We start from the raw sequence: 221,508 nt of genomic DNA on the forward strand, positions 1-221,508 counted from the left end.
GCGTGCCCGGCGAAAAGCCCGGCGCCAGCGTGCCGCCGCTGCCGATGGTGACGGTGCGCCCGGCCGTGCCGAAGGTGCCGGTGCCGCCGAGCAGCCCGCCGCCGGTCACATCGATCGCGCCGCCGAGCAGCGCGCCGTCGGCCAGCATCAGCCCGCCGCCGGTCACCGCCGTTGTGCCGGAAAAGGCGGAACTGTCGCCGAGAAGCGTCGTCGTGCCGGCCAAATGGCGGATCGTGCCATTGCCCGAGATCCCCGCCTGAAAATCATAGTCGTCATCGGTATGGTTGAAGACGAGCGTGCCGTTGCCGGCCCCGAACACCAGCCGCGCCGCATCGAGCCTCCCCGCCGCCACCGCCGCATCTCCCTCCGCCGCGCCGATCGACACGGTGCCGTTGGACCCCCCATACGCCGCAACCGTCGCCGTGCCGCCATGGCTGCCATCGCCGAGTTGTGCTCCGACGGTGACCGTGCCGCCGTCCGCGATCGTCAGCGATCCGCGACCTGAGCGCCCGATGGTGAGCCCGGCGCTGTTGTTCCAGCTTGACCCGTCGCCGGTGACGTTTGCCGCACCGGTCACGCCCGCCATGTAGGCGATGTTGCCTTCACCATTGTCCACCCTGCCGCCATCCGCGACCGTGAAACTCCCGTAGCCGCCATTGCCGACAGTGAACGTCCCGAAGTTTGTCCAGGACGAGCCATCGCCTGTGACGGTCATCGCGCCGGAACTGCCGCCATAAAGACCGATGGTGCCGCCGTTGCTGCGCGCGAAGCCGCCGTCTTCGATGGTGACGATGCCGTGGCCGTACCAGCCCGCGGTGATAGCCTGGAGGTTGTGCCATCGCGATCCCGCACCGGTGATCGTGACCTCGCCGCGGCCGCCGCTTTCGGCTGCCAGAATGCCACCCGTGTTGGCAACCAGTCCGCCATCGGCGATCGTCAGCGTTCCGCTCCCTTGCGCGCCGATATAAATCTGCCCGCTGCTCCTCAATTCCGATCCCGGCCCCGTGACCGTGACCGCACCTTCGCCGTTGGTGACTGTGCCGACAATGGTCTCGGTGCTGGTGACGAAACCGCCGTCCTTGATTGTCAGCGTCCCATTGCTATTGCTGCCGACGGTCAGGTACGTCGTATTCTCCCAGGCCGAGCCGTCGCCTGTCACGGTCACGGTGCTTTCGCCGTTGCCTCCCGTTCCGATGACGCCGCTGCTGCTGGTCACGACGCCCCCGTCGGCGATCAGGAGCGTTCCCGTGCCCTCGCCGCCCACGAACATGTTCGACCTGGCGTCCCAGCGCGATCCGTCACCCGTGACCGTCACGCTGCCCGTGCCGCCGTGTTCCCAGCCGATGGACGCCGACGTGCCGGACACATGACCGCCATCCGATATCGTCAGGCTGCCATTGCCATACTCGCCCACCATGATGCTGCCGGTCATCTCCCAGGCCGACCCCGGTCCCGTGACGGTGACAGTGCCCTCGCTGCCGCCGCCGCTGCCGAGGATGCCGACGAAACTCTCGACGAGGCCGCCGTTCTCGATCGTCAGCGTACCCTCTCCGGACTGGCCGACGAAGAAACCGTTGCTGCTCGTCCAGCGGGAGCCGGGGCCTGTCACGAGGATGTCGCCGGTTGCCGACGAGGTTACCGCCACATCGACATCGCTGCTGGAAACGACGCCGCCATCCGCCACGGTGACGGTGCCGTAGCCGACCTGGCCGATGTTCAAGTCGCCGCTATTCGTCCAGGTCGATCCCGGCCCGGTGATCGTTACATTGCCGGTCTGGAACAGATACATGCCGAGATAGGCGCTGCCGGTGGAGAGATCCGCGCCGTCTCTCACCGTCAGCGCGGCGTCGCCCGTCGTGCCCAGTCGGATCTGGCCTGTCGTCCAGGAGGTGGCGCCCGCCGGCGGCGAGGGCGTGACGCTGCCTGTCGCCTCGATCGATTGCGCCGCCGCCATGACGGGAAGAAGCGAAAGGCTGGTGGTGACGAGGAGATAGGAACGGATACGGATCATGGATGCAACACGGTATGTCAGGGGACGATGGGCCGGCCGGATGCCTGCAGGCAGGCTCCGGGCCTTCGTCGCTACCACTACCGGATTTGCGAATGGTCGGGTTATGCACAGCGTTCCGCCGACCCCCGCCTTCCTTGCGGTTCCGTCCCAATGAAAGGAAATCTTTACACTTTTGCCGGGGAGCGCCTCAGGGCAGCGTCACCACCTCGGTCGTCTCGTCGATCAGCATCCGCGCGGCGGAGGGATCGACGGGCTCGGCCGGCGCCACCGTCGGATTGCCGGGATAGGCCGTGCCGTCGAACCGCATGGCGACCGTCCCCGAAGCCGCCCCGCCGCCGCCGACCGAAACGGCCAGATCCGCCCAGCCATGGCTGGTCGTGGGCAGCACGCCAACAGGCATCTGCGCCACCGAGGCGTCCATCACCACCGAAAAGCTCTCCCCCTTAGGCGTCAGCACCAGCAGATTACATCCGCCCGACCCACACCACATCGGCCCCATCACATACGCCAAAACCTCGTCGGCCCCGTCGGCATTGAGATCGGCAAACGCCAGTGCGACGCGGGTGGGGCCGATGTCGCCGGACATCTCGGCGGTGAGGCGGGTGGTGAGGAAGGCCGACACGGCCGCGGTGTCGGCGGCTGCCGCGGGGGTGGCGAGGAGGAGGAGGGGGAGGAGAGCGAGGCGCATGTGGGGGCTCCGGGTGGTGGTGGAGCGGGAGGATAGCATGGGCCAGGGCGACGGGGGAGACGGCGGGCTCGGAGGGAGGCGCCCGCCATCTCCCAAAAGCCATGGAAATCGAGCCTTCCCTTACAGCAGGCCTTTGGCGCGCAAATCGGGAGCGAAGGTTGCAAGGGGCATGACGAGGGTCAGCGGCTTGTCCTGCAGCGGTTCGGCTCCGTAGGAAGCGTACCAGTTGGCGGCGCGTTCGCTCTTTGCGTCGATGACAAGCAGAAGACCACCGCCTTCACCGGCGAGCCGCAGGCAACGCAAGGCTGCTGCGGCAAGGAGTTGTCCTCCCAATCCCTGCCCCGCCATGACGCGGTCCGTTGCCAGACGGGCAAGCCTGAAGCCCGGTACGTCATGTCGTGCCAGTCCCCGCGTCATGGATCCGGGGACAGTCTCATGCGCCACGGACGCGGGCGCGATGGTGTAAAAGCCAAGGATGCGGTCTGGTATTGCATTGTCGACCGCACAGAAGGTCTTGGCTGCGTTCTGCTCATGGCTCTGCCGTGCAAAGCGTTGCAGAAACGCGTTCATCTGCGTATCGCCGCAATCGAAGGACGCCCGATCATGGGATTTCCTGATCGGTTCCTCGTGCCATGGCGGAATGCTCACAGGGTATCCGGCAGCGCTGCGACAGCAGCCCGCAACCTGGCATTCGGCTTGGGCGGGTTTTCCAGCAGATCGAGGATGCGCAGGTAATCCCGTTCCGACACCTTGACCGCTTCGGCCTCGGCAATCACCGCCTCTGCTTCCCGCAGCGCGGATTGCGTCACGAAATTGGTGAGGTCGGTATCGCGCAATGCGGCGGCCCGCAACAGCTTCGCCTTCGCTGCCGGTGCAATACGCAGGCTCATGCGCTCGTTATCTTCGATTGCCGCTCTTGGCATGGGAGGCTCCATTTCGACTGGTTCGATAGTATGGGTGCTTTGGATGCTTCAGGTCAAGGTGTACGTCTTCAATACGTACGTCAGGGTCGTCGCAATGGTGGAAACTGGAGAGTTTTAGGCGTTGAGGCGGGTAGTGAGGAAGGCGGAGACTGACACGGTGTCGCCGGCAGGGGCGCGGGTGGCGAGGAGGCATAACTTTGAGAGAACTTCTTTGCCTGTATGGGGTTGCGGTTGAGTTGCTCTTGTGTGAATTGCAGCGTAAAGTTTTAATACTGTTTGCGTTGATATCAGGCTACGCCATATGGGGAGTTGGAGCAAATAAGTGGTCGTCAAAGGACACGAAGCCGATGCAATCCTAGAGAAGATAATGGACCGAGATTTAAGTGTCGAACAGTTGCTGGCACTTTACTCGACTGCGAAGGGCGATGCAGGTGAGGCAAACGCTGGAAATGAAAAAAGACAGCCATTTTGGGCAATATTCCCCTGGGCCGCCTTAATGACTGTATTGGGTGGAATCGCTACGGCCTATATTTCAGGTGAATTCGAGAATATAAATGCTAGAGACAGCCATGATAACGATTTTAGATTAAAGCAGCTTGAGTATCAGTCGCAGATATTTCAAAGACTTCTTGAGATTGACATCGATAAAATAACCAACGAAGAGCTTGATGCGAAAGCAATTAAAATTATCTCAAGTGATGAGCGACGCGACAGGATTTGTTTGGCCGCTGCTTTCGGCATGATACAAATACCCGACAATGTTGTAGGGGTTAGTGCTGACAATAAAGAGGCCTACGCAAAGGCGTTGTCGGAGCGATTGGACGTTGCCTACGGATGCGGATCTGCCAAACTTCCGACGGAGTTTCCAAGTGTAGGGCCAACTAAAGCTGTTTGTCCTGCTGAGGCGCCTTCTGATACACCGACCAAAGTTCCAGATGGCGTGCCGATCGATAGCTATGCATATAGAATTCTTAGCATTGCGCTTGCAGAGTTGAGGCGTGGGGTGCACGAGGAATGTGATCCTCAGATAATTGCAGATTATTTCTCGGCATCCGGTATGTCTGGCGTGACCCGTGGCGGATGGGCGACCGCATTTGTGTCTTGGGTTACAGCAAAAGCCGGCAATCCTAAAGGTATTGCCCCATCAATTAGCGCGTCACAGTATTGGCGAAACGCGTTAGCGACAAACTCGGCGTTCTCTGCAGAGAGCATCGGTCCCCGTGCTGGAGACGTTGTCGTATTTGTGAGGGACATTGTGAGCGTCGGTATAGCCAGAGGTGACAATGGGCGACTTTGGAAGGGTCATATAGGTATTGTGTGGAGGGTAACACCAGACACATTTGAAATGATAAGTGGCAACTCCAACGACCGAATCGAGCTATCGGTCGAGAATCGTGACGATCCAAATATCGTAGGCTTTATAAGACAGGGCTAACTCCCTGGCCTTCCTATTATGGTAACTCCTACATCTCTCCTCTGAAGGGAAATACTAATAACTGCGAACATGAAAACCACGCTCGCGCTGCAGCGGATCACGCTTGTCGCCGGCCCCGTCAACCGAGACCGGTAGCGATGCTTGACCCTCCGACCGCAGCCTCGCCCGCGCGGGCGAATTTCCGGGTGCAGATTGGTCACGTTGAGATGAAGATACTGAAAATCGTAGGAGCTGACGTAGGCATCAAGGTCGTTCTTCTGAACGCTTGCCTTTGTCCCGGGAATGTCCTCAGCAATATCGTCATTCTTCAGAATGGCGGGAAAAGGCTTTTTGTATCGCCTCCAGGCAATCCGGATTACTTTGTCGATGTTTGGCTCGATGCGGGTGTGGTTTCCGTGCACACGTTCAGCGGTCATGTGGCGAAACTGGATGTTTCGTCCGGAAACTTGCGCGACTTTGCATTTGTGAAGTGAAATCACGACGGCTTGGAAGGTCTGCCCCCCCCTTGACCTTCCCATCATGGTAACCCCTACATCTCTCCCCGAAAGGGGAAAGACCCATGACTGTGAACACGAAAACCACGCCCGCCCTGCAGCCGATCACGCTTGCCGTCGAGGGCATGACGTGCGCGTCTTGCGTGCGGCGGGTGGAGCTGGCGGCGGGCAGGGTGGAGGGCGTCGGGAAGGGCGTCGTCAACCTTGCGGCGGAGACGCTGACGGTGACACCGACGGCCGGCTTTTCCGGTCCGGCGCTGGCCGAGGCGATCCGCAAGGTGGGTTATGAGGTGAAGCCTGACATCGTCGAGCTCGAGATCGAGGAGATGACGTGCGCTTCCTGCGTGTCCCGCGTCGAGAAGGCGCTGATGGCGGTGCCCTCGGTGGAGCGGGCCTCCGTCAATCTCGCCACCGGCAGGGCGCTGGTGACGGTGCTCGGCGGCCGCTCGCAGCTGCCGGCCCTGATCGCGGCGGTGAAGACCGCCGGCTATGGCGCCAGGGCGGCTGTGAGTGCCGAGGAAACCGGCGGGCGCGACGCGGCGCGCGAGAAGGAGGTCGGGCGGCTGACGCGCGATTTCCTGATCGCGCTGGTGCTGACTTTGCCGGTCTTCGTGGTCGAGATGGGCGCCCATCTCTATCCGCCGCTGCACCACACGCTGATGGGGCTCTTTCCCGGCAACACGCTGAATCTCACGCAGTTTGCGCTGGCGAGCCTGGTGCTGGCCGGTCCCGGCCGGCGCTTCTTCGTGAAGGGCGTTCCGGCCCTTCTCCGGCTTTCGCCCGACATGAATTCGCTGGTCGCGGTCGGCACCTCGGCGGCCTATCTCTATTCGCTGGTGACGACCTTCGCGCCCGGCCTGCTGCCGGTGGACGCGCGCCATGTCTATTACGAGGCGGCGGTGGTGATCGTCACGCTGATCCTGCTCGGCCGGCTGCTCGAAGCCCGCGCCAAGGGCCGCACCGGCGAGGCGATCCGCAAGCTTTCGGGCCTTAGGCCCAAGACCGCGCGGGTGGAGCGCGACGGCATGACGGCCGATATTCCGGCCGGCGATGTGCTGGTCGGCGACGTCGTGGTGATCCGCCCCGGCGAGCGGCTGCCAGTCGACGGCACGGTGCTGGACGGCTCCTCCTTCGTCGATGAATCGATGATCTCGGGCGAGCCCGTGCCGGTGGAAAAGGGGCCGGGCGCCGCCGTCATAGGCGGCACGATCAACGGCAATGGCGCGCTGCGCTTTAAGGCCGAGAAGGTCGGCGCCGACATGATGCTGTCGCAGATCATCCGCCTGGTGGGCGAGGCGCAAGGTGCCAAGCTGCCGATCCAGCTGATGGTCGACAAGGTGACCGGCTGGTTCGTGCCGGCGGTCATGGGCGTTGCGGCGCTCACCTTCCTGGTCTGGCTGATGCTGGGGCCGGAGCCCGCCTACACCCATGCGCTGGTCGCCGCCGTCGCGGTGCTGATCATCGCCTGCCCCTGCGCCATGGGGCTTGCGACGCCGACCTCGATCATGGTCGGCACCGGCCGCGCGGCCGAGGTCGGCGTGCTCTTCCGCAAGGGCGAGGCGCTGCAGACGCTTAGCCAGGCCGATACGGTGATGCTCGACAAGACGGGCACGATCACAAGGGGGCGGCCGGAGGTGACCGATGTCGTCACGGCTGACGGCTTCGAGGAGGCGGAGGTGCTGGCGCTGGCGGCCAGCGTCGAGGCGCGTTCGGAGCATCCGCTGGCGCTCGCCATCGTCAAGGCGGCGGAGGCGCGGGGGCTTGAGGTTGCCGAGGCCGAGGGGCTGGAGGCGGTGACGGGGTATGGGATCTCGGCCCGCGTGTCCGGCCGCATGGTCGAGGTTGGGGCGGACAGGTTCATGCGCAAGCTGGGCTATGGGCTCGGGGAGGGGGCGGATGCATCGGCGTCGGCGCCAGCCCCTCACCCCGCCTCCGCTGCGCTCGGCGACCCTCTCCCCGCCAGCGGGGCGAGGGGGACCGTCACCGCTGCGGCCGCCATGACCGGCGAACGTCTTCAGGAGGAGCCCGCTCACGCCTCTCGGGACCCGGCTCTCGGTGTGGATGGTGATGAGGCCGCCGACGGCGCGGCAACTCCCTTCTCCCCGCAGGCGGGGAGAAGGTCCCGGCAGGGGGATGAGGGGCAGCCCGCCGGGCAAGCGGCGCTGGCCGGCATCAATGAGGGGCAGGGCCGGACCGGAAACGACCCCATCGCCGCCGCCGCATCCCGCCTTGCGAGCGAAGGCAAGACGCCCGTTTATGTCGCGATCGACGGCCGGATAGCCGCCGCCATCGCCATCGCCGATCCGTTGAAGGAAAGCTCGGTGGCGGCGGTGAAGGCGCTGAAATCGCTGGGGCTTTCCGTCGTCATGGTGACCGGCGACAACCGGGCGACGGCGGAGGCCGTGGCGCGGGCGGCGGGCATTGACGGCGTCATCGCCGAGGTGCTGCCGGAGGGCAAGGTGGAGGCCGTGCGGGCGCTGAAGGAGAAGGGTCGGAAGGTCGCCTTCGTCGGCGACGGCATCAACGATGCGCCGGCCCTTGCCGCCGCCGATACCGGGGTGGCGATCGGCACCGGCACCGATGTGGCGATCGAAAGCGCCGACGTGGTGCTGGTCGGTGGCGATCTGGCGTCTGCCGTCGCCGCGATCGAGATCGGCCGGGCGGTGATCCGCAATATCGGCCAGAACCTGTTCTGGGCCTTCGGCTACAATGTGGCGCTGATCCCGGTGGCCGCCGGCGCGCTCTATCCGGCCTTCGGCATTCTCTTGTCGCCGATGATCGGCGCGGCGGCCATGGGACTCTCCAGCGTCTTCGTGCTGACCAATGCCCTGAGACTGAAGCGGTTTCGGCCGCTCGCGATGAAAGGAGACGCATGATGCTGAACATCGGCGAAGCGGCGGCCGCCTCGGGCGTGAGTGCCAAGATGATCCGCTACTACGAGACGCTGGGGCTCGTCAGCCCGGGCCGCACCGGGGCGAATTACCGGGTCTATGGCGAAGACGACGTGCACCGCCTGCGCTTCATCCGCCGTGCCCGCTCGCTGGGTTTCTCCATGGAGGAGACCGAGCGGCTGCTGGCGCTCTGGGACGACAAGACGCGCGCTTCCGCCGAGGTGAAGCGGCTGGCAAGCGCCCATATCGCCGACCTGAACCGCAAGATCGCCGAGATGCGCGGCATGGTCGACACCCTCTCCGACCTCGTCTCCTGCTGCCACGGCGACGCCCGCCCCAACTGCCCGATCCTCGCCGATCTCGCCGGCGACGAGGGGGCGGCCAAGCGCAAGGCGAAGGGCAGGGCGGCGAAGGGCTGAGAGGCCGCCCGCCTGCGGCAATCCGGCGCTTGACCTTGCCATGGGGTCAAGGTGCAGAAAGACAGGACAAAATACAGTACAGGAGGAACACCATGATCGAATTCCGCGTCGAAGACATGACCTGCGGCCATTGCGAAAAGACCGTGAGGGCGGCGCTGGCCGACGCCCTCCCGGGCGCCCCCGTGACGGTCGATCTCGCCCGCCATCGCGTGACCGTGGACGGCGACGCCGAGAAGGCGGCCGTGGCGATTGCAGAGGCAGGGTATACGGCTGTCAGGGTGGGGTGAGGGGCCTGCCCCTCAGCCGAGAGGCAAGGCCATCAGGACTTCGTCGTGATAGACGTCACCGATCTTGAGCGATCGTTTTTCCAGTCCGTACTGCTCGAAGCCGATTTGACGATAGAGAGCGAGAGCGGGTGCGTTTTGGGCCTCGACAATCAAGGTGACCTCCTCGACGACCGCGGCCGCGTAAGCGATGGCGTGATCGAGGAGCGCACGCCCGACCCCCGTGCGGCGCGCATCGCGACGGACATAAAAGCCCCACAGGGACGCCTTGTGCCGCATCTTTTCCTCCGTGGGAACGCGCAGGCCGATGATGCCGACAAGCGTCCCGTTCGTGCCCGACCGCGCACCGAAAACGAGACCCCGTTCCAGCCTCATCGAAAACCGCGCCGCGTCCTGCGAGGCTTCCTCCTCCCATGACGCTCCGAAGGCCTCCGGATGTTCGCGAAGACCTTCAAGGCGCAGGGCGCGGTAGTCGCTCCCTTCCTCGCCTCCAAGCCTGGAAATCCGGAAGGGAGGAAGGCCCGTTTCGGGGTTCATGTGCGGTATCCTTCTGGAACGGCTTTATCAAAGCATGAGGCGGGAGGGAGGTCGTACCCTATCGCAGCCGCAGACGGAACAGGCTGTAGACCAGCAGCAGGCCATAGCCCAGGGCGGCAAGCAGGAAGGGCGCGCGCAGTGCCATTTCGCGGCCAGCATCGGGTTCGACGAATGCGACTACCACGCCGCCGAGCAGCGCCCCGAGCGGCATAGAGCCCCAGCCGAAGAAGCGGTAGATGCTGTTGACGCGGCCGAGCAGGTCGCCGGGAATGCGGCGCTGGCGCCAGGAGACGGTGATCACGTTCCAGAGCATCGACGCGGCCATGAAGAAAAACAGCGAGGCGCCGACCACGACCGTGTTCGATGTCAGCCCGATGACCGCGTAGCCGAGGCTCCAGCCGCCGAGCGCAACGAACAGGCTCGCCTGCGCGCCGATGAAAGACGCGATCCATGGGGCGGCGAGACTGCCGGCCACAGCGCCGACGGCGGCGATCGACAGGAGCAGCCCGTGGCCGGCGGCGGAGAGGCCGAGAATCTCCTGCGCGAACAACACGGTAATCGTGGTCGCCATGGAAAACAGCAGGTTGATGACGCCGAGCGTGATGGCGAGCCTGAAGAGGGGCGTATCCCGGCGCATGTAGCCCACGCCCTCCTTCAGCGCCGGCCAGAAGCGCGAGGACACCCGAAGCGCCGGCGGCAGCGTGATCAGCCAGACGAGCCCGGCCGCCATGACCAGCGCCGCGACATCGAGGCCGAAGGGGATCGCGATTCCGGCGCCGATCAGGAGGCCGGCAAGCGGCGGGCCGACGAACTGGCCGGTGATCTGCTCGGCGCTCCACATCTGCCCGTTGGCGGCCTCCAGATCAGCGGGCGCGACGATGGCCGGCAGGATGGTTTGCGCTGCATTGTCGCGCATCACCTCGGCCGAGCCGAGCAGGAAGGCGAGCCCGGCCAGCACCCAGACGGCCTCCGGAGTGGGCTCGGCGAGCGCCAGCATCATGATCGAAAACACGATCGCCGCCCGCAGCATGTCGGTACGGGCAATCAGCGTGCGCCGGTCGGCGCGGTCGATGATGACGCCCGCCGGCAGGGCGAACAGCAGCCAGGGCAGGCTGAGCGCCGCCGCGACGGCGGAGATCGCCACGGGATCGCGGGTCATCAGCGTCGCCAGCCACGGTAGCGCCAGCACCATCAGCCCGTCGCCGAGATTGGTGAGCGCGCCGGCCGACAGCAGCAGGCGGTAATTGCGGTTGCGGACCAGAAGTGGCGTGGCCATGGCGGGACTCTCCGATTTTCAGGGAGTGTAGGCCGGAAAGCGACGAAGGGGGAAGCCCCTTGAATTCATGGCCCAAATACATATATAAAAAGCTATATGTATAACCCTGCGAGGACCACGCCATGAACACGCCCGTCAAGTTCTATCCCGATATCACAAAAGACATTTCCGCCCACACGCGCACGCTGCGGAAGGAGATTCCCGACGTCATGGCCGGCTTTTCCGCCATGGCGGGGGCGGCGACAAGGGACGGGGCGCTGGACAAGAAGGCGAAGGAGTTCGTGGCGCTGGGCATCGGCATTTCCACCCGCTGCGACGGCTGCATCGGCTTTCACACCGAGGCGCTGATCAAGCTCGGCGCGACGCGGGCGGAATTCCAGGAAGTGCTGGGCATGGCGATCTACATGGGCGGCGGGCCGAGCCTGATGTATGCGGCCCATGCCATGGCCGCCTGGGAGCAATATGGCGGGGCGGCGGAATAGGTAAAAGGCTTACTAATTTAGGGAAGAAATGGTTTACCATTGAGCGCTAGGGTTGTGTCTCCATAAAAACCGGAGGGTGATTCGATGCGCTTTTCTCTTGCCCTGGTTGCTCTTTCGACCCTTGCCGTTCCGGCCTTCGCGGGCTGGAACAATCTCGCCATCTACAACAAGAAGATCGCGACGATCGAGGAATGCCACGACGTGTTCAACGCCCAGACGCCCGACTGGCGCAAGCGCCCGAACTTCGTCATCCGCAGCCTGCCCGGCGGCCGCGAGGTGATCGCCCAGTGCCTGCCGGATGGCGTTTCCGAACTCTACTGCGACCCCGCCACCAACCGCTCCGCCGTCGCGGTGCTCGTGGACGAAACCGTCCCCGCCTGCAGCGACATCACGCCACGGTTGAAGGTGCGCAATGTGGATGTGCTGGCGCTGGAGTAAGGAAGAGACGCTTAAACTAACCGCTGGTCGAGAAGCCTAAGTTGCGGCAATCCAACCGTCGAAAGAGATCGGATATTCACAACCATCAGACGCCTTTCGCAGCCAGCTGAAGTCGCTTTGGCACACCGACGAACGTCAGTTGAGCGCCATCAAGGGAAGTTCTGTTCCAGGAAGAAATGCCGTTCAGGGCGTCATCAGTTCTGGTTCACTAGGTTCTCGGAGGGCTACGAGCTCAAATTTTCTTTCTACAGTCTCCGTCGCATATCTAGTTGTTTTGCTTTCCAAAATGTGAGCGTCATATACTCGATTTACTGTAAAGCGACGATCTCGCGGAAATTCTTTCGACAATGCGCCGGCGAAATCCTCCCCGTCCGGAACCGTCAATCTGAACCTACCACTCTTAACATCCATTCCTACCAAAACACCGGCAACGTGGTGATGTATGGACTGAACGTCGGAAGTTCGACCAATTATTTCGACAATCTGCTCCATTTTCTCACGAGTGATCACCTCGCCGAGAAATCTTCCATCGGATCTACGCCATTTCAAATCGGTCGAGAAGCCACCATTCACATTACTCGCCGACCACTCATAAACACGCTTCAACACTGGCATACCCAGCGCCTTCGCAACGTCCCTCACATCGTCTTGATCTGATATTTCGACCACCTGGAATAGCGCGTCGATTGACGCGTCCAGTGAACCGTCAAACAGCGTTTTCGTGCTCGGAACAAATAGCATAACGCCTAATGACCCGCTGTAGGAGTATCCAAACTCTAAAATACTCTCCCTCAGGGCTTCTGCTCCGATAACCGATTTTAGCTTTGGGCCATTCCTAACTGCATCGTGTACCTGGCTAAACAGGTTCTGGAAATGCAACATGGATTGTGAAACCCACGTCAAAGCGTAGGGACGTTGGTCAACAGGAACAAGCCGATAGTCGCAAACTTCAACATGGTCGCTTTCGGCTATAGCCAGCACGCGATCTTGAGCTTGCCGGGCCATCTTGCGTGCCGCCGCCAGATTGACATGCAAGTGACGCGCATCAGGATCGCGTAGCAACGCCTCTTCAATTTGGGTCACGACGGCAAAGGCTTGCCGCGCTCGTTCAACTGCGGATGCGACAGCCAATTTTTGTCTCCCACAACCTGAAAACGACGTAACCCTTGGTCCATGCTTCGCTGTTTTCGATGCCGTAGTGGTTGCTCATTGTGGCGACATCAATGGCGGAGCCAAATAGAGGATGATCACGAGGGTATCTCACGATAGCCAAACTGTCAACATTTTCAAATAAATAGCTCGTATTTATCTGATCTATTAAGTCGTTTTGAATCTGACTTAAGGAGGTGCTTATGTCAAAATCGTAAGTCAGCAAAACATCTACATCATTTGGATTTGGCTTTTCTGTGAGAAAGCTGCCATCAATCGCCAAGTCACCCAAAATATTGTTTGTTAGCAGTAATTGAATAAATTCTTCGAGTTGCTGGTATAGCTTTAACCGAGCTGATTGATAGCCGGCAGAAAACCGGTCTACGACGAGTGATTTGACTTCTGGCAAGCTTAGATAATGAGCGCCGGGCGCCAAAAGTGGTGGATAATCGTACTTCCTCCCCTCCGCCATAGAAACGCCCCCCACGCAACTTAAGCGCTATTTATATAGCTACACTAGCATTTACTTAAAATTGATGCAAAGTCAAAATAGGAAAAAATTCCTTGACGGCGTCACGGTGTTTTGGTAGGGTTTGGATATGGTCGGGAAGTTGCGCCTAAGGGCGGGCCTTCTGAGGTTTGTGGGGCTCGGGGGACCGGGCCTTTTTTCATTGGGTGTCGGACCTGAGCGGACCCCCTCTCTTGGAATTTCTAGCACTTAGCCTGCGGCTAAGATGCTGAAATTCCATTCTCCCCCGCCAAGGGGGAGATACGGCGGCGCATCCCATTCCAACCATTCTTTTCTCATGGAGGTTTCCATGCGCATCTCTTCACTGGACGAGGCGGGCGAGGTCCTGCTGTCGGAATTGTTGCCCGGAGAGCGGGCGGGGCCGGCGGGGTGGGAGATCGAACGGATCGGGCCTGAAGGCGTCGGCCCGCCCGTCGACCGGCGATGTCTGCGGCTCGCGGGCAGGGTGGTGCTGGAGCTGAAGTCGATGGAGGCGGGGTCTCCCGTCGATGCGCTGTCCGGCCTGCTGGACGAGCTGACGGCGGAGATGGGCGAGCAGTTTCGGGTGTTCCGCAAGCTGCGCGCCGATGCCGAGGCGGGGCTTGGACCGGAGGATGACGATGGTGACGCGGGTGGCAACAAGGCTGGCAGGAGCGGCGGGTCCGGATCGGCCGGCGGCGGGGCGGCGGACGTTGCAGGCGCTGCGCCGAGGCCCGACGGCAAGACGGCGCGGGCCGACATCAAGGGCGCGACCGACGCCATGTCGCTGATCGTCCGCACGCTGGAAAAGATCGACAGCCTGAAACGCGATATCGCCCGCGACCGGGCGGCGGCGGACCTGCTGAGGGCCGAGGAGGAAGACGATGCTGATATTGTCGACCGGCTGGCGAAGCTCATCGATGCCAGGGCCAACGAGCGGGCCGAGGAACGGGCCCGCGACCTGGTCCAGCGCTGGCGTGATGGCGACGGCGTTGCCGGTGGTGATGGCTGGAAAGGCGGCGCGGGCGGTGACGGTGGCGGCACCGGCGCTTTCGGAACCGGCCCGCCGGGAAAACCGGGAGATGCGCCGGCGCCGGGAGGCGGGGGAGCAGGCGATTGCGGAACTGGTGCTTCGGCAGGTTGAGGGCATGTCGGATGATTATGGCCGGCGTCTGACGGCTGTCGCCGACAAGGCGCGGCAGAGGATCACGGATGCCGGCATCGAGGCGAAGGTGGCGATCGGGGGTGGCGACAGCAGCCCCTCATCCGGCTGCCGCCACCTGCCTTTCGCTTGTGCTCCAGGCGTTCATTGCTGCAATCGATTCACTGGATCGATTGCTCCGCTTCGCGGACCGCGCCTCACCCCCGTGAGCGGGGAGAAGGGGCAGGAGGCGCCGGCTTCCCGCGACAGCGAGGCAGACCCGGCTTCCTCCTCTCCCCGCTCGTGGGAAGAGGGCTGGGTGAGGGGCGGAAACGAGCCGGAGCGGCAGACGGAGACGGAGCCAACTCAGGCGGAGGATTCGGCAGGCACTACGGCAACGTGTGACGGGGAAGCCGCGTCCACCGCTGAAGAACCCCACCCCGACCCATCCCGGCAAGGGGAAGGGGCTTCGGCCGCGGCTTGCCGTGGAGGCCCCCCTCTGCCCTGCCGGGCATCTCCCCCACATGGGGGGAGATCGGATGGGGCGGGTGATGGCGGGCAGAATGACCCTGCCTCTGGAGACGGGCAAGCCGACGCTTCGTCTTCCGGGGGGAGATCGGATGGGGCGGCTGGCGACGGGCAGGCCGACGCTTCCTCTTCTGGGGACGGTGGTCCGGAGGCCCGGCAGACTTGCTCTGTGATGATCGCGCTCCCGGCGCTCGGCCTTTCCCTGCCGAAGGCGCAGGTGGTGCGGGCCTTGCGCGACTGGAGGCTTCTGGCGCGCGATAGCCAGAGGCCGCCGGAGGGCGACTGGCGGCACTGGCTGCTGATGGGCGGGCGCGGCTCGGGCAAGACGCGGGCCGGCGCCGAATGGGTGCAGGCGATGGCAAGCGCCGGGCGGCGCTCGGATTTGCGGATCGCGCTGGTGGCGGAAACGCTGGGCGATGCCCGCGAGGTGATGATCGACGGTCTCTCCGGCATCTGCAAGGTGGCGGGGGCGGCCGCACCCGAGGTGGAGATCACCCGGCGACGGCTGGTCTGGCCGAACGGCGCGGTGGCGCAGATCTTTTCCTCCGAGGACCCGGAAAGCCTGCGCGGGCCGCAGTTTCACCTCGCCTGGTGCGACGAGATCGGCAAGTGGAAATACGCCGAGGACACCTTCGACATGCTGCAGTTTGGCCTGAGGCTGGGCGACGCGCCAAGGCTGGTGGCGACGACGACGCCGAGGCCGGTGCCGCTGATCCGGCGGCTGGTGAAGGACCCGGGCACGGTTACGACGCGGATCTCGACGCTCTCCAATGCGCCGCATCTGGCGCCGGGCTTCATCGCCGCCATCGAGGCCCGCTACGGCGGGTCGCGGCTGGGGCGGCAGGAGCTCCTGGGTGAGCTGATCGAGGACCGCGAGGACGCGCTCTGGCGGCGCGACCGGCTGGAGGCGGTGAGGGTCCGCCAGCACGGGGCGCTGAGGCGCATCGTCGTGGCGGTCGATCCGCCGGCGGGCGCGGGCGCGGCGTCGTGCTGCGGCATCGTCGTGGCCGGCATCGAGGAGACAGGTCGCGCGGTGGTGCTGGCCGACTGTTCGGTCGAGGGCAAGAGCCCGGCCGGCTGGGCGGGTGCTGTCGTGCGCGCCTTCAAGCGGTTCGAGGCCGACCGGGTGGTGGCGGAGGCAAACCAGGGCGGCGACATGGTGGCGGCGACGCTCGCGAGCGTCGAGGCCGCGCTGCCGGTGACCATGGTGCGGGCGACGCGGGGCAAATATCTCCGCGCCGAGCCGGTGGCGGCGCTCTACGAGCAGGGCCGCGTGGTCCATGCCGGCGCCTTTGCCGAACTGGAAGACCAGATGTGCGATTTCGGCCCGGACGGGCTGTCCTCCGGCCGCTCTCCGGACCGGCTGGATGCCTTGGTCTGGGCGCTGACGGCGCTGATACTGACGGGAAGAGGGGAGCCGAGGGTAAGGGGGCTTTGAGCGGCGCGACGGCGGTGCCACGGGTTCCTTCTCCCCGCGTGCGGGGAGAAGGTGGCGGCAGCCGGATGAGGGGGCTTTGAGGTGCGTTTTCGGCGGCAGCGGGATGAGCGGCTTTGCGGAAAGGCGCAGGGCCAGACACCGCGCATGAAAAAAGGCGCGCCGGGTGGCGCGCCTTCTTGTGTTCCGGATGGAACGATTACTTGGAAGAGGCCGTCTGCGGCTGCCGCATCTGGCGCCATTCCGACTCCATGCGCTCGATGACATGGGCCGGGATGGTATTGGCCGCATTGCTGTTTGCAGCAGACTTGGTCTCGGTGCTCAGCTTGATCTGCATGGTGTATCTCCCTTCATGGACGCGCTCTAGAACGCCACATGACGCGGAAGGTTCCACAGAGTTAAGTCTTTGTAAATATCGTCTTAACCCGGTTTAAACGATTGAATTTAGTTAAACCGATTTAGATCAGCAGGAAAATTTCGGGGTGGTTAATCGCGGGCGGCCGGACGCCGTCGGCGACGCCCCGTCGCGCCATCAAACAAGGGGAAAACGGAATGACCATGATGTCGAAAGCGTTCTTCGATGCCGTCAGGCGCGACCCGTTTCCGGGGCGGCTGAGTCGCGGTCAGGTGGCCGGCATGACGGAAATCGCCGCTGCCTGGGAGCGGCTGGCGGCGGGCGAGGACCCACGCGGGCTTGCCTACGGACTGGCGACCGCCTTCCACGAGACGGCCGGCACCATGCAGGCGGTGCGCGAGACGCTGGCGAAGACGGATAGCCAAGCCGTGGCGCGGCTCGACCGGGCCTATGCGGCCGGACGCCTGCCGCAGGTGAAGCGGCCTTACTGGCGGCCGGACGGCGAAGGCAAGACCTGGTACGGGCGCGGCCTGGTGCAGATCACCCACAAGTCGAACTATCAGCGGCTGTCCGAGGCGACGAGGCTCGACCTCGTGACCGATCCCGACCGCGCGCTCGACCTGGAGGTGGCGGCGACGGTGCTGGTGGTCGGCATGGTGAAGGGGCTCTTCAGCGGGCGACGGCTGGGCGAGTTCTTCAACGGGACCGCCGAGGACTGGAGGGGCGCGCGGCGGATCGTCAACGGCACGGACAGGGAGGACCTGGTGGCGGGCTATGGGAAGGCGTTCTGGCGGGCGATGGCGGCTTGATGGCGCCGCTCATCCGGCTGCCGCCACCTTCTCCCCGTTCTGACGGGGAGAAGGGATTCGTGGCACTGGCGGTGCTCCATCCTCCCGGCCGGCCTTTCGCTCGGGCTCAAGGCGTTCGTTGCTGCAATCGAGTCACGGGATCGATTGCTCCGCTTCGCGGACCGCGCCTCACCCCCGCGAGCGGGGAGAAGGGGCCGGCAGGCGGATGAGGGGCAGGTTCCGACAGGTTGAGCCCGTCGCGCGGTCGTGCTAACCGGGAGGCCCTTCCCGTGGCCGGCCGCTGCCGGCGTTTCCAAAAGTGCCTGCCGGAGATCACAAGTGATCCGCCATATCGTGTTCTTTTCCGTGCCCGAGGGCGGCGATATCGAGGCCGTGCGCAATGGCCTGTCGATCCTGACGGGCATTCCGCATGCGACACGGCTGGAGATCGGTATGTGCCAGAAATCCGACCACTTCGACCAAAGCGTCGACCTCGTGGTCTACGGCGAGTTCGAGGACGAGGCGGCGCTGGAGGCCTACCGGGCGCATCCGCTCTATAAGGAGTCCATCGACCGCGTGCGGCCGCTGCGCGAACTGCGCATCGCGGCGGATTATCACGTGGCGAGCGCGGTGACGGAGCGGGTGGGGTAGGGAGCGCGGCTAAGTTTTCGGCGGTTGCCCCTCATCCGGCTGCCGCCACCTTCTCCCCGTAGCCACGGGGAGAAGGGGCAAGTGGCACCGCCGGTGCTCCATCCTCCTTCTCCCCGTCAAAACGGGGAGAAGGTGCCGGCAGGCGGATGAGGGGCTGCGGCGCTGCCTCCTGGACACACAATCCCATCTACCGAAAGGATCATCCGATGAGACTGCCTTTCTGGCGGCGGCGGGAGCGGCTGCGCGATGAACGGGTGCCGGGGGCGACGAAGGCGCTGGGCGCGCTCGCCTGGCTGACGGGCGAGGCGACGGGGAAGAGGACGGCGGCGACCTATGGGGCGTTGGCGCGGGCCGGCTTTCTCGGCAATCCCGTCGCGCATCGCTGCGTGCGGCTGGTGGCGGAGGCGGCGGCGAGCGTGCCGTGGCTCGTCTATCGCGGCGAGACGGAGCTCTCCGGCCATCCGGTGCTGGAGCTGATGCGGGCGCCGAATGCGAAGACGGCGGGCGTGGATTTTCTCGAGGCGCTGTATGGCCAACTGCTGATCTCGGGCAATGCCTTTGTCGAGCCTGTGCGGCTGGGCGCACGGCTGGCCGAACTGCATCTCCTGCGTCCCGATCGAGTGAGCGTGGCGGAGGGGCGCGACGGCTGGCCGGTGGGGTACGACTACCGGGCGGGCGGCACGACCAGGCGGATACCGGCGGACGGCGAGGGGGCGCTCCTACATCTCAAGCTCTTCCATCCGCTCGACGACCACCTGGGCTTTCCGCCGCTGGGTGCCGCCATCGCGGCGCTCGATCTTTCGAACGCGGCGGCGCGCTGGAACAAGGCGCTGATCGACAATTCGGCCAGGCCCTCCGGCGCGCTGGTCTACCAGCCGAAGGAGGGCGGCAATCTTTCCGTCGACCAGTACGAGCGGCTGAAGAGCGAGCTCGACGACGGCTATTCCGGCGCGATGAACGCCGGGCGGCCGCTGCTCTTGGAAGGCGGGCTCGACTGGAAGGCGATGGGGCTTTCGCCGCGCGACATGGATTTCGAGGCCGCGAAGAACGGGGCGGCGCGCGATATCGCGCTCGCCTTCGGCGTGCCGCCGATGCTGCTCGGCATTCCCGGCGACAACACCTATGCCAATTACCAGGAGGCCAACCGCGCCTTCTGGCGGCTGACGGTGCTGCCGCTGACGGGGCGGACGGCGGAAGCGTTTTCCGGTTTTCTGGCGGGTGCCATGGGCGAGGCGTCCAGGCTGCTGCCGGATCTCGACCGGGCGGCGGGGCTTTCGGTCGAGCGCGACGCGCTCTGGGCGCGGGTGGGGGCGGCTACGTTCCTCACCGACGCGGAGAAACGCGCGGCGGTGGGGTACTGAGCCTTACGCCTCTGACGGCCGGGCGGTGCCTGCCGGCTGGCGCAGCGGATAAAGCCGGGCAAACGAGCGGGCCAGACGCGCGGTCGACAGGCGGGCGCGGCGGATCATGCGCTGGCGATGGTCGCGGAGCGCGAAGCCGAGGCGGCTCAATTCCGCGTCGAGCTTGACGTCGCAGGAGGCGGCACCCGGGCGGACATAGATCAGGTACCAGAGGCCGACCGAGAGAATTCCCATCAGCGCGGCGGCGATCAGCGTGTCCGACAGGAAATGCGCGCCGAAGGCCATGCGGTTGAGCGCGGTGGCGGCGACGAAGGCGGACAGCAGCACGAACACGCAGCGCCGCCAGACGACGGGCACGAAGAAGGCGAGCGGCACGAGACAGGCGACGACGGCGACCTCGCCCGAGACGAAGGACCGGTCGTCGAAGAAATCGCCGCCCAGGCTCCAAGCCGGCACGAAGAGATCGGCGCCGCCGAGCTCGGTGACATTGCGCGGGCGCGGCCGGTCGAAGAGAGGCTTCAGGATGCCGTTGACGAGCAGCGCCGGGCCGAGCAGGAAGAGGCTGGTGAAATAGAGCGTGAAGCGCGGCGCGAAGAGGGAGGGCCGCGACGGATAGACCAGCTTCAGGATCAGCCCCGTGAGCAGCACGATCGACAGCGTCAGCGGGAAATACTGGCCGATGGCGCGGAAGGTTTTGAGCGCATCCATCTCGCTTGCCGGAAAGCCCTGGCCCTCGACATAGAAGAGCCGCGCGATGGCGAGATCGATCTGCGGAAAGGCCGAAAACAGCAGGGAGATCGTGACCGTGACCAGAGCCGACAAAAGCAGCGGCTTTTCCCACACAGTACCGCGCGGCGCGCGACCGGCTTCCACGAAATAGACCATGTCCGTCCCCCGACAGTGAACATCGAAGCGAGATAAGGCGAGGACTGTGAAGCGCGTGTGAAGCCCGGATGTCGGATCGATGACATTTGCGGGGACAATCGCCGCCGCGCTTGAATCGACACATGAAGTCGCGGAATCGTGTTGCGAGGAAATGCCGCCAAGCGGTTCAAAAGACAGGATGAAACCGGCGCCGCCCGCCCTTGGGGAAAAGGCGGGTGTCCGAGCCGCCCCGCCGAACCGGCGCCGGTCTCATGCGAATCATCTTAATTAGATAAGGTTAATAAAATGGCCGATTTCACCCCTGACGGCGGGCTCTGGACCGCGCGCCTGATCGGCGCCGTGTCGGGCGCCGCGATCTCGCTCGCCTACTTCTTGCCGAAGGACCGGCAGGAGGCGGCGGTGCGCTTCCTGACGGGGGTGGCGACCGGCATCATCTTCGGCGGCCCGACGGGCCTCTGGATCGCCGCCCGGCTGGAGGTGGCGGCGACCCTGTCGGCCGTCGAGATCATGCTGATGGGCTCAGCCTCGGCCAGCCTCTGCGCCTGGTGGGGGCTGGGCGTGCTGGCACGGATCGCGGGGCGATGGGGCGGGGGGAAGGGTGCTGGGGCGTGAGGGGCTGTAGGAGCGCGGTGGCCGCTATAGGGCTGAAGCGGTCACGGCCGCCGGAAGTAGGCCGCTGAACTCCCTGGAGGTACTCAGTCTTCTGGAGACTTCTGATAGAACAGGCCGCTGACCTTCTGGTCGTCATTCAAAATGAAGCTCCAATAGAGATGGCCGTTATCGAAGGCAGCTTCATACAAATCCCATCCTTGCTCTGTAACCTTCTTGAACTTCAGATCGCGAAGTGTACCCATCCCCCTAAGGAATGGCCCCGCGGTCTCCGATTGCTCTCGTGCGATGCAGGCAAGCTCAGGAGTCATTAGCTTGTAGTCAGGCTCGCCAAGCAGGTCCTGGATCACCAACCGCAATAGAGCTTCGCCATTCTCGATTGGTTGATTCTGAGCAATCCTGTCTGCAAACGCGCGCTCCAAAGCGATCCCGCGTTCTGGTTCGATCCGAGGCGCATCATGGTCAAAACCATACTGGTGGAGAACAAGGCCAGTTACTTCTCGGCCATGCTCGCGGACGAACGTGATTTGCGCCTGGACCGCCCTATAGAAGAACTGGTCGACATCTTCGGGGAAGATTTCAAGCTCGGGCTGGCCGGATATCCGAGTGAGGAGCCGACCGTCGCGGTTTGTGACGACGTAGGCAAGGTGATCCAGGGCATAATATCCCTCATAATCAGCATAGAGGGCGGGCTCGATCTTCATCTCTTTTCGTGGCCTTGCCTGGTCGTAGCGACGCCAGGCAATGTCATCGAGTGAGGTGTCGGTCATCAGTGTATCCTTTGCCAGTTGCAGGAGTTCTTCGACAGATATGGAGACGCCCGCGGCGGTCTTTGCTCTGAGCGCATCGATGATGGCGAGACTGTGCTGAGTTCGCGCGAGCCGTTCCCGTAGGGCAAGGTTCTGCATGTGCAGCATACGGTCGAGATCGGCGGCTTGCCCAGCCAGCAGCCGCGCGATGTGCTGCAGACTGAGGCCCAGCCGCTTCAACATAAGGATTTCGTTCAGCCGAGCGATTTCGCGGGCTCCGTAGAGCCGCCAGTTCGCGTCTGTCCTGCGGGGATGAATGAGCCCGGTTTCCTCATATAGCCGTAAGGCGCGAACCGTTAGGCCAACACGTTTCGCGCATTGCGCCGCAGTCAGCCATGTATCTTCCAGAATGTCATTCCGCATGGTGGCTCCCAAATGGTCTTACCTGATCTAAGGTATGACGTTGGGTACGGTTCAAGCAGAAATTTATAAGCTTTCGCGGCGGCGGCCGTGTCCGCTCCTTGCGCAAATTAGCCCCTCCGGCTCTGGCTGTCAGCCCACTATTAGCCCAACCTCGAACTCTAAAAATCGATCGTCACGGAGGGAACGTTGCGCCGGCCTTCGCCGTGGTAGACGGCTTCGATATCGTTTCCGTCGGGATCGAGCACGAAGGCGGCGTAGTAGCCGGGATGATAGGCCCGCTCTCCGGGCGCGCCGTTGTCACGTCCGCCGTGGGCGAGCGCCGCGCGGTGGAAGGCATCCACGGTGGCGCGATCCTTCGCCTGGAACGCCAGATGATGCCGCCCCGTCAACAGACCGAGCGCTGCCGGGCTTTCGGCCGGGGAGACAACGAGTTCGGCGGCCCAGAAATAGCCGTCGGCTGTGTCGACCGCCGGGATCTCCAGAACGGCCAGAACGGCGGTGTAGAAATCACGGGCGGCGGCGAGGTCTTTGACCACGAGCTGGATGTGATCGAGGAGGCGGCCACGGTGGAGTTGGGTGGTGTGCATGGGGGGCTCCGGTGGGAGGTGGGGAGATTGGGTGTCGAAACAATTTGCCGTCGGTTTGAGAGCGCGCTCATGCGTGTTTAAGGCTCAGCTTGCTGCGAGCGGGATGTCTGACGTGGGGAGCCAACGGACAGCCTTAGCTCGTTGGTATTACTCCAAGTTCATGTTGGCGCTTCAATCTTCCTATAGATGATCTCCGACTCGTTTTTCGGTGTTTTCTCGCCGCGAGCTCGGACTTGAAGTGTGTTCAGGATAAGCATGTTCGCTAAGAGGACTACGCACAGAGTGAAGCGAGTTCGCCCGGGGGCGTCCGCAAGATAGCCCGTAAGAGCAACGGTGAGCTTCGCAACCTCGGCCCCGATTGCTGCGTCGCTGAAGTCCATATCGAGATGGTGGTGCGCGACACGGTTACGGATTTCCCCCAAAGTCACGAGGTTTCCGTGAGCCGATTTCGGTATGAGTCCTAAGACATAGCAAAGGTCTGTTCTTGCTCTAAAGCCACCAATGGCTCCAGACGGCTGCAGAAGCCTCTCGGACGTGCTTCCGTCAAGAAAATGGGCTTCAAGCAGCGACTTTAGGCATGCATCCAGAAAGCCAGTGCCTATGAGGATAACGGCTAAGTCCTTCTCATCGTTCAAGGCGTCGTAGAGCCTTGCGGTTTCCTCGCTCAACTGCTCAACGGGTATTTTTGCGATCTTTGCCAAATGCGCCTCCCTCTTCAAGCAGAGTAGCAGCCCGTTTGTCAGACCCCAAGTTCTGACTCACGCTCACCGCTTGGATAGCGCGGCGCCATGGACTTCCTCATGCGGGCATGCCTATCGACCGGTGGTCTCTTTCGGTTTTATAGCATAACTGGGAAACGCTAATATCAGCGCACCAGCGCATGCTTCACGAAGTTGAACATCCAAATGTTTGCGTAGACAGCGCCTAGGAGCCCCATCCAAAGTCCTGGAAGCGGCCAACCCTTGGTCTTGAACCACTGGCCCAGGATGAACGGCAGAGCGATCCCGTTTACAAAGCTGCAGGCAAAAGCGATGTTGTATGCGACAATCGCGCAAGCCCAGATCAGCAGATCAAGCAGGGGAGTGTTCCACACATCCGGCAGGATCGACTGCGTGGCCCAAGCCCTCGCTTGCAAAGATATCCTAACTCCCCATGCCGTAAGCCAGAATAGCCCGATATGCGCAACGACGAAGTAGAGCATTCCAACATCTGAAATCTTGAAGAACAGCCTTACATCGAAACGCATTTCAGGCCTCCTTTCCCAACGATAACGGCCCGAACGTTAAAGGCGATGCGGCGAATGCCGAGGGGATACTGGGGTGTGCAACCTAAAACCATCAGGAGTTTCCCCGTCCCACCCGCCGGCTGACGAACAGATTCCCGACGACGAGGTAGAGGAAGAGGCTCAAGATCGGGATGTTGATGAGCGTCAGGATAGAGACGGCATTGCTGGTGCAGGCGCGCGAGACCTCGATCGGGCTTAAGATATAGTACGAACTGTCCTTCGTGATGCCGAAGACGGCGATTGCGAGCACGTTGAAGAAGAACACGAAGGGCAGGCCGGCCCGATTGTTCCGGTAGCAGAGGATGATGCCGGCGACGGCCAGGGCGATTATGGGCCAGATCAGCCAGCCGAAGATGACCCGGTTCGACCAGAGAAGTGAGACCAAAATATCGCTGCATTCGCTGATGATGCCGCCCCGATAGGGCAGGGGCAGCACCGACAGGTTTTCCGCGTTTGTCACCGCATAGCCGAAGGCGAGGATCTGCGCTGCGAGCGACAGGAAGAAGGCCGAGGCGGGAAGCCGGCTGACATGGCCGTAGATATCATGCTGCATGGGGCCACTCCGTCGACGATAGAGTAGGTGTGCGGGTGGAAAGTTAACGTTAGGTTGAGGGTGACTTAGAGATATTTGCTCTGCCGTCGCATTACATGATCGCCCCTCATCCGGCTGCCGCCACCTTCTCCCCGTTCTGACGGGGAGAAGGGACTCGTGGCGCGGGCGGCGCTCCATCCTCCTTCTCCCTGTTGAGACGGGGAGAAGGTCCCGGCAGGGGGATGAGGGGCGGGTTTGTCGCTACCGTCATCCGCTACCCCAAACCCCCTCACTTGGAATTTTTAGCACTTAGCTGACGCTAAGATGCTCCTTGCCCTCGCGCGACGACGCGCTCGGGCCTTCGTTCGCTGACATCGATTCACTGGATCGATGTCTGACCTGGCGGTCACCGCTCCGAAGTCTCCCCCACCAAGGGGGAGAAGTCGCGGCCTCGTTAGCGCCCCACGGCCCCTCATCCGGCTGCCGCCACCTGACCGGCCTTTCGCCTGTGCTCAAGGCGTTCGTTGCTGCAATCGATTCACTGGATCGATTGCTCCGCTGCGCGGACCGCGCCTCACCCCCGCACGCGGGGAGAAGGGACTCGCGGCACCGCCTTCCCAAATCCCACACCACATCCTCAGGAGATTCCCATGACCCTGTTTCGCGGGCGGTTGGCGCTCGATCGGACGTTTGCGGAGCTGTCGCTCAAGGGTGTCGGGGGCGACGGGCGGTTTTCGGGGTATGCGTCGATCTTCGACAAGGTGGATCTGGGGCGCGATGTGATCGAGCCCGGGGCCTTTGCCCGGTCGGTGGCGACGCGCGGGGCGGGCGGCGTGCGCATGCTCTACCAGCACGATCCGAACGAGCCGATCGGCACCTGGATCACGATCCGCGAGGATCATCACGGGCTCTATGTCGAGGGCCGGCTGACGCCGGGCGTGGCGCGCGCCGACGAGGTGCTGGCGCTGATGCGGAGCGGGGCGCTGGACGGGCTGTCGATCGGCTTCCAGACGGTCAAGGCCAAGAGCGACCGGCGCGGCGTGCGCCATGTGCTGGAGGCCGATCTCTGGGAGATCTCGGTCGTGACCTTCCCGATGCAGCCCGAGGCCCGGATCGTCAACGTCAAGCGCGCGCATTTCTTCCGCGACCGCGAGACCGAGCTGGTGCGCGTGATGCGCTGCGCGGCGAAACGCCTGGCGGAGGCGAAGTTTTCCAAGAGCGGAAAGACCGGGGGCGGAAAGAGCCCGAGTGGAAAGGCGATGACCCGGAGAGCGCGGAAGAAAACCGCTGTGACCGGACCATGGACGACGAGACGATCAACCCGAGAGAGGACGATGCGATGAGCGAACTGACGATGACGGGCGCGCCGGAGATGAAGGCGCTGCCGGAGACGGTGAAGGAGGCGTTCGACGAGTTCATGACCGCCTTCGAGGCGTTTCGAGAGGCCAATGACGACCGGCTGGAGGAGATCGAGAAGAAGCTCTCCGCCGACGTCGTGACCCGCGACAAGGTGGAGCGCATCAACAAGGCGATCGACGAACAGTCGAAGCTGATCGACCAGCTGGCGCTGAAGAAACTGCGGCCGCAGCTCGGCCGTTCCGGCGGCACGCCTGACACTATCGCCGAGCACAAGGCGGCCTTCGACGCCTATGTGCGCCGTGGCGACGAGGCGGGCCTGCGCGAGCTGGAGGCGAAGGCGATGAGTGCCGGAACGCCGGCCGATGGCGGCTACCTGGTGCCGGAGGAGACCGATGGCGAGATCGGCCGCAGGCTGGCTGCGATTTCGCCGATCCGGGCGCTTTCGACGGTGCGGCAGGTCTCGGGCTCGGTCTTGAAGAAGCCGTTCGCGCCGGGCGGCATGGCGTCCGGCTGGGTGGCCGAGACGGCGGCGCGGCCGCAGACGGCGACGCCGGAGCTCGCCGAGCTCTCCTTCCCGACCATGGAGCTCTACGCCATGCCGGCGGCGACGCAGACGCTGCTCGAAGACGCGGCCGTCGATGTCGAGGCCTGGATCTCGGCCGAGGTGGATACGGCCTTCGCCGAGCAGGAGGGCAGGGCCTTCGTTTTGGGTGACGGGGTCAACCGGCCGAAGGGCTTTCTCGCCTATCCGAGCGTGCACGAGGCGGGCTGGACCTGGGGCAATCTCGGCTTCCTGCCGACGGGGGCGGCCGGCGGCTTTTCCGCGTCCGGTCCCTCGGACGTCTTGATCGACGCGATCTACGCGCTGAAGGCCGGGCATAGGCAGAACGCCGAATTCGTGATGAACCGCAAGACGCAAGGCGAGATCCGCAAGTTCAAGGACGCCGACGGCAACTACCTCTGGCAGCCGCCCGCCACCGCCGGCGGCAGGGCCCAGCTGATGGGCTTTCCGGTGACGGAAGCGGAGGACATGCCCGACATCGCCGCCGGATCGCTCTCGATCGCGCTCGGCGATTTTCGTTCGGGCTACCTGGTGGTGGATCGCACCGGGGTGCGCGTGCTGCGCGACCCGTATTCGGCCAAGCCCTACGTGCTGTTCTACACGACGAAGCGCGTCGGCGGCGGGGTGCAGAATTTCGAGGCGATCAAGCTGGTGAAGTTCGCGGTGTGAATTGTGACCCTATGAGGTGCGCCTCGAGCGGCTCTGCTTAATCTGCCGCAAAGGCTCATTCTATGGAGGCAAGCTCTTTGAGCTGCTAGCTTCTCTGGATCATAGCAAAAAGGTTATCCAATAGAAATAAAGGCTCGCCTGCATGTACAGGCGAGCCTCATGAAAAACTTTTTGGCTACTTCAGTGCGTACAATGCGAGGAAAAACCCGGCTATAGTAGCAATGTTAGCGAATATCGCCAGCCAAAAAGAAATCTCCGCCATTAAGCGGCGCATATCCTAACTGTGACCATGGCTCACACTCCGTTTGTATTTTTGATATTGCCACGATCTTTTGTAAGTTCAAGGGTTGCCACACAATAATTTCTCAATTTTTCAGGTACGGGAGCGTCTGTGGCGGACCCCCTCACTTGGAATTTCTAGCACTTAGCTGGCGCTAAGATGCTCTTTGCCCTCGCGCGACGACGCGCTCAGGCCTTCGTTCGCCAAGGGGGAGAAGCGCTTGCTCCCAAACCACCCCACAACAAAGGAAACCCCCATGATCTATGCCCAGACCGCGGCACCCGCGGTGGAGCCGGTGACGCTTGGCGAGGTGAAGGCGCATATGCGGATGGAGGAGGGGCAGGAGGATGCCTTTCTGACGGCGCTAACAGGCATTGCCCGCAGCCATCTCGAACACACGACGGGACTGGCGCTTGTGAGCCAGGGCTTGCGCCTCTATCTCGACCGTTGGCCGACAAGCTGCATCGTCAGGATCGGGCGCGGGCCGGTGCGGAGCATCGAGGCGGTGACGGTGTATGACGGCGACGGCGCGCCGCAGACGGTGCCGCTTGCCGGCCACTGGCTGGACGGATACGGCCGGCCGGCGCGGCTCTGGCTGCCCGATCCGCCCGCGCCGGGACGCGCGGTGAACGGCATCGAGATCGATTTCACCGCCGGTTACGGCGAGAGCGGCGCCGACGTGCCGGCCGAACTGAAGCGGGCGATGCTGATGCATGTGGCGCTGATGTTTTCCTATCGCGGCGCCGTCGCCCCCGCCGACCAGCCGGCGGCGATCCCCGACGGCTACGACCGGCTGGTGGCGCCCTATGCGCGGCGGGGGCTCTGACCATGGGACTCATCGACTTCGATCCCGGCCAACTCTCCGCCCGGCTTGCGCTGGAACGGCCGGTGGCCGCGCCCGACGGGCAGGGCGGCGCGGCGGTGACATTCGAGTTCGTCGCCCATGCCTGGGCGCGGATCGAGCCTGTCACGGTCGTGACCGAGGAGCAGGCGGGGGCGGAGACGGTGCGGCTGACGCACCGGATCTGGCTCCGGCCCCGCGAGGGGCTGGCCTCCGGCTGGCGGCTGGCGAAGGGTATCAGGCATTTCCGGGTGAAGACGCTGCACGATCCCGACGAGACGGGCCGCTGGCTGGTCTGCGGCTGCGAGGAGGAGGGCCGATGAAGGCGGCGCTGACGATGACGGCCACCGATCTGGCGCGGGCGCTCAGGCGGCTGGCGGAGGCCAGGGTGGCGGAGAGGGTTTTGGCGGCGGAGGCCGGCGAGGCCGATGCTGCGGGTGGTTTGGCGGGGGCGCCTGTTGAGCCGCGCCTAGAAGGCGGGAGCCGGAAGGTGCGGAGGCGCGGGCCGGTTGTCGGCTCCGGTGGCCGGGTGACGGCGGGACGGGAGAGCGGGTGATGACGGCGGTGAACGAGGTGCTGTCGGCGGTGTTTGGCCGGCTGATGGCGGATGCGGGGATAGTCGCGCTGGTGGGGGGAGAGATCCACGACCGCCGCCTCGACCGGATCGCCGCCCCCTGCCTGATGCTCTCGACCGTGGAGACGCGGGATTATTCCACTGTGGAGGCGGACGGGCTGGAGATTCTGCTGACCTTCGAGGCCTGGTCGGCGACCGGACGGCGCGAGGCGGAAGAGATCGCCGGCGCCGTTAGGGACGCTTTGCACGGCGCGGACCTTTCCCTGCCGACGGCGCGGCTGGCGAGCCTGACCCACCAGCGGACCACGAGCCGGCGCGCGGCGAAATCGGCGATGTATGTCGCAGAGGTGCGGATAAGGGCGGTGATCGGGTGACGGGGTGGATTACCGCACCTGCCGCCGGATAAGCGACAGGCCGGCGAGCGCCGCGAGCGTGATCAGGCAGAGGCCGGCGCAGTAGACGAGGAGGGCCGTGGCGCCGCCGCGGTCGAGCAGGAAGGTGGAGACGACGGGGGCGGCGGCCATGGCGAGATTGGCGGGCAGCGACAGGTTGGCGGAAATCCGCGCATAGCGGCCGGGCGAGAAGAAGCCGAGCGGCAAAAGCGCCCGCGACAGGGCCGACACACCGGAGCCGAAACCGTAGCAGGCGACAAAGGCAAGCAGCAGCCACGGCTCTCCACCCGAAAAGGCCAGGATCGGCAGGGCGGCGAGCATGAGAATTGCTGCGGCATAACCGGTGAAGAGCGGCGAGGCGCGGCGGCCGGCCACCGTATCGATGGCGCGGGCGGAAATGCCGAAGACGGACCGCAGCGCCCCGAGCTGCAGCGCCAGTTCCGGCGTGGCGCCGGCTTGGGTGATGAGCTCGATCAGCGACGGCGCGATGCCTGTTGTGACGAGATTGAAGGCGATCGAGACGATGGCGATGAGGAGGAGCGCGCGTTTCGCCTGGGCGGGCGAAAACGCGAGCGGCTCTTCCTGCGAGGCCGCCGTCGCCTCGGCGGTGGCGCCGCGAATGGCGGGCAGGCCGAAAAGATGCAGCGGCACGAGCGCGCCGATATGGATGAGCGCCGAGACGGCGAGCGTCCAGCGCCAGCCGAACCAGTCCTGGCCGAGCGACAAAAGCGGCCAGCAGACGGTGGCCGACAGGCCGGTGAAGATCATCAGGATGCCGATCGCCCGCTTGGCATCGGGGCCCTCGCGCTCGACGACGGCGGCGTAGCAGGGGACCGACAGACCGAAGGCGCTGCCGAAGCCGATGACGAGCCAGGCGGCGAAATAGAGGATCGGGCCGGTGGCTGCCGCCATCAGCAGGAGGCCTAAACCGAACAGCGCCGAGCCACAGGCAAGCACACGGGCGGCGCCCAGCCGCTCGACCAGGCGCCCGGTTGTCGGGCCGGCAAAGGCGGTGACAAGCATCATGACGGTGAGCCCGGCAAACGCGGTCTCGTTCGCCATCGACAACTCCGCCGCGATCATGCGACCGAAAACGCCCGGCATGTCAAAGGTCGTGCCCCAGCCGAGGATCTGGCTGAGCGACAGCGTGGCGATGAGACGAAGGCGGGGCGGCATGGAGGATATCCGGAAGGCGGGGATAGAGCCTTAGCCGGAGAGGGGCGAGTCGGGCAAGGTGGGGTATGCTTCGGCGCCCGGAATGAGGTTACGGTGAATTTGCGCGAATTTTAGATTTTTGCGCAACCCAAAGTAAGCATTCCTCAGCCATCATCCGGCGATGGACAAATTCGCGCTTCTTGTCGGATTGTTGATGACCACGGTGTTTATGGCCACCGGCGGCTACACCTTGCTGCCGCGCGAATGGTATGATCCGTCCTGCGACATCAAGGGCAATATCTCGATCAATTCCCGCGAGAAGATTTACCACGTGCGCGGCCAGGAGAATTACTTGGCGACGAACATCCTGCCCCAGTACGGCGAACGGTGGTTCTGCTCCGAAGAGGACGCCGTGGCAGCCGGTTGGCGCAAGGCAAGACGCTAACGGTATCCCGCCGTTCAATCAGTCGAGGCTCGCGGTCATGACAGGGTCGGACTGCGAGAGCAGCGCCGAGGCACCGTGGATGAGCGCGATCCAGGCGATCCCTGAGATCGCTGATGCGGCGAGTATCGTGGTGAGGCGAAGCGACATGGTTTCCTCCCTTGGTTCTCCTCCTGCCGCAGACGTCACGAGGGCGCCGGCGTTCAACAGCTAAACGCCCTGCCCGCCAAGGGGTTCCGAACCGTAGCGGCGTCACGCTCCGACCGCTGACGGGTGTGTCGCAGCGCCTGGAAGCGAATTTCATTTTTCCGACATCGAAGGAGGACGCCATGGGCGTGCAGAAGGGCAAGGACCTGCTGGTGAAGGTGCATGACGGCACGGGATACGTGACGGTCGCCGGGCTTCGGGCGCGGCGGATCGCGTTCAATGCGGCGACGGTGGATGTGACCGACGGCGAGAGCGCCGGGCGATGGCGCGAGCTTCTGGGCGGCGCCGGCGTGCAGCGGGCGGCGATTTCCGGTGGCGGGCTATTCAAGGACGCCGCCTCCGACGCGCTGGTACGCGTCGCCTTCTTCGGCGGGACGTTGTTGCAGGCTGAGGTGCTGATCCCGGATTTCGGCACGGTAACGGGGCCGTTCCAGGTGACCGCGCTCGACTATTCCGGCAATCACGACGGCGAACTCGTCTTCGAGATCGCGCTGGAATCGGCCGGCGCCCTGACGTTCGGAGCGCTGTGATGGAGCCCGTGACGGTGAACCGCGCGAACGTGAGGCGCGGCGAGGTAGAGGCGGTGATCGACGGCGAGCGGCGCATCCTGTGCCTGACGCTCGGCGCGCTGGCGGAACTGGAAACGGCCTTCTCCGCCGACGGGCTCGCCGATCTGGCGGCAAGGTTTTCAAGCGGGCGGCTGAAGGCGACGGACCTCATCCGCATCCTCGGCGCCGGCCTGCGCGGCGGCGGCAACCGGCTCTCCGACGAGGACGTGGCCGGCATGCTGGTCGACGGCGGGCTGGAGGCCTGCGCCACGATGGTGCGCGACCTGCTGACGGTGACGTTCGGGGGACAGCCGCCGGACCCTCGGCAGGGCATTCCCGCGAGCCGTTGAGCGGCGGGGATGCCCGGATGACGGTGGCGGACGGGGCGGAGATATCGCCCCCGCGACCGCTGCCCTGGGACACGGTGCTGCACGCCGGCCTCTTCCTGCTGCGGCTGCCGCCGGAGCTGTTCTGGCGGTTGAGCCTGCCGGAGTTTGCGGCGATGACGGGCGGCTTCGGTGGGGCGGAACGGATGGGGCGTGGGCGTTTGGATGCGTTGATGGTGCGGTTTCCGGACACTTGAGTTTAACTGCGCCGGAAGTCCTCATCCGGAGGCGCGAGCGGAGCGAGCCTCGAAGGGCGAGGGCGGGTGATGCGTGGCTGGCGGCCACCCGATCCTTCGAGGCCCTCGCGATGCGAGGGCGCCTCAGGATGAGGAATGTGTGCTTTCGTTGAAGGATGCTGCGGGTATTCCGGCAGCCAATCCGGCGGACGGTGCCGTTTTAGACTCCAGACCCCGACTTCCTCGGCCGACCGCCTTTCGCGCCGTTGGCGCGGCTCGCGGCGATCTTTGCTTCGGAGCGTGACTGGCCTCCACGGCGGCGGGCGTCCATGAAGGCCTTGCTGCCGAAAATGCCGCTCATCAGGCCGGAGATCGTATAGTCGACGTCGAGGGCCTCCCAGTGGATCCCGGTTTCCCCCAGAAGCGTGACGTCGGCGAGGTCTTTCACGGACGCCGTCTCCAGCCCTTCCACCGCGCGGGCGGGGAAGACGAACGAGGCGCCATTGGTGAAATCGACGACGATGCGTTCCGATGGTTCATCGAACCGGACCGAGGACGGGATCGGCCGTTCGGCGCGCTCCGCGTCCCAGCGCTGTTTCGCCCTGGCCAGTTCGGCGTCGGAGATCTCAGCCATGATATTTCCTCCACATGTCGAGAAACAGCTGCCGGTTTTCCTCGATGATATCGACGGCGCGTCGCACATCGCGGTCCGACATGCCGCCCTGTGTGATCACCTTAAGCTCGACGATGTCAATCCGCGCTTCACCCTCGCCAATGACGTGCGCATGCGGCGGCTCATGATCGGCCGTGTAGATCACGAAGCGCATTCCATGCTGGCGAAGAACGGTGACTATAGCGGAAAATAACCCAACTAGTTGGGAATATCAACGGCGGCGATCGCCCCGGCACAATCCCAGGGAGACCTCTCATGGACGAAGACAACATTCTGCTCGGCGTCGATCTCGATGCGTCGCGGGCGCTGGGCGTGCTGGATGACCTGGAGAACCGGGCCGACAGTTTCGGACGGGCTCTCTCCGGAGCGCTGACCGGGGCGGTGACGGGTGGGCGGGATCTGGATCAGGTGCTGGCGGGGCTGGGGAACCGGCTGGCGAACATCGCGCTGTCGGCGGGGCTGAAGCCGCTGGAGACGCTGGTGTCCGGCTGGGCCTCCGGGTTGACGGCGGGGTTGGGAAACATGTTCGCCTTTGCCGACGGCGGGGTACCGGGGCGGGTGATGCCGTTTGCGGACGGCGGCGTGGTGGCGGCGCCAACCTATTTTCCGATGCCGGGTGGGACCGGGTTGATGGGCGAGGCGGGGGCGGAGGCGATCCTGCCATTGAGGCGCGGCGCGGACGGTTCGCTCGGGGTTGCGGCCGAGGCGGGTGGGCCGACGCAGATCGTCTTCAACGTGACGGCGACGGATGCGGCGAGCTTTTCCAAAAGCGAGGGCCAGATCACGGCGATGCTGGCGCGCAGCGTGGCGCGCGGCCGGCGCGGGCTTTGAAGGTAACAAGCGATGCGGGAGAATGACCGATGACGGCATTCCACGAGGTGCGGTTTCCGCTGAGGCTGTCGCTGAATGCCAGCGGCGGGCCCGTCAGGCGCACCGATATCGTCAACCTGTCGAACGGCCGCGAGACGCGCAACCGCCGCTGGGCCGGTTCGCGCCGCGCCTATGACGCGGGATCGGGCGTGCGCTCGCTCTCCGATCTTTCCGCCGTCGTCGATTTCTTCGAGGCACGCGGCGGCGGGCTTCATGGTTTTCGCTTTCGTGATCCGCTGGACTGGACGTCCAGCCGCTACGGCGAGCCGGTGACGGCGACCGACCAGGCGATCGGCACGGGCGACGGGACGCGGCGGACCTTTCAATTGGTCAAGACCTATGGCGATGCCGGCGGCAGCTGGGTGCGGGAGATCGTCAAGCCGGTGGCGGGGACGGTGGTGGTCGCGGTCGACGGCGTGGCGCAGGCGGGGGCGGCGTTTTCGTGTGATGCGGTGACGGGGATCGTGACCTTCGGCACGGGCCATGCGCCTGATGCCGGAGCCATCGTCACCGCCGGCTATGAGTTCGACGTGCCGGTGCGGTTCGACACCGAGAGCATCGAGGTCAATCTCGCGGCCTTCAATGCCGGGCGCATTCCGGCCATTCCGCTGACGGAGATCCGCCCATGAGGACGCTGCCTTCCGGACTGGCCGGCCACCTGGCCGGCGATGCGACGACGCTCTGCCACTGCTGGCGGCTGGCGCGGCGCGACGGCACGGTGATGGGTTTTACCGAGCACGACAGCGACCTTGTTTTCGGCGGGCTGACCTATCGGGCGGCGAGCGGCTTTCAGGCCAGCGAGGCCGAAGCGGAAGCGGGCTTTGCCGCGACCTCGGGCGAGGTGACCGGCGGGTTTTCGGACGAGGCGATCACGGAGGCCGATCTGGCGGCGGGGCGCTATGACGGGGCGCGGGTCGAGGTCTTTCTCGTCAACTGGGCGAATGTCGGCCAGCGCCTTCTCCTGAAGGTACAGGAGGTCGGCGAGGTGAGCCGGGCGGGCGGCGCGTTCACGGCGGAGCTCAGGAGTCTGACCCACCGGCTGTCGCAGGAGAAGGGGCGGATCTACAATCGCCGCTGCGATGCAAGCCTCGGCGACGGGCGCTGCGGGGTGGCGCTGTCCGCCTGGACCGGAACGGGCACGGTGAGTGTCGCTGGCACCGAGGCGGTGACGGTCGCGGGTCTCTCGGGCTTTGCGGCCGGCTTCTTCGATCGCGGCTTGATCCGGTTTGTGAGCGGGGTGCTGTCCGGTGTGAAGGTCGAGCTGGAAGCGACTGAAAAGATTGGCGGTTCGACGATCGTCCGGTTCTTTCTGCCGCTCGCCCGGGCGCCCGAGCCGGGCGATACGGTGCAATTGACGGCCGGATGCGACAAGACCTTCGCCACCTGCCGCAACCGATTCAGCAATCACGAGAATTTCCGTGGCTTCCCGCACATGCCGGGCGCCGATTTCGCCTATTCCTATGCCGACGGGGAGACGACCCATGACGGCCGCCCGCTCTATGACTGACGGTGCTTTGAGGGGCGGAAACCGCATGGATGGGGCCCGTATCGTGGCGCTGGCGGAAGCCTGGATCGGCACGCCCTATCGCCATCAGGGATCGGAAAAGGGCGTGGGTTGCGACTGCCTTGGCCTCGTGCGCGGCCTCTGGCGCGAGCTCTACGGCGAGGAGCCGGAAACGCCCGGCGCCTATTGCAGCGACTGGGCCGAACGCGGCGGGGGCGAGCGGCTGCTGCAGGCGGCCGGCCGTCACATGGCGCGGCTCCCTGGCATCGACGCGGCGGCACCCGGCGACCTCATCATCTTCCGCTTCCGCCCGCAACTGCCGGCCAAGCATTGCGGCATCCTGGTCGGCGGCGGGCGGTTCATCCATGCCTACGAGCAGGCCGGGGTGGTGTCCTCCGCGCTGGTGCCGGCGTGGCGGAAGCGGGTGGCGGGGGTGTTCGGGTGGGTGGAGCGGCGGCGCTGATCTTGGAGATGCCTGCCCCTCATCCGCCTGCCGGCACCTTCTCCCCGTTCTGACGGGGAGAAGGGACTCGCGGCCATCCCTCACTCCGCATCCACGTCTTTCTTACTCCACCGATAGTGAAGGACCACCGCCATGGCCACCATCCTGTTTCAGGCGGCCGGCGCCGCGTTGGGGGGTATCTTCGGGCCGCTGGGCGCGATCGTCGGGCGGGCGGCGGGGGCCTTGGCGGGCAATGTGCTGGATCGGGCGCTGCTCGGGGGCGGGAATACGGTTACCGGGGCGCGGCTTGCGGTGGCGCGGGTGCCGGGTGCCTCGGAGGGGACGGCGATCAATCGCGTTTACGGGACGGCGCGCGTCGGCGGCACGCTGATCTGGGCGACGCGGTTCGAGGAGGAGGTGACGGTCGAGCGCGTCGGCGGCAAGGCGGGTGGGACCAAGGTCGAGAACTTCCGCTACTTCGCCAATCTGGCGCTGGGGCTTTGTGAGGGGCCGATCGCGGGCGTGAGGCGCGTCTGGGCCGACGGGCGGGAGATCGACCTCACCGAAATCGAGATGCGCGTCTATCGCGGCACCGAGAGCCAGCAGCCCGATCCGCTGATCGAGGCGAAGCAGGGGACGGGGGCGGGCGGCTCGGGCGGCGCGCCGGCCTATCGGGGGCTCGCCTATGTCGTGTTCGAACGGTTGCCGCTCGACGGCTTCGGCAATCGCATTCCGGTGCTGCAGTTCGAGGTGATGCGACCGGTGGGGGCGCTGGAGGCGCAGATCCGGGCGATCACGGTCATTCCGGGTGCGACCGAGCACGGCTATGCGACGGTGCCGGTGAAGGAGAAGACGGGCGCGGGCGCAGCGCGCATCATGAACCGCAACGGGCTGACGGCGGCGACCGACTGGGCGGCCGCGATCGACGAGTTGCAGACGGTCTGTCCGAACCTCGAACGGGTGGGGCTTGTCGTGACCTGGTTCGGCACGGATTTGCGGGTCGGATCGTGCCGCATCGTGCCGGGCGTCGAGGTGCCGGCGCGGCGGGAGGAAAGCCGGCCCTGGCGGGTCTCGGGGATTGCGCGCGGCGAGGCGCATGTGGTGAGCCTGCACGACGGCTCGCCCGCCTATGGCGGCACGCCCGACGATGCGAGCGTGGTGGACGCGATCCGCGACCTGAAGGCACGGGGGCTGGAAGTCTATCTCTATCCCTTCGTGATGATGGACGTGCCCGAGGGGAACGGCCTGCCGGACCCTTACGGCGGCGGCGAGCAGGCGAGTTATCCCTGGCGGGGCAGGATCACCTGCCATCCGGCCCCGGGACGACCGGGATCGCCTGATGGGACGGCGGCGATCCGCCATGCGGTGGATGCGTTTTGCGGCGAGGCTGATGTTTCCGGCTTCGGCGTCGGCGGGACGAGCGTCGCCTATGCCGGGTCTGACGAGGGCTATCGGCGGATGGTGCTGCATTATGCGCTGCTGGCCGAGGCGGCGGGCGGGGTCGACGGGTTCCTGATCGGGTCCGAGCTGCGCGGATTGACGACGCTGCGCGACGAAGACGACGATTTTCCGTTCGTCGAGGCGCTGGTCGATCTGGCGGCGGACGTGCGGGGTGTGCTGGGCGCAGGCACGAAGATCACCTATGGCGCCGACTGGAGCGAATATTTCGGGCACCAGCCGCCGGATGGCTCTGGCGACGTGTTCTTCCATCTCGATCCGCTGTGGGCGAGCCCGGCGATCGACGCTGTCGGCATCGACAACTACATGCCGCTCGGCGACTGGCGCGACGACGATCTCGGGGCGGAGAACCCTGACGGATTCCGGACGGCGGACGATCCCGATGGGCTCGAGGGGCAGGTGGCGGCGGGCGAGGGGTTCGACTGGTATTACGCTGATGAGGCCGACCGGCGGGCGCGGGAACGGTCGCCGATCACCGATGGCGGGGCGGGCAAGCCCTGGGTCTACCGCTACAAGGATATCGAAAGCTGGTGGGGCAACCGGCATTACGAGCGGACGGGCGGGGTGGAGAGGCCGACCCCGACGGCCTGGCAGCCAGGAATGAAACCGGTCTGGTTCACCGAACTCGGCTGCCCTGCGGTCGACAAAGGCGCCAACCAGCCGAACGTCTTTCCCGATCCGAAATCGGCCGAGGGCGCGAAACCCTATTTTTCCAGCGGTGCAAGGTCCGACTCGGCGCAACGGCGGTTTCTGGAGGCCCATCACCGCTACTGGCGACGCTCGGCGCGGCCGGATGGGATGGTGGATCCGGATCACATGTTCGTCTGGGCCTGGGATGCGCGGCCCTATCCGGCCTTTCCCTTCGACCGCGATCTCTGGGCCGACGGCGACAACTGGCGGACGGGACACTGGCTCAACGCGCGGCTGGGGGCCGGCACGCTCGCAGACACGATTGCGGCGATCCTGGAGGACCACGGTATCGATGACGTGGACGTCTCGCAGGTCTCGGGCGATCTCACCGGCTATGTGCAGGGCACGGTCGCCTCGGCCCGGACGCTGATCGAGCCGCTGGCGGAGGCCTTTTCGCTCGACCTGTTCGAGCGGGGGAGCGGCCTCGTGGTGCGCTCGCGCAATGCCGCGAGCCTGCCACCGCGGGCGGTGACGGTGCTGGCCGATCTCGACGGCGAACCGCTGTGGCGCGAGACGTGCGGGCATGACGGCGATCATGCGGGCGAGGCGATCCTGACCTTCTTCGACGAGGCGGGCGGCTACGTGGAGGCGAGCGTGCGTTCGCGGCGGGTGGAGGCCGGCACCGACCGGGTGCTCGGACGCGATCTCGCGGCCGTGTTGCCGGAGGAGACTGCGGTGCTGTCCGTCGAGACCATGCTGCGCGATCACCGGCTGTCGCGCTTCCGGCTGGAGCTGTCGCTGGGGCCGGACAGGATCGACGTGGAGCCCGGCGACGTGCTGACCTTTCCCGACGGCCCCGATGGTCGCTTTCTGGTGACGCGTATCGAAGATGGCGCGGCGCGGCGCCTCACGCTGACCAAGGTGGCGCCGATGGCCGGTCGTCCCGTTCCGGCCGTGACGCGGCCGCCGAAACCGGGAGGCGGCGGCAGCGACGGGTTCGCGCCCGACATCGTCTTCATGGATCTGCCGCCCTACGAGACGGGCGACGTGACGACGTTTGCCCGCGTGGCGGCGCTGGCGCGGCCCTGGCGGCGGATCGCGCTGTCGTCCTCGGTCGATGGCGAGAGCTATGCCAGCCGCTTGCTGCTGGAGCGGCCGGCGACGATCGGTCGGCTGACGGCGCCTCTGTCAACGGGTCTGACGACGGAATTCGACCGGACACATGCCGTGGAACTGGACCTCGATTTCGGGGAACTGTCCTCGGCAAGCGAACTGGCGGTGCTGAACGGTGCGAACCGGATGGCCGTGCTGGCTGCAAATGGCGCTTGGGAGGTGCTGGGGTTCGTGACCGCGACGGAGACGGCGCAGAACCGCTGGCGGCTAACCGACCTGCTGCGCGGCCTCGGCGGCAGCGAGGACGCGGTGGCGGCAGGGGCCGCTATAGGCGCGCGGGTCGTGCTGCTCGATCAGGCGGTGCGGCCGCTGGGGCTGCGCGAGGATGAGATCGGCTTGCCGCTGCTTTGGATCGCCGAAGCTGTCGGACGGACGGGGACGGCGACGGCGCCGGTTGAGTTTGCGGGTGGGCTGAGGGCGGCGACGCCGCTTGCGCCAGTGCATCTGAGTGGCATGCGGCAGCCAGACGGTAGCGCGCGGTTCGAGTGGGTGAGGCGCGGACGGGTCGATGCCGACGGCTGGCAGGCGAGCGAAATACCGCTCGACGAGCCGTTCGAGCGCTACCGGATCGAGATCCTCGACGGCGGGGTCGTTCGGCGAAGCCAGGAGGTAACGCAGCCAGCCTTCGACTATCCGCTGGCCAGCGAGCTTGCCGATTTCGGCGCGGTCCAGCCGGCGATCGAAATCCGGGTGCGGCAGATCGGCCGCAGGGTCGCCGACGGATTGCCGGCCGAGACGATCATCGTGTTCTGAAGCGAAGAAGGAGAGACGACATGCAGGATGACAAGGAATGGTTTCGGTCGAAGACGGTTTGGGGCGGGTTGATCGCGGTCGCCGCGCCGCTGCTCGACCTCGCGGGATTTCCGATAGACCAGGCAATGCAGGCGGAGCTGTCCGACAAGCTGGCGCTGCTGGCGGCCTCCGTCGGTGGATTGCTGGCAATCTGGGGGCGGTTGACGGCCACTTCCACGATCCGCTGAGGATCGGCGGATCGTTTCGGCCCTATTCATTTGCCATTCAGAAGGGCTCCGGTACATAGTGCCCATACTGATTTCCTCGAAGTTGAAGAGCGAAAGCATGGCATTCTCAGTGACGACGGCCGCATTGGCCGCCATGATGGCATTGACATCAGCACCAGATCTTCCGGCGATTGCGTCGGAGGCGCCTGTCGTGTTTGTGCAGGCCTCGGGCGACTGCAGCGCCGCCGCGGCGGCCGCCGTGCGGGAAACGGGCGGCAAGCTTTTGTCGGCACGCCCCGTCGGCGGCAACAAGTGCGAGATCATCGTGCTGGTGCCCGGCAAGGGCAAGGATCGGCCGGAACGCCGCAAGGTGACCAAACCGATGTGATATCCCGCCCGCGGTCTAGCAGCGGGCGGTCTTTTGGCATTCAGGGGCAGGAATTTCGATGCGCATTCTCGTGGTGGAAGACGACCGCAATCTCAACCGGCAGCTCGCCGAGGTGTTGCAAGAGGCGGGCTACGTGGTCGACACCGCTTTCGATGGCGAGGAGGGACACTTCCTCGGCGACACCGAACCGTATGACGCTGTGATTCTCGACATCGGCCTGCCCGAGATGGACGGCATCACCGTTCTCGAAAAATGGCGCGAGGCCGGCCGGGTGATGCCGGTGCTGATGCTGACGGCGCGCGATCGCTGGAGCGACAAGGTCGCCGGTATCGACGCGGGCGCCGACGACTATGTGACGAAACCCTTCCATGTCGAGGAAGTGCTGGCGCGCATCCGCGCCCTCATTCGTCGCGCGGCCGGCCACGCCTCGTCCGAACTGGTCTGCGGTCCGGTGAGGCTCGATACCAAGAGTTCCAAGGCGACGGTCAACGGAACCGCGCTGAAGCTCACCTCGCACGAATTCCGGCTGCTTTCCTATCTCATGCATCACATGGGGGAGGTGGTATCGCGCTCGGAACTCACCGAACACATGTATGACCAGGACTTCGACCGGGATTCGAACACGATCGAGGTTTTCGTCGGACGGCTGCGCAAGAAGCTCGGTGTCGACATGATCGAAACCGTGCGCGGTCTCGGCTACCGGATCCAAGCGCCGGCCGATGCGGGTTAGATCGCTTACCGAACGGGTTCTTTTGCTGGCGACGCTGTGGTCGGCCGTGGCGCTGATCAGCATCGCGGTGGTGATTTCCGCGCTCTACCGGCAGGGCGCGGAACGGTCGTTCAACAATCTGCTGCATGCCCACCTGTTCAACGTCATCAATGCCATATCGATCGGGGCAGACGGCAATCTGTCCGGCAATGCCGAACTGGGCAATCTGCGCTTCTCGCAGCCGGCCTCCGGGTGGTACTGGCTGGTCGAGCCGCTCGGAAGCTTCGCCTCTGTGCGGCTGACCTCCACATCCCTCGGCGTCAACAGTCTGACGGTCCCGAGCGTCGTCGAAGCGCCGTTCGACGAGAACTACGAGCGATACTATGAAATCGAGGATTATGCCGGGAACCGTTTGAGGGTGGTGGAGACCGAAGTCGTGCTCGACGGGGAAAACCACGCCGCGCGGTTTCGCGTCGCCGGCAACCTGACCGATGTCGAAGAGGACATCGCCGCCTTCCAGAGCCGCCTCTATATCGCGCTGGCGATCTTCGGCCTCGGCGGCCTCTTGCTCAATGCTTTCGCCATTCTCTACGGGCTGCGTCCGCTTGTCGGCGCCAAACGGGCGCTCGAAAAGATCCGGGCCGGCGAGGCAGCGGGGCTGGAGGGCGATTTTCCGCGCGAGATCATGCCGCTCGTCAACGAGGTCAACGCGCTGATCGAATCCAACCGCCGCATCGTCGAGCGGGCCCGTATGCAGGTCGGAAATCTCGCCCACTCGCTGAAGACGCCGATCGCCGTCCTGCTCAACGAATCGCGGGCGCTTCCGGGGCAGAAGGCCGACGTGGTGCGCAGCCAGGCGGAGGCGATGCAGGCGCAGGTGACCTCCTACTTGAACCGCGCCCGGATCGCCGCCCAGCGCGAATCGGTGCTGGCGCGCTGCGAGCTCGATCCGGTGGCCGAGCGGCTGACGCGGGTGATGCGCAAGCTCAATCCGGGCATTGCCTTCGACTTCCGGCCGGAGCACCCGGGTCTGGCACTTGCGATGGAGCAGCAGGACCTGGAAGAAATCCTGGGAAACCTGCTTGAAAACGCCGGACGCTATGCCCGCGAGCGCGTGTTGGTGACGGCGCGACCGATGCCGGACGAGGAGCCGAGCGCGGACGCCGTGCGGCGGCTCTGGATCGAGGTTCTGGTCGAGGATGACGGGCCGGGGCTCGAGCCGGACCAGATCACCGAAGCGTTGAAACGCGGTCGAAGATTGGACGAATCCAAGCCTGGAACCGGGCTCGGACTTTCCATCGTCAAGGAAATTTCATCGGAGTATCAGGGAACCTTCTCACTCTCCCGCGCGTCTCAGGGCGGGTTGCAAGCCCGGCTTAAGCTGCCGGCGGTAACCCGCGAAAGCGCATGAGGGGGATTTCCATTGCTGACCGAACATGGCCATAATGATGCCACTTCGACTCCGCATCCGGAAAGCGGATCGATAATTGGCGATAAGCGACGGACGGGAAGAATGGCAGGAGCGATGATCAAGCAGGGGATGGTGATCGTTGCGGTGGTGTCGGTGCTGTCTGCCTGCACCACCTCGGGCGGGTCCTCCGGTGGCGGACTGCTCGGCGGACGCACCAAGAATTCGACCGTCTACATAACCGCACTGCAGGGCGGCATCGTCCAGCGCAGCGGCGTGCAACTGTCGTCCTCGGATCGCCAGCGGGCGCTTGAGGCCGAGTATCGCGCGCTCGAGGCCGCGCCCGGCGGCCAGCCGGTCGTCTGGAGCGGCGGAAACGTTCGCGGCGAGGTCGTCGCGGCGGCGCCCTATCAGGTCGGTGCCCAGAATTGTCGCCAGTACAGCCACAAGGTCACGACCGGCAGCCGGCTCGCGGAAGCCCGTGGAGCCGCCTGCCGCAACAGTGACGGAACCTGGACGCCCTTGACTTAAATCAAGGTTGGTATTGTCTGGCAGGCCTAGAGGTCGCGTTGCGGCCAAACGCCTCAAATCTCCGTCAACGGGCGTTTGTCGATTGGAATGCCGCGCCCGTTACAGTATTTGAGCTCATGGTGTTCTGGATACTCTCTGCCGTCCTGACCTTCGCGGTCGCTGTTGCCCTTCTGGTACCCCTTTGGCGCGGGGCGGGGAGCCGTGTTCCGGCCGTCGCCGGCGAAACAGCCGTCTATCGAGACCAACTGCGGGAACTCGACCGCGACAAGGCCGAGGGCCTCATCTCAGCCGAAGATGCCGACTACGCCCGCGCCGAGATCGCGCGTCGGCTGCTGGCGGCTGCCGGTAGCGATGAAACGCAGCGGACAGGCAAGGGAAGGCACCTTGCAGCCCAGACATTCGTGCTTCTCTGTCTTCCCGCCATCGGGCTCGGTCTCTACCTCGAGACTGGCAGCCCCGGGCTGGAGGCGCAACCGCTCGCCGCCCGACTTGAAAACCCGGGCAACGACCTCGAATTGCTGGTCGCCAAGGTGGAGCGTCATCTGGCGCAGAACCCTGACGACGGTTCCGGCTGGGATATACTCGCGCCGATCTACGTGCGCATGGGCCGGGCCGAGGATGCCGAGCTCGCCTATCGCAACGCCATCCGGCTGGTTGGCCTCAGTGCCGAACGCCTGAACGGGCTGGGCGAGGTTCTGCTGGCAAAAAGCGGCGGCATCGTCACCGACGACGCGCGCTCGGCCTTCGAGGGCGTGCTGCGGCTGAGTCCCGGCAACCCGCAGGCGCAGTTCTATCTGGCGCTGGCGCTGGAGCAGGGCGGCAAGCGCGAGGAAGCGAGGGCGGCCTACGAGGCGCTCGCCGCAGCGTCGCCCAAGGACGCGCCCTGGCTTGCCCTGGTCAATGAGCATATTGCCATCACCGGCGGCGCGCCTCTGGCGAATGCCGTTCCACCCGCCGGCGCACCGGCAGCCGGTTCCCCTGCGGCGCCGGGAAACCCGACCGGCGAGGATATCGCGGCGGCACAGCAGATGTCGGCCGAGGATCGCGACCAGATGATCCGCGGCATGGTCGAAAACCTCGACGCGCGGCTGAAGGAAGACCCGAACAATTTCGAAGGCTGGATGCGGCTCGTGCGCTCCTATGCCATGCTGAAGGAACCCGACCGCGCGCTGGACGCGCTGCGGCAGGGGCTCGCCGCGTTTCCGGCTGACGGAAACCAGGGCGGTCAGCTGGTGGCGATGGCGCGCGAACTGGGCCTGCCTGTGGAGGAAGCGCTGAAATGACCCGCAAGCAGAAACGTCTCGCCGTGATCGCCGGCGGCATGAGCTTCATCGTCGCCGCCGTGCTGCTGGTGATGTTCGCCTTCGGCCAGACCATCGCCTATTTCTACGTGCCGGGCGATCTCGCCAAGGTGCAGCTCGAACCGGGCACCCGCATTCGGCTGGGCGGCCTGGTCGAGAATGGATCGGTGAAGCGCGGCGAGGGCTCGACCGTGAGCTTCACGGTGACGGATACGCTGAGCACCGTGCCCGTGACCTATACCGGCATCCTTCCCGACCTGTTCCGCGAAGGGCAGGGCGTGGTTGCCGAAGGAAGCTTCCAGGCCGGCAGCTCCGTTTTCGTCGCCGACACGGTGCTCGCCAAGCATGACGAGACCTACATGCCGAAGGACGTGGCCGACCGGCTGAAGGCGCAAGGGGTGGAACTCTCGGGCAAGGAAGTGGTCAAATGATCATCGAACTCGGTCACTATGCGCTGGTTCTGGCGCTCGCCGCCTCGATCGTGATTTCCGTTTTGCCGGTGATCGGTGCGCGACGCGGCGACATGGCGCTGATGACGACGGCGGTGACCGGCACCTACGCGCTGTTCGCGCTGATCGTTCTGTCCTTCTCGGTGCTGACCTGGGCCTATGTCGTATCGGATTTCTCGGTGCGCAATGTCTGGGAAAACTCGCATTCGCTGATGCCGACGATCTACAAGTTCTCCGGCGTCTGGGGCAATCACGAGGGATCGATGATGCTCTGGCTCTTGATCCTGACGCTGTTCAGCGCGCTCGTTGCCTACTTCGGCGCCAACCTGCCGGACCGCCTGCGCGCCAACGTGCTCGCTGTCCAGGGCTGGATCTCGACCGCTTTCCTGCTCTTCATCCTGCTGACCTCCAACCCGTTCGCGCGGCTCTCGCCGGCACCGGCGGAGGGGCAGGACCTCAATCCCGTCCTGCAGGACATCGGCCTCGCCATCCATCCGCCGCTGCTCTATCTCGGCTATGTCGGCTTCTCGGTCTGTTTCTCCTTCGCGATCGCGGCCCTGCTCGACGGCCGTATCGATGCCGCCTGGGCACGCTGGGTGAGGCCGTGGACGCTCGCGGCCTGGACCTTCCTGACGGCCGGCATCGCCATGGGGTCGTACTGGGCCTATTACGAACTCGGCTGGGGCGGATGGTGGTTCTGGGACCCGGTGGAAAACGCCTCCTTCATGCCGTGGCTTGCCGGCACGGCGCTGCTGCATTCCGCGCTCGTCATGGAAAAACGCGAGGCCTTGAAGATCTGGACCGTGCTGCTGGCGATCCTGACCTTCTCGCTGTCATTGCTCGGCACCTTCCTGGTGCGCTCCGGCGTGCTGACCTCGGTGCATGCCTTCGCGACCGATCCGTCGCGCGGCATCTTCATCCTCGGCATCCTGACCCTCTTCATCGGCGGCGCGCTGGCGCTGTTTGCCCTGCGCGCCCCGCTTCTGAAAGCCGGCGGCCTGTTCGCGCCGATCTCGCGCGAGGGCGCGCTGGTGCTCAACAACCTGATCCTGACGGTCTCGACCGGCACGGTTTTGATCGGCACGCTCTATCCGCTGATCCTCGAAACGCTGACCGGTGAAAAGATCTCGGTCGGCCCTCCGTTCTTCAACCTGACCTTCGGCCTGCTGATGGTGCCTCTGCTGGTCGCCGTTCCCTTCGGCCCGATGCTTGCCTGGAAACGCGGCGATCTGCTCGGCGCGCTGCAGCGGCTCTACGCCGCCGTCGCTCTGGCCTTTCTGACGGCGCTCGTCGTTTATTACATCGAAAACGGCGGCCCGGTGATGGCGGTTCTCGGCATTGCCGCCGGCTTCTTCCTGGTCTTCGGGGCCCTGTCTGACCTCTGGCACCGCGCCGGCTTCGGCAAGCAGACGCTTTCCGTCGCCTGGCGGCGCTTCAAGGGACTTCCCCGCTCGGCCTACGGCACGGCACTCGCCCATCTCGGGCTCGGCATAACGGTGCTCGGCATCGTCGCGGTCACCACCTACGAAACGGAGACCGTTGTCGAGATGCAGCAGGGCATGTCGGCCGACGCCGGCGGCTACAGCGTGACCTTCGACGGCATGAAATCGGCGATCGGTCCGAACTTCACCGAGGAGCAGGGCCATTTCACCATCAGGCGCGCAGGCGTCGAGGTGGCCGATGTCTGGTCATCCAAGCGCATCTACACCGCGCGGCGCATGCCGACGACGGAAGCCGGTATCGTCACCTTTGGAGTCAGCCAGCTTTATGTGTCGTTGGGCGATCCCATGGACACGGGCGGCATTGTCGTGCGCATCTGGTGGAAGCCGTGGATCCTCTGCATCTGGTACGGTGCTGTCATCATGATGGTTGGCGGCTTCGTGTCGCTCTCCGACCGCCGCCTGCGCGTCGGCGCGCCGACGCGGCGGACGAAGACTGTGTCGGCTCCGGCGCTGGGGGCGGCGGAATGAGACGGCCGCCGGTAGCGATCCTCAAGGCCCTTCTGGTTACAGTGCTGCTGTCGCTGTCGGCGCTCCCGGTGCTGGCCGTCAATCCCGACGAAATCCTGGCCGATCCGGTGCTGGAGCAGAGGGCGCGTGACCTGTCGGCGCAACTGCGCTGCATGGTCTGCCAGAACCAGTCGATCGACGATTCCAACGCCGAGCTGGCCCGCGATCTCCGGGTGCTGGTGCGCGAGCGGATCGTCGCCGGCGACAGCGATGAGGACGTGATCGACTACGTCGTCTCCCGCTACGGCGAGTTCGTGCTGCTCAATCCGCGCGTTTCGGCGAAGACCTATCTGCTCTGGGGAACGCCGGCCGTGCTGTTTATCCTGGGGGCGATAGCGATGTTCGTCTACACCCGCCGCCGTCCCGAGCCTGGTTCCGCCCGTCTGACGGCGGAGGAGGAGGCGCGGCTCGAAGCATTGCTCAAGGACGATGCCGGGCGCGGCTGAAGCGGTCAGCCGGCCTGCCGGAGGTGATGTGCCGCATTGCCGGCGGCCGCGAGCTCGCGAGCTTCCAACGACGGCATCGGGCGCGTGAAGTAGAAGCCCTGGACCCAGCGGGCGCCGAGCGTCCGCAGGACCTCCAGTTCCTCCGCCGTTTCCACGCCCTCTACGACCGCCTCGATACCCATGTCGGCGCAGAGCGCCAGCACCGACTTGACGATCTTGCGGCTCGGCTCCTCGGTATGGATGTTGCGCACGAAGCTGCCGTCGACCTTGATCTTCGACAGCGGCAGCCGGTGCACGTGGCTGAGGCTGGAGAAGCCTGTTCCGAAATCGTCGAGCGAGACAGACGTACCGAGATGGCGCAGCATTTGGGCCGAGGCCTTGGCCTGGGCGAAATCGTGCATGATGGCGGTTTCGGTGATCTCGAAATTGATGCGGCGCGGATCGATGCCGCTGACGCCGACGGCGGCGATGATGCGCATGGTGCCGTCCTGCGTGGCGAGATCGTGCGGCGACAGGTTGAACGACAGATAGACGTCGAGCGGCCAATGCTTGGCCTCCGCCAGCGCCTTGTCGAGCAGGATGCGGGTGATCAAAGCGATGCGGCCGGCATGTTCGGCGATCGGGATGAACTCGGCCGGCGAGACGCTGCCGATCTGCGGACTGTTCCAGCGCGCCAGCGCCTCGAACCCGGCGCAGCGGCCGGTCGAAAGATCGATGATCGGCTGATAGGCGAGAGAGAGCTCGCGAGACAGGTTGGCCGCCAGCAGCGCTTCCTCGACCACCTTCTGGCGCGACAGCTCCTGAGCCTGCTTGTGATTGAAGATCACTGTGCCGGCACGCTGGTAGCGCTTGGCGGTGTAGAGCGCGTAGTCGGCGCGCTCGTAGAGATCCTGCCCGTTGCTGCCGACATCCGGATAGATCGCGACGCCGAGCGATCCCGTCACCTGGACGGTGGCATTGGAAATCTTCATCGGTTCGGCGATCGCGTCGCAGATCGAGACGCCGAGCGACATGATGTTGGTCTCGTCGACGTCGCCGATGATGATCAGCGCGAACTCGTCGCCGCCCAGACGGTGAACCTTGAGGCTCTCGCTCTCGAATCTGCCGAGACGGGCGCCAATCTCAACGAGCACCTTGTCGCCGGCGGCATGGCCATACATGTCGTTGATCGGCTTGAAGCCGTCTAGATCGATGACGCCGACGGCAAGGCGTTCGCCGGTTGCAGCAGCGCCCGAGAAAGCTTTTTCGAGATTGTGGAAGAAGCTGCGGCGGTTGGGGATCTGCGTCAGGCTGTCGAGGTTGGCGAGCCGCAGGTTCTCGTCCGACAGCGCCTGAATCGCCGCGTTGCGCTCCTGCAATTCCTGGCGGGAATGCCCGAGCTGGCGGAAATCGCGATAATGGGTCAGCAGCACGACGATAAGCGCGAAGCTGACAAGGAGAATGTTGAGACCGGTCGCGACGAATGTCTCCTCGCCGGTCATCAGCATGGCGACGAAGAAGGGTACGTTCACCAGCACCGTCACCATGAAGGCCGCCGAGCGCAGGTGCATCAGGCAGAAGATGATGCCGATGACGGTGATCGCCATGTAGAAGGCGACATGCGCCTGCTGGTAGGCGTTTCCGGTCGGCAGCAACGCAAGCGACCAGCCGACGCACACGATCGCGATCGGCGCGGCGAGCCGGTTGGTGGCGGTGAGACCGGCATAGGCTTCCGCCGGCGTGACCTGTCGGTGGCGCTTGCGCAGCCAGCCGAGGCCGCGGATCAGGAAGATCGAACAGAGAGCGCCGGGAATGTAGAGGACAAGCGTGTCCGACGCGACGTTGCGGTGCGTCCAGGCGACCGACACCGTGTTGACGAACAGGATGAAGTAGAGAAGCGGAACCTGTTTCGAGAAGGCCTCGAACTGGGCGAGCGTCAGGGCCGGATTGTCATTGGGCACGCGCAGGAAATTCAGCGCGCGCCAAAGCCAGCTTTTCGGTCTGTCGTGTTCCGGCATGCGTGCATTCCCCCGGATAACCCGTCCCCTCGTTTGTGCTGTTTTAGCAGGCATTGAGTTAAGGATGGGTTTGGCGCGGAGGCCTGATTTCCGGCCTTTTTTGGGGTTTTCAGCCGACGATGACGCTGTTGAAGATCTTCCGCACTGCCTTCGACAGTCGCTTGACCTCGCCTTCCAGCGTCTTGAGATCGGGGCAGTCTCCAGCGCGGCACACGAGGTCGACAAGGCCGGCAGGCACCGTCGGCGGATCGAAGGGGCCGTCGATGCAAAGCCGGGTGACCTGCGACAGTTCGGTGTAGAGCGAGAGCGCTTTCAGGCAGGTGTCGAGATCGTTGCGGTCCATGAGGCGACCGCCGAGCTGGCGCAGGCTTTCGGCGGTGCTGAGGCCGGAGGTGCTGATATCGACTCCCCGGCCGGGACCGACCAGCGCCAGGAACTGGGCGATGAATTCGAGGTCGATCAAGCCACCGGGGATGAGCTTGAAGTCCCAGATGTCGCGCGGCGGTTTTTCCTTTTCGATCAGCGCGCGCATTTCGCGAACGTCGGCGGCGATCGCCTTTTGGTCACGGGCTGAGCCCAGCACCGCCTTGAATACCGTTTCGGCCCGTTCGATGAGCCCGGCATCTCCCGCGATCATGCGGGCGCGCGAGAGTGCCATGTGCTCCCAGGTCCAGGCTTCTTCCCTCTGGTATTTCTCGAAAGCATTGATGCGGGTCGCGACGGGGCCCTTGTTGCCGGAGGGGCGGAGCCGCATGTCCACCTCGTAGAGCACGCCTTCGGCTGTCGGCGCCGAGAGTGCTGCGATCAGCCGCTGGGTGAGGCGGGTGAAATAGCGCACGGCGTCGAGCGGCTTCGGACCGGTGGATTCAGCCGCCTCGGAGTCGTAATCATAGAGCAGGATGAGATCGACGTCGGAACCGGCGGTCAGTTCGAAACTGCCGAGCTTGCCCATGCCGGCAAGCGCCACCTCGCCGCCCGGATAGAGGCCATGGGCACTTTCCATCTCGTCCCGGACGGCATCAAGTGCCGCGCCGATGACGAGACCGGCGAGGTCGGTGAAGGCGTGTGCCGCCTGGGTGCCGCCGATCGAGCCGGTGAGCAGGCGGATGCCGATCAGGAAGCGCTGCTCGGCGGCGAAGATGCGCAGCCGGTCGAGGATGTCCTCGTAGTGCGTGGCGCCCTGCAGGAAGGATGAGAGACGGGCCGACAGATAGTCCTTTGTCGGGATCTCGACCATCAACGCCGGATCGAGCATGCCGTCGAAGACGTGCGGGCGGGCGGCGATGATATCGGCAAGCCGGGGTGCCGACGACATGATCACGACCATCAGGTCGAGCAAAGCCGGGTTGTTGCCGAGCAACGAGAAGAGCTGGATGCCGGCCGGAAGACCGGAGAGGAAGCTGTCGAAGCGCAGAAGCGCCTCGTCCGCGCGCCGGCTCTCGCCGAAGGCCTTCAGCAGTTGCGGTGTCATTTCGGTAAGCCGCTCGCGCGCCTCGACGGACTGGGTGGCGCGGTAGCGACCGTAATGCCAGGTGCGGATGACGCGGGAGATGTCCTCCGGACGCTCGAAACCGAGCGAGGCGAGCGTCTTCAATGTATCGGGATCGTCCTTCTGGCCGGTGAAGACGAGATTGCCGGTGGCCGAGGACAGCTCTTCCTCCTGTTCGAACAGGCGGGCATAGCGCTTCTCGACCGTCCTAAGCACATCTTCCAGTTCCTGGGAAAAGGCGGCCGTGTCGGCGAAACCGCTCATCAGCGCGATGCGCTTCAGTTCCGCTTCTGTCGAGGGCAGGAGGTGGGTCTGCTCGTCGTGCACCATCTGGATGCGGTGCTCGACATCGCGCAGGAACCAGTAGCAAGCCGTCAACTCCCGCGTCGTCGCCTCGTCGATCCAGTTGGCCTTGTTCAACGCCTTCAGCGCCTCCTCGGTGGCGCGGACGCGGAGCTCGGGCATGCGCCCGCCGGCGATCAGTTGCTGGGTCTGGGCGAAAAACTCGATCTCGCGAATGCCGCCACGTCCGAGCTTGACGTTGTGGCCCTTGACCGCGATGGCGCCGTGCCCTTTGTGCGCATGGATCTGCCGCTTGATCGAATGGATGTCGGCGATCGCCGCATAGTCGAGATATTTGCGGAAGACGAAGGGTGTCAGCTCCTTCAGGAAGCCTTCGCCGGCCTTGAGGTCGCCGCCAACCGGCCGGGCCTTGATGAAGGCGGCGCGTTCCCAGTTCTGGCCGCGGCTCTCATAGTAGAGGAGGCCCGCCTCCATCGGCACCGCGAGCGGCGTCGAGCCAGGATCGGGGCGCAGTCTCAGATCGGTCCTGAAGACATAGCCGTCGGCAGTACGCTCCTGGAGTATGCGCACCAGCCGACGCATCATCCGGCCGTAGATTTCGGTGCCATCATCGGGATCGGGCAGGATGCCGGAATTCGGATCAAAGAACACGACGAGATCGATGTCGGAGGAGTAGTTGAGCTCGCGGGCGCCCATCTTGCCCATGCCGAGCACGATGAGGCCGCTGCCGCGCGACGGCTCGCTCCGGTCGGCGAGCCTGACCTTGCCTGTTTCGTCGCCGGCAAGCAGCAGGTGGTCGATAGCGGCGGCGACTGCGGCGTCTGCCATGGCGGTCAGCCAGTCCGTGGTGCGCCGGGCATCGAAAAGGTGGCCGAGATCGGCGAGCGCGACGAGGAAGGAGAGGCGACGCTTGGCGACACGCAGCCGCGTCATCACCTGCGCCTCGGTCGGGGCTACCTCTCCGTCTTCCGGCTTCCAGGCATCGCGCGCCGATGCCACGAGGGTTTGCAGGACAGGTTCCAGCGGCGCGGACAGCGCATCGGCCAGAAGCTTCGTTTCAACACGGGCCGTATCGCGCAGGTAGGGCGAGAGCGTGAAGGCGGCGGCGAGATACTGCCTGAGTGGGCTATCTCCTGCCACGAGCGCAGCGAGAGCCGGCTCGGCTTTGGCCAGATCCTTGAGAAGCGCGTTGACCGTCTTCAGCTCGGTCTGGCTGTACGGTCGGATGACCTCGGCCGGGACGTCCTCGAGCCTCGTCTCCCTGTCATCCGTCATCGTTTCCTCCCGAATCATTCCCCCGGTCCCTTATAACAAGGCCGGACGTCCGCCTCACCCCGCCAGTCGATGACGGATGATCGCCGCGGCTTCAGGCGCTGGGCGGAAAGACCATGGTGACGGTGAGGCCGGGGAAGTCGGTTGAGGCTTCATCAGTGGCGGAGAGTTCCAGCCGACCGCCATGCAGGTCCATGACGGCCGATACCAGCGAGAGGCCAAGGCCCGTTCCGGGCTTGGAGCGGCTGGCATCGAGGCGGACGAACCGCTTGACGACGTCCTCGCGCTTCTCGGCGGGGATGCCGGGTCCATTGTCGGCAACGGCGATCGCGATTTCGCCACCCCGGCGATCCAGCGTCAGCCGGATGAGACGCTTGTCGGTGCCATCGGCATATTTGACGGCGTTGTCAATCAGGTTGGCGATCGCCTGTCCGATGAGTTCGCGATTGCCCCGGACGGAGAGACCCGGCGCGATCCGGCTTTCCAGCGCGAGGCCGGCGTCCTCGGCCACAGGCTCATAGAGTTCGACGGCGTCGGACGCGACAGCCGAGACGTCGAGGTCGGTGAGTTCGGCGGCGATCGAGCCGGATTCGACGCGCGAGATCATCAGAAGCGCGTTGAAGGTTCGGATCAACTGGTCCGACTCGGCGATGATGCCTTCGAGCGCTGTCCGTCGCGATGTCTCGTCGCTGCCGGAGAGCGCATCTGCCGCCTTGTTCCGCAGGCGCGTCAGTGGCGTCTTGAGGTCGTGGGCAATGTTGTCCGAGACCTGGCGCAGGCCCTCGTTGAGCTTCTCGATACGGCAGAGCATCTCGTTGAGGTTTTCAGACAAACGGTCGAATTCGTCGCCGGAACCGCTGACGGGGAGGCGCTGCGACAGGTCGCCGGCAATGATCTTGCGGCTTGCGGCGGAGACGCGGTCGATGCGTTTGAGCGCGTTGCGGCCGATGGCGAACCAGATGATCAACGCGCCGCCGCCCATGATGGCGAGCGCCACCATCAGCGCCTTGCGCACGAGAAGCCGGAACTTGGCTGGCTCTCCCAGATCGCGGCCGACCAGGATACGCAGGCCGTTGTCGAGCTTGAAGATGTAGGCAATCGCCAGATGCGGACGTGTGTCGCCGTTGTCGGTGAAGCGCTCATAGCGGAAGGGCGGCATCGTCCAGCCCTCCTTGTCGAACACGCCCGGCTGCACGGAGGCGACATTGCCGGCGAAAATCTCGCCGACCGGGCTCGCGATGACATAAAGATTGGCGCCGGGCTGGCTGGCGCGACGCTCCATCACCCGCATCAGGGTGGTCATGCCGCCACGATTGTAGGCCCGCTCGATGTCGGAGACTTCCGTCTGCAGGCTTTCGCGCGTCTGCTGGTCGAGCAGGCGCTCGGATAGGGCTGTGACATAGAAGACGAGGAAGGCGGCGCAGAGCGCGAACAAAATGATATAGAGCGCCGAAAGGCGCACCGCCGTGGATTTCATCACTGTACCAAGACGGCTGGCCAAGATCAGCCCTCGTCCTTGATCATGTAGCCGGCGCCGCGCACGGTCTTCAGAAGCGGCTTGTCGAAGTCCTTCTCGATCTTCGAGCGCAGGCGCGAGACGTGCACGTCGATGACATTTGTCTGGGGATCGAAGTGATAGTCCCAGACATGTTCGAGCAGCATGGTGCGGGTCACCACCTGGCCGGCGTTCTTCATCAGATATTCGAGCAGACGGAACTCGCGCGGTTGCAAAAGGATGTCCTTCCCGGCGCGCTTCACCTCGTGGGAGAGGCGGTCGAGTTCGAGATCGCCGACCCGGTAGACCATATCTTGCTCCGGCGCGCCCTTGCGGCGGCCCAGCACCTCCACGCGGGCAAGCAGTTCCGAGAAGGCGTAGGGTTTCGGCAGGTAGTCGTCGCCGCCGGCGCGAAGGCCGGTGACGCGGTCGTCCACCTGGCCGAGCGCCGACAGGATGAGCACCGGCGTGTTGACGCCGCGCCGACGCAGCTCCGAGATCACCGACAGGCCATCGCGGCGCGGCAGCATACGGTCGATCACCATCACGTCGTAAGAATTCTCCGAGCCCATGAACAGGCCGCTTTCGCCATCGCTGGCGTGGTCCACCACGATGCCCGCCTCGCGAAAGGCTTTCGTCATGTAGGCGGCGGCTTCAAGATCGTCTTCAATGACCAGTATTTTCATGCGCGCGACATTACCGCCGTCGATCGGGGCGGCACAACCGGAATCGGTCGGGGCGTCGATGTGCTGCGATGGCGTCACGTGTCTTACTCCACTCCAAAAAGAAAAGGGGTGCCGCGGGCCTGGACCGCGCGGCACCCTCCAATGGCCCGGCGCAGGCGGGCGCCGGGTAAAGGATGCTTGAGAAGGTCAGCCCTGATCGAGCGGAAGCGCCACGAAGCGGTTTCCGTTGTCGGTCTGGATCAGCACCAGAACCTTGGTGCGGCCGGCTTCCTTGACGGCTTCGATGGCCTTCTGCGCGTCGGCGACCGAGGAAACCTCCTCGTTGTTGACAGCAGTGATCCGGTCACCGGCCTTCAGGCCGAGGTCGGCGGCTTCGGAGTCCGGATCGACGGAGACGATCGCGAGGCCCGAGCCGTCATCGGACGGCTGGACATCGAGGCCGAGGCCGGCAAGCGCCTGTTCGGTCGACGGTGCCGGCGCGGCCGGCTCGTCCTGCTGGTTGCCGGCCAGCTGCTGGTCGGTCGGGAAGGTCCCGAGTTCGACCGTCTTGGTGATCGACTTGCCTTCGCGCCAGATCGACAGCTCGACCTTGGTGCCGGGCGTCATCGTGCCGATACGCTTGGCCAGATCGCGGTTGTCCTTGATCTGCTCGCCATCGACGGCGACGATCACGTCACCCTGCTCGATGCCGGCCTTGGCTCCGGGCGAACCGTCCTGCGGAGCGACGACGATGGCGCCGGCAGCCTCTGCCAGGCCGAGCGAGTCGGCGATGTCCTTGCTGACGGCATCGATCTGGACGCCGAGCCAACCGCGTTCGACCGTGCCTTTCTCGATCAGGTCGTTGACGACGTTCTTGGCAAGCGATGCGGGGATCGCGAACGCGATGCCGACATTGCCGCCCGACGGCGAGAAGATCGCCGTGTTGATGCCGATGACTTCGCCGCTGAGGTTGAAGTCCGGACCGCCGGAGTTGCCGCGGTTCACGGCGGCGTCGATCTGGATATAGTCATCGTAGGGACCAGAGCCGATGTCGCGGCCACGGGCCGACACGATGCCGGCGGTCACGGTGCCTCCGAGACCGAACGGATTGCCCACGGCCACGACCCAGTCGCCGATCCGGGCGCCGTCACCGTCGGCGAACTTGACGTATTTGAACTTCTGCTTGGGTTCGTCGACCTTGAGGACCGCGAGATCCGTGCGGCTGTCCTTGCCGACCAGCGAGGCCTTGAGTTCGGTGCCGTCGTTCATGACGATCGTAAAGGCTTCGCCGTCGTTGACGACGTGGTTGTTGGTGACGATGTAGCCGTCTTCGGAGATGAAGAAGCCGGAGCCCTGGGAGGTCGGACGCAGCTTGCCCTTGCCGGCATGCGGCGCCGGACGCTGCTGACCTTCTCCGTCTGGCATCGGAATGCCGAATTCGCGGAAGAAGCGCTTCATCGGATGGTCGTCCGGCAGTTCATCAAAGCCGCGGCCACCCCAGCCAAAGGAAAAGCCGTTGCCGTCAGCGGCGGCCGGCTGAACGGCCGATTCGACGCGAACGGAGACGACGGCCGGCGAAACAGCCTCGACGACATCGGCAAAGCTCGGAATATTCGGCGCCTCGACGCTGACGGGCTCGGCATAGGCGGGGGTGATGATTGCCGGAACGCCGCCCGCGACGATGGCGGCGGCGAGCCCCATGGCGGTGGTGCTCCTCAGGATTTTTGCCAGACGGTTCTGTCCAGTCACGCGGTTGAACATGGTAGCTCCCTTCGTCTTCAGTGTTTTCGTCACATCGGAGGTCGATGCGAGGCGGTGGATGGCCTTTGATATAGAGGGCGTCAGCTTACGATGAACTGTCCGGCGGATGAATTCTTGGTAATGTTCGCCGGTCGCGTGCGGACCGATTACGGGCCGTTGACCAGCGCGAGGATAAGGCGCTGCACATTGCCGCCATTGGCGAACTCGACCTGATCGAATTCGCGCTGCTTCTGCCGCTCGGCGCGGGAGATTTCGCCGAGCACAGGCTGCATCTTCTCGCGGATCTTGCGGCATTGCGGATCGTTTGGTTCCGCAAGCCCGATCGTCGCCTTTTCGATTTCCTTGACCATTGCCTTGATGTGATCGCCATGCACGCGCTCGTGGGCTGTCACGCCGTCGATGAAGGTCTGCCAGCTTTGCTGCAGGGGGCCGGAAAGAGGCACTGCCGGTTTCGGCAGGACGGTGGTGATGACGAGCGTCGGCACGGCGGAGGCGAGCACGCAGTCAGTGCCGCGGGTCTGATAGTCGCGCTTCCAGGTGAGCCGGAACGAGGTATGCGCGATGGTGCGGGCGACGCCAAGCTTCGGCCCGTTTTCGCCGATCGAGGCGTAGAGCTCGGCGCCCGTGCTGCCTCTGACAGGATAAGTCTCGACCTTGTCGATCGCCTGCCATTCTGCATTGGCCGACGTCACCGTCGCGCCGACCATAATGCCCGCGCTAAACGCAGCCTTTGCAAGTTTACGCAGTCTCGTCATCGTGGCGAACGCTATCGGTTTGAACCGGCATTGGCAATGCGTTGCCAAGGCTTACGCCCGCCGTCTCGCGGCCTCCGGCTGGTGCGGGATGACCATCTGCACCACGGTGCCGCAGCCCTCGCGTGAGCGGATCTTCAGGCCGCCGCCATGGAGCGCCACCAGCGACCGGGAGATGGCGAGCCCAAGGCCGGAGCCGCCCTTGCTCTTGGCGTACTGGCTCTGCACCTGCTCGAACGGCTGGCCGATCTTGCCGAGCGCTTCCGAGGGGATGCCGATACCGGTATCGGCGATCGTCAGCGTTACGCCTTGTTCGCACTGGCGCGCCCGCAGCATCACCCGCCCGCCTTCATTCGTGAATTTGACGGCGTTCGACAGGATGTTGAGCAGCACCTGCTTCATCGCCCGGCGGTCGGCACGGACGGAGAGATCGGGCGCGATGCGCTGCTCGACGCGAATCTTCTTTTCCTCCGCCGGCATGGAGGTCAGACGCAGGCTTTCGCTGATCAGCGTCGACATGTCGATGCTTTCACAGCGAATCTTCATCTGGCCAGCCTCGATCTTCGACATATCGAGGATATCGTTGATGACGTTGAGCAGATGCATGCCGCTCTCGTGGATGTCGCGGGCGTATTCCTCGTATTTCGGCGAGCCGATCGGTCCGAACATACCGTTCTGCAGGATGTCGGAGAAGCCGAGGATGGCATTGAGCGGCGTCCGCAGTTCGTGGCTCATATTGGCGAGGAATTCGGATTTCGCCTTGTTGGCGGCTTCGGCGCGTTCCTTCTCGGCCTGGTACTTGGCGTTGGTTTCGGAGAGCTCTTCCTTCTGCCGTTCGAGCTTTTTCTGCGAGGCCGAGAGATCTCCGATCGTCGCCATCAGGCGGCGTTCCTGGTCGCGCAGCCGTTCCTGGTTCCGCTTCAGCTGCGAGATGTCGGTGCCGACCGAAACAAGGCCACCGTCACGGGTACGGCGCTCGTTGATCTGGAGCCAGCGCCCGTCGGCGAGTTGCACCTCCGTTGTGCGCGAATTGCCGCTCTGGTCCGGATCGACGACCCGGCGCTGGACGATCGGGCGCACCGTGGCGGCCAGTACCAGCGCGCGCTCGGTCCCCGGCACGAGCACGTCGTCCGGCAGGCCGTAGACCTTCTGGAAATGCGCGTTGCACATCACCAGCTTGTCGTTCTTGTCCCACAGCACGAAGGCTTCGGACGTGCATTCGATCGCATCCGCAAGACGCTGGTCGGCTTCCGCATAGCGCTGCGCCAGGCGGTGCTGCTCGGTGACGTCCATCGCGATGCCGATGACGTGGGTGCGGCCGGTCGACGAACGCAGCACCTGGGCGCGCGCCCGCATCCAGACGAAATGGCCCTTGTGATGGCGCATGCGGAAGACATGGTCGATGTGGCGGCTTTCGCCACGGGCCAGCTTGCGCGCGATGGCGTAGAGGTTGCCGTCCTCGGGATGCATCATCCGCGCGGCGTCGCCGAAGCAGAGCGACTCGCCGGAGGGCTGCATGCCGAGCATTTCATACATCGAACGCGACCAGTAGAGACGGCGCGTGCTGAGATCGAAGTCCCACAGACCGCAGCGTCCACGCGACAGGGCCGTTTCGACCCGAAGGTTGGACTCCATGAAGATGTCGTCGCTTTCCCGGGCGCGTTTGGCCTGCAGGAAATAGGCGTAGACGATGACCAACAGGATCATCGAGACGCCGGCGAACAGCGTGACGTTGAGCGCCACTTCGCCGCGCCAGAAGTTGGCGACCCCCTGTAGCGAGTGGGCCGCGACGATCATCGCGCCGCTGTCCATCTCCTGGAACACGGCATAGTGCGGCGCACCGTTGATATGCGTTTCGACTGCGCCGGTGCGATCGGCAAAACGACGGACGGTTGCGACTTCCGGGAGCAGTGCCGTCAGCCTGTAGCCGACGAAGCCGCTCGCCGAGGTCGAACCGGCGAACACCTTGCCCGTTGTGTCGATGAGCAGCACGAAGGCTTGCGCGTCGAGACGCGCCTGCGGCAGGAATGATTTCAGCAAAGTCTCGGCCGCCTGTCTGTCGGCGGCGGCGAAGACCTCCTGTCGTTCGGCAAAGACGGCGGCTGCCACATTGGCCGACAGCGCGGTCGACTGCCTGACGGCGCCCTCCATACGGGCATGCTCTCCCAGGATGCCGATGGCGCGCGCCGTTGCGAGCACGACCAGGAACGCCACGATGAGAACGGGGATAGCCCTTCGGAAGAAAACCTCCGCCCGCCGCGAACTCACGCTACCCTCGGACACAAACTCGTCGATGTACCCAGATACCCGTGAAAACACCAGCCGCAGCCATTCGTCGGCTGCGGTTGCCCGCCGCGCGTTCGCCATTGTCCCGCCTTGTCCCTCGTGCGATTCAAGCGCCGCTCGCCCGAATCTGCGGTCAATGAATCAAAGGTGATTCGCCTTGTCCAGACCGTACGGGTGAACAAAATCTTAAGTGCTTAATCCGAATCGTCTTTTTTTCTCGGCAGCGCGGCAAAGCGTTGAATCTGAAAGAAAAGATTAGGCGGTGGCGGCTATTCTGACCCAATAGCCAGGGGGCTGACGAAGGGGGCATTCATGAGATTTCGCAACGCGGCGGCGTGTCTTGCGCCAGTGAAGATGCTTATCGGTGCGACTGCGCTGTCGCTGGCCGCCGCAACCGCCGGCGCGGTCGAGCCTGAACAGCCCGAACTCTACGCCGAACTTTGGGACGAACAGATCGAGGAGGCCAACCAGTTCGTGATCAATACGGCGATCGCGACGGTCTTCCACGAGGCCGGCCATATGCTGGTGTCGGAGCTCTCCCTGCCCGTGCTCGGGCGCGAGGAGGACGCCGTCGATGGTCTGGCGACGATCCTGCTTCTGGAGGCCGAGGACGAGGAGCTCAATGTCGTTGTCGAGGACTGGGCCAATGTCTGGTTCCTGACGGCGGGCGCGGCCGACGAGGACGAGGAACTTGCCTTCTGGGACACGCACGGGCTGGATGAGCAGCGCGCCTACAACACGATCTGCATGATGATGGGAAAGAACCGGAAGCGATTCGAGGAATTCGCCGATTCGGTCGAGTTTCCGGACTATCGCAAGGAGCAGTGCGTCTACGAGTACGAAGGCCTGAGGGCGAGCTGGGGAAAGGTTCTTGAGCCGCACAAGGCGGGCGAGGGCGACAGCACGGCATTCAAGATCGAGTACAAACCGACCACCGATCCACATCTTTCGTATTTCCGCGACATGATCGTCGAGGCCGGCCTGCTGGAAATGGTCCGCGACGTGTTCTCCGGCACGTACAAGCTGAAGGACGGCATCCGTCTGACAGCGACCGAATGCGGCGTCGCCAACGCCTTCTGGAGCGCCGGCGACCGCGAAATGACGCTCTGCTACGAGGATCTTCTGAACAGCGCCAATCTCGACGCGCAGTGGTACATCGACAATCCCGACGAGGATGAGGCGGCGGAAGGTGAGGAATAGGCGCCGGCGTCTTCAGGACGTACCCACGTTAAGCGCCGCGGGGGGGCTTCTCCCCGCTTGAGCGGGGAGAAGGAACAAGGCTTCGTCAGGCCTTCAGCATGCGTTCGACGATGTCGCGCACATCCGTGGAAAGGCTGGCAGCCGATTCGATGCGAACCAGCGCCGCGCGGGCCTTGTCGGCGCGCGACGGCTCCAGGAGGCGCCAGGAGCGCATCGAGGTCAGCAGGCGGGCGGCAAGCTGCGGGTTCTTCTTGTCGATGTCGAGGATCTGCGACGCCAGCAGCTCATAGGCCGCGCCGTCGGGGCGGTTGAAGCCGGTGGCGTTCGAGAAGGCGAACGAGCCGATCAGCGAGCGGACCCGGTTGGGGTTGTCAGCCTTGTAATGCTTGTTCGACATCAGGGCGACGACACGGTCGAACGTGCCGGCGCCCGGAATGGCGGCCTGGATCGCAAACCACTTGTCGATGACGAGCGCGTTCTCGGCAAACCGCTTTTCGAACGCGGCCAGCGCTTCCGTCGCCTCTTTCGAATCCGGGAAATTGTGGACCAGGATCGTCAGGGCCTGGGCGAGATCCGTCATGTTGTCGGCTTCGGCGAACGCCTTTGCGGCCAGCACCGGTGTCTTTTCCGCAAGCGTCAGATAGGAGAGGGCGGCATTCTTCAGCGCTCTCCGTCCCGCGCTCGCCGCATCCGGGCTGAATGCCCCCGTGGCGGATGACAGCGAGGCGAAGAGCCCGCCGAAGATGTCCTTGCCGGCTACGGCAATGGCGGTGAGCACGGCCTGACGACCGTCGCGGATCGCATCCGGGTCGTTGTTCGCACCAAGTTCGCGCGCGACGTCGGCTTCGCTCGGCAGGGCGAGTGCCTGGGCGCGGAAGGCGGGCTCCAGAGCCTCGTTGCCGGCAATGTCGAGCAGTGCCTTGGTCAAGGCTTCGCCGACCACGACGGGAGCACCGTTGCGGACATTGGTTGCCGCCGCTGTGAGAGCCGGCAATGCGAGATCGGTGATGGCTTGCCAGCGGGCGAAAAGGTCGCTCTCGTGGCGGGCGATGAGGCCGAGGTCGTCATCGCTCTGCGCGAAATGCAGGGTGACCGGGGCGGAAAAGCCGCGATTGAGCGACAGCACCGGACGCGAACCTATGCCGGAGAAGACGAGTGTCTGTGCGCGATCCGTCAGATGCAGCACATCGCCCGTGACTTCGCCGCCCGCGATACCGCCGGGCGACATTTCCGAACCGTTGTCGGACAGCAGCGCGAACTTGAGCGGGATGTGCATCGGCTCCTTGGTCGACTGGCCAGGCGTCGCGGGCACCATCTGTTCGAGCGAGACGGTGAACGTCTTGGCCGAGGCGTCGTACGTGGTGGAAACCGTGATCTGCGGCGTGCCGGCCTGGTGGTACCAGAGCGAGAACTGCTTGAGGTCGCGACTCGTCGCATCCTCGAAACTCTTGACGAAATCCTCGACCGTCGCGGCATCGCCGTCATGACGCTCGAAGTAGAGGTCCATGCCCTTCTTGAAGCCGTCGGCGCCGAGGATCGTGTTGATCATCCGGGTAACTTCGGAACCCTTCTCGTAGACCGTTGTCGTGTAGAAGTTGTTGATCTCGCGATATTTCGTCGGGCGAACCGGGTGAGCGAGGGGACCGGCATCCTCCGGGAACTGCTCCGAGCGCAGATGACGGACTTCGGCGATGCGTTTGACGGCGCGCGAGCGCATGTCGGCCGAGAATTCGTGGTCGCGATAGACGGTCAGGCCTTCCTTCAGGCAGAGCTGGAACCAGTCGCGGCAGGTGATGCGGTTACCGGTCCAGTTGTGGAAGTATTCGTGCGCGATGATCGCCTCGATATTCGCGTAGTCCTGGTCGGTTGCGGTTTCGGGATCGGCAAGAACGTACTTGTCGTTGAAGATGTTGAGACCCTTGTTCTCCATGGCTCCCATGTTGAAGTCGGAGACGGCGACGACCATGAAGATGTCGAGGTCGTATTCGCGGCCGAACACCTCTTCGTCCCACTTCATCGAACGCTTCAATGCGTCCATGGCATAGGCCGCGCGAGCTTCCTTGCCGTGCTCGACATAGATTTTCAGCGCGACTTCACGGCCGGACATGGTCGTGAACGTGTCTTCCACGATGCCAAGATCGCCAGCGACCAGCGCGAAAAGGTAGCTTGGCTTCGGATGCGGATCGAACCAGGCGGCAAAATGCTTGTCCGGACCGAAGCCGGCGCCGCCGAGGAAGTTGCCGTTGGACAAGAGAAGCGGGTTGGCTTCCTTGTCGGCGATGATGTTGACCGTGTAGACGGACAGCACGTCCGGGCGGTCGGGGAAATAGGTGATGCGGCGGAAGCCTTCGGCTTCGCACTGCGTGCAGTAGATGCCGTTGGAGCGGTAGAGACCCATCAGCTGGGTATTAGCCTCCGGATTGATCATCGTCACGACGGTGATCTCGAACGGTTCGGTCGCCGGCAGGTCACGGATGACGAGGCTGTCCGCGGACGCGGTATAGCGATCGGTCTCCATCTCGATCTGGTCGAAGAGCAGGCTGGTCATGGTCAGGTCGTCGCCATCAAGCACCAGCGGCGCCGACGGATCGGCACCTTCACGCCGATGGAAGATCAGACGCGCTTCGACCTTGGTCTCCGTCGGGTCCAGCTCGAAGGTCAGATCGACCCGTTCCAAGACAAAGTCGGTGGGTCGGTAGTCTGCCAGATGAATGACCTGGCCCGTATCTGTTCGCATCGTCTGTCCTGATTATTTTAAGCTAGGTCCCTAGCTTCGTTCCGCCCCTGGAGCCAGTCTCCCACGAGGCCGGCAAGTCTAGGCGATGATTGCATCAATTTCTGAACGATTGTTAAAACACGCGACAAGTATTCCCGATTTTGCCCGCCGGAGCGGGCCTTTTTCGGACTTTGGCGCTCCTGTTTTTACTTGATGCCGAGGCTGGCGCGGACGGTTTCATCCGATTCTGTCTGCTGCACGATGACGCCATACCAGCCAAGCCCATCATAATCTTCGTATCCGAGTGTCCGGGCATAGGCGACGATGCTGCCATTACTGTCGTAGTAGCTGCCGCGCGGCGCGCTACCCGGATTGTGGAGCGCGAAATGGGTGAAGCGGCGGGCCGGGTTACTGGCGGCGATGACGCGAAGATTGCCGTCGAGCAGCATCACCTCCGTGCGCGCGGCGACCGATGGCGGGAGGTTCGCTTCCTTCTCTACGATCGCGCGGCCCTGCTCCTGCCAGTCGAAATAGACGCCGAGCGTGCCGAGCAGAGCGCCATCGGTGCGGCCGCCCTCGCGGATACCGGTGGCGTAGACAAGGATGTCGCGGTTGTCGTGCAGGCTGCTCGATTTGACTTCGTCCACCACGTAATCGTCGCCGCTATTGCAACGACGGGCGGCCTTGAACCAGCTGTCCTCGGCGAGGTTGCGGTCCTTGAGCCCCAGCTGGTAGCGCGGATTGGCAGAGGCCACCACCTTGCCCTTGGCGTCGGTCATCACCAGGTCGAGATAGACGGTATAGAAACGGTTGATCACGCCGAGTCGTTCGGCCGCGTAGTCGGCGGCGGTTTCCGTAGGCTCCTGCAGCGCCTGCCAGAGTGCCGGGTCGGTCGCCCACCAGCGAACGTCGGCGGTTCTTTCGAACAGGTTGCGGACGATGAACTGGACGAGCGTCTGCGCCAGATCGGTCAGGCGCACGCCCTCCATCTCTTCGACGAGCGAGTCCGCCATTTCGCGGCCAAGCTCGATGCGGCCGACGACGTTTTCCTGGAACCGGGCGGCGATATCGGCGGCATTCTGCGCCAGGCGCTGGACTTCGTTGGCGACCACCGCGAAGCCCTTGCCGGTCTCGCCGGCGCGGGCCGCCTCGATCAGCGCGTTTATGGCGAGCAGCCTGATCTGCCGCACGACGTGGCGATTGTCTTCGCTGAAGCGTCCGACATCGGTGCCGATGCCTTCCGTCACCAGTCGCATCGCTCGAGGGGTCACCGGAACATCTTCGGTTAACTTTGCGACGGCCTGCTTTTCGGTCATGAAACTACTTTCGCGATAAAGCTGATGAAAGAAAGGGCTTGTATAAATCGGCTGATTAACTTGAGTGCTTGGATAAAATTTATGATCTCTTGGTTTGCAAACCGTTAAAATCCAGCGTTTCCGGGACTTTTAACGGTTTGAATCGTCAAAAAAAGTCGCCTTTTTGGCCTCTGATGGTGCGTTGCATCATCGACGGCTTTGGCCTTGCCTCCCCACGGCCGGCATGCGAGTCTATCGCTCGTCGAACGTCTGCTTCGTCGAGACTCGCGGCTAAAGCCGCCCCGCCCAGCCGAATTGAAGGCCGTCAGCCGAGTGAGCATGCCACCCGATCAATCCAATCCGCTGCGGGGAATCCTGATGAAGGTGACCTCGATCGTCTTCTTTCTCAGCATGGCAACCTGCATAAAGCTTGGCGGTGTCGGCGTTCCGCCTGGCCAGATCACGTTCTACCGCTCCGCCTTTGCCCTGGTCCCGATCGTTGCGTACCTGGCGTGGCAGGGAACGCTGCGGGCCGGCATGCACACCAACAACCCGCTCGGCCACTTAAAGCGCGGGATGATCGGCATCTGTTCGATGGGGGCGGGCTTCTATGGCCTCGTCCTGCTGCCTCTGCCGGACGCGATCGCCATCGGCTATGCCATGCCGCTCTTTGCCGTCCTGTTTGCGGCCGTCTTTCTGCGCGAGACGGTGCGGCTCTATCGCTGGACGGCGGTGATGGTGGGGCTGGTGGGCGTGATGATCATCTCCTGGCCGAAGCTCACGCTGTTCGAGGAGCAGGGCCTGCAATCGACCGCCGCCGTCGGTGCTATATCGGTCCTGATCTCCGCCACGCTCGGTGCCGCGGCCATGCTGCAGGTTCGGCAACTGGTGCGGGAGGAGAAGACCCCGACGATCGTGCTCTACTTCTCGCTGATCGCCTCGCTGTTGTCGGCGCTCACCTGGTTCTTCGGCTGGGCGGTGCTGTCATGGGAGGCGCTCGGGCTCATGGCGATGGCCGGATTCTTCGGCGGCATCGGGCAGGTGCTTTTGACGGAAAGCTACCGTTACGCCGATGTCTCGACGATCGCGCCGTTCGAATACACATCGATCATCCTCGGCTCGGCGATCGCCTATGTCCTGTTCGACGAGGTGCCGACGCTGACGACGGCGGCCGGCGCCGCGATCGTTGTCGCAGCAGGCATCTTCATCATCTATCGCGAACACAGGCTGGGCCTCGAACGCCGCGCCGCGCGCAAGGCCTCGACGCCGCAAGGGTGATGTTCTCGTCTTTGTCGCAAGGCGCGGTGCCAAAGCGGGACCGTTTCGGCTGCAAATGCTCTATCGGCTGTCCTCGGGGTCGCTCAGCAGCGTGTTCGGTGCGCCGGCGGGGTCCGTTCCAAGCACCGGGATCGGCATGGCCTGGAAGTCCGCCTTGTCCGACACCTGGCCGACACGGCGCGTCATGCGCCAGCTGGAGTAGCCCGCATAGGCGGCAAAGGCAGCGGCAAGGAACCAGATGAGGCCGAGCGGACCGAACCATTCCATCAGAGTGCCCGCCATCAGCGGACCGGACACCGTGCCGAGGCCGTAGAGGATCATGATGGCGCTCGATATCGTCACATATTCGTCCGGCTCGGCCAGGTCGTTGGCATGCGCGGCATTGAGCGCATAGACGGGGTAGAGAACGGAGCCGACGAAGAATCCGGCGATGTAGACCGGAACGGTGCCGACGCCCTGGAAGGCCGCCATCACGGCGCAGGACAGGAAGCCGAAGGCGCCGGAGAAGATCATGACGTAACGGCGATCGATCCGGTCGGAGATACGCCCGAGCGGCACCTGCGCGATGGCGCCGCCCGCGAGGAAGGCCGAAAGCAGCGTGGCGCCCTGGGCGGTGTTCATGCCGATCGCCTGCGTGTAGACACCCCCGAGGCTGCCCCAGGTGCCGGAGAGCGCGCCCGACAAGAGCGAGCCGATGAAGGCGACCGGCGAGCGGCGATAGAGCCGCATCAGGTCGAACCGCGCCTGGGCGATCGGAGCCGGGGATTGCGCCGTGGAGAGCGCCGTCGGGAACAGCGCCAGCGAGAAGATCAGCCCGCACAGGATGAAGAGTTCGAAGCCGTCGGGATTGCCGAGCGGTACGAGATACTGACCGCCGATCGAGCCGACGAGGCAGGTGACCATGTAGAACGAATAAAGCGCGCCACGATTTTCGTTGGTCACGCGTTCGTTCAGCCAGCTCTCGATCACCAGATAGGCACCGGCGATCGCGAAGCCCGCGATGCCGCGGAACAGGAACCAGGCCCGCCAGTCGACGACGAGCGCGCACGACAGGATCGACACCGTCAGCAGGGTGATGAGCGCGCTGAAAACCCGCACATGCCCGACGCGCCGCACGAAAATGGGTGTAACGATGCACGACAGCGTGAAGCCGAACGTGTAGCCGGTGGCAATCACCGAGATGGTGAAGGTCGACCAGCCCTCGGAAATGGACCGAAGCGGCACCATGAAGTTCATCAGTCCGAAGCCCGCCATCATCAGGAGGGTCGACAACATCAGGGTGGCGATCGAGGCGAAACTGGCGAACATCGGTAACTTTCCAGAAGCAGGTTTTTCAGCTTGCCCTTAATCGGTTTTGCATGGGCTGTCGATTGCGACACGCCAAGGCTTTCCTGCGGCCGCAACGTTGCCGCACGGGGAGGTTCTGCCGCAGTGCAATCGCAGCCGACGGTAGAAAATTTGATTTAAGTCGTATTCTTCTAAACTTCCGCTTGCCAAGACACCGCGAGATACCGAAAATGGGCCAGAGTTAGCGGGGGCTGGCGAAGCTGAGTATCATGGGACGTGCGTTGGGTTCATGCCTGCCGGATCGCCTTTGGTCCGGCCTATCTGATCGGCCCGGTTGCTATGGTCGAGAGAATTATCTGCCGGGGGATCTGACATGGCATTGACAGCGACGGAGCTTCAGTCCTCGCCGCGCTTCGTTACGGCGCTGAAGGGACTGGCGACGCAGCTTCAGGGACAATTCGACGGCAATCCGAAACTGTCGCGCTTCATGGCATCCCACCAGCGCTGGCTGCTCAGCCAGGCAGCATTCGCGCTGCAGCTCGAATACGATCCCGCCGTTGGCGGCAGCGGACTGACGACCGGCCGGCTCAAGGAGATGATCCTGACGGTCAAGGCGGCGAGCCGTAATACGGTCCTGAATTTCTTAGATCAGCTGATGGCCTATCGCTACATGCGGCGTGCCGACGACGGGGGCAGGCGGCCCCGTCGCTTCGAGGCGACGGACATCAGCACGCAGGCGATGTACAACTGGTTTCTTGCCAATCTCGCCGCGCTCGACTCCGTCGACGACGGCAACCGGTTAGCCGAGGCCGCGGCCGAGCCACGCATCTTCCGGCTTGCCCAGCCGCGCATCGCGAGGCACTGCATCGCCGACGACCGCTGGCGCGAGCCGCCGCCGCGCGTCGCACTGTTTCTGTGGACGGAATCCGGCGGTCTGGTGATGGACGAGATTGTCAGCCGGATAGAGGTTGGCGTCGATGAGGACCGTTTCGACCTCGGCCGGATCGATGCCCGCGCCATGGCAGGGCGGTTCCTGATGTCGCGTACGCATTTGCAGCGGCTGCTGCGCAAGGGCGTGGAGCTCGGCTGCCTCGCCTGGCACGACGAGGCGAAGAAGACGCATATGTGGATGACCCGCGACTACCTCGACGAATATTGCGGCTGGCAGGCGGTCAAATTCTCGATCGTCGATGAGGCGTTCGACTGGGCACGGGCCGAACTGAAGTCGCGCGCCGAACCGCAGCCGGCCGAATGAAAATGCAAAACGACCGCGCCGGACTGGTCGGGCGGTCGTCTACAAAGTACCTGAACCGGCGCCGCCGGGCTGCTATGACCGCTCAGAGCGGGATGAATGAACCCGACTGACCGAGACGGGTGTGCAATACCCCGTTGCGGCGATCCTCGGCCGCGGCGCGGGTATATTCGGCCGAGGCGCTGACGGCGAACCCGATCTGGTCGAGCGTGTTTCGCAGCGCGGCGAGGGGGCGGAACTTCTGGCTCATCTCTGCAATTCCTTCATGGCTCGTTGGGTGTCGAGTTGCCGACGCGATCGCGCTGCGGACGTCGAGATTGTGCAATGCACAACAGAACGGCAGGTGCGCTTCGGCTTTAGAGAACGCGGGCGAGACCGGCGACAGGGCGGGCCACCCGGGTGGAATGGCCGGCCGCCATGGCCGTCATCTGCTCGTTGGTCGGAGACGCGAAAGCGCGGCGTCCATCGCCCGGACGCATCCGCTCGCCTGCATGACGCAGACCGCCGAATTGGCAATGGATGGGACGGAAACGGGTGGTCACGACAAGGCTCCTTGCTACGTTGTCCTCCCGACACTGCCTATATTGCGCTGCAACATCGATTCGGCAAGCGGAGCGAGCGCGGGTCAGCTATGCGTTGAACGCAAGCCTCTGTCATTTCGCTGACATGTTCTGCCGCTTTTTCGATCAATTGCCGCTGTCGATGCGCCGACGGAAGTCGAGCAGGTCGCGCCAGGCGAGCGCCTTGCCCGCCGGCGCGGCGAGGAGCTCCAGCGGATGAAGGCAGGCAAGTGCCGGCACGGCATGGCCGCCGCTGGCGATGTCGCGCCACTGGCCACGCAGGCCGTGGATCGTTTCCTGCGCGTTGAAGAAGAAGCGGGCGGTAAAATTGCCCATCAGCAGCACCAGCCGGGGCTCGGCGAGTTCGATCTGGCGGTCGATGAACGGCCGGCAGATGTCCGCCTCGAGCTTGGTCGGCGCCCGGTCGCCGGGCGGCCGCCAGGGGATGACGGTCGTCAGCACGATCCCGCTCCGTGCAAGGCCGATTGACGCGAGCATACGGTCGAAAAGCTGGCCGGCGCGTCCCGAAAAGGCTTCGCCCTCGCGGTCGTCGTCGGCGCTTGGCATGCCGCCGATCACCATGATGCCGCCGGCGGGATCGCCGTTGGCGAAGATCGTAGAGCGCGCACTGGTCTTCAGATTGCAGCCGGCAAAACCTTCCAGCGCCGTCTTCAATTCGGATAGCGACCGCGCGCTCTCGGCGGCGAAACGCGCATCGGTGACGGCGTGTTCGTCCGGGATCGCCATGGCCTGTATGCGCTGCGGTTCGGCGGGTTTTGCGGCCGGACGCTCGCGGGCGGGCCGGTCGCGGGCTATGGGCGCACCGGCCGCACCGGTCGCGTCCGCCACGCCACTGCGCGCGGCGTCCACCAGCACCGTCTTCGCCTCTCTCTCGGCCAGGAACGCCGCCACCTGGTCGACCGGCTCCTCCTCCACGAGCCAGTCCACGCCCGCATCCGCATAAAAATGCAGAAGCGCGGCGAGCTCGGCAGGCGTCATGTCGCGGGCAGGGATCATGGCTCCGTTCTAGAGCAGAGCCGGGAGGAAGGAAACCGTTTCGTTGAGGCCGCGCCAAGGTTGCGGACAGCGGCGAATTCACGCTTTCCTCCGGCGTCGGCTTCGGGCTAATGTCCGACCGGAATGGGGGCGGAATGAGCCAGCAACTGATCAACCAGTATCTGAACGATATCGACCGCATCCGGAAATTTTCCGGCTCCGTCAACGAACAGGTGATCCGCCGCGCCTTTCGCCATCTGCTCGACACCTGGGCGACATCGCACAAGCTGGTCTTCCTGGAGGAACTGCCTTTCGAGACGGCCTTGAAGACCACTGTCTACCCCGACGGCACGGTGCTGCACGACATCCGCGTGCCGCTTGGCTATTGGGAGGCGAAGGACACCAAGGACGACCTCGACGAGGAAATCCGCAAGAAGTTCGCCAAGGGCTATCCGCAGGACAACATCATCTTCGAGAATTCCGAGGTCGCCGTGCTGGTGCAGAACCGGCAGGAGGTGATGCGCGCCTCGATGACCGACACGGATGCGTTGCTCCGTCTCGTCACGCTGTTCTTCTCCTACGAGCGGCCGGAAATCGCCGAATTCCGCAAGGCGGTGGAACAGTTCAAGGCCGACCTGCCGGCGGTGCTCGACGCGCTGAGAGCCCGCATCGAGACGGCCTATGCCGAAAACGCCACCTTCCGCGCCGCCGCCGCCCGCTTTCTCGACACGTGCAAGGAGACGATCAATCCGACGCTCGGCGAGGCCGATGTGCGGGAAATGCTGATCCAGCACATCCTGACGGAGGAAATCTTCGCCCATGTGTTCAACGACAGCGATTTCCACCGCAAGAACAACATCGCCCATGAACTCTACGAGCTGGAGGACAAGTTCTTCACCGGCGCGGTGAAGCGCGAGACGCTGAAAGGGCTTGAAGCCTACTACGCCGCGATCCGGGCGAACGCCGCGCAGATTTCCAGCCACTCGGAGAAGCAGACCTTTCTCAAGGTCATCTACGAGAACTTCTATAAGGTCTACGACACCAAGAAGGCCGACCGGCTCGGCGTGGTCTATACGCCGAACGAGATCGTCAAGTTCATGATCGAGGGCGCCGACTGGCTCTGCCAGACGCATTTCGGCAGGAACCTCGTCGACGAGCATGTGGAAATCCTCGACCCCGCGACGGGCACCGGCACCTTCATCTGCGAACTGCTCGAATATTTTCGCGGCGACCCGAGGAAGCTCGCGCACAAATACAAGAACGAGCTGCACGCCAACGAGGTGGCGATCCTGCCCTATTACGTCGCCAACCTGAACATCGAGGCGACCTATGCGGCAATTACCGGCCAGTTCGCCGAATTCCCCAACCTCTGCTTCGTCGACACGCTGGATAATGTCGAGGGGCTCGGAATCCGCTCCGGCCACCAGCACGACATGTTCGCGGCGCTGTCGGACGAGAACATCGAGCGCGTCAAGCGCCAGAACGCGCGGAAGATTTCCGTCATCATCGGCAATCCGCCGTATAATGCCAACCAGCAGAACGAGAACGACAACAACAAGAACCGGACCTACCCGCGCGTCGACGAGCTGATCAAGTCGAGCTACATCCGGCTCTCAACGGCGCAGAAGACCAAGGTCTACGACATGTATGCCCGCTTCTTTCGCTGGGCCTCTGACCGCATGCACGACGACGGCGTGCTCGCCTTCGTCACCAACCGCTCCTTCATCGACAGCCGCACCTTCGATGGCTTCCGCAAGGCGGTGGCCGAGGAATTCAACGAGGTCTACGTGGTCGATCTCGGCGGCGACGTGCGCGCCAACCCGAAACTCTCGGGCACCAAGCACAATGTCTTCGGCATCCAGACGGGCGTGGCGATCTCCTTCCTCGTCAAGCGCCGCAAGCAGAAGGGCTGCAAGATCTTCTACGCCCGCCGGCCGGAATTCGACACGGCGGCGGACAAGCTCGCCTTTCTTGGCGCCGCGAAGCTTTCGACGATGGGCTTCGAGCGGGTGGAGCCGGACAAGAAGGGTAACTGGATCAATCTGACGGAGAATGACTGGGATGACTTCATTCCGGTCGTGGACAAAGCAAGCAAAGGGGCACGAACCGCGTCAGGTAAGCGTGCGGTGTTTTCAATGTTCTCACTCGGCGTTGTCACAGCGCGAGATCAATGGGTTTACGACAATGATCGGATTCACTTGGAGAATAAAGTTCGCTACTTCATCCAAGTTTACGAGTCTGAGCGAACGCGCTGGAAGGCTACAGATCAATCTTTAGGAACCGGCGATTGGGTTTCTCGCGAAATAAAGTGGGCGAGGGAACTTGAGCGCTTTTTACGCAACGACACCAAGGTGGAGTTTGAGGAAAGAAAAATCAGAACAGCTGCCTATCGACCGTTCCTGAAGTTGTATACCTACTATGATCGCGTCCTAACCCATTGTATCTATCAACAGGACTCTATCTTTCCTGTCGGGACGAATGTCCAAAACAACGTTCTGACGTTCAGCGATCCCGCAGCTCAAAAACCGTGGATGACGTTAAGTGTCGTTGATCTGCCAGACCTTCATTTGGTTGGCCCAGCCGCTGGAACGGTATGTGCCCCTCTCTACCGCTACACCGCCGATGGCGAGCGGGTCGACAATATCACCGACTGGGGGCTGAAGCAGTTTCGGGCGTTTTACGGCAAGGATGGCGGAAGTCCTCGCCCTGAGGTGCCGCCGCAGGCGGCCTCGAAGGGAGAGGACGCGATATCCTCGGTTTCAGCCTCCGAGCCCGCCGCGTCACCCCCCTCTGCCCCTGTCGGGGCATCTCCCCCACAAGGGGGGAGATCGAAGAAAGCCGCCGCCATCACCAAGGAAGACATCTTCCACTATGTCTACGGCGTGCTGCACGACCCGGTCTATCGGGAAAAATACGCGCTGAACCTTAAGCGCGACTTCCCGCGCATTCCCTTCTATCCCGACTTCCGGGCCTGGGCGGACTGGGGCAGGCGGCTGATGGACCTGCATATCGGCTACGAGACGGTCGAGCCCTGGCCGATCGCCCGCACCGACATGCCGGACGAGGGCGCCCGCGCCGCCGGCGTTTCGCCGAAGACAATCCTGAAGGCCGACCGCGACAATGGCGTGATCCGCATCGACAGCGAGACCACGCTGTCAGGCATTCCCAAGGAAGCCTTCGACTACCGGCTCGGCAACCGCTCTGGCCTCGAATGGATTCTCGACCAGTACAAGGAAAAGACGCCGAAGGACCCGACCATCCGCGAGAAGTTTAACACCTATCGCTTCGCCGACTACAAGGAGCATGTGATCGACCTGATCGCCCGCGTGACCCGCGTGTCGGTCGAGACCATGGAGATTGTCGAGGCGATGAAGGCGGCGCGGCGCTAGGGCGGTCCGTCACCGCCGGCGGCGGCGCTGGAGGAGTTCGGACCAGACGAGCAGCGCAAAGCCGCCGACCAGGGCGGCTATGCCCCGGCCGATCCATTCCGATTGATCGACCACCATGGTCGCCCCGGACACCGGATAGTTGCCGAACCCCTGACCGACCCAGATGAACCCGATCAGGAGCGAAAGCGACCCGAGCACGATCAGCCCGAGTTTCGCCACCACCATAAGCCCGCCTCTCCTTTAGCTAAGGCCGAAGGATAGGGGGGAAGCGTTAAAAGTTCGGATGCATGCGACCGATGCCGGGGCCGCGGTGACCGGCCGACGCGATCAGACCGTCCATTCGCCGATGTCGTCGCGCTCGCCGATCAGCGCGAGACCATGGGCGATGGAGACCAGTTCGCCGCCGCTTTCGATGCGGGAGCCGTCGAAGCGTTCGGAGAAGATCCGCCGGACGGCGGGCACGAAGGACGTGCCGCCGGTGAGGAAGACGCGGTCGACATCGGCCGCCGTGGTGCCGGTGCTGGAAAACAGGCTGTCGAGCGCCGTTTCCATCTCGGCGAGATCGCCGGCGATCCACCGTTCGAAATCGGAGCGCTTCACCATCTTGCGGCCGGCGGCACCAAGCGGCGCGAAGCAGAACTCCGCCTCTTCCGCCGAGGAGAGCACCATCTTGGTCGCCGAGACCGCCTGGTAGAGCGGGTAACCCTCGTCGTTTTCGATCAGGTCGATGAAGAGCTCCAGCTTGTCCGGCTCCACCGCCTGGCGCACCAGCGATTTCAGGTCGGCATATTCCTTGGAGGTCTTGAAGACGGACAACTGGTTCCAGCGCGAGAAATTGATGTAGTAGTTGCTGGGCACGTCGAGCAGCTTGTCGAAGCTCTTGAACAGGCTGCCCTTGCCGATCTCCGGCGCCACCAGATGCTCGATGATGCGGGCGTCGAACTGGTCGCCCGCGATGCCGACGCCGGAATGGCCGAGCGGCCGGGCGGACAGCCGTCCCGCCGACTTCTCGAAGCGGATCAGCGAATAGTCCGTCGTGCCGCCGCCGAAGTCGGCGACCAGCACGGTCGCGTCGGTCTGCAGCGTGCGGGCAAAATAGAAGGCCGCCGCCACCGGTTCGTAGACATAGTGGATTTCGGGAAAATCGAGGCGGGCGAGTGCGGCGTTGTAGCGCTCGACGGCGAGCGCCGGATCGGCGTTGGCGCCGGCGAAATGGACCGGCCGGCCGGCCACGACACGCCGCATGCCCCCCGGCCAACCGTCGCCTGCATAGGTTTTCAGCCGGTTGAGGAAGACCTCCATCAGGTCCTCATACTGGAAGCGCCGGCCATGCACGATCGTGCCCTGGAACAGCGGCGAGGCGGCGAAGGTCTTGATCGACTGCAGGAAGCGGCATTCGCCGGGATTGTCGATGAAGGCCCGGATTGCCGCCTGTCCGGCCTCCACCTTCAGCGCGCGGGCGCCAAGCTGGGGGTCCTTCAGGAACGATAGCGCGGTGCGCATGCTGTCCGTGGTGCCGGCCGGCGAGGTGAAGGCGAGCGACTGCGTCTCATCCGCACTTGCCGCGAGCGACAGCACCGTGTTCGTCGTGCCGAAATCAAGCCCCAGCGCCTCAGCCATGACTGCCGCTCCTTCTGTCCGTGATCGTCGATGAACCGGCAAGGCCGGCGAAAGGCGGGCATCAAGCCCTGACTGCGAGGCCGGCCTTTTGGCATGAAGGTCTCTTCGAGGCAAGGGTGGGGCCGACCTTTGCTGGAAGTCGCTCAGCCCGAGGTGCGCAACGGCGTTGTCGCCTCGTCGAGCCACGAACGGAAGGCTACCATGGCCGGTGTTTCGGCCTTTGATTTCAGCCGCGTCAGCCAGTAGCAACCGGTCGCGACGGCGATCGGAAAGGGCTGTTCGAGCGCTCCCACCGAGAGATGTCGTGCAAACATCAGCGGTGGCGCGAGCGCGATCCCCATGCCGCTCAGCGCCGCCTCCACCATGAGAGAGGAGGAATCGAAGACCGGCCCGTGCACCGGCGGCGCCGCGCTGCCGGCCGTGGCAAACCACATCGGCCACTCGTCGCGGCGATAGGAACGCAGCAGCGTATGGCCGGCGATATCGTCGGGCCGCTTCAGGCTTCGCGCGATGGCCGGAATGCACAGCGGCGACAGCGGCGCCTCGAACAGGGCGTGCGCTTCCGTATCGTGCCAGGCGCCGTTGCCGAACCGGATGGCGAAGTCGAGCCCTTCGGCCGCGATGTCGACGCGGTTGTTGTTGGTCGAGAGCCTGAGATCGACATGCGGATGGCGGGCGCGGAACTCGGCAAGGCGCGGCAGCAGCCAGCCGACGGCGAACGTGCCGACCGCGCCGATCGTCAACACCTCGCGCAGATGCCCGCCCTCGAAGCGTTCCAGCGTCGCTGCCATCCGGTCGAAGGCATCCTTCAGCACCGGCAGCAGCGCCTGCCCCTCCTCGGTGATCATCAGCCCGCGCGGCAGGCGGCGGAACAGGCTGACGCCAAGCCGCTCCTCCAGCACCTTCACCTGATGGCTGACGGCCGCCTGGGTCACGCAGAGCTCGATCGCCGCACGGGTAAAGCTCAGGTGCCGGGCAGACGCCTCGAAGGCGCGCAGCGCGTTAAGCGGCAGATGCGGACGAACCATGACATTCCTCAAGCCCTAGAAAAATTGATGGCTCGCCGCAGATATCATCGTTTGTCGCCGGCGGCCATCGGCGATTAGAGAGGAGCGGCAGTCAACGCGGGAGAGCAGCATGGTTTTGCGAAGGAAGTTTGTGGTGGCGCTGGGAATGGCCGCATTCGGGGCGTTTTCATTGCCGTCGGTCGTCTCTGCGAAGGATATCATCCATTGTACCGTTATCGCCGATCTCGACAGCGGCGACGTCCTGCACCGCGAAGGGACCTGCGACAAGGGTTTCTATCCGCAGTCGACCTTCAAGCTGCCTTTGGCCATGATGGGTTATGACGCGGGCATCCTGATCGACGAGAAGACGCCGCGCTGGGACTACAAGCCGGAGTTCAAACGCTCGAAGCGGGAGCAGAAATCCGTCGATCCGACGATCTGGGAAAAGGACTCCATCGTCTGGTACTCGCAGGAGATCACCCGCAAGCTCGGCGAAAACCGCTTCGCCGACTATGTCCAGCGGTTCGGCTACGGCAATCGCAACGTTTCCGGCGGGCCGAGCTCCGACGGGTTGACGGAATCCTGGCTGATGTCCTCGCTTCTGATTTCGCCCGACCAGCAGGTCGATTTCCTGCGGCGCTTCCTGACGGGCGCTCTGCCGATTTCCGATGCGGCCTTTGATTATACTCAGGCGATCACGCCCCGGTTCGAGGCGAAGGACGGTTGGACCGTGAAAGGCAAGACCGGCAGCGGCTGGCTGCGCGACAAGGCCGGCAAGACCAACCGCAACCGGCCGCTCGGCTGGTTCGTCGGCTGGGCCGAACGGGACGGCCAAACCCTGGTCTTCGCCCGCATGCGCGTCGCCGACCGGCCGCAGGAGGAGCCGATCAGCTTCGCCACCCGCGACAGCCTGATCGCCGATCTGCCGAAACTGGCGGAAGACTTCTGAGCTAGCCACGGACAGGCTTGAAACGCTGCAATATCGATTAGAATTGACTCGACACACTCCTATAAGTTGTTATTGTTCGTTAACCTCTAGCTGTCATGATTTCCCGCAGGTCGCAGATGCGTGAGCCGATGATTGGTTTTCAGGCGCGAATGCCGCTGACCGCGCCTTCTCCTGAGGACAAACTGATATTTATCGTCGACAACTCGGGAGTTGTCCGCGCGGCGACGGCGCCCTATCTTGGCATCGAGACCGAATGGAAGAAGCCTACGGCTTCAACGTATGAGGACTGGACTGTGACTCGCGAGGAAATCGACGCTAAGCTTGAGCGAACGGAAGCCCGAGTGGAGCGCAGCGTTGCCGAACTCAAGAGTGAGTTTGCCGCGTTCGAAGGTCGCATCGACCGGGGAGTGGGCGATCTGAGAACCGATATCGCGGCCCAAATCGGCGCCTTGCAGGCGACGTTGAAAGATACGCAACATCAAACGCAACTTTCGCTGGCCCATCTGCCGTCCAAGACCTTCATCGTCGGCACGGCGTTTTCCATCGTGGCCGTTTTGTTCGGCTTGTTCGCCTTTGGGGCAACTCAGTTTGGTAATGGAATAATGGCCGCCAGTTCGTCGGTGTCTCAGGCCGTCGAGGCGCAGTCGACCTCCAGACAGAACGCGGAGCAGATTGCCGTGTTGACCAGCGCCATGGAGGAACTGATGGACCAGATTCGTCAGAAGACGACCTCAAGCGCACCATCCTCACACTGAAATTTGAAGCACGCCGCCGACGGTTTGCAATATCGGCCGTCACACGTGCTTTGCCCCAACTAGCGCTCGAAGCGGCGGGAGACGAACATCAGGACGATGCCCGCCGCAGCCAGAAGGATGCCGTAGAGCACCCACGGCGCCTGGTTGATCATGAAACTGGAGGCGGGGTAGGGGAAAAGTCCCGTGCCCTGGCCGACCCAGACAATGCCGATGATGATCGCCAGAAGGGCGACGATGCGGATGAGACGTCGTGCGATGGTCATGGGGTTCTCCCTTCGACGGGCGGATGCCCGTCCGGGAACGGCCACCGCTTCAGTGGATGTGGGTGCCATCCTTGCGCAGCAGGCGCCGGGTGGCAACCAGCACCAGGAGACCGAAGGCCGCGACAAGCGCGCCGTTGATCACCCAGACGCTTTCCTTCGAGATGAAACCGGTGCCGGGAAGGCTGATCGCGCCGGTGCCATGACCGACCCACAGCAGGCCGACGACGAGAATGAGACCGCCGATGACGGTCAGGCCGAAACGAATCTGTTCCATGTACTCCTCCGGTGGAACGATTTGTCGCACCACTATAGCGCAGCTTCACCGTTTCACCAGAGGAATTTGCGACAACCGGTCGCAGGGCGGTTGTCGTTCAGAGCGACTTCGCCGCGCCGCCGTCGACCCGGATCATGCTGCCGGTGATGTAGCTTGCCTGCACCGAGCAGAGGAAGGCGGCCGTCGCGCCGAATTCCTCGACCCGTCCCAGACGTCCCGTCGGGATCGACTTCAGCGCATTTTCGCGGATTTCCTCGATCGGCTTGCCGGTCCGCTTCGCATTGGCGGCCTGGAGTTCGTCGATGCGATCTGTGTGGATCGAACCGGGCAGCAGCATGTTGGCCGTCACGCCATAGGAGGCGACTTCGGTGGCGAGCGTCTTGTTCCAGCCGACCAGTGCGCCGCGCAGCGTGTTGGAGAGCGCGAGATTCTGGATCGGCTCGAAGACGCCCGACGACGCCACAGTGACGATCCGTCCGAAGCCCTGCGTCTTCATCAGCGGTACCAGCGCGTTGGTGAGCGTGATCACCCGCACCACCATGGACTGGAAGAAGGTGTAGAGCTTGTCCGCATCCATCTCCTCCGCCATCCCGGGCGTCGGGCCGCCCGTATTGTTGATCAGGATGTCGATGCCGCCGAGCTTGTCGTGCACGGCGTGGATCATCTGGTCGGCGAAATGCGCGTCGGCGATGTCGGCGACGACATAGTCCGCTTTGCCGCCCGCGGCCCGCATCTCCTCGACATTGGCCTTCAGCTTTTCTTCCGTACGGCCGCAGATCAAAACCTGGCAGCCTTCGGCGGCAAGCGCTTTTGCAATGCCGAGGCCAAGCCCCCGCGAGGCGGCCAGCACGAGGGCGCGTTTGCCCGACAATCCGAGATCCATGGCGATTTCCTTCCAGAGATGATTTGCATTGGGCGGACCCTAGCAAGGGCGAGGGGCAAAAGAAAAGGGCGGGTGCGACCCGCTGTCGTGTTCTCGACAGGCAACGTCTTCAACCCGTTATGTTCTTCCCGTCACGGCGATGCTAGACGAGGATGAAAAACAGAGGGGGAAGCACACCTTGGACAGCCGCAAGCCACTCGACATACGCGCCATCTCCCTGATGCTGCTGATCTGCTTTATCTGGGCGATCCAGCAGATCGGCCTGAAGGCGACCGAACCGCTGGCGGGGCCGGTGCTTCAGATCGGCATACGCTCGGGCGTCGCCGCGCTCTGTGTCTGGCTGCTCGTTCGGTTTCGGGGGGGACATATCGCCTTTACCGGCCGGACGGCGGCGATCGGCGCTCTTGCCGGCCTGATCTTCGGCATCGAGTTCCTCATGGTCGGCGCGGCACTGGAGCACACGACCGCCTCGCATGTCGTCGTCTTCATGTACACCGCGCCGATCTTCGCCGGCCTCGGCCTGCACTGGAAGCTGCCGTCGGAACGGCTGGCGTCCATGCAATGGGTCGGGATCGGCCTTGCCGCCTGCGGTATCGCGATCGCCTTTCTGGGACGTGAGGGCATGGCGGCGGAAGGCGTCACGCTGCGCGGTGATCTGATGGCCCTGCTCGCCGGTGCGCTCTGGGGCTCCACCACGGTGCTGATCCGCTCGACCGGGCTCTCGCGCATCCCAGCGACGCACACGCTGTTCTACCAGCTCGTCGGCGCCTTCGCGATCCTTGTGGGCACGGCGGTGCTGACCGGCAAGGCCGATATCGTGCCGACTGTGGCACTCTTTGCCCATCTTGCCTTCCAGTCGCTCGTCGTCGCCTTCTTCTCTTTCCTCATCTGGTTCTGGCTGCTGACGAAATATATGGCCTCGGCGCTCGGCGTCTTCTCCTTCATCACCCCGCTTTTCGGTGTGACGCTCGGTGTACTGCTGCTCGGAGATCCGCTGACGCCGCCCTTCTTGGCGGGCGCGGCGGCCGTGATCGCAGGTATCCTGATGGTCAGCGCCTGGCCGTGGGTGCGGGGTCGGCTCAAGACGAGAGCACCGGCGGAATAGCCGCGTTCAACCGGTCAAAGCTCCGCCGGAAAGCCGGGCGCTCGCAGATCGGTGCCGACGGCATCCTCCAGGAGCTTCACCACCTGGGACGACCAGGCGTCGCCGCCGTAGACGGAACGGGCGCGGATGAAGGTTTGCAGGGCGTGGGAGGCGAGGTCGAGGGGGACGCCGAAGTCGCGGCCGAAGCCCATCGCGAAGCCCAGGTCCTTGCAGGCAAGGTCCATGGTGAAGTTGATGTTGTAGCTGCCGTTCAGGATCACCTGGCCCTCGGTCTCGTGCACGAAGCTGTTGCCGGAGGACGCCTTGATGATGTTGAAGGCGTCGGTGAGGTCGATGCCGCCCTTCTTGGCCAGCATCAGCGCCTCGCCGGTGGCGATCAGGTGGATGAAGGCCAGCATGTTGGTGATCACCTTGATCACCGCCGCCTTGCCGAGCGGACCGGCCCGGAAAATGCGTTTGCCCATGGCCTGGAAGGCCGGCAGGTGCAGGGCGTAGAGGTCTTCGTCGCCGCCGATGATCACGGTGATCTCCGCCGTCGCGGCGAGATGTACGCCGCCGGTGACCGGCGCCTCCAGCATTCGCACGCCGCGCTCGCCGGCGATCTTGCCGAGGCGCAGAACTTCCTGTTCGTCGAGCGTGCTCATCTCGATCCAGGTGCCGCCGCTCTTGAGCCCTGAGAGGATGCCGCGCTCGCCGGTCAGTACCCGCTCGCTCACCTTGGGCGAGGGCAGGCAGGTGATGACGGCATCGACGACCTCGGCGACCGCCTGCGGATCATCCGCCCAGCGGGCGCCTGCGTTCAGCAGGTCTTCCGCATTGCCGCGGTCGAGATCGTTGACCACGACCGAAAAACCCGCCCGCACCAGACTGCCGGCCAGATGCCGGCCGAGATGGCCGAGGCCGATGAAACCGTATGTAATCGTCATTGCGTCGTTCCCCGTTTCTTGTGCCGGGAGAGTGCGCGAAACCGTGCCGCGCTTCAAACGGAGATTTGGGCCGCTTTGGACGATTTTTGGGAGGGCAGCTTGTAGAGGTTGCGCCGCGTCAGAAGGGGACCTTGCCGGGGTTGAAAAGCCCTTGGGGATCGATAGCCTGTTTGATCAACCGCGCGAGATCCCGTTTTGCCTTCGGAACATTGGCCTCGTAGGCATGCCGCTTCTCCAGTCCGACGCCGTGTTCGGCCGAGAACGAGCCGCCCGCCGCCTGCACCCCCGAATAGATCGCACCTTCCACCGCCAGCAATTCGCTCTCGGGTAGCGGTCCCGGCTTTTTCAGCGTCAGGTGCAGGTTGCCGTCTGCGATATGGCCGTAGACGTAGAAATCGTAGGACTCATCGATTGCCTTCAGCCGTTCGGCGACTCCCGCCACATAGGTGTCCAGATAACTTGGCGGCACGGAGATGTCGAAAGAGGGCGCGTTTGGGATTTCGGCGTAGTAGAAGCCGGAGTCCTCGCGGATATCCCAGAATTTCCGGGCCTGATCGAGCGACTGAGCAAGGATCGCGCCCTTGATGCCGACCGGCTCCCAGAGGGTCTCAAGCTCCTCTTCCAGAGCGGTCAACGCCGTCTCTTCGCTTTCGGCCGAAACCGACAACAGCAGTGCAGCTGTATCCTCGCCCTCCAGCCAGGATAGGTCGAATCCCTTCAGCGCCGCGTGGTCGCGGATATAGCGCGGCCACATCAGTTCGGCACCCTCCAGCAGGATGCCCGATCTCGAGCGAAACTTTCGAATGACGGCCAGCGCCGAAGCAGCGTCACCCACGCCGACAAAGGCTGTCGCGCGATGCGGTCGGATAGGCTCCAGTTTCAGCACGATCTTGGTGACGAAGCCGAACGCGCCTTCGCCGCCGATGAAGAGATGCTTGAGATCCGGTCCGGCGGACACTTTCACCACCCGCGTCATGTCGGAATAGACTTCGCCGGACGGCAGAACGGCCTCAATCCCCAGCACCTGATGGCGGATGACGCCGTTGCGGAAGGCGAGGATGCCGCCGGCATTGGTGGACACCATGCCGCCCACCGTCGCCGTGCCGCGCGAGCCGAGATCGATGCCGGTCGTCAGGCCGAGCGGCAGCAGCGCCTGCTGCAAGGCTTCCAGCGCGACGCCCGCCTCGACCTCCACTGTCATCTCATCGGCATGCACTGAAACGATGCGGTTGAGTCGCGACGACGACAGGATGACCTCGCCGGCGTGGCTGACATTGCCGCCGACGAGCCCCGTGAGTCCGCCCTGGGGCACGATTGCGACGTCGTTCTCACGGCACCAGCGCACGAGCGTCGCGGCGGCCTCCGTCGAGGATGGCTGCGCCATGACGCCGCCCGCGAAATTGTCCGGATGTTCGCCCGGATGGCGCGACCGCAGGACCTCCGGTCCGAGGACGGTGAGATCGGGATGAAGACCGGCAATCTTTTCGAGGATATCTTCGGGCGTGAGAGGGGGGAGGGGCATGGGCGGCTCTGCTGGAAGAAGATCGAAAATCTGTAGCTCCGGCGGAGACCCTAGACAATCGGCGTTAGCTCTTGCCACAAAACGAAGCCGCCGGCGCTCGCTTTTCGCGGACGCCGGCGATGATGGTTGACAGGGCTGGCCTCAGGCCGCCTTCATGTCCTGCTGCAGCGGGATCTCGACGTCGATCTCCAGAACCGAGACGGTCGGGCCGCGATCCATGGTGACGACAACCTTGTCAGGGTCGATGTTGACATGCCGGGCGATGACCGCGACGATCTCGCCACGAAGAAGCGTCACGAGGTCGGACGGGTCGCCGGCGAGGCGTTCATGTGAGAGGAGCACTTGCAGACGTTCCCGAGCGGTTGGCGCCGAGCTTTCCCGGCGGAAAATCCGGAATATGTTCATGCTGCCCTCCGGCCGAAGAGCTTGTCGAAGATGCCGCGCTTGTCGCCAGGCATGGTGACCGGCACGTCCTCGCCGGCGAGCCGGCGGACGGCTTCGCTGTAGGCCATGGCCGGGGCGGAACGCGGATCGGCGAGCGTGACCGGCGTGCCGAGGTTCGAGGCGCGCAGTACATCGGTGCTTTCCGGGATCACGCCGAGCAGCGGGATCGACAGGATTTCGAGCACGTCGTCGACCTTCAGCATGTCGCCGCGCTCGGCGCGGTTGACGTCGTAGCGGGTGAGCAGCAGGTGCTTTTCCATGCGCTCGCCGCGCTCTGCCTTCTGGGTCTTGGCGTCCAGCAGGCCGATGATCCGGTCGGAGTCGCGAACGGAGGAAACTTCCGGATTGGTGACGACAACGGCGGCATCCGCATGGCGCATCGCAAGGGTGGCGCCGCGTTCGATACCGGCCGGGCTGTCGCAGACGATCCAGTCGAAATAGCGCTTCAGCTGTTCCATGACATCATCGACGCCTTCGGTCGTCAGCGCGTCCTTGTCGCGGGTCTGGGAGGCTGCGAGCAGGAAGAGGTTGTCGAGCCGCTTGTCGCGGATCAGCGCCTGCGGCAGCTTCGCATCGCCCTGGATGACGTTGATGAAGTCGTAGACGACGCGGCGTTCCGCGCCCATCACGAGATCGAGATTGCGCAGGCCGACGTCGAAATCGATGACGACGGTGCGTTCGCCGCGCTGGGCGAGCGCGGCCCCGATGGCGGCGGTGGTCGTGGTCTTGCCGACCCCGCCCTTGCCCGATGTGACGACGATGACTTTGGCCATGTTCTTCTCCTCTGGTCCGGCCGCTGACGGCTCAGGCAATGGTTTCGGCAACGATCGATTCCCCGTCGAGCCACAGATGCGCGGGCTTGCCGAGCATTTCCGGCGGCAGGTCTTCGGCCGTCTTGTAGATTCCGTCGACGGCAAGCAGTTCCGCCTCGAGCTTGCGGCAGAAGATCGCCGCGCTGGGGTTGCCGGACGTGCCGGCGAGCGCGCGTCCGCGCAGCGTGCCGTAAACGTGGATCGAGCCGCCGGCGATGACTTCGGCACCCGAGGCGACCGAACCGAGCACGGTCACGTCACCCTCGGGGAAGATCACGGTCTGGCCGGAGCGCACCGGCTCGCGCAGCACCAGCGAGGAAGAGCCGTGTACCGCAAAAGCGGGGCCGGACTTTTCGGCGGCCCTCTGCACGGCGGCCGGCTTGCGCTCTCCTGCATTGTCTTCCGGCACTTCGATCTCGGCGCCTTCGAGCCCGCCCTTGAGCTGAGGCGGCATCGTGGCATCGAACAGCGACGGTCGACCACCCTCGATGCCCATGATCCGGACATTGCGGGCGGCGAGCTCGTCGATCAGCTCCCGCAGCTCGGCACGGCTGATATCGAGCTCGGCGATGTCGAGCACGACGGGACGCGAGAGAAAGAAACCCGCCGAACGCGCGGCGAGGTCTTCCAGCCGGGCCAGCCAGTCTGCGACCGGCAGTTCCGGGGTCAGGACGACCGCGAGGAAGGAGCGGCCCTTGATGCGGATTGCACGAGCTTCTGTTAGCACTTTGCTCATCTCGGTTAAGAAATCATTTCGAAAATAGCTATCTGCGTCGTGGTTAACGAAGGGTTAACGGTCAGGCGGAGAAGGGGCGCTGATTTAAATTTTGTTCACAGATAGATAATTGCTGCGACGATGCATCGGCGTCGGGTCGTGCAGTTGCTGCCAACTGATTTTCACGCTGAGATGGAAATCGTGCGCTCATGCACCAACACTCGATAGCTGTTCGTTAGTCAGTCGGCTGCGAAATAACACCTTCGACCGCCAACCCACGGCATGCTTCACCTTTGACGGCTATGGAGGCTTGTTGCAGTCGCCTCTGCCCGTCCGATCTATTTGCTTGCTTGCATCAGAAGCGACTGGAACCATGCCTCATCGCGAACGGAACGCAGATCGTCGTCTTCAAGGAGGTGTTGAGCAAGCGGCAAAGTGCCACTGCGCAGCGCCTTCTCCAAGTCTTTCTGACAGCCTTCCGCATCGCCTAGCAAGGCAAGTATACACGCGCGGTTATAGGTTGCCGCAGGATTCAGAGCTACGCCGTGCTCCACCTTTTTCAAAGCTTCCTTGAACAGCGCTGGTTCCTGCTTGAGCCTCGCTAGTTCCGAGAGAGCGATGCCCCAGTTGTTCAGGAAATCCGCATCGTTGGGGTTGAGCTCCAATGATCTCTCGTACTTCTCGAACGCCTGCTCGAATAGTACCGGTTCGTGCTTAAGCCTTGCAAGGCCTGACAGGGCATTGCCCCAGTTGTTGAAGAGATCCGCTTCGTTGGGATTGAGCTCCAATGATCTCTCGTACTTCTCGAACGCCTGCTCGAATAGTGCCGGTTCCTGCTTGAGCCTTGCAAGGCCTGACAGGGCATTGCCCCAGTTGTTGAAGAGATCCGCTTCGTTGGGGTTGAGCTCCAATGATCTCTCGTACTTCTCGAACGCCTGCTCGAATAGTGCCCGTTCCTGCTTGAGCTTTGCTAGGTCCGACAGAGCGATACCCCAGTTGTTGAAGAGATCTGCATTGTCGGGCCTGAGTTCGAAGGATTTTTGGTACTTCTCGAGCGCCTGCTCCAGCAGCGCCGGTTCCTGCTTGAACTTGGCTAGGGTCGAGAGAGCGACGCCCCAGTTGTTGAAGAGAGTCGCATTGTCGGGGTTGAGTTCCAAGGACTTCTCGTACTTCTCAAGCGCCTGCTCCAGCAGCGCCGGTTCCTGCTTGAACTTGGCTAGGGTCGAGAGAGCGACGCCCCAGTTGTTGAAGAGAGCCGCATCGTCGGAGTTGAGTTCTAAGGACTTCTGGTACTTCTCGAACGCTTGCTCTAAAAGTGCCGGTTCCTGTTTGAGTCTGGCCAAGTCTACTAGGACATTGCCCCAGTTGTTGAAAACTTCGGGAAAATTTGGTCGGAGCTTTGCCGCCTTTCCGTATTCTACAGCTGCCGACAAATACAGTTCTATGTCGTTTCCGAGTTCCGCATCCTCCGCAATGCGACAAGCACGAGAAAAGTGCGCCCAAGCCTGTGTCTCAACGTCTATATCGTTAATTCTATCAGAAGTTTCATTGGGGGTGGGGGGTTGGTCAATAAGGTCCTCCGGTCTTCCTTCAACAACTGCTTTCTGCGTGGGCGAGAACCTGAGCGCATCGCGGTGCAAATCCAGTCGCTCTGTCGTGTCCTTCAGAAGGTCGATCGACTGCCTCGTCATCTCCAAGGGAAACGGTGCTATTTCCGTAAGCTCGGTCTTTAGATGGCCCGCAGGATCGGCAAAAACTTTGGGAGGAAAGCAGCCAAGTTCCTGTGCAAGCTCGATCATGAAGGCGTCAGCATCCGCACCTCCGAGATAATGGCAGTATCGACCGTGATCGCTATTAAGAAGATCTCGGATGTGTTGCCTTGGTGCTTCAGAATAACCTACCCAATAGATATGCCGGCGGCCATGGTAGCACTCTTTGAGTATCGGGAAGACCTGATCGGCCTCGCCGCTGTAGCCGATTACAAGTAGATTTGCGTTATTGTACACATTGGTGATGAGCGGCTTTAGCTTGTCCGCGTGGTTAGCCGTTTCCCTCGTCGAGTTCATCATCACAGGGCCGACGCCTTGACCGTGCAAGTGGACGATACAAGGGTCTGACAAAAAATCGACTTCCTCCGCTGGCGCTATGCCAAAGTCATATGTCGCCGGATAGAGCCCGAGAAGGCCGCAAGCACGAGCCAGAACGTTGTCGAAGTTGAACGTTAAAACGCGCCTCACATGCTTTTCCTTCATCATGCAGGCGAGGGCAATATGGGCCCAATTTATGCGTGATTTTTTTAAATATTCGTCGAGAAAGTCATGGCGCTCATCGATGGATAGTTCGTTCATGCATGCGCCATAGTCAGTGCGTTGCCCCTTCGGGAGCCTGTCGATCCGCTCGGGATAATCTGATGCAATCTGTCTGACGAGTTCGCTCGCTAGAGGAATTCCCGCCGATTTTGAGAGCCCCGCTCCTGTCAGGAAATCGAATTTCTTTGGCGAACGTCGTATTGTGCTCACAAGCTCCTGGATATCGGCTTTGTATTTTGTCATTTCACCCCCTACAGCTGCCTCAGCAGCCTTAGATTGCATCGTTCGCTAATCTGGTCAATCTCGTGGGAGGGGCGGCAAATATTGACGTGAACGTAAGCGTAATTTAGACTTTTCCGCATGCCTGTCCACGAAGACGAAATAGGCCATTGCCTGTCGCGTCGTGGCTCGACAAGCGGGCTTCGTTTTGCCAAGGAAGGAGGCAAATCGGGGCACCAGGAAAGAAAAAGGTGAGGATATGACCGAGGCGATGGAACTGCCTGAGCGCGAGAGCATGGAATTCGACGTGGTGATCGTCGGCGCGGGGCCGGCGGGCCTGTCTGCCGCGATCCGTCTCAAACAGGTCAATCCGGACCTGACGGTCGTCGTGCTGGAAAAGGGTGCTGAAGTCGGCGCCCATATTCTCTCCGGGGCCGTGGTCGATCCGATCGGTGTTGACGCGCTGCTGCCCGGCTGGCGCGAGGAAGAGGGCCATCCCTTCAAGACGGAAGTCACCGACGACCACTTCCTGTTCCTCGGCCCTGCCGGCTCGATCCGACTGCCGAACGCCTTGATGCCGCCGCTGATGAACAATCACGGCAACTACATCGTCTCGCTCGGCAATGTCTGTCGCTGGCTTGCGACCAAGGCGGAAGAACTTGGCGTCGAGATCTATCCGGGCTTTGCCGCATCCGAAGTGCTCTATAACGATGCGGGCGCAGTGATCGGTGTCGCCACCGGCGACATGGGCATCGAGAAGAACGGCGAGCCGGGTCCCAACTATACGCGTGGCATGGAACTGCTCGGCAAGTATGTTCTGATCTCGGAAGGCGTGCGTGGGTCGCTGGCCAAGCAGCTGATCGCCAAATTCGACCTGCAGAAGGACCGCGAGCCGCAGAAATACGGCATCGGCCTCAAGGAACTCTGGCAGGTCACGCCGGAGAACCACAAGCCCGGCCTCGTGCAGCACTCGTTCGGCTGGCCGCTCGGCATGAAGACCGGCGGCGGCTCCTTCCTCTATCACCTCGAAGACAACATGGTCGCCGTCGGCTTCGTCGTGCACCTCAACTACAAGAACCCCTATCTCTTCCCGTTCGAGGAGTTCCAGCGCTTCAAGACCCATCCGGCGATCGCCTCGACCTTCGAGGGCGGCAAGCGGCTGTCCTACGGCGCCCGCGCGATTACCGAGGGCGGCTACCAGTCGGTGCCGAAGCTTTCCTTCCCGGGCGGCGCGCTGATCGGCTGTTCCGCCGGCTTCGTCAACGTGCCGCGCATCAAGGGGTCGCACAACGCCGTGCTGTCGGGCATGCTGGCGGCGGAGAAGATCGCCGAGGCGATCGCCGCCGGCCGGGCCAATGACGAGCCGGTCGAGATCGAGAACGCCTGGCGCTCCACCGCGATCGGCAAGGATCTGAAGCGCGTGCGCAACGTCAAGCCGCTGTGGTCGAAGTTCGGCACGGCGATCGGCGTGGCGCTCGGCGGCCTCGATATGTGGACCAACCAGCTGTTCGGCTTCTCCGTCTTCGGCACGCTGAAGCACGGGAAGACCGATGCCGAGAGCCTGGAGCCGGCTGCGAACCACAAGCCGATCGACTATCCGAAGCCCGATGGCGTGCTGACCTTCGATCGCCTGTCGTCGGTGTTTCTCTCCAACACCAACCACGAGGAGGACCAGCCGGTTCATCTCAAGGTGAAGGACATGGACCTGCAGAAGCGCTCCGAACTCGGCGTCTATGCCGGTCCTTCGACCCGCTACTGTCCGGCCGGTGTCTATGAATGGGTAGAGAAGGACGGTGACGAGGTTTTCGTGATCAACGCCCAGAACTGCGTCCACTGCAAGACCTGCGACATCAAGGACCCTAACCAGAACATCACCTGGGTGCCGCCACAGGGCGGCGAGGGGCCGGTTTATCCGAATATGTAGCGGTAGATCACGGCGTATATCCTAGGCCAAGCGCCTCCGCGATCCTCGCGAGTCGCTTGTCGCGAGTCAGCAAGCGTGTGCCATCGAGCAACCTTGCCGAGGCCAACAGATGGGCATCGACATAACCAATGCCGCTGCCCATGAGGGAATGTTGCCTGATCAACACCAGAACTTCCAAGTCCTTCGCCACCTTGGCTTGCGGCAGTTCGGAGAGCGATTGAAGGACCAAATCATAGTTCGGCATTGAACCGAGCGCCACTTCGCCCATCACGAAGGGATGGACCAGAAGCTGCTTCCGTTTCAGCAGAAATTCGACATGTTCTTCTCGTCTTCGGAGATGATCGATCCAGATCGACGTGTCGAGCAATATCACTCTGACTTGTCCCAGTCTGATCCGCCCCAAGTCCCATCAAGGTTCCAGCGGCGTCTTGGCGGAGCTTCAAGATCGGGCGCGCTGCCGCCGAGCATGATGAGGCGACGCGCGGCTTCGTCCTGTATCAGCCTTGTAAGGGCTTCTTTTAAAAGTACGGATCTTTCCTTGATCCCCGTAATCTCTTGAGCCCTCGCAACGAGGTCGTCGTCCAGCGTTACCGTCGTTCTCATTCGCGTTCTCCTGATGCATCAAAAATAGCATCAGATGATGGCATTTTCAACGCAGCAGCCTAAGAACAGACGAATAGCACGTTTCGTCGACCACATCAGAAGCAGTGAGCTTACGGCGTGGCTGCGAAATCCCCTCTCCAACCAAACACAGCCTCTGGACAGATACGCCCGCACGTTGTTTTCTTCCGGGATAACGCGGCGGCGGAGGTTGCATGTCCGGCATGAGCGAGCACCCGGCGCCCTTTCGCGCCCAGACGATCGAACTGTTTTTCGACCTGGTCTTCGTTTTCACGATCACGCAGATCACCCACCTCGTCGAGCACGCCCATGGGGCGGTCGACTACCTCTATGCGCTCTCCGTGCTGATGCTGGTCTGGTGGATGTATGGCGGCTACATCTGGCTGACAAATCACGCGCATACGCCGAAGACCATGCGGCTGGTGCTGGTCGCGGCGATGGCGGGTTTCCTCGTGATGGCGCTCGCCATTCCAGAGAGCAATGGCGATGGCCGGCTGGTCTTCGGTCTTGCCTATCTCTACATCGTCGCCCTGCATTTCCTTGCGTTTCTCTGGCAGGGCGGCAAACCGGCCGCGCGCGCCATGCTGCGCATCGTGCCCTTCAACATCGCCGCAGCCCTGCTGGTGATCGCCGCCGGCATGATCGAGGCGGACTGGTCCTGGATCCTGCTCCTGGCGCCGGCGCTCCTCTACGTCGTCGTAACCATCGCCAATACTGGGGATGGCTTCGCGCTCGATGCCGGCCACTTCGTCGAGCGCCACGGACTGCTGCTGATCATTGTGCTCGGTGAGATCATCATCGCCGTCGGCAGCGGCTTTGGTGGCCTGCCGCATGACCTCAGTGCGTTTGCCATGCTTCTCCTGGCTGTCGCGCTCGTTGCCACATTGTGGTGGAGTTACTTCGACCGTGACGATGCGCTGGCGGAACACCGCATGCTGCAGGCCGACAACAGGAAGCGCACGCGCATTGCGCTGTTCGGTTATAATGGGGCGCATCTCTTCATGATCGCCGGACTGATCCTTGTGGCAGCCGGACTAAAAGTGGGCACAGTCTCGTTGGCTGCTTATACCGGCGGGCACGGTGCCGATGCGGCTCACGGCTCCGACGCCATCCTGCTGTGGGGCCTGGCGCTTTACCTCCTTGCCGATGCCGCCTTTCGCGCAATCGCCGGTCTAGGTCCGCTCGTGCTCCGACTGCTCGGAGCGATCGTCTTCGGGGCGCTGGCCGCGTTCGTTCACGGAATTCATGGCACGCCTCTGGTGGCGCTGGCGCTTGGCATCCTTCTTCTCCTGCTCGTGGTCGAGACCATCCTGTCTCGGGGCAAATCCGCGATCGCCTGACTGTCAGGAACCGGCGCGCCCGGCCTTGGGGCTCGTTCCCGTCAGCCGCCGGAACATGGCAATGAACGCCGAGGGATTGCCGTAGCCGAGGCGGCGCGAAATGGCCTGGACACTGTGACCGTCCTCCAGAAGCGACAGCGCGGCCAGCACGCGCAACCGCTGTCGCCAGTCGTTGAACGACATGCCAAGCCTCTCCTGGAACCTGCGCGACAGGGTTCTCTCCGTTTTCCCCACAAGCCGTCCGAACTCCGCCAGTGATCTCCGGTCCCCGGGGTTCTCCTGCAATTGCAGGAGGATTGGTGCGACGAGCGGGTCGTCGGAAACGGGTAGATAGTGATCGAAACGGCGCGCCGAGCGGATGCGGTCGACGATGACCATCGCCAGCCGCAAGTCCTCCTCCGTTCTGGGATGCCGGATACCGCGCTCGGCGAAATCCGCATGGATCGCCTTTAGAAGCGGTCCAAGCTCCAGCATGCATGGCTTTTGTGGCAGATCGTGGCAGAGGTCGCGCGCGACGTAGGTGGTGACATAGCGGATGTCGCGACGGTTGCTGGCATCATGCTCGGCGTCTGGCGGAATCCAGATCGCATATTGCGGCGGCGAGAGATAGCGAACGCCCTCGACCGTGATCTCTGCAACGCCCTGCAGCGCATAGTTCAACTCGCCCCAGACCTGCCGCTTCGGCGGGAAGACCATGCCGGCCGGATAATACTCGGTTCGGAAATAGATTGGCTCCGGCGGCTCGCCATCAACTCCACCATATTCGATGACCATGACCGGACTCCGTCATATGATTTCCGTTATTCGCTATATAACGCGTTTTCGACAGTTGCTAGAGGAGAGACCCGAAGCGCGGACGGCAGGAGAAGACCAATGGTGGATACGGCAATAGGTGAAACTCGGTCTGCCGCTTTGGCCGATGCTCTCTACCCCATCGCCACGATTCTGATCTGGTCGGGAAACACGATCGTCACCAAAGCATCCGCTGGTGTCATCGCGCCGGAATCGATCTCGTTCTATCGCTGGCTTATCGCCTTTGCAGTGCTGACTCCACTGGTCGCTTCGAGCGTCTGGCGCCACCGAGCGCTCGCTTTCGCGTACCTGCCCAAGCTTTTCGTGCTGGGCATGCTTGGCATGGTTATCTACCAGTGCCTGGCGTATGTGGCGGCGGAGACGACAACGGCGGTCAACATGGGCGTGCTCGTTGCGTCCATGCCGCTGATCTCGGTGCTTCTGGCGTCTGCGCTCGCGGGCGAGGGGCTGACATCCCGGACGATTCTCGGCGGGCTTGTCTCGCTCGTCGGCCTCGTCTTTCTCGCCGCACGCGGCGATCTTGCAGAGCTTGTGCGAAGCGGTGTCCATATCGGCGACGTACTGATGCTGGTCGCCATTGTGGCGAATTCCTTCTACGGCGTGCTGTTGCGGCGCTGGTCGCTGGCGCTTCCGATGTGGCCGCAACTGTGGTGGCAGATCGGGTTTGCGGTTCTGGTGCTCTTTCCCCTCTGGCTGATGAGCGACATCTCGCCGGTCACGGCGGAGAGCCTGCCGCTGGTGCTGTTCGCCGCGCTGCCGACCTCGCTGCTGGCTCCGTTTCTGTGGATGCAGGCGATCCGCAAGCTGGGAGCGGCACGCAGCGCGCTTTACATCAACCTTGTCCCGGTGTTCGTCGCGACGCTTGCCTGGCTGGTGCTGGGCGAAGCCCTCCAGGGCTACCATCTCCTGGGCGGCGGCTTGGCCTTGCTCGGCGTAGCGGTCGGGGTGTCGAGCCGCCGTCCTATACCGAAGGCTGGCTGAAGCTCCCACATTTTCGACGCATTGATGAACGCGCTCCAACCAGCATTAGCAGTTCATTAACCATAAAATCCTTAGTTTGCGTCAACTCCGACGCATTACCAAGGATCATCCGATGACGATTTCCCGCCGTGGCCTCCTGATCGGCCTGCCGCTGTTTCTTGCCGGCTGCCAAACCAACAGCGATCACGCCAACTACGGTCAGGTTGAGGACAATGGCTACAAGATCGCCAAGATCCCGCTCGACAAATTCGACAAGGATCTGCGCCGGCAGGAGGTCGCTTACACGACCACCCACGCTGCCGGCACCATCGTTGTAGATACTCCGGCTCGGCGGCTCTATTACGTGCTTGGCGGTGGACGCGCCATGCGCTACGGCATCGGCGTCGGCCGCAACGGCTATGCCCTGGCCGGCACCGCCTATATCGGCCGCAAGGCGGAATGGCCGAGCTGGACGCCGTCGCCGAACATGCTGCGCACCAATCCGGAAAAGAACATGAAATATGCCGGCGGCGTGCCCGGCGGCCCGAACAACCCGCTCGGTGCCCGCGCGCTTTACCTCTATCGTGGCGGCAACGACACCATGTTCCGCATCCACGGCACCAACCAGCCCTGGTCGATCGGTCAGGCCATGTCGTCCGGCTGCGTGCGCATGATGAACCAGGATGTGATCGACCTCTACCAGCGCGCCAAGGTCGGCGGTAAAGTCGTCGTCCTGCAGGCCTGAGCTGATCCGAGCCCACTCTGTGGAACCCCGCCGAAGCGAAACCGCCCGGCGGGGTTTTATATTTATGCAGTATGTATCTAAGTTCGCCGCGATAGAATCCCGGTCGACAGAAGCACCCCGACCCCGGTGATCATCGCGGCCGTGATCGTCGCCCAGCCGAGTGGCTCTCCGAGAAAGAACGCGCCCCCAAAGGCGGCGGCGGCCGGTGTGACGGCGGTATAGGCGGCTGCCTGCGTGCCTCCAAGCGACCGTACGGCGGCTCCATAGAGCACGGTCGCGGCGAGACCCGACAGCAAGCCCTGCGTCACCACCTGCAATCCGATTTCGGCCATCGGTGCCTCGTGCAGGTGCGTGCCGAGAAACGGCAGAAGCAGGAGGTTGATGACCGTCGACCAGAAGCAGATCAGTGCGCCTCCCTCGAACGCCGTCAGCCCGGAATGGCGGAAGGCGTGGGTATAGGCCGCCCACAGCGTCGCGCCGATCGGCAGGATCACGAAGCTTTTCCACGTCAACCCGGCATCGGCGGAGCTACCGAACAACAACAGCAGCCCGCCGGCGAGGATCGCGAGAATGCCGAGACGGCGCAACGGATCCGGTCTTTCTCCAAGAACCAGAATGCCGATGAGGGCCGCGGCGAGCGGCATCGTGCCGGGCAGCAATACGCCTGCGGCGGAGGCCGGCGTAGACCGCATGCCGAAGCCGACGATCTGAAAGAAGAGGGCACCCGATCCAAGAACCATCAACACGAGGGGCAACTTCTTGACCCGCTTCGGCCAGATGCCTGTCCGCATGAGAACAGGCGTCAGCACGATTGCGGGAATGCCATAGCGCAAGAGGCTGAGGTCAAGTGCGGTTAGGGAGGTTCCGACGCTGTGACGCGTCGAGACCAGCCACGCGGCCCAGATGAGCACCACCGAGAGTGCGGAGAGGGCGCCAAGGCCGGCGGACAGGGAAGGGGAAGCGGCGGGGGTGGCTGCGGTCATGGTCGGGTCTCCGGAAGCGCTGTGATAATACCCGGTGCTGCACTGACATGTCCTTGCCATTTCTGCCCCATAATCGTATCTGGTTGGCAGAAAATTGCGCTGATCCGGTTTAGAGGTGGGGCTATTGCCAAAACTCGATGAATTCGATGTCGCCATCATAGATGCTCTGCAGGACAATGCGCGGGCGACCAATGTCGAGATCGCCGAAAAGGTGAACCTCTCCCAGTCCCCATGTCTCAGGCGCATACGGGCATTGGAGGAGCGCGGTGTGATCAGGGGATACCGCGCCGACCTGGATCGTCAGGCGGTAGGGCTCGAGCTTACCGTTTTCGTAGCCTTCAAGGTGATCCGCCACAGCCGGGAGAACGCACAGGAGTTTCAGCAGGCGCTGATGGAAATCCCGGAGATCGTCTCCTGCTACATGATTTCCGGCGACCTCGATTTCCTGGCGGAAGTCGTGGTCGAAAACCTCGCTGCCTACGAGCGACTGCTGACCGAGCGCATGCTCGTCCTGCCCCAGGTGACAGATATTCGCTCGAACTTCGCCATCCGCTCGGTGAAGACCGGCGGCCCGCTGAAGCTGCCGCCGGCGAGGGGGTAGATTATCCGTCCTCGCCGAAGTGATTATCGATATCGCGATGCCCTTCCAACACGGCGACAACCTCCAGCACATCGTCGACGTAGCGAAAAAAGATCACGTAACCCCGATACGCGAAGCTTCTGACATCGGTGCGAAGTTCGGGTCGAGGACGGCCAAGTTCCCCGGGCAAACTGGCAAGGTTCCTGCACCGCGCGCGCAGTCTGTCTACGAAGCTTCGGGCCAGGGCTACATCGCCGCTCTGGCTGGCAATGTAGGTCATGATGTTCAGCAGGTCGGCCTTAGCGCTCTCGAGGTAGCGCAGCCGCCGCATTTCAACGAGCCTTTTGCCCAAGCTCGCCGGCCCTGATATCGAGAGCGGACGCAAGGTCTTCGTCGTCGATCGAGCCACCGGTTTCGATGGCGTTGTTCAGGTGGCTTCTGAGCGCCTGGAGCTTGACCTCCCGCTCCTCCAAGAGGCGCAAGCCTTCGCGCACGACTTCGCTCGCTGAGCTGTAGCGCCCGGTTTCGAGGGTGTTTTCGATGAATTTTTCCCAGCGTTCGCCGATCGATACGTTCATGACCATCATCCAACAGACTGGCTGGAGGATATCATCGATAACATAAAGGGCGCAATTGTTGGTATTGACCGGCGGCCCGCTGAAGCTGCCGCCGGCCAAGGTCTAGGCGCGATCAGAAGCCTTCCAAAACGATCTTGCCACGGGTGCGCCCGGACTCGACGGCCGCATGGGCCTTCTTGAGGTTCTCCGCGGTGATCGTGCCGACCGTCTCGGCGAGCGTCGTGCGGACCGTGCCGGCGTCGATCATATCGGCGACCTTGTTGAGAAGCCGGTGCTGCTCGATCATATCAGGCGTCTGGAAGACGGCGCGGGTGAACATGAACTCCCAGTGCACCGACACGGCCTTGCGCTTGAAGCGCATGATATCGAAGCCGCCCTTCGGGTCATCGATGATCGCGATCCGGCCCTGCGGTGCGATGATCTCCGCGAAGGCATCCGCATGCTGCTCGCTCTGCGTCAGCGCGTAGATAAAGGCGGGCGCGCCGATGCCGAGCGCCGCATACTCGGCCGCCAGTGGCTTCGAGTGGTCGATGACATAGTCGGCGCCGAGCGCCTTGACCCATTCGGCGGTTTCGGCACGCGATGCCGTGGCAATGATCGTGAGGTCGGTCAGCTGCTTGGCGAGCTGGATCGTTATCGATCCGACGCCGCCCGCGCCCCCGGTGATCAGGATCGCGTGATTGGCGCCCGGCACCTTGTCCTGGACTTTCAAGCGGTCGAACAGCGCCTCGTAGGCCGTGATCGTCGTCAACGGCAGGGCGGCAGCTTCGGCGAAGCCGAGGCTCTTCGGCTTGAAGCCGGCAATCCGCTCATCGACGAGGTGCAGTTCGCTGTTGGTGCCGGGGCGTGCGATGGAGCCGGCATAGTAGACCTCGTCGCCCGGCTTGAAGAGGCTCACCTTCTCACCCACCGCCTTCACGACGCCGGCAGCGTCGAAGCCGAGAATGCGGTGTTCGCCGTCGACCGGGGCCGCGCCGGAGCGGACCTTTGTGTCGACCGGGTTGACGGACACGGCCTTCACCTCGACCAGCAGGTCGTGGCCGGATGCGACCGGATCCGGCAGGGTGATGTCGACGAGCGACTCGGGTGACGTGATGGGGCCGGGCGTCTTGTATCCGACAGCGCGCATGGAAAGCTCCTTGGTTGTTTGCACCCGATCCAGTTGATGCATATAATCGCATTATGCAAGAATGCACATTTTTTGAATATACCGACATTTTATGTTGGTAGTATCAAAAAGGATACCGTGAAATGTCACGCCCTCGCGCCAAGCTGAACAGCAATTTTCCGGGTTGTCCGGTGGAGTCGACTTTGAGCCTGCTCGACGGCAAGTGGAAGGGGGTCATTCTCTTCCACCTGTTCAAAAGCGGCACGCTGCGTTTCTCGGAGTTGCAGCGAAACCTGCCGAGCATCACCCAGCGGATGCTGACCAAGCAGTTGCGGGAACTCGAGGACAACGGCCTGGTCGAGCGCAAGGTCTATCCCGTCGTTCCGCCGAAAGTGGAATACAGCCTCACCCGCATCGGCCGCAGCCTTGAGGACGTGATCATGGTGCTGGCGAAATGGGGAAACACCCACGTCATCTGCGAGGACGGGCGCAAATATGTGACGCTTCCGGACGATCCGTCCTCGATGCTGGAACTGCCGATTTCGGCCGAGCGCTCAGCGGCGACCTGAGGCCCGCTTCTCCATTGCGATCGAAATCAGGAAGATGATGAGGCCCACGGCGGAAAAGCCCGCGCCGACAAATCCGGTCGAGGCATACCCATAGCCCCAGGCGATCGCGAGCCCTCCCAGCCAGGCGCCGAGTGCGTTGGCAATGTTGAAAGCCGAATGGTTGGACGCGGCGGCGAGTGTCTGCGCGTCGGCCGCGACGTCCATGATCCGGATTTGCACGGCCGGGCAGGCGGCAAAGCCGAAGCCGGTCAGGAAGACGCAGACGAACAACATCACCGGGTTGTGCGCCGTCAGCGAGAAGACCGACATCATGCCGACGTTGAAGGCGAGCATTCCACCGATCGTGCCCTTCAGCGACCAGTCCGCCAGCCGGCTCCCAAGCACGTTTCCGACATTCATGCCGATGCCGAAGAGCGCCAGAACGAGCGCCACCGTCGTGGCGGGCAGACCTGCCGTATCCGTCGTCGTCTTGGCGATGTAGCTGAAGATCGCGAACATGCCGCCGAATCCCGTCGCCGCGACGGCAAGCGTCAGCCAGACCTGCAGCCGGCCGAAGGCCCCCAGTTCCCGGCGGATGCTGGCGCCGGCGGCGACCTCGTCTCTCGGCAAGAACAAGGCGATGAGCACCACCGTCAGCGCGCCGACGCCGCCAACCAGGAGGAAGGCGGAGCGCCAACTGAGCATCTGCCCCAGGAAGGTCGCGATCGGCGTTCCGATGAGCGTGGCGATGGTCAGGCCGAGCATCACGCGACCCACTGCGCGCGCCCGGCGATGCGGTGGAACCATGGAGGCCGCCACAAGCGCCGCAACACCGAAATAGGCGCCATGTGGCAGCCCCGTGATGAACCGCAATGCCGTGAAGCTCAGGAAATCGGGCGCGATCGCCGAGAGCGCGTTTCCGAGAGCGAAAAGCCCCATCAGCATCAGCAGGAGGGTCTTGCGCGGCAGCTTGGCGGCGAGCGCGGCGATGACAGGCGCGCCCACCACGACGCCCAGCGCATAGGCGCTGATGACGCGACCGGCTTCTGGAACGCTGACATCATAGGCCGTCGCGACCTCGGGCAGAAGACCCATGATTGCGAACTCCCCGGTGCCGATGCCGAAGCCGCCGACCGCGAGTGCGACTTCGATCAGGATTGCAAGCGACGGCGAGATCGCCGTGTCAGCACGCGCCGGCTCGGCTGCGGACGGGGAGAGCGCGGTCATGTCGGTCATTGGAAGTCCTGGAAGCAGCGGGTGGGCACGCGCTGGTGGCGCCGCCCGATGGGTTCGGAAGAATACTTAGCATTTATCATCCTTTTGTGCGTCGCCGCAAAGCAAAAGCTTGAAATGGCCTCACCCTCTCCCGATTTGTGGAAGACGCGGTGAAACAACGGCGGACGCCACGCGTTTGTGTCGCGCTGTGACCGGTCACCGAAATGAAGATCGAACGAGGCATCATGAAGCTGAGAGCAGTGCTGAACCGTGACGGTGGCACATTCCGCACCACCGACATGGCCGATTTCTGCGCCAGGACAACGGAGGCGTTTGCCCGTGCGGGCAAGGAGCTGGAGTGCCGGATCGTGGCCGGCTCCGAGGTTGTCGGTGCCCTCGAGGAGGCCTGCGCCCATTCCGGCCTCGACGGCGTCATCGCCGGCGGTGGAGACGGAACGATTTCTGCTGCTGCGGGGCTGGCTTGGCGTGCGGGCCTTCCGCTTGGCGTTATTCCGGCGGGAACGATGAACCTCTTCGCACGCGCGCTGAAGATGCCATTGGATATCCACCAGGCGGTCGAAGCGCTGGCGACCAGCCCTGTCCGATCGGTCGATATTGCGACAGCCAATGGCCGCCCTTTCGTGCACCAGTTTTCGGCCGGCATGCACGCCCGCATGGTCCGTATGCGCAACCAGATGGAATTCGCCAGCCGGCTCGGCAAGATGCGGGCGAGCTCGCAGGCGGTTCTCGGTGTTATTCTCGACCCGCCGCGGTTCGAGGTTGCATTCGACCTTGACGGCGACGGAAAGCCGGAAAATCGCGATGTATCGGCAATCTCGGTATCGAACAATCCGTTCGGGGCGAACGCTCTTCTCGTGCAGGACGATCCCGCAGGCGGCAAGCTGGGCGTCTATTTCGCCGCGCCCGTTCCGTCTGCAGGTGTCGCAAAGCTCGCCTTCGATATCCTGCGGGGACGGCTGAAGGACAATGAAGCGGTCGATCATGGCACGGCGCGGACCGTGCGATTGCACTTCCCCAAGCACCGGAAAGGCGCACTTTGCGTCCTCGACGGCGAACTGCTGCGCATGCCTGAATATGTGGAGATCCGTCAGCATCCCGGAGAATTGCGGGTCATCGCTCCGGCGGCCGTCGCGACTTTGGCTCAGGCTGTCGGATAAATCACGCCCTTCCGCAAAATCATGTTGGCATAGAGCGCCGGCTCGCTGGTGTGCACCACCGTGTGGGCAGCCTTGACCCGGTCATAGAAGGCGGCGCCGACGAGCGGGGTGATCGACCGGCCGGGCGCATGGCGTTCGCAGACCTCGATCATCGCACGGTGAATGGGATCAAGGCGCTCGGCATCCGGCCCGACCGTGGACCGGAAAAGCGCCTGATCGACGAAATCGTCGACCGGCAGCACGCTGAGGATCGCGTCGAGAACCCGCACGATTCCATGGCCATCGGCCCGGATCAACCGCCGGCCATGTTCCAGTGCCGGATAGTTCCCGTCGACGACGGCGATTTCGTCGCCGTGTCCCATGGCCCGTAATGTGGCCAAAAGTTCCGGTCCGAGCAGCGGGTCAAGCCCCTTCAGCATTCTCGATCTCCTTGAAAAGCACGGTCTGGTCTATGTGGTAGCGGTTGAAGATCGGCAGGCTGGCGCCGCCGATCGCGCGCGCCTGGGCGCCAACCTGTCCCTCGACGATGTCGGGCACGACGATGCCCTGCAGGTCGAGCTTGTTCAGTTCCTCCACGGTCGCCCGCACCAGTCGTTCGCGCACCCAACCGGGAAAGCCGCCGTCGATCACGGCGGCGGAGAAGTCGATGATCGATGATGCTGCGACGATCGCCTGGGCAAGCGCGGCGGCACTGTCGCGGATCCAGATTTCCAAAGGCTCGCCGAAGTCGATCCACTGGTCGGCCGCATACCAGAGCGGCTGTGGATCGATACCCCTGTCCCGCAGCAGCCGTTCCAGCACGAAGATCGACGCGATTTCGAGCAACTGCCGGGTCTCGCCGTTTTTGTTGCGCACCGGCAGCGGGCCGATCGCCCCGGCTGTGCCGGTGCGGCCGACGAACAGCGCCGAATTGAGCACGATGCCGCCGCCGATGAAGGAACCGACGTAGAAATAGACGAAATCCGGATAGCGCGGCCCGATGCCGAAGACGAGTTCGGCCCCACAGGCGCTGGTCGCGTCGTTCTGGAGATAGACCGGGTAGGGGAGACGGGCCGCGACCTCGGCCTGAAGGTCGAAGCCCCGCCAGGCATCCATTGCCCCGGCCGGCGCTCCCACCTCGGGTGCCCAGTTCCACAGTTCGAATGGCGCGGATATGCCAACGCCGGCGATCGCAGCACGCTGCGTCGTCGAGAGCTTTGCCTCCAGGTCGGCAATGCCGCGCGTCACGAAATCGATGATGCGCCTGGGATCGGGGTAGGGATAGGTGAAGTGGCGGTTGAGACGGATCTCGCCGACGAAATCCATCAGCACCAGATCTGCGCTGCGGCGGCCCATCTTCAAGCCGAAGGAGTAGACGGCATCCGGATTGAGGCGCATCGGCACCGAAGGCTGCCCGACGCGTCCACGCGTCGGCTCGCCCCGCATCAGCAGGCCGTCCTTTTCCAACGACCGCATGATGACGGAGACCGTCTGTGCCGACAGTCCGGTAAGGCGGGCGATTTCGGCTTTGGAAACGCCCGCATTGCGTCGGACGAGCGACAGCACGAGCCGCTCGTTGTAGGCCCGCACGCGCACCTGGTTCGCACCGCCGCCGGTCGTGGTGACCAGCGTCGAAGCATCGCCCGCGCCGGGGATGTTGTCCGAGAATGTCATGGCCGCATCCTCCCTCGATCCGCCCGGCCCTTGTTAGCGGATCGGCCGTAGAATGTCACAGCGAATTAATAATTCAACTGGATTTATTTATTGACAATCAGAAAACTCTGATGTTCATTCTGGGCCGTGGAGGAGAGGCGAGCCGGGAAGCTCGTCGGCCGGCGTGGAGGCGCCACAAAGCCACGTGAAGGGTCCGCGGGTGCGGATCTCTAACGCCATTTCGGGAGGAAAATCATGAAGAAGTCCCTGTTCGCAGCATCCATGGCAGCGCTTGCGCTCGGTTGCGTCTTTGCCGCTCCGGCAAGCGCCGCCGACGTGTCGGCCTGCCTGATCACCAAGACCGACACCAATCCCTTCTTCGTCAAGATGAAGGAAGGCGCGACCGCCAAGGCCGCCGAGATCGGCGTGACGCTGAAGTCTTATGCCGGCAAGATTGACGGCGATTCCGAAAGCCAGGTTGCGGCAATCGAAACCTGCATCGCCGATGGCGCCAAGGGTATCCTGCTCACCGCATCCGACACCAAGGGCATCGTCCCGGCCGTGCAGAAGGCCCGTGACGCCGGCATCCTCGTCATCGCTCTCGACACGCCGCTCGAGCCTGTCGATGCCGCTGACATGACTTTCGCCACCGACAACCTGCTCGCCGGCGAACTGATCGGAAAGTGGGCCGCCGCAACCCTCGGCGACGCCGCGAAGGATGCCCGGATCGCCTTCCTGAACCTGACCCCGTCGCAACCGTCGGTCGACGTTCTGCGCAACCAGGGCTTCATGAAGGGCTTCGGCATCGACGTGAAGGACATCAGCAAGATCGGCGACGAAGATGATCCGCGCATCGTCGGCCATGACGTCACCAACGGTAACGAGGAAGGCGGCCGCACCGCCATGGAAAACCTTCTGCAGAAGGATCCGTCGGTCAACGTCGTCCACACCATCAACGAACCGGCTGCCGCCGGCGCCTATGAAGCGCTGAAGGCCGTCGGCAAGGAAGGCGACGTGCTGATCGTTTCCGTCGATGGCGGTTGCCCGGGCGTCAAGAACGTCGCCGAAGGTGTGATCGGCGCGACATCGCAGCAATACCCGCTGCTGATGGCGTCGCTTGGCATTGAGGCGATCAAGAAGTTCGCCGACACCGGCGAGAAGCCTGCCGCCACCGAAGGCAAGGACTTCTTCGACACCGGCGTTGCCCTTGTCACCGACAAGCCCGCAGCCGGCGTCGAGTCCATCGACACCAAGGAAGGCATGGACAAGTGCTGGGGTTGATCTGACTTAGCCCGTGAAAGACTATGAGTGGCGCGGTTGGTTGGTCCTTTCCGCGCCGCTACGGGCAGCGACCGATCGCCTGGGCGGACGGGAGATCGGTCGCTTTTTATTTGCACGGGACGGATGCATCAGGGAGGACGAAACATGCAGCAAGAGGTGAAAGCCGCGGGGCCGAGCCAGGAGTTCGAGAAGGTGCTGGGCGGAAGCTCCAACCAGGTCGCCTCCTTCGAACGGAACAAGTCGGTCATAGAGCGCTTCCAGCATTTCCTTCATTCGAGCCCGGCGGCGGTGCCGCTGATCGTGCTCATCCTGTCCCTGGTCGCCTTCGGCGCGATCCTCGGCGGCAAGTTCTTCTCCGCCTTCACGCTGACGCTGATCCTCCAGCAGGTGGCGATCGTCGGCATCGTCGGCGCGGCCCAGAGCCTTGTCATCCTGACCGCAGGTATCGATCTTTCTGTCGGCGCGATCATGGTCCTGTCCTCCGTCGTGATGGGGCAGTTCGCCTTCCGCTACGGTCTTCCACCTGAAATCGCCGTCCTGTGCGGCTTCATCGTCGGTGGCTTTTGCGGCTGGATCAACGGCGCGCTGATCGCCTGGATGCGCCTTCCGCCCTTCATCGTCACGCTCGGCATGTGGCAGATCGTGCTGGCGTCCAACTTCCTCTATTCGGCCAATGAGACCATTCGCGCCCAGGATATCGAGGCCAACGCGCCCATCCTGCAATTCTTCGGCAACAACATACGCATGGGCGGAGCGGTCTTCACCTATGGCGTCATTGCCATGGTGCTGCTCGTCGCCCTGCTCTGGTATGTCTTGAACAGGACGGCTTGGGGCAGGCACCTCTATGCGGTCGGTGACGATCCGGATGCGGCGGAACTGGCGGGCGTCAACGTCAAGCGCATGCTGGTCTCCGTCTATACGCTGTCCGGCCTCATCTGCGCGCTGGCCGGCTGGGCCCTGATCGGCCGTATCGGTTCGGTCTCGCCGACCGCCGGCCAGTTTGCCAACATCGAAAGCATCACGGCCGTCGTAATCGGCGGTCTCTCGCTCTTCGGCGGGCGCGGCTCGATCCTCGGCATGCTCTTCGGGGCGCTGATCGTCGGTGTCTTCTCCCTCGGCCTGCGCCTCATCGGCACCGACCCGCAATGGACATACCTCTTGATCGGCGTGCTCATCATCGGCGCCGTGGCAATCGACCAGTGGATCAGAAAGGTGGCAGGCTGATGACCAGGGAACCCATTCTCACCGCTCGCGGTCTGATCAAGCGCTACGGCCGCGTGACCGCCCTCGACCAAGCCGATTTCGATCTCTACCCGGGCGAAATCCTCGCCGTCATCGGCGACAACGGCGCTGGTAAATCCTCGCTGATCAAGGCGATTTCCGGTGCCGTGACACCCGACGAAGGCGAGATCCGTCTGGAGGGGCGGCCTGTGCATTTCCGCTCGCCGATCGAGGCCCGCAAGGCCGGGATCGAGACCGTCTACCAGAACCTCGCGCTGTCGCCGGCGCTGTCGATCGCCGACAACATGTTCCTCGGCCGCGAACTCCGCAAGCCGGGCGTAATGGGCAAGGTCTTCCGCAGCCTCGACCGTCCGGCGATGGAAAAGTTCGCCCGCGACAAACTGTCGGAACTGGGGCTGATGACGATCCAGAACATCAACCAGGCGGTGGAAACCCTGTCCGGCGGCCAGCGCCAAGGCGTTGCCGTCGCCCGCGCCGCCGCATTCGGCTCGAAGGTGGTGATCCTCGATGAACCGACAGCGGCGCTTGGGGTCAAGGAAAGCCGCAAGGTTCTCGAACTGATCCTCGACGTGCGCGCCCGTGGCCTGCCGATCGTGCTGATCTCGCATAACATGCCGCACGTGTTCGAGGTGGCGGACCGCATCCATGTCCACCGGCTCGGCAAGCGCCTCTGCGTCATCAATCCGAAGGATTACACCATGTCCGACGCGGTCGCCTTTATGACCGGCGCCCGCCCGGCGCCTGACGAGGGTATCGCCGCGTGACGCTCACGCCTGACGCCATCGCCGATGACATCATCAGCCGGGCGGGTTCCGCCCGGCGTTTTCTCGTCGCCATCGCCGGTCCGCCAGGAGCCGGCAAGTCGACGCTGGCCGAGCGGCTCCGGGACATCCTGGTGGCCCGTGGCGAGGCCGCGGTCGTACTGCCGATGGACGGTTTCCACATGGACAACGCCATTCTCGAAGCGCGCGGCCTGCTGCCACGCAAGGGCGCGCCTGAGACCTTCGACGTGCGTGGCTTTATCGACATCGTCCGCGCCGTGCGGGCAGGGGGCGAGGTGCTCTTGCCGGTCTTCGACCGCGACCGCGAGATCACCATCAATGCCGCGCGGGAAATTACACCCGGAGACCGGATCATCCTGGTGGAGGGCAACTACCTGCTGCTCGACCGAGACCCCTGGCGGCAACTCGCGCCACTCTTCGATTTCACGATTTTCGTCGCCCCGTCGATGGACGAACTCACCCGCCGACTGACCGCCCGCTGGCAGGGCTACAACATGGATGCCGACGGTATCGACTGGAAGCTACACGGCAATGATCTGCCGAACGGTCGGCTTGTGATCGAGGCGAGCCGCAAGGCGGATGTGATGCTGGAGAGTTTCGACGATCAGCCCAGTTCGAGCGTCGTCACACCATAGACGCCGGCAAGCGCAACGGCCGGCGCCTTGCCGCGATACATCCGCGCGGTGGTGAAGCCGGGCGTGAAGCCCGCGTGTTCCAGCGTTTCCGCGAAACCGACCTGATGCTGGGGGACGTCGATGGCGAGCAGGCCGTCGCGCCGGCTGGCGAGGCAGGCGGCAAAGAGGTTCTCGGCCGTCTCTTCGTCGGTTGCGAAGAGCGGACCGATCTTGGCGCCGTCGCCACAGTCCCGAACCACGGCAAAGCCGGTGATCTGGCCGTGTGTCTTGCGGACGAAGGCCGAGCGTGGAGCCGTCAGCCACGCCTTCAGGAATTGCGTTCGGTCCGTGGGGAAATGGCGCCGGTCGAGTTGGACGAGAGCGGCAAGGTCGTCCTCGGCCGCCGGGCGGACGCTTGGCGGCGTGGCCATACTCTTAGGTGCCACGCCCGACCAGCGCACGGTCTCGTAGAGCGGAGCAAAGCCCATGCTGGCGTAGTTCCCCTGCTGCTCCGGCACGCCGTCGAGGCCGATGACGCGATCGCCAAGATAGCTCATGCCGGCATCCCAGACCCGCCGGCCGAACCCTTGGCCCCGGAACATGGGTCGACAGATATAGAGGCCGATGAAGCCGAAGCTCGTGTCGTAGGCGATGGCGGCGATGCCCGCGGCCAGTTCGCCGTTGACGAAGCAGCCGATGAAACCGTCCGGATCGGCGGCGCGGAAGGCCTCGGCATCCCCGAGACCCGGATTCCAGCCTTCGCCGGCCGCCCAGCTGACGAGGTTCGTCACCTCGGCCGGCTCCAATGTCCGCACCACAACGCCGCCCATGTTATGCCGTCCCTAAAGCAGCCGGGGAAAACGCTTCCAGCGCCCCGACATAAGGCTTGTGGATCGGTGAGGCATAGGCGCCGCGCTTGGCGGTCGAAAGCCCGAGTGCCACAAGGCTTTCCGCCTGCTTGACCGCCGCGGCGACCCCGTCGATGACCGGCACGCCGAATTCGCGCCTGAGCTCAAGCGTCAGGTCGGCCATGCCGGCACAGCCAAGCACGATCGCCTCGGCCTTGTCCTCCCGCAGCGCGGTCGCGATCTCGTTGCGCAGCCGGTCGCGGGCGTTGGATTGCGGGTCCTCGAGCGACAGGACCGGAATGTCTGCTGCCCGAACCTTCACCTTGTCGGTCATGCCGTAGCGATGGACGAGATGTTCGAGCGGCAGTCGCGAGCGTTCCATGGTGGTGACGACGGTGATGCGCTGGGCGATGAACGACGCGGCCGACAGCGCCGCCTCGCAGATGCCGAGAACCGGGATGTCGGCGAGCGCGCGGGCGGCATCGAGCCCGGTGTCATCGAAGCAGGCGATCACGGCGGCAGAGGCGCCGTTGCGTTCTGCCCTCGATATCTCCAGCAGAAGGCCGGGCAGCGCCAGCGCCTCGTCGTAGTAACCTTCGATGGAGACCGGCCCCATGGACGAGGTGACAGCGTCGATGGCCGTGGTGTCGCTTGCCACCCGCCGGGCGGCATCCGCGATGGTCGCGGTCATGCTGGCCGTGGTGTTGGGATTGATGACGGCGATTTTCATGCTGGATCAACCCCGGCTGCGGCGACGGTTGATGCCGATGAGCAGCGCCAGGGTCCCGCCGATCACAAGGAAGGAAAACAGCGTCGTCACAGTGCCCAGCGCATAGAGCACCGGCGTCGTTACATTGGTGGTCATGCCGTAGATTTCGAGCGGCAGGGTGTTGTAGGTGCCGGATGTCATCAGCGTGCGGGCGAACTCGTCGTAGGAAAGCGTGAAGCCGAACAGGCCGACGCCGATCAGGCTCGGCAGGATCATCGGCAGCACCACATGGCGGAAGGTCTGCCACGACGTCGCGCCAAGATCGCGGGCGGCTTCCTCATAGGACGGCGAGAAACGGTTGAAGATCGCGAACATGATCAGCACGCCAAAGGGCAGCGTCCAGGTGAGATGGGCGCCAAAGCCGGAGGAATACCAGGCCGGCTGCAGGCCGAGCTGTGAGAACAGTACGCCGATGCCGAGCGAGATGATGATCGACGGCACGACGAGGCTTGCGACAGCGAGATAGAAGAGCGGCGTGGCACCGATGAACTTGCGGCGAAACGCGAGCCCCGCCAGCAGCGACACGATCACCGTGACGATCATTACCATCAGTCCCAGCGCGAAGGAGCGGCGGAAGGAACCACCAAAGTCGCCCACGGCCTGCTGTTCGAAGAGGTTGAAGAACCAGTGTACCGATACCCCGTTGAGCGGGAAGGTGAGGCCGCCGTTCGGTCCCTGGAAGGACAGGATCAGGATTGCCGACAGCGGGCCGTAGAGGAACAGCACGAACAGCGCGAAGAAGATCGCCAGAATGTAGAATTCGCGGGAGCGTTTGTCCGAGTTCATCTCAAAGCTCCTTGCGGATGTCGACGACGCGCAGGATGGCGGCGACCATGAGCAGCACGAGCACCAGCAGCACCACGGCATTGGCGGCCGCCGCCGGATACTGCAGCAGCGACATCTGGTTCTTCATCATCAGCGCGACGGAGGCACTCTGGCCGCCGGACATCACCTGCACGGTCGAGAAGTCGGCCATGACCAGCGTCACCACGAAGATGGTGCCGATCGCCATGCCGGGTTTGGACAGCGGAATGATCACATTGGTCAGGATCTGCAAGCCGGAGGCGCCGGCGTCGCGCGCGGCCTCTACCAGCGAACGGTCGATACGCATCATCGTGTTGAAGATCGGCGTCACCATGAACAGCGTGTAGAGGTGCACCATGGCGAGCACGACCGCGAAATCGGAATAGAGCAGCCATTCGATCGGCTGGTCGATGACACCGGCGCTGACCAGCGAGCTGTTGACGATGCCGTTTCGCCCGAGCACCGGGATCCAGGAGATCATGCGGATGATATTCGATGTCAGGAACGGCACGGTGCAGACGAGAAAGAGCACGCTCTGCATGGCGGCGGTGCGAATGTGGAAGGCGAGGAAATAGGCGACCCAGAAGCCGATGAAGAGTGTGATCGCCCACACCATGAAGGCATATTTCAGCGTGTTGAGATAGGTTTTCCAGGTAACCCAGGAGCCCAGCGTCTCGGTGTAGTTGAAGGTCACGAAATCGGGATACATCTGGGCGAAGTCGTAGTCCCAGAAGGAAACGGTCGCGATCATCAGGATCGGCAGGAGCAGGAAGGCGCCGAGGATCAGCGCCAGCGGCGTCGCCTGCAGGTAGGAGGCAAGCCACACCGGCAGCCTGATCTCGCGCTTCGGCCGAGGCTCGCCGGCGCCGATAAATCGCACTTCCACCATGGCACTGCGTCTCCTGTGGTTTCCGAAAGAACCGGACCGGGGAGGTGGCCCCTCATCCGGCTGCCGCCACCTTCTCCCCGTGGAACGGGGAGAAGGGACTTGTGGCACTGTCGGCGCTCCATCCCCCTTCTCCCCGCTGGCGGGGAGAAGGTCCCGGCAGGGGGAAGAGGGGCAAGCGCCTCAGCATTACGCCGCGATGAACTCGTTCCAGCGGCGGACCATGTAGCGGTCCTCGTCCATGACCGAGTTCCAGCAGGCGACCTTGCCCATGCGTTCCTCGAAGGAGCCGCCATCGCGGACGGCTCCGGCCTTTTCCATGACCTTGCCTTCCGGAGACATGATGTCGCCGGTCGCCGGCTTGCCCTCGATCCAGTAGCCCCATTCGTCGGCCGACATGAATTCCTTGGCGGTTTCCATGCAGGCAGAGTAGTAGCCTTGGCGATTGAGGTAACCGCCGACCCAGCCGGACGTGTACCAGTTGATGTACTCGTAGGCGGCGTCGAGCTGGGCGCCAGACAGGTGCGACGCAAGGCCGAGACCGCCGCCCCACGAGCGGTAGCCTTCCTTCAGCGGCTGGTACTTGCAGGCGATGCCCTTGGAGCGGACGGCGGCGACGGCCGGCGACCACATCGACTGGATGACCACTTCACCAGACGCCATCAGGTTGACCGACTCATCGAAGCTCTTCCAGAAGGCGCGGAACTGGCCGGCCTGCTTGGCCTTGATGAGGAAGTCGATCGTTGCATCGATCTCTTCCTTGGTCATGTTGCCCTTGTCGGCATAGGTGATGTTGCCCATCGCCTCCATGATCATCGCGGCGTCCATGATGCCGATCGACGGAATGTTGAGGATCGAGGTCTTGCCCTTGAAGGCCGGGTCCATGATGTCGGCCCAGGTGGTGATCTCGCGGCCTACGAGGTCGGGGCGGATGCCGAGCGTATCGGCGTTGTAGATCGTCGGCATCATCGTGAAGAACTCGGTCTCGCCCGATGCAAAGGTTTTGGCGTCCTTGCTTTCGACATAGCCAACCGTATGCGGCGCCGTGCCCTGCGCGATCACGCTGTCGGGCAGCAGTTTGCCGGTTTTGAAGAGCGGCACGACCTTGTCGTAGTATTTCAGCTTCGAGGTTTCCATCGGCTGGATCACGCCGGTCGGATAGACCTTCTTCAGGATCCAGTATTCGATGTCGGCGATGTCGTAGGAGTTCGGCTGGGTGACGGCGCGCTGGGCAGCAGCATCCGAATCCGTCGCCGTCATCTCGAGCGTGATGCCGAGGTCGGCCTTGCACTTCTCGGCGATGGCATTGATGTTCGACACGCCGGTGCCGAACTGGCGCAGCGTGATCGGATTTTGCGCCCAGATTGTCGGGAAACCGGTGATGGCACCCGAACCGGCTGCGAGGCCGGCGGCGGCAGAAGCGGTCTTCAACAGGCTGCGGCGGGTGATCCCGCTGCCGGCGGTGGTGGTTTTCTTCTTGGTCATGTCCCAGTTCTCCTCAGAGGTTTGTTGGTTTCGGGCATGCATGCGCGCGATCAGATCCCGGACGTACCGAGAACGATCACATCCGACGCCGCCCAGGAGAGCGGCACGGCATCGCCGACCTTGACGGGCAGCGCGAAGTATTCGGCGTCCGTGAGGACGACCGTGAAATCCTCGATGCCGGCCCCGTTCACCGCGATCTTCACGGAGGAGCCGAGATATTCGACGTTCGAGACGACGCCGTTGAAGCCGAGCAGGGGCTCGGGTTGGGTGCCGATGTGGATACGGTCCGTGCGGATCGCGAGATCGAGTGGCGCGCCGACCTCGGCCGGCGACGGTCCGGCAGCGAAACGGCCGCCACCGACGACTTCGATGATTGTGGAGGTCTCGCTCTTTTCGGCGACCTTGCCGGCTATAACGTCGTGGTTGCCCATGAAGCGGGCAACGAAGGCCGTTGCTGGCTGTTCGAATACGGTTCGCGGGGTTGCCGCCTGCTCGATCCTGCCGCCGCTCATGACGACGATCAGGTCGGCCAACGCCATCGCCTCTTCCTGGCTGTGGGTGACGTGGATGAAGCTGATGCCGAGCGACGTTTGCAGCTTCTTAAGTTCGGCGCGCATGCGGATTTTCAGGAACGGATCGAGGGCCGAGAGCGGCTCGTCGAGCAGCAGCGCCTCCGGCCGGGTGATCAGCGCACGGGCCAGCGCGACGCGTTGCTGCTGTCCGCCCGAAAGCTGAGCCGGCCGGCGGCTGGCATAGGGCTCCAGCTGCATCAGCTTGAGCATATCCAGCGCCTGCGCCCGGCGCGCCTCCTTCTCCGCCCCCTTCATCTTCAGGCTGAAGGCGACATTGTCGACGAGATCGAGGTGCGGGAAGAGCGCGTAGGACTGGAACATCATCGCCGTGCCGCGCGCGGCTGGCGGCAGGTCGGTCACATTGGCGTCGCCGAGCAGGATGTCGCCGGACGAGACGCTTTCGTGCCCCGCGATCATCCGGAGCGTTGAGGTCTTGCCGCATCCCGATGGCCCGAGCAGGCAGCAATAGGTTCCGGCAGGTATCTTCAGGCTGATCGGATGGACGGCGGTCGTCGTTCCATAGACCTTCGATACGGCGGCAAGTTCGATATCGGCGCTCTTCGTCATGACAGGCTCCAGTGCTGGAACATGTCATGCATAAGGCGTGCCATTTTGCTGCGGCGCACCTAACTTACTGAAAGATTAAGGTTTCGACGTGGTTGTTGAGTTGCATACGTATGCTACGCAATAGTGCATGCATAAAAATCACGCGAACGCATACAATTTATGTGCAGTTTTGTCGGCAATGTGAGTGGATCGGATCTTAGGGTGCTATTTCATTTGTCCGGCATCGGCGATACAAGAAGGCAACTGGAGCCAAAGATGAGAGCTGTTTCCAAAGCCGTGACCGTGTCCGACATGCCGCAGGAGGACCGCGCCCGCGCCATTCGCGATGCCCTGCGCGACGCGATCGTCGATCGACGGCTGGCGCCCGGCACGAAGCTTTCCGAAGCCGAGGTCGGAACACTCTTCGACGTCAGTCGCACGGTGGTGCGTGATGCCCTGCAGATGCTTGCCTTCGAGGGCCTGGTGAAGACGGAGCGAAACAGGGGGGCTTTTGTATCCAATCCGTCACCGGAGGAGGCGCGGCAGGTCTTCGCCTCTCGCCGTCTGATCGAGCCCGGTATTGTCGCTGCCGCTGCCGAACGCCTCACGCCTGCCGATATCCAGCTGTTTCGTGAGCACCTGAAGGAGGAGGCCCGCCACAAGAGCGAGCGCGGCGCCAATGCCCGGCGTGCCGAGATCAAGGCGTCTGGCGATTTTCACCTGTTGCTCGCGAGATTCTCCGGCAATGCCATTCTCGAAAAGTTCATGGACGAACTCGTCGCGCGTTCATCGCTGGTGATCGCGCTTTACGGCCGCACTGGGATCTCGAGCTGCGGCCATGATGACCACACCGAAATCCTCGACGCGTTGGAGCAGGGGGATGTGGCGGCTGCGACCGACCATATGCTGCACCACATCGCCCACATCGAGTCGGATCTCGACCTGCGCGAGGTTGAGGCAATGACGCTGAAGGACGCGCTGTCGCTTTGACGGACGGCTGCCGCGTCAGATGCGTGGCAGGTAGGTCTGGTAGTCGAAGCTGGAGACGGTGCGAAGGAACGCCATCGCTTCCTTGCGCTTGGTGTCGCCATAGATGCGCTGGTATTCCGCCCCGAAGATATCCCGGATGAAGTCCGAGGCGCGGAAACGCTCGACGGCGGTCAGGAAATCGTAGGTGAGCATATCGGGGTTTTCCGGCGCGCTGTCCGGGCTCGTCACCGGACCGGGATCGAGGTCTTCCTCAAGCCCGAGCAGGATGCCGCCGAGGATCGCGGCGAGCAGCAGGTGCGGGTTGGCGTCGGCACCGGCGACTCGATGCTCGATACGCGCCGCCGGGCCGTCCTTGTCCGGAATGCGGATGGCGGTCCCACGATTGCCGAAGCCCCAGTCGATCTTGTCGGGCGCGAAGGACCCCGGCTGGAAGCGGCGGTAGGAATTGGCAAACGGCGCGAAGATCAGCTGCGCCTCCTGCATGCTCTTCAGCATGCCGGCGGTGATCGACTTCAGCTTCAGCGGATCGCCGCCCTTGGCATCCAGTATGTTCTTGCCGTCCTTGTCGATGATCGAGCAGTGGACGTGCAGGCCCGAGCCGGCATGGTCGGCATAGGGCTTCGCCATGCAGGTGGCCTTGAGCCCATGCCGGCGGGCGGCGAAATCGGCGACGCGCTTCAGGTAGATGCAGTCGTCGGCGGCCGCCATCGCGTCGGCCTTGTGCAGCAGGTTCACCTCGAACTGACCGGGACCGAATTCGGCCGTGGTCGCGTCGGCCGGAAGCCCCATGTCGTCGCAGTAGCGGCGGATGGTTTCGAGAAAGTCCTCCATCGCGGCGGTCGCGCGCATGTCGTAGAGCTGGAAGCCCTCGACCTCGCCGTTCATGACCAGCGCCTTCGGTGGCATCGGTTTGCCGGTGTCGCGAAAATCCGGCTCGACCACATAAAATTCGAGTTCGGTCGCAACGACAGGCGTCAAGCCCTTGGCCTCGAAGCGTTTCAGTACGTTGGCGAGTATCGCGCGCGGGCAGATCTCGTGCGGCTTGCCATCCAGCTTATGCATGGTGGCGAGGACCTGCTTCGACCCTTCCGGACCCCAGGGCAGGGTCGTCAGCGAGTTGCGGTCGGCGACGCAGATACCATCGGGATCACCGAGTGTCAGCGAGATGCGCGTGATATCGTCATTGTCGTCGCCCCAGATGTCGAGAGACTGGGTCGAGGCCGGCAGACGCACGGTGTTCTTCCAGACTTTGTCCTCGGCCTTTATCGGGATCATCTTGCCGCGCAGGTCGCCGTTCATGCCGACGAGGAGAACTTCGATACGGGCTGACGATGCGTCGGCGGCCACAGGCTTTTCAGTCATGAAACGGCGTCTCACTGGCTTGTTTTTGAGATACTTGGCCGCAGTGAACCGCTGGTCGGTGCCCTTGCCAAACGCATCCGGGAAGGTCATGTTCGTAGCCGATAACCAACCGCCTTTCAATCAGGCACGGGTAAGGACCACGGAGAGGGAGATGGGCCCCTGTCCGCCGGTTTTCTTGCGCTTGTCTAGGAGATACCGTCATGACCAAGACTGCCGCATTGTCCAATCTCGCCGCCATCGATGCCGCCCATCACCTGCATCCCTTCTCCGACATGAAGAAGCTGAACGCGGCGGGCACCAAGATCATCAACCGGGCCGAGGGCTGCCATATCTGGGACTCCACCGGCAAGCAGTACATCGATGCCTTTGCCGGCCTCTGGTGCGTCAATGTCGGCTACGGCCGCAAGTCGATCGCCGATGCGGCCTATGCGCAGATGCAGGAACTGCCCTACTACAACACCTTCTTCGGCACGACGACGCCGCCTGCGACCCTGCTCGCCCAGAAGATCGCCAGCCACACCGCCGGCAAGCTCAACCACGTCTTCTTCACCAATTCCGGCTCGGAAGCCTCCGATACCTGGTTCCGCATGGCGCGCGTCTACTGGAAGGCGCTTGGTCACGAGACGAAGACCCAGGTGATTGCGCGCAAGAATGCCTATCACGGCTCCACCGTCGCCGGCGCCTCGCTTGGCGGCATGAAGTGGATGCATGAACAGGGCAACCTGCCGATCGACGGCATCCACCACATCGGCCAACCCTACTGGTATGCCGAGGGCGGCGACCTGTCTCCGGAAGCATTTGGCCTCAAGGTCGCGAAGGAACTGGAGGATAAGATCCTCGAACTCGGCGAGGACAATGTCGCCGCCTTCGTCGCGGAGCCGATCCAGGGCGCCGGCGGCGTCATCGTGCCGCCGTCGACCTACTGGCCGGAAATCAAGCGCATCGCCGCAAAGTACAAGATCCTGCTGGTCGCCGACGAAGTGATCAGCGGCTTCGGCCGGCTCGGCACCTGGTTCGGCCACCAGTACTACGATTTCGAGCCGGACCTCGCGCCGATCGCAAAGGGTTTGTCATCCGGCTACCTTCCAATCGGCGGCGTGCTCATCTCGCAACGGGTTGCCAAGGTCATGGTCGAGGAACTCGGCGACTTCTACCACGGTTACACCTATTCCGGTCACCCGGTTGCCGCGGCGGCCGCGCTGGAAAACCTTCGCATCATCGAGGAGGAGGGACTGGTCGAGCGGGTCCGTGACGATGCCGGTCCGTATCTCGCCAAGGCGCTCGCCTCGCTTGCCGACCACGACTTGGTCGGCGAAGTCGTCAGCGTGGGCCTGATGGCTGCCGTCCAGATTGCCGCCGACAAGTCGACCCGCCGCCGCTATGCCAAACCCGACGATATCGGGACGCTGGTGCGCAACCAGTGCGTCGATGCCGGTGTCATCCTGCGCGCCACGGGCGACCGCATGCTGTTCTCGCCACCGCTGATCATCTCGCACTCCGAGATCGACCAGGCTGTCGAAACCCTGCACAAGGGCCTCGACTGGCTGAAGGACAATCACCGGGAATAGCTCTCGTTCGAAGGCGCGTCTCCCGATTGGGAGACGCATCTGAGCCGCGTTGCTCAATAATATGTGTTATATAGTGGCGGTCTCACCTGAGGGGCGCCATGAGAATACGTGTCGATATTCCGCGGTCCCACCTGGACGCGCTCGATAGGCTTGCGAGCGAACGCAAAGTGTCCCGTGCCGCCCTTATCCGCGAAGCAGTCGATGAATTGCTCAGTAAAGAGAGGACCGAAACCGTCCGCGACGCCTTTGGTCTTTGGAATGGCGAGCTTAACGGCCTCGCATTCCAGCGAAAGCTGCGTCATGAATGGTAATGATGCTGTTCTACACCGACGTGCTCATCAACTACCTGAACTGCGTATGATCATTCGTATGCCTCAAGGCATGAACTGCCCGCCATTGACGTCGATCGTCTGCCCGGTGACGTAGCCCGAGAGCATGTCCGACGCAAGGAAGAGATAGGCGCCGACGCAATCCTGCGCCGTTCCCGTCCGTTGCAGCGGCACGCTTCCCGCGACGGAATCAAGCTGGCCGGGCAGGGCGTACTTGTCCTGGAACGGCGTGGTGATGACGCCCGGCGCCACCGCGTTGACGCGGATGTTATGCTTGCCGAATTCCAGCGCCATGCCCTTGGTCACCGCCGCGACGAAGGCCTTGGACGAACCATAGACGCCGGAGCCTGCCGTGCCGCCCGTCCGGGCTGCGACAGAGGTCGTGTTGACGATGAAGCCGCCTTGCTTCTTAAGGTGGGGCAGGGCCGCGCGGCTGGTCGAGATCACCGAGCGCGCGTTGACGTCCATGACCTTGTCGTAGTGCTCGTCGGTCATCTCCTCGTAGAGCACGCGCGCGATCATGCTGCCGGCATTGTTGACGACCCCGTCCAGCCGTCCGAATGTCTTGGCGACCTTCTCCACCGCCGCAGCCATCTCTTCCGACACGGCGGCATCGCCCTGCGCGAGCACGACAGCGCCGCCCGCCTGCTCGATGTCCCGCGCGATCGCATGCGCCGCTTCCGTGTTCGAATTGTAGTGCAGGCCAACCAGCGCACCTTGCGCCGCAAAAGCATAGGCGAGCGCCGCGCCGATGCCGCTCGATGCGCCGGTGATCAGCACGGCCTTGCCGCGGAGGTCGGGGATAGTGAGAGTGTCGGTCATGAAGGTCTCCTTCCGTTGAGAGCGGAGACTAGCTCATGTCCGGTTGTCTGACCACCCAGGCTCAGGATCGATGCCGTAGCAGGGGTGAGGCGTCCGCGCTTTTTTATAGTACGGCCAGCCAGCGGTCGAAGACGGGCCGATCCGCCGAAGCCGTCAGCAGGGTCGATCGATCTCGTCCGCCGCTTGTCCACGCCTGCCGCGCTTCGCTGGGCGAGCAATCGAACAGCGCCCTGAAGGCACGGCTGAACTGAGCTTCGCTGGAAAAGCACAGTGCATCGCTGATCTCGCCCAATCGCAGCTGCGGTTCTCGCGACAGCATCCTGGCAGCCTCCCGAAGCCTTGCCTCCCGGATGCAGCTCGCGACACCGCCGCGCGGTTCGAACAGACGGTAGAGCACGGAGCGGGAGATACCGATGGAGCGCGCGACATAGTCGGGATCGAGTTTGGGATTGTGGAGGTTGGCATTGATGAACGCCCTGGCCTTGTCGAGCGCGACGAGGTTCAAGCCACCGCTGGCGAGTGCTGCGTGGCGCTCCGCAGGGTTGAGGCAGGCTGCAATGACGGTGGGGGTCAGTGCCGTGATGGACTCGATCGATCCCGCATCAAGATTGGGCCCGTGCCGCATCAGCGCCGCGACATGATCCGCAAGAACCATGGCCGAGCCGTGGTTGAGTGACAGCGCATGAAAGTCGCTCAGACGCCCGCTGTCGCTTCCAAGCATGCGACGCGGCACCACGAGAGACAGGTTGCGGCCCGGCGTGATGCTCTCCTCGGTCACTTGCGCCAGATCGATGATGCGCAGGGAGGCGGGTCTCTGCATGTCATCGAGATCGACCCTGATCAGCAGATGATCGAGAAAGTCTTTCAGGGTGCGCCTGCGGGACCGGCTGTGGCGAAAGCTCCGACTTTCCATCGAACTGACAAGCATCGAACCGAGATGCAGGCTGACGATTTCCCCGGAGAAAGACTGACTATCCTCGCGCTGAAGCGCTTCCATGTCGAACATGGTCCCGATCCGGGCGCGGAAGGCGTCGAACCGATCCTCGGCTGCGTGAGCATCGGTGGAAAAGCGCTGTGTCGCGACGAGTCCTGGTCGCATCGTCCTCCTCCCGGCGGTCGATATTTGAACTTCGGGACGCAGACGCAAGGCTGCGCAGCCGAAAGGGACACCCTGCTTAGGCGAATTTGGACGCCAGGGCTATATCCCGCTCCATCCATTTTTGGGCGGAAGGGGAGATCCGATGAGAATGCTGATCCTGTCTTTGCTGGTCACCGTCGCCGTTTTGCCGCTCGGCTCGCAAGCCGTTGCCGGCGATGTCGCCGCTCTGTGCGATCGCTTTGCGGCAAGCCCGAACGACCGTGATCTAGGCGCCGCCGGTATTCCTCTGGGGCAAGTGGACGGACTGAAGGCGAAGGAAGCCTGCGAGCCGGCGTTAGCCGCCGATCCTACGAATGCGCGTCTTGCCTTCCAGCTTGGGCGGACCGAGGAAAAGCTCGGCAACTACGAACGGGCCCGCCAGCTTCTCGAGCAGGCATCGGCCGGCGGTTATGCCCTCGCGGACGTCGAACTTGGTATCTTCCACGAGGATGCGCTGGGCGGACTCGAACAGGATTATGCGAAGGCGATGCAGTCCTATCTCAAGGCATCGGCCGCCGGTTATGCCGTGGCCGACAACAATATCGCCGTCCTCTACGAGAACGGATTGGGAGTGTCTGCGGATCCGGCAAAGGCACTTGAATGGTACCGCAAGGCCGCAGCCGCCGACTATATGTCTGGCGTGGGCAATCTCGCCTGGTTGCTGGAGCACAATCCGGACCTGTCAAAAGATCCCTCCGAAATGGTGGAGGCCTACAAGCGCGCAGCAGCGGCCGGTATCGACTATGCGCTGACGCGGCTTGGCGTCTTTTATCGTGATGGCCTTTTCGGCGTCGAACAGGATGCCGGCAAGGCGGTCGCGGCCTTTGAGGCGGCTGCTGAAAAGGGTGACGGTTGGGCCGAGCTCTATCTCGCGCAGGTCCTGCTCTCTCCCTATCCGGGGGTGGCCAATGCCGTGCGCGCCCAGGACATACTGCAGTCGCTGTCCGACAACGACGACGCTGCGCTTCGCGCGGAGGTGCTGGTCACACGGGCGATGGCTGTGCTCCGCAATGGCGGAACGAGAGCCGAGGCGAGGGACCTCGTGAGGCAGGCGATAGAGGCGGACCCCGACAGCGCGGCCGTTCATGCCGCGAGAGCTGAGGTGTTGCGGCGGGAAAGCGACCTTCATGCGGCTGACGACGCCCTCGCGGAAGCGATCGCCGTCGATCCGGGCTTCAAGCCTTTTTATGTCGCAAGACAGTCCGTCTTGCGGGAGCTTGGGCGCGACGAGGAAGCGGCTGCTCTTGGCAAGGATATGGAACACGCCCGATATGGCGCGTTCTTTGCCGGTCTGTGACCTGTCGGCAGTGGTTTTGCGGAGTCGGAGCGTCCTTCATCGGAAGGGCGCTCCCGGTTTCATCTGACGGATCTACGCCGCCTTCCAATCGAATGGCAGCGGTGCCTCGCGGAAGGCGAAGCGGTCGAGGTGGCTCGAAACCACGCCCTTCATCCGCTCCAGCACGTCGGGCGAGACCGCTTCGAGTTCGACGGTAAGGGCAGCGGCATCCGCCGTCATCACCGCCGTCGCCTCGGGGAATTTTACGATGCCCCTCGGCTCTTCCAACTCAACATCGAGCTTGTGGGCCCAGTGCTTGCAGAGTTGCTGCAGATATTTCCAGCCGTTTTCCGTCGGCACGGTCGCGATCGCCTTGGTCATGATCAGAGCCTCTCGATCTTGCCGACGGCCTCGTCGAGAATGCGGGCGACCTCGAGCTGGATATCCCGCGTCACGCCATCCTGGGACAGGCGTTCGTGGAGCGCCGTCTTCAGGTTCTGCATCGCCCGGCGGACCGGCGCAGCGTCGGTGCGTTCTGTCACCTTCGCCAAGGCCGCGAGGCGAGCCATTGCCGTGTGGACCTCATCCGCACGCTCCACCAGATGCTGCCGTCCGGCCTCGGTGATGGCGAGCAGCTTGCGCGGCCCGTCGGACTGCTGTTCGTCGGCAAGCCCCATATCGATCAGCAGTGTCATCGTCGGATAGACGACGCCGGGGCTCGGTGCATAGGCGCCGCCGGTCCGGCTCTCGATTTCGCGGATCAGGTCATAGCCATGCCGCGGCTGTTCCTCGATCAGTTTCAGCAGCACGAGCCGCAGTTCGCCACCGTCGAACATCCGCCGGCGCTCGCCGCGACCGCGTGGTCCGCCGCCAAAGGGGGCGCCGAGGAAACCGCTGCGCATGGCATGAATTGCCTCCCGAAATTCCTGGTGGCGGGCATCGCCACAATGAAAATGTCTCATGTCTATCTCCGTTCGCTTTAAACTGCATCTAAGATATATCTTAATGTTATCTTTTCAAGCGCAGGTGAGAAGTTTTTCCGTTCCACGCCGACCTTGTCTTGGAGAGGGCGGGCGGCTTGACCTATGGTTTGAAAAAAGGACTCAGCACCGGGAGAAACGCCATGTCTGAACGCAAGCACGAATACAGGGTCACCGTGCGGTGGAAGGGCAACCTTGGTACCGGCACGTCAGGTTATAGGGCCTACAGTCGCGATCATGTCATCTCGGCTGCGGGCAAGCCGGATATCGAGGCATCTTCCGATGCCGCGTTCCGCGGCGACCCGGCGCGGTGGAACCCCGAAGACATGTTCCTCGCTTCGCTCTCTGCCTGTCACAAGCTCTGGTATCTGCATTTCTGCGCCGTCTCCGGTGTCGTCGTCATGGAGTACGAGGACAATGCCGAGGGGGTGATGGAGATGGACGAGGAGGGCAGCGGCCGATTCACCGACGTGGTGCTGAAGCCACGCGTGACGATCAAGGCCGGCACCTATCCGGACATAGCCCGCGAACTGCACGAGGATGCGCATGAGAAGTGCTTCATCGCCAATTCGGTGAACTTCCCGGTCCGCTGTGAACCGGTGATCATCGAGGCCTGAACGGTCGGGTTACTCCCTCAGGGCGGCGATCAGCGCACGCAGAGCCGGCGGCGATTGTCGTCGGCTCGGATGATAGAGGTGAAGGCCGGGAAAGGGCAGGCACCAGGCGTCGAGCACCTGCACCAACCGCCCGGCCGCGATGTCGTCTGCGACCTCTTCTTCCATCATGTAGCCCAGTCCCGCGCCGGCGCGAACGACCGCCGCCATCAGGCCGCCATCGTTTGCAACGAATTGGCCGGTGGTGCGCACGCGAAATTCACGGCCGCCCTCGTCCATGTCCCACGCCATAAGCGCGCCGCTCTTCATGCGGAAGTTCACGCAGACATGGTTTGCCAGATCGGCCGGCGTCCTGGGTGGTGGGTGCCGTTCGAAATAGCCGGGCGTGCCGACGACAATAGTGCGCAGCGGCGGACCGATCGGGATCGCGATCATGTCCTTGTCGACGGACATATGAAAACGGATGCCGGCATCGAAGCCTTCGGTAACGATGTCCGCCAGACGGTCCTCGACGTTTACCTCCACCTTCACGTCCGGGTGGTCGAGCAGGAAACGCGGCAGTTTCCGCATCAGCACCGTCTGCGCCGCATAGGTCGAAGCGGTGATCCGAACGGTCCCGGAAACGCTGTCTCGCCAATGGGACAGCGCGGCGAGCCCATCCTCGATACTCGCCAGTGCCGGGTTGATCGAGTCGAGCAACCGTTCACCCGCCTCGGTTGGCGCTACGCTGCGCGTTGTGCGCGCCAGTAGTCGCACGTCGAGCCGCTGCTCTAGATTTCTCATGGCATGGCTGAGCGCCGAAGCGGAAATTCCAAGCCTGGCGGCAGCCTTCGTGAAGCTGCATTCCCGCGCGACGGTGGCGAATGCCAGAAGATCGTTGAGTTCGTTGCGCTCCATTCATGAAAATCTCTCACAAACCTATACGGCCGGCAACCGCTAATCCCGGGATGCCGGTGCATTACCTTCTGTCCTGAAGCTACAGAAGGATAAACCACATGAGCCTCACCCAATATCGCACACTTGGCCGATCCGGCCTCATCGTCAGCCCGCTGGCTCTTGGCACCATGACTTTCGGAGCCGGGCGATGGGGGGCCGGCGAAAAGACAGCGCACGCTCTTTTCGATGCCTATGTCGGTGCCGGCGGCAACTTCATCGACACCGCCGATATTTATTCCGCCGGCCGCAGCGAGGAGATGCTGGGCGATTTCGTCGCCCACAGTGGCCAGCGCGACCGGTTGATCATCGCAACCAAGTCGGGCTTCCCGCGTGGTGAGGGGACGCCACTCTGGGGTGGAAACGGCGCAAAGAACATTCGGCTCGGGATCGAAGGCTCCCTGAAACGCCTGAAGACCGACTACATCGACATGTACTGGATGCACGTCTGGGATCGCGTCACGCCCGCCGAAGAAGTTATCGATACGCTGGCCACCGCGGTGCGATCCGGCAAGATCCTGCACTATGGCTTCTCCAACACGCCGGCCTGGTACGTGTCGAAGGTCGCAACCCTAGCTGCCGCCCATGGGCTCTCTGCACCGGTGGGCTTGCAATATTCCTACTCGCTGATCGAGCGCGGCGTCGAGCTGGAAGTCCTGCCCGCCGGCGAGGAACTGGCGATGGGCCTCGTGCCGTGGAGTCCGCTGGCCTTTGGCCTGCTGACTGGCAAATACGGCCGCGACATGCTGGATCAGGCCAGCCGGGCGACCGACCTTCCCAACAAGGACGGCGAGGTTACCGAGAACGATAGCGACGGTCGCCTGAACGGTGACAACCCCTATGGTGGCATGCTCTTTACCGAGCGCAATTTCAATATTGTTGACGTTGTGAAGGAGATCGCCGGCGAACTGGGCCGCTCTCCTGCGGAGGTGGCGCTCGCCTGGGTTACCAAGCGGAAAGGCGTCTCGTCAGTCCTGATCGGCGCGAGCCGTGTTGAGCAACTGACCCAGAACATCGCCTCGCTTGACATCACCTTCGCCGACGACCAGCTTCGCCGGCTGGACGAGGTCAGCACCCTGCCGCTGCTCAATCCCTATTTCATCTTCCAGATGCCATCCGAGGCGCTCTTCGGTGGCTCGAACGTGACTGGCTGGCGCCAAGGTTAAGCGGTTTGACGGCGATCCTGCGGGATCGCCGTCAATTTATTGGAATGCTGTCTCGTAGAAGCTGCGAAGCTTGCGGGAGTGAAGCTTCTCCGTCGGCATTTCCGAGAGTTTCTGCAGGGCCCTGATGCCGATCTGCAAATGCTGGCTGACCTGTGTCTTGTAGAAGGCCGTCGCCATCCCCGGAAGTTTTAGCTCGCCGTGCAGCGGCTTGTCGGAGACGCAGAGCAGCGTGCCGTAGGGAACGCGGAACCGGAAGCCGTTGGCGGCGATGGTTGCCGATTCCATGTCGAGCGCGATGGCGCGCGCCTGGGAGAGACGCTTGACCGGTCCCCGCATGTCGCGCAGTTCCCAGTTGCGGTTGTCGATCGTCGCGACCGTGCCTGTGCGCATGATCCGCTTGAGCTCGAAGCCCTCGTAGCCCGTGATTTCCTCAACCGCATCCTCAAGCGCGAGCTGCACTTCCGCAAGCGCCGGGATCGGCACCCAGACCGGCAGGTCGTCGTCGAGCACGTGATCTTCCCGCATATAGGCGTGCGCCAGGACATAGTCGCCAAGCCGCTGGCTGTTGCGCAGGCCGGCGCAGTGGCCGAGCATGAGCCACGCATGCGGTCTGAGCACCGCGATGTGGTCGGTGATCGTCTTGGCGTTCGAAGGACCGACGCCGATATTGACCATGGTGATGCCGCCGTGGCCGCGCATCTTGAGGTGATAGGCCGGCATCTGCGGCAGGCGTCCGAGCGGCGCGCCGCTGTCAGGTGCGCTCGCGCCCGCCGGCGTGATGATGTTTCCGGGTTCGACGAATTCGGTGTAGCCACCGCCGCCTTCCGCCATCAGCTTGCGGGCATAGTTGCAGAATTCGTCGACATAGAACTGGTAGTTCGTGAACAGCACGAAATTCTGGAAATGCGCGGCGCTGGTCGCCGTGTAGTGCGACAATCGGGCCAGCGAATAGTCGATGCGCTGCGCGGTGAACGGCGCAAGCGGGTGCGGTTCGCCGGGACGCGGCTCGTATTCGCCGTTGGCGATCTCGTCATCCGTGACGGTCAGGTCCGGGGTATCGAACACGTCGCGCAACTGCATGTCGACGAGGCCGGTCGCCTCAGCCTCCACATGCGCGCCCTCGGCGAAGGCGAAATGAAGCGGGATCGGCGTTTCGGACTGTGACACGACCACGGGAACCTGATGGTTGCGCATCAGGTGGCCGAGCTGCTCGACAAGATAGTGGCGGAAAAGCTGGGGCCGGGTGACGGTGGTCGTATAGAGGCCGGGCGCGGTGACATGGCCGTAGGAAAGGCGGGTGTCGACATGGCCGAAACTCGTCGTTTCGATGCCGACTTGCGGGTAGAAGGCACGGTAGCGTCCGGTGACCGGTGCGCCCTTCGCCAGCGAGGAAAACGCATCGATCAGGAAGGTCGTATTGCGCTCGTAGAGGCTCGCAAGCGTTTCGACTGCGGCCTTCGGGTCATCGAAGACCTGAGGCTCGAACGGCTCGGGGCATATGAAATTGACGGGGGTGAGGGGAGAGATTCGCTTGTCCATGCGCCATTATATATGGAAGCTTTTGACAAGCAAACGACGGCTGAAAAGCGAAAAACGGCCGCCGAAGCGACCGTTTTCCCCTCCCGGAGCGATATGCGGCGACAGTTTCGCCCCGAAAGCCCTGAAAATCGCGAGGGCTCAGCTCATCGACTGGCGCTGGAGGCTGACGAAGAGAACGAGGCCGGCGCCGCGCTTCTCCATCGCGATCACGTCGGACTTGGCGATGGCGAGGGCGGCGACCGGGCCGAGCATGATCCCGGCGAGCAGCAGGAGCCGGAGACTGGAGGCGGCGGCGGAGCGGATCGTTGCGGTCATCGTCTTGTTCCTTCGTCGGTCGTGTCGTTCACAGTGCCGCAAGGCACGAGAGCGATGATGTGAGCGGGCAGTGGACTGCAGCGGAAAGGCCGCGCGTCTCCCGGTTGACGAGGGCGGAGACCGTGAAGGCAAAGATCGTCATCGTCAGCGTGAGGATCGTCAGTCGCCGTGCGATCTTTCCCATGTTGCCCGTCCCGTCGTCGTTATCGGTGGATCGATGATGACGTTATGAAGGGTCCCGCCTGAACCTTCTCTGAGACGGGGGTTCATTTGGCGTTCAGGGTTGTTAACGGCCTCCCGGAGGCCGTCTCGGGAACGAAGATCAAGGCCGCCCGTTCATCGGTGGCAACGAAAGAGCCCGGGACGGATGATGTTCGACACCTTCAAGCTGGAGATGATAGACCTTCCCGAGACGACTTTGCGTGTTCGCCATGGTGGGGCCGGTCCGCCGGTTCTCCTCCTTCACGGTCATCCACGGACGCATACGACGTGGTATCGGGTAGCACCCCTGTTGGCCGAAAGCTTCACGGTGATCTGTCCGGATTTGCGCGGCTTCGGCATGTCGGCCAAACCCGATCCCGATGACGATCAAGCCTCCTCGAAGCGGGCAAAGGCGCGCGACTGCGTGGCGCTGATGGAGCAACTGGGCTTTGAGCGCTTCAGCATCGCCGGTCACGACAGAGGCTGTTATACGGCCTTCCGCACGGCGATGGACCACCCGGATCGGGTGCAGAAGTTCGCGGCGCTCGACGGCGCTCCGATCTTGGACGCGCTCGAGCGCTGCGACGCCAAATTCGCGACCCTCTGGTGGCACTGGTTCTTCTACGCTCAGGTCGACAAGGCCGAGCGCGCGATCCTGGCCGATCCGGAACGCTGGTACGGCGGAAACGCGGAGGCCATGGGCGAGGAAAACTATCAGGATTTTCGCGCGGCGACCCGCGATCCGTCAGTGGTTCGCGGGATGCTCGGCGACTACCGCGCCGGCCTTCGTGTCGATCCTCTCCATGATCAGGAAGACCGCCGGCTCGGACGGAAGATCCAGTGTCCCGTGCATGTGTTGTGGTCGCGCAGGGACGATCTGGAAGAGCTCTATGGCGATGTTCTCTCGATCTGGCGTCCCTGGGTCAAGGGCGATCTGACCGGTACAGGTATCGATAGCGGCCACCACATGGCCGAGGAGGCGCCGGACTTACTCGCAGCGGAACTGTCGCGGTTTTTCGACTCCTCTGCCGAAGATCTCTGATCACCGACATGGGCGACCCTAGTCGTGGTCGCTCACCAGCAGCCGCACGCTCCTGTCGACGACAAGGCGGACGCGGCCACGTTCGGGACGCTCGAGCCGAATATTCCCTCGCCGCTCGTCGAGGCGACGCGTCAGGAGAATGAGCCTCGTCTCCAGATTATCCTTGTAGTCCGGAAGAAGCAGCGATTGATGACGACGGATTTCCTTGTTGAAGAAGTCCGTTGTGCCGCTTTCGGTGAACGCTTGGAGGAAGTGCCGGAAAAGCCGACCGGCCACGCCCCTGATCAGGTATTCGTCGTTCAGAAACACGGACCCGTCGCGCGGATAGAACCGAACCCGCAAGGTGGGTGGGGTGGCTGCCGCAGCGGAATAGCTGCTGACGCGCCGTGGAAAAGGACGAGCAAGGGGGACGGGGTTCCCACGGGAGAACCAGAAATTTAAATCGAACATGACGTGAATCTCAATCAACCATGGCTATTTGAAGGGTGTTCGGCGAGAGGGCGGGACGCACGCCGTCCGTGCGTCCGCCGTTGCCTGATCTCAGTCGATCGGCGGCCCGACGAATTCGATGCCGTTACGATTGCAGAGCGCGAAGAGCCTCTGCTGATCTTCGGCTGCGAATGGCACCTGCGGAGGGATTTCAGGGCGTTCGGCTGCAACAGACGCTTCGCGGACCATGCTTTCGAAGCGCCCGTTGGTGATCGTGAGAAAGCGGCCACGCGGTGACAGCACCTTGAAGGCGTGCGTCCTGCCGCCCTTGACGTGCAGCGTTGCGCCGCTCGCCAGTTCCGAGATCTGTCCATCGAGCATGAAGCGGAACGAGCCTTCGAGAATGTAGAAAGTCTCGTCTTCGTGGTGGTGGACGTGAGGCGGAACGAAGAAACCGCCAAGCATGTCATGCTCGATCAGCGAAACGCCGGCGGCGCTTTCCGTCTGCGAGAGCAGGATGTTGAGATATGCATTCATAAACCAGCGACCGTTGTCGGACATGGCGAAAACCTCTGATAACCGGTGCCGCCAGGGCGACACACTCTGATGGGGGATAGGATAAGCAATCTTCACATCGCGAGACTTGCTCGCGCCGGTCGACGCGGCCGTCGTCGTCGGGTGACGCTTCCCTAGCCAAAATCGGGGGACTTGATAAGATCAATGATCACGCATCACTGTTCGGATAATCTGCCATGAAGACTATAGATCCCCTCTCGGGTATCGCCGCGTTCCTGAGTGTGGCCCAAAGCCTGAGCTTTACGAAGGCGGCGGAAGAGCTGCAGATGTCGCGCGCGACGGTCAGTGCGCAGATACACGACCTCGAAACGCGGTTGGGCACCCGGCTGTTGCAACGCACGACGCGCGCCGTGTCATTGACGGAAGCCGGGACGGCATACCTACAGGCGCTGAGCGGTGTCCTGCCGCAGATCAGGGAAGCGGAACGTGCGGCCGCGTCGTTCCAGCAGGAAGCGGTGGGACGGATGAGGATCTCCACAGCGCCGGATCTGGGGCCGGATCACGTCGCGCCCGCCGTCGCGGCGTTTCTGAAGCTCAATCCCGGGCTTTCTATCGATCTCGACCTGTCACTCGACACCGTCAACCTGGTGGAGGAGAACTTCGATCTGGCTATTCGCGGGACAATATCCCTGGAGCCAAATGTCATCACGCGGCAGATCGGTTCGTCACCAGTTGTCGTGTGCGCTGCCCCCGATTATCTCGCGCGTCATGGGGTGCCCAGCCATCCAAACGATTTGACGAAGCATGCATGCCTGCACTTCTCGAAGCTCAGATGGGGAAGGGTGTGGCACTTCAGCCGTGGGGAGACAAGTCTGCGTGTACCGGTGCTGCCGAGGCTGGAATGCAATGACGGCCGCACCCTGTTTGCGGCGGCGGTGGCCGGCGCTGGCATCGTGCTGGAACCCGCCTTCGTGGTCGGGCCCGCGATCAGGGAGGGAAAGCTGGTGGTGGTCCTGCCGGAGTGGTCGATCACGACAATCCCCGTCCACGCGGTCTATCCGGCGAACCGCCACATCGCGATGAAGGTGAAGTCCTTCGTTTCCTTTCTCGCCAACCACTTGGCGGGGCATCCCGACTTGGGCTGAAAGACAGCGATCGCCTGTCAGATATCGGCCGCGGCGAAAATGGCCGCCACCCAATCCAGGAACACACGAAGACGTGCCGAGGTCTGGCGGTTCTGCGGGTAGAGCGCGGTCAGCGGTGTGGGCGAGGGTGGGTAGTCGATCATCACCTCCACCAGGCTGCCATCGGCAAGGTCGCGCTGGAGCCGGTAGCGCGGCGCCTGGATGAGGCCGAAGCCGAGGCGTGCGAGGTCGCTCATCGTGTCGGAATTATTCACTGTCACGCGGCTTTTTACAGGGACCAGCCTGACCTTCCCGGCCTCCATGAACTCCAGCGGCATGACCTCGCCCGTGCGGGAGGACACGAAGCCGACGCAGAGATGGCTGGCGAGATCATCCGGACGTTTCGGCAGGCCATATGTTTCCAGGTAGCCGGGACTCGCGCAGGTGATCTCCGTGATCGTCGCCAGCCGCCTGCCGATCATGCCGCTGTCCGGCAGGTCTCCCGCGCGGATCACGCAATCCACACCCTCCCGCACCAGATCGACCAGCCGATCACCCTGGCCGATATGCAAATCGAGTTCCGGATAGCGCGAAAGGAATTCCGGCAGGTGCGGCAGCAGGAAAGTACGTGTCAGCAGCGGGTGGGCATCGATCCGCAGCAGGCCACGCGGGCGCGCATCGCGAAACGCGTTATCGGCCTCCTCGACCTCCGACAGGATCGCAAGGCAGCGTTCGTAGTAGGTCCGTCCCTCCAGCGTGGTCGTCACATGCCGCGTCGTGCGTTCAAGCAATCGAACGCCGAGATCGGCTTCGAGACGCTTGATCGCTTCCGTCGCCGTCGAGCGGGAGAGCCCGAGATCGGTGGCGGCCGCCGAAAAGCTCCGGCGGTCCACGACGCGGACAAAGAGGGTCATGCGGTCGAGGCGGTCCATGATAATTGTTCGCCACACACGAATTGAGATGTCAATTGCTGGATGATTGTTTTCAGGGAGCGACACGACATTTTATGTCCAGACACCAACGGAAAGGACAAGGTCATGTCAGACACACCCATGAAAACCGCCATCGTCACGGGCTCGTCGAAGGGAATTGGTGCCGCCATTGCCAAACGCCTTGCGCGTGACGGGTTTGCGGTCATCGTCAACTATGCACGGGGCGCCGATGCCGCCGAGGCGGTGGTGGCCGATATACACGCCGCCGGTGGACGCGCGGTTGCCGTCCAGGCCGACATCGGATCCCCCGAAGGATTGAAAACTCTCTTCGACGCAGGGCAACAGGCCTTCGGCGGCGTCGATGTCCTGGTCAACAATGCCGGCATCATGCAACTCTCTCCGATCGCCGAAACGGCGGATGAAGACTTCGAGCGGCAGGTCTCCATCAATCTCGGCGGCGTCTTCCGCGGCGCGCGCGAGGCGGCCAAGCGGCTGCGGCAGGGCGGCCGCATCGTCAATTTCTCCTCCAGCGTCGTCGGTCTCTACCAGCCGACCTACGGTGTCTACGCCGCCACCAAGGCCGGCGTGGAGGCAATCACCCATATCCTCGCCAAGGAACTTGGCCCGAAAGGCATGACCGTCAATGCGGTGGCTCCGGGGCCGGTCGAGACGGATCTGTTCATGACCGGCAAGCCCGAGGACCTGGTGAAGACCATTATCGGCATGAACCCGCTGAGGCGCCTCGGCCAGCCGGAGGACATCGCCAACGTCGTGTCCTTCCTCGCCGGTCCGGACGCCGGCTGGGTCAACGGCCAGGTCATCCGCGCCAATGGCGGCGTGGTGTGAGGGAGGTAGTCATGGAAAAGACGATTCTGATTACCGGCGCGTCGAGCGGATTCGGCGCGATGATGGCCCGCACGCTTGCCCGCGCCGGACACCGGGTCTACGCCTCGATGCGGGACCTGAAGGCCCACGACGGCAAACCCGTCGCGGAAATCGAGGCGCTGGTCGCCGCGGAGAACCTGAAGCTGCTGCCGATCGAACTCGATGTGACGTCGGATCATTCGACTGAGACGGCAATTGCGCGGATTACTGAAGAGGCCGGCGGACTTGATGTCCTGATCCACAATGCCGGCCATATGGGTTTCGGCCCTACGGAAGCCTTCACACCGGAACAACTGTCCCGGCTGTACGACGTCAATGTCGTGGGCGCCCACCGCATCAATCGTGCGGCACTGCCGTCCATGAGAAACCGCGGCAAGGGACTGGTCGTGTGGATCGGCTCCAGCAGCACCCGCGGCGGCACGCCGCCGTTCCTCGCCGCCTATTTCGCTGCGAAGGCCGGCATGGATGCGCTGGCGCAGAGCTACGCGCTGGAACTGTCGCGCTTCGGTATCGAGACGACGATCGTCGTGCCGGGCGCCTTCACCAAGGGAACGAACCACTTCGCCCATGCAATGCAGCCGGCCGATGGCGTCCGTGCTGACGCCTATTGGAACGGCCCCTATGCAGGGGTCGACAAGACGGCGCTCGAAGGCCTGGCGAGCCTGGAGCCGGTCGATGCCGATCCTGAGTCGGTTGCACGTACCGTTGTGGAGATTGTCGCCATGCCGCACGGCAAACGTCCGTTCCGTGTCCACGTCGATCCGTCGGAGGATGGCGCCGAGATCGTCAATGGCGTCGCCGATCGCGTCCGTGCGCAACTGCTCGAACGCATAGGCCTCCGAGACCTGCTTCATCCCGCAACGAAGTGAAAGGAAAGACCATGCCCTTCGTCAATATCAAGACTCCCGAAGCCGCCCTCACCAGGGCGCAGAAGGAAGAGATCGTCCATCGTACCACGGATATGCTCGTGGAATATTTCAGCGAAGCGGCGAGGCCGCATACCATGGTGCTGATCGAGGAAGTGAAGGACGGCGGCTACGCGCGCGCCGATGAGGTCTTCATCCTGCCACCCGAGTATCGCGCCGCCGACTGAGGCACCAAAAACAAGAAGACCATCCGTTGGTGGACCGGCGGATGGTTTGTCGTTCAAGGCTCAGCATCGCGGGAAAGCTCGACACCTCCTCCGCATGACACCATGGCCCAGAACCGTGTCACTGAACCATTTTGCCCGATGAGGCGAATAGGCACCGTCCATACAGGGATCAGATCGTTGTAGTCCGCGTCCATCAAATCCATTTCGACGGACTGGAACGGATATCTGCGCATAAAAGACGGGCGTTTGAGATAGGAGTTAATGGAGGCTTCAAGTTCAGATGTATTCATCTTGGGGCAGGTTCTGGTCTCTGCGCAGCTCACTAGTACTGACAGACCGAGTGTAGCGACAATGGGAACAATGAATTTCAATTGAAAAGTTCTCCATTTCCGCTCCAGTGCACAGCAAGCCCCCAAGTGATATTTATATCATAGTTAGTTCCGCCAATCGTCGCGCCTGCGTAGGTGAATGCTTCGTCCACCCAATTACGGTGGCTTGAAGGATTAAAGTCATATACATCTGAATAGGCGGTTATGCGACCATCGAACTCCCAGCTTCCATCTTTTTCTCTTGTAAAATCCCCGATCAGCTTAAGACTAATATTGCCGAGGTAAGCCCCCGTAACGAAATTATCGTTAGCTGTATCGTACGCAAATTTCGACACCGTAATCTCTTTTGTGCCCGTTAAAGACTTGTCTCCGATGTATCTGTCTAGCTGATTGATTCCGCCGGACCTGACCTCCGATGCGGACACTTTCAAACCTAGATTTTGAATAGAAACATTCATGTCTTCCCCTTTGCCAAACATAAAATGGCTGAATGCCGCGAAAGGGGTTGCGAAGTTTCCAGAAAATTTGTTGTCGTAATCACTGTAAGATTTTGGAGTGACTGGATTGCCCAGGCTGGTGAGTTTCTGGTCTAGGTCGGATAATTTTCCACCCACTTTTAGGATGTTTTCATAGTATGAGTAGCCGTACATTGCCGTCTTGAATGCAGCCAAGTCATCTTCAGCGAGCGTATCTAAGACTTTCGCTAATACATTGTAGCAATTTATCTTTTCAAAAAGAGATTAGGTTTTTTCCGTCCAGTATTTGTTGTATGCGTCAATTGCAATATCAATTATTTTCTGATGCATGAACCAGTCGGATGCAAAATTGTTATTGCTAACCCAGTTGTTGAAGGACGTATAATATCTTCCTGTTATTTCTGTGTATCGAACTATTATTGGACGAAGTACTGTCTCGCTCATCGACGGTGCGCCTGTGATTAAACTTGAATGAATTAATCAAGTTATATATTCTCCGAATTCGATAGTCGAACGTCTTAACGAAGCCGTGCTGCCGAAGGCTTCCCCACTTCGAGTCAGTGGTTCGCTACATGGCTCGAAACTCTAAGCCTCCTCGCATCATGTCGCGCCCCGACTGACAGGGCCGAAACAAGAAGGCCACCCGCCAGGCGAACAGGCGGGTGGCCTTCACGTGCGCGGCCCGGTACCCCTGCCGCTCCGCGCGCGCTGTCGCTTAAAGCCGTGTCCAGGTCTGGCTCTTGCAGAAGACGGACATGACGCAGCCCTTCATCTGCAGCGAATTGCCTGACACGCTGCCAGATCCGGAATAGGTCTTGTCGGCTTCCGGATCGGTGATGGTTCCCTTGTAGGTGCCGCCGCTGCCGGCCATCTTGCCGATCTGCTTGCCGGAATGTTTGCCGGACTTGAGTGTTACGCAGTAGCTGCCGCCACAGGGCGCGATCTGCGCCGTGGCGCCGCTCGCCGTTTTCCAGTTGCCGACGATCGGCTCTGCCGACTGGGCGCTCGCCGCCGTGAATACCAGCGCTGCCGCAAGTAGAATTGCTCGCATCTTCAGTAGATCCTCCCGTGAAAGCCATATCTCGCCGCCCCGGTCATCCCTTTGCGGCTTTCCGGTGCGCGCGTCGCCTCCCGCGAGGCCGTTCCGGAGGTTAAGAAATATCTTACGCAAACGTAAAGGTAAATAGGTTTCGCAGCCCAAATTCCACCGATGCAAACGGGGAAGAAGCCCGAAAATAAAGGCTTTCGGATTTTGCGAGTGTTTTTCGTGGTTAGCGTTCGGTTTACGGCGCCGCATGAATATTGCGTAAATTTTTCGATGAATTCCCGCAATTGCAGGCAATGTAGTGCTTAACGGAATCCGAAGTTTACGAACGGTTTGTACTTTGTTTTCAGCAAATTAATCATGCATTTTAAGCGAGCGTTGAAAGGCGTTTGGCATAGTTGGTCCATCAAACGAGCAGGGAAAACCTGCCGGGCTTAAAAGGTTCAAAGACAGTCGCGAAAGACGACAGGAACCTCGAAGGCAGCTCCTCAAGGGGCAAAACAGGGACAGACGAGACAACAGGCTAAACAGGGACAAAACCAATGGCACGCTTTGAAATGCACAATTCCGAAATGGCCACCATGGGTGGCGAGACCAAGGCTGATGTTTTCCGCGACATGGGCCTGATGTATGCGACCGGCCGTGGCTGCCAGGTCGACCTGGTCTCCGCGCACAAGTGGCTCAACATCGCCGCGATCAAGGGCTGCGACCGCGCCGCCGAGCTTCGCGCCGATCTCGCCCAGACCATGTCGAAATCCGAACTCGCAGAGGCGCTGCGCGCTGCCCGCGAATGGATGACGATGCACTGAGCCGACAGGCACCGACAAGTTTCTAGGGCGCCCATGACGGGCGCCTTTGGGAGGCAGAAGAAGAACCCTCTTGCGAGGGGACCGTGGTGGGGGACCTTTGGACGGGGCCATTGCCAACACATCGAAAGCCGCGACCGGCAGGAACAAGGCCGGCGCGGCTCTTTCTTTGCGCGATGCGGGGATAGTCAGGTGGTCGGCAGCGTTTGCCGGAAGCTGTCGCGGGTCGTCATGCGTTCCCACCAGCGAACAAGCCCCGAATGTTCAGCAAACATGTTGCGTCCTTCCGGGACCTTTAGAAAATAGTCGATCATCGGAACAACGTGCAGGTCGGCGAGCGACAGATTGTCGTCGGCGAACCAGGCCTTCGACCCTATGATGTCCGAAAGAGCTTTTAGGCAGACTGGAGCAAGTTCACGCGCCCGCTCCAGGCGGGCGGTATCCGGCAGTTCACCGCCCTCGGCCTTGGAGACCAGTTCGACATACAGACCCCAGACGAGATGTGGATAGAGATAGCCGTCGGCAATGCTGATGACTTGGTTCATCCGCGCGCGATGTTGCGGATCCGACGGCTGCAACGCCGGCCCGGCAAAGGCCTCATCGATGTAGCGGGTGATGGCCCCGGTCTCGTAAAGCCGAAAACCGTCATGCTCGAATACCGGAATCTTGCCGAATGGATGTCGCACGAGATGTTCGGGGGATGGACCGCCGGGCGCGAACACGTCGACCGAAATAAGGTCATGATCCACGCCCTTTTCGTGAAGGGCAAGACGGGCACTGCGCACATAGACGCTGTAATCGGCTCCGAACAGTCTCGGCTTTTCCATCGTTAGCCCTTCAGAGGCCTTTCAGCACCTGTGGAAGCGCGGCCTCGAACAGCGCCATATCGGCATCGACGCCGGTCGAAACGCGGATGCAGCGGTTGAGCGGCGCGACACCCGGCATGCGGATGAAAACGCCATGCTCCATCAGACCGTCGACGATGCGTTTTGCATGGTCGCCGTCGCGGCCGCAGTCGATCGCCACGAAATTCGTCGCGGAGGGAAGCGGCTCAAGCCCGTTGGCGCGGGCGATGGCGGAAATCCGCTCGCGCGATGCATGTATCTTCGCGATAACCTGCTGGAGGTAGGTCTGGTCTTCCAATGCGGCGAGCGCGGCGATGACCGACAGGCGCGGCATGCCGAAGTGGTTGCGGATCTTGTCGAAGGCGGAAACGGTTCCGGCCGTGCCGATCGCATAGCCGACGCGGGCGCCGGCCATGCCGTAGGCTTTCGAGAAGGTGCGTGTCCGAATGACGTTCGGCAGGTCAATAAGGGTTAAAAGCGATGGAACCGATCCCTGCGGTGCCGTCTCCGAATAGGCTTCGTCGAGGATCAGCAGCGTGGTTTCCGGAAGAGAGCGTGCAAACGCCACGATGCTGTCGGCATCCCACCAGCTTCCCATCGGATTGTCCGGGTTGGCGAAATAGACGAGTGGGGCGTTCTCGCGCTTTACCGCCGCAAGCAGGCCGTCGAGGTCTTCGCGGTCGTTGACGTAAGGCGTCGTCACCAGCCGTCCGCCGAACCCGTTGACGTGAAAGTTGAAAGTCGGATAGCCGCCGAAGGACGTGACCACTGGCATGCCCGGCTCGATGACCAGCCGTACGATGAGACCGAGAATGTCGTCGATGCCCTCACCGATCGCGAAATTCGACGGGTCGAGAGCGAGATGTTCCGCGAGCGCCTGCTTCAGCGCGAAATTCTCCGGATCGGCATATCGCCAGATGTCGCCGGCGCGGTCGCGGATCGCCTGCAGGACGGACGGTGCCGGCCCGAAACCGCTCTCGTTTGCGCCGATGCGGGCTTGCACCTTAAGCCCGCGATTGCGCTCGATAGCCTCGGGGCCGACGAAGGGGACAGTGGAGGGAAGGGCGGCGATCAGCGGCGTGAAGCGCGAAAAACTCGACATGGCAGGTCCTGGCAGTTCCGAAGGCGACCCACAATAGGACGGAAAATCCCCCGCGCAAGTTCACGCGGGGGCCGTTCCTGACGTATTCGCGGAAGAATTTTTCAGTAGTCGCGTCGTGGCGCCCGGCCCATGCCCGGCGGGAATCCGATCGTCGGCCCGGGTCGTTTCTGTCTGATGTCGTCGCCTTCCAGGAAGTCGGCACGGATGATCCGGTGCAGCATGTCTTCCGGGATCGGCGCGATGAATTTTACGCCGACGCGGCTGCCATTACGGTAGATTTCCGCACAGCCGATGCGTCGGGCAAGGCCGATGACCTCGAGATAATAATGCTGCGTCAGGCCAATCGTGGTCGACATCTCGATCCCGGCGCCGCCTTGCGAGATATCGAGAAGCTCGCAATTGCGCATGGAAATGCGGCTCAGGCAGGGACTGACCGCCATGATGCGAGCCGGACGCCGCACATGGAAGCGTTCCCACTTCCGGGTGTACATCTCCGAGTCGATTGCTGCCAGATGCGTACCTTGCATGGTCTTCCCTCGTTTCACCGCGATGGTGCACGTTAAGGCTCGCCTAAAACTCTTCCATTGCGGTGAAGGGAAACGCTAAACCTTTAGCGTTTCTTAAAAAATGCGGAGCTCCTCCTTGTTTTGCGGGCTTTCGCATCTCGCGATGCGGATCATCGTGTCGCCACATGGATCGATTAAGCTGTTGGAAACGTTAGGGAGAGGCAACGTCAACCAGAAGGGAGAGACGCATGAAGTTCAACATACCCTGGAAATCGTGGGTGATCGTCTGCGACGGCGCCAAGCTGCTGCTTCTCAGGAATGAAGGCGACACAGAAATCCTTAATCTGGCTGTTGTCGATCAGGACAACCAACCGAACCAGCCGGACCGTGACCTTGCAGCCGACAAGCCCGGGCGGAGTTTCGCGTCTCACGGAACCGGACGGAGCGCGATGGAAGAAACCTCGTTTCATGCACAGGCAGAAGAAGATTTTCTGAAGGGCGTGGCCGAGATGCTGAACGCGAAGGTCTATTCGAAGGAGATCGAGCGCTACGTCCTGGTGGCGCCGCCCGGCGCTCTCGGTATCCTCCGCAAGTCCCTAAACCAGGGCGCAATTGACGCCATGAGCGCGGAATTGCCGAAAGACCTCGTCAAAATGCCGGTATACGACATTGAAAAGCATCTGAACGCGGCAAAGGCCGCCTGACATTCGGCTGGCGGGACAGCGTGGTACGCTGGGCCGCCGGCCGCTCAGTTATGCAGTTCGAAGGACAGCCTGACGACGTGGTGCAGGTATTCCGGATCGATCAGCATATTGAAGCCGACGGTGAGCTTTTCGGCCTCGCGCCGGATCACCGTGCAACCGATTTCATCGCGCATGCCGAGGATTTCCAGGAAGAAATTGCTCGGCACCGGCACATGGGGGCTGACCTCGATCTCCGCGCCATGCAGCGAGATCTTCCTGATCAGGCAGCGCATGCTGTTTTTCGTGCTCAGATGATGGCCGACGAAGATGATGCGACCCGGCCGGTCGATGGTAAACTTCTCGTAAATCTGGTCCGGCGGGATCTTATCTTTTGCGTCCCTGTAAACCTGCAAGGGCATGGCGCCCTCCCTAGACTTGTTATCAGGGTCCCATAATAGCTCAGCTTTGCTGACGAAACCTGAAGATGATCGTTAAAGTCCGAGTGAAGCGCGGCGCGCTGTCGCAGTGTCCAGCGCTGTTGACAGCGGAAGGTAATGCTCCCATATGTGCGGCCGGTTGAGGCGCCGGCCGCCCGCGGGTGAGAGCCCATGGTGAAGTCCTCCTTGTCACTGACAGTCCCGTTTTCGCGCATGCGTCGATGGGGTAATGCGGGCCCCCGATTGCCAATACGCATGCCACCAAGATGGAGGCTGCCATGACCATGGCACATGTAACAACCGATGACCTGAAATCCCAGGCACGACGGCTGCGCGATGCGATGTCCGCGGCCGGCACGCCGTTAACGCATAGTGCCGCCCTGGAGATGATCGCCAAGAGCCACGGCGCCCGCGACTGGAACACGATCGCGGCGCAAGCGCAGCGCAATGATAACGCCCCCATGCCGCCGGCTGTCGTCGGTGCGACCGTGACCGGGGAATATCTGGGTCAGCGGTTTCGCGGCAAGGTGCTCGCCCTGTCCAAGCTGTCTCAGAGCGAATACTACTCGATCACGCTTCATTTCGATGAGCCGGTCGATGTCGTCACCTTCGACAGCTTCTCCGCCTTCCGGAGCAGGGTCAACGCGACGATTGACGGTAAGGGCGTGTCGCCCCGCCATACCTCGAACGGCAAGCCGCATCTCGTGCTGGACCACGACTGAGCCTGGCGACGAACAAAAAAGACCGCGGCGATTGAAGCCGCGGTCTTTGCCGATGTCTTGGAAGACTTACTGGAACGCCTGAAGACCGGTCTGTGCCCGGCCGAGGATCAGCGCGTGGATGTCATGCGTGCCCTCGTAGGTGTTGACGGCTTCCAGGTTCATCACATGGCGGATGACGCCGTATTCGTCGGAGACGCCATTGCCACCGTGCATGTCGCGCGAGACGCGGGCGATATCCAGCGCCTTGCCGCAATTGTTGCGCTTCATCAGCGAGATCAGCTCCGCCGGCGCCCGGTGTTCATCGAACAGCCGGCCAAGGCGCAGGCATCCCTGGAGTCCGAGCGCGATTTCCGTTTCCATATCGGCGAGCTTCTTCTGGATGAGCTGGGTCGCGGCGAGCGGCTTGCCGAACTGCTTGCGGTCGAGCGTATACTGCCGCGCGGCGTGCCAGCAGAACTCGGCGGCACCCATGGCCCCCCAGGCGATGCCGTAGCGGGCGCGATTGAGGCAGCCGAAAGGTCCGGCCAGCCCGGATACGTGCGGCAGCAGGTTTTCCTCCGGCACGAACACCTCGTCCATCTGGATCATGCCGGTGACGGAGGCCCGCAGCGAGAATTTGCCTTCGATCTTCGGCGTGTCGAAGCCCTTCATGCCCCGCTCGAGGATGAAACCCTTGATCTTGTTGTCGTGCGCGTCGGACTTCGCCCAGACGACGGCAACGTCTGCGATCGGCGAATTGGTGATCCAGTTCTTGGCACCGGAGACGAGATAGCCGCCATCCACCTTCTTTGCGCGGGTGATCATCGACGACGGATCGGAGCCGTGGTCCGGCTCTGTGAGGCCGAAGCAGCCGACCCATTCGCCTGAAGCGAGCTTCGGCAGGTATTTGGCGCGCTGCTCGTCCGTTCCGTAGGCGAAGATAGGGTGCATGACGAGTGATGACTGAACGGACATGGCTGAGCGATAGCCCGAATCGACCCGCTCGACCTCGCGCGCCACGAGACCGTAGGATACGTAGTTGGCGCCGACGCCGCCGAACTCCTCGGGGATCGTCGGGCCAAGAAGGCCAAGTTCACCCATCTCGCTCATGATTTCGCGGTGAAAGATTTCATGGCGGTTTGCCTCGGTCACCCGGCTCATCAGCTTGTCCTGGCAGTAGGCCCGGGCTGTGTCGCGAATCATACGCTCTTCATCGGAGAGCTGATCCTCCAGCATAAACGGATCGGCCCAGTCGAATGGCGCCATCTTGGCGCGGGCCTGTTCGGGTGTTGCTGAGTGATGCTCGCTCATGGGTTCGTCCTTCCCGGAATAGCTACGGCGTTTGACGCTATAGCTACACCAGGTTTGGATCGAGGAAAAGCCTTGTGATGCAAGGTGTTTAAGGAAAAATAATCGGCTTCGGACGGACTGAGATCATTCCATTTTCGAATGATCTCGTTGCTGCGCTTATCAGAGAATGAAATCGCCCGAACTCATGGAGGTGAGACCGGAAACCTTGATCTGGAAGTCGGAGACGCCATCGCCGTTCACGTCGGCGAAAAGCACGCCGCCGGAAAAGCGCAACTCGCCGGCGTCCCCGCTGAAGCTGGACCGTCCGATGAAATCGAACGCCTGATTACCGCCGCGTGTGGTATCCGCATCGATCGCGGACAGATCGATATAGTCATGCTGGCTGCGGCTGAAGTCGGTGATCGTGTCACGCTGGCTGCCTGGACGCGAGTCCGACAGGGAAGTGAAGATGAAGGCGTCGCTGCCGGAGCCGCCGGACAGGCTGTCGCGACCCGAGCCGCCGACAAGCAGGTCATTGTTGGCGCCGCCCGACAGGGTGTCGTTGCCCGATCCGCCGTAGAGGCGGTCGTTGCCGCCGTAGCCGCGCAGCACGTCACTGCCGCCATCGCCCCAGAGGCGGTTTGCGCCATCGGTCCCGAGGATGGTATCGCCATAACCGGTTCCGACTGCATTTTCGATGCTGATCAGCGTCTCGTCTTCTTTGTCGGTAGCCGTTGCGAAGCCCTTGTAGAGGTCGACGTACACGCCGTAACCCCGCAGGTCGCCGTCATCGTCCTGGATTTCGTAGCTGATCGTATCGGTGCCGCTGCCGCCGTGGAACGTGTTCGCCCAGCCGACGGAGAAAAACACGTCGTTGCCGGACTCACCGTTATAGATGCTGTGATAGGTTTCGGCGTAGATGGTGTCGTTGCCGGTCCCTGCATTGATGGTGTCGACATAGCTCGACGCGGTGGAATAGCCACGACCGTAGTAGACGTCCGCACCGTCGCCCAGGTAGATGCCGTTGCCGCCTTCGAATGTGTTGTAGACACGGTCATTGCCGCTGCCCGCCGACACATAATTGAAGCCACCATAGCTGCCGATGTAGATCCGATCGTTGCCGCCATAGGCATAGATGTTGAGGTCCGCGCCGTAGTCATACGCGTCGATAATGTCGGAATAGCTGGTGCCGTAAACGTTCAGTGCCATGGGTCAGCCTCGTCGGGTTCATGTTCCTGTTGATGGTCATGAAACAACATCGTGCCTGAATGGTGGCTGAACGGTGGTATCGTGTTGATTTTTCCGTTTCTTGACGGGAGCCATGGGCCACGCTACCGCTGCAATCGTCCTTTGAATCCTTTTGGATATCGAGTGAATCAAGGAGTGTGGCGTGACCGGCAGGCTAGTGATCATCGGAGCAGGGCAGGCGGGATTCGCGCTTGCGGCGAAACTGCGTGCCTTGAAGGACGCGCGCCCGATCACGATCATCGGCGGCGAGGCTGACTATCCCTACCAGCGACCGCCTCTCTCCAAGAAATACCTGCTGGGCGAGATGAGCTTTGATCGACTGCAGTTCCGCACGTCCGACTGGTATCCGGAAAACAATGTCGAGGTGTGGCTGTCGACCTTTGTCGAGGCGATCGACAGGCAGGCGAAGTCGGTCCGCTGCGGCGATGGCCGCAGCCTCGATTTCCACACGCTGGTCATTGCAACGGGATCCTCACCCCGTCGGCTCCCCGACGAGATGGGCGGTTCGCTCGGTGGCGTTTACGTCGTCCGCGACAAGCAGGACGCAGATCGTCTGGCCGCAGAGATGAAGCCCGGCCGCAAGCTTCTCGTGATCGGCGGCGGTTACATCGGTCTCGAGGGTGCGGCCGTCGCGCGGCATCTGGGACTCGAGGTGACCGTGATCGAGATGGCTGAACGCATTCTCCAGCGCGTCGCGTCAAAGGCGACCGCCGATGCAATGCGGGCAATCCATGAAGCCCACGGCGTCTCGATCCGCGAGAAGACGGGGCTGACGCGCCTGCTGGGTGTCAATGGTCAGGTAACGGCCGCAGAACTGGCGAGCGGCGAGGTGATTGATACCGACCTCGTTATCGTCGGCATTGGGGCGAGCGCCAACGACGCGATCGCCACGGCGGCCGGCATCGAGACCATGAACGGCATCGTCGTCGACGAATTCGCGCGCACTTCGGATCCGAATATCTTCGCCGCCGGAGACTGCGCGCTCCTGCCGTGGGATGGCGGTCGTGTCAGGCTCGAATCGGTTCAGAACGCCGTCGATCAGGCGGAGGCAGTTGCCGCTATCCTTGCGGGCGGACACGACCCTTACAGGCCGAAGCCGTGGTTCTGGTCCGATCAGTATGACGTGAAGCTGCAGATCGCTGGTTTCAATCTCGGCTATGACAGGACCATCGTTCGGCCCGGCGCCCGCGAGGGCAGTCAGTCGATCTGGTATTACAAGGAGGGCATTCTCGTCGCCGTCGATGCGATCAACGACGCCAAGGCCTATGTCACGGGAAAGAAACTGCTGGAATTGGGCCGAAATGTCGATCCGGCCGTCGTCGCCGACGCCTCGTCCGACCTCAAGCAACTGATTGCCTGAGGCCGGGGAGGGAGGTTTAGTTGAGGCTCGACTTGTCGACACTGCGTTCCAGGATCGGAACGCACATGTCGAGATCGTGCGACGCCAGATGCGCGTAGCGCATGGTCATCGAGAGCGTCTGGTGGCCGAGCCACATCTGCACGCGGCGGATGTCGATGCCACCCTGGACCAGTCTCGACGCGCAGGTATGACGCAGCACGTGCGGCACCACATCCTTGTCGTCGGAAAGCCCGATCTCGTCCTTGGCGGCGTGCCAGGCGATCCGGAACTTCTGCTGGTCTATTCCGGCGAACGGTCCGGCGCGACGCTTGTCGCCCGTCTCGATCACCTTCTGTGCTCTGGCCGTTAGCGGGACCGAGCGGCTGCGGCCGGATTTGGTCACCCAGAAGGTCACGCGTGATCCCTGGATGTCGTTCCAGCGCAGTCCCAGGCCTTCGCTAAGCCGGGCTCCGGTATCCACGAGGAAAACACAGAGCCGGTAATAGTCTTCCGACTTCGCCCGGATCGTGGAGAAGAGTTCGAGTTCTTCGTCACGGTCGAGGAAGCGGATTCGTCCTGCTTTCTCCTTCTGCCGTTTGAATTCCGGCAGACTGTGAATGTCGCCCATCTTTAGCGCCTTCCGCAGCAACTTGCTGAGCGCCGCCATCTTGCGATTGATGGTTGCGTTGCTGTTACCGCGCTTGCGCAGAGCGCCTATCAATGCGTCGAGCATCTCCTGGTCAAAGGAGGAAAACTCGCGAGGGACGAGGAGATCGTTCAGCTCCCCGATGAAGTTCGTCACATTGTATTTGTGACTGCCGTTGGTCCAGAGGATGTCGCCATACTTCTGAAACAACTGCTGGAGGGATGTATCCCTGACGACCTTGAACCTGGACGTTTGTCCATAGTGATAGTTCAGATTGTAGACCGGAATCTCGACGTCCCTTTCGAAATCCTGTCTGCCGTCTATTAACGCATTGCTCAAACTCAGTTCCCCTCAGATCGGTCCAGCCTTCCTGGCTGATCACCATGAGTGTCAGAGCAAAAGTTATAGATGAAAACTAATTTTGTAAACAACAATTATGATGGCAACAATTTCCCTTCAGCGGCACGCGTGTCATGCGTCCCTCTGTCTGATTGATAATGCCCTGCCAGTGTTGAAACGAGAAAGCCCGGTCGAGACCGGGCTTTCGTGGATCGATGTTCGATTAGAACGAACGCTGCAGGCGGAGGAAACCATCCCACTGGCTGTCGGCGTCGTCGACGTCGGTGTACTGGATGCTTGCCTTGGTGGTCAGGCCTTCAGCCAGCTTGTAGTCGAAGGTCAGACCTGCGCGCCATGCGCTCGGGCCGAAGTAGTCACCATCGGCATCGTAAACGATGTTATCCCAGTACTGGGCGCCGGGGGTGATCGTCAGACGCTCGGTAGCCTTGATGGCGTACGAAGCAGCGATCGACCATTCCGAGAAGTCCCAGTAACGGCTGGCGCCGGACGACCATACACCAGCAACGCCGAGAGTGCCCGGGCCGAGTTCGGCGGTGAGCATAGCGCGGACTGCACCGTCTTCGAAGCCGAAGTCGTAACCGCCGTTGATCGACAGGTTCACGCCGCCGAAGGTGGCGCCGATCTTGCCTTCAACGCCGACGTCGTCGCCTTCGTTGGTCTTCCAGCCGGTGCCCGAGTCGAAGTTCGAAACGGCAGCAGCAACCAGGAAGGCGTCAGAGCTGTAGGTGTAACGGATCGTGTCGTTCAGCGTGTTGCCGCCGACATAGTCACCGCCCGGCAGAACGCCAGCTGCGCCAACCGACGAGAGCGGGCCGCCGTCGAACATATCGGTTTCGCCGTTCAGACCTTCGTCCCAGAAGTTGTAGAAGTAACCAACTTCAAGGCCGCCAACGGTGATGACAGCGGTGTCGATGAATGCGTTGGTGCCGTTGCTGCGCGAGTCAGCTTCGAGAGCAACGTAAGCGCCGACGGTGCCGAGCTCGGAGTCAGACTTCGCGTCGAACTCGAGGTAAGCGCGGCTGTTGGTGCGGTAACCGCTGTCGAGGAAGTCGTTCTCGCCGCGGAAGTCGATCTGCGTACGGACGTAGCCGCCGATCTTGAGGCAGGTTTCGGTGCCGGGGATGTAGAAGTAGCCGGTGCCGAATGCGTCGCAAACGCGAACGTATTCCATCGGCTCGGGCTCAGCAGCGACGATTGCGTCGGCAGCCTGAGCGCCGGAAACTACTGCCAGAGCAGCAGCGGAGCCGATAAGAAGGCTCTTGATGTTCATATTGACCTCCAGTCAATTATAAACCCGAAAGCCCGGAAAACCGGGCTTTTGGGGCTGGAGGGGCAAAATGACCGTCGGTTTGCGGTGGTGCACGGCAATCAGGCCGCGCGAAGGGTTAGGGAGGCCACCTCGTATGGCGGGCGCCGTTTCGCTTCGGAACTAAAGCGCCTGGTACGCTGCGATGATGATCTCGACCTGGTCAGGCTTCATCACCTGGACCTGCTCCAGCGTCAGCGCCAGCAGCTGCGCGCTGCCAAGCCCGGCGATGTGATCGGTCGAAAGTCCCGGTATCGCCTTGGTGCTGATCGCAGCGATATCGTCGGTCGAGAATGCCTCGATATCCTCCATCAGCATCGCCGCGATCTGCGCGGAGGTCAGTGCGCCTGTCTGCTCGGTCGAGAACGCGGCGATCTGGTCGGCGCTCAAGGCCTGTATCTGATCGCTGGTCAGACCTGGCACGGCCTTCAGCGACAGCGCAACGACTTGATCCGTGTCGAGCGCGCCGATCTGGTCCGACGTCAGTGCCGCCACCTGCCGCCCCGTCAATGCGGCGATCTGGTCCGTTCTGAGATCGGCGATCTGGCTATCGGTGAAAGCGGCGATCTGCTCCATCGTCATCGCAGCCACCTGCGCCGTTGTCAGGGCGCCCATCTGCTCGGAGGTCAGCGCCGCGATACTGTCCGTGGAGAGACCGGAAATCGCCCGAAGATTGGTTGCCGCGATATCCTCGGTCGAGAAACTGCCGATGTCGTCGGCGGCCATGGCGGCGATCTGGACCTTGTTGAGCACCGCAACCTGCTCAGACGTCAGCGCCTGAACCTGATCGACGCTGAGCGCCACGATCTGGTCCGACGCCAGGCCGCTGAGCGCCTTTGTGCTCAAAAGCCCGATCTGGCTCGTCGTCAGCGCGCCGAGCTGATCGCTCGAAAGCGCCCTGATCTGTCGAGCAGTCAGCGCGCCGAGTTGATCGCTGCCGAGGTCGGCGATCTGCGTTTCGGAAAGCGCTGCGATCTGATTGTCCGCAAGTGCTGCAATCTGCTTGGTCGTCAGCGCGGCAAACTGGGCTGTCGTCAGTTCCGTGATGATATCTGTGGAGAGACCTGAAATGGCACGGACGGAGATGGCGGCGATGTTGTCGGTTGAAAACGCGGCGATATCCTCGCTCGACATGACAGCAAGCTGCGCTGAGCTGAGGGCCGCGGCCTGACTGGTTGAAAAGGCGCCGATCTGGTCCACGGTCAGGGTTGCCACCTGCTCGGTGGACAATCCGGAAATTCCCTTGGTCGCAATTGCCGACACCTGGTCGGTTGTCAGAGCCCCGATCTGGTCGGAGGACAGAGTGGAAATCTGGCGCGCCAGCATGGCGGAGATCTGGCTGGTGCTGAGTTCTGCAACCTGTCCGGCCGCCAGTGCTGCCACCTGCGCCGTCGTCAGAACGGCGATCTGGCCGGTCGAAAGTGCGCCAAGCTGATCGGTCGAAAGTGCGGCGATGCTTGCTGTCGAAAAGCCTGCGATTGAGCGGGGTGCGGTTGCCGCAATATCGGCCGTGGAGAACGATTCGATGTCCTCGACCGCCATCGCCGCCAGCTGGGCCTTGCTGAGAACGCTGGTTTGCGTCGTGCTGAAGGTTTCGATCTGCTCGGCGCTGAGTGCTTCGATATGATCCGATGTCATGCCCATGAGGGCCGCTGTGCTGAGAGCCGCAATCTGGCCGGTGGAGAAGGCCGCGACCTGCTCGGTCGACATCGCCTTGATCTGCCGGCCGCTAAGCGCGGCAACTTGCGTGGTGTTGAAGTTGCTGATCTGGCTATCGCTGAAAGCGCCGATCTGCAATGCCGTGAGTGCCGCGATCTGCCCGCTGCTCAACGCGCCGAGTTGCGCGTTCGTAAGGGCTGAGACGCTGTCGCTGGAAAGTCCCGACATTGACTGCGTAGCGATGGCGGCGATCTTGTCCGTCGAAAAGGTAGCGAGATCATCGTCGCCAAGGGCTGCGATCAGAACCCGGCTCAGGGCGGCAATCTGGCTGGTGCCGAGAGCCGCAACCTGCGCCGTGCCGAGTGTCTCAACCTGCGCCGATGTCAGTCCGGCGATCGCGTCGGTACTGAGCGATGCGATCTGCTGCGTCGTCAGCGCCGCTATCATATCCGTCGAGAAAGCCTTGATCTGTCGTCCCGAGAGGGCCGAGATTAGGTCGGTGGGAAGTGTCGAAACGATCGATTCCTGCATTGCGCCGAGCGCCCGCGGGCTCATCACGGCGATTTCGTCGGCCGTCATGGCCGCAAGGTCGTCTGCGCTCATGGCCGCGACCTGTGAAGAGGTGAGCACCCGGACTTGGGCTGCGCTAAAACCCTCGATCTGGCTAGAATTGAGGGTCGAGATCTGGTCGCCCGTCAGGGCGGCGACCTGCGAGGAGATCAGGCTCGAGATTCGCGCGGCATCGAGAACTGCGAGATGCGTGGCTGTCAGTCCCTTGATTCCGTTGGCCGACAGCGCCCGCAGCTGATCGCCGCTGAGGGCCGTAATATCTTCCGCTTCGAGTGCGGATACCTGCGACGAGGTCAGCACGCGGATATGCGCGGTGCTCAGCTGGGATATTTCCTCGCTCGACAGCGCGGTGATCGCCGATTCGGAGAGCGAGCGCATCTGGCTGACGGTGAGTGTGGATGTGATCGACGTCATGAATTTACGCTCGCGAAATGTTTCCGGCCTCGCCACCACGCATCTGTCGTGGTGATGTAATCGGACGGCTCAATCCGTCACCGGCCGGCATCCTGGCGAGATCCGCTTTCGCGGGCGATCGCCATGGCAAGTTTTTGAAAAGCATGGCTTCTGTAAGCCTGGCCGCGGGTTGCGTCATGCAGACGAAGAATCCCCCGTCTCCCGGCCTCGCTACGCCGTCGGTCCCTCGGTACCGACGCAATCAGATCACTCGTCGAATCGTCATCCTGAACAACGGCCAAAACCGCACCGACTTTCCGCAGTTTCGAATGTTATTCATTGGGATGGCTGGTAAATTTTGAGTTAACGCCGAGGTCTTTCCTGGCGTTTGGCCAATCTAGAACCAGTTATGGTCGCTCCAGCCGGGACAACGTAGGCCTGACCTTCCCCACAGACGAGCGCAAACCGCTGGCGAGCGAGTAGCGCTCATGACCACGAGGCTGCTTGAAAAGAGTGGTTCGGACAAAGGGAGAGTGGCGGAGAGGAAGGGATTCGAACCCTCGATACGCTTTTGACGTATACTCCCTTAGCAGGGGAGCGCCTTCGACCACTCGGCCACCTCTCCGGTGCCGCCTGATTATTTGCTTGAATCACCGATTGCAAGGCTTTTCCGCACGCGCTCCCCATTTCGTTTTGGATGGCTCTTCGGTTGATTTGACTTGATGCCGATCGGCGCGTCCGCGTGCGGATATCGTTTGCCGACGATGACGCTGTGCGAATCCGTTCCGAATCGGCACAAGCGGAATCAGTGGCTTGGGCGCGAAAAAGGCGGCGTGATTGATGTCGACGCGACGCCTCGGGCCTCCAAACCCATCGCCAGCTGCCGCGCTGAACCGCCCGCGTACGTATATATATAAGGCTGAACGACCTATCTCCCTTGCTGAGCGCATACGTAAATGCCGCTGGCGCAGACCGTCTAAATGCCGCAAACAAAAGGATTTTCTTAACAAAGGGTAAAGCAGCGGCGCGGGCCGGAGGCGTGTTTGTGTCCTTTCCGCAACACGACCGGGGGAAGGCAGCCTGAATTCAAATCATCCGACTGTTTGGTGATTGCATGACCGGCGGCGTTTTGTATTTTCAACCTCGGAAGCGAGGCGGTGGATCGTCCGTCTTCTGAAACCGACGGGGATGGGGCAGGGAACGCTGTCCTTCAGCCAAAGAACCCAGACCCAAATTAAACTTGACTGGAGGTCAATATGAACATCAAGAGCCTTCTTATCGGCTCCGCTGCTGCTCTGGCAGTAGTTTCCGGCGCTCAGGCTGCCGACGCAATCGTCGCTGCTGAGCCCGAGCCGATGGAATACGTTCGCGTTTGCGACGCATTCGGCACCGGCTTCTTCTACATCCCCGGCACCGAAACCTGCCTGCGCGTTGGCGGCGAAGTTCGCGTGACTGTCAGCTTTGACAGCACCGACGACGACTATGACTGGGACAGCGCCGTACGTTCGCGCGTTTACTTCGACGCACGTAACGACTCCGAAATCGGTACTATCGGTTCTTACATCCGTCTTCAGGGCACAAACTTCGGCGACGTGACAATCGATCAGGGCTACATCACCATCGGTGGCTTCAAGATCGGTGCAGCTTACTCGTTCTGGGATGACATCGGTATCGCCGGTGAGACTGACGCCTTTGCTGACCTGTCCGGTTTCCGTCTCGCAAGCTACACCTACGCTTCCGACGCCTTCACGGTCGGCGTCGGCGTAGACGACCTGTCTGACGTAGTTGGTGACTATTGGAGCAACGCCGGCAGCAGCGAAATCGGTCTGCAGGCGATGGTATCTGCAGCGCTCGGCCCGGCTACTGTGTCTCTCTGGGGCGTTTACGACTTTGGAGCAGAAGACGGTGCTATCTACGGCAAACTCGCTGCTGACGTAGGTCCGGGCACGTTCGAACTCGGCGCTGGTTGGTCTTCGGGCGAGAACGTATACGTAAGCGGTATCAACGCCGTTTCCTATGAATGGACCGTTGCTGCTGCTTACGCCTTCAAGGCAACCGACAAGCTGACCATCACGCCTTCGGTTTCGTACTGGGAAGGTCAGAACGGCGCGGACGCTTGGGGCGCTGGTCTGTTTGCTGAATACGCGCTGGCTGAAGGCCTGACGGCTTCCGCAACTGTTGACTACCTCGACGCGGATGGTCTTGACGACGAGTGGACTGGCTTCGTTCGTCTGACCCGCTCGTTCTAATTCGATCGGAAGATCGGTTAGAGGAAGCCCGGCCATCGGCCGGGCTTCTTTCGTTTGGAGATCCCTCGACTCCTTGGAGGATAGGCGGGAGACGGGTCAGGTGTGGTTCTGGAGGAAGTCGCGGATCTGTCTTTCCAGTCCGCCAAGATGAAGGATCGGCGCGTGTCCCTGGCCGGTCGCCGTCACCGCCACCAGCTTCGGGTGGCGTTTCGCCATCTCCGCCACGGTCGCCTTGCTCAACAGTCGCGAATGCTCTCCCCGGATCACCATCATCGGTATCTTTCCGAACGCATCGAATTGCGGCCAGAGGTCTGGCAGTGGTTGGCTGAAATCGGCTGCCGCGAACTGTTCACCGATGGCCGGATCGTAATCGGCGACCGGTTTTCTGTCCGTTTCGCGGTAAAGAGCCCGCGCCATCTCGCGCCAATCGTTGTCGCCCAGCAGTGGGAAGCTTGCCGCATGGTCATGTTTCACCGCCGCGACGGCCTCGTCCCAATCGCGCGGCGGCGACCGTTGCTGCCCGAGATAGGCCTGGATTAGCTGTAGTCCCTCCAGATCAAGCACCGGGCCGACATCATTCAGGGTCACGCTGGCAAGCAGCGCAGGCCGCAGACCAGCCATCAGGTGCAAAAGCAGGCCTCCGCGCGAGGTGCCAATGAAATGCGCGTGTTCGATTTCAAGATGATCGCAGATATCGAGGACATCATTGGCTTCGACCACGAGATTATAGCGGCTCTTGTCTTTATCGCGGTCGGAAAGACCGCGCCCGCGCGAATCGATCGTGACAACCCGCGCGCCAAGACCGGAGTTCGACGCCAGAAACTCGGCCAGTTGATGAAAGTCGCGACCGTTGCGCGTCAGGCCGGGAAGGCAGACCACCACTTGCGCCGCACCCTCGGGTCCGTAAGACCGGGTGTGAAGGGTGAGGCCGTCACTCGTCTTGATGAAAGTCTCTTCGAACGCCACGGCCGCCACCTCTTGTCCTTTACGTGCAGTCTGTATCTAAGACGCGGTCGCCTCGGCGAATACCTCACCGCCCGTATCGCAGATCCTTCTCGATCTCGGCGGTCTGTCCGAGCCTCGCCTTGTAGACCTGATAATTCTCCATCACCCGCTGCACGTAGTTGCGCGTCTCGGGGAAGGGGATGCGCTCGATCCAGTCGACCACCTCGTCGATCGGCAGGCCGCGCGGGTCGCCGTAGCGGGCAATCCATTCGGGCACGCGTTTGGGCCCGGCATTATAGGCGATGAAGGTCAGGATGTAGGAGCCGCCGAAGCTTGAGATTTGCTCGCCGAGATAATGCGCGCCGAGCGTCGCGTTGTAGCCGGGGTCCGTCGTCAGCTTCGCCTCGGAATAGGCAAGACCATGCCGCGTCGCGACGCCCTTGGCCGTTCCGGGCAGGATTTGCAGCAGGCCGCGCGCGTTTGCCGGCGAGACGGCCGCCGGGTTGAAGGCGCTTTCCTGCCTGGCGATCGCATAGGCCAGAGCCTTGCCGGAACCGGCAATGTCGGCATTGCCAGGGATGACGCCGACCGGAAAGGCCAGCGCCGGCACGTCGACGCCGCGGCCATAGGCGATCTTGCCGATCTGCAGCGACAATTGGTGATCGCCCATGCGTTCGGCCTTGGCGGTCAGCAGCGCCAGTTCGCCGGGGCTGTCCAGCTGCTGGGCCAGCGCCCGGTAGAGGCTGCCTGCCCGCCAGCCATGCCCCGCGAGCTCGAAACGGTCGATCGCCTGCACCGCCTCGCGCGCGGAAAAGCGCTGGCGTTCGCTGTCGGACGGCGAGGGGTAGCGGATATCGAGGAGATTGCGCTTCAGCCGTGCTGCGGCGAGTTGGCCATAGAATGTGCTCGGGAAATTCGCTGCCTTGACGAAATTCTCCTGCGCGAGCGTCTTGTCGCCGGCAGCCTCGGCCGTGCGCCCGAGCCAGTACCAGGCGCGGGAGACAGACAGCGGTCCGCTGGAGACGCTGAGGATTTTGGCGAAGTGCCGTTGGGCGACGTCCGGCTTCTTAAGTCCGCGCAGCGCATACCATCCGGCGTGGAACTCGGCATCGACCACATCGGTCGGTTCGGTCGCCACATGCTTGGCGGCAATCTCGTAGGACTGCGCAAACTTTCCTCGATCCGCCAGCCCGCGCGCCACGATGCGCTGCTCGTTCCACCATTCGCCAGCATTGATCAGTTTCGATTCGTCCCTCGGCGCCTCGGCGAGCAGCTTGGCCGCCTCGGCATATTTGTCTTTCTGCCTGAGCCGCTCGATGCGGATGAACAGGTAGGCAGGATCGGACGCCCAACTCTTGTCGACCTGGGCGATCAGCGCATCCGCCTTGGCCGAGCGGGCATGCACGGCGGCCCAGGCATTGTAGAGCGACTGCGCCTCGCCGAGGCTTGCAAACCGCTTCGCCTGGCTCACGCGCCCGCGATACATCAGATAGTCCATCCGCGCCTTGTGGTCGGCCTTCGAGAAAAGCGCGGAAAAATCGGCGAGGATCTTGTCCTCGGTCCCGGTATCGAGTGCCTCGCCGTGCCAGAACTTGCGCAAGCTTCGCCTTGCGTCATCGGGACGTCCGCCGGCCATCTGGGCCTTGGCGAGCGCCATGGCGCCTTCCACCGTTTCCGGCAGCGTCTCGCCGAAGGCGGCGATCACCTCGCGCGCCGGCGGCGCCTCGCGATAGAGCGCCCGTTCGGAATTGGCGCGGAAGGCGGAAAGTCCCGGCCATCCCTTCAGCTCGCGCTGCGCGGCGGCGATTTCGGAGGAGGGGACGTCTCTCAGGCCCGACATGGCGATCGACCAGGTCAGCATGTGCCGGTCGAGCGATTGCGGCATGCGGTTGCGGATCGATATCGCCCGTGCCGCATCCTTGTCCGACAACGCGTCTAGCCCGGCCTTGAGTTCGCTGGCGGCGGGAACGACGCGCCCCATGCGCGGAATGGTCCCCGTCACCTCCATGGTCGGCGCAACGGTGCTCTCCTGCGGCAGTCGCGGCTTCTTCATCGGAACCGGCACGGCCTCGGCAACAGCGCCGGACACGCCGGCGAGCAGCAGCGCGGCCGAAAGACCGAGAACGGAGATGGAGAGACTGGACCGCTTCATGCCGGATGCCTGTTCAGGGATGGTCGTCCTCTACATTAGTTTGGCGTCAGATTAACGAAACCTTACCGAAACACCACGAATTGGAATGTTTCCAGGTCCGATTCCGTCACGAATCCGTCAGAGACGCGCTTGTCGCGCGAAAACGGGCAAAGTAATGTGCCGCCGTCATAATAGAGGAATACGGCCGAAGCGTGAGCGGGGTCGTCAGGAGTTTTTGCATGTTCCAGGGATCCATTCCCGCGCTCGTCACACCGTTCACCGATCAAGGTGCGGTCGACGAAGCGGCCTTTGCCGCCCATGTCGAGTGGCAGATCGCCGAAGGATCGACCGGTCTCGTTCCGGTCGGCACCACGGGCGAATCGCCGACACTGTCGCATGACGAGCACAAACGGGTGGTGGAACTCTGCGTCGAGGTGGCGAAGAAGCGCGTTCCTGTCATCGCCGGCGCCGGATCGAACAACACCACCGAGGCGATCGAGCTTGCCCAGCACGCCGAGTCCGTCGGCGCCGACGCGCTTTTGGTGGTTACCCCCTACTACAACAGGCCGACCCAGAAGGGACTGATGGCGCATTACGGCGCCATCGCCGATGCCGTGAAGCTGCCGATCATCATCTACAACATTCCCGGCCGTTCCGTCGTCGACATGACGCCGGACACCATGGGCGCGATCGTCAAGGCGCACAGCAATGTCATCGGCGTCAAGGATGCGACCGGCAAGATCGAGCGCGTTTCCGAGCAGCGCATCGCCTGCGGCAAGGACTTCGTCCAGCTCTCCGGCGAGGACGCGACCGCCCTCGGCTTCAACGCCCATGGCGGCGTCGGCTGCATCTCGGTGACAGCCAATGTCGCGCCCAAGCTCTGCGCCCAGTTCCAGGCGGCCACACTTGCGGGCGATTACGCCAAGGCCCTCGAGTTCCAGGACCGCCTGATGCCGCTGCACAAGGCGATCTTTATGGAGCCCGGCCTCTGCGGCGCGAAATATGCGCTCCACCGCATCCGAGGCATGAACCGCACCGTCCGCCTGCCGCTGCTGCCGACGCTGGAGAGCGGCACGGAAGCCGCGATCGACGCGGCGCTCCGGCATGCGGGGCTGATGAACTAAGGAAATGAGACAAGGCCGGGGCGACCCGGCCTTTCTGCTTCTGAGGCGGCCAAGCTTCGTGCCGCTTGTCCCTCGGCTGCCAATCGTGTCTCATCACAGCATGCGCGGTCTGACGTAGTCGTTGCAGTTTCTATCAACCGTCAGTCGAGACCGTGACGGCTTTCCAGGTTTCGATCTCATGCTGGAGGCGCTCAATCCTTGCAGAGACGAGTTTTAGAGCGTCACTACCGAGTAAGAGCTGCGGCGGCGGATTGTCTGATGCAATCAGAGCCAAGACTGCTTCCGCGAGTTTCGCCGGATCGCCCAGCTGCTTGCCGCTCTTTTCCTGACGTGCCATTCGTATCGGATCAAACAACGCATCGTAGTCGGCGATTGATCTCTCGGTGCGGATCATCGAACGTCCGGCCCAGTCCGTTCGAAACGAGCCTGGGCAGAGCGTGGTCACGTGGACGCCGAAGGGCGCCATTTCGGCGCGCATGACTTCGGAGATGCCCTGGAGGGCAAACTTGCTGCCGCAGTAATAGCCGATACCGGGCATCGTGATCATGCCGCCCATCGAGGTGACGTTGACGATGAAACCGTGACGTCTTTCGCGGAAACGCGGCAGGAAGGCCTTCGCCACGGCAACCGAACCGAATACGTTCACATCGAACTGGCGCCGCATCTCTGCGAGCGGTGACTCTTCGAGAATACCCTCATGGCCGTAGCCGGCATTGTTGATCAGGACGTCCACCGGCCCGTAGTCTGCCTCAGCCTGTTCGACGACATCGGGTATCCGGTCGAATTCTGTGACATCGCACAGAACAGGACGGACGGCAGGCAGACGTTCTGCAAGGCTTGCCCGGGATGCGTCGGATCGGACGGTGCCGATAACCGTGTGGCCCTGGTCGCTGGCTGCTGTGGCTATGGCAAGGCCGAAACCCGAATTGGCACCCGTAATGAAAAAGGTCTTCCTGGACATGCGTGACTTCTCTTCTTGTTTGATTGCACTATTTGACTGATACTCTCCTATTTTCGATATTCTGAGACCAATTCCTATGTCTTCATTGCCAAATCCTATGAAAGGCGAAAGTCGACAGCTCATCCGTCAACGGCTCCTGGAGTTGGCCGGATTGCTTGCCCCATATGAGGGTTACAATCCGACAGGACTTCCAGGCCTTCGCATCCTGAGGACGGAAACGGTGCTTCATGACGTCCCGGTACTCTACAAGCCGGGGGCCGTCTTCGTGTTGCAGGGACGGAAGCAGGGCATTCTGGAAGGTGACGTTTATCTCTACGACGAAGAGCACTATCTGTCGGTCTCGGTGCCTGTTCCGTTCCGCATGGAATCCGTCGCCAGCGCGGACCGGCCGCTGCTTGCGATCTATATAGATTTCGATATGTCGCTCGCCGCCGAGATCACCTCGGAAATCGAAAAGCGGCCCTCCGGAACGCCTGCTGCCCAGGCAAAGAGCCTCATATCCAGCAGGATGGAACCCGATATCCTGGAGGTGTTGCTGCGTTTGTTGAAAGCCCTGACCAATCCGGTGGAGACTGCTGTACTGGGCACGGCCATCTTGCGCGAACTGCATTATCGGGTTCTCGTCGGTCCCCAGGGTGGGGCGATGATTTCGGCGCTACAGCAAAGAGGGACATCCGGTAAAATCGTGCAAAGCCTTGCCCGGTTGCGCGAGACATACCGTTCGGACGTGACCGTCGCAGCTCTGGCAAGCGACGCGGGCATGAGCGTTCCGTCCTATCACGCCCATTTCAAGGCTCTGACCGGCAGCAGCCCGATGCAATACGTCAAGGCCATGCGGCTTCATGAGGCCAGATTGATGATTGCGCGCCAAGCCATGACGATCGCGGAAGTCGCTCTTTCGGTTGGCTATGCCAGCCCCGCGCAATTCAGCCGCGACTTCAAACGGCACTTCCGCCGCACGGCGTCACAAGAGGCGAAATGGGTCCGCCAGCATCTTGGCGCGCTTGCTTCGGGAGCATAGGACGATTGTGCGTAGTTGGCGCACAGCCAACGACACCTCGCCGCGAGCTTTGACCGGTTTTCAGGGGCCACGGTAGGCAGCAGTCTCACAGCCCCACCTTTATTTCCCCCCCATCCTCCATTACATACCTGTCATACCCGCCACGCCCCGCCCGAGCGCTAGGCGACACACGACAAAATCACGGGCGAAACGGAAGATCAGGCCATGGCCCCCAAAGGCTCACAGCGCGTCGTCAACAAGATCGTTGCGGAAAACCGCAAGGCGCGCTTCAATTATGAGATCGTCGACACCTACGAGGCAGGTCTGGTTTTGACCGGCACGGAGGTCAAGTCTCTGCGCGAGGGCAAGGCCAATATCGCCGAATCCTATGCCTCCGACGAGGGCGAGGAAATCTGGCTGATCAATTCGCATCTTCCGGAATATCTGCAGGCGAACCGCTTCAACCACGAGCCGCGCCGCCGTCGGAAGCTGCTTCTGTCCAAGCGCGAGATCAACCGGCTGCGCGCCTCGATCAACCGCGAGGGCATGACGCTGGTGCCGCTCAAGATCTATTTCAACGAGAAGGGCAGGGCGAAGCTGGAACTGGCGCTTGCCAAGGGCAAGAAGCTGCACGACAAGCGCGAGACCGAGAAGGAACGCGACTGGAACCGGCAGAAGCAGCGGCTGATGAAGACCGCCGGCTGATCGGCCTTATTCCGCCGCTTCGGCGGACTTGCCTCCCGAAAATTCAACGGAATGATGCCGCAACAGCTCGGCCACGCGGTCGATCATCGTCCGGACCTCCGGTCTTGATCGATCGTCGTCGTGCATGGTGATCCAGAGATCCGCCGAAAGTTCCTCGATCGGCCCGCCGACGCGCACGAGGCCGGGCTCCAGGTCGCCGATAAAGCAGGGCAGCACGCCACGGCCGCCGCCGGAGCGGACCAGTTCGAGCAGGGTGGGGGTGGTCGTCGTCCAGATGCTGATCCATTTGTCCGGCTGCTTCGAGATCCACCGGTCGGCCGAGGTCGAGGCCTGTTCGCGGCCGATGGAAATCCAGCGCTCTGATGGCTCCGCCGCCACCTCCGGAGTCGCATAGGCGGCGAAGCGCATGCGCACGGACTGTCGCGCCGCCAGATTGCCGGCGACCGGCCGGCGGGTGGTGAGCGCGATTTCCGCCTCGCGGAAGATGAGGTCGACCTCCTGTTCCGAGGCCTTCACGCAGAGCCGGAACGGATCGTCCGGCGTCCAGAGATGCGTACGGTTGCGGGCCAGAAACAGCGAGAGCCAGCCATCCGACGCGATGGAGACGATGGGCTGGCAATAGCCGTTCTCGTTCCAGCGGCGGATGGAAACCGCCTGTGCCTCCATGGCTTTCACATGCCTGAGCAGCACCTCGCCATCGGGCGCCAGCGTGTAGCCCTTGGTGTGGCGTAGAAACAGGCTGTGGCCCGTGGCGCGCTCCAGCGCCAGCATGCGCCGCCCGATGGTCGGCGCGCTGATCCCGGTCTTGTCCGCCGCCCCGACGAGGCCGCCCTCTGTCGCGACATGCAGGAAGAGCCGGAGGTCGTCCCAGTTCTCGTCTTTCATGGCTGAAACGATCCTTTCATTCTCGCGTCTACCCGCTGGAAATCCAAAGGCTTACCTCTCGTAAGACTACTGCATTCGAGAGGAAATGGCGATGTCGCTGAACTGGCTTCTGATTTTCGAGCATGCCCGCACGCGTCCGGGCGCTCGCCGCGAGCATCCTTTGGCCGATCCGCTGGAGCGCCCCGAATGGCAGGGTCTCGGCTGGGTCGTGGCGATCTTCGCACGCGTGTCCCGCCGGCGCAGGACGGTGAAGCGCGCCGCGCCGGAGCGCGCTTGCGCGCCGGTCGAGGACTGTCACGTGCCGGCGTAGACCGCGCGCGCAGCGTCCGTGATCGCGGCCATCGCCTTCCGGTAAGGGCCGGGACCATGGCTGACACGCGCGACGCCGAGCTCGCCGAGGCGGGACAGTGACGGCGTCCGGGTCATCGCCATGATGTTGACCGGCAGGGGTACGGCGGCGCAGATCTCGGCGATCAGCCCTTCATCGGAAAGGCCCGGCACGAAGAACCCGCTGGCGCCGGCCTCGGCATAGGCCTGGCCACGGCGGATCGCGTCGACGAGATGATCGGCATGTTTGCCCGGGTCGCTTTCGGCGAGGAAATAGTCGGTGCGCGCGTTGATGAAGAGCGGCACACCTTCCGCATCGGCCATTTTCCGGATCGCCTCGATGCAGGCGACCTGGCGCTCGACACTATGCATGCGGCTTTCGCCACCGTATCCGTCCTCAAAATTGATGCCGACCGCACCGGCCTTCACGATCCGGCGGACATTGGCCGCGACGTCATCAGCATCCCGCGCGTAGCCGCTCTCGAAATCGACGCTCAGCGGCAGGTCGACCGTGGCGGTGATGCGCGAGACGATGGTTTCGAGAAGGTCGAGCGGGATCGCCTCGCCGTCGGCATAGCCATGCGCGGCCGCCACGGACCAACTGCCGGTGGCGAGCGCCGCGGCACCAGCTTCCGCCACAGCCCTGGCGGAACCCGCATCCCAGATATTGTAGAGCACGAGAGGTCGTCCCTTCTGGTGAAGGGCGGCAAAGGTTTTGGCTTTCTCGGCGGTCATGCGCGTCGCTCCTGCAACTCTGTCATGGGTGTGAGGCTCGCGACCATGCGTTTTTCATGCTCCAGAAGCCAGCGCTTGCGCCAGAGACCACCGCCATATCCTGTCAGCAGACCGTTTACGCCGAGCACGCGATGGCAAGGGACAACGATGGCGATCTGGTTGGCGCCATTGGCGCGCGCGACGGCGCGCACCGCGCTGGTCCGGCCGATGGCGTTCGCCTGTTCGGAATAACTTCTGACGGTGCCGGCGGGAATGCGCCGCAGTTCATCCCAGACCATGCGCTCGAATGGTGTTCCATGGCCCGCAAGCGGCGTCGAGAAACCGTCATTGTACCCGTCGAAGTAGCGGCGGAGTTCGGACTCGATCCGGTCGGTCACGGTCGTGCGCCCCATCACGATGCCGCACCCGTTCGTTTTCTGCAGGCGCCGGATCTCGGCGGGCAGGGCAGGGCGGTCGATGAATTCGAGAAGGTGGAGCGCGTGGTCGCAGGCGATCGCCATCATCGGCCCGATCGGCGTTTCGATCCAGTCGGCCTTGAGCAGCGTCTTTCCACGCAGGCTCTGCGGCGCTTCCCCGAACAGTTGCGTGATCGCGGCGCGAAAACCGCTTCCCGATTCAAAGCCTGCGTCGAGCTGTGCCTCGATCACATCGGAGCCTGTCACGAGGCTTTCGACGGCGAGGCCGACACGCCTTTGGCGCGCGATTTCCAGAAAGCTCATGCCGAACTGCCGCTTGAAGGCGCGCCGCACGGTCGAGAGGTCGAGCCCCAGCGCTTCGATGTCGCTCTCCCGCCACCGGCGCTGCGGTTCGCGGTCCAGCGCGTCGAGCAACTGCGCCACCGTTGGCTCGTTGCCCTTCATCCGAAGCATCGGCCGGCAGCGCTTGCAGGCCCGGAATCCGGCATCGAGGCATTCCGCCGTCGTTTCGCGGAACACACAGTTTTCTTTCTTCGGCTTCCGCGCCGGGCAGGTGAACCGGCAGAAAATGCCGGTCGAGGTGACGCAGACATAGGCGAAGCCGTCATAGGCGGCATCGCGGCGGATCAGGGCGTCGTAGTAGACGTCGTCGGAGGGGCGTTCGAGCAACATGGCGCCATCCTAGCGCAATGTGAGGCAGCCGCCGCCGAAAAAGAGGCGCCTATTTTTGGAAAGGCGCCTCCAGGTGTCATCTTGTCGTTCAGGCGGCGCGGACGTTGCGCTGCTGTGAGGTGCTGCCGTTGCGGCGCCCGACCTTGAACCGCTGCACCAGGCCGATCAGATGTTCCGCCACGCCGCGCATGTTCTGCGTCGAGGCATTGGTCTCCTCAACCATGGCGGCGTTGCGCTGGGTCATCTGGTCCATGCTGTTGATCGCCGAATTGATCTCGCGCACGCCGGTCGACTGCTCTTCCGACGCCGTCGCGATCGCCGCGATATGCTGGTTCACCGCCTCGACCTGGTCGCCGATCTTGCGAAGAGCTTCACCAGTCCTGTTGACCAGCGACACGCCGGTTGCCACGTCCTGAGAGGATCGGTCGATCAACTGCTTGATTTCCTTGGCGGCACTTGCGGACCGCTGGGCAAGCTCCCGCACTTCCTGGGCGACCACGGCAAAGCCCTTGCCGGCTTCACCCGCCCGCGCGGCCTCGACCCCGGCATTGAGCGCCAGAAGGTTGGTCTGGAACGAGATCTCGTCGATCACGCCGATGATCTGGGTGATCTTGCGCGAGGAGTCCTCGATCGCGTCCATCGCCTGCACGGCGTCCTCGACGATCTTGCGCGAACGCTGCGCTTCCTGCGCCGAGACGCTGACGGCGTCGCGGGCTTCCTTGCTGCGCTCAGCCGTCTGATGGGTGACGGTGGTGATTTGCTCAAGCGCGGCGGCGGTCTCTTCCAGTGCCGAGGCCTGCTGTTCCGTACGCTTCGCCATGTCGTCGGTCGCGCTCGACAGCTGCCGTGCTTCGCTGGCTGCCTGGTTCGCCTCGTGCACGATGTCGGCGAACGCGACGCCGAGCGCGGCAACCGCATTGTTGTAGTTCTGGCGCAACTGTTCGAACTTCGGCGACAACGGCACGTCGATCTCGGCCGTCAGATCACCCTGCGACAGGGCCGAAAGCGCCTGGTCGAGAGCTGCAAGGGCCTGCTCCTGCTCCGCCTCCAGCGCTTCGCGGGCGCGCTCCGCCTCGGCCCGCTGCTCGGCCTGGGCTTCCAGGTAGGTGGAGATCGAATAGTCCATGTCGAGCATGGCGGCCTTGACGATGACCGAGAGGTTTTCGCTGAGCCGCGTCGCCTGCTTGTCCTTCAGGAACCCCTTGAGCTCATCCTTGACGATGGATTTGATCAGTTCCTCGACGATCAACGCGTAGCCGCCGATATACCAGCGGGGCTCCAGACCGAGTCTGGCATGGGTACGCCCGATGGTCGTGACGGCCTCGACATAGCTGTCGTCGATGCGGCCGGAGCCGAGCCGCTCCCAGTGGATTTCCTGCCGCTGCTTGGCGTGGCGGATATGCGCATCGCTGGAAAAGAACCGCGCCGTCTGCGGATGACTCTTTGCCTTGTTGTAAAAGACGTCGAGGGCAGGCGAAATCGACTTGCGGACAAGCGGCGACAGGGCTTCCAGCTTCGCCCGCTGCTCGGGATCAAGGCCAAGGAAGTTCAGGCGGTCGTGAAGATCATGCGAAGTTTGCGACGGGCGGTTCATAAGCGGCACCAGAAATCGATAGCTGAAATTGCACCGACATTAGCCCCGGATTTCGAAGGAGCGAGCCTCCGATCCGAACAGGGTTAATGCCTCGCCATCGATTAGGGTGCGACGTCCTAAGAAAGTGATAAAGATCAAGCAGGCAACCAAAACGGCAGCCCGGCTGCGCCGAATCAGAACAGCCAGCTCAGAGCGACAGGCCGAGAACCGGACCGATGACCGCCGTCACAATCAGAAGCTGCGCGTGATCAACTGTCGGCGTCCGCCTGGGCCGTATCCACCGCCGCGCGAACGGGGCGGTCGCCGGGGTCTCGTCCGATTTCCGCCTTGAGACTCACGAGATCGATGAAGTGATCCGATTGGCGACGCAGGTCGTCGGCGATCATCGGTGGCTGCGTTGCCATCGTGGACACCACGGACACCTTGCGTCCGCGCCGTTGCAGCGCCTCGACCAGTGTGGTGAAATCGCCGTCTCCGGAGAAGATCACCAGATGATCGACAGTCTCGGACTGTTCCATGGCATCGATCGCAAGTTCGATATCCATATTGCCCTTGACCTTGCGGCGTCCCATGGAATCCGTGAATTCCTTCGCCGGTTTGGTAATGACCTTGTAGCCGTTGTAGTCCAGCCAGTCGATGAGCGGACGGATCGAAGAATATTCCTGGTCCTCGATAAGCGCCGTATAATAGTATGCCCGAAGCAGATAGCCCCGCTTCTGGAACGCCTTGAGAAGTTTTCGGTAATCGATGTCGAAACCCAGCGACTTCGATGCAGCGTAAAGATTTGCGCCGTCGATGAAGAGGGCAACTTTTTCCCGTGGGTCGAACATTATGCAAATTTCCTCATATTCATAAAACGAAAAACTAGGCGCAGGAACTGACCGATCAAGAGTGTCACTTACATGGGCAGCAGACCCTGGTAAATTATGATTTCGTCATATACGAATGTGTTTAGGATAGGTTTTGGTTTATTCCAAGCACGCACAGGTTGTGATAGCGCTGAATTGGAGCAAAATTGAAACTTTCGCAGCACTAAAATTGGTACGTGACAGGAAAAACTTGAATTTGCTGCCCGTTGATTGTATCGGGCACGTTAATCCCCCACGAGAACGTGATTGCAAAGGACAGGCAATGGCCCGTGTCACAGTTGAAGATTGCATCGACAAGGTAGACAACCGCTTCGAGCTCGTTTTGCTCGCCAGCCATCGCGCGCGGCAGATTTCGCAGGGTGCGCAGATCACCGTCGACCGCGACAACGACAAGAACCCTGTGGTGGCGCTTCGCGAGATCGCCGACGAAACGCTTTCGCCCGGCGACCTGAAGGAAGACCTCATCCATTCGCTGCAGAAGCACGTCGAGGTCGACGAGCCGGAACAGGAAGCAAGCGCTGCTCTTGCAAGCACGCTCGCGACCAAGGAAGACGACGAGGATCTGCCGGAAACCCTCACCTTCGACCAGATGTCGGAAGAGGAGCTTCTGGCCGGCATCGAAGGTCTGGTGCCGCCGGAAAAGAGCGACGATTACTAATCGTCAAGCTTTTGCGGCCTAGTCTGGCCGCAATGAGAGTTGATTGTGCGCCAATCCCTGCGGTTGGCGCGCTTTTCGTTTGAGGAGCTGTTCAGGATGATGCGGCAATACGAACTCGTGGAACGGGTTCAGAAATACAAGCCCGACGCCAACGAGGCGCTCCTGAACAAGGCCTACGTCTACGCCATGCAGAAGCATGGTCAGCAGAAACGAGCGAGCGGCGACCCCTATATCTCCCATCCGCTCGAAGTCGCCGCCATCCTCACCGACATGCATCTCGATGAATCGACCATCGCCGTCGCTCTTCTGCATGACACCATCGAGGATACGACCGCCACCCGCCAGGAAATCGACGAACTCTTCGGCGAGGACATTGGCCGGCTGGTGGAGGGCCTGACCAAGCTCAAGAAGCTCGATCTGGTGACCAAAAAAGCCAAGCAGGCGGAAAACCTGCGCAAGCTTCTGCTGGCGATTTCCGATGACGTGCGCGTTCTTCTCGTCAAGCTCGCCGATCGTCTGCACAACATGCGCACGCTGGAGCACATGCGCGACGACAAGCGCGCCCGTATCTCCGAGGAGACGATGGAAATCTATGCGCCGCTGGCCGGCCGCATGGGCATGCAGGACATGCGCGACGAACTGGAAGACCTTTCCTTCCGCTACATCAACGCCGAAGCCTATGAAACGGTCACCCGCCGGCTAGAGGAGTTGTCGCAGCGAAACGACGGACTGATCAAGAAGATCGAAGACGAGCTGCAGGATCTTCTGGTCGCCAATGGCCTTCTCGGCGCAACCGTCAAAGGACGGCAGAAGAAACCCTATTCGGTGTTCCGCAAGATGCAGTCGAAGTCGCTGTCGTTCGAGCAGCTCTCCGACGTCTATGGCTTCCGCATCGTTGTTGAGGACATTCCGTCCTGTTATCGGGCGCTCGGTATCGTGCACACGCGGTGGCGCGTCGTGCCCGGCAGGTTCAAGGACTATATCTCGACGCCGAAGCAGAACGACTATCGTTCGATCCACACCACGATCGTCGGCCCCTCGCGCCAGCGCATCGAGCTTCAGATCCGCACGCGTCGCATGCACGAAATCGCCGAATACGGTATCGCGGCCCACGCGCTCTACAAGGACAAGGAAAGTGACGGCGATCTGCTGTCGCCGGAAAGCAATGCCTATTCCTGGCTGCGTCATACGATCGAGGCGCTGGCCGAGGGCGACAATCCGGAAGAGTTCCTGGAACACACCAAGCTCGAACTGTTCCAGGATCAGGTGTTCTGCTTCACGCCCAAGGGCAAGCTGATTGCCCTGCCGCGCGGCGCGACCCCGATCGATTTCGCCTACGCCGTCCACACCAATATCGGCGACACCACCGTCGGCGCCAAGATCAACGGTTCGATCATGCCGCTCGTCACGCGCCTGTCGAACGGCGACGAAGTCGAGATCATCCGTTCCGGCGTCCAGGTGCCGCCGGCCGCATGGGAAGAGATTGTGGTCACCGGCAAGGCTCGCGCCGCGATCCGCCGCGCAACGCGCATGGCGATCCGCAAGCAGTATGCCGGTCTCGGCCACCGCATCCTGGAACGGACCTTCGAGCGCGCCGGCAAGATATTCTCGAAGGACACGCTGAAACCTGTGCTGCATCGGCTGGGCCAGCGCGACGTCGAGGATGCGATCGCCTCTGTCGGTCGCGGCGAAACCTCCTCTCTCGACGTGTTGCGGGCGGTTTATCCTGACTATCAGGACGAACGGGTGACTGTTAAGCCGGCGGCAGACGATGGCTGGTTCAACATGCCGAGCGCGACCGGCATGATGTTCAAACTGCCGGGCAAGGCAAAAGGCGGAGAGGGCAAGGATGGCGAGGCCCCTGAGCCGCTGCCGATCCGCGGCCTGTCGGGCAATGTCGAGGTCCACTTCGCACCGGCCGGCGCGGTTCCGGGCGATCGCATCGTCGGCATCCTCGAGGACGGCAAGGGCATCACCATCTACCCGATCCAGGCTGCGATGCTGCAGCGATACTATGACGAGCCGGATCGCTGGATCGACGTGCGCTGGGATCTCGACGAGGCCAACAAGTCCCGCTTCGTCGCGCGGCTGATGCTCAATGCCATCAACGAGCCGGGAACGCTCGCAACCGTGGCACAGACAATTGCCGGCCTCGACATCAATATCCGCACGCTCAGCATGGTGGGCGTCGCCACGGACTTTACCGAGATGGCGATCGATGTCGAAGTCTGGGATCTACGTCAGCTGAATCAGTTGCTGGCGCAGCTGAAGGATCTGGAGTGCATCTCGACGGCGAAGCGCGTCTACGACTGAGCGGGCGCGCAACTGGACGATTCCGCCTGCAAATAGTGATATGGTCTCCGCACAGAAATCTCGGAGACTACCATGCGCCGCATGATCATGATTGGCGTCTTTACAGCGGCATCCTGTGCCGGTCTTTCCGCCGGGGAGGGTGACGAGAACCTCCTTTACGGGCGATCGCTCGGCGTGGATGAGATCGCGTCCGCCTGTTTTTCGCGGAACTACGACCCTGCTCATCTCCGGGCGCATCCGGACCAGAATGTCACGAACGTAAAAATGCTCGCCTACCGACCCGTGTGGGAGCACGGGGTCAGCGTCGTCAACCTGGAGTTCCGGTTCCGCGGGGTGGTCGAGCCGGTGCGTCTACCAGGAGAATGCCGATCTGCAGGAAGAGGGGCGGCCGCGCTTGAGTGTGGTATCGAGTGCGACGGTGGCCGGTTCGCGGTCATGCGGGGAGCGCAAGGTTCGCTGCTCCTCGATGTACCCGAAGGTTTGTCACTCTGCGATAGCGAAGAGGCACTGGATTCCGTTCCATCCTTCGGTCTCGACGACAAGCGTTTCCGGTTGAGCCCGGTGGCGGCTCCGGATTGCTCGGAACTGGTCTTCGATGACGAGCTTCGTGATGTTCTGACCAAGTGAGCGCTACCCGCCGCACTCTGTGCATTCAAAACAGGCAAATTTGATCTGAATCACTGAGAGCATTGCGTTTTGCGCATAGCTGCGATCATGCTCTGTCTCTGGTTGTTTGTGCGTCGCACAATTATATTCAACACAACCAGAGAGAAAGAAAGAGAGACGAAAATGTTCGAGCCCATCAGAAAGATCGCCCGCGCCCTCCGTGCCCCAAGCCGCGCCGAACGCGAAATGGCCTACCTCAATGACGCCCGCGACTGCGTGGACCTGGAGTACCGCCAGCGCCAGATCGATCGCGGCCTGTTCCGCGGCTGAGTCAGGACCGGTTTCAAGGCGGGTTGCGCAAAAAGCAGCCTTGTCGTGTGTCGGCGACCTCTTGGCCCTTGTCAGGGGCGAAAACGATCCACTACATGTGACGCATGCCGTTTCGTCGCAGGACACCAGCCCGGTTTAAAGACAGATTGCGTGGCCTGATCTGGCCGCGCGGTGGACTGGCGAGAGTATTCCGCTACTTCAAGATTCGCATCGTGCGCCTCACGGCGTCGCCGCATGCAATCGCCGCCGGTGTCGCAGCCGGCATCATGGCGTCCTGGACGCCCTTCATTGGCTTTCATTTCCTCCTTGCGTTCGCAATCGCTTTTCTGCTCGCCGGTAACATGGTCGCCGCAGCACTTGGCACCGCTTTCGGCAATCCGCTGACCTTTCCGTTCATCTGGGCCGCGACCTGGGAAATCGGCAATCGCATCCTGGGCGAGACCGCCAGGCGGGGAGGTCGACATCTGGATCTGGCCCGCCTGCTGGAACACGCCGACCTGAAACAGGTATGGGACCCCGTGTTGAAGCCGATGCTGATCGGCTCCATTCCTCCGGCATTGCTGAGCGGGCTCGCCATCTATCTTCTTCTGTTTCTTGTCGTTAGAAACGGCCAGGCGAGACGCCGGCGACAGTTGGCCGCAGGCCGGTCAAAAAGCGCTTAGAGCTCGGCGGCCGCAAAGGAGACAGCTTTTGATCATCGGCATCGGCAGTGACCTGATCGACATCACCCGGATCGAGAAGTCGATCGAGCGCTTTGGCGAGCGCTTCGTCCAGCGATGCTTCACCGACGTCGAGCAGGCGAAATCCGATCGCCGCGCCAATCGGGCGGCCTCATACGCCAAGCGGTTTGCAGCGAAGGAGGCTTGCTCAAAGGCGCTCGGCACCGGGATATCGGAAGGTGTCTTCTGGAAGGACATGGGCGTGATCAATCTCCCGGGTGGCAAGCCGACGATGAAGCTGACCGGTGGAGCCGGCGAGCGTCTTCTCGCTCTTATGCCTTCAGGCCACGAACCGGTTATCCATCTCACCATCACCGACGAATACCCCTACGCGCAGGCTTTCGTGATCATCGAAGCCCGACCGGTCCCTGGCTGATCCATGGTTTTGCTTGCCTAAGCCGTTGCTCGCGGACTGCGAAGCGACTAGGAAGGTCGGGAATTGCAGGAAAAGGAAAATAAGGCGTGACCGATACAGCGGAAAAGAAGCAGAGCGCGCTCTGGGAAAACATCAAGGTGATCATCCAGGCGCTGTTGCTCGCCGTGGTCATCCGCACCGTGTTCTTCCAGCCCTTTACCATTCCCTCGGGCTCCATGATGCCGACGCTGCTCGTTGGCGACTACATCTTCGTGAATAAGTTCTCCTACGGCTATTCGAAGTATTCGCTGCCGCTGTCGCCGAACCTGTTTTCGGGCCGTATTTTCGGTAGCGAACCGGAGCGGGGCGACATCGTGGTGTTCCGCTTCCCGCCGAACCCCGACATCGACTATATCAAGCGCGTAATAGGCCTGCCTGGTGACCGCATACAGGTGATCGATGGCGTGCTGAACGTGAACGGCCAGCCAGTGCCCAAGCAGCCTGACGGCACCTTCACGTCCGACTATCGCCTCGATCCCGGTTCCGACGTTCCGGTCTTCCGCGAGACGCTCGACAATGGCGTCACCTATGACACGCTCGACCAGTCGCCGAACTCCCGCGGCGACAACACCCGCGAGTTCATCGTGCCGGAAGGCCACTATTTCATGATGGGCGACAACCGCGACAATTCGCTCGACAGCCGTTTCGATGTCGGTTTCGTGCCCGCCGAAAATCTCGTGGGCAAGGCATCCGTCATCTTCTTCTCGCTCGGCAACGACACGTCGTTCCGCGAGGTCTGGAAGTGGCCGACGAATATGCGCTGGGATAGGCTGTTCAAGAGCGTCGAATGAGCAAGAAGAATGTGGCAGCGGAGATGAGGGAGCGTGCCGAGAGCACGCTCGGCCACGTCTTCGCCGATAAGTCCCGGCTCGACCGGGCCTTGACCCATTCGAGCGCCCGTCCGCAGAAGGGCAGCGACTATGAGCGGCTTGAGTTTCTTGGCGATCGCGTGCTTGGCCTCTGCGTCGCGGAACTTCTGTTCAGCACCTTCCGCAACGCCACCGAGGGAGAGCTCTCCGTTCGCTTCAACCAGCTCGTCAGCGCTGAAACCTGCGCTGCCATCGCCGACGAACTGGAACTGCACCGCTTCATCCGCACCGGCTCGGATGTGAAGAAACTGACCGGCAAGGCCATGCTGAACGTTCGCGCCGACGTCGTCGAAAGCCTGATCGCGGCGATCTATCTCGACGCCGGGCTGGAAGCGGCACGCGCCTTCATCGTCAGGCACTGGTCCTCAAGGGCCACGCGAGAAGATGGCGCGCGGCGGGACGCCAAGACCGAATTACAGGAATGGGCGCACGCGAAATTTGCGACGACGCCGAACTACCGGGTTGATGACCGCAGCGGACCGGATCATGATCCGCGCTTCACGGTGACGGTCGAGATACCCGGACTGCCGCCCGAAACCGGTGTGGACCGCTCCAAGCGGGCCGCCGAACAGGTGGCGGCGACGAGACTGCTGGAGCGCGAAGGCGTCTGGCAGACATCCCCCGCAGATTGATTGGACCGAGAATGAGCGACCACGACGAATTTCCTGCCGAAGGCGAAGAGGCCTCCGGCGCCACCGAGACCCGTTCCGGCCCGACCCGATCCGGCTTCGTCGCGTTGATCGGTCCGACGAATGCGGGCAAGTCGACGCTGGTCAATCGTTTCGTCGGCGCCAAGGTCTCGATCGTCAGCCACAAGGTGCAGACGACGCGGGCTGTCATGCGCGGCATCGCTATCCACGACAATGCGCAGATCGTTTTCATGGACACCCCCGGCATCTTCAAGCCGCGCCGCCGGCTCGATCGCGCCATGGTCACGTCGGCCTGGGGCGGTGCGAAGGACGCCGACCTGATCCTGCTCCTGATCGACAGCGAACGTGGCCTGCGCGGCGATGCGGAGGCGATCCTGGAGGGGCTGAAGGAGGTCCACCAGCCCAAGATCCTCGTTCTCAACAAGATCGACCAGGTCAATCGCGAGCAACTGCTGAAGCTGGCTTCCGCAGCCAACGAGGCAGTCAAGTTCGAGCGCACCTTCATGATCTCGGCGACCACCGGGTCGGGGTGTGAGGACGTCATGGATTATCTGGCCGAGACCCTGCCCGAGGGGCCGTGGTATTATCCGGAAGACCAGATCTCCGACCTGCCGATGCGCCAGCTCGCCGCCGAGATCACCCGCGAAAAGCTGTTTCTCCGGCTGCACCAGGAACTTCCCTATTCTTCGCATGTCGAGACGGAGAAGTGGGAGGAGCGCAAGGACGGGTCAGTTCGTATCGAGCAGGTGATCTACGTCGAGCGCGACAGCCAGAAGAAGATCGTGCTCGGCAAGGGCGGTGATGCAATCAAGTCGATCTCGACCGCCTCTCGCAAGGAACTCTCGGAGATCCTGGAGCAGCCCGTCCACCTGTTCCTGTTCGTCAAGGTTCGCGAGAACTGGGGTGACGATCCGGAGCGCTTCCGGGAAATGGGGCTCGAATTCCCCAAGGGATGATCTCCCTTACAGCCCTGATGGTTCAGTCTGCCCGATCCTGCTGACGACGAAGCGCGTGAGCGATGGCGTGATGAGCAGGACCAGGATCAGACGCATGGTCTGCAAGGCCATGACAAAGGATATGTCGACATCGGTTGAGGCCGCGATAATCGCGATCGAATCGAGTCCGCCCGGGCTGGTGGCGAGGTAGGCCGTGAGCGGATCGATGTCCATCAGCCACCAGAGCAGGAAGGCAAGGCCGCCGCAGAAGGCCATCAGCACCGCGATGGAGCCCGCCACCTGCGGCAGCGCATGCGCGGCGTGGCGCAGAATGCGGCGGGTAAAGCCGAGTCCGATGCGCCAGCCGATGATGCCATAGGCAAGCGCCAGCAGCCACTCCGGTAGCTCGATGATGATCAGGCCGGCGAGATGCAGGGCGCTTGTCGCGATCAGCGGCAGCAGCATCGTTCCGGCCGGAATCTTGAAGCGTGCGCCGATAAAGGCCGCCACGAAAGCGACGGCAAGCGTCTTGGCCAGTTCTACTGCGTCGAGTGGCGGAAACCATGCCACGCTGCGGGCGGCACCTCCCGGTGTCGAGAACACGAAGGCCGCGATCAGCGAGGCGGCCGAAGCGACACAGACGACCCGCAGATACTGCATGAAGGCGACGAGCCGCGCATCCGCGCCATGCGCCTCGGCCATCAGCATCATTGCCGATGCCGCCCCGGCGGATGTACCCCAGACCGCGGTGGTTCCGGGCAGGATCTGTGAGCGGGCCATCAGATAACCCAGGAGGCTGCTCGCGCCGATCACCGCGACCACGATGGCGAGGAAGACCGGCCAGCCGCCGATCACCGTCTTCAGCGTGTCGAGGTCGAGGGCCCCGGCGATGACGCAGCCGATCATCGAATGAGACAGGATATAGGGCACCTTGGGGACGCTGAGCCGCGCCCCGTTCGTGGCGACAAGGATCGCCGCCAGCATCGGGCCGATCAGCAGAGATCCCGGAATATGAGCCTCGTGCAGACCCCAGGACGCAAGCACGGAAAGTGCCGCCAGCAGACCCCAGCGTGCTGGTGCCGGCAAGTTCGTCAACAAGCCGGGCGATGGCGGGTTGCCGGTTTCGGTCTGTGAAGCGGGGGAGGTCGCTCCGATAGGGTGTTCTTCGCCGGCGGGGAGGGGAGTGCTCATGATGGGTGCCGCGGTTGCCGGCCTGTCGGAGGGGACTGGACGAGGCCTCGTTTTATGAGATAAGTGAGGCTGTCCTCACAAAACGGTTTTATGAGAGTGTCCTCGCAAAAGTCAAGTTCGGCCACCCAGCCGGTCGCGAAAATTCCGACGCGAAAGCGAGGGATCGAGCGTGTCGCAAAGCTGTTGGACGCAGCCGCCGCCGTTTTCGCCGAGAAAGGTTACAAGACGGCGACAATGACCGAGATCGCCCAGAAGGCAGGGGCGCCGATCGGGTCACTATACCAGTTCTTTCCCAGCAAGGACGTGATCGCCGACGCCCTGGTGGCCCGATACATGGAGCATGTCGGCGGCGAGTTGGACGGCATCCGATCGGCTGCCGCAGGCCAATCGGCACAAGAACTTGCGAATCAGCTTCTCGACGTCTTCATCCATCACGCCCACGAACGCAGTCTCGCGCTCAGCCTGCTCGACGCGCGCTGGGAACAGCCGGGGCTACGACCGGGAATGCTGCGATCCGATCTCCGTGCCAGCATTGCCGGAATCGTCCGCGCGTGGCGTCCGTTGCTTGAGGACGGCGATGTCCAGCTCTTGTCGGTTTTCCTGCTCCAGACGATGAAGTCGCTCGTGCAACTCCATGATGACAAAGGTTATCCGGGTCGCGAAAGGGTGCTGGCCGAGTGGCGTCGATGGGTCGCTTGCTATCTCTCGGAGATCGGCCGCTGATCCTGCGAGATGGCGCCGGCCCGCACAATGCGCTAGAACCTGCTCCATGCAATGGACCGACGAGGCAATACTTCTGGGCGTGCGCCGCCACGGCGAAACGAGCGTCATCGCCGAGGTGATGACCCGTGATCGGGGACGTCATCTCGGTATGGTGCGCGGTGGCCGTTCGCGGTCGATGCAGCCCGTCCTTCAGCCCGGTAACCGGTTCGATGTGACCTGGCGCGCGCGTCTTGACGAGCACCTCGGCGAGTTTCGCATCGAGCCGGTGAAACTGCGGGCCGCCCAACTGATGGAGCGCGCGCAGAGCGTCTATGGAGTGCAGGCTCTGGCCGCGCTGGTCAGGCTCCTGCCCGAGCGCGATCCCCATCCGCATCTCTACGAGGCGCTCGATATTATTCTCGATCACCTGGATGAGCCAGCGGCGGCGGGCGAACTCTTTATTCGGTTCGAGCTCGCGGTGTTGAACGATCTGGGTTTCGGGCTGGACCTCGACCAGTGTGCGGCGACCGGTGAGAGGCGGGATCTGATATACGTGTCTCCAAAATCAGGTCGCGCCGTCTGTCGCGATGCGGGTCGGCCCTATGCCGACAAGATGCTGGCACTTCCAGGCTTCCTCTCTTCGGAGACCCGGGTCTCGGCGGATCGAGAAGGGCTATTGGCGGGCTTCCGGCTGACCGGGCATTTCCTGGCGCGGCATGTCTACGAGCCGCGCGGGATTGAACCCGGCGCGGCGCGCGAAGGCTTTCTTCAGGCCACGTTGAAGGCCTTGGCGACCTCTGACCTTGCTGGATCGGCACCAGCAGCGAACGGCTGAGATGCACCGGATGTGGATTGCATGTGCACGTGTATCGCACGCTGCAACTCCTCGATATTGCCATAGGTGGCGCCGTCAAGATCGATGACTGGAAACTTGACAGCGATGAACTTGATCCGATCACCCTCGGCAACCGAAATCCCGACAGGGATGCCGGCATATTCCACGACTTGCTTTTCCATAATAAACTTCCCCGCCTGTGCGCTTTCGCACCGGGCCTGAGCTTTCGAATTTTGATGTGTCGTTAAACTTCGATCAGGTCACATTCGACAGGTTTTTCGCCACATGGCGTTCGACTCGTCGAGCGGGATAAGATGCCAGGAGCACGTAGCTTGGCGGGATACATCGCGCATGTCGCTAACCTCCTTCACGGCGTTATTTCCAAAAAAGGCCGCGCTGTTGCGTCGGCTTGTGTCTGCGCTTGTGCCGGTTCAATCCGGCGAGATTAAGGTAGGTAGTCGCCTGCCGGCCGTCAACGGTCCAACTTGAATAAATAAAATCATTTTCTGTGACCGCCTGTCACATAACTGCAATGCAGCAAAAAACCTCCCTGAATATAGGGAGGTTGAGATTCATGTTCGAATGGTGCTCAGGCGGAGGCAAGCATGGGACGGTCCACGGCGCGCTCCCGGATCGGCCAGTGAACGACGGCCGCGAAGAGGCCGAGCGCCACGCCGAACCACCATACGCCGTCATAGGATCCGAACCGGTCGTACAGCTCTCCGCCCATCCAGACACCCAGGAACGATCCGATCTGGTGCGACAGGAACACGACGCCGCCCAGCAGGCCGAGATGGCGCGTGCCGAACATGATGGCGACAAGTGCATTTGTCGGCGGAACGGTCGAGAGCCAGAGCAGACCCATAACACCGGCAAAGATGATCACAGAAGTCGGGGACTGCGGCAGGAGCAGGAATGCCGTGATGGCGATAGACCTGCCGATGTAGATGAGCGCCAGGAAATAGGGCTTTGAATAACGCTGCCCGATCACGCCGGCGGCTAAAGAGCCGATGATGTTGAAGAAGCCGATCAGTGCCATGGCGATCACCGCGTACCGCGCCTCGATCCCGATGTCGCCAAGATAGGCGGGGAAGTGGGCGGTGATGAATGCGACCTGGAAGCCGCAGACGAAGAAGCCGCTGATGAGCAGGACGTAGCTCCGGTGCCCGAGCGCCTCGCGCAACGCCTCTGATACGGTCTGCTGCACGCTTGTCTGTGACTGGCTGCCGGAGTTGGCATTGCCGCGCAGAGGGATAGCAAGCAAAGGCACCAGCAGCATCAGGATGCCGAGATAGACGAGGCTATCCGACCATCCGAATGTCGAGATCAGTCCCTGGCTCAGCGGCGCGAAGAGGAACATGCCTGCCGACCCGGCGGCAGTGCCGATTCCGAAGGCGAGGGAACGCTGCGCCGGTGTTACGTTACGGGCGAACGCGGACAGGATAATACCGAACGATCCCGAAGCGACCCCAAGGCCAACCAGCACGCCGCCGCCAATGTGCAACCAGACCGGATCGGTCGCATGCGCCATGATCAGCAGGCCGCTGGAGTAGAGGACGGCCGACAGCGCCAGCACGCGGCCGGTGCCGTACCTGTCCGCCAAGGCACCGAAGAACGGCTGTCCAAGACCCCAGCAGAGGTTCTGTATCGCCATCGCTAGCCCGAAGGTGGAGCGATCCCAGCCGGTATCGGCAAGCATCGGCAATTGGAAGAAGCCCATGGCCGATCGCGGCCCGAAGGTCAGCATCGCGATCAGCGAGCCAGCGATGATGATGAGCCAGGGCATGGAGGCGCGTGCGGAGGCGGTGTTCATGGCGGAGTCGTCCCTTTATTGTGGGAGGACGATAAAACGACACCCGCCGGCCGACCAGCGCATTCTGGTGAACGGTGGATCAGCCGAATTGATGATGATCAGGCCGGAGCCTTATCGTTGCTTGAACGCCCAGCCTTCGGGCTTTTCCGCAACGACGCGCACGCTGTCGCCGATGGAAATCCGGCCGGCGCCCTGCGGCACGGCGTTCCAGCCGAACAGCGGACCGGGCACCCGGCGGTCGGCAGACATGCGGATGCGGCCCATGGCGGGCATCGGGTTGGCGCCCTCGCGCGATCCGGTCTGCTGGTCCTGTGTGGTCATGATGCAGCGCGGGCAGGGCTTGACGAAATCGAGGTGGAGGCCGCCGATCTCGATAGTCTTCCAGGTATCCTCCGCCCAGGGATCGTCGTGTTCGATCACGATGTTGGGGCGGAACCGTTCCATGCCGACGCTGCCTTCGCCATGCGCCTCCATGTCGGCGTTCAGCGCTTTGAGCGATCCCGTCGTCGTCACCAGAATTTGGTACCCGTCGGAGAAGGTGACCGGGCTGTCGGCGCCGGCCCATTCCGCGCTTGCCGTTCGCCGGGCGCCACCGTCAAAGAAGACCAGGCGGACCTCCCGTCCGAACCATTCCGATAGCCTGGCATTGACGGTATCGGCCGCGACGGCGGCGTTCACAATCGACTTCCAGATCGCCACATCCATGCGCCGGTCCGGATGCGGCGGCGCGACCATGATTTCGCGATCGTCATCAAGCCGCAGGGTGAGCGTCGCATTGCCCGGTATCGCGGTCAGCCGCGCCAGGGCGGGCAATTCGCGCTGGGTGATGAAGTGGCCTGACGGGTCGACCAGCATCATCCGCCGGTCGCCGAGCAGGCCGCGTGCGTCGACCTCGGCGGCGGGAATTGCAATTCCACGTGCGCTCTTGAAGGGGTAGATATTAAGGGCGCTGACCTGCATGGTTTATCCTCAGATTTCGTCGAGAAAGAGCTCGAGTATCGTCTCGAGCCTCTGGTGGCGCTCGCGCGCGATAATCCGACCGGTGTCGGTCTGGAAGCCATCCGCGAGCTTGAAGAGCTTGGCGGGAAAATGATCGATTGCAAAGGTCTTGTCGTCTAGTGGACGGTTCTCGGCCTTCGGGTCGAACGGGTCGTACAGCGACGAGCCCATACGTCCGGCGATGTAGAAGCACCGGGCGGCGCCGACCATCCCGATCGCGTCTAGTCTGTCCGCATCCTGCAGGATTTTTGCCTCGATCGTCTCAGGTCTAATGCCGGCGGAGAAGCTGTGTGCGGCGATCGCGTGGGTGACGGCCTCGACGTCTCTCGCGCCCCAGCCGAGTTCCGCGAGCAGCTGTCGCGCCTTCTCCGCAGCCAGCCTTGAGGCCTGCGACCGCAACTGCGAGTTCTTTTCGACAGACACGCAATCGTGCAGCAGCACCGCTGCCGCCAGAATGCGTCCGTCACCGCCTTCCTCAGCGCGAATCCGCATGGCGTTGCGGAACACCCGGACGAGGTGGGCGAGGTCGTGAGCACCGTCATCGGCGGAAAAGGCATGTCCGAGCAGCGCACCGGCAAGTTCTTCGAACGGCGCGAATGCACGTGTCGCTTCCATGTCTGTCACGCCTTCCTCCGGAATCGTTGCCTGCATCCCTCCTTACTGGCACGGAGTGACGGCTGCAAACACGGCAGATGCCATTTTGCGCGGCAGTCCACCCAAGAATAGTGGGCATGAACCTAATTCTAGTGAACAATTATTCGCGTTTTGACCAGTCGTCGGAATCTCCGTAACTCGATCTAGCCTTCAGGAGTCCGAGTAGGAGGGCGATTCTTTTTCAAAATCCTTTTTCAGGAGGTATGCATGACTAGCATCACTTCACTGCCGGGTTCGGCTAGCCTGAATTCCACGCTGGGTCTCGACCGCAACGGCGACGGCGTCGTCAGTGCGGAGGAACAGGCGGCAGCCGGCGAGACGAGGGGCAGAACGCAGGATCCGACGGTTCTTGTTGAAAACGCCGCCACCGGCACCTCGGCGAAGATTTCCTCGTTGAGTGTCGCGAATCCTCTCGCTACGGGGGCGGAGAGTGGCGACGATACCGTTAGTCTGTTCGACGTGCTCGACCAGATTGCGGTCATCGTCGACAGATACCGCACATTCGAAGAGACCGGCGGCGACGCGTCCGGGGAGGTCTCTTTCAATCTCTGACGTCTTCTGCTTGCAGAAGGGCGCCATAGGCCAGGGGGGCGGCGCCCTTGCAATCTGTCACAAAACTTTCTAAATCGAATGCACCGGCGATCGCCGGTTTTCTTTGGACTCACTTATACTCAAAATGAGTATAAGTGAGTGGAATGGAGGTTGATATGGCTGGAAAGCTGAGCGCACGTGCGTGCGAAAACACACGTTCCGCCGCCGGCCGCTTCGGGGTTCTCGAACGTCCCGATCTGAGCTACACGCCCGCTGTCGCCAAGGAAACCGAACATCTCTACGAACGCGTTCGGGATTTCATTCCCGCCATCGAGTGGCCGGTCTTCGCGCCCTATGTGCATGCCATCAATCGGCTGAAGAAAGAGCGCAACGCCGTCATCCTCGCGCACAATTACCAGACGCCTGACATCTTCCACTGCGTTGCCGACATCAAGGGCGATTCGCTGCAGCTTGCTCGCGACGCGACGCGGGTCGACGCGGAGATCATCGTCCAGTGCGGCGTTCACTTCATGGCCGAGACCTCGAAGCTCCTGAATCCAGACAAGACGGTACTTATCCCGGACAGCCGAGCCGGTTGCTCCCTGTCGGAATCGATCACGGGCGCCGATGTGCGTGCCCTCAAAGCCCGTTATCCAGGCGTTCCCGTGGTGACCTACGTCAATACGTCAGCGGACGTGAAGGCCGAGACCGACATCTGCTGCACCTCTTCCAATGCCGTCGCTGTCGTCGACAGTCTGGAGAGCGACACCGTCTTGTGCATTCCGGATGAATATCTGGCCATGAACGTCGCCCGCCAGACAAAGAAGAAGATCCTGACGTGGAAGGGCCATTGCGAGGTCCACGAGCGGTTCACCGCCGAGGAACTGCTCGCCTACAAGGAGGCCGATCCGTCGATCGAAATCGTCGCCCATCCGGAATGCCATCCGAGCGTGCTTGAGGTCTCCGACTATGCCGGCTCGACATCCGGCATGATCGACTATGTCCGGACCAAGCGTCCGGGCCGCGTGTTGCTCGTCACGGAATGCTCCATGGCCTCCAATATCCAAGCCGAAGTTCCCGACGTCGACTTCGTGAAGCCTTGCAATCTCTGTCCGCACATGAAGCGCATCACGCTGCCGAAGATCCTCGACAGCCTGCTCAACATGACGGAGGAAGTGACGGTCGATCCCGCTATCGCCGGTCGGGCTCGCCTTGCGGTCGAACGGATGATCAATCTGAAAAACTGATGTGCCGGCAGCCGCCGGAGAAGTGACAGTCCATGGCAACCAATATCGAATCCATCCGGCCCCAGTCCTGGCAGGGCATCGACGACATCGTCATCGTCGGCGGCGGCCTTGCTGGCCTGTTCTGCGCTTTGAAGCTCGCGCCGCGTCCGGTAACGGTGCTCGCGGCCGCGCCGATCGGTCATGGCGCCTCGTCCGCCTGGGCCCAGGGCGGCATTGCTGCGGCGATGAGCGAGGGCGACAGCTACGACAAGCACCTCGCGGACACACTGACGGCGGGCGCCGGCATCGTCGACGAGAAAATGGCGCGTCTGATGGTGTCCGAGGGACCGGAACGGATCCGCGACCTGCTTGGTTACGGCGTCCCGTTCGACAAGGACCTTGAGGGACACCTCCTGCTGTCGCGGGAGGCAGCCCATTCGGAGCGGCGCATCGTCCGGGTGAGGGGAGACATGGCGGGCAAGGCGATCATGGAGGCGCTGATCGCCGCCGTCCGCAACACGCCGTCGATCCGGGTCATGGAAGGCTATGTGGTCGAGGAGATCATGACCGAGGGCAAGTTCGTCGCCGGCGTCGTCGCACGGCCAGACGCCGGCCAGTCGAAGACCCGCGTCGCGTTTCCCGCCCGCGCCGTGGTCCTCTGCTCCGGCGGCATCGGCCATCTCTATCAGGTCACGACCAATCCGGCCGAAGCGCGCGGTACGGGTCTCGGCATGGTCGCCAAGGCCGGCGCCATGATCGCCGACCCGGAATTCGTCCAGTTCCATCCGACCGCGATCAACATCGGCAACGATCCGGCCCCGCTCGCCACCGAGGCCTTGCGCGGCGACGGTTCTATCCTCGTCAACTCGACCGGCGAGCGCTTTATGGCGGCCCTGCATCCGGATGCCGAACTCGCCCCCCGTGACGTCGTCGCCCGTGGCGTCTTTGCCGAAGTGGCGGCCGGGCGTGGCGCCTTTCTCGACTGCACGAAGGCAATAGGCGCCCGCTTCGCCGAACTCTTCCCGACCGTCTATTCCTCCTGCCGAGCGGCCGGCGTCGATCCCTCGTCGGAACCGATCCCGGTCGTGCCGGCGGCCCACTATCACATGGGCGGTGTCCTGGTGGATGCCGATGGCCGCACCACGATCGACGGTCTCTACGCGGCCGGCGAGGTGACCTCTACCGGCGTCCACGGCGCCAATCGTCTGGCCTCCAACTCGCTGCTCGAAGCGGTCGTCTTCGCAGCTCGCATCGCCGAAAGCATCAAGGGCATGCTGCCCGAAGCAAGCCTCTACGAATGGCCGAAGACGGCCGGGGAGAATGACGAACTGGTGACGCTGGAGGACAGTCCGCAACTCAAGGAGCTGCGCGCGGCCATGTCGGCCCACGCCGGCGTTATCCGCAATCGCGACGGCCTGTGCGCACTGTCGCGGACGATCCTTCGACTGGAGAAGGAAAACGGTCGTATCCGCTTCGCGGCGATCGCCGCGACCGCGAAACTCATTGCCGCCGGCGCTCTTTCCCGCGAGGAAAGCCGAGGCGGCCATTACCGCTCCGATTTCGCCGAACCGCGTGACATCTGGCGCCACCGGACCTTCATGACATTGAAGGAAGCTGATCGCATTGTCAGGGAAGCCGCCGGCTGACACACCGACCAAGGAGTAGCCATGACCATCGAACCGCTTCGTCCCGTTCTGCCGCCGTTGATGGTCGAGGATAAGGTGCGCGCCGCCCTCATCGAAGATCTGGGGCGTGCCGGCGACATCACGACCTACGCGACAATCCGACCGGAACTGACGGCGACCGCCAGGATGAACAGCCGGGAGCACGGCGTCGTCGCCGGCATCGAGATCGCCAGGACGGCATTCAGGCTCGTCGATGCAGAAGTTTCGTTCAACGCGCTGGTGAAGGATGGCGATACGGTGACCCCAGGCCAGCCGCTGGCGGAAGTCAGCGGACCGGCAAGGTCGATTCTGTCTGCCGAACGCGTCGCTCTGAATTTCCTTATGCACCTGTCCGGTGTTGCGAGCTACACTGCCCGTTTCGCCGCCGAGATCGCCCATACCCGCGCCCGTGTCACCTGCACCCGCAAGACACTGCCGGGTCTGCGCGCGCTCGAAAAATACGCCGTCCGCCTCGGCGGCGGCTCGAACCACCGCTTCGGGCTGGATGATGCTGTGCTCATCAAGGACAACCACATCGCGGTATCCGGTGGCGTGGCGAGCGCTGTTTCGGCCGCCCGAGCCTATGTCGGGCATCTCGTCCGCATCGAGGTCGAAGTCGATAGCCTCGACCAGATGCGCGAGGCGCTGACGGCCCGACCGGATGTTATCCTGCTCGACAACATGGGGCCGGACCTCTTGCGCCAGGCGGTGGAGATCAACCGCGCGCATGCTGGACTTTCCGAGGTGGATTATAACGCCGCGGCCTCGCGCGTTCAGCTCGAGGCATCCGGCAACGTCAACCTCCAGACCATCGGCGCGATCGCCGAGAGCGGGGTCGACTACATCTCGACATCGAAAATCACCATGTCGGCACCAACGCTCGACATAGGCCTCGATGTGGAAATTGCCTAGACGTCGACCTCTCGCGGGCGGGCATCCTCCTCGCGAGGCGGCTCGATCTTGGCAGCCAGCGCGCCGCTGTAGGTAACCTGCGGGAACGGGATGGAAATGCCGTTCTCGTCGAAGGCGATCTTCACCGACTTGATCAGATCGCGGGATGTCGGCCAGAAGTCCGCAGCGGCGGTCCAGTAGCGCAAGGTCAGGACGACGGCGCTGTCGCCGAGTTCGAGAACAAATGTCTCCGCTGCCGGATCGCCAAGCACGCGCGTGTCGGCATTGGCGAGGTTAAGCATGATCTCCTGAGCTTGCGAGATATCGTCCTCGTAGCCGATGCCGATATTGAGATCGAAACGCCTGGTCTTTTCGCGGCTGAAATTGGTGATCGGCACGTTCCAGAGCGTCGAATTCGGCGCCAGCCGATACATACCGTCGGGCGTCTTGAGTTCGGTGGCGAAGAGGCCGATCTCCCGAACGATGCCCGAGATGCCACCGGTATCGATGTATTCACCTACGCGGAACGGGCGGAGAACCAGGAGCATGATCCCTGCGGCGATGTTCTGCAACGTTCCCTGGAGCGCAAGGCCGATCGCCAGGCCGGCCGCGCCGAGCGCCGCGATGATCGACGCCGTCTGTACGCCGAACTGGCCGAGAACGGCGATGAAGACCAGGATCAGCAAGGCATAGCGGATGAAGTTGGCGAAGAAGGCAGCCAGAGTTTCGTCAATCCCTCTGACTCGCGCCATCCCGCGTCTGGCCCAGCCGGCAATCAGAGAAGCGGCCGTCCATCCGATGACTAGAAGCAGAACCGCTCCGATGATCGAGAATGAATATTCGACAGCCAGCGCACTGGCCTGGCTTAATGCTGCGCGAGTGGCGATAAAGAATTCTGTGGCCTGATCTTCCATACGGCGGGAGCTCCTCGTTGTTCCGTCTGGCGACGGTGAACGGGTGCGCGCCTGTGGCTTTCTAGCGACTGCCGACCTTGAGGCCGGGGGCGGGGCGTTCCTCGAGGATTTGCCGGCGAAAGCGGAACAGCGCGGCCGGTCGTCCACCGGTCGCCGTTGTCGAAACGCCTGTCGGTTCCACCAGTTCCGCACCTTCCACCAGCCGGCGGAAGTTCTGCTTGTGCAGGTGCCGCCCGGAGATCGCCTCAACGGTCGCCTGCAACTCGGTCAAGGTGAACTCGGGCTGCATCAGTTCGAAGACCACGGGACGGTATTTGATCTTGCCGCGCAGGCGCGCGAGCGCCGTGGCCGCGATGCGTCGGTGGTCGAACCGCATAGCAAGCCCAAGCGGCGGTGATACCTTGTCCGCCTCGACCCGACCGTCGGCGACCGCCTCCTGCAGAAGACCCGCCTCATAGAGAAGTTCGTAGCGCTCCAGTACTCTTTCGTCATCGAAGGGAAAGTCATCAAGCCCGAAGGCGAGGCGAATGCGGGCTCGTCTCGATGCGGTCGGCTCGCGGCTTGCCGCCGTCGCCGGTGTCTCCGCCCATTTTGCAAGCTGGGGAAGGATCACACTGTCCAGCAGGTCAGGACGGCCCTTCCGCCAGTCTTCCCAGGGTAGATAGGCATACCAGTCCCGCCAGTGGACACCTGACGTCAGCAGGCGGCTGCTGTGGTCGGCGTTGCCGCGCGTCAGTGCCAGATAGCCGACCGAAACGAGGTGAGGACCGCTTTCGCCCGCCTGCCGGTATCGCCCTCGGTCACCGAAGGTATAAAGTTGTTCTATGTAACCCAGATGGAGCGCTGTCTGCGCCTCCACGGTTGCGCGCAGAGACATTTCCATCGTCCTGTGCCGCTCCGGATCGAAAGGACCGAACGGCAGGCTGCCGAGGTCGCCAGCGTCACCCACCACCAGTATCTTCGGGCTCTTCTCGCTGACCGCGACAATTGCCGCATTGAGGCCGATTTCGATTTCCGGACGGGGCTGGCCGCTCATGCCATTGCCGGGGTGTAGAGCGGCAGCACGAAAGGCGCGTCGCCATCCGCATCCGCGCCGCGCCCGATCGCCTTCACGGCCGCGATCAAGCGTCCCCGGCGTTCCAGACGGGCATCAGCGAATGCGATGAGGCGCGCGTTCGGCGTCGCGAACGGCGAGGCTGTCCTGAGACGCTGAGCGAGTGCCCCGTCGTCCTCGTCCGGAGAAATGGCAAGCGAAGCGATCAGGGCCGCTGCCGGCGAGCGAGAGACGCCCATCCAGCAATGGATGAGCAGCGGCGTCTCCCGGTCCCAACTGCGGGCGAAGGCGATGATCTCATCGACATGGCTTTCGGCGGGCGCGATGAGATCGCCGGTTCCCGCAAATGCGATGTCGTTCATGCCGAGCTTCAGGTGGCGCTCCGCGCGGATCACGGCCGGCCGATGAAAGTCCTGTTTCTCTGCCAGCAGGCTGATCATATCGCGAGCGCCATGACGCACCGCCATCTCGGCGATCCGGGACAAGGGAGAAACGATGATCGCGCTCATCTTGCGGACTTTCCCTCCTGTGCCCGTTCGTCCTCGATCTCTGTGAAGCGTTGGGCGAAGCGCGCCTGTGCCTCCGTTGCCGCCATCGGTTCGATCGGCAGCATATCACGGGTGAAGCCGCGCGGCTGTCCGAAGAATTTCCGTGCTTCGGCTTCCGAAAAGCCGGCAAGTGCGGTCGCTTCGAAATAGGCCGCGATCTGGTCCGCCTTCTTGATCTGTGCCTTGAGATCCTTGCCCGGATGCGCCGGCAGGCCGAAACGGAGATGAACCGCCGCTTCCAGTCGCTTCTCGACCGTCTTGTATCCGCCGCCGACCACGGCCTTGAACGGAGAAATCATGTCGCCGATGACGAATTCCGGGGCGTCGTGCAGAAGGGCCATCTGTTTTTCGTCCGCCGTCGCCTTCGGATTGCAGTGGGTAAAGATCATTTCCACAAGAAGCGAATGCTGCGCGACGGAGAACGCGTGGTCGCCATGCGTCTGTCCGTTCCATCGGGCAACGCGCGCGAGACCATGGGCGATATCGGAGAGTTCGACGTCAAGCGGGGAGGGATCTAGCAGGTCAAGCCGCCGACCCGACAACATGCGCTGCCAGGCCCGCACGCTGGGTTGAGGCGCATCCGCCATTGCTCACGCTTCCTCGGACGACGTCGGAAAGGAGAGGCCGGTCCAGCTCGGAAGCATGGCATCGACTGGCGTGTCGCCTGCAAGAACGGCCGCGCCGCTTGCCAGGGCTTCTCCGGCCCGGTCGATCCTGACGATTGCAAGACCGCGCGTGCCCGCCACCGTGCCCAGTTCCCCGATCGGTTTGCCGGCTGCGGAGATGGTTGTTCCTGCGGGTGGCAGAGGTGTTTCCGCTGACAGAATGACCGTCCTGCGTCGCGCGGTTCCCCGATGCTGCATTCGCGAGACCACCTCCTGGCCGACATAACAGCCCTTCTTGAAGGAAACACCGCGATTGAGATCGAAACCGATATCGTGCGGGAAGGCATCCTCGAGCGTAAAATCATGGCCCGATTCAACGATACCCGCGAGGACGCGCAAGGCCTCATAGCCGTCGCGCGGGTGCTCGCCATGGCGGCCCGGCAGGCGCGCCACGGGAATGCCTGCGGCGGCGAACCGTGCATCTTCCACCGCCCCATCCGGATAGGTGTCTCCCCAGATAACGGTGACGCCCGGATCCTCTGCCGGCGTGATCTCCACTTTGCTTCTCAGCTTATACATTGTCAGCCGCTTGATCAGCCCATCCCGCTGGCTGTCGGTCGTATCCAGCACGAAACCATCTTCCTCGCGCCATACGATGAAGTCGAACAGGATCTTCCCCTGCGGCGTCAGAAGCGCGCCGGGCACGGCCTCTCCCGTCGGCAGGCTTTCCACGTCGGTGGTGATGAGGTTCTGCAGGAAGTGTTCTGCTTCCGGGCCGGTGACCCGGATCAGCACATGGTCGGGCAGGAAGGCTGCGGGCATTGTGTGAGCATCCGATTGGGTAATGAAAGAGAAGTAAGTCTTTGATGTGACATGGGCAAGTCATGCACATCACAGCCCGGTTCGGCGAGGGCCGAATTCGTCGATTCTTTCAGTTCAGTAAACAGAATATGTAGATCTGCCGAAGCATTTGTAAGGTCAGGGAAACGGGACGGGGCATCTGAAAATGTAATCCCCGTCAATGGTCCGCTTCCATCCGCGAAAGCTGCAGAAAACGACGATCTGGATGCAGCACTCAACTGTGGATAACCTGCCGGCGGACCGATACCGCGCCGCCACTGCTTCAAGATCGAGAACCGACGTCAACAGTCGCCGGGTCTAGTCCCCGGCCGTAAAGAATTTCCATTCGCCGTCGGGTGTGATTCCGACGCGGAAGAAATTGTAGTTGCCATACTCCTGCATGCCCTCAAGATCGCCGGCCGTGACAATTCTCAAGAGTTCCACCTTTTCTGGTGGCGTCAGGTTGCCGATCTGTTTTTCGGCAAAATAAGGCCAGACATACACTTCGTCAGAGGTTCCTGCATCGATCCGCACGAAGCCGGTCTGCAGGATGTCGAGCAGGATCGCCAAGATCTCCACCCCGTCGGAATCGCCAGACAAGCTCTTCAGCGTCTCGACCAAGCCTTCCTGGTCGCCGACGACGGGAATCTGTGTCTGGTTCGGACCAGGGTTCAGAAGCGGGCGGAGCCGCTCGATGTCGCCGGAGGCGGCTGCCTCGACGATCAACGCGCGCATGCGCCGAACCGGCTCAGGCGCGGCCTCGATGTCGAAGAGGTATTCGACAGTGGGATCAGAGGTGGAAACATCCGCTTCCTCTCCGGGCACACTCTCACGATTGACGAGTGGATCGGGGTCAGGAATTCCCATGCCTTCGGCCGGCAGGTCGTCTTCCTCCGGCTCCACGGGTACGACAGGTGAGGTCGGCGGCGACGCCGGTGTTTTGGTTGTGGAGCCTGGGTTCAGTTCGGAGAGAGCGTGCGAGGCCGGGGCTTGCATGACAGCAAGCAGCACCGCCAACGCGACAGCCGGGAAACACCGGCTAACCCATCCTGCGGGAGGCAGAAGGTCTGCGGCAAGCCAACGCATGGAGCGTCTACTGAAGCGGCCGCGTTGGCGAAAACTCTCCGGCAAGCAGCCGCTCCCGAAGGGATTCCAGAATGGCTTCAGCACCGTCTTCACCGTGGATCCGGATTGTCTCGCGCATGGCGAGAGCAAATGCGGCATCGGCAATGATTTCCGGCTCGATGCCATCAGCCACGCCGTCTGCCCATGCCTCGTTCTGGTATTCGAGCGCCACTTGCATCTTCTCATGCACGATCATGTCGTCGATGTCGTTTCGGCGCGGTTCCATACTATTTCCTCGCATGATGCGGTTCTTACTCACCTGTTAACAACATTAACAGCCTTTTCCTAAAACGACACGGCCAGCCGCCGAAACCGGTTAATTATTCGCTAATTTCCGTATCTGCCCGTTATTTCAACGGCGAGTGTTGCGCCTTCGGCACGGTATTGCTCCTCGGCCGCGATGGCGGCAGGGGTGCAGACGGAGTGGGTGGCGGCGAACGATCGATAGCCGCGATTGAACGCCGCGACGAGACGCGCTCGGCGTGCCGGCTCGCTGGCGGTCTCCGTGTCGAGCAGCTTTTGCGCGGCTTCGCGCCAGCCTGGTTCCTCGTCGCCATTGCAGAGATTGCGCAGATAATGAAGCGAGCCGAGTATTTCCGACAGGCGCGCCAGCTGCTCGTCGTAGGGCGCCGGTTTCTCTGCTGCGGCTGGTGCTTCCTCGACCACGGACTGAGCCGCCGCAATGCCGCTTGCCAGAAATGAGAGCGTTACGAAGCCGAACATGAAAAGGCGCTGCGTCATCTCAGGGTCTCCTGCCACTCAGTTCATCTGACAGTCGCTCGACACATTCGAGCACCGAGGCAGGGACGGGAAGAAGAGGGATGTCTTCAACGGCGAACCAGCCCGCTTCCAGCGCGTCATCCGCCGCCATCACCTCACCGCGTTCGACCATCTCAACCCTGAAGACGGACAGAAAAAAATGTGTCGATTGCCCCGGCGCATCGCTTTCGCCCTTCAGATCGTAGACAGCAAAGAGCGTGGGGCTGTGTCCCCTGATCCCGGTCTCCTCGAACAGTTCGCGCAGCGCCGTCTCTTCCGGCGTTTCTCCGGGTTCGGACCGTCCCCCCGGAAACGCATAGAGATCGGCTGCGGGCGGATTGCGGCGCTTGACGAGAAGCAGACGCCCATCCTGTTCCACGATGGCGGACGCGGCGGCTTGCGGTGTAGGGGGATTGGATGAGTGCATCGTTTCGGTTTGCTGGAGCAGTCTCTTTCGAGTCACTATAGACCGAAAACGACGGCGGTGGCAGCCGCAAGCTGAAGACGTCGAACAAGGAACAAGACCATGTGTGGCCGCTTTGCTCTGACATCGACACCGGAAGAGACCGCCGAGTTCGCCGGCGTGGCGTCTCTCGAGACGTTTCCGCCACGGTACAATATTGCGCCCACGCAGCCGATCCTGACGATCGTCGCAGCCGACCTGCCCGGGCCTGGAAGCAATCTTCCACCCCGTCGCGCGCTCCTGACCCGCTGGGGTCTGATACCCGGCTGGGTGAAGGATCCCGGTGACTTTCCGTTGTTGATCAATGCGCGTTCGGAGACGGTGATCGACAAGGCCTCGTTTCGCGCCGCGATGCGTCATCGGAGGGTGTTGATTCCCGCCTCCGGCTTCTACGAGTGGCACCGGCCGGGAAAGGATAGCGGACGAAAGAGCCAGGCCTACTGGATCCGGCCAAAGCACGGCGGACTGGTGGCCTTCGCCGGCTTGATGGAAACCTGGTCTGCCGCAGAGGGATCGGAAATGGATACGGCTGCCATCGTTACCTGTGGCGCCAATGACAGTATCGGCCGAATCCACGACCGCATGCCGGTCGTCATCCAACCCGAGGATTTCGCCAGATGGCTGGATTGCAAGACCCAGGAGCCCCGTCAGGTTGCGGACCTCATGCGACCCACCGACGAGGATTCTTTCGAAGCGATCCCGGTGTCCGCCCTTGTGAACAAGGTCGCGAATATGGGGCCGGAACTGCAGACAGCCGTCGCCGAGGACAAGGCATCAACGCCAACTGCTGCCAAGCCTGATGCCGGTGGTGGACAGATGTCGCTGTTTTGAAATCAGAACTGGAGGCCGCCGATCCCTCGGCGGGTGCCGCTAGCGTCAGGCCGCTGCCTTCGCCTTCGTCGGCCGCTTCAGCATCAGCGCCGCAGCGAGCACAGCCTTCAGGCCGAGAGGTCGGTAGTTTGACGCGAGATCGGTTTTTGCCGGTTGGGGGGCGTTATTCTTCGTCGACATTGACGGCTTTCCTTGCTGTTTCCCGTGTTTTTTCTTGGACATGCGTCCGTTTGGCGCTGTCTCGCCGCAGATCATGACAAATCCGTGACGGACGCAAGTCAAATTAAGAAAAAATCGAGCACAATTCGCGAGCAGGGCCCGGAAGTTACTTCCAGAGGATCAAATGCCACGATCCATGTCGCTATCGTTGGCGTCGCTGGGCTCTTCGTCGACCGTCAGTGTGCCATAACGGCGGTGCCAGGACCTAGCGCCAAGCGGCAGGGTGGCGAGATAGAGAATCACCGTTACCACGAGGACCTGCCAGGTGAAGCTCATCAGCAGCGCCACGTAGAGCACGACCGCAAGGATCATCGGCAGAACCAGATCGCGGCGAATCCTCTGGCTGTCGGATTTGCCGGACCAGACGGGAAGGCGGCTGATCAGAAGGAAGGCGATCAGGATGGTGTAAACTGCGCCGGCATAGGCAAAGGTCTCGTTGAGCTCCATGCCGAGGAAACCGACATAGACCGGAAGCAGGACGAGGAAAGCTCCGGCAGGGGCGGGAACGCCGACGAAATATTCCGACTGCCACTTTGCCTTCTGCTCGCGCTCCGCCATTACGTTGAACCTGGCAAGGCGCAGACCGGCGGCGATGGCGTATATGAGGGCGGCGATCCAGCCCAGCGATCGCGCCTGATCCAGAACGTAGACATAGAGAACCAGGGCGGGGGCGACGCCGAAATTGATGATGTCGGCGAGCGAATCCATCTGTGCTCCGAATTTGGAGCTCGCCCGCATCATCCGCGCAACGCGCCCGTCGATGCCATCGAGAAAAGCCGCCGCCAGAACCATCGCAACGGCCAGTTCGTAACGACCTTCGAAGGCGAGCCTCACACCTGTGAGGCCGGCGCAGATCGCCAGAACGGTGATCAGGTTCGGAACGATAAGCCGCAGAGGAATTTCTCGGAGCCGCGGTCCCCGGGCCTCGTCATTGCCGCTACCGATATCCGACTTGGGCGATTCCATGCTGGCCTCCCTGTTGCGTCAGCTGCGGCGGCTGAGGACCGGTCCCTTCGCGGAGCCGAACTCGGCAAGTACGGTTTCGCCGGCAATCGCGGTCTGGCCGAGCGAGACGCGTGGTTCCGCACCGGCTGGCAAAAACACATCGAGGCGCGAGCCGAAGCGGATCAACCCGAAGCGCTCGCCTGCCTCGACCGCGTCGGACGGGTTGGACCAGCAGACGATCCGGCGGGCGACCAGGCCGGCGATCTGCACGACGCCGATATTGCCGTGAACGGTTTCGATGACGAGGCCGTTGCGTTCGTTTTCCTGGCTGGCCTTGTCGAGTTCGGCGTTGAGAAAGCTGCCCTCGCGGTAGACGATGTTGGAGATGCGGCCGCGCATGGGCGCGCGGTTCACATGGCAGTTGAAGACGTTCATGAAGACCGAAATCCGCAGCATCGGCTGGGTGCCGAGATGGAGTTCTTCCGGCGGAGTGACCATCTGGATCGACGAGACCCGGCCGTCGGCGGGGCTGATCACCAGATCGGTGTCCTGCGGCGTCACGCGCTCCGGATCGCGGAAGAAGTAGGCGCACCAGGCGGTCAGGATCAGGCCGATCCAGAACAGCGGTTCCGCGATCCAGCCGAGCAGGAACGATCCGGCAAGGAACGCGGCGACGAACGGATAGCCTTCCTTGTGGACGGGAACGATCGTGCTGCGGATGCTGTCGAGCAGGCTCATGAACCCTATTCTCCATTGCTTGTATCGAGGCCTGACTACAGGGAAAGTTGTCGCGGGGCAATGCCGCAGTCGTTCCGTGCCACTGGCCTTTAACGGCACGTTCACCACAATCAGCCGACACCGAAAAAGGTCCGCTGGATGGGTGTAACAGTTACCTCCATGGTAATGCTCTTCGGGCCAATTTCATGGCGCCCGAAACGAGAACAGAGAGGTTCGCCATCCCGATGCCGGTGCCTGGGTTACCCGTCCGTCCCGATATGCCGCAGATCGTCTGGTACTCCAGCCGGGCGGCCGCGCCGCCAGCGGTGTTGGAAGCGACGGTCGGGGTGATGACGGTCGTGCGTTCGCCGCTGGCTGCGCCGGAGATCTGCCTCTTGGACGTGGCGAATACGGGAAACGGCGGGACGGCTGGGACCATCCGCCGCACCGTCGGCTCCGAGGCCTATCTCGTGGGGATCGTCGATGATGAAGGAAGTCGAGGCATGCTGTCGGCGCTCATCGACAGCGGTCTGGACGATGCCGTGTTCATTGGCGACGAGGACGGTCTGAGGGCCGCTCTGGCACGCGGCCGCCGCGTCCTCGCGGACCGGAAAGTGTCGTATGCCCATCGCCAAAGGCAGGATCTTGAGCGCGAATATTTGCAGGCCTGTATCGACAACCTGCCGACGCCGATCTTCTTCAAGAACGGGCGGGGCGTCTATGTCGGGTGCAACACCGCGTTCGAGGCCTTTATCGGTCGACCGTCGGAGGAAATCATTGGCCGCACCGTCTGGGAGATCGCTCCGCCTGAGCTCGCCGCCGCCTATGAAGAGGCTGATCGGGCTTTGATTGAGCGCGGCGGTGTCCAGGTCTACGAGGGGCAGGTCTGCCGGGATGCCGAGTTGCGGCGCGATGTCAGCTTCCACAAGGCGGTCATCGTCGATGGTCAGGGTGGGGTCAGGGGCATCGCCGGTGCGATGCTGGATATCACAGACCGTAAGATGCTCGAGCGCGATCTGAAGCGCGCCGCTGAACGGGATCCCCTGACGGATCTCTATAACCGTCGGAAATTCTTCGACTATGCAAGCGCCTTGACGCCGGCAACCCCTGAGGCGTTCGCGCCGACATCTATCGCAGTGATGGACATAGATCACTTCAAGGCGATCAATGATGGCTGCGGTCATGCCGTGGGTGACGAAGTGCTCCGACGCGTTGCCGCGGAAATGAAAGCAGCCTTCGAAGATATTGGGATCGTTGCCCGGGCCGGCGGCGAGGAGTTTTACGCGCTGCTGCCGGGGCTCTCGCCCGCTGCGGCATCGGCGCATCTCGAGAGCCTCCGCCAGAACATCGCGGAGATCAACATCGATGCCGATGGGACCCCGATCGGTGTCACGATCAGCATCGGCGTAGCCGGGTTTGACCCGCAGCGGGAAGCGCCTTCAGAAGGTTTGAAGCGCGCCGACCTGGCGCTTTATCGCGCCAAGAATGCTGGTCGAAACCAGCTGATGCGAGCTGCCTGAAGCTCTAGTTGGCCGGCGGCTTGCGGACAATGATGCCGATATCGTCGCTTTCCCTGACCTGCCGCAGATGTTCCTCTGCCTCGGTCGCTTCGCGCTGACGGTTCCACATGGATGCGTAGAGCCCGTCGTGTTCGAGCAACTGGGCATGGGTCCCGCGCTCGGCAATCTCCCCGCCCTTCAGCACGATGATCTCGTCGGCACCGACGACGGTCGACAGCCTGTGGGCGATGACGAGCGTCGTCCGGTTTTTCGATACCACGTCGAGCGCCGACTGGATTTCGTGCTCTGTGGTCGTGTCGAGCGCGGACGTCGCTTCGTCTAGGATAAGGATCGGCGGTGCTTTGAGAACCGTCCGCGCGATTGCCACGCGCTGCTTTTCGCCGCCAGACAGCTTAAGGCCGCGTTCACCGACCATCGTCTTATAGCCCTGCGGCAGTTCGCGGATGAAGTTGGCGATCTGTGCGACTTCGGCGGCCTGCTCGATATCGGCCTCTGAAGCGTCGGGTCGGCCATAGCGGATGTTGTAGGCGACGGTGTCGTTGAAGAGAACGGTGTCCTGCGGAACCATGCCGATCGCCGCACGAAGGGATTGCTGCGTCACGTCGCGAACCTCCTGACCGTCAATCGTGATCGACCCGCTCTGGATATCGTAGAAACGGTAGAGCAGGCGCGAGATGGTCGACTTGCCGGCACCGGACGGTCCGACCACCGCAACCGTCTTTCCGGCCGGGACCTCGAACGAGACACCCTTCAGGATCGGCCGCTCGGGGTCATAGCTGAAATGCACGTCCTTGAATGTGATCGCGCCCTGGGCGATCACAAGCGGCCTTGCGTCGTCCTTGTCGACCACCTCGGGCCTGACCTGAAGGAGATCGAACATCTCCTCGATGTCCGTCAGACCCTGGCGGATTTCGCGGTATACGAAGCCGATGAAGTTGAGCGGGATCGACAGCTGCATCAGCATGGCGTTGACGAACACGAAGTCGCCGATCGTCTGCGTGCCATTGCGAACCGCGAGCGCGGACATGACCATGATAACGGCCGTGCCGACACCGAAGATCACGCCCTGACCGAAGTTCAGCCAGCCGAGTGACGTCCACACCTGAGTGGCGGCCTTCTCATAACGCTCCATCGACGAGTCGAACCGCTTCGCCTCCATTTCCTCATTGCCGAAATACTTCACGGTTTCGAAGTTCAGCAGCGAGTCGATCGCCTTGGTATTAGCGTCGGTGTCGCTGTCGTTCATGGCGCGACGGATGCCGATGCGCCAGTCGGACGCGCGGATGGTGAACCAGATATAGGCCCATACGGTAAAGGCGGTGACCGCAAGATACGAAAAGCCGTAGGTCCACCAGAAGATTACGGCTGTCAGCAGGAACTCTATAAGGGTCGGCACAGTGTTGAGGATGGTGAAACGGACGATCGTTTCGATGCCCTTCGTACCGCGCTCGATGATTCGCGAAAGCCCGCCGGTCTTGCGTTCGAGGTGAAAGCGCAGCGACAGCTGGTGCATGTGAACGAACGTCTTGTAGGCCAGCTGCCGCACGGCATGCTGTCCGACACTCGCAAACAGCGCATCTCGCAACTGATTGAGACCCACCTGCAAAATGCGGGTGAGATTGTAGAAGATCACGAGCGCGACGGCACCGAGCAGGAACGCCGGCAGCAGCCCGACCATGTCCAGCTTTCCATCGAGCGCATCGGTCGCCCATTTGAAGAAGTAGGGCACGAGGATCAGCACGAACTTCGATGCGATCAGGAAGACGGTCGCCCAAACCACGCGCATCTTCAAGTCGAAGCGGCCTTCGGGCCACATATAGGGCCACAGGTTGACGAGCGTGCCGAGCGGATTGCTGTCGTCAGCCGAAACGGTCTTCTTTTTGTCTGCCATGCTGTTGCCCCGGACGCTTTGCATAAAAAAGGCCGGCGGTCCTTTCGGGACCGCCGTTAAGACGCAAATAGAGTTTCCGGCGGCTCAAGACAACGGGCCGTCCCCGAACACACTGTTCGTGTCAGTTCAATGGTTGGCCCCTCAGACGCTTGCGGTGTATCTCTTCCGCATTCGGCAGGGCATCCGTCGGCACCTTGAAGATCTGCCCCGGTTCGATCAGGTCGGGATTGATAATCTGATCCTCGTTGGCGAGGTAAATGGTCGTGTAGCGCACCCCCTGACCATAGACGCGGCGCGAGATCTGCCACAACGTGTCACCCCGGCGGATGATGACGCTGTTGTCGCTCGCCTCAAGCGGAGCCTGCTTGATCGTCGGCGACGACGACTCGGCAATAGCGGGCTCGGACGCTGCGGGTGTCTCGGTTGCTTGCTGCGCGATCGGTTCAGCCTCTGTCGGCAAAGCGGGCGCGGCCTTGAGCACGGCATCGATCAACGACGCCAGCCGCGGCATAGCTTCACGCACCGCCTCGACGTCTCGCGGCAGCGCCTGGATCGTGGCTAGCGCAGTCTTCGCAGCAGCTGCCGTTTTGCCGACAGCGTCCGTCAGCGGTGCGGACGCACCGTCCGACAGGCGGAAGTCGGCGAGGGCGCCAAGCGCGATTTCCGTTGACGACCGCGCCGCTGCGACATCATCCATGGATGGCTTGCCATTGTCAGCGAACAGCGACTGAAGGATTCCGAAGGCCTTGGCCAGCGTGTCGCGTTGCTTGTCAAACGCGCCACGCTCCAGCGGCACCATCGTTCCGTTGGCGGCATCGGCCGGCGGCGCGACGACCGCAACCTGAGACCCCTCCGGCCGGTTGAACGGTACCGAGGCGGCGACGATGATGTTGCCGTCGGCACCCACCAGTTCGACCCGTATCGTGTGGGCGCCGACCGCAAGCGCCATCTGCCCCTCCACGACAAAGTTGCCGGCACCATCGATTGCCGCTTCGCCCACGGCCTGCTCGTTCACGAGCGCGCGAACCGTACCTTTCGTTGAGGCGGTCCCCGCAATGAAGATGCGGTCATTCTCGATTTCGACCGCCGTAACCTGGATCTTTTCCGTGACTGTCTCAGCCGTCGCAATGTCAGTGGAAACAGCGCTTTCCGTCCCCGCGGCAGCGTCGGCTCCAATCGGCGGCGCGGCTGTCAGCGCGGTGGATGCGGCCGGCAAGTCCGGTAATGCCGAGGATGGATCTTCCGCGGCGACGCGCGGCTGCTTATCGGCTTCGTTCACGGTTTCGGGCATTGTCACGATGCGGCTGGGTTCGCCGGGCTTGCTCACCATAGCCAGGAGCTTGCCGTCGGGCGAGGCCGGCACCAAAACGCTGGCGACCTCCTCGGAGACGACGGGAGTGCCATCAGCGCCGGTGGAGCGCAGCGCAAGGGCGTGGTCTCCTGGAGGCAGGGGTGTGTCGAGCACGGCCGCAAAGTCTCCGCTCGGGCCGGCTTCAACGGACGCGATAACGGTTTCTCCGTTCAGAACCTCGATTTTCGCGCCAGGGGCAGCATTTCCGGCGATAACGGTCGAGCCATCCGGTTCAACGCGAAGAACGTCGAACTTGGGCATGATGGAGGCGGAGTTGGCGTCGGCTGCAGGCTGCTCGGCAGCAGGTGTCGCCTCCGCAGGCGCAGGAGCGTCGGGCGTCGGCGAAGGCGCTTCCTCACCCTTCAGCGCGCTGACGATTCCAGCAATGGCAGAGGCTGCCTGCTGCGGGTCGGTGGGCAGGTTGCGGAGGAGCGAAAGCGTTTCCTCGGCGTAACCGCGGACAGTCGTCATCTGCTCTTTGATCGCCGCGTCCAGAGCTTCGGGTATTTCGAGTGCCGCGAGAGCCGAAACGGCGCTTTCTGCGGTTCCCCTTGCGGCTGCGAATGCTTCGGTCGTTGGTGTCTTTCCATCGGCGAACAGGCCAGACAGACCTTCCACCGATGACGTTGCCGTGGTGACAAGCCGTCCCATCTTCTCGAGTGCCGCCGAGCCGTCTGAAATTGTCGTCTCGATTGGCGGTGCAATTGGTGCTGTTGCCTCCTGCTCCGGCTCGGATATCCGAGGTATGACAAAAAATACCATCAGCAGCGTCGCGATCACGAGCACCAACAGAGCCAGCCAGCCGGCACGGTTTTTCATAATCCATCTCTCCGGGCGGAAAAGCCGCCATTTCCCCTTCGAATTGCTAGCGTTATCCTTCCGGATGCACAAGCATTCTCGGCCTCTGGCACCACTCGTAAACAGGGTTTTCCGTCAATTTTGTTGACGTGAAAGCGCGAACGTAGTCTGTTGATTTCCATGCTCGAAAATACATCCGTGAAATCAATCTGCGTTTACTGTGGCTCTCAACCCGGACGTGATCCCGCCCACATGGCCGCCGGAAGAGCCCTCGGTCGCTCTATCGCTGTCCACGGGCTGCGGCTTGTCTACGGCGGAGGCACGAAAGGGATCATGGGCGCCGTTGCCGCCGGTGTGCTCTCCAACGGCGGTCAGGTCACCGGGATCATCCCGGAGTTCCTGATGGACATGGAAGCAACCCGCCATTCGCTCGGCCAGCTCAACGAGCTTATCGTGACGAAGGACATGCACGAACGCAAGCACAAGATGTTCGAGCGCGCCGACGCCTTCGTGACCCTGCCGGGTGGGATAGGGACATTGGAAGAGATCGTCGAGATCATGACCTGGGCGCAGCTCGGCCGTCATGAGAAGCCGATGGTCTTCGCCAACGTAAACGGGTTCTGGGATCCGATGCTGGAACTGGTCAGCCACATGCGCTCGCAGGGGTTCATTCACACCGCGCACCGCGTTCAGCCGATGGTGGTCGACAATGTCGAGGAAATCGTTCCTGCAATCGTCGACAAATGGCAATCGGTCTCCGATCCAGAGGGTATGGACGAAGTCATCGCACGGCTTTGAACGCCGGTAGAGCGCTCAGCCACCCAGATACTGGAAATAGGCCCAGGCGGCGACGAGTGCTGCGATCACGCCGAGGATGACAAGCAACCTGGTTCGCTTCGGATTCGGTGGCTTCGGCTCTTCCGGTTTCGGGGGACGCTTGAACTCGACGACGTTCGACACTCTGGCACGTCTCCTTGCAAATCGCTGTTCTGACTTGAACTGCGCTTATATTAGCGCAGTCGGCAACCCGCAACGCCTAGTTCGTCCGGGTGTTATCCCATCTGGAGACGTGTCTGCCTGACGTCGGCTGGAGTTAGTCGACGACGAAAAGCACGGCTCCGACCTGTGTCGAGGATCGGTGAGGCTCCGCATTGTCGGCGACCTGATAGCTCATGCCGGGCTTCAGCACGAAGACGCGGCCGTCTTCAAGCTCTGTGGTAAGCTCGCCGGAGATGCAGAAGAGAATGTGCCCCTTCACGCACCAGTGGTCCGCAAGATAGCCGGGCGTATATTCCACCATACGAACACGGATATCGCCGAAATGCAGTGTACGCCACGAAGCGGTACCTGTTTCGCCGGCATGTTGTGTGGGCTCGACCTCGCTCCAGTCGGTCGTACCGAACGGAATATCTGTCATTTTCATGGCGCCAGCCTCCCCGGTTCGGTGCGTTGTTTGCCTCAGGTCTTCCGCAGGGCGCGCAGCATCGGCCACGAATAGATCACGAGCGCCGCCCAGATCAGGGGAAAGGCAATCGCCCGCGCGGTGCCGAACGGCTCCTTGAAGATGAAGACGGCGATCAGGAAAATCATGGTCGGCGCGATGTACTGCATGATTCCGATTGTCGACAGCCGGAGCAGCTTGGCGCCGTTCGCGTAGATCATCAGCGGGCCGGCGGTGATGATCCCGCTTGCCAGGAGCAGCAGCGTGTCATGGTTGTTGGACAGGAAGTGCGCCTTTCCGCTGGCCTGCATGTAGGCCATGATGCCAAGGGCTACCGGCGTCAGCAGGAGCACCTCCAGAAAGAAGCCCTGGTTGGGGCCGACCGGCAGCGTCTTGCGGAAGAAGGCGTAGAACCCCCAGGAGAACGTCAGGGCTAGAGCGACCCAGGGCAGGGTCCCAGCCTCGATTGTCAGAATCGCGACGGCGATCGCGGCCAGAGCGATTGCGGCGATCTGGGCCGGCTTCAACGGTTCTTTCAGCAGCACCGCGCCCAGAAAAATCGAAAATAGCGGATTGATGAAGTAGCCCAGCGCCGTATCGAGCGCGCGGCCCGCCCCGATCGCCCAGACATAAATGCCCCAGTTGACACTGATCAGCGCGGCGGTGAGTCCTGCCATCAGCAGCGTACGGGGAGACCGAAGCGCCCGCTTGACGTCGGCGGTGCGCCCGAGGATGAGCAGAACAACGCCCGCAATCGGCAACGACCACAGAATGCGGTGCGCAATCACCTCGACCGGAGAGATGTGCGCGACCGCCTTCATGTAGAGCGGCAGGAAACCCCACAGGAAATACGCCGTCAACCCGAACGCGAAGCCGCGCGGCGTATCCTCGTTCTTGGGCACCGCCACCGCGTCGCTATTCGCCATGATTGTTTCCTCGTTTTATTATTTAGGCGAGCGATAACCCACGCCGGAGAAATGAACAAATTCATTCCGGTGAAGCATTGCTTCCGTAAGTTGAGGCGTCCTGCGATCGTACAGGCGGCTATGCGTTGCGGCGAATGACTGTTCGACGTTTCACTCCGCCGCGATCTTGCCTGCGAGGCTGCGGTTCTTCATCAGCTTGTAGACGATCGAATCCATCAGCGCCTGGAACGATGCGTCGATGATGTTTTCCGAGACGCCGACGGTCCACCAGCGCACGCCGGTGGCGTCGGTCGATTCGATCAGCACCCGCGTGATCGCCTCCGTGCCGCCGTTCAGGATGCGCACCTTGAAGTCGACGAGTTCGAGGTCGTCGATCTCGTTCTGGTACTTGCCGAGATCCTTGCGCAGAGCCAGGTCGAGCGCGTTGACGGGACCGTCGCCTTCCGCGACCGACATGATACGCTGGCCGTCGATCTCAAGTTTGACGACGGCTTCGGAAACGGTCTTCAACTGGCCATTGGCGTCGAAACGGCGCTCGACCATGACGCGGAAGCCCTCGATGCCGAAGAACTCGGGCACTGAGCCAAGCGTGCGGCGTGCCAGGAGTTCGAAGCTCGCATCTGCTCCCTCGTAGGCATAGCCGGACGCCTCCCGCTCCTTCACGATCGAGATCAGCTTGTCGAGTCTGGGATCGTTCTTGTCGACCTCGATACCGCGGCGCTTCAACGCGTTGATGAAGTTCGCCTTGCCGCCCTGGTCGGAGACCATGACCTTGCGGAAATTGCCTACACTCTCCGGCGTGACGTGCTCGTAGGTGCGGGGATCCTTCAGGAGCGCCGAAGCGTGAATGCCGGCCTTTGTCGCGAAGGCGGAGGCGCCGACATAGGGCGCCTGATGGTCCGGCGAACGGTTCAGCAACTCGTCGAACGCGTGCGAAAGCCGCGTGAGATCCACAAGCTTTTCCGTGTCGATAGAGGTCTCAAAGCGGGAAGAATAGCTCTCTTTCAGGCATAGCGTCGGGATCAGCGTCACGAGGTTGGCATTGCCGCAGCGCTCGCCGATACCGTTGAGCGTCCCCTGGATCTGCCGTACACCGGCCTCGACCGCCGCGAGCGAGTTGGCGACCGCCTGTCCGGTATCGTTGTGGGCGTGGATGCCGAGCGAAGAGCCCGGCACGCCTGCGGCGATCACCGCAGCGACGATCTCGCGGATTTCCGGCGGCTGCGTGCCGCCATTGGTGTCGCACAGCACAACCCAGCGGGCGCCGGCGTCATGGGCTGCCTTGGCGCAGGCCAACGCATAGTCCGGATTGGCCTTGTAGCCGTCGAAAAAATGTTCGCAATCGACCATCGTCATCTTGCCGGCGGCGGTCGCCGCCTCGACGCTGTCACGGATCGATGCGAGGTTCTCCTCGTTGGTGCAGCCGAGCGCGACCTTCACGTGATAGTCCCAGCTCTTGGCGACGAAACAGATTGCGTCGGACTTAGACTGCAAGAGTTCGGCGAGGCCGGGATCGTTCGAGGCAGAGATGCCGGTGCGCTTGGTCATCCCGAAAGCCACAAAAGCGGCCTTCTCCGTCCGCTTTTTCGCGAAGAAAGCCGTGTCGGTCGGGTTGGCGCCCGGATAGCCGCCCTCGACATAGTCGATGCCGAAACTGTCGAGCATCGCCGCGATCGCGATCTTGTCCTCGACGGAAAAGTCGATGCCGGGGGTCTGCTGACCGTCCCGGAGCGTCGTGTCGAAGAGGTAGATCTTTTCGCGTGTCATGCTGCAATCCTAAAAGCAAACGGCAGTCTTGGGAGCGCCTTGGGCGCCATCATCATTGCTTCCCGGCAAACCGGTCCGTCGCACGGATCAGCTTGTCGAGGATCCCCGGTTCCAGGAAGGCATGTCCGGCGCCCTCGATCAGGTGGAAATCCGCTTTTGGCCACGCTTTGTGCAACTGCCACGCATATTTGGCGGGGCAGGGCATGTCGTAGCGGCCATGCACGATGACGCCTGGAATATCCTTGAGCTTCCAGGCATCGCGCAGCAATTGCCCTTCCTCCAGCCAGCCGGCATTGACGAAGAAGTGGTTCTCGATGCGGGCGAACGCGATCGCGAACTCGTCCTCACCGAAATGAGCGGCATAATCCGGGTTCGGTAGGAGCGTGATGGTCTCGCCTTCCCAGGTACTCCAGGCGATGGCGCATTCCAGCTGCTTCTTGCGGTCGCTGCCGGTCAGGTACTTCCGGTAGGCGCCCATCATGTCATGGCGTTCATTTTCCGGGATTGGCGCCACGAAGCGCTCCCACTTGTCCGGGAACATCTCGGAGACGCCGAACTGGTAGTACCAAAGCAGTTCCGCCTTCGTCAGCGTATAGATGCCGCGCACCACCAGTTCGGAGACTCGTTCCGGATGGGTCTCGGCATAGGCGAGCGCCAGCGTCGAACCCCAGGAGCCGCCGAAGACGAGCCATTTATCGACACCCATCATCTCTCGCAGTCGCTCGATGTCGGCAACGAGGTGCCATGTGGTATTCGCCTCGAGGGAGGCATGCGGCGTGGACTTGCCGCAACCGCGCTGGTCGAACAGGATCACGTCGTAAAGTGCCGGATCGAACACGCGCCGCTGTGTTGGAGTCACCGTGCCGCCGGGGCCGCCATGCAGCAAGACAGCCGGCTTTGCACCCTTTGTGCCGACCCTCTCCCAATAAACCGTATGGCCGTCACCGACCTCCATGTAGCCTGTCTCGTACGGTTCAATCTCGGGGTAGAAGCCGCGCAGGTGATCGTCGGGTTCACGGGTCATTGAATAGTCCTTTGCGCTGCTGGACGGCTGAGCCGGCGGAGGATGAAACTGGAGAGGGTGGCGGCGAGAAGCAGCAGCGGTATCAGCAGTTCGAGGAACTCCTCCGCCAGCGCCGCCTTGGCTGCCAGGGCAGGATCGATGGAGATACCGAGCGGCGCGAGTTTCCGATCAATGCCGTCGAGAGACTTCGAGACGATGCCAAGTGCGACCGCCGCAACAACGCCCCACGCCCAAAGCGTGCGATATCGAAGAGCCTCGATGAATATCCTCGCATTGTACCGCAGCAGCCTGACCACGACGGTGATCGTGACGGCGATGACGACAAGGCCCAGGATACGCTCCATCATCGGTGCTTCGGCTGAGAAATAGAGCTTGCTTTGCAGAAAGCCGATGGATGTCAGCTTCTTGTCGAGATCGAACTCGCGCCCCATCATCAGCAGCATGACGGCGGGTACCTGCCAGTGAACGCGCCATTCATCGCCGGACCGGGTCCACAGCCAGATGATTGCCGTGTATCCGTAGAGCAGCGCCGTGGCCAACTCCAGTCCTCCTGACTCGCGAAAGAGAGAACTGTCGATTTGCTTCGTCAGGAGATCGACGAGGACAAGGGCCACGCATCCGAGGATCGCCACCAGAGCAAAGCCCCAAGGGCGTTCATATCCAAGCTTTTCGTTCGCATAGGCCAAATTCCAAGTCCTCCCATTCATGGTCTTTTTATTGATGGATGTTTCGTCGTTCCAATGCGTCTATCACTGTTCTTCCGACAGCGGCCAGATTTTCGTGTCGTGATCGGGATGCTGGAGGGAGACGACGGAAGCATGCAGATGCTCCATGCCGGTGCTGGTGAAGGTCGGCTTCTCGAACAGGGTATCGATCCAGGGCAGCCGTTTGTGATGATTGACCTGCACCTGCGGCTCGAAAAGCTGAGGGTCGTCCAGCGTGCCGATAGCCAGTTCGATGCCCCCTGTGTGCCGATAGGCGAGGGGTGTGCCGCACCGATGGCAGAAGCCTCGTTCGGCCACGTTGGACGAGCGGAACCAGTTCGGCTCATGACGCGGAAAATGAAGGTCGCCGTCATAGGCGGTGATGAAGGCGCCGAAGAAGCTTCCGAACTGCTTCTGGCACATGCGACAATGGCAGATCGACGGTCTCCCGAGCTTCGTTGCCGTAAACCGCACGGCCCCGCACTGGCATCCTCCGGAAAATTTCCCCTCGAACATGGTCTCCTCCTCAGCCGAGCGTTACGTAGGCAACGACACCCGCCGTGATCAGCGCAATCAGCGCACCCTTGCCAATCAGGCCGTAGAGGAGCCACTTCGGCATCTGCGTGTTCGGGTTCTTTTCAGCCATCGACCTTGTCCTCCGGCCAGCGATCCGTGTCGCGATCCGGATGCTGATAATTGACGATGTCAGTCAGGAACGGCGCCGAGTCGATGTCGTCCATTGTCACATGTTCCGGCAGCGTGTGCAGCCGGTCGACGAAACCGATCTTGCGCTCGACCCCGTATTGCACGACCGGTGGCAGGCGGGACGGATCGTCGAAAGCGCCGGCGGCAATCGCTATCCCGTCCGGAGCCTCGTAGGTGAGCGGCGTGCCGCAGTTTTCGCAGAATCCGCGAGACACGAAGTTGGACGACCGGAAGTGCTTCGGCGCCCCACGCGTCCAGACAAGCTCCGCGCCGCGGGTCGAGACGAGCGGAGCATAGTAGGCACCGAATGCCTTCTGGCACATGCGGCAGTGGCAGATCGAACTGTCCTTGAGTTCGCCTGAGACGCGGAAGCGGACCGCGCCGCACTGACAGCCGCCGGTGTGGATGGTCATCTCTTCACCTCCCACGTCGTCACCCGCTCGCCGGTCGCAGGGTCCTTGCCGTCCTTCAATTGGATGCCCTTGGCAGCAAGCTCGTCGCGAACCTTGTCTGCTTCCGCGAAATTCTTCGCCTTCAGCATTTCGAGCCGCATGTCGACGAGGGCCTGAACTGCGGCGGAGAGATCGTCGCTGACCTGCGCTTTTCTTGGAAGCACGCCGAGCAGCGCGGCACTGGCGGCGAATGCGGGCGCCTTGCTCGGATCGGCATTTGCAGCTTGGGCCAGGCCATGGACGGCCTGAACGGCGGCGACCGTGTTCAGGTCGTCCCCGAGCGCGTCCAGCACACTCTGATCCGGCGCGACCCCGCCGGTTTCTACCGCAGGCCATTTTGCAAGCAACCGCTCCGCTTCCTCCAGCCGTTTCACCGAAAAATCGATCGGTTCGCGGTAATGCGTCATCAGCATTGCCAGCCTGAGCACTTCGCCCGGCCATTTCCGACCGCCGAATTTCTCCGTCGCCAACAGCTCGTTGATCGTGACGAAATTGCCCTCCGACTTCGACATCTTGCGGCCCTCGACCTGCAGGAAGCCGTTGTGCATCCACACCGTTGCCATCAGATCGTTGTCGAAGGCGCAGCAGGATTGGGCGATCTCGTTTTCGTGGTGCGGGAAGATGAGGTCGAGCCCGCCACCATGAATGTCGAACTGATGCGGCTTCGCCTTTGCCGCCGGAGAGAGACGATCCTTGATCTCTTCCCAGAGATAGCGGTCGGACATGGCGGAGCATTCGATATGCCAGCCGGGCCGACCATAGATCGGATGCGCCTCGCCCTCGAAGGTGAAGGTTGCGCCCCAGCCGGGCTCGGTATCCGCCGATTGCTTCCAAAGCACGAAATCGGCCGGGTTCATCTTGTGGCCTTCGACGGCCACGCGCGCGCCAGCCTGCTGATCCTCAAGCTTCCGCTTCGACAGCATGCCGTAATCCGCCATCGAGGCGGTCGAGAACAACACCTCGTGCCCTTCCGAGCCCTCGGCCACATAGGCATGGCCCGTATCAAGCAGGCGCTGGATGATCACCTTCATCTGCTCGATATTGTCTGTCGCACGCGGCTCATGCGTCGGCGCCAGGCAGCCGAGAGCGGCCACGTCCTCGTGGAACTGGCTCTCTGTCTTGCCGGTGACGGCACGGATCGCCTCGTTGAGGCTCATCGAACCGTCGGCGATCTTCGGACCAAAGTCCCTGAGCGCCCGCGCGTTGATCTTGTCGTCCACGTCGGTGATGTTGCGGACATAGGTGACCTTGTCGGCGCCGTAGAGATGCCGCAGCAAACGAAACAGCACGTCGAAGACGATAACGGGACGCGCATTGCCGATATGGGCGAAATCGTAGACGGTCGGGCCGCAGACATACAGGCGCACATTGTCGGGGTCGATCGGTTCGAAGTCGACCTTCTCGCGTGTGAGCGTGTTGTAAAGCTTGAGGCCGCCGGCCATGTGAAACTCCCAGAATGATGTACCCGGCTGGACCGGGTCGTTTGTCATCTGGGTCTGTCAGGAGACGAAAACGGCCGGGCCAGCGCTTGCGCTAGCGAATAATGATCCCGCAAATGATGCAGAGGCTCGTTTTCATGGGCGCTGTTATGGCGCGCGTCGCGAATTTGGTCAAGGGGCGGGACGCGCAGCCACAGGCCCGAGAAACCCGAGTTCAGGGATAGACGTAGGTGTAGAGCGCACACATGTCGTCATTGCTCTGCGGCGGCTCCTCCGTCTCGAAGACGGCGACCATCGTGACGTCGCCATCCAGCCAGGATGCGAGATAGGTGACGGGTGCGGGGCCGCACAGGCGGTTGTCGTTGAGCAGGACCGGCGAGCTGGGATTGTCGATGCTGTAGACCGAGGCGGGAACTTCGTTTCCATCGACGACGAAGCTGTCGGCGATCAGATCCTTAAAGGTCAGGCTCTCGCCATTCTCGAACACGATCTCGTAGTCGTCGAAGCTGATGTCACCGGTGATCGACATGGCGGTGTTGCTCAACGCGGCATAGTCGTCAGCGTGCGCGGTGGCGGTCGCACAAAGCAGCGACAGCAGGGCAAGGGCATATCGGAGAGTGGTCATTGTCGAATCCATCAGCAACAGGCGGGCGTCGTCGCCAGCGCTGATAGCTCTTGCACGAAAGCCGCGCGGCGGCCATCCGGCGACTTGCCTTTGCCCAATTATGGTCGTGGAGGAAAGGACGGCTCAGTGCGAGATTGTCTTGGAAAACACGTTGACGATGACGATCCCGAGGATGATCAGCGCGAGCCCGATAACCGCAGGCATATCAAGGCTCTGGCGGAAGACGAACCAGCCGATCGCGGAGACGAGGACGATACCAAACCCGCTCCAGAGCGCATAGGCGATCCCGACCGGAATGGTTTTCAAAGCGAACGAAAGCACATAGAAGGCGATCCCGTAGCAGAGCAGGCTGCCGATCGAGGGCAACAGTCGCGTAAACTGCTGCGTTTGCTGCAGGAGCGTCGTCGCAACGACCTCGAACGCGACGGCAATGGCAAGTGCGGCGTAGGTGAAGGCGAGGGGGCTCATCAGGATGGCTTTCTTGTGAGGGCCAGCAGTTGCGTCTTGGTTTCGTTCAATTGTCGGTCGGAAAGGCCGGTGCCGGTGATGGCGGCAAGCCAGAGGCCGTCGGCCGCAAGACGCGCCACACGTAAGTCTGGATCGTCGGCCTCGCCATGATAGGCAAGCTGGCCATCAAGCCATCCACCCCAGTTCGCCCGGAGTTCGGCATCGGTGAGCGCCGAGAGGCAAAGAGCTGCCCATAGCGGCTCGCTTCCGGCCTTTCCCGGCGCGACAACGGCTTCGACATAGGCGCGGCTGAAACGACCGAGTGGTTCGATATCCGCCGCCATATGCTCCGCCAGTTCCGTCTCGAAACGTTCCAGAAGGTCGGCAAAGACCGCATTCACGAGGCTCGCCTTGCTCGGAAAATGGTGGAAGAAGGCGCCCTTGGTTACGCCCGCCTCAAGGCAGACGGCATCCACCGTCACATCGGCGATCCCGCGATGCGTCGCGATCCGCGCCGCAGCATCGAGGAGGGTGCGCCGAACCTTTTCCGGCTGCTTCTTGCGCTGGTGTGCATTCATGGAAAAAAGATACCAACTGAACGGTATGTTTCAAGTGGAATCGGCGACGCGTGCGCCGATCTTCATTGCGACTTCAGTCAGGCGACCCGGCGTCGCAGAGGCAGGAGTCCGAGTACCATTGCGCATCCACCGATGATGACGGCCGCGCCGACGATCTGGATCGCCGTCAGGTCTTCGTGCAGGACGAACGCACCGACGAGAACCGCGACCACCGTCACGGCGAACTCGACGCTGATTGCCCGCGTCGGACCGATCCGCCCGACAAGCCAGAAGTAGACGACGTAGGTGAGTGCGCTCATCAATGCAGCGAGCGAGACAAGGTAGAGATAGTCGATCGGCTGCGGCGTTCCCGGGACCGGCACGAGAAGCAGAAACGGAAGGGTCATCACTCCGCCGGCGAAGAACGAACCGATCGTCACCTCCCAGGGGCTCGCTTTGGTGAGAAAGCGTGCAGCGTAGTTGGATCCGAAGGCGGCGGAGAAGGTGGAAAATACCATGCCGATACAACCGAGCACGAAGGTCATGTCCACCGGCACTGCCGGAAATCCGACCAGCATGATGATCCCGAGGGTGCCGAGCCCGATGCCGGCGACACGTGGCGGCGTGATCCGCTCCATGCCCCACAGCTGGGCGATGACCATGGAAAACATGGGGATCGTCGCGACGAAAATCGCGGCCATGGCGGTGCCGATCAGCGGAGTGGAATAGGAAAGCCCGATCAATTGCCCCGCCACGGTCGTCGCGCCAACGGCAACGTAGTGCCACCACTTGGATTCGAAGGCGAGCCGCCGACGCGTGAGGCGCGCGGCGGCATAGAGAAGCGCCCCGGCGATCAGACACCGGAACGTCACGGCCCCGATCCAGCCGAAGCCGGCAACCACCTTCAAAAGGAGCAGAAAGGAAAGCCCCCAGGCAAATGCGAGGAAGGTATAGGCGGTAATATCACGAGGCTGCATGATACTCTGATAACGTTTCGGATGCGATGTTCTCTAAGGCAGATGCGATGAGCGCAAGTCCTATGCGCGACAATATTTCGTCTTCAGGCAGGTTGTCCCGCTTGCATCCACTCCTGCATCGCGTCGATCACGTCCACGGTGGGATATTGGCGAATATCGTCGTCGGACGCCCCTGCCGCTAATTCGCGCATCCAATACCATTGTTGAAAGACGACATATTTGCTTTCAATAAGTGTTGCGCCGAAATTGGGCGCGGCAGCTTGTCGTATCAGCCACCCACGAACCTTTCTGATGGCTTGTTGATAGTCCGCAGCGTGCGCCTCAAGGTCCCATCCAGCTATATCGGAAAGAGTCCTTTGATAATCGTAACGGCTCTCTTCAAGGACAAGTAGCGACTTGTTGGCTAATTGCCCCGTGCCGAAACGTTTACATCCGTAATCAACGCCGAGTTCAAAAGGCATGTTCATACGTGCGAACTCTCCGATCGACGAAGCTTTGCAACGGCTCAAATCATGGATGCCGTATTTTGAAGTCCTGATGATTTCCTCGATCCGGCTTAGGCGATTTGCTGCATTGTCGGCATTTTGCGGAGCCAGACGAGGGGAGAAGCCGAGATATATGACACAAAAGGCAATCGCCTGAAGTATCGGCGCATAGTCTTCATCAAATGGGCAATTTATGAAGACCGACCTGTCAAACATGGATGGAGTCAGCCCTTCGGAGGCAGCGGATCGCTTCCATAGGTATTCCGCTCCCGGATGCGGCCATCCTTTCCGTGAATGTAGAGTTCTGTCTTGTGAGACTTAGCGATCTGCCTAGCGGTCTCGATGGCCTCAGATTGCGTCAAATGAACGCTGCTCGCCCTCGACGCGCCGGATGTAAGAACTCCCCACTTACCAGATCTAGGTACTACATGCTGAGCTTTTGACTTGGACATCTTCCGATCCTCGTAGATAGTGCAATATAGTTGATCTACTGTAAGATCACCAGAGCCCGCGTCGCCCCAAGCTCACTCTCATTCCGGCAAACGATAATCCTTGAGCTTGTCTTCCCGGACGACGTACAGCTTCCCCGTCTCCGTCAGTTGCGCACCGCATAGCGGGACGAGCTTTGCCGCCACTTCGGAAGGGTGCGGCAGCGTATCCGGATCTTCGCCCGGCATCGCCTGGGCGCGCATCGCTGTCCGTGTGGCACCCGGATCGATCGATACGATCCTGAGAGGCAGGCGCTGCGTCTCGGCTGCCCACGTACGCGCCAGTGCTTCGACGGCGGCCTTGGAGGCCGAGTAGACGCCCCAGAACGGGCGGCACTTGTGGGCTGCGCCGGACGACAGGATGAGCGCGCGACCCTGGTCGGACTTCACGAGCAGCGGCTCGACGGAGCGGATCAGCCGCCATGTCGCGGTGACATTGACCGTCATCACCTTCTCGAACACCTTCGCCTCGATGTGTCCAATGGGTGAAATGACGCCCAGCATCCCGGCATTGGCGACGAGGATGTCGAGCTTGCCCCAACGCTCATGGATCGACGCGCCGAGCGCGTCGATCGCCTTCATGTCGGTGAGATCGAAGGGAACGAGCGTGGCCGAGCCGCCGACCGCCTTGATCGCGTCATCGAGTTCCTCGAGACCGCCAACGGTACGGGCGCAGGCGATTACGTGGGCGCCTGCCTTGGCGAGCTCGATCGCGGTGAAATAGCCGATGCCGCGTGATGCGCCTGTGACCAGGGCGATACGGCCCTTCAAGTCGATCGTCATTGGGTCGATCCTGTCCACGAGATGTCGTTTGACGGCCAAAAAGAAGGCCGCGTTTCCGCAGCCTTCTAGAGTGTTTTATGCGGAAGGCAAATGCTTCCCTTCGTCTCAGCCCGTGGTGGCGAGCAACGAGACCTTGCGGCCGACATCCTGTTCGCCCTGCTTGTCCAGCAGTCGGGTGGGATAGTCACCCGTGAAATAATGGTCCGTGAACTGCGGGTTCGCAGCATTGCGCGGCTCGCCGCCGACGGCGCGGTACAGGCCGTCGATCGACAGGAACGCGAGCGAATCGGCCCCGATGAATTCGGCCATGGCTTTTTCGTCGGCATACTGGTTGGCCAGCAGCTTGTCGCGGTCCGGCGTGTCTATGCCGTAGAAGTCGGGATAGAAGATCATCGGGCTGGCGACACGGATGTGCACTTCCTTCGCTCCGGCGTCGCGGATCATCTGCACGATCTTGACCGAGGTCGTGCCGCGCACGATGGAATCATCCACGAGCACCACGCGCTTGCCCTCGATCATCGCCCGGTTGGCGGAGTGCTTCAGCTTGACGCCGAAGGCGCGGATCTGCTGCGTCGGCTCGATGAAGGTACGGCCGACATAGTGGTTGCGGATGATGCCGTATTCGAACGGGATACCGCTCTCCTGCGCGAAGCCAAGCGCGGCGGGTGTGCCGCCATCCGGAACCGGGACGACGACGTCTGCTTCCAGCGGCGATTCCTTGGCGAGGTTCACCCCCATATTCTTGCGCGTCTGGTAGACGTTGCGGCCCGCCACGACGGAATCGGGACGCGCGAAGTACACGTATTCAAAAAGGCAGGGACGCTCGGGCTGCGGGCGGGCCGGAAGGCGCGATTCGATGCTGATCGACCCGTCGGGCTGGATTTCGCAGATCACGACTTCGCCGTTCTTCACGTCGCGGATGAACTTGGCGCCGATGATGTCGAGCGCGCAGGTTTCGGAGCAGAAGATCGGCTTTCCGTCGAGCTCGCCCATGACCAGCGGACGGATACCGATCGGGTCGCGAGCGGCGATCAGTTTCGTCCGGGTGAGCGCCACCATGGCATAGCCGCCTTCCATCTGCCTGATGGCATCGATAAAGCGGTCGGTTGTCGAGGCGTGCCGCGAACGAGCGATGAGATGAAGGACGACTTCGGTATCCGAGGTCGACTGACAGATCGCGCCGGTGGCGATGATCTGCTTGCGAAGCGTCAGGCCGTTGGTGAAGTTGCCGTTGTGCGCGACGGCGATGCCGCCTTCCTCCAGCTCGGCGAACAGTGGCTGCACGTTGCGCAGCGCGACTTCACCGGTCGTGGAATAGCGGGTGTGGCCGATCGACATGGCACCGGGCAGCTTCGCGAGCGTTGCCGGGTCTGTGTAGTGATCGCCAACGAGCCCCATGTGTTTTTCGGTGTGAAAGTGCTTACCGTCGAACGAGACGATACCAGCCGCTTCCTGCCCCCGGTGCTGCAGGGCGTGCAGGCCCAGAGCCGTCAGCGTCGCCGCGTCGGGATGGCCCAAAATGCCAAACACCCCGCATTCCTCATGCAGGGTGTCGTCGTCGAGACCGCATTCGGAAACGGCTGAATTACTCTGGTTCATCGAGGTTCGCCTTTGCTCGCTCGGGAGATCAACAGGTGGAATTGTCTTAACACGACGGCGCCGGTCTGTCCCGATCCTGCCGCCGCCTCAGTCATATAGGAAGCGCGGCGGCGCGCCGCATCCCCCTTAGTCGCCGGCTGCCGGCGCGTCGGTCGGAGCCTGGGTCGGCGGCGCCAACTCGGCCGGTGCCTGCTCCGCGGGAGCTGGCTCGGCCGCGTCGTCTTCCTTGCCGAGAATACGGGCGCGCAACTGCGGCTCGATGTCATCGGGCAGGACGCCTTCGAGCTTGAGGACCAGCGCGTCGAGGAAAGGCTTCGACTTCGCTTCGTTGACCCAGGTCGGGCGATGCTTCGCGTCGATCAGCCAATTCCAGAAGGCAACGGCCACGACGATCAGCAGCAGGCCGCGGGCCGCGCCAAACAGGAAGCCGAGCGTCCGGTCCAGCGCGCCGATGCGGCTGTCGATGATGAAGTCGGCGATCCGGGAGGTGATGAACGAGATCACGATCAGTGCGATCAGGAACACGATACCGGCGGCACCGGCCATCGCGATCCGATCGTCCGTCGTGTAGTTCTTGATGTAGGGCAGGATAAACGGGTGGAGATAGTAGGCCGCCGCGACAGCACCAACCCAGCTGGCGATCGACAGCACCTCACGCGAAAAACCGCGCACCATGGCGAGCACGGCTGAAAACAGGACGACGCCGATGACAATACCGTCGAAGATCGTGATGGGCATAAATTCAGAACTCCAAGTCCGGGCCGCAGGCCGCCGGTTTTCCGCCGCTTGCGAGGCGCCATCCCTTTAAATTCCCGTCCCGAAAGACGCAAGGATCAATGCTCGTCCGCCTCCGAGGAAGCGCGCAACCGCGAGCCCGCAATCATCGCCACAAGATCCGGCAGGCTCCCGATCTCGCTCAGACGTCCCATCGCACCTTTGGGCAGGTCGGCTGATGCAGCCGGCAGCACGGAGGCGGAAAAGCCGAGCTTTTCGGCTTCTTTAAGGCGTTGCGCGGTGTGAGCCACCGGCCGGACGGCGCCCGACAGGCTGACCTCGCCGAAATAGACGCAATCCGCGGGCAGGGCAAGCCCGGCGAGCGATGAAACCAGTGCGGAAGCGATGGCGATATCGGCAGCCGGCTCGGAGATGCGATAGCCGCCGGCGACGTTGAGATAGACATCGTGCTGACCGAGCCTGATTCCGCAGTGCGCTTCAAGGACAGCGAGGATCATCGCCAGTCTCGACGAGTCCCATCCGACGACGGCGCGGCGTGGCGTGCCAAGTGAAGTCGGGGCCACCAATGCCTGCACCTCGACAAGCACGGGCCGCGTCCCCTCGATGCCGGCGAAGACCGCGGCACCGGGCGATTTCTCGTTGCGTTCGCCGAGAAAAAGCTCGGACGGATTGGCAACCTCGCGCAGCCCCTTGTCCGACATTTCGAACACGCCGATCTCGTCGGTCGGTCCGAAACGGTTCTTGACGGTGCGCAGGATGCGATAGTGATGGCCGCGATCGCCCTCGAAATAGAGGACTGCGTCGACCATGTGCTCGACCACGCGCGGTCCGGCGATCTGGCCCTCCTTCGTGACATGCCCGACCAGCACCATGGTAGCACCGGTCTGCTTGGCGAAGCGGATCATTGCCTGCACGCCGGTCCGGACCTGGGTCACGGTTCCCGGAGCCGAATCGGCAGTATCGCTCCAAAGCGTCTGGATGGAGTCGATGATCACCAGATCGGGGCGCTTGCCTTCCGAGATCGTGGCGAGGATATCCTCGACATTGGTTTCCGCGGCGAGCAACACGTCCGTTTCTGCCGCGCCAAGGCGTTGGGCGCGAAGACGCACCTGCGCGACCGCTTCTTCTCCCGAAACGTAGATCACGCGGTTGCCCTTGCGCGACAGCGCCGCGGCCGCCTGCATCAGAAGGGTCGATTTGCCGATGCCGGGATCGCCGCCGATCAAGACCGCCGATCCGCGCACGAAGCCGCCACCAGTTGCCCGGTCAAGTTCGCCCATCCCGGTCGGGATGCGTGGCGCTTCCTCGATCTCGCCTGAAAGAGAGGTGAGGGTGACGGCGCGTCCCTTCTTCGGCACCTTGCCTGGGCCGGAGCCGATGCCGCCCATAGGGTCTTCCTCGACGATGGTGTTCCATTCACCGCAGCCGTCGCACTTTCCGGCCCAGCGAGAGTGCACCGTGCCACAGTTCTGGCAGACGAATTGGGTTCTGGTCTTGGCCATGCCGCGCTTCTCGGTCATTGTTCCTGAGCGGAACAAAATGTGAATCATGCGTCACAGATAGGCGGAACGATACGACCAATGCAAGGGTGGCGTGGGTTCATTCTGCCGGGTCGACGTAGAGCCGCTCGTACCGCAGCCCGAGCCCGGTCAGCATCTCGTAGCCGATGGTGCCGGCCGCGCGAGCGGCTTCGTCCAGCGAAACATTGGAGCCGAAGAGCTCGATATAGTCACCGGCCCGCACCGCGTTTTCCGGGACGTCGGTCACATCGAAGATCGTGATGTCCATTGTCACGCGCCCGGCGACGGGCACCTTGCGCCCCGCGATGAAACCTGTTGCTCCTGTTATTCCGGTTTCCCTCAGAGGTACGCCGCTGCCCGAGAGGTTGCGCATCCAGCCATCGGCGTAGCCGACCGAGGCGACCGCCAGTCGGCTGTCACGGGCAAGCTTGAGCGTGCCGCCATAGCTGACGGTTTCTCCGGCTTTCGCCTCGCGCACCTGAAGAACACGGGCTTCGGCCTTCACCGCTGCCCGCATTGGATTGGCCACCCCGTTGACCGCTTCTCCGCCGTACAATGCGATACCGGGACGGGTGAGGTCGAAGTGGTAGTCCGGGCCGAGGAAGATGCCGGCGGAGGCGGAAAGACTTGATTCAATGCCTTCGAAAGCATCGCTAACCTGCCGGAAAAGCTGGAGCTGTCGTCCATTCATCGGTGACGAGGGATCGTCACCGCAGGCGAGGTGGCTCATTACGAGCACTGGCGAGAAACTGGCCGGACGTGACACGTCGGCAGCGAGCGCCAGCGCATCCTCGAGCGGCAGACCCAGCCGGTTGAAGCCCGTATCGATTTGCAGCGCGCAGGGATAGTCGCCTCGCTCGGCGATCACCGACATCCAGAACGCCAATTGCTCCTCCGAAGCGATCACCGGCACGAGATCGTTTTCGAAGAATATTTCCTCCTGGCCCGGCCAGATCCCGCACAGGACGAAAATCCGTGCTTCGGGCGCGTAGGCGCGCAGCGTTGCGCCTTCGGAGGGCACCGCCACGAAGAAGTCGCGGGCGCCTGCATGGTAGAGCGTTTGCCCCACGTCCTCGATGCCCAGTCCGTATGCATCCGCCTTGACCACCGCAGCGGCGCGCGCCTTGCCCGAACGCTTCGCCATGTCATGCCAGTTATCCGCAATCGCGCCGAGGTGAACGGTCAGGCGGAGGGGGGCAGAGGCGAAAGCGTCCTCGGGTTCATGATAGGCGGCGAAGTCGGTCATCGGGGAGGTCCAGTGGAGGGTAGACCCCATCTAGCACGTCTTTTTGGTCGCTGTTGAGGCCAACAATTCAGAAATGGCCGACCTTGCCCAGATTTCGCAGGTTATCGCCTACTGCTTCGCCAGCTCCGCATCGAGCACCTTCAACTTCTCCAGCGTGAGAAGATCGGAGTCGACGACTTGTTTGACGGTATTCCTGTCGAAGTAGAGCAGTTCGCAGCGACGGTTTGCTGTCATCAATGGCTGCTCCCCGCGGAGAAGTCCAAGCGCCCGGCCGAAACCGACATGGGCCCCGATCGAGAGCCGCCGTGTGATCGTGGAGGGCGCCATCGACAGGAAGCGGGTCTTCTCAGGACCGTTCTCCATGTGGCTGGCAAGCGCAAGGTAAAGCAATCTCGGGTCGCCAGTCCGTCGCGCGTAGCTTTCCGCCAACTCGCGGGCGTAGGGGCCTATGACCATGGTGGCGCTTTGGCCGACCTCGTCGAGAAGCGCAACCGGCATCAGGATCGGGGCGTCCGGATCTTCTTCCATGCCCACGAGCTCCGCCAGACGCTCTCGTTCGACATTTTCGTTGTGCGGAAGCTCCTCCCGCGCCGATCCGAGAAGAATGACGGCCGCGCCACCATCGAGATCGATCGTTTCACCGGGCCCGTAACGCCGCCGGTGACCGCGAAGCGCCAGATCTTCCGATATCGGCAGACCGTTTGTCACATTGCTGGAGGCGGGGGCGGCGATGAATATGCCTTCGCGCGAGAGCGCATACCAGAGCCTTATCTGCAGCTGTGACTTAATCGTGTCGCGTTCTGCCCAGTCGGACGAGGAAAAGCGCACACTATAGGAAACGCATTTATTGTCGGCGTCAAAGCCCAGCAGTGTGGCATCCGGGCGCGGCTCTTCGAGAATGCCGGGAAAGCCTTTCAGCAGCTCATCCTCGATCACGGCCAGCACGTTCATCGGCGGCACGTTTGCATCGACGGTAAAGGCGATGGTCAACCGTGGCATATCCCCGCGGCGGACGATCTCAAATGCTTCCGTGCTCAGTACGCTGTTCGGCAGCACGACGGTGCTGTTGTTGTCGGTACGCACGAAGATTGAACGCCATTTGAGCGCCACGACTTCACCCGACACACTGCCGCAACTGATGTGGTCGCCGACCCGCAACTGGCGCTCGATTTCCAGCGACAAGCCGGTGAAAAGATTACCGAGCGTGGCCTGGAGCGCGAGACCGACGATCACCGTGGCGACAGCCGATGTTGCCAGAAGTCCGGAAACATCAAGGTCGAAGGCGTAATGCAACCACAACATTACCGCCGCGGAATACAGCACAAGGGACAGCATGGTGTGCAGCCGATCCGACCGGCCGCTCCGCGCCGAGCCGCCGGCCACGAGAATGAAAATCTGCTCGACGAACCGCGCAAGCGAGATTGCGCTCATGCCGGTCGCCATCATGAACAGGGCCGATGTGCCGAATGCGGGCTCGCCCGGCGACGTGAGCACCAGCAGCCAGCACAACGCGGTGATGGAAAACAGCGCCAGCGACATCATCGGCTCATTCCTTGTCCGGATCCGGCTTCGTGGCGCGCGTCGCGCCGATGGCTTCGTTCAGGCTCTTCTTGAGCCGGAGGATCGCGCGTTCGAGATCATGGAACTGGCCGTCCAGCTCTAGACCGGTTTCCACGGTTTTGCCGCCCGATGACAGGCTGACGTCATGGGCAACCTCGGTGATCGTCTTGAGCGGGCGGGTCACGTAGCGCCGCAGCAGGAAGAGGAAGATGGCACTCGTCAGTACGAAGACGCAGGTCAGCGACCCGACGGTCGTCACGACCCCCTTGATGGCGCGTTCCGTGATAGGGCGGAGCGGCACTTCCACGATCTGCATGCCGATGACATCGCCGAGTTTCCAGTTGAAACCACCGCCGGTGCCATATTTGGCGATCATTGCCTTCGGTGCCGCTTCCGGGGTCGAGTGGCATTGCAGGCAGGCGGGATTAGTCATGCGCAATGGTCGGCTGACATAAAAACGTCTCTGGCCCAGTCCGCCAATTTCGCCGTTCAATTCCTTCAGTTCCGCATTTTCCTGAAACTGCCGCAGCAGGCTGACCTCGAAGTCGTCTGCCCGATCCGCGATATTCGTCGGGTTCAGGGAACGCTCGTGATAGCTGTAGTCGGGAAACTGTGTCTTCAGTCCCCGCAGTGTTGTCTGCGCGCCATATGAAGGAACGATCTCCGGGTGGAATTCGCTGCCATCCTGCAAGCGGTTGATGATCGGCGCGATCTGTTGCCCGGTGTAGTTCCGGATCGATAGCGCGATCGACAGGAGAACATTGGCTTTCTCCGTCACCTCTTCACGCGCCTGCCGAAACTCCAGCGTGAAGGAGATGTAGCCGGCGACCAGCACGCCGAACAGGAAACAGAACGCGAGGATAATACCAAAGCGGGCTTCGATGCGCATCACGGTACCCGGGGAGTGGGAGAGGATGAAAGGCGAGATTCGGAAAACCCTTAAGCAGCTGTCATGTTTTCCACAACGACGCTTTTTGGGTGTATTTCGCCGAGGGGGTTGATCCCGATAATCGGTATCCGCAGCCTGTCACTTTTGTTCAAGACGCTGACCGTTGCCGGCGATATGCTGAACGGATGCACAATGTTTCGCAGGAACAGGCCACGATCGCCATGCCAACGCGCCCTTCGGAACGGACGCGCTTCTGGCGCGATCGGCGGTTTCGCCACATGGAATGCATGGAGGCGACGTTCGTTACGCATGAATTCGCGCCGCATTCGCACGATACGTTTTCGATCGGGGCAATCGAAGCCGGGCGGCAGGTCGCCATGATCCGAGGCGAGCGGGAGCACACAGGTCCGGGAGCGCTTTATCTCATCAACCCGGGAGAGACCCATGACGGGCAGCCGGGGACGGAGACTGGCTATCGCTACAGGATGATCTACCCCGACGCCGGATTGTTCACGGAGATCCTCGAGGAGGCGACTGGCCGGGCCTTTCATGGCTCCCCAAGTTTTTCCCGGCAGTTGTTGACCGACCCGCATCTGGCGGATGCATTCATCCGCGCGCATCGCAAGCTCGACGATGGCTCCAGTGAACTGGAGAGCGAGGAATCGATGTACTCGGTGCTGTCGGCGATGTTTGCCCGCCACGGCAGCGCGATCATCGTTCCGCGCGATCTTTCGGAACCGGTGGGAGTGCGGCGGGCGAGGGATTACATAGACGCACATTTCAGCGAGGAGATCGGACTGGAGGCACTTGCGCGACAGTCAGGTCTCAGCCGTGCCCACCTCATCCGCGCCTTTCGAAAACATTATTTCATCACCCCGCACGCGTATCAGACAGACCTTCGGGTCCGCTACGCTCGCCACCTGATGCGTATTGGTACCTCGCTGGCCGATACGGCCGCGGCCTGCGGTTTCGCCGATCAGGCGCATCTGACGCGGCACTTCAAGGCGCGGGTCGGGCTGACGCCGGGACAGTTTCGGCAGTCCTGATCACTTTCGTTCAAGATCGGTCCCTTGCGTTTGAAGTATCTCCTTCCCATCCTTGAGGAGAGAGCGCTGCCAATGTCCTGGAATGTCTCGGAAATCACCGCCGGAACGCGGGCGATTGCGCCACTCGTGGTGGCGGTTGTGCCGATCGGGCTGGTCTTTGGTGCGGTCGCGGCGACGGAGGGACTGTCACCGGCGGAAGCGCTGCTGATGAGTGCGCTTGTCTTCGCTGGCGGCTCGCAATTTGTCGCCATGGACATCTGGACCCATCCGGCAAGCGTCGCCGGCCTCGGCATTGCCGCGTTGCTTGTGAACATCCGCCATACGCTGATGGGCGTTTCCCTGGGCACGAAGCTGGACGCGTTTTCGTCGTCACAGAAGATCGCTGCCATGCTGTTCATGGCCGACGAAATCTGGGCCGTCGCCGAATTCAGGGCGAGGGCGGGAAGACTGACGCCTCTATGGTACTTCGGCGTCGTTGCGCCATTCTATTTGGCCTGGGTGTTGTCCGGTTTCATCGGTGCATTGATAGGGGCCTTACTGGGAGATCCCGTCGTTTACGGTCTGGACTTCGTATTTCCGGCGATTTTCATCGTGCTGGTCATGGGGTGCTGGAAGGGCAGCGAAACGGGTGCGGTTCTGGCGGCCAGCGCGGCAGCAGCGCTAACCGTGAACCACTATGTTCCGGGCGTCTGGTACATCTTGGCAGGAGCTCTTGGCGGCCTCGCAGCGGCCACAGTCGCAGTCCTCTGGCGGCCGGGAGCTGGCGAATGACCGTCGATTCAAACACCCTGCTGGCCATAGTCGCTATGTCTCTCGCGACCGCCGCAACGCGCCTTGCCGGTTTTGTCATCCTTCGGGCCTTCACGCTGTCGCCTGAGGTCCAGCGTGTCCTGCAGGCCATTCCGCCGTCTGTGCTGATGGCCGTCGTCGCTCCCACGGCCCTTGCCACCGGGTGGCCCGAGACCATCGCTTGCGCCACGGTTGCAGTCTTGGCGCTCCGGTTTCCGATGCTTCTCGCAGCGGCGACCGGGGTCGCCGTTGTCGCCGTTTTGCGATCGATAGGTTAGCCGGTCGAACGCTTCGGCGATGATCCGCCGGAATCACTGCGCGGGCGCGAGTTCACGGGCTTCCGCGAGGAAGCGAGTGCGGTATTCGGTTGGACTGATGCCGATCTTTCGCCGGAAGTGGTGTCGAAGGGTGTGCGCTGAACCAAATCCCACGGCATTTGCGACATCGTCGATCCGCGCGCCGGCGCCGCAAAGAAGATCCTTCGCTATAGCCACCCGTTCTGCCGTCAGCCATTCGCCTGGCGTGGTGCCTGTCGCTTCCGCGAAGCGGCGCAGGAAGGTGCGCTCGCTCATCCGGCATCGATGCGCCATTTTTCCGATCGTCCAGTCAAGCGCTATGTCCGCTCGCATCGCGTCGAGCAGGGGGGAAATCTCTGAGCCTTCCCGCTGGGCGACCGGACGTTCCAGAAATTGTGCCTGTCCGCCGGTCCGGTGGGCCGGCATCACGAGCCGGCGGGCCACCGAATTGGCCGCGGGCGCGCCGAAATCCTGTCGGATGATCTCGATCAGCAGGTCAATACCGGCGGCACTGCCCGCCGCCGTGAAGATCGCGTTGTGCGACCGGTAGAGCGACGCCTCATCCACATCTATCGAAGGAAATCTGTTGCGGAGGGCATCCGCATAACGCCAATGCGTCGCGGCAACGCCGCCGTCCAGCAATCCTGTTGCCGCCAGGACGAAGGCCCCGGAACAGAGAGAGATAAGGCGGGCGCCGCGTGCATGGGCGTCTCGCAACCGTTCACAAAGGTTTTCCGGTACAGGACTGTCGATGCCGCGCCAGCCGGGTACGACGATGATCTCGGCCGCGTTGAGCCGCTCGATCCCGCTATCGGCCGAAACCGTGAGGCCGCCATGCGCCCTGAAAGGGCCTTGCTCAATGGCGACGCTTTCGAACCGGTACCATCCGCTTCCCATCTCCGGGCGCGAGAGGCCGAAAATCTCCGCCACGATGCCGAATTCGAACGTGCAAAGCCCGTCATAGACGAGTGCCGCGACGAGAGGGCCGGTAAGGTGAGGGGACTTTGTCATGATTTTTACGTCTATTGTCATTCCCGCCAATTTTCAACAGCGGTTCTCCGTTGGATTATCGTTCCATCAAAAAGGAGACAGCCATGCCGACTGCCGTAACGACCGTCAAGCCCGCGCCCAGCGAGGTTGCTCGCGAACACTTCGCCGCCGAGTTCGAATTCGAGACCGATTGCTGGGATGTGCATGATGCTCTGTCAAAGGGACCTGACTTCGTCCTGCTGGATGTGCGCGGTCCCGCGCTCTACGCCAAGGGCCATGTGCCAGGGGCGATCAGCCTGCCTCATGGGAAGATCACGGGGCATCGCATGTCAGACTGGCCGGAAGATATGATATTCGTGACGTATTGTGCCGGACCGCATTGCAATGGGGCCGCCCGCGGTGCGCTTCGCCTGGCCGAACTCGGGCGCCCCGTCAAAATCATGGCGGGTGGAGTGACAGGTTGGATCGATGAGGGTTTCCCGCTCGCGACCGGCGAGTAGCCGGAAAACGAAACCCGCCTTTGAGGCGGGTTTCATGCTTAGTGTTCTTCGTACTGCGTAAAGCTCGGATCGGCGAGGTCCGCAAAGCGCGTGAACTGCGACTGGAAGGCGAGCTTGACGGTGCCGGTCGGTCCGTGGCGCTGCTTGGCGATGATGACGTCAGCAGTGCCGCGCACCCGCTCCATATGGGCTTCCCATTCCGGGTATTTCGGGTCCGACATGTCGCGGGGTTCCATGCCGAGCACGTAGTATTCCTCGCGGAACACGAAGAGCACGACGTCGGCGTCCTGCTCGATCGAGCCGGATTCACGCAGGTCGGAAAGCTGCGGACGCTTATCCTCTCGGCTTTCTACGCCACGGGAGAGCTGTGATAGCGCAATGATCGGGACGTTGAGTTCCTTGCCCAGCGCCTTCAGCCCCGTGGTGATCGCGGTGATTTCCTGGACGCGGTTTTCCCCTGATTTGCCGGTGCCGGTCATCAGCTGGATATAGTCGACCACCAGGCAGTCGAGGCCGCGCTGGCGCTTCAGACGGCGTGCACGCGCCGACAGCTGGGCGATCGAGATACCGCCGGTTTGGTCGATGTAGAGCGGAACCTTCTGCATGGTCTGGGAAAAGCCGACCAGCTTTTCGAATTCATGCTCGGTGATGTCGCCGCGACGGATCTTCGAGGAGGACACTTCGGTCTGCTCGGACATGATACGCGTGGCAAGCTGTTCGGATGACATTTCGAGGGAGTAGAACCCGACGACCCCACCGTTCTTGGCCTTGAACGATCCGTCAGGAAGCACCTCGGGTTCGTACGCCGCGGCAATGTTCCAGGCGATGTTGGTGGCGAGCGAGGTCTTACCCATACCCGGACGGCCGGCAAGAACGATCAAGTCGGATCGCTGCAATCCGCCCATCTTCGAATCCAGCGATACGATCCCGGTGGAAATACCCGAAAGGTTGCCGTCGCGCTCGAAAGCCGCGCCCGCCATGTCGACGGCAAGCGCCACGGCATCGGAAAACGCCTGGAAGCCGCCATCATAACGACCGTTCTCCGCCAGCGCGAAGAGACGCCGCTCGGTATCCTCGATCTGTGCCTGTGGCGGCATGTCAAGCGGCGCGTCGTAGGCGATGTTGACGACGTCTTCGCCAATCTGGATCAGCGCCCGCCGCAGCGCCAGATCGTAGATCGCCCGGCCATAGTCCTCTGTATTGATGATCGACACGGCTTCCGAGGCAAGACGAGCAAGGTATTGTGCGACCGTGAGGTCGCCGACCTTTTCATCCGCGGGAAGGAACGTCTTGATGGTGACCGGATTGGCGGTCTTGCCCATACGGATGATTTCAGAAGCGACCTCGAAAATCTTGCGATGCAGCGGTTCGTAGAGATGCTCGGGCTTGAGGAAGTCCGACACCCGGTAGTAGGCATCGTTATTGACGAGAATGGCGCCGAGAAGGGCCTGCTCCGCCTCGATATTGTTCGGAGCTTCGCGGTAAAGCGGCTCGGCGGCCTGCGGGGGCGTCATCTTGCGAACGGCATCGATCATGGTCACAACGGTCTTTTCAGTTTCGGCTGGATCATCCGGGTTTGGCCACCTCGGCTCTCGCAGTCAACAGCCATGACCCCTTCATTCGGCTTTTTCGTGTTGTCCACGTCTATCAACAGGCCGCTGAATGGTGGGCTTGACGGCAATCGAGGGAATCATGCCGGAGAAGCCATTCTATGCTGTGGGATGATTCTCTAAAATAGCAGGGAGAGCGTCGCGGCGGCCGAAGCCGCAAAATACAGAAGACCCGGCCCGCAAGATGCAGGACCGGGCCCCAGATTGTTCGTTCGATGAACGAAACCGCGGTTAGCGGTCGTCGTCTTCGTCTTCGGCTTCCGGATTGAAGAAGTCTTCCGGACGCAGCGCATCTTCGTCGACGCCGTAGATGGCGTCGGCCGAGGTGAGGCTTTCGCCCTTGGCCTGGCGCTCGGCTTCTTCAGCCGAACGGGCGACGTTCAGCTCGACCGTCAGTTCGACTTCGGAATGCAGGTGCAGCGTGACCTGGTGCAGGCCGATAGCCTTGATCGGGGTGTTCAGCTCGACCTGGCTGCGGCCGATGTTGAAGCCTTCGGCGGCCAGGATGTCGACGACGTCGCGAGCAGCAACCGAACCGTACAGCTGCCCGGTTTCACCAGCCGAACGCACGACGATGAACGACTTGCCTTCGAGGGCTTCGGCAACCTTCTGGGCTTCCGACTTGCGCTCGAGGTTGCGGGCTTCAAGGGTGGCGCGTTCCTTTTCAAAACGGGCTTTGTTGGCGGCGTTGGCGCGCAGCGCCTTGCCCTGCGGCAGCAGGTAGTTGCGTGCGAAGCCGTCGCGAACCTTCACGGTTTCGCCCATCTGGCCGAGTTTGGAGATGCGTTCAAGAAGAATGACTTCCATTGTCTTGTTCCTTTCAGTCTTGTGTTTCGTTGTTGTCTGATTTCGTGTCGGCCTTTTGAGCCGGCGTGAGGGCCACGGTCCGGCGCGCATCGGCCAGTCCGAGAATGAGAATGATGAAGGTCGGCAGCAGGAAAAGAACCGACAGGTATGCCAACACGAGAACCGGCAGGCGCCAGTCTTTGCCGCGGGTCCGCAGATGCAGGGAGGCAAAACCGGCCATCAGAAAACCCGCGCCGAATGTCCCGCACACAGTGACGCCAACGAGGCCGATCGGGCCGCCGACAAAGGCGGCTAGCAGGCCGGCGAGGAAGATCAGCATCGCGTTGCGGTTCATGCGCAGGGCTGAGGGCATGTCCTCCCGCGGGCGCTTGGCCCGGCCGGATGCCGTGACGATGCGCATCGCGAAGTAGTAGGTGGCAGTGAGCATCATCACCCACATGCCGCCCTGAACAACGGGCAGAAGCACGAGCATCAGCCGTTCGATCTGGGCGATGTCATCCGCAGTCGGCTGGAACGCCCCTTCCTGGGCGGTCGCCGCCGTCATCACGGCATTCACCAGTTCTCGAATGAACTCAGGGCCGTAACCGATCATGACGCCGAGGAACACAACCGCAAGCGCGATGAGCGCGCACAGATGCATCAGGATATCGGACAGCGGATACCAGGCAATCAGATGATCGGGCCCCCCAATTTCGGACGCGGGACGCGCGAGGCTGGCGAGATGACTGACCCAGCCGGCCGGCAGCAGGGTGAAAATGGCCATCGAAGCCGCGAAGAGCGGCGACACGGCGATCGAGCCAAGCGCTGCTGCGGTAACGATCGCGGCGATTGCCGCGACATTGCCCCAGCCCAGGCCGGCGATCAGGATCGGCATTGCGGATGCCGCATATAGAAAAGACGACAGAGACGGCTGCGCGTTCGCCGCCAGCACCAGCAGTGCAGCGGTCAGTCCGGCGAGCATGCCGGTGGTCAGCAGTTTTCCGTCCAGTTGTTTCACGTTCGCTGTCCTGCCGTTCAAGCAGTTAGGGGATTGCCCGGACCATTTCCGGATCCCCAACATGGGATTTTCCGGTCCCCGGCGCGTTTCGTGAACGGCTTGCCGGAGGCGGGGTGGTGTTCCGATCCGCGCCCAACGCGGAAGGGGAGGCGGGCAGCCGACGTTAACCGGCGGCCCGCATAGTCATTATGCTACGACGTACGGCAGCAGGCCGAGGAAGCGGGCGCGCTTGATGGCCTTGGCCAGCTCACGCTGCTTCTTCTGCGATACGGCGGTGATACGCGACGGAACGATCTTGCCGCGCTCGGAAATGTAGCGCTGCAGGAGACGAACGTCTTTGTAGTCGATCCTCGGAGCGTTGGCGCCGGAGAACGGGCAGGTCTTGCGACGGCGGTGGAACGGGCGGCGAGCCGCGGACGATGTTTCAGCCATTGTCAGTTCTCCTTATGCACGATCTTCGCGCGGACGGCGCTCGAAGCCACCTTCACGCGGGCCACGGTCCGGACGCGGACCACGATCGCCGAAGTCACGGCGCGGGCCACGATCATCGCGCGGACGGTCATCGCGGTCGCGCTTCTGCATCATAGCGGACGGGCCTTCTTCGTGGACCTCGACAGCGATGGTCATGTAACGAAGAATGTCTTCGTTGATGCGCATCTGGCGCTCCATTTCATGGACGGC

Annotated in this window: 235 protein-coding genes, 1 tRNA gene and 1 pseudogene (1 of these 237 running past the window's edge); 97 read left to right on the forward strand and 140 right to left on the reverse strand. The window is 62.5% G+C overall.

Annotated features, from left to right (window positions below; translation table 11 throughout):
• From J5J09_RS06780 to J5J09_RS06795, 4 genes and pseudogenes are all read right to left on the reverse strand, one after another.
• A pseudogene (locus tag J5J09_RS06780) lies at positions 1-2,011 on the reverse strand (transporter); the annotation flags it as partial.
• Positions 2,012-2,198: 187 nt separating this feature from the next.
• Positions 2,199-2,699 carry a hypothetical protein gene (locus J5J09_RS06785; protein WP_208548914.1) on the reverse strand — a complete coding sequence of 167 codons (501 nt, stop codon included), beginning with the start codon at positions 2,697-2,699 and terminating at the stop codon, positions 2,199-2,201.
• A 120-nt stretch (positions 2,700-2,819) separates the two neighbouring features.
• Positions 2,820-3,347, reverse strand: a complete 528-nt coding sequence (locus tag J5J09_RS06790; RefSeq protein ID WP_208548915.1) for a GNAT family N-acetyltransferase — start codon at positions 3,345-3,347, stop codon at positions 2,820-2,822.
• The gene (locus tag J5J09_RS06795) at positions 3,344-3,622 is read right to left on the reverse strand and encodes a DUF1778 domain-containing protein (RefSeq protein WP_208548916.1); all 279 of its coding nucleotides are present in this window, start codon (positions 3,620-3,622) and stop codon (positions 3,344-3,346) included. Before J5J09_RS06795 ends, J5J09_RS06790 begins: the two co-directional genes overlap by 4 nt.
• Positions 3,623-3,944: 322 nt before the next feature.
• Between J5J09_RS06795 and J5J09_RS23005 the strand changes: the two genes are divergently transcribed.
• The 5 genes from J5J09_RS23005 (at position 3,945) to J5J09_RS06820 (ending at position 9,148) form a co-directional block, all read left to right on the forward strand.
• Positions 3,945-5,057, forward strand: coding sequence for a CHAP domain-containing protein (locus J5J09_RS23005; RefSeq protein WP_208548917.1), 1,113 nt, complete (start codon positions 3,945-3,947; stop codon positions 5,055-5,057).
• Positions 5,058-5,194: 137 nt separating this feature from the next.
• On the forward strand, positions 5,195-5,530 hold the full coding sequence (locus J5J09_RS06805) for a hypothetical protein (protein WP_208548918.1): 336 nt from the start codon (positions 5,195-5,197) through the stop codon (positions 5,528-5,530).
• Between the two features lie 86 nt (positions 5,531-5,616).
• Positions 5,617-8,427, forward strand: coding sequence for a heavy metal translocating P-type ATPase (locus tag J5J09_RS06810; RefSeq protein WP_208548919.1), 2,811 nt, complete (start codon positions 5,617-5,619; stop codon positions 8,425-8,427).
• 2 nt (positions 8,428-8,429) lie between these two features.
• Complete coding sequence (cueR, locus tag J5J09_RS06815; RefSeq protein ID WP_208553216.1) at positions 8,430-8,861, forward strand: Cu(I)-responsive transcriptional regulator; 432 nt, start codon at positions 8,430-8,432, stop codon at positions 8,859-8,861.
• A gap of 92 nt (positions 8,862-8,953) precedes the next feature.
• Positions 8,954-9,148 (forward strand): heavy-metal-associated domain-containing protein, encoded by a 195-nt coding sequence (locus J5J09_RS06820; RefSeq protein ID WP_208548920.1) that lies wholly within the window; start codon positions 8,954-8,956, stop codon positions 9,146-9,148.
• 12 nt (positions 9,149-9,160) lie between these two features.
• Here J5J09_RS06820 and J5J09_RS06825 read toward each other — a convergent pair whose 3' ends face one another.
• Both J5J09_RS06825 and J5J09_RS06830 read right to left on the reverse strand, forming a co-directional pair.
• Complete coding sequence (locus J5J09_RS06825; protein ID WP_208548921.1) at positions 9,161-9,682, reverse strand: GNAT family N-acetyltransferase; 522 nt, start codon at positions 9,680-9,682, stop codon at positions 9,161-9,163.
• Between the two features lie 58 nt (positions 9,683-9,740).
• Positions 9,741-10,958 (reverse strand): MFS transporter, encoded by a 1,218-nt coding sequence (locus J5J09_RS06830; protein WP_208548922.1) that lies wholly within the window; start codon positions 10,956-10,958, stop codon positions 9,741-9,743.
• Positions 10,959-11,080: 122 nt separating this feature from the next.
• Here J5J09_RS06830 and J5J09_RS06835 point away from each other — a divergent pair, with 122 nt between their 5' ends.
• Both J5J09_RS06835 and J5J09_RS06840 read left to right on the forward strand, forming a co-directional pair.
• Entirely contained in the window at positions 11,081-11,440 is a 360-nt protein-coding gene (locus J5J09_RS06835) for a carboxymuconolactone decarboxylase family protein (protein WP_208548923.1), read from the forward strand.
• Between the two features lie 84 nt (positions 11,441-11,524).
• Entirely contained in the window at positions 11,525-11,878 is a 354-nt protein-coding gene (locus J5J09_RS06840; RefSeq protein WP_208548924.1) for a hypothetical protein, read from the forward strand.
• Between the two features lie 183 nt (positions 11,879-12,061).
• Here the strand turns inward: J5J09_RS06840 and J5J09_RS06845 are convergent, their stop codons facing one another.
• Positions 12,062-13,009 (reverse strand): hypothetical protein, encoded by a 948-nt coding sequence (locus J5J09_RS06845; RefSeq protein ID WP_208548925.1) that lies wholly within the window; start codon positions 13,007-13,009, stop codon positions 12,062-12,064.
• A complete protein-coding gene (locus tag J5J09_RS06850; protein ID WP_208548926.1) occupies positions 12,987-13,499 on the reverse strand; it encodes a hypothetical protein in 513 nt (170 codons plus the stop codon). The genes J5J09_RS06845 and J5J09_RS06850 overlap by 23 nt, the downstream gene beginning before the upstream one ends.
• Before the next feature lie 346 nt (positions 13,500-13,845).
• Between J5J09_RS06850 and J5J09_RS06855 the strand changes: the two genes are divergently transcribed.
• Both J5J09_RS06855 and J5J09_RS22825 read left to right on the forward strand, forming a co-directional pair.
• Complete coding sequence (locus tag J5J09_RS06855; RefSeq protein ID WP_208548927.1) at positions 13,846-14,658, forward strand: hypothetical protein; 813 nt, start codon at positions 13,846-13,848, stop codon at positions 14,656-14,658.
• 697 nt (positions 14,659-15,355) lie between these two features.
• A complete protein-coding gene (locus tag J5J09_RS22825; protein WP_246745929.1) occupies positions 15,356-16,621 on the forward strand; it encodes a terminase family protein in 1,266 nt (421 codons plus the stop codon).
• A gap of 196 nt (positions 16,622-16,817) precedes the next feature.
• Here J5J09_RS22825 and J5J09_RS06865 read toward each other — a convergent pair whose 3' ends face one another.
• Positions 16,818-16,955: a hypothetical protein gene (locus tag J5J09_RS06865; protein WP_208548928.1), complete on the reverse strand. Its 138-nt coding sequence runs from the start codon at positions 16,953-16,955 to the stop codon at positions 16,818-16,820.
• A 215-nt stretch (positions 16,956-17,170) separates the two neighbouring features.
• On the opposite strand from J5J09_RS06865, the gene J5J09_RS06870 reads away from it, so the two are divergent.
• The 3 genes from J5J09_RS06870 to J5J09_RS06880 all read left to right on the forward strand — a co-directional run bounded on the left by J5J09_RS06870 (position 17,171) and on the right by J5J09_RS06880 (position 19,773).
• Positions 17,171-17,782, forward strand: a complete 612-nt coding sequence (locus J5J09_RS06870; protein WP_208548929.1) for a glycoside hydrolase family 19 protein — start codon at positions 17,171-17,173, stop codon at positions 17,780-17,782.
• A 318-nt stretch (positions 17,783-18,100) separates the two neighbouring features.
• The gene (locus tag J5J09_RS06875; protein ID WP_208548930.1) at positions 18,101-18,412 is read left to right on the forward strand and encodes a Dabb family protein; all 312 of its coding nucleotides are present in this window, start codon (positions 18,101-18,103) and stop codon (positions 18,410-18,412) included.
• Positions 18,413-18,618: 206 nt separating this feature from the next.
• Positions 18,619-19,773, forward strand: coding sequence for a phage portal protein (locus J5J09_RS06880; RefSeq protein WP_208548931.1), 1,155 nt, complete (start codon positions 18,619-18,621; stop codon positions 19,771-19,773).
• 3 nt (positions 19,774-19,776) lie between these two features.
• Here J5J09_RS06880 and J5J09_RS06885 read toward each other — a convergent pair whose 3' ends face one another.
• Positions 19,777-20,658: a phosphatase PAP2 family protein gene (locus J5J09_RS06885; protein WP_208548932.1), complete on the reverse strand. Its 882-nt coding sequence runs from the start codon at positions 20,656-20,658 to the stop codon at positions 19,777-19,779.
• A 285-nt stretch (positions 20,659-20,943) separates the two neighbouring features.
• Between J5J09_RS06885 and J5J09_RS06890 the strand changes: the two genes are divergently transcribed.
• Positions 20,944-21,270 (forward strand): DUF6107 family protein, encoded by a 327-nt coding sequence (locus J5J09_RS06890; protein WP_208548933.1) that lies wholly within the window; start codon positions 20,944-20,946, stop codon positions 21,268-21,270.
• A gap of 83 nt (positions 21,271-21,353) precedes the next feature.
• Here J5J09_RS06890 and J5J09_RS06895 read toward each other — a convergent pair whose 3' ends face one another.
• The 5 genes from J5J09_RS06895 to J5J09_RS06915 form a co-directional block, all read right to left on the reverse strand.
• Positions 21,354-22,439, reverse strand: coding sequence for a MerR family transcriptional regulator (locus tag J5J09_RS06895; RefSeq protein ID WP_208548934.1), 1,086 nt, complete (start codon positions 22,437-22,439; stop codon positions 21,354-21,356).
• Between the two features lie 158 nt (positions 22,440-22,597).
• Complete coding sequence (locus tag J5J09_RS06900) at positions 22,598-23,026, reverse strand: VOC family protein (protein ID WP_208548935.1); 429 nt, start codon at positions 23,024-23,026, stop codon at positions 22,598-22,600.
• A 158-nt stretch (positions 23,027-23,184) separates the two neighbouring features.
• Positions 23,185-23,727, reverse strand: a complete 543-nt coding sequence (locus J5J09_RS06905) for a hypothetical protein (protein WP_208548936.1) — start codon at positions 23,725-23,727, stop codon at positions 23,185-23,187.
• Between the two features lie 164 nt (positions 23,728-23,891).
• Positions 23,892-24,272 (reverse strand): hypothetical protein, encoded by a 381-nt coding sequence (locus tag J5J09_RS06910; protein WP_208548937.1) that lies wholly within the window; start codon positions 24,270-24,272, stop codon positions 23,892-23,894.
• Positions 24,273-24,363: 91 nt separating this feature from the next.
• A complete protein-coding gene (locus J5J09_RS06915) occupies positions 24,364-24,864 on the reverse strand; it encodes a hypothetical protein (RefSeq protein WP_208548938.1) in 501 nt (166 codons plus the stop codon).
• Positions 24,865-25,493: 629 nt separating this feature from the next.
• Here J5J09_RS06915 and J5J09_RS06920 point away from each other — a divergent pair.
• The 6 genes from J5J09_RS06920 (at position 25,494) to J5J09_RS06945 (ending at position 29,502) form a co-directional block, all read left to right on the forward strand.
• Positions 25,494-26,186, forward strand: a complete 693-nt coding sequence (locus J5J09_RS06920) for an HK97 family phage prohead protease (protein ID WP_208548939.1) — start codon at positions 25,494-25,496, stop codon at positions 26,184-26,186.
• The gene (locus J5J09_RS06925; protein WP_208548940.1) at positions 26,183-27,433 is read left to right on the forward strand and encodes a phage major capsid protein; all 1,251 of its coding nucleotides are present in this window, start codon (positions 26,183-26,185) and stop codon (positions 27,431-27,433) included. Before J5J09_RS06920 ends, J5J09_RS06925 begins: the two co-directional genes overlap by 4 nt.
• A 536-nt stretch (positions 27,434-27,969) precedes the next feature.
• Positions 27,970-28,539, forward strand: a complete 570-nt coding sequence (locus J5J09_RS06930) for a hypothetical protein (RefSeq protein ID WP_208548941.1) — start codon at positions 27,970-27,972, stop codon at positions 28,537-28,539.
• 2 nt (positions 28,540-28,541) lie between these two features.
• The gene (locus tag J5J09_RS06935) at positions 28,542-28,877 is read left to right on the forward strand and encodes a phage head closure protein (protein ID WP_208548942.1); all 336 of its coding nucleotides are present in this window, start codon (positions 28,542-28,544) and stop codon (positions 28,875-28,877) included.
• A 14-nt stretch (positions 28,878-28,891) separates the two neighbouring features.
• Positions 28,892-29,110, forward strand: a complete 219-nt coding sequence (locus tag J5J09_RS06940; RefSeq protein WP_208548943.1) for a hypothetical protein — start codon at positions 28,892-28,894, stop codon at positions 29,108-29,110.
• Positions 29,110-29,502, forward strand: a complete 393-nt coding sequence (locus J5J09_RS06945; RefSeq protein WP_208548944.1) for a DUF3168 domain-containing protein — start codon at positions 29,110-29,112, stop codon at positions 29,500-29,502. Before J5J09_RS06940 ends, J5J09_RS06945 begins: the two co-directional genes overlap by 1 nt.
• Before the next feature lie 9 nt (positions 29,503-29,511).
• Here the strand turns inward: J5J09_RS06945 and J5J09_RS06950 are convergent, their stop codons facing one another.
• A complete protein-coding gene (locus tag J5J09_RS06950) occupies positions 29,512-30,696 on the reverse strand; it encodes an MFS transporter (RefSeq protein WP_208548945.1) in 1,185 nt (394 codons plus the stop codon).
• 160 nt (positions 30,697-30,856) lie between these two features.
• Between J5J09_RS06950 and J5J09_RS06955 the strand changes: the two genes are divergently transcribed.
• Positions 30,857-31,120 (forward strand): hypothetical protein, encoded by a 264-nt coding sequence (locus J5J09_RS06955; RefSeq protein ID WP_208548946.1) that lies wholly within the window; start codon positions 30,857-30,859, stop codon positions 31,118-31,120.
• 18 nt (positions 31,121-31,138) lie between these two features.
• Here J5J09_RS06955 and J5J09_RS22945 read toward each other — a convergent pair whose 3' ends face one another.
• Positions 31,139-31,267, reverse strand: coding sequence for a hypothetical protein (locus J5J09_RS22945; RefSeq protein WP_281436213.1), 129 nt, complete (start codon positions 31,265-31,267; stop codon positions 31,139-31,141).
• Between the two features lie 179 nt (positions 31,268-31,446).
• On the opposite strand from J5J09_RS22945, the gene J5J09_RS06960 reads away from it, so the two are divergent.
• Genes J5J09_RS06960 through J5J09_RS06970 form a run of 3 tightly spaced genes read left to right on the forward strand, consistent with a single transcriptional unit; the run spans position 31,447 to position 32,455 of the window.
• Positions 31,447-31,854 (forward strand): phage major tail protein, TP901-1 family, encoded by a 408-nt coding sequence (locus tag J5J09_RS06960; protein WP_208548947.1) that lies wholly within the window; start codon positions 31,447-31,449, stop codon positions 31,852-31,854.
• Positions 31,854-32,222, forward strand: coding sequence for a gene transfer agent family protein (locus J5J09_RS06965; protein WP_208553226.1), 369 nt, complete (start codon positions 31,854-31,856; stop codon positions 32,220-32,222). Before J5J09_RS06960 ends, J5J09_RS06965 begins: the two co-directional genes overlap by 1 nt.
• Positions 32,223-32,239: 17 nt before the next feature.
• A complete protein-coding gene (locus J5J09_RS06970) occupies positions 32,240-32,455 on the forward strand; it encodes a rcc01693 family protein (RefSeq protein ID WP_208548948.1) in 216 nt (71 codons plus the stop codon).
• A gap of 199 nt (positions 32,456-32,654) precedes the next feature.
• Here J5J09_RS06970 and J5J09_RS06975 read toward each other — a convergent pair whose 3' ends face one another.
• A complete protein-coding gene (locus tag J5J09_RS06975; protein WP_208548949.1) occupies positions 32,655-33,068 on the reverse strand; it encodes a DUF2442 domain-containing protein in 414 nt (137 codons plus the stop codon).
• Positions 33,061-33,261 (reverse strand): DUF4160 domain-containing protein, encoded by a 201-nt coding sequence (locus tag J5J09_RS06980; protein ID WP_210387945.1) that lies wholly within the window; start codon positions 33,259-33,261, stop codon positions 33,061-33,063. Before J5J09_RS06980 ends, J5J09_RS06975 begins: the two co-directional genes overlap by 8 nt.
• Positions 33,262-33,362: 101 nt before the next feature.
• Here J5J09_RS06980 and J5J09_RS06985 point away from each other — a divergent pair, with 101 nt between their 5' ends.
• From J5J09_RS06985 to J5J09_RS07050, 14 genes are all read left to right on the forward strand, one after another.
• Positions 33,363-33,938 carry a phage tail tape measure protein gene (locus J5J09_RS06985; RefSeq protein WP_208548950.1) on the forward strand — a complete coding sequence of 192 codons (576 nt, stop codon included), beginning with the start codon at positions 33,363-33,365 and terminating at the stop codon, positions 33,936-33,938.
• A gap of 29 nt (positions 33,939-33,967) precedes the next feature.
• Positions 33,968-34,606: a DUF2460 domain-containing protein gene (locus J5J09_RS06990; RefSeq protein ID WP_208548951.1), complete on the forward strand. Its 639-nt coding sequence runs from the start codon at positions 33,968-33,970 to the stop codon at positions 34,604-34,606.
• On the forward strand, positions 34,603-35,484 hold the full coding sequence (locus J5J09_RS06995) for a DUF2163 domain-containing protein (RefSeq protein ID WP_208548952.1): 882 nt from the start codon (positions 34,603-34,605) through the stop codon (positions 35,482-35,484). Before J5J09_RS06990 ends, J5J09_RS06995 begins: the two co-directional genes overlap by 4 nt.
• Complete coding sequence (locus J5J09_RS07000) at positions 35,477-35,944, forward strand: NlpC/P60 family protein (RefSeq protein ID WP_246745796.1); 468 nt, start codon at positions 35,477-35,479, stop codon at positions 35,942-35,944. Before J5J09_RS06995 ends, J5J09_RS07000 begins: the two co-directional genes overlap by 8 nt.
• A gap of 132 nt (positions 35,945-36,076) precedes the next feature.
• Positions 36,077-39,937 carry a glycoside hydrolase/phage tail family protein gene (locus J5J09_RS07005; RefSeq protein ID WP_208548953.1) on the forward strand — a complete coding sequence of 1,287 codons (3,861 nt, stop codon included), beginning with the start codon at positions 36,077-36,079 and terminating at the stop codon, positions 39,935-39,937.
• Between the two features lie 20 nt (positions 39,938-39,957).
• Entirely contained in the window at positions 39,958-40,164 is a 207-nt protein-coding gene (locus J5J09_RS07010) for a hypothetical protein (protein ID WP_208548954.1), read from the forward strand.
• 97 nt (positions 40,165-40,261) lie between these two features.
• Positions 40,262-40,531, forward strand: a complete 270-nt coding sequence (locus J5J09_RS07015) for a hypothetical protein (RefSeq protein ID WP_208548955.1) — start codon at positions 40,262-40,264, stop codon at positions 40,529-40,531.
• 58 nt (positions 40,532-40,589) lie between these two features.
• A complete protein-coding gene (locus J5J09_RS07020) occupies positions 40,590-41,261 on the forward strand; it encodes a response regulator transcription factor (protein ID WP_208548956.1) in 672 nt (223 codons plus the stop codon).
• A complete protein-coding gene (locus J5J09_RS07025; protein ID WP_208548957.1) occupies positions 41,251-42,651 on the forward strand; it encodes an ATP-binding protein in 1,401 nt (466 codons plus the stop codon). Before J5J09_RS07020 ends, J5J09_RS07025 begins: the two co-directional genes overlap by 11 nt.
• A 114-nt stretch (positions 42,652-42,765) precedes the next feature.
• On the forward strand, positions 42,766-43,179 hold the full coding sequence (locus J5J09_RS07030; protein WP_208553251.1) for a hypothetical protein: 414 nt from the start codon (positions 42,766-42,768) through the stop codon (positions 43,177-43,179).
• A 116-nt stretch (positions 43,180-43,295) separates the two neighbouring features.
• A complete protein-coding gene (ccmI, locus tag J5J09_RS07035) occupies positions 43,296-44,462 on the forward strand; it encodes a c-type cytochrome biogenesis protein CcmI (protein WP_208548958.1) in 1,167 nt (388 codons plus the stop codon).
• Positions 44,459-44,911, forward strand: a complete 453-nt coding sequence (gene ccmE, locus J5J09_RS07040; RefSeq protein WP_208548959.1) for a cytochrome c maturation protein CcmE — start codon at positions 44,459-44,461, stop codon at positions 44,909-44,911. Before ccmI ends, ccmE begins: the two co-directional genes overlap by 4 nt.
• Positions 44,908-46,899, forward strand: a complete 1,992-nt coding sequence (locus J5J09_RS07045) for a heme lyase CcmF/NrfE family subunit (RefSeq protein ID WP_208548960.1) — start codon at positions 44,908-44,910, stop codon at positions 46,897-46,899. Before ccmE ends, J5J09_RS07045 begins: the two co-directional genes overlap by 4 nt.
• Positions 46,900-46,916: 17 nt before the next feature.
• Complete coding sequence (locus tag J5J09_RS07050) at positions 46,917-47,384, forward strand: cytochrome c-type biogenesis protein CcmH (protein WP_208553254.1); 468 nt, start codon at positions 46,917-46,919, stop codon at positions 47,382-47,384.
• A gap of 5 nt (positions 47,385-47,389) precedes the next feature.
• Here the strand turns inward: J5J09_RS07050 and J5J09_RS07055 are convergent, their stop codons facing one another.
• The 7 genes from J5J09_RS07055 to J5J09_RS07085 all read right to left on the reverse strand — a co-directional run bounded on the left by J5J09_RS07055 (position 47,390) and on the right by J5J09_RS07085 (position 59,485).
• Positions 47,390-49,381 carry an EAL domain-containing protein gene (locus J5J09_RS07055; protein WP_246745797.1) on the reverse strand — a complete coding sequence of 664 codons (1,992 nt, stop codon included), beginning with the start codon at positions 49,379-49,381 and terminating at the stop codon, positions 47,390-47,392.
• Between the two features lie 109 nt (positions 49,382-49,490).
• Complete coding sequence (locus tag J5J09_RS07060; RefSeq protein ID WP_208548961.1) at positions 49,491-52,466, reverse strand: bifunctional [glutamine synthetase] adenylyltransferase/[glutamine synthetase]-adenylyl-L-tyrosine phosphorylase; 2,976 nt, start codon at positions 52,464-52,466, stop codon at positions 49,491-49,493.
• Between the two features lie 73 nt (positions 52,467-52,539).
• The gene (locus tag J5J09_RS07065; RefSeq protein WP_208553282.1) at positions 52,540-53,922 is read right to left on the reverse strand and encodes a HAMP domain-containing sensor histidine kinase; all 1,383 of its coding nucleotides are present in this window, start codon (positions 53,920-53,922) and stop codon (positions 52,540-52,542) included.
• A gap of 26 nt (positions 53,923-53,948) precedes the next feature.
• Positions 53,949-54,686, reverse strand: a complete 738-nt coding sequence (locus tag J5J09_RS07070; protein ID WP_348646477.1) for a response regulator transcription factor — start codon at positions 54,684-54,686, stop codon at positions 53,949-53,951.
• Between the two features lie 126 nt (positions 54,687-54,812).
• Positions 54,813-56,366 carry a Do family serine endopeptidase gene (locus J5J09_RS07075; protein WP_208548962.1) on the reverse strand — a complete coding sequence of 518 codons (1,554 nt, stop codon included), beginning with the start codon at positions 56,364-56,366 and terminating at the stop codon, positions 54,813-54,815.
• A gap of 146 nt (positions 56,367-56,512) precedes the next feature.
• Positions 56,513-57,121, reverse strand: coding sequence for a DUF922 domain-containing protein (locus tag J5J09_RS07080; protein ID WP_348646424.1), 609 nt, complete (start codon positions 57,119-57,121; stop codon positions 56,513-56,515).
• Between the two features lie 51 nt (positions 57,122-57,172).
• Entirely contained in the window at positions 57,173-59,485 is a 2,313-nt protein-coding gene (locus tag J5J09_RS07085; protein WP_208548963.1) for a PAS domain-containing sensor histidine kinase, read from the reverse strand.
• A gap of 231 nt (positions 59,486-59,716) precedes the next feature.
• Between J5J09_RS07085 and J5J09_RS07090 the strand changes: the two genes are divergently transcribed.
• Complete coding sequence (locus tag J5J09_RS07090) at positions 59,717-60,604, forward strand: DUF4344 domain-containing metallopeptidase (RefSeq protein WP_208548964.1); 888 nt, start codon at positions 59,717-59,719, stop codon at positions 60,602-60,604.
• A gap of 85 nt (positions 60,605-60,689) precedes the next feature.
• On the opposite strand, the gene pepN is transcribed toward J5J09_RS07090, so the two are convergent.
• Positions 60,690-63,341 (reverse strand): aminopeptidase N, encoded by a 2,652-nt coding sequence (gene pepN / locus J5J09_RS07095; protein WP_208548965.1) that lies wholly within the window; start codon positions 63,339-63,341, stop codon positions 60,690-60,692.
• A gap of 185 nt (positions 63,342-63,526) precedes the next feature.
• The gene (locus J5J09_RS22950) at positions 63,527-64,636 is read right to left on the reverse strand and encodes a methyl-accepting chemotaxis protein (RefSeq protein ID WP_208548966.1); all 1,110 of its coding nucleotides are present in this window, start codon (positions 64,634-64,636) and stop codon (positions 63,527-63,529) included.
• A 318-nt stretch (positions 64,637-64,954) separates the two neighbouring features.
• Between J5J09_RS22950 and J5J09_RS07105 the strand changes: the two genes are divergently transcribed.
• The gene (locus J5J09_RS07105) at positions 64,955-65,893 is read left to right on the forward strand and encodes a DMT family transporter (RefSeq protein WP_208548967.1); all 939 of its coding nucleotides are present in this window, start codon (positions 64,955-64,957) and stop codon (positions 65,891-65,893) included.
• Positions 65,894-65,953: 60 nt separating this feature from the next.
• Here J5J09_RS07105 and J5J09_RS07110 read toward each other — a convergent pair whose 3' ends face one another.
• Positions 65,954-67,201, reverse strand: coding sequence for an MFS transporter (locus tag J5J09_RS07110; protein ID WP_208548968.1), 1,248 nt, complete (start codon positions 67,199-67,201; stop codon positions 65,954-65,956).
• 352 nt (positions 67,202-67,553) lie between these two features.
• Here J5J09_RS07110 and J5J09_RS07115 point away from each other — a divergent pair, with 352 nt between their 5' ends.
• Positions 67,554-68,435 (forward strand): hypothetical protein, encoded by an 882-nt coding sequence (locus J5J09_RS07115; RefSeq protein WP_208548969.1) that lies wholly within the window; start codon positions 67,554-67,556, stop codon positions 68,433-68,435.
• Positions 68,436-68,517: 82 nt separating this feature from the next.
• On the opposite strand, the gene J5J09_RS07120 is transcribed toward J5J09_RS07115, so the two are convergent.
• From J5J09_RS07120 to J5J09_RS07130, 3 genes are all read right to left on the reverse strand, one after another.
• Positions 68,518-68,682: a hypothetical protein gene (locus tag J5J09_RS07120; protein WP_208548970.1), complete on the reverse strand. Its 165-nt coding sequence runs from the start codon at positions 68,680-68,682 to the stop codon at positions 68,518-68,520.
• Positions 68,683-68,788: 106 nt separating this feature from the next.
• Positions 68,789-68,974 carry a hypothetical protein gene (locus J5J09_RS07125; protein WP_208548971.1) on the reverse strand — a complete coding sequence of 62 codons (186 nt, stop codon included), beginning with the start codon at positions 68,972-68,974 and terminating at the stop codon, positions 68,789-68,791.
• Between the two features lie 144 nt (positions 68,975-69,118).
• Positions 69,119-70,009 carry a uracil-DNA glycosylase gene (locus J5J09_RS07130; RefSeq protein WP_208548972.1) on the reverse strand — a complete coding sequence of 297 codons (891 nt, stop codon included), beginning with the start codon at positions 70,007-70,009 and terminating at the stop codon, positions 69,119-69,121.
• 134 nt (positions 70,010-70,143) lie between these two features.
• Here J5J09_RS07130 and J5J09_RS07135 point away from each other — a divergent pair, with 134 nt between their 5' ends.
• On the forward strand, positions 70,144-73,377 hold the full coding sequence (locus tag J5J09_RS07135; RefSeq protein ID WP_208548973.1) for a type ISP restriction/modification enzyme: 3,234 nt from the start codon (positions 70,144-70,146) through the stop codon (positions 73,375-73,377).
• A gap of 9 nt (positions 73,378-73,386) precedes the next feature.
• Here the strand turns inward: J5J09_RS07135 and J5J09_RS07140 are convergent, their stop codons facing one another.
• The 3 genes from J5J09_RS07140 to J5J09_RS07150 form a co-directional block, all read right to left on the reverse strand.
• A complete protein-coding gene (locus tag J5J09_RS07140) occupies positions 73,387-73,602 on the reverse strand; it encodes a hypothetical protein (protein ID WP_208548974.1) in 216 nt (71 codons plus the stop codon).
• 102 nt (positions 73,603-73,704) lie between these two features.
• Positions 73,705-74,997 carry an Hsp70 family protein gene (locus J5J09_RS07145; protein ID WP_208548975.1) on the reverse strand — a complete coding sequence of 431 codons (1,293 nt, stop codon included), beginning with the start codon at positions 74,995-74,997 and terminating at the stop codon, positions 73,705-73,707.
• 143 nt (positions 74,998-75,140) lie between these two features.
• Positions 75,141-76,025 carry a LysR family transcriptional regulator gene (locus J5J09_RS07150; protein ID WP_208548976.1) on the reverse strand — a complete coding sequence of 295 codons (885 nt, stop codon included), beginning with the start codon at positions 76,023-76,025 and terminating at the stop codon, positions 75,141-75,143.
• Between the two features lie 145 nt (positions 76,026-76,170).
• Here J5J09_RS07150 and blaOXA point away from each other — a divergent pair, with 145 nt between their 5' ends.
• Positions 76,171-76,953: a class D beta-lactamase gene (gene blaOXA / locus J5J09_RS07155; protein ID WP_208553310.1), complete on the forward strand. Its 783-nt coding sequence runs from the start codon at positions 76,171-76,173 to the stop codon at positions 76,951-76,953.
• Between the two features lie 116 nt (positions 76,954-77,069).
• Positions 77,070-77,708: a hypothetical protein gene (locus J5J09_RS07160; protein WP_208548977.1), complete on the forward strand. Its 639-nt coding sequence runs from the start codon at positions 77,070-77,072 to the stop codon at positions 77,706-77,708.
• Positions 77,709-77,767: 59 nt separating this feature from the next.
• On the opposite strand, the gene J5J09_RS07165 is transcribed toward J5J09_RS07160, so the two are convergent.
• The 3 genes from J5J09_RS07165 to J5J09_RS07175 all read right to left on the reverse strand — a co-directional run bounded on the left by J5J09_RS07165 (position 77,768) and on the right by J5J09_RS07175 (position 79,128).
• Positions 77,768-77,971, reverse strand: coding sequence for a hypothetical protein (locus tag J5J09_RS07165; RefSeq protein WP_208548978.1), 204 nt, complete (start codon positions 77,969-77,971; stop codon positions 77,768-77,770).
• 49 nt (positions 77,972-78,020) lie between these two features.
• Complete coding sequence (locus J5J09_RS07170; RefSeq protein ID WP_208548979.1) at positions 78,021-78,245, reverse strand: hypothetical protein; 225 nt, start codon at positions 78,243-78,245, stop codon at positions 78,021-78,023.
• Between the two features lie 97 nt (positions 78,246-78,342).
• A complete protein-coding gene (locus tag J5J09_RS07175) occupies positions 78,343-79,128 on the reverse strand; it encodes an SDR family oxidoreductase (protein ID WP_208548980.1) in 786 nt (261 codons plus the stop codon).
• Between the two features lie 178 nt (positions 79,129-79,306).
• Here J5J09_RS07175 and J5J09_RS07180 point away from each other — a divergent pair, with 178 nt between their 5' ends.
• The gene (locus tag J5J09_RS07180) at positions 79,307-80,233 is read left to right on the forward strand and encodes a DMT family transporter (protein WP_208548981.1); all 927 of its coding nucleotides are present in this window, start codon (positions 79,307-79,309) and stop codon (positions 80,231-80,233) included.
• A gap of 14 nt (positions 80,234-80,247) precedes the next feature.
• Here the strand turns inward: J5J09_RS07180 and J5J09_RS07185 are convergent, their stop codons facing one another.
• The 6 genes from J5J09_RS07185 to J5J09_RS07210 form a co-directional block, all read right to left on the reverse strand.
• Positions 80,248-81,159, reverse strand: coding sequence for an NAD(P)-dependent oxidoreductase (locus J5J09_RS07185; RefSeq protein ID WP_208548982.1), 912 nt, complete (start codon positions 81,157-81,159; stop codon positions 80,248-80,250).
• Between the two features lie 118 nt (positions 81,160-81,277).
• Entirely contained in the window at positions 81,278-82,681 is a 1,404-nt protein-coding gene (locus J5J09_RS07190; protein WP_208548983.1) for an FAD-binding oxidoreductase, read from the reverse strand.
• Between the two features lie 141 nt (positions 82,682-82,822).
• The gene (gene minE / locus J5J09_RS07195) at positions 82,823-83,086 is read right to left on the reverse strand and encodes a cell division topological specificity factor MinE (RefSeq protein WP_208548984.1); all 264 of its coding nucleotides are present in this window, start codon (positions 83,084-83,086) and stop codon (positions 82,823-82,825) included.
• Positions 83,083-83,898 carry a septum site-determining protein MinD gene (gene minD / locus J5J09_RS07200; RefSeq protein WP_208548985.1) on the reverse strand — a complete coding sequence of 272 codons (816 nt, stop codon included), beginning with the start codon at positions 83,896-83,898 and terminating at the stop codon, positions 83,083-83,085. The genes minE and minD overlap by 4 nt, the downstream gene beginning before the upstream one ends.
• A 31-nt stretch (positions 83,899-83,929) precedes the next feature.
• Positions 83,930-84,673, reverse strand: coding sequence for a septum site-determining protein MinC (gene minC / locus J5J09_RS07205; RefSeq protein ID WP_208548986.1), 744 nt, complete (start codon positions 84,671-84,673; stop codon positions 83,930-83,932).
• Positions 84,674-84,990: 317 nt separating this feature from the next.
• Complete coding sequence (locus J5J09_RS07210; protein ID WP_208548987.1) at positions 84,991-87,204, reverse strand: hypothetical protein; 2,214 nt, start codon at positions 87,202-87,204, stop codon at positions 84,991-84,993.
• 235 nt (positions 87,205-87,439) lie between these two features.
• On the opposite strand from J5J09_RS07210, the gene J5J09_RS07215 reads away from it, so the two are divergent.
• Complete coding sequence (locus J5J09_RS07215) at positions 87,440-89,104, forward strand: electron transfer flavoprotein-ubiquinone oxidoreductase (RefSeq protein WP_208548988.1); 1,665 nt, start codon at positions 87,440-87,442, stop codon at positions 89,102-89,104.
• Between the two features lie 7 nt (positions 89,105-89,111).
• Here the strand turns inward: J5J09_RS07215 and J5J09_RS07220 are convergent, their stop codons facing one another.
• Together J5J09_RS07220 and J5J09_RS07225 are read right to left on the reverse strand one after the other, a co-directional pair.
• Positions 89,112-89,477, reverse strand: a complete 366-nt coding sequence (locus J5J09_RS07220) for a PIN domain-containing protein (RefSeq protein WP_208548989.1) — start codon at positions 89,475-89,477, stop codon at positions 89,112-89,114.
• Positions 89,474-89,707 (reverse strand): type II toxin-antitoxin system VapB family antitoxin, encoded by a 234-nt coding sequence (locus J5J09_RS07225; RefSeq protein ID WP_208548990.1) that lies wholly within the window; start codon positions 89,705-89,707, stop codon positions 89,474-89,476. Before J5J09_RS07225 ends, J5J09_RS07220 begins: the two co-directional genes overlap by 4 nt.
• A gap of 212 nt (positions 89,708-89,919) precedes the next feature.
• Here J5J09_RS07225 and J5J09_RS07230 point away from each other — a divergent pair, with 212 nt between their 5' ends.
• Entirely contained in the window at positions 89,920-91,065 is a 1,146-nt protein-coding gene (locus J5J09_RS07230; protein ID WP_208548991.1) for a low temperature requirement protein A, read from the forward strand.
• 3 nt (positions 91,066-91,068) lie between these two features.
• On the opposite strand, the gene J5J09_RS07235 is transcribed toward J5J09_RS07230, so the two are convergent.
• Positions 91,069-91,839: a helix-turn-helix transcriptional regulator gene (locus J5J09_RS07235; RefSeq protein ID WP_208548992.1), complete on the reverse strand. Its 771-nt coding sequence runs from the start codon at positions 91,837-91,839 to the stop codon at positions 91,069-91,071.
• A gap of 99 nt (positions 91,840-91,938) precedes the next feature.
• Between J5J09_RS07235 and J5J09_RS07240 the strand changes: the two genes are divergently transcribed.
• The gene (locus J5J09_RS07240; protein WP_208548993.1) at positions 91,939-92,859 is read left to right on the forward strand and encodes a DMT family transporter; all 921 of its coding nucleotides are present in this window, start codon (positions 91,939-91,941) and stop codon (positions 92,857-92,859) included.
• A gap of 112 nt (positions 92,860-92,971) precedes the next feature.
• Positions 92,972-93,583 carry a L,D-transpeptidase gene (locus J5J09_RS07245; protein ID WP_208548994.1) on the forward strand — a complete coding sequence of 204 codons (612 nt, stop codon included), beginning with the start codon at positions 92,972-92,974 and terminating at the stop codon, positions 93,581-93,583.
• A 77-nt stretch (positions 93,584-93,660) separates the two neighbouring features.
• Here J5J09_RS07245 and J5J09_RS07250 read toward each other — a convergent pair whose 3' ends face one another.
• Positions 93,661-94,566 (reverse strand): DMT family transporter, encoded by a 906-nt coding sequence (locus tag J5J09_RS07250; protein ID WP_208548995.1) that lies wholly within the window; start codon positions 94,564-94,566, stop codon positions 93,661-93,663.
• 124 nt (positions 94,567-94,690) lie between these two features.
• On the opposite strand from J5J09_RS07250, the gene J5J09_RS07255 reads away from it, so the two are divergent.
• The gene (locus J5J09_RS07255; RefSeq protein ID WP_208548996.1) at positions 94,691-95,167 is read left to right on the forward strand and encodes an Lrp/AsnC family transcriptional regulator; all 477 of its coding nucleotides are present in this window, start codon (positions 94,691-94,693) and stop codon (positions 95,165-95,167) included.
• Between the two features lies 1 nt (position 95,168).
• On the opposite strand, the gene J5J09_RS07260 is transcribed toward J5J09_RS07255, so the two are convergent.
• From J5J09_RS07260 to J5J09_RS07270, 3 genes are all read right to left on the reverse strand, one after another.
• Complete coding sequence (locus J5J09_RS07260; protein WP_348646425.1) at positions 95,169-95,498, reverse strand: type II toxin-antitoxin system RelE/ParE family toxin; 330 nt, start codon at positions 95,496-95,498, stop codon at positions 95,169-95,171.
• Positions 95,479-95,724, reverse strand: a complete 246-nt coding sequence (locus tag J5J09_RS07265; RefSeq protein ID WP_208548997.1) for a type II toxin-antitoxin system ParD family antitoxin — start codon at positions 95,722-95,724, stop codon at positions 95,479-95,481. The genes J5J09_RS07260 and J5J09_RS07265 overlap by 20 nt, the downstream gene beginning before the upstream one ends.
• Positions 95,725-95,836: 112 nt before the next feature.
• Entirely contained in the window at positions 95,837-96,853 is a 1,017-nt protein-coding gene (locus J5J09_RS07270) for a zinc-binding alcohol dehydrogenase family protein (RefSeq protein WP_208548998.1), read from the reverse strand.
• A gap of 122 nt (positions 96,854-96,975) precedes the next feature.
• On the opposite strand from J5J09_RS07270, the gene J5J09_RS07275 reads away from it, so the two are divergent.
• Positions 96,976-97,401 (forward strand): helix-turn-helix domain-containing protein, encoded by a 426-nt coding sequence (locus J5J09_RS07275; RefSeq protein WP_208548999.1) that lies wholly within the window; start codon positions 96,976-96,978, stop codon positions 97,399-97,401.
• Here the strand turns inward: J5J09_RS07275 and J5J09_RS07280 are convergent.
• Positions 97,387-98,616 carry an MFS transporter gene (locus J5J09_RS07280; RefSeq protein WP_208549000.1) on the reverse strand — a complete coding sequence of 410 codons (1,230 nt, stop codon included), beginning with the start codon at positions 98,614-98,616 and terminating at the stop codon, positions 97,387-97,389. The two genes, J5J09_RS07275 and J5J09_RS07280, sit on opposite strands and share 15 nt — an antisense overlap.
• Positions 98,617-98,840: 224 nt before the next feature.
• Between J5J09_RS07280 and J5J09_RS07285 the strand changes: the two genes are divergently transcribed.
• Complete coding sequence (locus tag J5J09_RS07285) at positions 98,841-99,773, forward strand: diacylglycerol kinase family protein (RefSeq protein WP_208553317.1); 933 nt, start codon at positions 98,841-98,843, stop codon at positions 99,771-99,773.
• Here J5J09_RS07285 and J5J09_RS07290 read toward each other — a convergent pair.
• Both J5J09_RS07290 and J5J09_RS07295 read right to left on the reverse strand, forming a co-directional pair.
• Positions 99,758-100,192 (reverse strand): RbsD/FucU domain-containing protein, encoded by a 435-nt coding sequence (locus tag J5J09_RS07290; RefSeq protein WP_208549001.1) that lies wholly within the window; start codon positions 100,190-100,192, stop codon positions 99,758-99,760. The two genes, J5J09_RS07285 and J5J09_RS07290, sit on opposite strands and share 16 nt — an antisense overlap.
• Positions 100,176-101,426 (reverse strand): ROK family transcriptional regulator, encoded by a 1,251-nt coding sequence (locus tag J5J09_RS07295; protein ID WP_208549002.1) that lies wholly within the window; start codon positions 101,424-101,426, stop codon positions 100,176-100,178. The genes J5J09_RS07290 and J5J09_RS07295 overlap by 17 nt, the downstream gene beginning before the upstream one ends.
• Positions 101,427-101,660: 234 nt before the next feature.
• Between J5J09_RS07295 and J5J09_RS07300 the strand changes: the two genes are divergently transcribed.
• From J5J09_RS07300 to J5J09_RS07315, 4 genes are all read left to right on the forward strand, one after another.
• Positions 101,661-102,686 carry a sugar ABC transporter substrate-binding protein gene (locus J5J09_RS07300; RefSeq protein WP_208549003.1) on the forward strand — a complete coding sequence of 342 codons (1,026 nt, stop codon included), beginning with the start codon at positions 101,661-101,663 and terminating at the stop codon, positions 102,684-102,686.
• 144 nt (positions 102,687-102,830) lie between these two features.
• Positions 102,831-103,910 carry an ABC transporter permease gene (locus tag J5J09_RS07305; protein WP_208549004.1) on the forward strand — a complete coding sequence of 360 codons (1,080 nt, stop codon included), beginning with the start codon at positions 102,831-102,833 and terminating at the stop codon, positions 103,908-103,910.
• Positions 103,910-104,692, forward strand: coding sequence for an ATP-binding cassette domain-containing protein (locus J5J09_RS07310; RefSeq protein ID WP_208549005.1), 783 nt, complete (start codon positions 103,910-103,912; stop codon positions 104,690-104,692). Before J5J09_RS07305 ends, J5J09_RS07310 begins: the two co-directional genes overlap by 1 nt.
• Entirely contained in the window at positions 104,689-105,345 is a 657-nt protein-coding gene (locus tag J5J09_RS07315) for a nucleoside/nucleotide kinase family protein (RefSeq protein ID WP_208549006.1), read from the forward strand. Before J5J09_RS07310 ends, J5J09_RS07315 begins: the two co-directional genes overlap by 4 nt.
• Here the strand turns inward: J5J09_RS07315 and J5J09_RS07320 are convergent.
• From J5J09_RS07320 to J5J09_RS07345, 6 genes are all read right to left on the reverse strand, one after another.
• Positions 105,315-106,154, reverse strand: a complete 840-nt coding sequence (locus J5J09_RS07320) for a GNAT family N-acetyltransferase (protein WP_208549007.1) — start codon at positions 106,152-106,154, stop codon at positions 105,315-105,317. The two genes, J5J09_RS07315 and J5J09_RS07320, sit on opposite strands and share 31 nt — an antisense overlap.
• Before the next feature lies 1 nt (position 106,155).
• Positions 106,156-106,902: an aspartate/glutamate racemase family protein gene (locus tag J5J09_RS07325; RefSeq protein ID WP_208549008.1), complete on the reverse strand. Its 747-nt coding sequence runs from the start codon at positions 106,900-106,902 to the stop codon at positions 106,156-106,158.
• 6 nt (positions 106,903-106,908) lie between these two features.
• Positions 106,909-107,727 (reverse strand): ABC transporter permease, encoded by an 819-nt coding sequence (locus J5J09_RS07330; RefSeq protein ID WP_208549009.1) that lies wholly within the window; start codon positions 107,725-107,727, stop codon positions 106,909-106,911.
• Between the two features lies 1 nt (position 107,728).
• Positions 107,729-108,634 carry an ABC transporter permease gene (locus J5J09_RS07335; protein WP_208549010.1) on the reverse strand — a complete coding sequence of 302 codons (906 nt, stop codon included), beginning with the start codon at positions 108,632-108,634 and terminating at the stop codon, positions 107,729-107,731.
• 186 nt (positions 108,635-108,820) lie between these two features.
• On the reverse strand, positions 108,821-110,116 hold the full coding sequence (locus J5J09_RS07340) for a PotD/PotF family extracellular solute-binding protein (RefSeq protein WP_208549011.1): 1,296 nt from the start codon (positions 110,114-110,116) through the stop codon (positions 108,821-108,823).
• Between the two features lie 50 nt (positions 110,117-110,166).
• Positions 110,167-111,255: an ABC transporter ATP-binding protein gene (locus J5J09_RS07345; RefSeq protein ID WP_208549012.1), complete on the reverse strand. Its 1,089-nt coding sequence runs from the start codon at positions 111,253-111,255 to the stop codon at positions 110,167-110,169.
• Between the two features lie 255 nt (positions 111,256-111,510).
• Between J5J09_RS07345 and J5J09_RS07350 the strand changes: the two genes are divergently transcribed.
• Complete coding sequence (locus J5J09_RS07350; RefSeq protein WP_208549013.1) at positions 111,511-112,224, forward strand: GntR family transcriptional regulator; 714 nt, start codon at positions 111,511-111,513, stop codon at positions 112,222-112,224.
• A 15-nt stretch (positions 112,225-112,239) separates the two neighbouring features.
• Here J5J09_RS07350 and J5J09_RS07355 read toward each other — a convergent pair whose 3' ends face one another.
• Positions 112,240-113,586: a glutamine synthetase family protein gene (locus tag J5J09_RS07355; protein WP_208549014.1), complete on the reverse strand. Its 1,347-nt coding sequence runs from the start codon at positions 113,584-113,586 to the stop codon at positions 112,240-112,242.
• 200 nt (positions 113,587-113,786) lie between these two features.
• Here J5J09_RS07355 and J5J09_RS07360 point away from each other — a divergent pair, with 200 nt between their 5' ends.
• A complete protein-coding gene (locus J5J09_RS07360) occupies positions 113,787-115,154 on the forward strand; it encodes an aspartate aminotransferase family protein (protein ID WP_208549015.1) in 1,368 nt (455 codons plus the stop codon).
• Positions 115,155-115,252: 98 nt separating this feature from the next.
• Entirely contained in the window at positions 115,253-115,465 is a 213-nt protein-coding gene (locus J5J09_RS07365; RefSeq protein WP_208549016.1) for a ribbon-helix-helix protein, CopG family, read from the forward strand.
• 63 nt (positions 115,466-115,528) lie between these two features.
• Here J5J09_RS07365 and J5J09_RS07370 read toward each other — a convergent pair whose 3' ends face one another.
• Positions 115,529-116,305 (reverse strand): SDR family NAD(P)-dependent oxidoreductase, encoded by a 777-nt coding sequence (locus J5J09_RS07370; protein ID WP_208549017.1) that lies wholly within the window; start codon positions 116,303-116,305, stop codon positions 115,529-115,531.
• Positions 116,306-116,408: 103 nt separating this feature from the next.
• Positions 116,409-117,404 (reverse strand): AraC family transcriptional regulator, encoded by a 996-nt coding sequence (locus tag J5J09_RS07375; RefSeq protein WP_208549018.1) that lies wholly within the window; start codon positions 117,402-117,404, stop codon positions 116,409-116,411.
• 142 nt (positions 117,405-117,546) lie between these two features.
• Between J5J09_RS07375 and J5J09_RS07380 the strand changes: the two genes are divergently transcribed.
• The gene (locus J5J09_RS07380) at positions 117,547-118,740 is read left to right on the forward strand and encodes a tetratricopeptide repeat protein (protein WP_208549019.1); all 1,194 of its coding nucleotides are present in this window, start codon (positions 117,547-117,549) and stop codon (positions 118,738-118,740) included.
• A gap of 72 nt (positions 118,741-118,812) precedes the next feature.
• Here the strand turns inward: J5J09_RS07380 and J5J09_RS07385 are convergent, their stop codons facing one another.
• Positions 118,813-119,100: a DUF2218 domain-containing protein gene (locus J5J09_RS07385; protein ID WP_208549020.1), complete on the reverse strand. Its 288-nt coding sequence runs from the start codon at positions 119,098-119,100 to the stop codon at positions 118,813-118,815.
• A gap of 2 nt (positions 119,101-119,102) precedes the next feature.
• The gene (locus J5J09_RS07390) at positions 119,103-119,681 is read right to left on the reverse strand and encodes a PadR family transcriptional regulator (RefSeq protein ID WP_208549021.1); all 579 of its coding nucleotides are present in this window, start codon (positions 119,679-119,681) and stop codon (positions 119,103-119,105) included.
• A 161-nt stretch (positions 119,682-119,842) separates the two neighbouring features.
• Here J5J09_RS07390 and J5J09_RS07395 point away from each other — a divergent pair, with 161 nt between their 5' ends.
• A complete protein-coding gene (locus J5J09_RS07395; RefSeq protein ID WP_208549022.1) occupies positions 119,843-120,316 on the forward strand; it encodes an OsmC family protein in 474 nt (157 codons plus the stop codon).
• A gap of 9 nt (positions 120,317-120,325) precedes the next feature.
• Here the strand turns inward: J5J09_RS07395 and J5J09_RS07400 are convergent, their stop codons facing one another.
• Entirely contained in the window at positions 120,326-121,210 is an 885-nt protein-coding gene (locus J5J09_RS07400; protein ID WP_208549023.1) for a LysR family transcriptional regulator, read from the reverse strand.
• 98 nt (positions 121,211-121,308) lie between these two features.
• On the opposite strand from J5J09_RS07400, the gene J5J09_RS07405 reads away from it, so the two are divergent.
• The gene (locus tag J5J09_RS07405) at positions 121,309-122,412 is read left to right on the forward strand and encodes an aldo/keto reductase (protein WP_208549024.1); all 1,104 of its coding nucleotides are present in this window, start codon (positions 121,309-121,311) and stop codon (positions 122,410-122,412) included.
• Positions 122,413-122,448: 36 nt separating this feature from the next.
• Here J5J09_RS07405 and J5J09_RS07410 read toward each other — a convergent pair whose 3' ends face one another.
• The 3 genes from J5J09_RS07410 to J5J09_RS07420 all read right to left on the reverse strand — a co-directional run bounded on the left by J5J09_RS07410 (position 122,449) and on the right by J5J09_RS07420 (position 124,450).
• A complete protein-coding gene (locus J5J09_RS07410) occupies positions 122,449-123,951 on the reverse strand; it encodes an AMP nucleosidase (RefSeq protein ID WP_208549025.1) in 1,503 nt (500 codons plus the stop codon).
• A 138-nt stretch (positions 123,952-124,089) separates the two neighbouring features.
• The gene (locus J5J09_RS07415; RefSeq protein WP_208549026.1) at positions 124,090-124,266 is read right to left on the reverse strand and encodes a hypothetical protein; all 177 of its coding nucleotides are present in this window, start codon (positions 124,264-124,266) and stop codon (positions 124,090-124,092) included.
• Positions 124,267-124,294: 28 nt separating this feature from the next.
• Positions 124,295-124,450 (reverse strand): hypothetical protein, encoded by a 156-nt coding sequence (locus tag J5J09_RS07420; RefSeq protein WP_208549027.1) that lies wholly within the window; start codon positions 124,448-124,450, stop codon positions 124,295-124,297.
• A 186-nt stretch (positions 124,451-124,636) separates the two neighbouring features.
• Here J5J09_RS07420 and J5J09_RS07425 point away from each other — a divergent pair, with 186 nt between their 5' ends.
• A complete protein-coding gene (locus tag J5J09_RS07425) occupies positions 124,637-125,509 on the forward strand; it encodes an alpha/beta hydrolase (protein ID WP_208549028.1) in 873 nt (290 codons plus the stop codon).
• 18 nt (positions 125,510-125,527) lie between these two features.
• Here the strand turns inward: J5J09_RS07425 and J5J09_RS07430 are convergent, their stop codons facing one another.
• Complete coding sequence (locus J5J09_RS07430) at positions 125,528-125,818, reverse strand: hypothetical protein (RefSeq protein ID WP_208549029.1); 291 nt, start codon at positions 125,816-125,818, stop codon at positions 125,528-125,530.
• 231 nt (positions 125,819-126,049) lie between these two features.
• Positions 126,050-126,499 (reverse strand): cupin domain-containing protein, encoded by a 450-nt coding sequence (locus tag J5J09_RS07435; protein WP_208549030.1) that lies wholly within the window; start codon positions 126,497-126,499, stop codon positions 126,050-126,052.
• Positions 126,500-126,690: 191 nt separating this feature from the next.
• On the opposite strand from J5J09_RS07435, the gene J5J09_RS07440 reads away from it, so the two are divergent.
• The gene (locus J5J09_RS07440) at positions 126,691-127,599 is read left to right on the forward strand and encodes a LysR family transcriptional regulator (protein WP_208549031.1); all 909 of its coding nucleotides are present in this window, start codon (positions 126,691-126,693) and stop codon (positions 127,597-127,599) included.
• 17 nt (positions 127,600-127,616) lie between these two features.
• Here the strand turns inward: J5J09_RS07440 and J5J09_RS07445 are convergent, their stop codons facing one another.
• On the reverse strand, positions 127,617-128,510 hold the full coding sequence (locus tag J5J09_RS07445; RefSeq protein ID WP_208549032.1) for a LysR family transcriptional regulator: 894 nt from the start codon (positions 128,508-128,510) through the stop codon (positions 127,617-127,619).
• A 105-nt stretch (positions 128,511-128,615) separates the two neighbouring features.
• On the opposite strand from J5J09_RS07445, the gene J5J09_RS07450 reads away from it, so the two are divergent.
• The 3 genes from J5J09_RS07450 to J5J09_RS07460 are packed head-to-tail and all read left to right on the forward strand — an operon-like array spanning position 128,616 to position 130,488.
• On the forward strand, positions 128,616-129,356 hold the full coding sequence (locus J5J09_RS07450; protein WP_208549033.1) for an SDR family oxidoreductase: 741 nt from the start codon (positions 128,616-128,618) through the stop codon (positions 129,354-129,356).
• 11 nt (positions 129,357-129,367) lie between these two features.
• A complete protein-coding gene (locus tag J5J09_RS07455; protein ID WP_208549034.1) occupies positions 129,368-130,264 on the forward strand; it encodes an SDR family oxidoreductase in 897 nt (298 codons plus the stop codon).
• A gap of 11 nt (positions 130,265-130,275) precedes the next feature.
• Positions 130,276-130,488: a 4-oxalocrotonate tautomerase family protein gene (locus J5J09_RS07460; RefSeq protein WP_208549035.1), complete on the forward strand. Its 213-nt coding sequence runs from the start codon at positions 130,276-130,278 to the stop codon at positions 130,486-130,488.
• 53 nt (positions 130,489-130,541) lie between these two features.
• Here J5J09_RS07460 and J5J09_RS07465 read toward each other — a convergent pair whose 3' ends face one another.
• The 3 genes from J5J09_RS07465 to J5J09_RS07475 form a co-directional block, all read right to left on the reverse strand.
• Positions 130,542-130,778: a hypothetical protein gene (locus J5J09_RS07465; RefSeq protein WP_208549036.1), complete on the reverse strand. Its 237-nt coding sequence runs from the start codon at positions 130,776-130,778 to the stop codon at positions 130,542-130,544.
• Positions 130,779-130,855: 77 nt separating this feature from the next.
• Positions 130,856-131,488 carry a lipid II-degrading bacteriocin gene (locus J5J09_RS07470; RefSeq protein ID WP_208549037.1) on the reverse strand — a complete coding sequence of 211 codons (633 nt, stop codon included), beginning with the start codon at positions 131,486-131,488 and terminating at the stop codon, positions 130,856-130,858.
• Between the two features lie 520 nt (positions 131,489-132,008).
• Complete coding sequence (locus tag J5J09_RS07475) at positions 132,009-132,344, reverse strand: DUF2147 domain-containing protein (RefSeq protein WP_208549038.1); 336 nt, start codon at positions 132,342-132,344, stop codon at positions 132,009-132,011.
• Between the two features lie 536 nt (positions 132,345-132,880).
• On the opposite strand from J5J09_RS07475, the gene J5J09_RS07480 reads away from it, so the two are divergent.
• A complete protein-coding gene (locus J5J09_RS07480) occupies positions 132,881-133,147 on the forward strand; it encodes a sel1 repeat family protein (RefSeq protein WP_208549039.1) in 267 nt (88 codons plus the stop codon).
• 185 nt (positions 133,148-133,332) lie between these two features.
• On the opposite strand, the gene J5J09_RS07485 is transcribed toward J5J09_RS07480, so the two are convergent.
• The 3 genes from J5J09_RS07485 to J5J09_RS07495 all read right to left on the reverse strand — a co-directional run bounded on the left by J5J09_RS07485 (position 133,333) and on the right by J5J09_RS07495 (position 135,618).
• Positions 133,333-133,971, reverse strand: coding sequence for a glutathione S-transferase family protein (locus J5J09_RS07485; RefSeq protein ID WP_208549040.1), 639 nt, complete (start codon positions 133,969-133,971; stop codon positions 133,333-133,335).
• A gap of 10 nt (positions 133,972-133,981) precedes the next feature.
• Entirely contained in the window at positions 133,982-135,091 is a 1,110-nt protein-coding gene (locus J5J09_RS07490) for a pyridoxal phosphate-dependent aminotransferase (RefSeq protein WP_208549041.1), read from the reverse strand.
• 101 nt (positions 135,092-135,192) lie between these two features.
• On the reverse strand, positions 135,193-135,618 hold the full coding sequence (locus J5J09_RS07495) for a PilZ domain-containing protein (RefSeq protein WP_246745799.1): 426 nt from the start codon (positions 135,616-135,618) through the stop codon (positions 135,193-135,195).
• Between the two features lie 227 nt (positions 135,619-135,845).
• On the opposite strand from J5J09_RS07495, the gene J5J09_RS07500 reads away from it, so the two are divergent.
• Positions 135,846-136,301: a host attachment family protein gene (locus tag J5J09_RS07500; RefSeq protein ID WP_208549042.1), complete on the forward strand. Its 456-nt coding sequence runs from the start codon at positions 135,846-135,848 to the stop codon at positions 136,299-136,301.
• A 44-nt stretch (positions 136,302-136,345) separates the two neighbouring features.
• Here J5J09_RS07500 and J5J09_RS07505 read toward each other — a convergent pair whose 3' ends face one another.
• Positions 136,346-136,699 (reverse strand): PilZ domain-containing protein, encoded by a 354-nt coding sequence (locus J5J09_RS07505; RefSeq protein ID WP_208549043.1) that lies wholly within the window; start codon positions 136,697-136,699, stop codon positions 136,346-136,348.
• A gap of 296 nt (positions 136,700-136,995) precedes the next feature.
• On the opposite strand from J5J09_RS07505, the gene J5J09_RS07510 reads away from it, so the two are divergent.
• Complete coding sequence (locus J5J09_RS07510; RefSeq protein ID WP_208549044.1) at positions 136,996-137,439, forward strand: glyoxalase superfamily protein; 444 nt, start codon at positions 136,996-136,998, stop codon at positions 137,437-137,439.
• A gap of 66 nt (positions 137,440-137,505) precedes the next feature.
• On the opposite strand, the gene J5J09_RS07515 is transcribed toward J5J09_RS07510, so the two are convergent.
• Both J5J09_RS07515 and J5J09_RS07520 read right to left on the reverse strand, forming a co-directional pair.
• Complete coding sequence (locus J5J09_RS07515; RefSeq protein WP_246745800.1) at positions 137,506-138,729, reverse strand: acyl-CoA dehydrogenase; 1,224 nt, start codon at positions 138,727-138,729, stop codon at positions 137,506-137,508.
• A gap of 159 nt (positions 138,730-138,888) precedes the next feature.
• Complete coding sequence (locus J5J09_RS07520) at positions 138,889-139,917, reverse strand: calcium-binding protein (protein ID WP_208549045.1); 1,029 nt, start codon at positions 139,915-139,917, stop codon at positions 138,889-138,891.
• A gap of 181 nt (positions 139,918-140,098) precedes the next feature.
• Between J5J09_RS07520 and J5J09_RS07525 the strand changes: the two genes are divergently transcribed.
• Positions 140,099-141,316, forward strand: coding sequence for an FAD-dependent oxidoreductase (locus J5J09_RS07525; RefSeq protein ID WP_208549046.1), 1,218 nt, complete (start codon positions 140,099-140,101; stop codon positions 141,314-141,316).
• Between the two features lie 16 nt (positions 141,317-141,332).
• Here J5J09_RS07525 and J5J09_RS07530 read toward each other — a convergent pair whose 3' ends face one another.
• The 4 genes from J5J09_RS07530 to J5J09_RS07545 form a co-directional block, all read right to left on the reverse strand.
• Positions 141,333-142,280: a site-specific integrase gene (locus tag J5J09_RS07530; RefSeq protein ID WP_208549047.1), complete on the reverse strand. Its 948-nt coding sequence runs from the start codon at positions 142,278-142,280 to the stop codon at positions 141,333-141,335.
• A gap of 223 nt (positions 142,281-142,503) precedes the next feature.
• Positions 142,504-143,571, reverse strand: coding sequence for a porin (locus J5J09_RS07535; protein ID WP_208549048.1), 1,068 nt, complete (start codon positions 143,569-143,571; stop codon positions 142,504-142,506).
• A gap of 159 nt (positions 143,572-143,730) precedes the next feature.
• The gene (locus J5J09_RS07540; RefSeq protein WP_208549049.1) at positions 143,731-146,250 is read right to left on the reverse strand and encodes a hypothetical protein; all 2,520 of its coding nucleotides are present in this window, start codon (positions 146,248-146,250) and stop codon (positions 143,731-143,733) included.
• A gap of 513 nt (positions 146,251-146,763) precedes the next feature.
• Positions 146,764-146,854, reverse strand: a tRNA-Ser gene (locus tag J5J09_RS07545).
• A 631-nt stretch (positions 146,855-147,485) separates the two neighbouring features.
• On the opposite strand from J5J09_RS07545, the gene J5J09_RS07550 reads away from it, so the two are divergent.
• On the forward strand, positions 147,486-148,478 hold the full coding sequence (locus tag J5J09_RS07550; protein WP_208549050.1) for a porin: 993 nt from the start codon (positions 147,486-147,488) through the stop codon (positions 148,476-148,478).
• 96 nt (positions 148,479-148,574) lie between these two features.
• On the opposite strand, the gene J5J09_RS07555 is transcribed toward J5J09_RS07550, so the two are convergent.
• On the reverse strand, positions 148,575-149,444 hold the full coding sequence (locus tag J5J09_RS07555; protein ID WP_348646426.1) for an alpha/beta hydrolase: 870 nt from the start codon (positions 149,442-149,444) through the stop codon (positions 148,575-148,577).
• 64 nt (positions 149,445-149,508) lie between these two features.
• Positions 149,509-151,575 carry a lytic transglycosylase domain-containing protein gene (locus J5J09_RS07560; protein WP_208549052.1) on the reverse strand — a complete coding sequence of 689 codons (2,067 nt, stop codon included), beginning with the start codon at positions 151,573-151,575 and terminating at the stop codon, positions 149,509-149,511.
• A gap of 218 nt (positions 151,576-151,793) precedes the next feature.
• On the opposite strand from J5J09_RS07560, the gene dapA reads away from it, so the two are divergent.
• Positions 151,794-152,678 carry a 4-hydroxy-tetrahydrodipicolinate synthase gene (dapA, locus tag J5J09_RS07565; RefSeq protein ID WP_208549053.1) on the forward strand — a complete coding sequence of 295 codons (885 nt, stop codon included), beginning with the start codon at positions 151,794-151,796 and terminating at the stop codon, positions 152,676-152,678.
• Between the two features lie 133 nt (positions 152,679-152,811).
• Here the strand turns inward: dapA and J5J09_RS07570 are convergent, their stop codons facing one another.
• Positions 152,812-153,639, reverse strand: a complete 828-nt coding sequence (locus J5J09_RS07570) for an oxidoreductase (RefSeq protein WP_208549054.1) — start codon at positions 153,637-153,639, stop codon at positions 152,812-152,814.
• A gap of 76 nt (positions 153,640-153,715) precedes the next feature.
• Here J5J09_RS07570 and J5J09_RS07575 point away from each other — a divergent pair, with 76 nt between their 5' ends.
• Both J5J09_RS07575 and smpB read left to right on the forward strand, forming a co-directional pair.
• Entirely contained in the window at positions 153,716-154,660 is a 945-nt protein-coding gene (locus J5J09_RS07575) for an AraC family transcriptional regulator (RefSeq protein ID WP_208549055.1), read from the forward strand.
• 204 nt (positions 154,661-154,864) lie between these two features.
• Positions 154,865-155,344, forward strand: a complete 480-nt coding sequence (gene smpB, locus J5J09_RS07580; RefSeq protein WP_208549056.1) for an SsrA-binding protein SmpB — start codon at positions 154,865-154,867, stop codon at positions 155,342-155,344.
• 6 nt (positions 155,345-155,350) lie between these two features.
• Here smpB and J5J09_RS07585 read toward each other — a convergent pair whose 3' ends face one another.
• Positions 155,351-156,229: a LysR family transcriptional regulator gene (locus tag J5J09_RS07585; RefSeq protein ID WP_208549057.1), complete on the reverse strand. Its 879-nt coding sequence runs from the start codon at positions 156,227-156,229 to the stop codon at positions 155,351-155,353.
• Between the two features lie 91 nt (positions 156,230-156,320).
• Between J5J09_RS07585 and J5J09_RS07590 the strand changes: the two genes are divergently transcribed.
• On the forward strand, positions 156,321-156,539 hold the full coding sequence (locus tag J5J09_RS07590) for a hypothetical protein (RefSeq protein ID WP_208549058.1): 219 nt from the start codon (positions 156,321-156,323) through the stop codon (positions 156,537-156,539).
• On the opposite strand, the gene J5J09_RS07595 is transcribed toward J5J09_RS07590, so the two are convergent.
• The 4 genes from J5J09_RS07595 to J5J09_RS07610 form a co-directional block, all read right to left on the reverse strand.
• Positions 156,524-157,291 (reverse strand): isocitrate lyase/phosphoenolpyruvate mutase family protein, encoded by a 768-nt coding sequence (locus J5J09_RS07595; protein ID WP_208549059.1) that lies wholly within the window; start codon positions 157,289-157,291, stop codon positions 156,524-156,526. The two genes, J5J09_RS07590 and J5J09_RS07595, sit on opposite strands and share 16 nt — an antisense overlap.
• On the reverse strand, positions 157,288-158,379 hold the full coding sequence (locus J5J09_RS07600; protein WP_208549060.1) for a trifunctional transcriptional activator/DNA repair protein Ada/methylated-DNA--[protein]-cysteine S-methyltransferase: 1,092 nt from the start codon (positions 158,377-158,379) through the stop codon (positions 157,288-157,290). Before J5J09_RS07600 ends, J5J09_RS07595 begins: the two co-directional genes overlap by 4 nt.
• Before the next feature lie 88 nt (positions 158,380-158,467).
• On the reverse strand, positions 158,468-159,973 hold the full coding sequence (locus tag J5J09_RS07605; RefSeq protein ID WP_208549061.1) for a globin-coupled sensor protein: 1,506 nt from the start codon (positions 159,971-159,973) through the stop codon (positions 158,468-158,470).
• Between the two features lie 248 nt (positions 159,974-160,221).
• Complete coding sequence (locus J5J09_RS07610; protein ID WP_208549062.1) at positions 160,222-160,803, reverse strand: NYN domain-containing protein; 582 nt, start codon at positions 160,801-160,803, stop codon at positions 160,222-160,224.
• Between the two features lie 301 nt (positions 160,804-161,104).
• Between J5J09_RS07610 and rpoZ the strand changes: the two genes are divergently transcribed.
• From rpoZ to era, 9 genes are all read left to right on the forward strand, one after another.
• Entirely contained in the window at positions 161,105-161,500 is a 396-nt protein-coding gene (gene rpoZ, locus J5J09_RS07615; protein ID WP_208549063.1) for a DNA-directed RNA polymerase subunit omega, read from the forward strand.
• A 96-nt stretch (positions 161,501-161,596) separates the two neighbouring features.
• Positions 161,597-163,813 (forward strand): bifunctional (p)ppGpp synthetase/guanosine-3',5'-bis(diphosphate) 3'-pyrophosphohydrolase, encoded by a 2,217-nt coding sequence (locus tag J5J09_RS07620; protein ID WP_208549064.1) that lies wholly within the window; start codon positions 161,597-161,599, stop codon positions 163,811-163,813.
• A 72-nt stretch (positions 163,814-163,885) separates the two neighbouring features.
• Positions 163,886-164,440, forward strand: a complete 555-nt coding sequence (locus J5J09_RS07625; RefSeq protein WP_208549065.1) for a hypothetical protein — start codon at positions 163,886-163,888, stop codon at positions 164,438-164,440.
• A 162-nt stretch (positions 164,441-164,602) separates the two neighbouring features.
• Positions 164,603-164,749, forward strand: coding sequence for a DUF3563 family protein (locus J5J09_RS07630; RefSeq protein WP_208549066.1), 147 nt, complete (start codon positions 164,603-164,605; stop codon positions 164,747-164,749).
• Positions 164,750-164,895: 146 nt separating this feature from the next.
• Positions 164,896-165,411, forward strand: a complete 516-nt coding sequence (locus J5J09_RS07635; protein WP_246745801.1) for a DUF2062 domain-containing protein — start codon at positions 164,896-164,898, stop codon at positions 165,409-165,411.
• Positions 165,412-165,439: 28 nt separating this feature from the next.
• The gene (gene acpS / locus J5J09_RS07640) at positions 165,440-165,844 is read left to right on the forward strand and encodes a holo-ACP synthase (RefSeq protein ID WP_208549068.1); all 405 of its coding nucleotides are present in this window, start codon (positions 165,440-165,442) and stop codon (positions 165,842-165,844) included.
• Positions 165,845-165,930: 86 nt separating this feature from the next.
• Positions 165,931-166,674, forward strand: a complete 744-nt coding sequence (gene lepB, locus J5J09_RS07645; RefSeq protein WP_208549069.1) for a signal peptidase I — start codon at positions 165,931-165,933, stop codon at positions 166,672-166,674.
• Positions 166,671-167,384 (forward strand): ribonuclease III, encoded by a 714-nt coding sequence (rnc, locus tag J5J09_RS07650; RefSeq protein ID WP_208549070.1) that lies wholly within the window; start codon positions 166,671-166,673, stop codon positions 167,382-167,384. The genes lepB and rnc overlap by 4 nt, the downstream gene beginning before the upstream one ends.
• Positions 167,385-167,395: 11 nt before the next feature.
• Entirely contained in the window at positions 167,396-168,358 is a 963-nt protein-coding gene (gene era, locus J5J09_RS07655; RefSeq protein ID WP_208549071.1) for a GTPase Era, read from the forward strand.
• Between the two features lie 6 nt (positions 168,359-168,364).
• Here era and J5J09_RS07660 read toward each other — a convergent pair whose 3' ends face one another.
• Entirely contained in the window at positions 168,365-169,528 is a 1,164-nt protein-coding gene (locus J5J09_RS07660; protein ID WP_208549072.1) for an AbrB family transcriptional regulator, read from the reverse strand.
• Between the two features lie 90 nt (positions 169,529-169,618).
• Here J5J09_RS07660 and J5J09_RS07665 point away from each other — a divergent pair, with 90 nt between their 5' ends.
• Entirely contained in the window at positions 169,619-170,251 is a 633-nt protein-coding gene (locus J5J09_RS07665) for a TetR/AcrR family transcriptional regulator (RefSeq protein WP_208549073.1), read from the forward strand.
• Between the two features lie 46 nt (positions 170,252-170,297).
• Positions 170,298-171,065, forward strand: a complete 768-nt coding sequence (recO, locus tag J5J09_RS07670; protein ID WP_208549074.1) for a DNA repair protein RecO — start codon at positions 170,298-170,300, stop codon at positions 171,063-171,065.
• Here recO and J5J09_RS07675 read toward each other — a convergent pair.
• From J5J09_RS07675 to J5J09_RS07690, 4 genes are all read right to left on the reverse strand, one after another.
• Positions 170,999-171,247 carry a hypothetical protein gene (locus J5J09_RS07675; RefSeq protein WP_208553631.1) on the reverse strand — a complete coding sequence of 83 codons (249 nt, stop codon included), beginning with the start codon at positions 171,245-171,247 and terminating at the stop codon, positions 170,999-171,001. The genes recO and J5J09_RS07675 overlap by 67 nt on opposite strands.
• A 407-nt stretch (positions 171,248-171,654) precedes the next feature.
• The gene (locus J5J09_RS07680; RefSeq protein WP_208549075.1) at positions 171,655-172,878 is read right to left on the reverse strand and encodes an MFS transporter; all 1,224 of its coding nucleotides are present in this window, start codon (positions 172,876-172,878) and stop codon (positions 171,655-171,657) included.
• A gap of 111 nt (positions 172,879-172,989) precedes the next feature.
• On the reverse strand, positions 172,990-173,838 hold the full coding sequence (locus tag J5J09_RS07685; RefSeq protein ID WP_208549076.1) for an MOSC domain-containing protein: 849 nt from the start codon (positions 173,836-173,838) through the stop codon (positions 172,990-172,992).
• Positions 173,839-173,847: 9 nt separating this feature from the next.
• Complete coding sequence (locus J5J09_RS07690; protein ID WP_208553321.1) at positions 173,848-174,492, reverse strand: HD domain-containing protein; 645 nt, start codon at positions 174,490-174,492, stop codon at positions 173,848-173,850.
• Positions 174,493-174,738: 246 nt separating this feature from the next.
• On the opposite strand from J5J09_RS07690, the gene J5J09_RS07695 reads away from it, so the two are divergent.
• The 4 genes from J5J09_RS07695 (at position 174,739) to nadC (ending at position 178,864) form a co-directional block, all read left to right on the forward strand.
• Positions 174,739-175,083 (forward strand): hypothetical protein, encoded by a 345-nt coding sequence (locus tag J5J09_RS07695; protein ID WP_208549077.1) that lies wholly within the window; start codon positions 174,739-174,741, stop codon positions 175,081-175,083.
• Between the two features lie 155 nt (positions 175,084-175,238).
• Positions 175,239-176,309 (forward strand): quinolinate synthase NadA, encoded by a 1,071-nt coding sequence (gene nadA / locus J5J09_RS07700; protein WP_208549078.1) that lies wholly within the window; start codon positions 175,239-175,241, stop codon positions 176,307-176,309.
• 32 nt (positions 176,310-176,341) lie between these two features.
• Entirely contained in the window at positions 176,342-177,934 is a 1,593-nt protein-coding gene (locus tag J5J09_RS07705; RefSeq protein ID WP_208549079.1) for an L-aspartate oxidase, read from the forward strand.
• A 27-nt stretch (positions 177,935-177,961) separates the two neighbouring features.
• Positions 177,962-178,864: a carboxylating nicotinate-nucleotide diphosphorylase gene (gene nadC, locus J5J09_RS07710; protein WP_208553323.1), complete on the forward strand. Its 903-nt coding sequence runs from the start codon at positions 177,962-177,964 to the stop codon at positions 178,862-178,864.
• Here nadC and J5J09_RS07715 read toward each other — a convergent pair.
• From J5J09_RS07715 to J5J09_RS07755, 9 genes are all read right to left on the reverse strand, one after another.
• On the reverse strand, positions 178,861-179,757 hold the full coding sequence (locus J5J09_RS07715; protein ID WP_208549080.1) for a mechanosensitive ion channel domain-containing protein: 897 nt from the start codon (positions 179,755-179,757) through the stop codon (positions 178,861-178,863). The genes nadC and J5J09_RS07715 overlap by 4 nt on opposite strands.
• Positions 179,758-179,818: 61 nt before the next feature.
• Entirely contained in the window at positions 179,819-180,793 is a 975-nt protein-coding gene (locus tag J5J09_RS07720; RefSeq protein WP_208549081.1) for an NAD regulator, read from the reverse strand.
• Positions 180,790-181,320, reverse strand: a complete 531-nt coding sequence (locus J5J09_RS07725) for a tyrosine phosphatase family protein (RefSeq protein WP_208549082.1) — start codon at positions 181,318-181,320, stop codon at positions 180,790-180,792. Before J5J09_RS07725 ends, J5J09_RS07720 begins: the two co-directional genes overlap by 4 nt.
• Positions 181,317-181,946, reverse strand: a complete 630-nt coding sequence (locus J5J09_RS07730; protein WP_208549083.1) for an HD family hydrolase — start codon at positions 181,944-181,946, stop codon at positions 181,317-181,319. Before J5J09_RS07730 ends, J5J09_RS07725 begins: the two co-directional genes overlap by 4 nt.
• A 3-nt stretch (positions 181,947-181,949) precedes the next feature.
• Complete coding sequence (locus tag J5J09_RS07735; RefSeq protein ID WP_208549084.1) at positions 181,950-182,786, reverse strand: folate-binding protein YgfZ; 837 nt, start codon at positions 182,784-182,786, stop codon at positions 181,950-181,952.
• 336 nt (positions 182,787-183,122) lie between these two features.
• Entirely contained in the window at positions 183,123-183,800 is a 678-nt protein-coding gene (locus J5J09_RS07740) for a hypothetical protein (protein WP_246745932.1), read from the reverse strand.
• A gap of 97 nt (positions 183,801-183,897) precedes the next feature.
• Positions 183,898-184,155: a hypothetical protein gene (locus J5J09_RS07745; RefSeq protein ID WP_208549085.1), complete on the reverse strand. Its 258-nt coding sequence runs from the start codon at positions 184,153-184,155 to the stop codon at positions 183,898-183,900.
• A gap of 101 nt (positions 184,156-184,256) precedes the next feature.
• Positions 184,257-184,670: a TIGR02301 family protein gene (locus tag J5J09_RS07750; RefSeq protein ID WP_208549086.1), complete on the reverse strand. Its 414-nt coding sequence runs from the start codon at positions 184,668-184,670 to the stop codon at positions 184,257-184,259.
• Between the two features lies 1 nt (position 184,671).
• Entirely contained in the window at positions 184,672-185,115 is a 444-nt protein-coding gene (locus tag J5J09_RS07755) for an NUDIX hydrolase (protein ID WP_208549087.1), read from the reverse strand.
• A gap of 99 nt (positions 185,116-185,214) precedes the next feature.
• Between J5J09_RS07755 and J5J09_RS07760 the strand changes: the two genes are divergently transcribed.
• Positions 185,215-185,982 carry an SOS response-associated peptidase gene (locus J5J09_RS07760; protein WP_208549088.1) on the forward strand — a complete coding sequence of 256 codons (768 nt, stop codon included), beginning with the start codon at positions 185,215-185,217 and terminating at the stop codon, positions 185,980-185,982.
• Between the two features lie 45 nt (positions 185,983-186,027).
• On the opposite strand, the gene J5J09_RS22955 is transcribed toward J5J09_RS07760, so the two are convergent.
• From J5J09_RS22955 to J5J09_RS07770, 3 genes are all read right to left on the reverse strand, one after another.
• Positions 186,028-186,162 carry a hypothetical protein gene (locus tag J5J09_RS22955; RefSeq protein ID WP_281436214.1) on the reverse strand — a complete coding sequence of 45 codons (135 nt, stop codon included), beginning with the start codon at positions 186,160-186,162 and terminating at the stop codon, positions 186,028-186,030.
• Positions 186,163-186,321: 159 nt separating this feature from the next.
• Entirely contained in the window at positions 186,322-187,167 is an 846-nt protein-coding gene (gene pssA / locus J5J09_RS07765; protein ID WP_208549089.1) for a CDP-diacylglycerol--serine O-phosphatidyltransferase, read from the reverse strand.
• An 18-nt stretch (positions 187,168-187,185) separates the two neighbouring features.
• Positions 187,186-187,893, reverse strand: coding sequence for a phosphatidylserine decarboxylase (locus J5J09_RS07770; protein ID WP_348646478.1), 708 nt, complete (start codon positions 187,891-187,893; stop codon positions 187,186-187,188).
• Positions 187,894-188,069: 176 nt separating this feature from the next.
• Here J5J09_RS07770 and J5J09_RS07775 point away from each other — a divergent pair, with 176 nt between their 5' ends.
• Entirely contained in the window at positions 188,070-189,383 is a 1,314-nt protein-coding gene (locus J5J09_RS07775) for a GGDEF domain-containing protein (RefSeq protein ID WP_208549091.1), read from the forward strand.
• 4 nt (positions 189,384-189,387) lie between these two features.
• Here J5J09_RS07775 and J5J09_RS07780 read toward each other — a convergent pair whose 3' ends face one another.
• Both J5J09_RS07780 and J5J09_RS07785 read right to left on the reverse strand, forming a co-directional pair.
• Complete coding sequence (locus tag J5J09_RS07780) at positions 189,388-191,274, reverse strand: ABC transporter ATP-binding protein/permease (protein WP_208549092.1); 1,887 nt, start codon at positions 191,272-191,274, stop codon at positions 189,388-189,390.
• 121 nt (positions 191,275-191,395) lie between these two features.
• The gene (locus J5J09_RS07785; protein ID WP_208549093.1) at positions 191,396-193,444 is read right to left on the reverse strand and encodes a LysM peptidoglycan-binding domain-containing protein; all 2,049 of its coding nucleotides are present in this window, start codon (positions 193,442-193,444) and stop codon (positions 191,396-191,398) included.
• Positions 193,445-193,603: 159 nt separating this feature from the next.
• Here J5J09_RS07785 and J5J09_RS07790 point away from each other — a divergent pair, with 159 nt between their 5' ends.
• Entirely contained in the window at positions 193,604-194,221 is a 618-nt protein-coding gene (locus tag J5J09_RS07790; RefSeq protein ID WP_208549094.1) for a TIGR00730 family Rossman fold protein, read from the forward strand.
• A gap of 15 nt (positions 194,222-194,236) precedes the next feature.
• Here the strand turns inward: J5J09_RS07790 and J5J09_RS07795 are convergent, their stop codons facing one another.
• The 22 genes from J5J09_RS07795 to J5J09_RS07900 form a co-directional block, all read right to left on the reverse strand.
• Positions 194,237-194,383 (reverse strand): hypothetical protein, encoded by a 147-nt coding sequence (locus tag J5J09_RS07795; protein WP_208549095.1) that lies wholly within the window; start codon positions 194,381-194,383, stop codon positions 194,237-194,239.
• A gap of 133 nt (positions 194,384-194,516) precedes the next feature.
• On the reverse strand, positions 194,517-194,846 hold the full coding sequence (locus J5J09_RS07800; protein WP_208549096.1) for a DHCW motif cupin fold protein: 330 nt from the start codon (positions 194,844-194,846) through the stop codon (positions 194,517-194,519).
• A gap of 35 nt (positions 194,847-194,881) precedes the next feature.
• Entirely contained in the window at positions 194,882-195,790 is a 909-nt protein-coding gene (rarD, locus tag J5J09_RS07805; protein ID WP_208549097.1) for an EamA family transporter RarD, read from the reverse strand.
• Between the two features lie 150 nt (positions 195,791-195,940).
• Positions 195,941-197,557 (reverse strand): citramalate synthase, encoded by a 1,617-nt coding sequence (gene cimA, locus J5J09_RS07810; RefSeq protein WP_208549098.1) that lies wholly within the window; start codon positions 197,555-197,557, stop codon positions 195,941-195,943.
• Positions 197,558-197,609: 52 nt separating this feature from the next.
• Positions 197,610-198,581, reverse strand: coding sequence for a prolyl aminopeptidase (pip, locus tag J5J09_RS07815; protein ID WP_208549099.1), 972 nt, complete (start codon positions 198,579-198,581; stop codon positions 197,610-197,612).
• Positions 198,578-199,267 carry a hypothetical protein gene (locus tag J5J09_RS07820; protein ID WP_208549100.1) on the reverse strand — a complete coding sequence of 230 codons (690 nt, stop codon included), beginning with the start codon at positions 199,265-199,267 and terminating at the stop codon, positions 198,578-198,580. Before J5J09_RS07820 ends, pip begins: the two co-directional genes overlap by 4 nt.
• 63 nt (positions 199,268-199,330) lie before the next feature.
• The gene (locus tag J5J09_RS07825) at positions 199,331-199,801 is read right to left on the reverse strand and encodes a GFA family protein (RefSeq protein ID WP_208549101.1); all 471 of its coding nucleotides are present in this window, start codon (positions 199,799-199,801) and stop codon (positions 199,331-199,333) included.
• Positions 199,802-199,923: 122 nt separating this feature from the next.
• Positions 199,924-200,403: a GFA family protein gene (locus J5J09_RS07830; RefSeq protein WP_208549102.1), complete on the reverse strand. Its 480-nt coding sequence runs from the start codon at positions 200,401-200,403 to the stop codon at positions 199,924-199,926.
• Positions 200,400-201,884 carry a cysteine--tRNA ligase gene (cysS, locus tag J5J09_RS07835; RefSeq protein ID WP_208553328.1) on the reverse strand — a complete coding sequence of 495 codons (1,485 nt, stop codon included), beginning with the start codon at positions 201,882-201,884 and terminating at the stop codon, positions 200,400-200,402. Before cysS ends, J5J09_RS07830 begins: the two co-directional genes overlap by 4 nt.
• Before the next feature lie 211 nt (positions 201,885-202,095).
• A complete protein-coding gene (locus J5J09_RS07840; protein WP_246745803.1) occupies positions 202,096-202,506 on the reverse strand; it encodes a hypothetical protein in 411 nt (136 codons plus the stop codon).
• A gap of 123 nt (positions 202,507-202,629) precedes the next feature.
• Positions 202,630-202,974 (reverse strand): SMR family transporter, encoded by a 345-nt coding sequence (locus J5J09_RS07845; protein WP_208549103.1) that lies wholly within the window; start codon positions 202,972-202,974, stop codon positions 202,630-202,632.
• Positions 202,974-203,531 carry a TetR/AcrR family transcriptional regulator gene (locus J5J09_RS07850; protein ID WP_208549104.1) on the reverse strand — a complete coding sequence of 186 codons (558 nt, stop codon included), beginning with the start codon at positions 203,529-203,531 and terminating at the stop codon, positions 202,974-202,976. The genes J5J09_RS07845 and J5J09_RS07850 overlap by 1 nt, the downstream gene beginning before the upstream one ends.
• A gap of 77 nt (positions 203,532-203,608) precedes the next feature.
• Positions 203,609-204,487: a DMT family transporter gene (locus J5J09_RS07855; RefSeq protein WP_208549105.1), complete on the reverse strand. Its 879-nt coding sequence runs from the start codon at positions 204,485-204,487 to the stop codon at positions 203,609-203,611.
• Between the two features lie 83 nt (positions 204,488-204,570).
• Positions 204,571-205,188, reverse strand: a complete 618-nt coding sequence (locus J5J09_RS07860) for a hypothetical protein (RefSeq protein ID WP_208549106.1) — start codon at positions 205,186-205,188, stop codon at positions 204,571-204,573.
• Positions 205,189-205,196: 8 nt separating this feature from the next.
• Positions 205,197-205,424, reverse strand: a complete 228-nt coding sequence (locus J5J09_RS07865; protein WP_208549107.1) for a DUF2188 domain-containing protein — start codon at positions 205,422-205,424, stop codon at positions 205,197-205,199.
• 78 nt (positions 205,425-205,502) lie between these two features.
• Entirely contained in the window at positions 205,503-206,243 is a 741-nt protein-coding gene (locus J5J09_RS07870; RefSeq protein ID WP_208549108.1) for an SDR family NAD(P)-dependent oxidoreductase, read from the reverse strand.
• 105 nt (positions 206,244-206,348) lie between these two features.
• Positions 206,349-207,842: an amidophosphoribosyltransferase gene (gene purF / locus J5J09_RS07875; protein ID WP_208549109.1), complete on the reverse strand. Its 1,494-nt coding sequence runs from the start codon at positions 207,840-207,842 to the stop codon at positions 206,349-206,351.
• Positions 207,843-207,968: 126 nt separating this feature from the next.
• Complete coding sequence (locus J5J09_RS07880; RefSeq protein ID WP_208549110.1) at positions 207,969-208,580, reverse strand: CvpA family protein; 612 nt, start codon at positions 208,578-208,580, stop codon at positions 207,969-207,971.
• 95 nt (positions 208,581-208,675) lie between these two features.
• Positions 208,676-210,079 (reverse strand): DNA repair protein RadA, encoded by a 1,404-nt coding sequence (radA, locus tag J5J09_RS07885; protein ID WP_208549111.1) that lies wholly within the window; start codon positions 210,077-210,079, stop codon positions 208,676-208,678.
• Between the two features lie 97 nt (positions 210,080-210,176).
• Positions 210,177-211,343 carry an alanine racemase gene (gene alr / locus J5J09_RS07890; RefSeq protein WP_208553333.1) on the reverse strand — a complete coding sequence of 389 codons (1,167 nt, stop codon included), beginning with the start codon at positions 211,341-211,343 and terminating at the stop codon, positions 210,177-210,179.
• A gap of 108 nt (positions 211,344-211,451) precedes the next feature.
• Positions 211,452-212,885: a mechanosensitive ion channel domain-containing protein gene (locus J5J09_RS07895; protein WP_208549112.1), complete on the reverse strand. Its 1,434-nt coding sequence runs from the start codon at positions 212,883-212,885 to the stop codon at positions 211,452-211,454.
• A 4-nt stretch (positions 212,886-212,889) separates the two neighbouring features.
• Positions 212,890-213,792 (reverse strand): DUF3365 domain-containing protein, encoded by a 903-nt coding sequence (locus J5J09_RS07900; RefSeq protein ID WP_208549113.1) that lies wholly within the window; start codon positions 213,790-213,792, stop codon positions 212,890-212,892.
• 185 nt (positions 213,793-213,977) lie between these two features.
• Between J5J09_RS07900 and J5J09_RS07905 the strand changes: the two genes are divergently transcribed.
• The 3 genes from J5J09_RS07905 (at position 213,978) to J5J09_RS07915 (ending at position 215,905) form a co-directional block, all read left to right on the forward strand.
• Positions 213,978-214,838, forward strand: a complete 861-nt coding sequence (locus tag J5J09_RS07905) for an AraC family transcriptional regulator (protein ID WP_208549114.1) — start codon at positions 213,978-213,980, stop codon at positions 214,836-214,838.
• A gap of 72 nt (positions 214,839-214,910) precedes the next feature.
• Positions 214,911-215,609 (forward strand): AzlC family ABC transporter permease, encoded by a 699-nt coding sequence (locus J5J09_RS07910; protein ID WP_208549115.1) that lies wholly within the window; start codon positions 214,911-214,913, stop codon positions 215,607-215,609.
• A complete protein-coding gene (locus J5J09_RS07915; protein ID WP_208549116.1) occupies positions 215,606-215,905 on the forward strand; it encodes an AzlD domain-containing protein in 300 nt (99 codons plus the stop codon). Before J5J09_RS07910 ends, J5J09_RS07915 begins: the two co-directional genes overlap by 4 nt.
• A gap of 33 nt (positions 215,906-215,938) precedes the next feature.
• Here the strand turns inward: J5J09_RS07915 and ftrA are convergent, their stop codons facing one another.
• Positions 215,939-216,934 (reverse strand): transcriptional regulator FtrA, encoded by a 996-nt coding sequence (ftrA, locus tag J5J09_RS07920; RefSeq protein ID WP_246745804.1) that lies wholly within the window; start codon positions 216,932-216,934, stop codon positions 215,939-215,941.
• A gap of 83 nt (positions 216,935-217,017) precedes the next feature.
• Here ftrA and J5J09_RS07925 point away from each other — a divergent pair, with 83 nt between their 5' ends.
• Positions 217,018-217,413, forward strand: a complete 396-nt coding sequence (locus J5J09_RS07925; protein ID WP_208549118.1) for a rhodanese-like domain-containing protein — start codon at positions 217,018-217,020, stop codon at positions 217,411-217,413.
• 38 nt (positions 217,414-217,451) lie between these two features.
• Here J5J09_RS07925 and J5J09_RS07930 read toward each other — a convergent pair whose 3' ends face one another.
• From J5J09_RS07930 to rpsF, 5 genes are all read right to left on the reverse strand, one after another.
• Positions 217,452-218,948 (reverse strand): replicative DNA helicase, encoded by a 1,497-nt coding sequence (locus J5J09_RS07930; RefSeq protein ID WP_208553336.1) that lies wholly within the window; start codon positions 218,946-218,948, stop codon positions 217,452-217,454.
• A 306-nt stretch (positions 218,949-219,254) separates the two neighbouring features.
• The gene (gene rplI / locus J5J09_RS07935; protein WP_208549119.1) at positions 219,255-219,830 is read right to left on the reverse strand and encodes a 50S ribosomal protein L9; all 576 of its coding nucleotides are present in this window, start codon (positions 219,828-219,830) and stop codon (positions 219,255-219,257) included.
• A 13-nt stretch (positions 219,831-219,843) separates the two neighbouring features.
• Positions 219,844-220,827: a DUF2232 domain-containing protein gene (locus tag J5J09_RS07940; RefSeq protein ID WP_208549120.1), complete on the reverse strand. Its 984-nt coding sequence runs from the start codon at positions 220,825-220,827 to the stop codon at positions 219,844-219,846.
• A gap of 186 nt (positions 220,828-221,013) precedes the next feature.
• Positions 221,014-221,259, reverse strand: coding sequence for a 30S ribosomal protein S18 (gene rpsR, locus J5J09_RS07945; protein ID WP_208549121.1), 246 nt, complete (start codon positions 221,257-221,259; stop codon positions 221,014-221,016).
• A gap of 12 nt (positions 221,260-221,271) precedes the next feature.
• Positions 221,272-221,508, reverse strand: the 3' portion of a protein-coding gene (rpsF, locus tag J5J09_RS07950) for a 30S ribosomal protein S6 (protein WP_208549122.1). Its footprint extends 210 nt past the window's final position; 237 of the gene's 447 nt are visible here — the last part of the coding sequence; its start codon lies beyond the right edge, outside the window; it ends in the stop codon at positions 221,272-221,274.

The sequence above is a fragment of the Ciceribacter sp. L1K22 genome, assembly GCF_017599385.1.
Classification (GTDB): domain Bacteria; phylum Pseudomonadota; class Alphaproteobacteria; order Rhizobiales; family Rhizobiaceae; genus Allorhizobium.

Bases quoted from the DNA above. Each gene is read 5' to 3' on its own strand.
- J5J09_RS06785 (WP_208548914.1), bottom strand. From the start codon at position 2,699: ATGCGCCTCGCTCTCCTCCCCCTCCTCCTCCTCGCCACCCCCGCGGCA.
- J5J09_RS06795 (WP_208548916.1), bottom strand. From the start codon at position 3,622: ATGCCAAGAGCGGCAATCGAAGATAACGAGCGCATGAGCCTGCGTATT.
- J5J09_RS06805 (WP_208548918.1), top strand. From the start codon at position 5,195: ATGCTTGACCCTCCGACCGCAGCCTCGCCCGCGCGGGCGAATTTCCGG.
- J5J09_RS06810 (WP_208548919.1), top strand. From the start codon at position 5,617: ATGACTGTGAACACGAAAACCACGCCCGCCCTGCAGCCGATCACGCTT.
- J5J09_RS06820 (WP_208548920.1), top strand. From the start codon at position 8,954: ATGATCGAATTCCGCGTCGAAGACATGACCTGCGGCCATTGCGAAAAG.
- J5J09_RS06825 (WP_208548921.1), bottom strand. From the start codon at position 9,682: ATGAACCCCGAAACGGGCCTTCCTCCCTTCCGGATTTCCAGGCTTGGA.
- J5J09_RS06830 (WP_208548922.1), bottom strand. From the start codon at position 10,958: ATGGCCACGCCACTTCTGGTCCGCAACCGCAATTACCGCCTGCTGCTG.
- J5J09_RS06835 (WP_208548923.1), top strand. From the start codon at position 11,081: ATGAACACGCCCGTCAAGTTCTATCCCGATATCACAAAAGACATTTCC.
- J5J09_RS06840 (WP_208548924.1), top strand. From the start codon at position 11,525: ATGCGCTTTTCTCTTGCCCTGGTTGCTCTTTCGACCCTTGCCGTTCCG.
- J5J09_RS06850 (WP_208548926.1), bottom strand. From the start codon at position 13,499: ATGGCGGAGGGGAGGAAGTACGATTATCCACCACTTTTGGCGCCCGGC.
- J5J09_RS06855 (WP_208548927.1), top strand. From the start codon at position 13,846: ATGCGCATCTCTTCACTGGACGAGGCGGGCGAGGTCCTGCTGTCGGAA.
- J5J09_RS22825 (WP_246745929.1), top strand. From the start codon at position 15,356: ATGATCGCGCTCCCGGCGCTCGGCCTTTCCCTGCCGAAGGCGCAGGTG.
- J5J09_RS06865 (WP_208548928.1), bottom strand. From the start codon at position 16,955: ATGCAGATCAAGCTGAGCACCGAGACCAAGTCTGCTGCAAACAGCAAT.
- J5J09_RS06870 (WP_208548929.1), top strand. From the start codon at position 17,171: ATGACCATGATGTCGAAAGCGTTCTTCGATGCCGTCAGGCGCGACCCG.
- J5J09_RS06880 (WP_208548931.1), top strand. From the start codon at position 18,619: ATGAGACTGCCTTTCTGGCGGCGGCGGGAGCGGCTGCGCGATGAACGG.
- J5J09_RS06885 (WP_208548932.1), bottom strand. From the start codon at position 20,658: ATGGTCTATTTCGTGGAAGCCGGTCGCGCGCCGCGCGGTACTGTGTGG.
- J5J09_RS06890 (WP_208548933.1), top strand. From the start codon at position 20,944: ATGGCCGATTTCACCCCTGACGGCGGGCTCTGGACCGCGCGCCTGATC.
- J5J09_RS06895 (WP_208548934.1), bottom strand. From the start codon at position 22,439: ATGCGGAATGACATTCTGGAAGATACATGGCTGACTGCGGCGCAATGC.
- J5J09_RS06900 (WP_208548935.1), bottom strand. From the start codon at position 23,026: ATGCACACCACCCAACTCCACCGTGGCCGCCTCCTCGATCACATCCAG.
- J5J09_RS06910 (WP_208548937.1), bottom strand. From the start codon at position 24,272: ATGCGTTTCGATGTAAGGCTGTTCTTCAAGATTTCAGATGTTGGAATG.
- J5J09_RS06915 (WP_208548938.1), bottom strand. From the start codon at position 24,864: ATGCAGCATGATATCTACGGCCATGTCAGCCGGCTTCCCGCCTCGGCC.
- J5J09_RS06920 (WP_208548939.1), top strand. From the start codon at position 25,494: ATGACCCTGTTTCGCGGGCGGTTGGCGCTCGATCGGACGTTTGCGGAG.
- J5J09_RS06925 (WP_208548940.1), top strand. From the start codon at position 26,183: ATGAGCGAACTGACGATGACGGGCGCGCCGGAGATGAAGGCGCTGCCG.
- J5J09_RS06930 (WP_208548941.1), top strand. From the start codon at position 27,970: ATGATCTATGCCCAGACCGCGGCACCCGCGGTGGAGCCGGTGACGCTT.
- J5J09_RS06935 (WP_208548942.1), top strand. From the start codon at position 28,542: ATGGGACTCATCGACTTCGATCCCGGCCAACTCTCCGCCCGGCTTGCG.
- J5J09_RS06940 (WP_208548943.1), top strand. From the start codon at position 28,892: ATGACGGCCACCGATCTGGCGCGGGCGCTCAGGCGGCTGGCGGAGGCC.
- J5J09_RS06945 (WP_208548944.1), top strand. From the start codon at position 29,110: ATGACGGCGGTGAACGAGGTGCTGTCGGCGGTGTTTGGCCGGCTGATG.
- J5J09_RS06950 (WP_208548945.1), bottom strand. From the start codon at position 30,696: ATGCCGCCCCGCCTTCGTCTCATCGCCACGCTGTCGCTCAGCCAGATC.
- J5J09_RS06955 (WP_208548946.1), top strand. From the start codon at position 30,857: ATGGACAAATTCGCGCTTCTTGTCGGATTGTTGATGACCACGGTGTTT.
- J5J09_RS22945 (WP_281436213.1), bottom strand. From the start codon at position 31,267: ATGTCGCTTCGCCTCACCACGATACTCGCCGCATCAGCGATCTCAGGG.
- J5J09_RS06960 (WP_208548947.1), top strand. From the start codon at position 31,447: ATGGGCGTGCAGAAGGGCAAGGACCTGCTGGTGAAGGTGCATGACGGC.
- J5J09_RS06965 (WP_208553226.1), top strand. From the start codon at position 31,854: ATGGAGCCCGTGACGGTGAACCGCGCGAACGTGAGGCGCGGCGAGGTA.
- J5J09_RS06970 (WP_208548948.1), top strand. From the start codon at position 32,240: ATGACGGTGGCGGACGGGGCGGAGATATCGCCCCCGCGACCGCTGCCC.
- J5J09_RS06975 (WP_208548949.1), bottom strand. From the start codon at position 33,068: ATGGCTGAGATCTCCGACGCCGAACTGGCCAGGGCGAAACAGCGCTGG.
- J5J09_RS06980 (WP_210387945.1), bottom strand. From the start codon at position 33,261: ATGCGCTTCGTGATCTACACGGCCGATCATGAGCCGCCGCATGCGCAC.
- J5J09_RS06985 (WP_208548950.1), top strand. From the start codon at position 33,363: ATGGACGAAGACAACATTCTGCTCGGCGTCGATCTCGATGCGTCGCGG.
- J5J09_RS06990 (WP_208548951.1), top strand. From the start codon at position 33,968: ATGACGGCATTCCACGAGGTGCGGTTTCCGCTGAGGCTGTCGCTGAAT.
- J5J09_RS06995 (WP_208548952.1), top strand. From the start codon at position 34,603: ATGAGGACGCTGCCTTCCGGACTGGCCGGCCACCTGGCCGGCGATGCG.
- J5J09_RS07000 (WP_246745796.1), top strand. From the start codon at position 35,477: ATGACTGACGGTGCTTTGAGGGGCGGAAACCGCATGGATGGGGCCCGT.
- J5J09_RS07005 (WP_208548953.1), top strand. From the start codon at position 36,077: ATGGCCACCATCCTGTTTCAGGCGGCCGGCGCCGCGTTGGGGGGTATC.
- J5J09_RS07010 (WP_208548954.1), top strand. From the start codon at position 39,958: ATGCAGGATGACAAGGAATGGTTTCGGTCGAAGACGGTTTGGGGCGGG.
- J5J09_RS07015 (WP_208548955.1), top strand. From the start codon at position 40,262: ATGGCATTCTCAGTGACGACGGCCGCATTGGCCGCCATGATGGCATTG.
- J5J09_RS07020 (WP_208548956.1), top strand. From the start codon at position 40,590: ATGCGCATTCTCGTGGTGGAAGACGACCGCAATCTCAACCGGCAGCTC.
- J5J09_RS07025 (WP_208548957.1), top strand. From the start codon at position 41,251: ATGCGGGTTAGATCGCTTACCGAACGGGTTCTTTTGCTGGCGACGCTG.
- J5J09_RS07030 (WP_208553251.1), top strand. From the start codon at position 42,766: ATGATCAAGCAGGGGATGGTGATCGTTGCGGTGGTGTCGGTGCTGTCT.
- ccmI (WP_208548958.1), top strand. From the start codon at position 43,296: ATGGTGTTCTGGATACTCTCTGCCGTCCTGACCTTCGCGGTCGCTGTT.
- ccmE (WP_208548959.1), top strand. From the start codon at position 44,459: ATGACCCGCAAGCAGAAACGTCTCGCCGTGATCGCCGGCGGCATGAGC.
- J5J09_RS07045 (WP_208548960.1), top strand. From the start codon at position 44,908: ATGATCATCGAACTCGGTCACTATGCGCTGGTTCTGGCGCTCGCCGCC.
- J5J09_RS07055 (WP_246745797.1), bottom strand. From the start codon at position 49,381: ATGCCGGAACACGACAGACCGAAAAGCTGGCTTTGGCGCGCGCTGAAT.
- J5J09_RS07060 (WP_208548961.1), bottom strand. From the start codon at position 52,466: ATGATTCGGGAGGAAACGATGACGGATGACAGGGAGACGAGGCTCGAG.
- J5J09_RS07065 (WP_208553282.1), bottom strand. From the start codon at position 53,922: ATGAAATCCACGGCGGTGCGCCTTTCGGCGCTCTATATCATTTTGTTC.
- J5J09_RS07075 (WP_208548962.1), bottom strand. From the start codon at position 56,366: ATGTTCAACCGCGTGACTGGACAGAACCGTCTGGCAAAAATCCTGAGG.
- J5J09_RS07080 (WP_348646424.1), bottom strand. From the start codon at position 57,121: ATGACGAGACTGCGTAAACTTGCAAAGGCTGCGTTTAGCGCGGGCATT.
- J5J09_RS07085 (WP_208548963.1), bottom strand. From the start codon at position 59,485: ATGGCGAACGCGCGGCGGGCAACCGCAGCCGACGAATGGCTGCGGCTG.
- J5J09_RS07090 (WP_208548964.1), top strand. From the start codon at position 59,717: ATGAGATTTCGCAACGCGGCGGCGTGTCTTGCGCCAGTGAAGATGCTT.
- pepN (WP_208548965.1), bottom strand. From the start codon at position 63,341: ATGCGAACAGATACGGGCCAGGTCATTCATCTGGCAGACTACCGACCC.
- J5J09_RS22950 (WP_208548966.1), bottom strand. From the start codon at position 64,636: ATGACCGAAAAGCAGGCCGTCGCAAAGTTAACCGAAGATGTTCCGGTG.
- J5J09_RS07105 (WP_208548967.1), top strand. From the start codon at position 64,955: ATGCCACCCGATCAATCCAATCCGCTGCGGGGAATCCTGATGAAGGTG.
- J5J09_RS07110 (WP_208548968.1), bottom strand. From the start codon at position 67,201: ATGTTCGCCAGTTTCGCCTCGATCGCCACCCTGATGTTGTCGACCCTC.
- J5J09_RS07115 (WP_208548969.1), top strand. From the start codon at position 67,554: ATGGCATTGACAGCGACGGAGCTTCAGTCCTCGCCGCGCTTCGTTACG.
- J5J09_RS07120 (WP_208548970.1), bottom strand. From the start codon at position 68,682: ATGAGCCAGAAGTTCCGCCCCCTCGCCGCGCTGCGAAACACGCTCGAC.
- J5J09_RS07130 (WP_208548972.1), bottom strand. From the start codon at position 70,009: ATGATCCCTGCCCGCGACATGACGCCTGCCGAGCTCGCCGCGCTTCTG.
- J5J09_RS07135 (WP_208548973.1), top strand. From the start codon at position 70,144: ATGAGCCAGCAACTGATCAACCAGTATCTGAACGATATCGACCGCATC.
- J5J09_RS07140 (WP_208548974.1), bottom strand. From the start codon at position 73,602: ATGGTGGTGGCGAAACTCGGGCTGATCGTGCTCGGGTCGCTTTCGCTC.
- J5J09_RS07145 (WP_208548975.1), bottom strand. From the start codon at position 74,997: ATGGCTGAGGCGCTGGGGCTTGATTTCGGCACGACGAACACGGTGCTG.
- J5J09_RS07150 (WP_208548976.1), bottom strand. From the start codon at position 76,025: ATGGTTCGTCCGCATCTGCCGCTTAACGCGCTGCGCGCCTTCGAGGCG.
- blaOXA (WP_208553310.1), top strand. From the start codon at position 76,171: ATGGCCGCATTCGGGGCGTTTTCATTGCCGTCGGTCGTCTCTGCGAAG.
- J5J09_RS07160 (WP_208548977.1), top strand. From the start codon at position 77,070: ATGCGTGAGCCGATGATTGGTTTTCAGGCGCGAATGCCGCTGACCGCG.
- J5J09_RS07165 (WP_208548978.1), bottom strand. From the start codon at position 77,971: ATGACCATCGCACGACGTCTCATCCGCATCGTCGCCCTTCTGGCGATC.
- J5J09_RS07170 (WP_208548979.1), bottom strand. From the start codon at position 78,245: ATGGAACAGATTCGTTTCGGCCTGACCGTCATCGGCGGTCTCATTCTC.
- J5J09_RS07175 (WP_208548980.1), bottom strand. From the start codon at position 79,128: ATGGATCTCGGATTGTCGGGCAAACGCGCCCTCGTGCTGGCCGCCTCG.
- J5J09_RS07185 (WP_208548982.1), bottom strand. From the start codon at position 81,159: ATGACGATTACATACGGTTTCATCGGCCTCGGCCATCTCGGCCGGCAT.
- J5J09_RS07190 (WP_208548983.1), bottom strand. From the start codon at position 82,681: ATGCCCCTCCCCCCTCTCACGCCCGAAGATATCCTCGAAAAGATTGCC.
- minE (WP_208548984.1), bottom strand. From the start codon at position 83,086: ATGAACATATTCCGGATTTTCCGCCGGGAAAGCTCGGCGCCAACCGCT.
- minD (WP_208548985.1), bottom strand. From the start codon at position 83,898: ATGGCCAAAGTCATCGTCGTCACATCGGGCAAGGGCGGGGTCGGCAAG.
- minC (WP_208548986.1), bottom strand. From the start codon at position 84,673: ATGAGCAAAGTGCTAACAGAAGCTCGTGCAATCCGCATCAAGGGCCGC.
- J5J09_RS07210 (WP_208548987.1), bottom strand. From the start codon at position 87,204: ATGACAAAATACAAAGCCGATATCCAGGAGCTTGTGAGCACAATACGA.
- J5J09_RS07215 (WP_208548988.1), top strand. From the start codon at position 87,440: ATGACCGAGGCGATGGAACTGCCTGAGCGCGAGAGCATGGAATTCGAC.
- J5J09_RS07225 (WP_208548990.1), bottom strand. From the start codon at position 89,707: ATGAGAACGACGGTAACGCTGGACGACGACCTCGTTGCGAGGGCTCAA.
- J5J09_RS07230 (WP_208548991.1), top strand. From the start codon at position 89,920: ATGTCCGGCATGAGCGAGCACCCGGCGCCCTTTCGCGCCCAGACGATC.
- J5J09_RS07235 (WP_208548992.1), bottom strand. From the start codon at position 91,839: ATGGTCATCGAATATGGTGGAGTTGATGGCGAGCCGCCGGAGCCAATC.
- J5J09_RS07240 (WP_208548993.1), top strand. From the start codon at position 91,939: ATGGTGGATACGGCAATAGGTGAAACTCGGTCTGCCGCTTTGGCCGAT.
- J5J09_RS07245 (WP_208548994.1), top strand. From the start codon at position 92,972: ATGACGATTTCCCGCCGTGGCCTCCTGATCGGCCTGCCGCTGTTTCTT.
- J5J09_RS07250 (WP_208548995.1), bottom strand. From the start codon at position 94,566: ATGACCGCAGCCACCCCCGCCGCTTCCCCTTCCCTGTCCGCCGGCCTT.
- J5J09_RS07265 (WP_208548997.1), bottom strand. From the start codon at position 95,724: ATGAACGTATCGATCGGCGAACGCTGGGAAAAATTCATCGAAAACACC.
- J5J09_RS07270 (WP_208548998.1), bottom strand. From the start codon at position 96,853: ATGCGCGCTGTCGGATACAAGACGCCCGGCCCCATCACGTCACCCGAG.
- J5J09_RS07275 (WP_208548999.1), top strand. From the start codon at position 96,976: ATGTCACGCCCTCGCGCCAAGCTGAACAGCAATTTTCCGGGTTGTCCG.
- J5J09_RS07280 (WP_208549000.1), bottom strand. From the start codon at position 98,616: ATGACCGACATGACCGCGCTCTCCCCGTCCGCAGCCGAGCCGGCGCGT.
- J5J09_RS07285 (WP_208553317.1), top strand. From the start codon at position 98,841: ATGAAGCTGAGAGCAGTGCTGAACCGTGACGGTGGCACATTCCGCACC.
- J5J09_RS07290 (WP_208549001.1), bottom strand. From the start codon at position 100,192: ATGCTGAAGGGGCTTGACCCGCTGCTCGGACCGGAACTTTTGGCCACA.
- J5J09_RS07295 (WP_208549002.1), bottom strand. From the start codon at position 101,426: ATGACATTCTCGGACAACATCCCCGGCGCGGGCGATGCTTCGACGCTG.
- J5J09_RS07300 (WP_208549003.1), top strand. From the start codon at position 101,661: ATGAAGAAGTCCCTGTTCGCAGCATCCATGGCAGCGCTTGCGCTCGGT.
- J5J09_RS07305 (WP_208549004.1), top strand. From the start codon at position 102,831: ATGCAGCAAGAGGTGAAAGCCGCGGGGCCGAGCCAGGAGTTCGAGAAG.
- J5J09_RS07310 (WP_208549005.1), top strand. From the start codon at position 103,910: ATGACCAGGGAACCCATTCTCACCGCTCGCGGTCTGATCAAGCGCTAC.
- J5J09_RS07320 (WP_208549007.1), bottom strand. From the start codon at position 106,154: ATGGGCGGCGTTGTGGTGCGGACATTGGAGCCGGCCGAGGTGACGAAC.
- J5J09_RS07325 (WP_208549008.1), bottom strand. From the start codon at position 106,902: ATGAAAATCGCCGTCATCAATCCCAACACCACGGCCAGCATGACCGCG.
- J5J09_RS07330 (WP_208549009.1), bottom strand. From the start codon at position 107,727: ATGAACTCGGACAAACGCTCCCGCGAATTCTACATTCTGGCGATCTTC.
- J5J09_RS07335 (WP_208549010.1), bottom strand. From the start codon at position 108,634: ATGGTGGAAGTGCGATTTATCGGCGCCGGCGAGCCTCGGCCGAAGCGC.
- J5J09_RS07340 (WP_208549011.1), bottom strand. From the start codon at position 110,116: ATGACCAAGAAGAAAACCACCACCGCCGGCAGCGGGATCACCCGCCGC.
- J5J09_RS07345 (WP_208549012.1), bottom strand. From the start codon at position 111,255: ATGACGAAGAGCGCCGATATCGAACTTGCCGCCGTATCGAAGGTCTAT.
- J5J09_RS07350 (WP_208549013.1), top strand. From the start codon at position 111,511: ATGAGAGCTGTTTCCAAAGCCGTGACCGTGTCCGACATGCCGCAGGAG.
- J5J09_RS07355 (WP_208549014.1), bottom strand. From the start codon at position 113,586: ATGACTGAAAAGCCTGTGGCCGCCGACGCATCGTCAGCCCGTATCGAA.
- J5J09_RS07360 (WP_208549015.1), top strand. From the start codon at position 113,787: ATGACCAAGACTGCCGCATTGTCCAATCTCGCCGCCATCGATGCCGCC.
- J5J09_RS07365 (WP_208549016.1), top strand. From the start codon at position 115,253: ATGAGAATACGTGTCGATATTCCGCGGTCCCACCTGGACGCGCTCGAT.
- J5J09_RS07370 (WP_208549017.1), bottom strand. From the start codon at position 116,305: ATGACCGACACTCTCACTATCCCCGACCTCCGCGGCAAGGCCGTGCTG.
- J5J09_RS07375 (WP_208549018.1), bottom strand. From the start codon at position 117,404: ATGCGACCAGGACTCGTCGCGACACAGCGCTTTTCCACCGATGCTCAC.
- J5J09_RS07380 (WP_208549019.1), top strand. From the start codon at position 117,547: ATGAGAATGCTGATCCTGTCTTTGCTGGTCACCGTCGCCGTTTTGCCG.
- J5J09_RS07385 (WP_208549020.1), bottom strand. From the start codon at position 119,100: ATGACCAAGGCGATCGCGACCGTGCCGACGGAAAACGGCTGGAAATAT.
- J5J09_RS07390 (WP_208549021.1), bottom strand. From the start codon at position 119,681: ATGAGACATTTTCATTGTGGCGATGCCCGCCACCAGGAATTTCGGGAG.
- J5J09_RS07395 (WP_208549022.1), top strand. From the start codon at position 119,843: ATGTCTGAACGCAAGCACGAATACAGGGTCACCGTGCGGTGGAAGGGC.
- J5J09_RS07400 (WP_208549023.1), bottom strand. From the start codon at position 121,210: ATGGAGCGCAACGAACTCAACGATCTTCTGGCATTCGCCACCGTCGCG.
- J5J09_RS07405 (WP_208549024.1), top strand. From the start codon at position 121,309: ATGAGCCTCACCCAATATCGCACACTTGGCCGATCCGGCCTCATCGTC.
- J5J09_RS07410 (WP_208549025.1), bottom strand. From the start codon at position 123,951: ATGGACAAGCGAATCTCTCCCCTCACCCCCGTCAATTTCATATGCCCC.
- J5J09_RS07415 (WP_208549026.1), bottom strand. From the start codon at position 124,266: ATGACCGCAACGATCCGCTCCGCCGCCGCCTCCAGTCTCCGGCTCCTG.
- J5J09_RS07420 (WP_208549027.1), bottom strand. From the start codon at position 124,450: ATGGGAAAGATCGCACGGCGACTGACGATCCTCACGCTGACGATGACG.
- J5J09_RS07425 (WP_208549028.1), top strand. From the start codon at position 124,637: ATGTTCGACACCTTCAAGCTGGAGATGATAGACCTTCCCGAGACGACT.
- J5J09_RS07435 (WP_208549030.1), bottom strand. From the start codon at position 126,499: ATGTCCGACAACGGTCGCTGGTTTATGAATGCATATCTCAACATCCTG.
- J5J09_RS07440 (WP_208549031.1), top strand. From the start codon at position 126,691: ATGAAGACTATAGATCCCCTCTCGGGTATCGCCGCGTTCCTGAGTGTG.
- J5J09_RS07445 (WP_208549032.1), bottom strand. From the start codon at position 128,510: ATGGACCGCCTCGACCGCATGACCCTCTTTGTCCGCGTCGTGGACCGC.
- J5J09_RS07450 (WP_208549033.1), top strand. From the start codon at position 128,616: ATGTCAGACACACCCATGAAAACCGCCATCGTCACGGGCTCGTCGAAG.
- J5J09_RS07455 (WP_208549034.1), top strand. From the start codon at position 129,368: ATGGAAAAGACGATTCTGATTACCGGCGCGTCGAGCGGATTCGGCGCG.
- J5J09_RS07460 (WP_208549035.1), top strand. From the start codon at position 130,276: ATGCCCTTCGTCAATATCAAGACTCCCGAAGCCGCCCTCACCAGGGCG.
- J5J09_RS07465 (WP_208549036.1), bottom strand. From the start codon at position 130,778: ATGAATACATCTGAACTTGAAGCCTCCATTAACTCCTATCTCAAACGC.
- J5J09_RS07475 (WP_208549038.1), bottom strand. From the start codon at position 132,344: ATGCGAGCAATTCTACTTGCGGCAGCGCTGGTATTCACGGCGGCGAGC.
- J5J09_RS07480 (WP_208549039.1), top strand. From the start codon at position 132,881: ATGGCACGCTTTGAAATGCACAATTCCGAAATGGCCACCATGGGTGGC.
- J5J09_RS07485 (WP_208549040.1), bottom strand. From the start codon at position 133,971: ATGGAAAAGCCGAGACTGTTCGGAGCCGATTACAGCGTCTATGTGCGC.
- J5J09_RS07490 (WP_208549041.1), bottom strand. From the start codon at position 135,091: ATGTCGAGTTTTTCGCGCTTCACGCCGCTGATCGCCGCCCTTCCCTCC.
- J5J09_RS07495 (WP_246745799.1), bottom strand. From the start codon at position 135,618: ATGCAAGGTACGCATCTGGCAGCAATCGACTCGGAGATGTACACCCGG.
- J5J09_RS07500 (WP_208549042.1), top strand. From the start codon at position 135,846: ATGAAGTTCAACATACCCTGGAAATCGTGGGTGATCGTCTGCGACGGC.
- J5J09_RS07505 (WP_208549043.1), bottom strand. From the start codon at position 136,699: ATGCCCTTGCAGGTTTACAGGGACGCAAAAGATAAGATCCCGCCGGAC.
- J5J09_RS07510 (WP_208549044.1), top strand. From the start codon at position 136,996: ATGACCATGGCACATGTAACAACCGATGACCTGAAATCCCAGGCACGA.
- J5J09_RS07515 (WP_246745800.1), bottom strand. From the start codon at position 138,729: ATGAGCGAGCATCACTCAGCAACACCCGAACAGGCCCGCGCCAAGATG.
- J5J09_RS07520 (WP_208549045.1), bottom strand. From the start codon at position 139,917: ATGGCACTGAACGTTTACGGCACCAGCTATTCCGACATTATCGACGCG.
- J5J09_RS07535 (WP_208549048.1), bottom strand. From the start codon at position 143,571: ATGAACATCAAGAGCCTTCTTATCGGCTCCGCTGCTGCTCTGGCAGTA.
- J5J09_RS07540 (WP_208549049.1), bottom strand. From the start codon at position 146,250: ATGACGTCGATCACATCCACACTCACCGTCAGCCAGATGCGCTCGCTC.
- J5J09_RS07550 (WP_208549050.1), top strand. From the start codon at position 147,486: ATGAACATCAAGAGCCTTCTTATCGGCTCCGCTGCTGCTCTGGCAGTA.
- J5J09_RS07560 (WP_208549052.1), bottom strand. From the start codon at position 151,575: ATGAAGCGGTCCAGTCTCTCCATCTCCGTTCTCGGTCTTTCGGCCGCG.
- dapA (WP_208549053.1), top strand. From the start codon at position 151,794: ATGTTCCAGGGATCCATTCCCGCGCTCGTCACACCGTTCACCGATCAA.
- J5J09_RS07570 (WP_208549054.1), bottom strand. From the start codon at position 153,639: ATGTCCAGGAAGACCTTTTTCATTACGGGTGCCAATTCGGGTTTCGGC.
- J5J09_RS07575 (WP_208549055.1), top strand. From the start codon at position 153,716: ATGTCTTCATTGCCAAATCCTATGAAAGGCGAAAGTCGACAGCTCATC.
- smpB (WP_208549056.1), top strand. From the start codon at position 154,865: ATGGCCCCCAAAGGCTCACAGCGCGTCGTCAACAAGATCGTTGCGGAA.
- J5J09_RS07585 (WP_208549057.1), bottom strand. From the start codon at position 156,229: ATGAAAGACGAGAACTGGGACGACCTCCGGCTCTTCCTGCATGTCGCG.
- J5J09_RS07590 (WP_208549058.1), top strand. From the start codon at position 156,321: ATGTCGCTGAACTGGCTTCTGATTTTCGAGCATGCCCGCACGCGTCCG.
- J5J09_RS07595 (WP_208549059.1), bottom strand. From the start codon at position 157,291: ATGACCGCCGAGAAAGCCAAAACCTTTGCCGCCCTTCACCAGAAGGGA.
- J5J09_RS07600 (WP_208549060.1), bottom strand. From the start codon at position 158,379: ATGTTGCTCGAACGCCCCTCCGACGACGTCTACTACGACGCCCTGATC.
- J5J09_RS07605 (WP_208549061.1), bottom strand. From the start codon at position 159,973: ATGAACCGCCCGTCGCAAACTTCGCATGATCTTCACGACCGCCTGAAC.
- J5J09_RS07610 (WP_208549062.1), bottom strand. From the start codon at position 160,803: ATGTTCGACCCACGGGAAAAAGTTGCCCTCTTCATCGACGGCGCAAAT.
- rpoZ (WP_208549063.1), top strand. From the start codon at position 161,105: ATGGCCCGTGTCACAGTTGAAGATTGCATCGACAAGGTAGACAACCGC.
- J5J09_RS07620 (WP_208549064.1), top strand. From the start codon at position 161,597: ATGATGCGGCAATACGAACTCGTGGAACGGGTTCAGAAATACAAGCCC.
- J5J09_RS07625 (WP_208549065.1), top strand. From the start codon at position 163,886: ATGCGCCGCATGATCATGATTGGCGTCTTTACAGCGGCATCCTGTGCC.
- J5J09_RS07630 (WP_208549066.1), top strand. From the start codon at position 164,603: ATGTTCGAGCCCATCAGAAAGATCGCCCGCGCCCTCCGTGCCCCAAGC.
- rnc (WP_208549070.1), top strand. From the start codon at position 166,671: ATGAGCAAGAAGAATGTGGCAGCGGAGATGAGGGAGCGTGCCGAGAGC.
- era (WP_208549071.1), top strand. From the start codon at position 167,396: ATGAGCGACCACGACGAATTTCCTGCCGAAGGCGAAGAGGCCTCCGGC.
- J5J09_RS07660 (WP_208549072.1), bottom strand. From the start codon at position 169,528: ATGAGCACTCCCCTCCCCGCCGGCGAAGAACACCCTATCGGAGCGACC.
- J5J09_RS07665 (WP_208549073.1), top strand. From the start codon at position 169,619: ATGAGAGTGTCCTCGCAAAAGTCAAGTTCGGCCACCCAGCCGGTCGCG.
- recO (WP_208549074.1), top strand. From the start codon at position 170,298: ATGCAATGGACCGACGAGGCAATACTTCTGGGCGTGCGCCGCCACGGC.
- J5J09_RS07675 (WP_208553631.1), bottom strand. From the start codon at position 171,247: ATGGAAAAGCAAGTCGTGGAATATGCCGGCATCCCTGTCGGGATTTCG.
- J5J09_RS07680 (WP_208549075.1), bottom strand. From the start codon at position 172,878: ATGAACACCGCCTCCGCACGCGCCTCCATGCCCTGGCTCATCATCATC.
- J5J09_RS07685 (WP_208549076.1), bottom strand. From the start codon at position 173,838: ATGCAGGTCAGCGCCCTTAATATCTACCCCTTCAAGAGCGCACGTGGA.
- J5J09_RS07690 (WP_208553321.1), bottom strand. From the start codon at position 174,492: ATGGAAGCGACACGTGCATTCGCGCCGTTCGAAGAACTTGCCGGTGCG.
- J5J09_RS07695 (WP_208549077.1), top strand. From the start codon at position 174,739: ATGACTAGCATCACTTCACTGCCGGGTTCGGCTAGCCTGAATTCCACG.
- nadA (WP_208549078.1), top strand. From the start codon at position 175,239: ATGGCTGGAAAGCTGAGCGCACGTGCGTGCGAAAACACACGTTCCGCC.
- J5J09_RS07705 (WP_208549079.1), top strand. From the start codon at position 176,342: ATGGCAACCAATATCGAATCCATCCGGCCCCAGTCCTGGCAGGGCATC.
- J5J09_RS07715 (WP_208549080.1), bottom strand. From the start codon at position 179,757: ATGGAAGATCAGGCCACAGAATTCTTTATCGCCACTCGCGCAGCATTA.
- J5J09_RS07720 (WP_208549081.1), bottom strand. From the start codon at position 180,793: ATGAGCGGCCAGCCCCGTCCGGAAATCGAAATCGGCCTCAATGCGGCA.
- J5J09_RS07725 (WP_208549082.1), bottom strand. From the start codon at position 181,320: ATGAGCGCGATCATCGTTTCTCCCTTGTCCCGGATCGCCGAGATGGCG.
- J5J09_RS07730 (WP_208549083.1), bottom strand. From the start codon at position 181,946: ATGGCGGATGCGCCTCAACCCAGCGTGCGGGCCTGGCAGCGCATGTTG.
- J5J09_RS07735 (WP_208549084.1), bottom strand. From the start codon at position 182,786: ATGCCCGCAGCCTTCCTGCCCGACCATGTGCTGATCCGGGTCACCGGC.
- J5J09_RS07740 (WP_246745932.1), bottom strand. From the start codon at position 183,800: ATGCAAGCCCCGGCCTCGCACGCTCTCTCCGAACTGAACCCAGGCTCC.
- J5J09_RS07745 (WP_208549085.1), bottom strand. From the start codon at position 184,155: ATGGAACCGCGCCGAAACGACATCGACGACATGATCGTGCATGAGAAG.
- J5J09_RS07750 (WP_208549086.1), bottom strand. From the start codon at position 184,670: ATGACGCAGCGCCTTTTCATGTTCGGCTTCGTAACGCTCTCATTTCTG.
- J5J09_RS07755 (WP_208549087.1), bottom strand. From the start codon at position 185,115: ATGCACTCATCCAATCCCCCTACACCGCAAGCCGCCGCGTCCGCCATC.
- J5J09_RS07760 (WP_208549088.1), top strand. From the start codon at position 185,215: ATGTGTGGCCGCTTTGCTCTGACATCGACACCGGAAGAGACCGCCGAG.
- J5J09_RS22955 (WP_281436214.1), bottom strand. From the start codon at position 186,162: ATGTCGACGAAGAATAACGCCCCCCAACCGGCAAAAACCGATCTCGCG.
- pssA (WP_208549089.1), bottom strand. From the start codon at position 187,167: ATGGAATCGCCCAAGTCGGATATCGGTAGCGGCAATGACGAGGCCCGG.
- J5J09_RS07775 (WP_208549091.1), top strand. From the start codon at position 188,070: ATGGCGCCCGAAACGAGAACAGAGAGGTTCGCCATCCCGATGCCGGTG.
- J5J09_RS07780 (WP_208549092.1), bottom strand. From the start codon at position 191,274: ATGGCAGACAAAAAGAAGACCGTTTCGGCTGACGACAGCAATCCGCTC.
- J5J09_RS07785 (WP_208549093.1), bottom strand. From the start codon at position 193,444: ATGAAAAACCGTGCCGGCTGGCTGGCTCTGTTGGTGCTCGTGATCGCG.
- J5J09_RS07790 (WP_208549094.1), top strand. From the start codon at position 193,604: ATGCTCGAAAATACATCCGTGAAATCAATCTGCGTTTACTGTGGCTCT.
- J5J09_RS07800 (WP_208549096.1), bottom strand. From the start codon at position 194,846: ATGAAAATGACAGATATTCCGTTCGGTACGACCGACTGGAGCGAGGTC.
- rarD (WP_208549097.1), bottom strand. From the start codon at position 195,790: ATGGCGAATAGCGACGCGGTGGCGGTGCCCAAGAACGAGGATACGCCG.
- cimA (WP_208549098.1), bottom strand. From the start codon at position 197,557: ATGACACGCGAAAAGATCTACCTCTTCGACACGACGCTCCGGGACGGT.
- pip (WP_208549099.1), bottom strand. From the start codon at position 198,581: ATGACCCGTGAACCCGACGATCACCTGCGCGGCTTCTACCCCGAGATT.
- J5J09_RS07825 (WP_208549101.1), bottom strand. From the start codon at position 199,801: ATGTTCGAGGGGAAATTTTCCGGAGGATGCCAGTGCGGGGCCGTGCGG.
- J5J09_RS07830 (WP_208549102.1), bottom strand. From the start codon at position 200,403: ATGACCATCCACACCGGCGGCTGTCAGTGCGGCGCGGTCCGCTTCCGC.
- cysS (WP_208553328.1), bottom strand. From the start codon at position 201,884: ATGGCCGGCGGCCTCAAGCTTTACAACACGCTCACACGCGAGAAGGTC.
- J5J09_RS07840 (WP_246745803.1), bottom strand. From the start codon at position 202,506: ATGACCACTCTCCGATATGCCCTTGCCCTGCTGTCGCTGCTTTGTGCG.
- J5J09_RS07845 (WP_208549103.1), bottom strand. From the start codon at position 202,974: ATGAGCCCCCTCGCCTTCACCTACGCCGCACTTGCCATTGCCGTCGCG.
- J5J09_RS07850 (WP_208549104.1), bottom strand. From the start codon at position 203,531: ATGAATGCACACCAGCGCAAGAAGCAGCCGGAAAAGGTTCGGCGCACC.
- J5J09_RS07855 (WP_208549105.1), bottom strand. From the start codon at position 204,487: ATGCAGCCTCGTGATATTACCGCCTATACCTTCCTCGCATTTGCCTGG.
- J5J09_RS07860 (WP_208549106.1), bottom strand. From the start codon at position 205,188: ATGTTTGACAGGTCGGTCTTCATAAATTGCCCATTTGATGAAGACTAT.
- J5J09_RS07865 (WP_208549107.1), bottom strand. From the start codon at position 205,424: ATGTCCAAGTCAAAAGCTCAGCATGTAGTACCTAGATCTGGTAAGTGG.
- J5J09_RS07870 (WP_208549108.1), bottom strand. From the start codon at position 206,243: ATGACGATCGACTTGAAGGGCCGTATCGCCCTGGTCACAGGCGCATCA.
- purF (WP_208549109.1), bottom strand. From the start codon at position 207,842: ATGAACCAGAGTAATTCAGCCGTTTCCGAATGCGGTCTCGACGACGAC.
- J5J09_RS07880 (WP_208549110.1), bottom strand. From the start codon at position 208,580: ATGCCCATCACGATCTTCGACGGTATTGTCATCGGCGTCGTCCTGTTT.
- radA (WP_208549111.1), bottom strand. From the start codon at position 210,079: ATGGCCAAGACCAGAACCCAATTCGTCTGCCAGAACTGTGGCACGGTG.
- alr (WP_208553333.1), bottom strand. From the start codon at position 211,343: ATGACCGACTTCGCCGCCTATCATGAACCCGAGGACGCTTTCGCCTCT.
- J5J09_RS07895 (WP_208549112.1), bottom strand. From the start codon at position 212,885: ATGATGTCGCTGGCGCTGTTTTCCATCACCGCGTTGTGCTGGCTGCTG.
- J5J09_RS07900 (WP_208549113.1), bottom strand. From the start codon at position 213,792: ATGCGCATCGAAGCCCGCTTTGGTATTATCCTCGCGTTCTGTTTCCTG.
- J5J09_RS07905 (WP_208549114.1), top strand. From the start codon at position 213,978: ATGCACAATGTTTCGCAGGAACAGGCCACGATCGCCATGCCAACGCGC.
- J5J09_RS07910 (WP_208549115.1), top strand. From the start codon at position 214,911: ATGTCCTGGAATGTCTCGGAAATCACCGCCGGAACGCGGGCGATTGCG.
- J5J09_RS07915 (WP_208549116.1), top strand. From the start codon at position 215,606: ATGACCGTCGATTCAAACACCCTGCTGGCCATAGTCGCTATGTCTCTC.
- ftrA (WP_246745804.1), bottom strand. From the start codon at position 216,934: ATGACAAAGTCCCCTCACCTTACCGGCCCTCTCGTCGCGGCACTCGTC.
- J5J09_RS07925 (WP_208549118.1), top strand. From the start codon at position 217,018: ATGCCGACTGCCGTAACGACCGTCAAGCCCGCGCCCAGCGAGGTTGCT.
- J5J09_RS07930 (WP_208553336.1), bottom strand. From the start codon at position 218,948: ATGATCGATGCCGTTCGCAAGATGACGCCCCCGCAGGCCGCCGAGCCG.
- rplI (WP_208549119.1), bottom strand. From the start codon at position 219,830: ATGGAAGTCATTCTTCTTGAACGCATCTCCAAACTCGGCCAGATGGGC.
- rpsR (WP_208549121.1), bottom strand. From the start codon at position 221,259: ATGGCTGAAACATCGTCCGCGGCTCGCCGCCCGTTCCACCGCCGTCGC.